The 230,686-nt window shown below is 71.2% G+C and carries 196 protein-coding genes, 1 tRNA gene, 1 pseudogene and 1 riboswitch (2 of these 199 cut by a window edge); of the genes and pseudogenes, 84 read left to right on the top strand and 114 right to left on the bottom strand.

Annotation, left to right across the window (positions count from 1 at the left end):
- The 4 genes from DEJ47_RS26660 to DEJ47_RS26640 form a co-directional block, all read right to left on the bottom strand.
- Positions 1-741, bottom strand: the 5' portion of a protein-coding gene (locus DEJ47_RS26660; RefSeq protein ID WP_150172367.1) for a hypothetical protein. It extends 582 nt beyond the left edge of the window; 741 of the gene's 1,323 nt are visible here — the first part of the coding sequence; its start codon is at positions 739-741; the stop codon falls past the left edge of the window.
- Entirely contained in the window at positions 731-1,291 is a 561-nt protein-coding gene (locus DEJ47_RS26655; RefSeq protein ID WP_150172365.1) for a DUF6114 domain-containing protein, read from the bottom strand. The genes DEJ47_RS26660 and DEJ47_RS26655 overlap by 11 nt, the downstream gene beginning before the upstream one ends.
- Before the next feature lie 159 nt (positions 1,292-1,450).
- Positions 1,451-2,083, bottom strand: a complete 633-nt coding sequence (locus tag DEJ47_RS26650) for a DUF6230 family protein (protein ID WP_150172363.1) — start codon at positions 2,081-2,083, stop codon at positions 1,451-1,453.
- 643 nt (positions 2,084-2,726) lie between these two features.
- Complete coding sequence (locus DEJ47_RS26640) at positions 2,727-3,710, bottom strand: tetratricopeptide repeat protein (RefSeq protein WP_150172361.1); 984 nt, start codon at positions 3,708-3,710, stop codon at positions 2,727-2,729.
- A 316-nt stretch (positions 3,711-4,026) separates the two neighbouring features.
- Between DEJ47_RS26640 and DEJ47_RS26635 the strand changes: the two genes are divergently transcribed.
- Positions 4,027-4,668 (top strand): TetR/AcrR family transcriptional regulator, encoded by a 642-nt coding sequence (locus tag DEJ47_RS26635; RefSeq protein ID WP_150172359.1) that lies wholly within the window; start codon positions 4,027-4,029, stop codon positions 4,666-4,668.
- 76 nt (positions 4,669-4,744) lie between these two features.
- Here the strand turns inward: DEJ47_RS26635 and DEJ47_RS26630 are convergent, their stop codons facing one another.
- Positions 4,745-5,740, bottom strand: a complete 996-nt coding sequence (locus DEJ47_RS26630; RefSeq protein WP_150172357.1) for an SDR family NAD(P)-dependent oxidoreductase — start codon at positions 5,738-5,740, stop codon at positions 4,745-4,747.
- The gene (locus tag DEJ47_RS26625; protein WP_150172355.1) at positions 5,737-6,882 is read right to left on the bottom strand and encodes a UDP-N-acetylglucosamine--N-acetylmuramyl-(pentapeptide) pyrophosphoryl-undecaprenol N-acetylglucosamine transferase; all 1,146 of its coding nucleotides are present in this window, start codon (positions 6,880-6,882) and stop codon (positions 5,737-5,739) included. Before DEJ47_RS26625 ends, DEJ47_RS26630 begins: the two co-directional genes overlap by 4 nt.
- Positions 6,883-6,946: 64 nt before the next feature.
- Between DEJ47_RS26625 and DEJ47_RS26620 the strand changes: the two genes are divergently transcribed.
- Together DEJ47_RS26620 and DEJ47_RS26615 are read left to right on the top strand one after the other, a co-directional pair.
- Positions 6,947-7,687, top strand: a complete 741-nt coding sequence (locus tag DEJ47_RS26620; RefSeq protein WP_150172353.1) for a response regulator transcription factor — start codon at positions 6,947-6,949, stop codon at positions 7,685-7,687.
- Positions 7,684-9,084 carry a sensor histidine kinase gene (locus tag DEJ47_RS26615; RefSeq protein WP_150172351.1) on the top strand — a complete coding sequence of 467 codons (1,401 nt, stop codon included), beginning with the start codon at positions 7,684-7,686 and terminating at the stop codon, positions 9,082-9,084. The genes DEJ47_RS26620 and DEJ47_RS26615 overlap by 4 nt, the downstream gene beginning before the upstream one ends.
- A gap of 15 nt (positions 9,085-9,099) precedes the next feature.
- Here the strand turns inward: DEJ47_RS26615 and DEJ47_RS26610 are convergent, their stop codons facing one another.
- From DEJ47_RS26610 to DEJ47_RS26590, 5 genes are all read right to left on the bottom strand, one after another.
- Positions 9,100-10,194, bottom strand: coding sequence for an alpha/beta hydrolase (locus DEJ47_RS26610; RefSeq protein ID WP_317850840.1), 1,095 nt, complete (start codon positions 10,192-10,194; stop codon positions 9,100-9,102).
- A 180-nt stretch (positions 10,195-10,374) separates the two neighbouring features.
- Entirely contained in the window at positions 10,375-12,075 is a 1,701-nt protein-coding gene (locus tag DEJ47_RS26605) for a methylmalonyl-CoA mutase (RefSeq protein ID WP_150172349.1), read from the bottom strand.
- An 83-nt stretch (positions 12,076-12,158) separates the two neighbouring features.
- Positions 12,159-12,491, bottom strand: coding sequence for a DUF3817 domain-containing protein (locus DEJ47_RS26600; protein ID WP_150172347.1), 333 nt, complete (start codon positions 12,489-12,491; stop codon positions 12,159-12,161).
- Between the two features lie 91 nt (positions 12,492-12,582).
- Positions 12,583-13,092 (bottom strand): MarR family winged helix-turn-helix transcriptional regulator, encoded by a 510-nt coding sequence (locus DEJ47_RS26595; RefSeq protein ID WP_150172345.1) that lies wholly within the window; start codon positions 13,090-13,092, stop codon positions 12,583-12,585.
- 10 nt (positions 13,093-13,102) lie between these two features.
- Positions 13,103-14,356 (bottom strand): MFS transporter, encoded by a 1,254-nt coding sequence (locus DEJ47_RS26590; protein WP_150172343.1) that lies wholly within the window; start codon positions 14,354-14,356, stop codon positions 13,103-13,105.
- 147 nt (positions 14,357-14,503) lie between these two features.
- Here DEJ47_RS26590 and DEJ47_RS26585 point away from each other — a divergent pair, with 147 nt between their 5' ends.
- Positions 14,504-15,517, top strand: a complete 1,014-nt coding sequence (locus DEJ47_RS26585; protein ID WP_150172341.1) for an ArsR/SmtB family transcription factor — start codon at positions 14,504-14,506, stop codon at positions 15,515-15,517.
- A 57-nt stretch (positions 15,518-15,574) separates the two neighbouring features.
- On the top strand, positions 15,575-16,600 hold the full coding sequence (locus DEJ47_RS26580) for a glycoside hydrolase family 6 protein (RefSeq protein ID WP_150172339.1): 1,026 nt from the start codon (positions 15,575-15,577) through the stop codon (positions 16,598-16,600).
- A gap of 41 nt (positions 16,601-16,641) precedes the next feature.
- Here the strand turns inward: DEJ47_RS26580 and DEJ47_RS26575 are convergent, their stop codons facing one another.
- From DEJ47_RS26575 to DEJ47_RS26545, 7 genes are all read right to left on the bottom strand, one after another.
- Positions 16,642-18,609, bottom strand: a complete 1,968-nt coding sequence (locus tag DEJ47_RS26575; RefSeq protein ID WP_150175880.1) for a kelch motif-containing protein — start codon at positions 18,607-18,609, stop codon at positions 16,642-16,644.
- A 12-nt stretch (positions 18,610-18,621) separates the two neighbouring features.
- Positions 18,622-20,379, bottom strand: coding sequence for a glycosyltransferase family 2 protein (locus DEJ47_RS26570; protein WP_150175879.1), 1,758 nt, complete (start codon positions 20,377-20,379; stop codon positions 18,622-18,624).
- Between the two features lie 224 nt (positions 20,380-20,603).
- Entirely contained in the window at positions 20,604-21,254 is a 651-nt protein-coding gene (locus tag DEJ47_RS26565) for a TetR/AcrR family transcriptional regulator (protein WP_150172337.1), read from the bottom strand.
- Positions 21,251-21,940, bottom strand: coding sequence for a DUF4166 domain-containing protein (locus DEJ47_RS26560; RefSeq protein WP_150172335.1), 690 nt, complete (start codon positions 21,938-21,940; stop codon positions 21,251-21,253). The genes DEJ47_RS26565 and DEJ47_RS26560 overlap by 4 nt, the downstream gene beginning before the upstream one ends.
- Positions 21,937-22,656, bottom strand: coding sequence for a hypothetical protein (locus tag DEJ47_RS26555; protein ID WP_150172333.1), 720 nt, complete (start codon positions 22,654-22,656; stop codon positions 21,937-21,939). The genes DEJ47_RS26560 and DEJ47_RS26555 overlap by 4 nt, the downstream gene beginning before the upstream one ends.
- A 148-nt stretch (positions 22,657-22,804) precedes the next feature.
- Positions 22,805-23,098 (bottom strand): MTH1187 family thiamine-binding protein, encoded by a 294-nt coding sequence (locus DEJ47_RS26550; protein WP_150172331.1) that lies wholly within the window; start codon positions 23,096-23,098, stop codon positions 22,805-22,807.
- Positions 23,095-23,445, bottom strand: coding sequence for a DUF3817 domain-containing protein (locus DEJ47_RS26545; protein ID WP_150172329.1), 351 nt, complete (start codon positions 23,443-23,445; stop codon positions 23,095-23,097). Before DEJ47_RS26545 ends, DEJ47_RS26550 begins: the two co-directional genes overlap by 4 nt.
- A gap of 167 nt (positions 23,446-23,612) precedes the next feature.
- On the opposite strand from DEJ47_RS26545, the gene DEJ47_RS26540 reads away from it, so the two are divergent.
- The 4 genes from DEJ47_RS26540 (at position 23,613) to DEJ47_RS26525 (ending at position 26,310) form a co-directional block, all read left to right on the top strand.
- Positions 23,613-24,251, top strand: coding sequence for an AIM24 family protein (locus DEJ47_RS26540; RefSeq protein ID WP_150172327.1), 639 nt, complete (start codon positions 23,613-23,615; stop codon positions 24,249-24,251).
- Position 24,252: 1 nt separating this feature from the next.
- Entirely contained in the window at positions 24,253-24,903 is a 651-nt protein-coding gene (locus DEJ47_RS26535) for an AIM24 family protein (protein WP_150172325.1), read from the top strand.
- A complete protein-coding gene (locus DEJ47_RS26530) occupies positions 24,900-25,715 on the top strand; it encodes an AIM24 family protein (protein ID WP_150172324.1) in 816 nt (271 codons plus the stop codon). Before DEJ47_RS26535 ends, DEJ47_RS26530 begins: the two co-directional genes overlap by 4 nt.
- 118 nt (positions 25,716-25,833) lie before the next feature.
- The gene (locus DEJ47_RS26525) at positions 25,834-26,310 is read left to right on the top strand and encodes a MarR family winged helix-turn-helix transcriptional regulator (RefSeq protein ID WP_150172322.1); all 477 of its coding nucleotides are present in this window, start codon (positions 25,834-25,836) and stop codon (positions 26,308-26,310) included.
- Between the two features lie 28 nt (positions 26,311-26,338).
- Here the strand turns inward: DEJ47_RS26525 and DEJ47_RS26520 are convergent, their stop codons facing one another.
- Together DEJ47_RS26520 and DEJ47_RS26515 are read right to left on the bottom strand one after the other, a co-directional pair.
- Entirely contained in the window at positions 26,339-27,760 is a 1,422-nt protein-coding gene (locus tag DEJ47_RS26520; RefSeq protein ID WP_150175878.1) for a sensor histidine kinase, read from the bottom strand.
- Positions 27,761-27,765: 5 nt separating this feature from the next.
- Positions 27,766-28,431: a response regulator transcription factor gene (locus DEJ47_RS26515; RefSeq protein WP_150172321.1), complete on the bottom strand. Its 666-nt coding sequence runs from the start codon at positions 28,429-28,431 to the stop codon at positions 27,766-27,768.
- 151 nt (positions 28,432-28,582) lie between these two features.
- Here DEJ47_RS26515 and DEJ47_RS26510 point away from each other — a divergent pair, with 151 nt between their 5' ends.
- The gene (locus DEJ47_RS26510; protein ID WP_150172319.1) at positions 28,583-29,275 is read left to right on the top strand and encodes a PepSY domain-containing protein; all 693 of its coding nucleotides are present in this window, start codon (positions 28,583-28,585) and stop codon (positions 29,273-29,275) included.
- A gap of 67 nt (positions 29,276-29,342) precedes the next feature.
- Here DEJ47_RS26510 and meaB read toward each other — a convergent pair whose 3' ends face one another.
- Together meaB and DEJ47_RS26500 are read right to left on the bottom strand one after the other, a co-directional pair.
- A complete protein-coding gene (meaB, locus tag DEJ47_RS26505; RefSeq protein WP_150172317.1) occupies positions 29,343-30,299 on the bottom strand; it encodes a methylmalonyl Co-A mutase-associated GTPase MeaB in 957 nt (318 codons plus the stop codon).
- A gap of 67 nt (positions 30,300-30,366) precedes the next feature.
- A complete protein-coding gene (locus DEJ47_RS26500; protein ID WP_150172315.1) occupies positions 30,367-31,569 on the bottom strand; it encodes an acetyl-CoA C-acetyltransferase in 1,203 nt (400 codons plus the stop codon).
- A gap of 138 nt (positions 31,570-31,707) precedes the next feature.
- On the opposite strand from DEJ47_RS26500, the gene mce reads away from it, so the two are divergent.
- From mce to DEJ47_RS26460, 8 genes are all read left to right on the top strand, one after another.
- Positions 31,708-32,148: a methylmalonyl-CoA epimerase gene (gene mce, locus DEJ47_RS26495; protein ID WP_150172313.1), complete on the top strand. Its 441-nt coding sequence runs from the start codon at positions 31,708-31,710 to the stop codon at positions 32,146-32,148.
- Between the two features lie 238 nt (positions 32,149-32,386).
- Entirely contained in the window at positions 32,387-36,358 is a 3,972-nt protein-coding gene (gene scy / locus DEJ47_RS26490) for a polarized growth protein Scy (RefSeq protein ID WP_150172311.1), read from the top strand.
- A 182-nt stretch (positions 36,359-36,540) separates the two neighbouring features.
- Positions 36,541-37,476, top strand: coding sequence for a hypothetical protein (locus DEJ47_RS26485; protein WP_055700062.1), 936 nt, complete (start codon positions 36,541-36,543; stop codon positions 37,474-37,476).
- 74 nt (positions 37,477-37,550) lie between these two features.
- Positions 37,551-38,528 (top strand): ABC transporter ATP-binding protein, encoded by a 978-nt coding sequence (locus DEJ47_RS26480; RefSeq protein WP_150172309.1) that lies wholly within the window; start codon positions 37,551-37,553, stop codon positions 38,526-38,528.
- Between the two features lie 3 nt (positions 38,529-38,531).
- Positions 38,532-39,302: an ABC transporter permease gene (locus tag DEJ47_RS26475; RefSeq protein ID WP_150172307.1), complete on the top strand. Its 771-nt coding sequence runs from the start codon at positions 38,532-38,534 to the stop codon at positions 39,300-39,302.
- 19 nt (positions 39,303-39,321) lie between these two features.
- A complete protein-coding gene (locus DEJ47_RS26470) occupies positions 39,322-40,155 on the top strand; it encodes a hypothetical protein (protein WP_150172305.1) in 834 nt (277 codons plus the stop codon).
- A 119-nt stretch (positions 40,156-40,274) separates the two neighbouring features.
- Positions 40,275-41,471 (top strand): ABC transporter ATP-binding protein, encoded by a 1,197-nt coding sequence (locus DEJ47_RS26465; protein WP_150172303.1) that lies wholly within the window; start codon positions 40,275-40,277, stop codon positions 41,469-41,471.
- A 71-nt stretch (positions 41,472-41,542) separates the two neighbouring features.
- Entirely contained in the window at positions 41,543-42,412 is an 870-nt protein-coding gene (locus tag DEJ47_RS26460) for an ABC transporter permease (RefSeq protein ID WP_398335878.1), read from the top strand.
- Positions 42,413-42,439: 27 nt separating this feature from the next.
- Here DEJ47_RS26460 and DEJ47_RS26455 read toward each other — a convergent pair whose 3' ends face one another.
- Positions 42,440-42,787, bottom strand: coding sequence for an ATP/GTP-binding protein (locus tag DEJ47_RS26455; RefSeq protein ID WP_150172301.1), 348 nt, complete (start codon positions 42,785-42,787; stop codon positions 42,440-42,442).
- Between the two features lie 209 nt (positions 42,788-42,996).
- On the opposite strand from DEJ47_RS26455, the gene DEJ47_RS26450 reads away from it, so the two are divergent.
- Positions 42,997-44,031 (top strand): LLM class flavin-dependent oxidoreductase, encoded by a 1,035-nt coding sequence (locus tag DEJ47_RS26450; RefSeq protein ID WP_150172299.1) that lies wholly within the window; start codon positions 42,997-42,999, stop codon positions 44,029-44,031.
- Positions 44,032-44,122: 91 nt separating this feature from the next.
- Here the strand turns inward: DEJ47_RS26450 and DEJ47_RS26445 are convergent, their stop codons facing one another.
- Positions 44,123-44,515, bottom strand: a complete 393-nt coding sequence (locus DEJ47_RS26445) for an SCO5389 family protein (protein WP_150172297.1) — start codon at positions 44,513-44,515, stop codon at positions 44,123-44,125.
- 254 nt (positions 44,516-44,769) lie between these two features.
- On the opposite strand from DEJ47_RS26445, the gene nucS reads away from it, so the two are divergent.
- A complete protein-coding gene (nucS, locus tag DEJ47_RS26440) occupies positions 44,770-45,441 on the top strand; it encodes an endonuclease NucS (RefSeq protein ID WP_150172295.1) in 672 nt (223 codons plus the stop codon).
- Between the two features lie 9 nt (positions 45,442-45,450).
- Here the strand turns inward: nucS and DEJ47_RS36580 are convergent, their stop codons facing one another.
- The 4 genes from DEJ47_RS36580 to DEJ47_RS26420 form a co-directional block, all read right to left on the bottom strand.
- The gene (locus DEJ47_RS36580) at positions 45,451-47,949 is read right to left on the bottom strand and encodes an ATP-binding protein (RefSeq protein WP_190415571.1); all 2,499 of its coding nucleotides are present in this window, start codon (positions 47,947-47,949) and stop codon (positions 45,451-45,453) included.
- 205 nt (positions 47,950-48,154) lie between these two features.
- The gene (locus tag DEJ47_RS26430; RefSeq protein WP_150172293.1) at positions 48,155-48,478 is read right to left on the bottom strand and encodes an STAS domain-containing protein; all 324 of its coding nucleotides are present in this window, start codon (positions 48,476-48,478) and stop codon (positions 48,155-48,157) included.
- Positions 48,479-48,692: 214 nt separating this feature from the next.
- Positions 48,693-49,541, bottom strand: coding sequence for a 3-hydroxyacyl-CoA dehydrogenase family protein (locus DEJ47_RS26425; RefSeq protein WP_150172291.1), 849 nt, complete (start codon positions 49,539-49,541; stop codon positions 48,693-48,695).
- Between the two features lie 147 nt (positions 49,542-49,688).
- A complete protein-coding gene (locus tag DEJ47_RS26420; RefSeq protein ID WP_150172290.1) occupies positions 49,689-50,330 on the bottom strand; it encodes a TetR/AcrR family transcriptional regulator in 642 nt (213 codons plus the stop codon).
- A 108-nt stretch (positions 50,331-50,438) separates the two neighbouring features.
- On the opposite strand from DEJ47_RS26420, the gene DEJ47_RS26415 reads away from it, so the two are divergent.
- From DEJ47_RS26415 to DEJ47_RS26405, 3 genes are read left to right on the top strand one after another with little or no spacing between them, the layout of a single operon-like run.
- Positions 50,439-51,230, top strand: coding sequence for an ATP-binding cassette domain-containing protein (locus DEJ47_RS26415; RefSeq protein ID WP_150172288.1), 792 nt, complete (start codon positions 50,439-50,441; stop codon positions 51,228-51,230).
- Positions 51,231-51,254: 24 nt separating this feature from the next.
- Positions 51,255-52,004: an ABC transporter permease gene (locus DEJ47_RS26410; protein ID WP_150172286.1), complete on the top strand. Its 750-nt coding sequence runs from the start codon at positions 51,255-51,257 to the stop codon at positions 52,002-52,004.
- A gap of 19 nt (positions 52,005-52,023) precedes the next feature.
- Positions 52,024-52,596, top strand: a complete 573-nt coding sequence (locus DEJ47_RS26405) for a cob(I)yrinic acid a,c-diamide adenosyltransferase (protein ID WP_150172284.1) — start codon at positions 52,024-52,026, stop codon at positions 52,594-52,596.
- A gap of 19 nt (positions 52,597-52,615) precedes the next feature.
- Here the strand turns inward: DEJ47_RS26405 and DEJ47_RS26400 are convergent, their stop codons facing one another.
- Complete coding sequence (locus tag DEJ47_RS26400) at positions 52,616-53,149, bottom strand: hypothetical protein (protein WP_150172282.1); 534 nt, start codon at positions 53,147-53,149, stop codon at positions 52,616-52,618.
- A 166-nt stretch (positions 53,150-53,315) separates the two neighbouring features.
- On the opposite strand from DEJ47_RS26400, the gene DEJ47_RS26395 reads away from it, so the two are divergent.
- The 3 genes from DEJ47_RS26395 (at position 53,316) to DEJ47_RS26385 (ending at position 57,202) form a co-directional block, all read left to right on the top strand.
- Positions 53,316-54,506 (top strand): sensor histidine kinase, encoded by a 1,191-nt coding sequence (locus DEJ47_RS26395; RefSeq protein WP_150172280.1) that lies wholly within the window; start codon positions 53,316-53,318, stop codon positions 54,504-54,506.
- The gene (locus tag DEJ47_RS26390) at positions 54,503-55,153 is read left to right on the top strand and encodes a response regulator (RefSeq protein ID WP_150172278.1); all 651 of its coding nucleotides are present in this window, start codon (positions 54,503-54,505) and stop codon (positions 55,151-55,153) included. Before DEJ47_RS26395 ends, DEJ47_RS26390 begins: the two co-directional genes overlap by 4 nt.
- Before the next feature lie 234 nt (positions 55,154-55,387).
- On the top strand, positions 55,388-57,202 hold the full coding sequence (locus DEJ47_RS26385) for a glycoside hydrolase family 18 chitinase (RefSeq protein ID WP_223828515.1): 1,815 nt from the start codon (positions 55,388-55,390) through the stop codon (positions 57,200-57,202).
- Positions 57,203-57,279: 77 nt separating this feature from the next.
- On the opposite strand, the gene DEJ47_RS26380 is transcribed toward DEJ47_RS26385, so the two are convergent.
- From DEJ47_RS26380 to nrtL, 24 genes are all read right to left on the bottom strand, one after another.
- Entirely contained in the window at positions 57,280-57,729 is a 450-nt protein-coding gene (locus DEJ47_RS26380; RefSeq protein WP_150172274.1) for a DUF2550 domain-containing protein, read from the bottom strand.
- Positions 57,730-57,873: 144 nt separating this feature from the next.
- Complete coding sequence (locus DEJ47_RS26375) at positions 57,874-58,248, bottom strand: F0F1 ATP synthase subunit epsilon (RefSeq protein ID WP_150172272.1); 375 nt, start codon at positions 58,246-58,248, stop codon at positions 57,874-57,876.
- Between the two features lie 132 nt (positions 58,249-58,380).
- Entirely contained in the window at positions 58,381-59,823 is a 1,443-nt protein-coding gene (gene atpD / locus DEJ47_RS26370; RefSeq protein ID WP_150172270.1) for a F0F1 ATP synthase subunit beta, read from the bottom strand.
- Positions 59,823-60,743, bottom strand: coding sequence for a F0F1 ATP synthase subunit gamma (locus DEJ47_RS26365; RefSeq protein ID WP_150172268.1), 921 nt, complete (start codon positions 60,741-60,743; stop codon positions 59,823-59,825). The genes atpD and DEJ47_RS26365 overlap by 1 nt, the downstream gene beginning before the upstream one ends.
- 21 nt (positions 60,744-60,764) lie before the next feature.
- Positions 60,765-62,354 carry a F0F1 ATP synthase subunit alpha gene (gene atpA, locus DEJ47_RS26360; RefSeq protein WP_150172266.1) on the bottom strand — a complete coding sequence of 530 codons (1,590 nt, stop codon included), beginning with the start codon at positions 62,352-62,354 and terminating at the stop codon, positions 60,765-60,767.
- A 112-nt stretch (positions 62,355-62,466) separates the two neighbouring features.
- Entirely contained in the window at positions 62,467-63,291 is an 825-nt protein-coding gene (locus DEJ47_RS26355; protein WP_150172264.1) for a F0F1 ATP synthase subunit delta, read from the bottom strand.
- On the bottom strand, positions 63,288-63,842 hold the full coding sequence (locus tag DEJ47_RS26350; protein WP_150172262.1) for a F0F1 ATP synthase subunit B: 555 nt from the start codon (positions 63,840-63,842) through the stop codon (positions 63,288-63,290). Before DEJ47_RS26350 ends, DEJ47_RS26355 begins: the two co-directional genes overlap by 4 nt.
- A 41-nt stretch (positions 63,843-63,883) precedes the next feature.
- Positions 63,884-64,129, bottom strand: coding sequence for an ATP synthase F0 subunit C (gene atpE, locus DEJ47_RS26345; RefSeq protein ID WP_016643250.1), 246 nt, complete (start codon positions 64,127-64,129; stop codon positions 63,884-63,886).
- A 74-nt stretch (positions 64,130-64,203) separates the two neighbouring features.
- On the bottom strand, positions 64,204-64,974 hold the full coding sequence (gene atpB / locus DEJ47_RS26340; protein ID WP_150175876.1) for a F0F1 ATP synthase subunit A: 771 nt from the start codon (positions 64,972-64,974) through the stop codon (positions 64,204-64,206).
- 276 nt (positions 64,975-65,250) lie between these two features.
- On the bottom strand, positions 65,251-65,700 hold the full coding sequence (locus tag DEJ47_RS26335; protein WP_150172260.1) for a hypothetical protein: 450 nt from the start codon (positions 65,698-65,700) through the stop codon (positions 65,251-65,253).
- A gap of 260 nt (positions 65,701-65,960) precedes the next feature.
- The gene (locus DEJ47_RS26330) at positions 65,961-67,274 is read right to left on the bottom strand and encodes an MraY family glycosyltransferase (protein WP_150172258.1); all 1,314 of its coding nucleotides are present in this window, start codon (positions 67,272-67,274) and stop codon (positions 65,961-65,963) included.
- Positions 67,275-67,344: 70 nt separating this feature from the next.
- Positions 67,345-68,673, bottom strand: coding sequence for a serine hydroxymethyltransferase (glyA, locus tag DEJ47_RS26325; protein WP_150172256.1), 1,329 nt, complete (start codon positions 68,671-68,673; stop codon positions 67,345-67,347).
- Positions 68,674-68,723: 50 nt separating this feature from the next.
- Complete coding sequence (locus DEJ47_RS26320) at positions 68,724-69,374, bottom strand: protein-tyrosine-phosphatase (RefSeq protein WP_150172254.1); 651 nt, start codon at positions 69,372-69,374, stop codon at positions 68,724-68,726.
- Positions 69,371-70,018, bottom strand: a complete 648-nt coding sequence (locus DEJ47_RS26315) for an L-threonylcarbamoyladenylate synthase (protein ID WP_150172252.1) — start codon at positions 70,016-70,018, stop codon at positions 69,371-69,373. The genes DEJ47_RS26320 and DEJ47_RS26315 overlap by 4 nt, the downstream gene beginning before the upstream one ends.
- Positions 70,019-70,076: 58 nt before the next feature.
- Positions 70,077-70,922: a peptide chain release factor N(5)-glutamine methyltransferase gene (gene prmC, locus DEJ47_RS26310; RefSeq protein ID WP_150172250.1), complete on the bottom strand. Its 846-nt coding sequence runs from the start codon at positions 70,920-70,922 to the stop codon at positions 70,077-70,079.
- Between the two features lie 38 nt (positions 70,923-70,960).
- Complete coding sequence (gene prfA / locus DEJ47_RS26305) at positions 70,961-72,037, bottom strand: peptide chain release factor 1 (protein WP_150172249.1); 1,077 nt, start codon at positions 72,035-72,037, stop codon at positions 70,961-70,963.
- Between the two features lie 115 nt (positions 72,038-72,152).
- Positions 72,153-72,374, bottom strand: coding sequence for a 50S ribosomal protein L31 (rpmE, locus tag DEJ47_RS26300; RefSeq protein WP_055564417.1), 222 nt, complete (start codon positions 72,372-72,374; stop codon positions 72,153-72,155).
- 158 nt (positions 72,375-72,532) lie between these two features.
- The gene (locus DEJ47_RS26295; protein WP_150172247.1) at positions 72,533-73,645 is read right to left on the bottom strand and encodes an LCP family protein; all 1,113 of its coding nucleotides are present in this window, start codon (positions 73,643-73,645) and stop codon (positions 72,533-72,535) included.
- Between the two features lie 327 nt (positions 73,646-73,972).
- Positions 73,973-76,027, bottom strand: a complete 2,055-nt coding sequence (rho, locus tag DEJ47_RS26290; protein ID WP_190415569.1) for a transcription termination factor Rho — start codon at positions 76,025-76,027, stop codon at positions 73,973-73,975.
- 392 nt (positions 76,028-76,419) lie between these two features.
- Positions 76,420-77,337 carry a homoserine kinase gene (thrB, locus tag DEJ47_RS26285; RefSeq protein WP_150172244.1) on the bottom strand — a complete coding sequence of 306 codons (918 nt, stop codon included), beginning with the start codon at positions 77,335-77,337 and terminating at the stop codon, positions 76,420-76,422.
- 248 nt (positions 77,338-77,585) lie between these two features.
- Positions 77,586-78,644 (bottom strand): threonine synthase, encoded by a 1,059-nt coding sequence (thrC, locus tag DEJ47_RS26280; protein ID WP_150172242.1) that lies wholly within the window; start codon positions 78,642-78,644, stop codon positions 77,586-77,588.
- 6 nt (positions 78,645-78,650) lie between these two features.
- The gene (locus DEJ47_RS26275) at positions 78,651-79,943 is read right to left on the bottom strand and encodes a homoserine dehydrogenase (protein WP_190415567.1); all 1,293 of its coding nucleotides are present in this window, start codon (positions 79,941-79,943) and stop codon (positions 78,651-78,653) included.
- Positions 79,944-80,046: 103 nt separating this feature from the next.
- Entirely contained in the window at positions 80,047-81,438 is a 1,392-nt protein-coding gene (lysA, locus tag DEJ47_RS26270; RefSeq protein ID WP_150172240.1) for a diaminopimelate decarboxylase, read from the bottom strand.
- A gap of 151 nt (positions 81,439-81,589) precedes the next feature.
- The gene (gene nrtL / locus DEJ47_RS26265) at positions 81,590-82,699 is read right to left on the bottom strand and encodes an ArgS-related anticodon-binding protein NrtL (protein ID WP_150172238.1); all 1,110 of its coding nucleotides are present in this window, start codon (positions 82,697-82,699) and stop codon (positions 81,590-81,592) included.
- 71 nt (positions 82,700-82,770) lie between these two features.
- Between nrtL and DEJ47_RS37430 the strand changes: the two genes are divergently transcribed.
- Positions 82,771-82,893, top strand: a complete 123-nt coding sequence (locus tag DEJ47_RS37430) for a hypothetical protein (protein WP_263398904.1) — start codon at positions 82,771-82,773, stop codon at positions 82,891-82,893.
- Positions 82,894-82,967: 74 nt separating this feature from the next.
- On the opposite strand, the gene DEJ47_RS26260 is transcribed toward DEJ47_RS37430, so the two are convergent.
- Positions 82,968-83,492, bottom strand: a complete 525-nt coding sequence (locus tag DEJ47_RS26260; RefSeq protein WP_398335881.1) for a response regulator — start codon at positions 83,490-83,492, stop codon at positions 82,968-82,970.
- Positions 83,493-83,702: 210 nt separating this feature from the next.
- On the opposite strand from DEJ47_RS26260, the gene DEJ47_RS26255 reads away from it, so the two are divergent.
- The 3 genes from DEJ47_RS26255 (at position 83,703) to DEJ47_RS26245 (ending at position 86,260) form a co-directional block, all read left to right on the top strand.
- Positions 83,703-83,774 (top strand) — tRNA-Arg (locus tag DEJ47_RS26255).
- A gap of 373 nt (positions 83,775-84,147) precedes the next feature.
- A complete protein-coding gene (locus DEJ47_RS26250) occupies positions 84,148-85,158 on the top strand; it encodes a helix-turn-helix domain-containing protein (protein ID WP_223828513.1) in 1,011 nt (336 codons plus the stop codon).
- Positions 85,159-85,603: 445 nt separating this feature from the next.
- Entirely contained in the window at positions 85,604-86,260 is a 657-nt protein-coding gene (locus tag DEJ47_RS26245; protein WP_150172232.1) for a YceI family protein, read from the top strand.
- Here the strand turns inward: DEJ47_RS26245 and tatA are convergent.
- The 3 genes from tatA to DEJ47_RS26230 are packed head-to-tail and all read right to left on the bottom strand — an operon-like array spanning position 86,255 to position 89,555.
- Complete coding sequence (gene tatA, locus DEJ47_RS26240) at positions 86,255-86,440, bottom strand: Sec-independent protein translocase subunit TatA (RefSeq protein WP_190415565.1); 186 nt, start codon at positions 86,438-86,440, stop codon at positions 86,255-86,257. The two genes, DEJ47_RS26245 and tatA, sit on opposite strands and share 6 nt — an antisense overlap.
- Before the next feature lie 35 nt (positions 86,441-86,475).
- The gene (locus DEJ47_RS26235; RefSeq protein ID WP_398335884.1) at positions 86,476-89,148 is read right to left on the bottom strand and encodes a cation-translocating P-type ATPase; all 2,673 of its coding nucleotides are present in this window, start codon (positions 89,146-89,148) and stop codon (positions 86,476-86,478) included.
- A complete protein-coding gene (locus DEJ47_RS26230; protein WP_399552236.1) occupies positions 89,145-89,555 on the bottom strand; it encodes an ArsR/SmtB family transcription factor in 411 nt (136 codons plus the stop codon). Before DEJ47_RS26230 ends, DEJ47_RS26235 begins: the two co-directional genes overlap by 4 nt.
- Before the next feature lie 147 nt (positions 89,556-89,702).
- Between DEJ47_RS26230 and DEJ47_RS26225 the strand changes: the two genes are divergently transcribed.
- Entirely contained in the window at positions 89,703-90,467 is a 765-nt protein-coding gene (locus DEJ47_RS26225; RefSeq protein WP_150172224.1) for a thioesterase II family protein, read from the top strand.
- 16 nt (positions 90,468-90,483) lie between these two features.
- Here DEJ47_RS26225 and DEJ47_RS26220 read toward each other — a convergent pair whose 3' ends face one another.
- A complete protein-coding gene (locus tag DEJ47_RS26220) occupies positions 90,484-91,554 on the bottom strand; it encodes a Ku protein (RefSeq protein WP_150172222.1) in 1,071 nt (356 codons plus the stop codon).
- Positions 91,555-91,616: 62 nt separating this feature from the next.
- Here DEJ47_RS26220 and ligD point away from each other — a divergent pair, with 62 nt between their 5' ends.
- On the top strand, positions 91,617-92,507 hold the full coding sequence (gene ligD, locus DEJ47_RS26215; RefSeq protein ID WP_150172220.1) for a non-homologous end-joining DNA ligase: 891 nt from the start codon (positions 91,617-91,619) through the stop codon (positions 92,505-92,507).
- 64 nt (positions 92,508-92,571) lie between these two features.
- Here ligD and DEJ47_RS26210 read toward each other — a convergent pair whose 3' ends face one another.
- Positions 92,572-93,348, bottom strand: a complete 777-nt coding sequence (locus DEJ47_RS26210) for an alpha/beta hydrolase (protein ID WP_150172218.1) — start codon at positions 93,346-93,348, stop codon at positions 92,572-92,574.
- Positions 93,349-93,606: 258 nt separating this feature from the next.
- On the opposite strand from DEJ47_RS26210, the gene DEJ47_RS26205 reads away from it, so the two are divergent.
- Complete coding sequence (locus DEJ47_RS26205; RefSeq protein WP_150172216.1) at positions 93,607-94,041, top strand: nuclear transport factor 2 family protein; 435 nt, start codon at positions 93,607-93,609, stop codon at positions 94,039-94,041.
- 13 nt (positions 94,042-94,054) lie between these two features.
- Here DEJ47_RS26205 and DEJ47_RS26200 read toward each other — a convergent pair whose 3' ends face one another.
- Positions 94,055-94,864, bottom strand: coding sequence for a nuclease-related domain-containing protein (locus tag DEJ47_RS26200; RefSeq protein ID WP_150172214.1), 810 nt, complete (start codon positions 94,862-94,864; stop codon positions 94,055-94,057).
- 264 nt (positions 94,865-95,128) lie between these two features.
- Between DEJ47_RS26200 and DEJ47_RS26195 the strand changes: the two genes are divergently transcribed.
- The 7 genes from DEJ47_RS26195 (at position 95,129) to DEJ47_RS26165 (ending at position 101,927) form a co-directional block, all read left to right on the top strand.
- On the top strand, positions 95,129-95,728 hold the full coding sequence (locus tag DEJ47_RS26195) for a hypothetical protein (RefSeq protein WP_150172212.1): 600 nt from the start codon (positions 95,129-95,131) through the stop codon (positions 95,726-95,728).
- Positions 95,729-95,773: 45 nt separating this feature from the next.
- Positions 95,774-96,433: a class F sortase gene (locus tag DEJ47_RS26190; protein WP_150172211.1), complete on the top strand. Its 660-nt coding sequence runs from the start codon at positions 95,774-95,776 to the stop codon at positions 96,431-96,433.
- Positions 96,434-96,499: 66 nt separating this feature from the next.
- Positions 96,500-97,243: a hypothetical protein gene (locus tag DEJ47_RS26185; RefSeq protein WP_150172209.1), complete on the top strand. Its 744-nt coding sequence runs from the start codon at positions 96,500-96,502 to the stop codon at positions 97,241-97,243.
- Positions 97,243-98,571 carry a sensor histidine kinase gene (locus tag DEJ47_RS26180; RefSeq protein ID WP_150175873.1) on the top strand — a complete coding sequence of 443 codons (1,329 nt, stop codon included), beginning with the start codon at positions 97,243-97,245 and terminating at the stop codon, positions 98,569-98,571. The genes DEJ47_RS26185 and DEJ47_RS26180 overlap by 1 nt, the downstream gene beginning before the upstream one ends.
- Positions 98,572-98,665: 94 nt before the next feature.
- Entirely contained in the window at positions 98,666-99,025 is a 360-nt protein-coding gene (locus tag DEJ47_RS26175) for an SH3 domain-containing protein (protein WP_150172208.1), read from the top strand.
- Positions 99,026-99,100: 75 nt separating this feature from the next.
- Positions 99,101-100,465: an FtsW/RodA/SpoVE family cell cycle protein gene (locus DEJ47_RS26170; protein ID WP_150172207.1), complete on the top strand. Its 1,365-nt coding sequence runs from the start codon at positions 99,101-99,103 to the stop codon at positions 100,463-100,465.
- A gap of 1 nt (position 100,466) precedes the next feature.
- The gene (locus DEJ47_RS26165; RefSeq protein WP_150172206.1) at positions 100,467-101,927 is read left to right on the top strand and encodes a penicillin-binding transpeptidase domain-containing protein; all 1,461 of its coding nucleotides are present in this window, start codon (positions 100,467-100,469) and stop codon (positions 101,925-101,927) included.
- Between the two features lie 14 nt (positions 101,928-101,941).
- Here the strand turns inward: DEJ47_RS26165 and DEJ47_RS26160 are convergent, their stop codons facing one another.
- The gene (locus DEJ47_RS26160; RefSeq protein WP_150172205.1) at positions 101,942-103,048 is read right to left on the bottom strand and encodes a ferritin-like domain-containing protein; all 1,107 of its coding nucleotides are present in this window, start codon (positions 103,046-103,048) and stop codon (positions 101,942-101,944) included.
- A 126-nt stretch (positions 103,049-103,174) separates the two neighbouring features.
- Between DEJ47_RS26160 and DEJ47_RS26155 the strand changes: the two genes are divergently transcribed.
- From DEJ47_RS26155 to DEJ47_RS26140, 4 genes are all read left to right on the top strand, one after another.
- Entirely contained in the window at positions 103,175-104,113 is a 939-nt protein-coding gene (locus DEJ47_RS26155) for an AurF N-oxygenase family protein (protein ID WP_150172204.1), read from the top strand.
- A gap of 74 nt (positions 104,114-104,187) precedes the next feature.
- Positions 104,188-104,916, top strand: a complete 729-nt coding sequence (locus tag DEJ47_RS26150) for a TetR/AcrR family transcriptional regulator (RefSeq protein WP_150172203.1) — start codon at positions 104,188-104,190, stop codon at positions 104,914-104,916.
- 48 nt (positions 104,917-104,964) lie between these two features.
- The gene (locus DEJ47_RS26145) at positions 104,965-105,237 is read left to right on the top strand and encodes a hypothetical protein (RefSeq protein WP_150172202.1); all 273 of its coding nucleotides are present in this window, start codon (positions 104,965-104,967) and stop codon (positions 105,235-105,237) included.
- 237 nt (positions 105,238-105,474) lie between these two features.
- Positions 105,475-106,635 (top strand): NlpC/P60 family protein, encoded by a 1,161-nt coding sequence (locus DEJ47_RS26140; protein ID WP_150172200.1) that lies wholly within the window; start codon positions 105,475-105,477, stop codon positions 106,633-106,635.
- Here the strand turns inward: DEJ47_RS26140 and DEJ47_RS26135 are convergent.
- From DEJ47_RS26135 to DEJ47_RS26115, 5 genes are read right to left on the bottom strand one after another with little or no spacing between them, the layout of a single operon-like run.
- On the bottom strand, positions 106,605-107,843 hold the full coding sequence (locus DEJ47_RS26135) for a styrene monooxygenase/indole monooxygenase family protein (RefSeq protein WP_150172198.1): 1,239 nt from the start codon (positions 107,841-107,843) through the stop codon (positions 106,605-106,607). The genes DEJ47_RS26140 and DEJ47_RS26135 overlap by 31 nt on opposite strands.
- Positions 107,844-107,856: 13 nt before the next feature.
- Positions 107,857-108,480, bottom strand: coding sequence for a GTP-binding protein (locus DEJ47_RS26130; protein WP_150172196.1), 624 nt, complete (start codon positions 108,478-108,480; stop codon positions 107,857-107,859).
- The gene (locus DEJ47_RS26125; RefSeq protein WP_150172194.1) at positions 108,461-108,883 is read right to left on the bottom strand and encodes a DUF742 domain-containing protein; all 423 of its coding nucleotides are present in this window, start codon (positions 108,881-108,883) and stop codon (positions 108,461-108,463) included. Before DEJ47_RS26125 ends, DEJ47_RS26130 begins: the two co-directional genes overlap by 20 nt.
- Positions 108,880-109,377, bottom strand: coding sequence for a roadblock/LC7 domain-containing protein (locus tag DEJ47_RS26120; protein ID WP_150172192.1), 498 nt, complete (start codon positions 109,375-109,377; stop codon positions 108,880-108,882). The genes DEJ47_RS26125 and DEJ47_RS26120 overlap by 4 nt, the downstream gene beginning before the upstream one ends.
- Positions 109,378-109,385: 8 nt before the next feature.
- Positions 109,386-112,247, bottom strand: a complete 2,862-nt coding sequence (locus tag DEJ47_RS26115; protein ID WP_150172190.1) for a nitrate- and nitrite sensing domain-containing protein — start codon at positions 112,245-112,247, stop codon at positions 109,386-109,388.
- A 356-nt stretch (positions 112,248-112,603) separates the two neighbouring features.
- On the opposite strand from DEJ47_RS26115, the gene DEJ47_RS26110 reads away from it, so the two are divergent.
- On the top strand, positions 112,604-113,449 hold the full coding sequence (locus DEJ47_RS26110; RefSeq protein ID WP_190415563.1) for a protein phosphatase 2C domain-containing protein: 846 nt from the start codon (positions 112,604-112,606) through the stop codon (positions 113,447-113,449).
- A gap of 22 nt (positions 113,450-113,471) precedes the next feature.
- Here DEJ47_RS26110 and DEJ47_RS26105 read toward each other — a convergent pair whose 3' ends face one another.
- A complete protein-coding gene (locus tag DEJ47_RS26105) occupies positions 113,472-113,978 on the bottom strand; it encodes a MarR family winged helix-turn-helix transcriptional regulator (RefSeq protein WP_150172188.1) in 507 nt (168 codons plus the stop codon).
- A 258-nt stretch (positions 113,979-114,236) separates the two neighbouring features.
- On the opposite strand from DEJ47_RS26105, the gene DEJ47_RS26100 reads away from it, so the two are divergent.
- Positions 114,237-115,070, top strand: coding sequence for a lysozyme (locus DEJ47_RS26100; protein ID WP_150172185.1), 834 nt, complete (start codon positions 114,237-114,239; stop codon positions 115,068-115,070).
- A gap of 55 nt (positions 115,071-115,125) precedes the next feature.
- On the opposite strand, the gene lon is transcribed toward DEJ47_RS26100, so the two are convergent.
- The gene (gene lon, locus DEJ47_RS26095; RefSeq protein ID WP_150172183.1) at positions 115,126-117,540 is read right to left on the bottom strand and encodes an endopeptidase La; all 2,415 of its coding nucleotides are present in this window, start codon (positions 117,538-117,540) and stop codon (positions 115,126-115,128) included.
- A gap of 131 nt (positions 117,541-117,671) precedes the next feature.
- On the opposite strand from lon, the gene DEJ47_RS26090 reads away from it, so the two are divergent.
- Positions 117,672-118,310: a GNAT family N-acetyltransferase gene (locus DEJ47_RS26090; RefSeq protein WP_150172181.1), complete on the top strand. Its 639-nt coding sequence runs from the start codon at positions 117,672-117,674 to the stop codon at positions 118,308-118,310.
- Here DEJ47_RS26090 and DEJ47_RS26085 read toward each other — a convergent pair.
- Complete coding sequence (locus DEJ47_RS26085) at positions 118,222-119,079, bottom strand: rhomboid-like protein (protein WP_223828512.1); 858 nt, start codon at positions 119,077-119,079, stop codon at positions 118,222-118,224. The genes DEJ47_RS26090 and DEJ47_RS26085 overlap by 89 nt on opposite strands.
- 185 nt (positions 119,080-119,264) lie before the next feature.
- On the opposite strand from DEJ47_RS26085, the gene DEJ47_RS26080 reads away from it, so the two are divergent.
- The 5 genes from DEJ47_RS26080 (at position 119,265) to DEJ47_RS26060 (ending at position 126,241) form a co-directional block, all read left to right on the top strand.
- A complete protein-coding gene (locus tag DEJ47_RS26080) occupies positions 119,265-119,942 on the top strand; it encodes a spermidine synthase (protein ID WP_150172179.1) in 678 nt (225 codons plus the stop codon).
- A 65-nt stretch (positions 119,943-120,007) separates the two neighbouring features.
- Entirely contained in the window at positions 120,008-120,745 is a 738-nt protein-coding gene (locus DEJ47_RS26075; RefSeq protein WP_055568825.1) for a response regulator transcription factor, read from the top strand.
- 19 nt (positions 120,746-120,764) lie between these two features.
- Positions 120,765-121,844, top strand: coding sequence for a sensor histidine kinase (locus DEJ47_RS26070; protein ID WP_150175870.1), 1,080 nt, complete (start codon positions 120,765-120,767; stop codon positions 121,842-121,844).
- 275 nt (positions 121,845-122,119) lie between these two features.
- The gene (locus DEJ47_RS26065; RefSeq protein ID WP_150172177.1) at positions 122,120-125,929 is read left to right on the top strand and encodes a multifunctional oxoglutarate decarboxylase/oxoglutarate dehydrogenase thiamine pyrophosphate-binding subunit/dihydrolipoyllysine-residue succinyltransferase subunit; all 3,810 of its coding nucleotides are present in this window, start codon (positions 122,120-122,122) and stop codon (positions 125,927-125,929) included.
- A gap of 129 nt (positions 125,930-126,058) precedes the next feature.
- Positions 126,059-126,241, top strand: a complete 183-nt coding sequence (locus DEJ47_RS26060) for a DUF6104 family protein (protein WP_003961784.1) — start codon at positions 126,059-126,061, stop codon at positions 126,239-126,241.
- Here the strand turns inward: DEJ47_RS26060 and DEJ47_RS26055 are convergent, their stop codons facing one another.
- A complete protein-coding gene (locus tag DEJ47_RS26055; RefSeq protein ID WP_317850839.1) occupies positions 126,242-126,679 on the bottom strand; it encodes a hypothetical protein in 438 nt (145 codons plus the stop codon). It abuts the gene before it with no gap.
- 134 nt (positions 126,680-126,813) lie between these two features.
- Entirely contained in the window at positions 126,814-127,623 is an 810-nt protein-coding gene (locus tag DEJ47_RS26050; protein ID WP_150172175.1) for a hypothetical protein, read from the bottom strand.
- A 148-nt stretch (positions 127,624-127,771) separates the two neighbouring features.
- Between DEJ47_RS26050 and DEJ47_RS26045 the strand changes: the two genes are divergently transcribed.
- Positions 127,772-128,659 (top strand): DUF4097 family beta strand repeat-containing protein, encoded by an 888-nt coding sequence (locus DEJ47_RS26045; protein ID WP_150172173.1) that lies wholly within the window; start codon positions 127,772-127,774, stop codon positions 128,657-128,659.
- Position 128,660: 1 nt separating this feature from the next.
- Positions 128,661-129,737: a PadR family transcriptional regulator gene (locus DEJ47_RS26040; RefSeq protein ID WP_150172171.1), complete on the top strand. Its 1,077-nt coding sequence runs from the start codon at positions 128,661-128,663 to the stop codon at positions 129,735-129,737.
- Positions 129,738-129,741: 4 nt separating this feature from the next.
- On the opposite strand, the gene DEJ47_RS26035 is transcribed toward DEJ47_RS26040, so the two are convergent.
- Both DEJ47_RS26035 and DEJ47_RS26030 read right to left on the bottom strand, forming a co-directional pair.
- Complete coding sequence (locus tag DEJ47_RS26035; RefSeq protein WP_150172169.1) at positions 129,742-130,704, bottom strand: zinc-binding dehydrogenase; 963 nt, start codon at positions 130,702-130,704, stop codon at positions 129,742-129,744.
- A gap of 126 nt (positions 130,705-130,830) precedes the next feature.
- A complete protein-coding gene (locus DEJ47_RS26030) occupies positions 130,831-132,045 on the bottom strand; it encodes an NADP-dependent malic enzyme (RefSeq protein ID WP_150172167.1) in 1,215 nt (404 codons plus the stop codon).
- 556 nt (positions 132,046-132,601) lie between these two features.
- Here DEJ47_RS26030 and DEJ47_RS26025 point away from each other — a divergent pair.
- Genes DEJ47_RS26025 through DEJ47_RS26015 form a run of 3 tightly spaced genes read left to right on the top strand, consistent with a single transcriptional unit; the run spans position 132,602 to position 135,304 of the window.
- On the top strand, positions 132,602-133,558 hold the full coding sequence (locus DEJ47_RS26025) for an ABC transporter substrate-binding protein (RefSeq protein ID WP_150172165.1): 957 nt from the start codon (positions 132,602-132,604) through the stop codon (positions 133,556-133,558).
- A 40-nt stretch (positions 133,559-133,598) separates the two neighbouring features.
- Complete coding sequence (locus DEJ47_RS26020; RefSeq protein ID WP_150172162.1) at positions 133,599-134,543, top strand: amino acid ABC transporter permease; 945 nt, start codon at positions 133,599-133,601, stop codon at positions 134,541-134,543.
- Positions 134,543-135,304 carry an amino acid ABC transporter ATP-binding protein gene (locus DEJ47_RS26015; RefSeq protein WP_150172160.1) on the top strand — a complete coding sequence of 254 codons (762 nt, stop codon included), beginning with the start codon at positions 134,543-134,545 and terminating at the stop codon, positions 135,302-135,304. Before DEJ47_RS26020 ends, DEJ47_RS26015 begins: the two co-directional genes overlap by 1 nt.
- Before the next feature lie 117 nt (positions 135,305-135,421).
- Here DEJ47_RS26015 and DEJ47_RS26010 read toward each other — a convergent pair whose 3' ends face one another.
- The gene (locus tag DEJ47_RS26010; protein ID WP_150172159.1) at positions 135,422-136,207 is read right to left on the bottom strand and encodes a class I SAM-dependent methyltransferase; all 786 of its coding nucleotides are present in this window, start codon (positions 136,205-136,207) and stop codon (positions 135,422-135,424) included.
- A 101-nt stretch (positions 136,208-136,308) separates the two neighbouring features.
- On the opposite strand from DEJ47_RS26010, the gene DEJ47_RS26005 reads away from it, so the two are divergent.
- Positions 136,309-136,959: a CGNR zinc finger domain-containing protein gene (locus DEJ47_RS26005; RefSeq protein WP_150172157.1), complete on the top strand. Its 651-nt coding sequence runs from the start codon at positions 136,309-136,311 to the stop codon at positions 136,957-136,959.
- Here the strand turns inward: DEJ47_RS26005 and sodX are convergent.
- A complete protein-coding gene (gene sodX / locus DEJ47_RS26000) occupies positions 136,842-137,276 on the bottom strand; it encodes a nickel-type superoxide dismutase maturation protease (RefSeq protein WP_190415829.1) in 435 nt (144 codons plus the stop codon). The two genes, DEJ47_RS26005 and sodX, sit on opposite strands and share 118 nt — an antisense overlap.
- A gap of 144 nt (positions 137,277-137,420) precedes the next feature.
- On the opposite strand from sodX, the gene sodN reads away from it, so the two are divergent.
- A complete protein-coding gene (sodN, locus tag DEJ47_RS25995; protein ID WP_055564736.1) occupies positions 137,421-137,816 on the top strand; it encodes a superoxide dismutase, Ni in 396 nt (131 codons plus the stop codon).
- Between the two features lie 72 nt (positions 137,817-137,888).
- Here the strand turns inward: sodN and DEJ47_RS25990 are convergent, their stop codons facing one another.
- Positions 137,889-138,599 carry a response regulator gene (locus tag DEJ47_RS25990; protein WP_150172155.1) on the bottom strand — a complete coding sequence of 237 codons (711 nt, stop codon included), beginning with the start codon at positions 138,597-138,599 and terminating at the stop codon, positions 137,889-137,891.
- On the bottom strand, positions 138,596-140,974 hold the full coding sequence (locus DEJ47_RS25985) for a histidine kinase (RefSeq protein ID WP_190415561.1): 2,379 nt from the start codon (positions 140,972-140,974) through the stop codon (positions 138,596-138,598). Before DEJ47_RS25985 ends, DEJ47_RS25990 begins: the two co-directional genes overlap by 4 nt.
- Positions 140,975-141,080: 106 nt before the next feature.
- Between DEJ47_RS25985 and DEJ47_RS37425 the strand changes: the two genes are divergently transcribed.
- Both DEJ47_RS37425 and DEJ47_RS25975 read left to right on the top strand, forming a co-directional pair.
- Complete coding sequence (locus tag DEJ47_RS37425; protein ID WP_150172151.1) at positions 141,081-142,226, top strand: CPBP family intramembrane glutamic endopeptidase; 1,146 nt, start codon at positions 141,081-141,083, stop codon at positions 142,224-142,226.
- Positions 142,165-144,204: an elongation factor G gene (locus DEJ47_RS25975; RefSeq protein WP_223828511.1), complete on the top strand. Its 2,040-nt coding sequence runs from the start codon at positions 142,165-142,167 to the stop codon at positions 144,202-144,204. Before DEJ47_RS37425 ends, DEJ47_RS25975 begins: the two co-directional genes overlap by 62 nt.
- Positions 144,205-144,209: 5 nt before the next feature.
- On the opposite strand, the gene DEJ47_RS25970 is transcribed toward DEJ47_RS25975, so the two are convergent.
- From DEJ47_RS25970 to DEJ47_RS25910, 11 genes and pseudogenes are all read right to left on the bottom strand, one after another.
- Positions 144,210-145,649: an MFS transporter gene (locus tag DEJ47_RS25970; RefSeq protein WP_150172147.1), complete on the bottom strand. Its 1,440-nt coding sequence runs from the start codon at positions 145,647-145,649 to the stop codon at positions 144,210-144,212.
- Positions 145,633-146,736: an alpha/beta fold hydrolase gene (locus tag DEJ47_RS25965; RefSeq protein ID WP_150172145.1), complete on the bottom strand. Its 1,104-nt coding sequence runs from the start codon at positions 146,734-146,736 to the stop codon at positions 145,633-145,635. The genes DEJ47_RS25970 and DEJ47_RS25965 overlap by 17 nt, the downstream gene beginning before the upstream one ends.
- Positions 146,733-147,224: a hypothetical protein gene (locus DEJ47_RS37070; protein WP_223828510.1), complete on the bottom strand. Its 492-nt coding sequence runs from the start codon at positions 147,222-147,224 to the stop codon at positions 146,733-146,735. Before DEJ47_RS37070 ends, DEJ47_RS25965 begins: the two co-directional genes overlap by 4 nt.
- Positions 147,225-147,233: 9 nt before the next feature.
- The gene (locus DEJ47_RS25960) at positions 147,234-149,768 is read right to left on the bottom strand and encodes a thioester reductase domain-containing protein (RefSeq protein ID WP_223828509.1); all 2,535 of its coding nucleotides are present in this window, start codon (positions 149,766-149,768) and stop codon (positions 147,234-147,236) included.
- A pseudogene (locus tag DEJ47_RS36575) lies at positions 149,761-158,136 on the bottom strand (HAD-IIIC family phosphatase); the annotation flags it as partial. The pseudogene DEJ47_RS36575 and the gene DEJ47_RS25960, both read right to left, overlap by 8 nt.
- Before the next feature lie 106 nt (positions 158,137-158,242).
- Positions 158,243-178,183, bottom strand: a complete 19,941-nt coding sequence (locus DEJ47_RS25935) for a type I polyketide synthase (RefSeq protein ID WP_150172143.1) — start codon at positions 178,181-178,183, stop codon at positions 158,243-158,245.
- A 192-nt stretch (positions 178,184-178,375) separates the two neighbouring features.
- The gene (locus DEJ47_RS25930; RefSeq protein WP_150172141.1) at positions 178,376-179,008 is read right to left on the bottom strand and encodes a LuxR C-terminal-related transcriptional regulator; all 633 of its coding nucleotides are present in this window, start codon (positions 179,006-179,008) and stop codon (positions 178,376-178,378) included.
- Positions 179,009-179,144: 136 nt separating this feature from the next.
- Positions 179,145-179,363 carry a ferredoxin gene (locus DEJ47_RS25925; RefSeq protein ID WP_223828508.1) on the bottom strand — a complete coding sequence of 73 codons (219 nt, stop codon included), beginning with the start codon at positions 179,361-179,363 and terminating at the stop codon, positions 179,145-179,147.
- Between the two features lie 4 nt (positions 179,364-179,367).
- Positions 179,368-180,585, bottom strand: coding sequence for a cytochrome P450 (locus tag DEJ47_RS25920; protein WP_223828507.1), 1,218 nt, complete (start codon positions 180,583-180,585; stop codon positions 179,368-179,370).
- A gap of 161 nt (positions 180,586-180,746) precedes the next feature.
- The gene (locus DEJ47_RS25915) at positions 180,747-181,514 is read right to left on the bottom strand and encodes a thioesterase II family protein (protein WP_150172136.1); all 768 of its coding nucleotides are present in this window, start codon (positions 181,512-181,514) and stop codon (positions 180,747-180,749) included.
- 19 nt (positions 181,515-181,533) lie between these two features.
- The gene (locus DEJ47_RS25910) at positions 181,534-182,472 is read right to left on the bottom strand and encodes an oxidoreductase (protein WP_150172134.1); all 939 of its coding nucleotides are present in this window, start codon (positions 182,470-182,472) and stop codon (positions 181,534-181,536) included.
- Between the two features lie 86 nt (positions 182,473-182,558).
- On the opposite strand from DEJ47_RS25910, the gene DEJ47_RS25905 reads away from it, so the two are divergent.
- Positions 182,559-183,188, top strand: coding sequence for a TetR family transcriptional regulator (locus tag DEJ47_RS25905; RefSeq protein WP_150172132.1), 630 nt, complete (start codon positions 182,559-182,561; stop codon positions 183,186-183,188).
- A 15-nt stretch (positions 183,189-183,203) separates the two neighbouring features.
- On the opposite strand, the gene DEJ47_RS25900 is transcribed toward DEJ47_RS25905, so the two are convergent.
- Positions 183,204-183,518, bottom strand: a complete 315-nt coding sequence (locus DEJ47_RS25900) for an HGxxPAAW family protein (protein ID WP_398334900.1) — start codon at positions 183,516-183,518, stop codon at positions 183,204-183,206.
- 91 nt (positions 183,519-183,609) lie between these two features.
- Here DEJ47_RS25900 and DEJ47_RS25895 point away from each other — a divergent pair, with 91 nt between their 5' ends.
- Positions 183,610-184,110 carry a MarR family winged helix-turn-helix transcriptional regulator gene (locus tag DEJ47_RS25895; protein ID WP_150172130.1) on the top strand — a complete coding sequence of 167 codons (501 nt, stop codon included), beginning with the start codon at positions 183,610-183,612 and terminating at the stop codon, positions 184,108-184,110.
- A gap of 37 nt (positions 184,111-184,147) precedes the next feature.
- On the opposite strand, the gene DEJ47_RS25890 is transcribed toward DEJ47_RS25895, so the two are convergent.
- From DEJ47_RS25890 to DEJ47_RS25860, 6 genes are all read right to left on the bottom strand, one after another.
- On the bottom strand, positions 184,148-184,777 hold the full coding sequence (locus DEJ47_RS25890) for an HAD-IA family hydrolase (RefSeq protein ID WP_150172128.1): 630 nt from the start codon (positions 184,775-184,777) through the stop codon (positions 184,148-184,150).
- Positions 184,778-184,829: 52 nt separating this feature from the next.
- Complete coding sequence (locus DEJ47_RS25885; RefSeq protein ID WP_150172126.1) at positions 184,830-185,471, bottom strand: hypothetical protein; 642 nt, start codon at positions 185,469-185,471, stop codon at positions 184,830-184,832.
- A gap of 7 nt (positions 185,472-185,478) precedes the next feature.
- Positions 185,479-186,447 (bottom strand): hypothetical protein, encoded by a 969-nt coding sequence (locus tag DEJ47_RS25880; protein ID WP_150172124.1) that lies wholly within the window; start codon positions 186,445-186,447, stop codon positions 185,479-185,481.
- A 371-nt stretch (positions 186,448-186,818) separates the two neighbouring features.
- Positions 186,819-187,442, bottom strand: coding sequence for a GNAT family N-acetyltransferase (locus DEJ47_RS25870; protein ID WP_150172120.1), 624 nt, complete (start codon positions 187,440-187,442; stop codon positions 186,819-186,821).
- 128 nt (positions 187,443-187,570) lie between these two features.
- Positions 187,571-188,698 carry a family 2 encapsulin nanocompartment cargo protein polyprenyl transferase gene (locus DEJ47_RS25865; protein WP_150172118.1) on the bottom strand — a complete coding sequence of 376 codons (1,128 nt, stop codon included), beginning with the start codon at positions 188,696-188,698 and terminating at the stop codon, positions 187,571-187,573.
- Positions 188,699-188,800: 102 nt separating this feature from the next.
- Positions 188,801-190,207, bottom strand: coding sequence for a family 2B encapsulin nanocompartment shell protein (locus DEJ47_RS25860; RefSeq protein ID WP_150172116.1), 1,407 nt, complete (start codon positions 190,205-190,207; stop codon positions 188,801-188,803).
- Between the two features lie 208 nt (positions 190,208-190,415).
- Here DEJ47_RS25860 and DEJ47_RS25855 point away from each other — a divergent pair, with 208 nt between their 5' ends.
- The 3 genes from DEJ47_RS25855 (at position 190,416) to DEJ47_RS25845 (ending at position 192,325) form a co-directional block, all read left to right on the top strand.
- Positions 190,416-190,652, top strand: a complete 237-nt coding sequence (locus DEJ47_RS25855) for a hypothetical protein (RefSeq protein WP_150172114.1) — start codon at positions 190,416-190,418, stop codon at positions 190,650-190,652.
- A gap of 139 nt (positions 190,653-190,791) precedes the next feature.
- Entirely contained in the window at positions 190,792-191,382 is a 591-nt protein-coding gene (locus DEJ47_RS25850) for an N-acetylmuramoyl-L-alanine amidase (RefSeq protein ID WP_150172112.1), read from the top strand.
- A 10-nt stretch (positions 191,383-191,392) separates the two neighbouring features.
- The gene (locus DEJ47_RS25845; RefSeq protein WP_150172110.1) at positions 191,393-192,325 is read left to right on the top strand and encodes a 1-aminocyclopropane-1-carboxylate deaminase/D-cysteine desulfhydrase; all 933 of its coding nucleotides are present in this window, start codon (positions 191,393-191,395) and stop codon (positions 192,323-192,325) included.
- Between the two features lie 13 nt (positions 192,326-192,338).
- Here DEJ47_RS25845 and DEJ47_RS25840 read toward each other — a convergent pair whose 3' ends face one another.
- Positions 192,339-193,937: a Na+/H+ antiporter gene (locus DEJ47_RS25840; protein ID WP_150172108.1), complete on the bottom strand. Its 1,599-nt coding sequence runs from the start codon at positions 193,935-193,937 to the stop codon at positions 192,339-192,341.
- 46 nt (positions 193,938-193,983) lie between these two features.
- On the opposite strand from DEJ47_RS25840, the gene DEJ47_RS25835 reads away from it, so the two are divergent.
- From DEJ47_RS25835 to DEJ47_RS25825, 3 genes are all read left to right on the top strand, one after another.
- On the top strand, positions 193,984-194,244 hold the full coding sequence (locus tag DEJ47_RS25835; protein WP_150172106.1) for a UBP-type zinc finger domain-containing protein: 261 nt from the start codon (positions 193,984-193,986) through the stop codon (positions 194,242-194,244).
- Positions 194,245-194,490: 246 nt separating this feature from the next.
- Positions 194,491-194,904, top strand: coding sequence for an anti-sigma regulatory factor (locus DEJ47_RS25830; protein ID WP_030780840.1), 414 nt, complete (start codon positions 194,491-194,493; stop codon positions 194,902-194,904).
- Entirely contained in the window at positions 194,901-195,926 is a 1,026-nt protein-coding gene (locus DEJ47_RS25825; protein WP_150172104.1) for an RNA polymerase sigma factor SigF, read from the top strand. The genes DEJ47_RS25830 and DEJ47_RS25825 overlap by 4 nt, the downstream gene beginning before the upstream one ends.
- Positions 195,927-195,962: 36 nt before the next feature.
- Here the strand turns inward: DEJ47_RS25825 and DEJ47_RS25820 are convergent, their stop codons facing one another.
- Positions 195,963-196,421, bottom strand: a complete 459-nt coding sequence (locus DEJ47_RS25820) for a hypothetical protein (RefSeq protein WP_150172102.1) — start codon at positions 196,419-196,421, stop codon at positions 195,963-195,965.
- A gap of 80 nt (positions 196,422-196,501) precedes the next feature.
- On the opposite strand from DEJ47_RS25820, the gene DEJ47_RS25815 reads away from it, so the two are divergent.
- The gene (locus DEJ47_RS25815; protein ID WP_150172100.1) at positions 196,502-197,470 is read left to right on the top strand and encodes a diacylglycerol/lipid kinase family protein; all 969 of its coding nucleotides are present in this window, start codon (positions 196,502-196,504) and stop codon (positions 197,468-197,470) included.
- Positions 197,471-197,786: 316 nt separating this feature from the next.
- The gene (locus DEJ47_RS25810) at positions 197,787-198,044 is read left to right on the top strand and encodes a WhiB family transcriptional regulator (protein WP_016639615.1); all 258 of its coding nucleotides are present in this window, start codon (positions 197,787-197,789) and stop codon (positions 198,042-198,044) included.
- Between the two features lie 169 nt (positions 198,045-198,213).
- Here DEJ47_RS25810 and DEJ47_RS25805 read toward each other — a convergent pair whose 3' ends face one another.
- Both DEJ47_RS25805 and DEJ47_RS25800 read right to left on the bottom strand, forming a co-directional pair.
- Positions 198,214-199,680, bottom strand: a complete 1,467-nt coding sequence (locus tag DEJ47_RS25805; RefSeq protein ID WP_150175865.1) for a sensor histidine kinase — start codon at positions 199,678-199,680, stop codon at positions 198,214-198,216.
- A gap of 313 nt (positions 199,681-199,993) precedes the next feature.
- On the bottom strand, positions 199,994-200,632 hold the full coding sequence (locus tag DEJ47_RS25800; protein WP_150172098.1) for a TetR/AcrR family transcriptional regulator: 639 nt from the start codon (positions 200,630-200,632) through the stop codon (positions 199,994-199,996).
- Between the two features lie 127 nt (positions 200,633-200,759).
- Between DEJ47_RS25800 and DEJ47_RS25795 the strand changes: the two genes are divergently transcribed.
- Positions 200,760-201,506, top strand: a complete 747-nt coding sequence (locus DEJ47_RS25795; protein WP_150172096.1) for an SDR family oxidoreductase — start codon at positions 200,760-200,762, stop codon at positions 201,504-201,506.
- Positions 201,507-201,715: 209 nt separating this feature from the next.
- Positions 201,716-202,501, top strand: a complete 786-nt coding sequence (gene nagB / locus DEJ47_RS25790) for a glucosamine-6-phosphate deaminase (RefSeq protein WP_150172094.1) — start codon at positions 201,716-201,718, stop codon at positions 202,499-202,501.
- A gap of 92 nt (positions 202,502-202,593) precedes the next feature.
- Here nagB and DEJ47_RS25785 read toward each other — a convergent pair whose 3' ends face one another.
- From DEJ47_RS25785 to DEJ47_RS25770, 4 genes are all read right to left on the bottom strand, one after another.
- Entirely contained in the window at positions 202,594-204,090 is a 1,497-nt protein-coding gene (locus DEJ47_RS25785) for a glycoside hydrolase family 3 protein (protein ID WP_150172092.1), read from the bottom strand.
- 8 nt (positions 204,091-204,098) lie between these two features.
- Positions 204,099-204,929 carry a carbohydrate ABC transporter permease gene (locus tag DEJ47_RS25780; RefSeq protein ID WP_150172090.1) on the bottom strand — a complete coding sequence of 277 codons (831 nt, stop codon included), beginning with the start codon at positions 204,927-204,929 and terminating at the stop codon, positions 204,099-204,101.
- Complete coding sequence (locus DEJ47_RS25775; protein ID WP_150172088.1) at positions 204,926-205,915, bottom strand: carbohydrate ABC transporter permease; 990 nt, start codon at positions 205,913-205,915, stop codon at positions 204,926-204,928. The genes DEJ47_RS25780 and DEJ47_RS25775 overlap by 4 nt, the downstream gene beginning before the upstream one ends.
- Positions 205,916-206,010: 95 nt before the next feature.
- Positions 206,011-207,285 (bottom strand): extracellular solute-binding protein, encoded by a 1,275-nt coding sequence (locus tag DEJ47_RS25770; protein ID WP_150172086.1) that lies wholly within the window; start codon positions 207,283-207,285, stop codon positions 206,011-206,013.
- 326 nt (positions 207,286-207,611) lie between these two features.
- On the opposite strand from DEJ47_RS25770, the gene DEJ47_RS25765 reads away from it, so the two are divergent.
- The 7 genes from DEJ47_RS25765 to DEJ47_RS25735 all read left to right on the top strand — a co-directional run bounded on the left by DEJ47_RS25765 (position 207,612) and on the right by DEJ47_RS25735 (position 216,679).
- The gene (locus DEJ47_RS25765) at positions 207,612-208,394 is read left to right on the top strand and encodes a GntR family transcriptional regulator (RefSeq protein WP_398335891.1); all 783 of its coding nucleotides are present in this window, start codon (positions 207,612-207,614) and stop codon (positions 208,392-208,394) included.
- An 82-nt stretch (positions 208,395-208,476) separates the two neighbouring features.
- Positions 208,477-210,615, top strand: a complete 2,139-nt coding sequence (locus DEJ47_RS25760) for a carbon starvation CstA family protein (protein ID WP_150172084.1) — start codon at positions 208,477-208,479, stop codon at positions 210,613-210,615.
- Positions 210,612-210,809, top strand: a complete 198-nt coding sequence (locus tag DEJ47_RS25755; RefSeq protein WP_150172082.1) for a YbdD/YjiX family protein — start codon at positions 210,612-210,614, stop codon at positions 210,807-210,809. The genes DEJ47_RS25760 and DEJ47_RS25755 overlap by 4 nt, the downstream gene beginning before the upstream one ends.
- 132 nt (positions 210,810-210,941) lie before the next feature.
- Positions 210,942-211,211: a DUF3311 domain-containing protein gene (locus tag DEJ47_RS25750; RefSeq protein WP_150172079.1), complete on the top strand. Its 270-nt coding sequence runs from the start codon at positions 210,942-210,944 to the stop codon at positions 211,209-211,211.
- On the top strand, positions 211,208-212,854 hold the full coding sequence (gene mctP / locus DEJ47_RS25745) for a monocarboxylate uptake permease MctP (RefSeq protein WP_150172077.1): 1,647 nt from the start codon (positions 211,208-211,210) through the stop codon (positions 212,852-212,854). The genes DEJ47_RS25750 and mctP overlap by 4 nt, the downstream gene beginning before the upstream one ends.
- A 128-nt stretch (positions 212,855-212,982) precedes the next feature.
- A riboswitch (cobalamin riboswitch) is annotated at positions 212,983-213,119 on the top strand.
- 135 nt (positions 213,120-213,254) lie between these two features.
- Positions 213,255-215,657 (top strand): ribonucleoside-diphosphate reductase subunit alpha, encoded by a 2,403-nt coding sequence (locus tag DEJ47_RS25740; RefSeq protein ID WP_150172075.1) that lies wholly within the window; start codon positions 213,255-213,257, stop codon positions 215,655-215,657.
- Positions 215,657-216,679 carry a ribonucleotide-diphosphate reductase subunit beta gene (locus DEJ47_RS25735; RefSeq protein WP_150172073.1) on the top strand — a complete coding sequence of 341 codons (1,023 nt, stop codon included), beginning with the start codon at positions 215,657-215,659 and terminating at the stop codon, positions 216,677-216,679. The genes DEJ47_RS25740 and DEJ47_RS25735 overlap by 1 nt, the downstream gene beginning before the upstream one ends.
- Positions 216,680-216,736: 57 nt before the next feature.
- Here the strand turns inward: DEJ47_RS25735 and DEJ47_RS25730 are convergent, their stop codons facing one another.
- The 10 genes from DEJ47_RS25730 to DEJ47_RS25685 form a co-directional block, all read right to left on the bottom strand.
- Positions 216,737-218,113 (bottom strand): cytochrome P450, encoded by a 1,377-nt coding sequence (locus DEJ47_RS25730; protein ID WP_150172071.1) that lies wholly within the window; start codon positions 218,111-218,113, stop codon positions 216,737-216,739.
- Positions 218,110-219,234, bottom strand: a complete 1,125-nt coding sequence (gene cyc1, locus DEJ47_RS25725) for an epi-isozizaene synthase (protein ID WP_411757263.1) — start codon at positions 219,232-219,234, stop codon at positions 218,110-218,112. The genes DEJ47_RS25730 and cyc1 overlap by 4 nt, the downstream gene beginning before the upstream one ends.
- A gap of 302 nt (positions 219,235-219,536) precedes the next feature.
- Positions 219,537-220,193 carry a peptide deformylase gene (gene def / locus DEJ47_RS25720; protein ID WP_150172067.1) on the bottom strand — a complete coding sequence of 219 codons (657 nt, stop codon included), beginning with the start codon at positions 220,191-220,193 and terminating at the stop codon, positions 219,537-219,539.
- 63 nt (positions 220,194-220,256) lie between these two features.
- Entirely contained in the window at positions 220,257-221,237 is a 981-nt protein-coding gene (locus DEJ47_RS25715) for a tetratricopeptide repeat protein (protein WP_055563704.1), read from the bottom strand.
- Between the two features lie 147 nt (positions 221,238-221,384).
- A complete protein-coding gene (locus DEJ47_RS25710) occupies positions 221,385-222,656 on the bottom strand; it encodes an HD-GYP domain-containing protein (protein WP_223828504.1) in 1,272 nt (423 codons plus the stop codon).
- Positions 222,653-224,047 (bottom strand): HD-GYP domain-containing protein, encoded by a 1,395-nt coding sequence (locus DEJ47_RS25705; protein ID WP_150172065.1) that lies wholly within the window; start codon positions 224,045-224,047, stop codon positions 222,653-222,655. The genes DEJ47_RS25710 and DEJ47_RS25705 overlap by 4 nt, the downstream gene beginning before the upstream one ends.
- Before the next feature lie 150 nt (positions 224,048-224,197).
- Positions 224,198-224,509, bottom strand: coding sequence for a mycothiol system anti-sigma-R factor (gene rsrA / locus DEJ47_RS25700; protein ID WP_150172063.1), 312 nt, complete (start codon positions 224,507-224,509; stop codon positions 224,198-224,200).
- Positions 224,506-225,189 carry a sigma-70 family RNA polymerase sigma factor gene (locus tag DEJ47_RS25695; RefSeq protein ID WP_055563701.1) on the bottom strand — a complete coding sequence of 228 codons (684 nt, stop codon included), beginning with the start codon at positions 225,187-225,189 and terminating at the stop codon, positions 224,506-224,508. The genes rsrA and DEJ47_RS25695 overlap by 4 nt, the downstream gene beginning before the upstream one ends.
- 231 nt (positions 225,190-225,420) lie before the next feature.
- The gene (locus tag DEJ47_RS25690; protein WP_150172060.1) at positions 225,421-226,068 is read right to left on the bottom strand and encodes an alpha/beta family hydrolase; all 648 of its coding nucleotides are present in this window, start codon (positions 226,066-226,068) and stop codon (positions 225,421-225,423) included.
- Position 226,069: 1 nt separating this feature from the next.
- Entirely contained in the window at positions 226,070-226,888 is an 819-nt protein-coding gene (locus DEJ47_RS25685; protein ID WP_150172058.1) for an SOS response-associated peptidase, read from the bottom strand.
- Between the two features lie 49 nt (positions 226,889-226,937).
- On the opposite strand from DEJ47_RS25685, the gene DEJ47_RS25680 reads away from it, so the two are divergent.
- The 4 genes from DEJ47_RS25680 to DEJ47_RS25665 all read left to right on the top strand — a co-directional run bounded on the left by DEJ47_RS25680 (position 226,938) and on the right by DEJ47_RS25665 (position 230,502).
- On the top strand, positions 226,938-227,660 hold the full coding sequence (locus tag DEJ47_RS25680; protein WP_150172056.1) for a M50 family metallopeptidase: 723 nt from the start codon (positions 226,938-226,940) through the stop codon (positions 227,658-227,660).
- A 32-nt stretch (positions 227,661-227,692) separates the two neighbouring features.
- Positions 227,693-229,039 carry a 3-phosphoshikimate 1-carboxyvinyltransferase gene (gene aroA, locus DEJ47_RS25675; protein ID WP_150172054.1) on the top strand — a complete coding sequence of 449 codons (1,347 nt, stop codon included), beginning with the start codon at positions 227,693-227,695 and terminating at the stop codon, positions 229,037-229,039.
- A 17-nt stretch (positions 229,040-229,056) separates the two neighbouring features.
- On the top strand, positions 229,057-230,067 hold the full coding sequence (gene rsgA, locus DEJ47_RS25670) for a ribosome small subunit-dependent GTPase A (protein WP_150172052.1): 1,011 nt from the start codon (positions 229,057-229,059) through the stop codon (positions 230,065-230,067).
- A 111-nt stretch (positions 230,068-230,178) separates the two neighbouring features.
- Positions 230,179-230,502 carry a DMT family transporter gene (locus tag DEJ47_RS25665; RefSeq protein ID WP_150172050.1) on the top strand — a complete coding sequence of 108 codons (324 nt, stop codon included), beginning with the start codon at positions 230,179-230,181 and terminating at the stop codon, positions 230,500-230,502.
- A gap of 17 nt (positions 230,503-230,519) precedes the next feature.
- Here the strand turns inward: DEJ47_RS25665 and DEJ47_RS25660 are convergent, their stop codons facing one another.
- Positions 230,520-230,686, bottom strand: the end of a protein-coding gene (locus DEJ47_RS25660; protein ID WP_150172048.1) for a TetR/AcrR family transcriptional regulator. Its footprint extends 439 nt past the window's final position; the window shows 167 of its 606 coding nt (coding positions 440-606); the start codon falls outside the window, past its right edge; its stop codon occupies positions 230,520-230,522.

The raw sequence follows: 230,686 nt of genomic DNA, 5'->3' as shown, positions 1-230,686 counted from the left end.
GTCCTCGACCGGCTTCGTGACCTTGTCCGTCGTGTCCTTGACGGTGTCCTCGGCCTTGTCGCCCGCCTCGTCCTCGGGGGACTTCGTCTCCTCCGATGCGGAGGGGGACGGTGTCGCGTCCGGGGACTTCTCGTCGGCGGGCTCGTCCGGCGCGTCGGCGGGCTTGTCGGGCGTGAAGACGTCCTTGAGCGCGTCGCCCACGCCCAGCGGGTCCCAGGGGTTCTTGGTCTTGGAGGGCGTGGGGTCCGGCTCGGGCTCCTCGGCCGTGTCCTTGTCCCCGGTGCCGGAACCGGCCTTGTCCGTGCCGGTCTCGTCGCCGGAGCCGGTCTCGGCCTTGTCCCCCGAGGAGGAGGGCGTCGGCTCGGTGGAGTCCTTGTCCGTCTCCTTCTCGCCCGCCTCGCCCTTGGCCGCCTCGCCCTGCTCCGCCTTCTTCTCGGCGTCCTTGGCGTCCTTGGCGTCCTTGGCTTCCTTCTCGACGTCCTTGGAAGCGTCGTCCGGCGCCGTCACACACGGCCCGTCCCGGAAGGGGTTCTTCGGGACGCCGGGCTTCGCCTGCGCGAGCGTGGGCGTCAGGCCCATTCCCATGAGCACCGCACTCGGCATGGCCGCGAGGGCTATCGCCTTGCCCGCGGGCATCTGCAGACGGGTGAGCAGCGGCTTCCTGGGGGCCGCGTGCCGCGGCCCGGATCTCGCACGGGACTCCCCCGCGCGGTCGTCGTGGTGCACCTCGTCAGCCTGCACGGTGCCTCCCGTTCGTCCCGTCCACCGGGCTCGTTGCCGACAGATCGTCGTTGGCGCTCGCACCGTCCACACCGTTCGGGGCGCCCGCGACCGCGGGCTCGGACGCCTTCTCCGTACGCCCCTTCGCGGCCTTCGCGCCCTTGGCGGGCATGCTTCCGGGCTCGCCCCAGGCGATGCCGAGGGCGCCGCCGATCAGTGCGAGCAGGAAGCCGATGAGGAAGCCGCCGATGTTGGAGACGACCAGGGAGACCAGGGCGAGCAGGATCGCCGCGACACCCGCGAAGACGCGTGTGTGCACCTGGAACCACATGGTCAGACCGAGCACCATCAGGAGTACGCCGATGATCAGCGAACCCGCTCCCGCCGTCGTGGCCAGGGCGAGCGTCAGGTTGCCGAGCTTGATGTTGCCGTAGGGCAGGTAGGCGATCGGTACGCCGCCAAGGATGGTGAGGAGGCCTGCCCAGAACGGGCGGGAGCCCCGCCAGGCCCGGAACTTCCTGCGGTAGACGGCGAGGAAGTGGTCGTTCGGCCCCGGTGACTTGGCGCTCATGGGAAAACAGCTCCTTGGAACCGGCGGTACGTGAATTCGGTGAAGCTCTGTGGTGGCGGGCGGGAGAGTGGATCTCCCCGCCCGCCCGGCCAGCCGCTGCCCCGAGCCCGCCCTGAAGCACCGGCGGGTCAAGGGCTCAGCGAGTGCTCAAGCGAGTGCTTAGAAGCACTCCTTCTTGCCCTTGTGCAGCTTCATGTTGAGGCCACTCAGCTTGAAGGTGCCGGCGCTGGTGGCCCAGGCCGTCTGCTCGATGTTCTTCAGGATGGCGCGGTCGGCTTCCTGGGCGAAACCGTTGGGGTTCGCCTGCTCCTTGCCGCCCTTCATGCCGGGGCCCTTGGTGGAGGACCCGGCAGCGACACCGATGTTGATGCCCCTGAACTCGGCGTCGGCATCGAGCTGCGCCACGTCGATGTACAGGTTCTTGGCCTCGACGGGCTTCTTGCCGCCGCCCGCGTTCAGCTGGAGCGTGACGTCGCCGAGCACCGGGATGTGCGTCACGACGGACTGGCACATGTTGGTGATCTTGGCCTTCTTGAAGGCGGAGACCGACACGGGGTGGGCGGCCTTCTTGCCCTCCATGTCGACACCGACGTCAACGCCGCCGTACTGAACCATTCCGTGGCCGTCGAGCTTGTCGGCCGACACCTTGAACGACTGGCCGGACACACTGAACGATGCCGCGAGCGCGCCCTGCGAGAGGGCGACGCCTATCGCGGCGGTAGCCGCGACGCTCGGCACCATGACCACGGCGAACCGCTTCCATCTGGTTCCGCCACGAGCCACAGATTCCATGACTTTCCTCCTTCTCGGACGTACATCTCCGGCCCTGACTGGTCCCTTTCGGGCGGCTCAGCCGGGCAGGGATGGGAGAAGTGCTACGTCCTCGGGAAGGAGAGCGCCCGCATCGGAGGCGCGCAACCGCACCACGTTCACCGGCGATCACCCCCGAGCGACAACCACTGGTCGCGCCTGACGCATCACGCACAACCTCGCGGACAGGCCCTGCCGGTGACGGCAGAGACCCCCCTGTCCAGACCGGCGACGGCGTCACCGGCCTGCTCGGTGGGGACCCGAAAGGCCCGCTCCCGACTGGCTTTCGGGCTGCGGGTCAACGGACCGAGCGTGGCCGATCGTGGTGCATTCTCGGCCCCCGCACAAGGGGGTTCGTTACTGGCTAGTAACGGCCGGATAACCGAAGCGCGACCGGGCGGTATCGGTCGGGCACGGACGGTGGCCCCGAACCGCGTCGCAGAACGGGGCATCATCGGACGTATCCACGCAGAGGGAAGCCGATGTCTTACTCGCAGTAACAGTGGCCGCATTTGCCAAGTTTTGGCAAAGTGCGGCCACTGTGACGTCTGGGAACAGACTTTTCACTCCGGCATCACAGTGCCCCGCGTTTAGGGACTGGTCAGCCGGGGGTGCGGGATCAGGGTCAGAAGAGGACTCGGGCGAGCGCCGTGCGCGCCGACGTCACGCGCGGGTCCTCGCCGCCCACGACCTCGAAGAGTTCGAGGAGCCGCACCCGCGCGGCGTCCCGGTCGTCGCCCGCGGTGCGCCGGACCGTGTCGATGAGCCGCCCGAAGGCGTCCTCGACGTGGCCGCCCACCAGGTCCAGGTCGGCGGCGGCGATCTGCGCCTGCACGTCGGCCGGGCGGTCGGCCGCGTCCTTGCGGACCGCCTGCGCGTCCAGACCCTGCACGCGGTGGAGCAGTTCGGCCTGGGCGAGGCCCAGCTTGGCCTCGGTGTTAGCGGGATCGTCGCTGAGCACGTTCTTGTACGCCTGCACGGCACCGTTGAGATCGCCCGCGTCCAGCGCCTGCACGGCCGCTTCGAGCAGGGCGTCGTGCGGACCGGCCGGCACCTCCGGCGCCGCGGGGGCCTGTCCGCCCTGCGCGTCGGCGTCGACGACGAGACCGGTCAGACCGAAGCGCTCCTCGCCGACCTGGATGAGCTGGTCCAGGGTCTGGCGGATCTGCGCCTCGGGGGCGGCACCCTGGAAAAGGGGCAGGGCCTGTCCGGCCACCACCGCGAAGACAGCCGGGATCCCCTGGACCCCGAACTGCTGCATCAGCATCTGGTTCGCGTCGACATCGATCTTGGCAAGGAGGAAACGGCCGTTGTATTCCTGCGCGAGCCGCTCCAGGAGGGGGCCCAGCTGCTTGCACGGCTCGCACCACTCGGCCCAGAAGTCGATGACGACCGGGACCTCGGTGGAGCGCTGCAGGACGTCGCGCTCGAACCCCGCCTCGTCGACCTCGATGACGAGGGAGGCCGGGGAGATCGCGGCGCCCGCCGCACCCCCGCCCTGCCGGGCCGCTTCGGCGCGCGCCTGCTCCGCCTTCGCCTTGGCCTCCTGGGCCGCCTTCACCGCGGCGAGGTCGACGACTCCGCTCATGGACATGTTCCGTGGCTGCATGAGTACATCCTCCCCCAAGCCGTGCGGGAACCGTGCCCGTCCGTGACCCTCCGCCGGAATGCGGGGGTCGGGGGCGGCACGGTTCGAGTCCCTGTGGAGACCGGCGGACCGGTCGCGGGCCCGGGGTCCCCACCTCGGGCCGGTGGTCGTGCTGCGTGTGGTTGTCACTCGTGGCGTCCGCTCACGGCTTCCGCTCGTGGCTTTCGCTACGGGTCGTAGCGTAACTGTCCGCTCCCGGGCCTGGGGAGGCCCCTTGCGGTGATCTCCCTCACGCGGCACCCCGAACGGCTACGTACTGACCGGTATGGTCGCCGCCATGCAGAGCCGTACGACGTCCTCCACGCCTCCCGCCCGCACCGGCGGCCGCCCGCGCAGCGCGGCCGCCGACGCCGCGATCCTGGAGGCGACCCGGCAGGGCCTCGTCGAACTCGGCTGGTCCAAGCTGACGCTGGGCGCCGTCGCCACGCGCGCGGGCGTCGCGAAGACGACCCTGTACCGGCGCTGGGCGGGCAAGAGCGAGCTGGTCGTGGACGCGGTGGCGGAGCTCTTCGACGAGCTGGAGCTGCCCGACCGGGGCAGCCTCGCCGCGGACATCGAGGGCGTCGTCCTGCAGTTCGCGGTGCTGCTCGGGCGGCCCGAGACGAAGACGGCGCTGATGGCGGTGGTCGCGGAGTCCACGACGGACGAGCCGCTGCGGGACCGCATCCGCGCGTCCATCGTCGACCGCCAGAAACGGCTCGTCCTCGCGGGCCGCGAGCGGGCCCAGGAGCGCGGCGAACTCCCCGCCGAACCCGACGCGGTCTCGGCGGGCCGCACGGCCGACCTCATCTTCGACGTGATCGCGGGCGCGGTGGTCCACCGCGCGCTGGTCAGCGCGGAGCCGGTGGACGAGGAGTGGGCGAGACGGTTCACCCTGCTCCTGCTGGGAGGCCTGGCGGCAGCAGCCGCACAGTCCTGAACGGGTGCCGGAGGCACGGCTCGGCCAGGGGCGCGGGGAACTGCGCGACCAGCCCCCACCGGCTCGCGGCGAACCGTCAGACCTGATACCGCTCAGGCGCGAACAGCGCCAGGTTCTCGGCGACCCAGGCCGACGTGTGCTTGAGCCCCTCGGCAAGGGAGACCTCAGGAACCCACCCCGCCCACTCCCGCGCCCGGGAGTTGTCCGACAGAAGCCGCTCCACCTCACTCCCCGAAGGGCGAAGCCGCGCCGGATCGACGACCACGGACGCCTCCCGCCCCGACGCCGCGATCAGCGCCTCCGCGAGGTCACCGATGGAGATCTCCCGGCCCACGCCGAGGTTGACCGCGTGGCCGAGCGCCCGGTCGGCGACGGCCAGCGCCATGAAGCCGCGCGCCGTGTCCGTCACGTACGTGAAGTCCCGCGTGGGCGTCAGCGATCCCAGCTTGATCTCGCGCGCGCCCGCGTGGAGCTGGGCGAGGATCGTCGGGATGACGGCGCGCGCCGACTGGCGCGGACCGTACGTGTTGAAGGGCCGCACCACCGTCACCGGCAGCTCGAACGCGTGCCAGTGCGAGAGCGCCATCATGTCGGCGCCGATCTTCGACGCGGAGTACGGCGACTGCGGCTGAAGCGGGTGCGCCTCGCTGATCGGCGCCGTCAGGGCGGTCCCGTACACCTCACTCGTGGACGTGTGCACCATGCGCCGCACGGAGTGCCGCCGGCACGCCTCCGCGACGTTCTCCGTGCCGACGACGTTCGTCTGGACGTACGCGCCCGGGGAGTCGTACGAGTACGGGATGCCGATCAGCGCGGCGAGGTGGAAGACCGTGTCGCAACCGGCGACCGCGTCCATCACGCGCCCCGGATCCCGTACGTCTCCCGCGAGCATCTCGACCCTGGAGTCACCCAGGAGATGCGCCAGGTGCCCCTTCTCCGCGTACGGCTTGTAGTGCACGAACGCCCGGACCTTCGCGCCCGCTTCGAGGAGCTGGTCGACGAGCGTCGAGCCGATGAAGCCCTCGGCGCCGGTGACGAGGACGGTGCGGTTCTGCCAGGAAAAGGTGTTCATGCGTACTCCAGGTGGGACGTGGTGCGGGTGAGTCCGAGGACCCGCTCCGCGAGCAGGTCGGCGGCGCGGGCGTGCGGTCCGGGATCGGCGGCGCCGCTCATCGCGGCGAGCCGCACCGGGTCCGCGAGGAGCGGGCCGACGAGCTGCGCGAGCCGGTCCGCGGTGGTCTCGGCGTCGGGCAGCAGGAGGCCCGCTCCGGCGTCGGAGAGGACCCGGGCGTTGTGGGTCTGGTGGTCGCCCGGCGCGTGCGGGTAGGGCACGAGTACGGCGGGGACGCCGGTGGCGGCGAGTTCGGCGACGGTCGCCGAGCCCGCGCGGCACACGACGAGGTCGGCGGCGGCGTAGGAGAGGTCCATGCGGTCGAGGTAGGGGACGGCGCGGGCGACCGCGTCACCGCCCTCGGCGGCGAGCCGCGCCCGCGTCTCGTCCAGGGCCGCGGGCCCGGTCTTGATGAGGAGGTGTACGTCCCTGCGCTCCCGCCACCGTGCCGCGAGGCCGACGGCCGCCTCGGTGAGGCGGGCCGCGCCGAGGCTGCCGCCGTTGAAGAGGATCAGGCGGGCGCCGGGCGGCACGCCGAGCTCGCGCCGGGCCTGCGGGCGCAGCGCGGCCCGGTCGAGCGCGGCGAGCGGCGCCGCGATCGGCATGCCGGTGGTGTGCGCGCGGTCGCCGCCGGGCAGGTGGGCGCGGCTGCGGTCGAAGGCGACGGCGATGTTCGGGGTGAGCCGGGCGGCGAACCGGTTGGCGCGGCCGGGTACGGCGTTGGACTCGTGGATGAGGCTCGGCAGCCCCGCCATGCGGGCGCCGACGATGACGGGGGCGCTGGGGTAACCGCCCATGCCGACGGCGACCTGTGCGCTCTGCTCGCGCAGGATGGCCCGGCACTGGGCGCCGGACTTCAGCAGGGCGGCGGGGAGCAGGTAGCGGCGGGCGCCGAGCGACGGATCGAAGGGGATCATGTCGACGGTGTGGAGACGGTATCCGGCGTCGGGTATCAGCCGGGTCTCCAGGCCGCGTTCGGTGCCGACGAAGGAGATCACCGCGCCCGGTACGGCCCGGCGCAGCGCGTCGGCGAGGGCGAGTCCGGGATAGATGTGCCCGCCGGTGCCGCCCGCGCCGATCACGACGGAGAGAGAGGTTCGCATGGCAGTGGAGCTTCACGGGGCGGTCTAAGAGGGTTTTAAGAGCCGTGTTTGGCACCTTTGGACCATGAGTTTCACGAGCGTGACCAGCAAGGGCGGGCCGCCGGGCGCGGGCGGGACGGCGCACCGCATCCTGGTCGTCGACGACGACCCCGAGGTCCGCGCCGCCGTCGAGGACGCGCTGACGGTCGAGGGCCACCATGTGCGGGGCGCGGCGGACGGCCACCGCGCGCTGACGGCGGTGGCCCACTGGCAGCCGGACCTCCTGGTCCTCGATGTGATGATGCCGGTCATGGACGGCCTCGCGGTCTGCCGTCAGCTGCGGGCGGCGGGCGACCGCACGCCGGTCCTGGTCCTCACGGCGCTGGACTCGGTGAGCGAGCGCGTCGACGGCCTGGACGCGGGCGCCGACGACTACCTGGTCAAGCCGTTCGCGCTCGACGAGCTGGTGGCGCGGGTGCGGGCGCTGCTGCGGCGCGCGACACCGGAGCGGGTCGCGGACGACGGCGATGACCTCGCGTACGGCGATCTGGTCCTGGACCCCGCGACGCGCACCGGTCGGCGCGGCGGGCGGCGGATCGAGTTCAGCCGTACGGAGGCCGTCCTGCTGGAGCTGCTGCTGCGCAACGCGGGGCAGGTCCTGCCGCGCGAGCTGATCCAGCAGGCGGTGTGGGGCCGTGACTTCGGCCCCGACTCCAACTCGCTCGCGGTGTACGTCGGTTACCTGCGCCGGAAACTCGAATCCGGCGGCGAGCCCCGCCTCGTCCACACGGTGCACGGCGTCGGCTACCGGCTGGGCTCCCCGTGAGCGCGCGGCGCAGGCTCGGCGCGCGGTGGCGGCGGCGCAGGCCGCTGCGGACCCGCCTCGCGGTGGTGGCGGCGGCTGCCGTGGCGGTGGTGGCGATCGGGGTGTGTGCCGCCGCGTTCTTCGTGATCCGCTACAAGCTGTATCAGCAGCTCGACCAGAACCTCGCGCAGTCGGCGACGCTCATCGCCCAGCAGCACCGGTCCGAGGGGCTCGGCGTCATGACGGGCGAGTGCCGGTTCCTCGGGGCACCCGCCTGCTCGCAGCTGGTCCCGGCGGACGCGGCGGACGACCCGTCGGAGCCTTACCTTCTGCCGGTGTCGGACCGGACGCGCGCGGTCGCCGCCGGCCACCGCCCCGCCTACTACGCCAACATCACGCTCCCCGGCGGCAAGCCGGGCCGCATGTACACCACCACGTTCGGCAAGGAGGGCGTAGCGGTACAGGCCGCCCTGCGCGCGGACATCGCCGAGCGCGGCGTCAGTCAGGCCGCGTCGCTGCTCGCCGCGGTGGGCGGAGCCGGTGTACTGCTGTCCGGGCTCGGCGGCTACTGGGTCTCCCGTACCGGCCTGGCCCCGATCACCCGCCTGACGGCGACCGCCGAGCGCATCGCCGCCACACGCGACGCCCGCCACCGCATCGAACTCCCCCCGGGCCGGCCGGCCCGCGCGGGCCGCGAGGACGAAGTGACCCGCCTGGCCACCTCTTTCAACACGATGCTGGCCGAACTGGAGGAGTCCGTCGCGGCCCGCCGCCGCCTGGTCGCCGACGCCTCGCACGAACTGCGCACCCCGCTGACCGCGCTGCGCACGAACGCGGAACTCCTGGCACGTGCGGACCGGCTGACGAGCACCCAGCGGGACCGGGCCTCCGGGGCACTCGCGCGTCAGCTGCGCGAGGTCACCGGCCTGGTCAACGACTTGATCGAACTGGCGAGGGAGGAGGAGCCGCGGCCCCTCCTCGAAGAGGTACGGCTGGCCCCGCTGGTCACCCACACGGTCGACGCGGCCCGCGGCCACTGGCCGACGGTCTCCTTCACCCTCCACGTGGCGCCGGACGCGGCCGACCTGACGATGCCGGGCGTACCGGCACGCCTGTCCCGCCTCCTGACCAACCTCATCGACAACGCGGCCAAGTTCAGCCCACCGGGCGGCCCGGTCGAGATCACCCTGACCCGCACGGAACTGTCCGTACGCGACCACGGCCCCGGCATCGCCGAGGAGGACCTGCCCTTCGTCTTCGACCGCTTCTACCGCGCCGAGAAGGCCCGCGCCCTCCCCGGCTCGGGCCTCGGTCTGGCGATGGCCCGCCAGATCGCACACGCACACGGAGCGGACCTGACGGCGGAACGGGCACCGGGAGGAGGAGCACTCTTCCGCCTGATTCCACCGGCGCCTTGAGGCCCTGAAGCGCGTCTACTTGTCCTTCTCCCAGGCGCAGCTGCCGAGTGTGGCCCTGTCCTTGGTGACGAGGCGGTCGGCCTCGCGGGCGGCCAGTACGCGGGTGTGGTCGCCCTTGCAGACCACGGTGCGGTCGCCGTGTCCGGCCAGGTCGACGAGGATCTGGTCCCAGTGCCGGTACTGCACGTCGTGCCCGGAGTCGGCGTACGAGCGGACCTTCGCGGTGCCCGGCAGCTCCCTCTGCCATGTCCTCAGGGTCGCGGGCGGCACGGTGGTGTCCTTCTTGCCGCCGTAGAGGTAGACGGGGGCGTCGAGCTTCGACAGGTCGGGGCCGGGGCGCCCGCAGTACAGCTTCTGCTCGTGGACCTGGGGCGCGGGGTCCGCCTGCTGGCCGCGCTGGTGGTACGTGCGCGCCCCTTCCTCGTACGCCGTGTCGGCGAAACCGGGAATCGACTTCACGGGGCTGTCGTCGGGGAAGGCCCACCACTTGCGGGGGTCCTTGATCTGGTCCTCGACGGCGTCGGAGAGCGCGTCGTCGGAGAGACCGCAGTACGCGGGCTTCGTGCCGTACGGAGGGAGGGCGGCGGCGAGGTGCAGCTGGGTGATCCGTTCCGGGGCACGGGCGGCGAGTTCGGCGGCGTAGGGGCCGCCGCCGGATATCGCGACGACGGACACGTCGTCGACGCCGAGCTTGTCGAGGACCTCCAGGGCGTCCCCGGCGAAGTCGGCCTTGCCGAGCTTCTCGTCGAACTCGGTGTCGCCGAAGCCGTTGCGTTCCACGGAGATGAGACGCAGGCCCAGGTCCTCGCGGGTGGTGCGGAAGAAGTCCGTCATGTGCGAGGCGCGGGCGCTGGTGCCGGTGCCGCCGATGAAGAGGACGGGCTTTCCGTCCTTCTCACCGGTGTCGGAGTAGTGGGCGGTCCGCCCGTCGGAGAGCTTCACGGCGCGCACGTCGGGGCCGAGGGAGTCGAAGTCGTCCTGCACCTGCGGCTCGGGCGGCGGGCTGGCGCTCACTTCGCCGGAGCCGCCCACGAGCAGCGCGCCGAGAACGGTGCAGGTGGCAGCACCGATGGCGAGGGCGGCGGTGCGGGCGTGACCGGTCGAGCTCACGGGTTCTCCTGGGGCGGGGTGCGTCTGGCCGGCCCGGCACCTGCCCAGACCTCTGGGTCTTAAACCCGCGAATCCCGACCACGCACCCCGGCAACCCGGTCGCGTACCCGTCTGCGGCTCGGTGGGGGGGGTGTTCGCGCAGTTCCCCCCCCCGCCCGCCCGCGGAGGACAGCGCGCCGCCTAGAAGCCCGGCGGCTCCACGTAAACCCCCCACTCCTCGCGAAGCACCCCGCAGATCTCCCCGAGCGTCGCCTCCGCGCGGACCGCCTCCAGCATGGGGGCGATCATGTTCGAGCCGTCCCGTGCCGCCGCGAGCATCGCGTCCAGAGAGGAGCGGACCCGCGCGTCGTCACGGCGCGCCTTCCGGCCGCCCAGCTCACGCACCTGCTCCCGCTCCACCTCATGGCTGACCCGGAGGATCTCCAGGTCTCCCGTGACGGAACCTTCGAGGCAGTTGACGCCGACGACCCGCTTGTCGCCCTTCTCCAGGGACCGCTGGTACTGGAACGCGGACTCGGCGATCTCGCCGGTGAACCAGCCGTCCTCGATGCCCCGCAGGATGCCCGAGGTGATCGGCCCGATCGGGTGCTGCCCGTCCGGGCAGGCCCTCCGCCCCCGCTCCTTGATCTGCTCGAAGATCTTCTCCGCGTCGGCCTCGATGCGGTCGGTGAGCTGCTCGATGTACCAGGAGCCGCCCAGCGGGTCGGCGACGTTCGCGACCCCGGTCTCCTCCATGAGCACCTGCTGCGTACGGAGCGCGATCTCCGCCGCCTGCTCGCTCGGCAGGGCGAGGGTCTCGTCCAGCGCGTTGGTGTGGAGGGAGTTCGTGCCGCCGAGCACCGCGGCGAGGGCCTCGACCGCCGTACGGACCACGTTGTTGTACGGCTGCTGAGCCGTCAGCGAGACACCCGCCGTCTGCGTGTGGAACCGCAGCCACTGCGCCTTGTCGGTCTTCGCGCCGTACTCGTCCCGCAGCCACCGCGCCCAGATGCGCCGCGCCGCCCGGAACTTCGCGATCTCCTCGAAGAAGTCGACGTGGGCGTCGAAGAAGAAGCTGAGGCCCGGGGCGAAGACGTCGACGTCCAGGCCGCGGCTGAGGCCCAGCTCCACGTACCCGAAGCCGTCCGCGAGCGTGTACGCCAGCTCCTGCGCGGCCGTCGCCCCGGCCTCCCGGATGTGGTAGCCGGAGACGGAGAGCGGCTTGTACGCGGGGATGTCGCGCGCGCAGTGCTCCATCAGGTCGCCGATGAGGCGCAGGTGCGGCTCGGGCTGGAAGAGCCACTCCTTCTGCGCGATGTACTCCTTGAAGATGTCGGTCTGGAGCGTGCCGTTGAGGACGCCCGGGTCGACCCCCTGGCGCTCGGCCGCGACGAGGTACATGCAGAAGACGGGCACGGCGGGCCCGCTGATGGTCATCGACGTCGTCACGTCGCCGAGCGGGATGTCCTTGAAGAGGACCTCCATGTCGGCGGCGGAGTCGATGGCGACGCCGCAGTGGCCGACCTCGCCGAGCGAGCGCGGGTCGTCGGAGTCGCGGCCCATCAGGGTCGGCATGTCGAAGGCGACGGAGAGGCCGCCGCCTCCGTTGGCCAGGATCATCTTGTAGCGCTCGTTCGTCTGCTCGGCGTTGCCGAAGCCCGCGAACTGGCGGATGGTCCAGGTCCGGCCGCGGTACCCGGTCGGGTAGAGCCCGCGCGTGAAGGGGTACTCCCCCGGCCAGCCGATCCGCTCGAACCCGTCGTACGTGTCACCGGGCCGCGGCCCGTAGACGGGGTCGACCGGGTCCCCGGAGAGCGTGGTGAAGTCCGCGTCGCGCTTGCGGGCCTTGTCGTAACGGGCCTGCCAGCGCCGGCGGCCTTCCTCGATCGCGTCAGCGTCCATACCATCGAATTTACTAGGACGTCCTAGTAAAAGTCGATGGCCAACCGCCACGGACCTGTCCGTGGCGGTGGTGAGTTACGCCATCACGCCTTGGCGGTCGCCGGGGAGCCGTCGGCGATCAGCGGCTCGACCTCGCGGACGACCTTGCGCTCCACGAAGAACGCGGCGGTCGGAATCGTGCCCGAGACCAGCACCCACAGCAGCTTCCCGAACGGCCACTTCGCCTTGGAACCCAGGTCGAAGGCGAAGATCAGGTAGATGATGTAGAGGACTCCGTGGACCTGGGAGACCACCAGGGTCAGCCCCTCGCCCGTGTCGAAGCCGTACTTGGCCACCATGCAGGCGCACAGGATGAGGAGCATGACGGCGGTGACGTAAGCCATCACCCGGTAGCGGGTCAGCACGCTGGATTTCATGGCTACGAGCGTAACCGTCTGATGTGCGCGATCTTCGCCGACCCCGGCCGACCGGAACGAGCCGGTCCTGCCCCGGGCCCCGCGTCCGGACCTACTTCTCCTCGAAGTCCTCCGCCGCCACCCGCAGCGGCCTGAGCATCGCGAAGATCTCCCCGCACTCCTCCGCGTCGTACACCCCGAGCCCGAAGTCCATCGCCATCAGCTCGCGCGTCGCGGCCTCGACCACCTCGCGACCCTTCTCCGTGATGGAGGCGAGCGTGCCGCGGCCGTCGTTGGGGTTCGGGCGCTTGTCGACCAGACCGGACTTGACCAAGCGGTCCACCGTGTTCGTGACCGACGTCGGGTGCACCATGAGCCGCTCGCCGATCTTCGACATCGGCAGCTCGCCGGCCTGCGAGAAGGTGAGCAGCACCAGCGCCTCGTAGCGCGCGAAGGTCAGTCCGTACGGCTTCACGACCGCGTCGACCTCGGCGAGCAGAATCTGGTGCGCCCGCATGATCGAGGTGATCGCGGCCATGGCCGGGACCGATCCCCAGCGCTGCTTCCAGAGCTCGTCGGCGCGGGCGATGGGATCGAAGGGGAGGCTGAGCGGCTTCGGCACGCCATCGACCTTACCCGTCGGTCACATGGTGGTCAGCCCCGTCTCGCGATTCGGTCGAACGTACCTCCGCCGCCAGGAGCAGACAGCAGACCGTGCCGATGACCCCCGCGCCCGCGACGACCGTGCTCACCGCGAAGAACTCCGCGGCGAGCCCCGCGAGCGCCATGCCGACGCCCTGGATCGTCATGAGGCCCGCCGTCAGCACCGTCATCGCACGCCCCCGCAGCTCGTCGGGCACGGCGTCGACGAACCAGCGGTCGAGACCCAGCGTGTACGCCGAGGCCGCGCCCGTGAGCGCGAGGGCGACGAGCGCCGGGAGGAGACCCGGCGTGAACGCGTACACGGTGAGCGGCACCAGCGCGAGCGAGGCGAGTGGCAGCACGATGCGGGCGCGCGTGCCCGCGGAGAGCGCGGACCCGGCGTACAGCTCGCCCGCGATGGTGCCCACCGGTGCGGCGCCCATGAGGAGGCCGACGCCCGCGACGCCGATGCCGACCTCGTCCGCGTAGGGCGCGGCGAGTGCCTCCGGGACGACCATGAACATGGGCGGTGCCCAGAAGAGCAGCATGAGGGCCCGCACGCGGCGGTCGCCGAGCACGTCGCGCGCGCCGCCCAGCGAGTGGCGGACGAGCGCGCCGTCGCCGCTGCCCCCGCGCGCGGGCCGCCGCTTCGTCCCCCACCGCAGCAGCAGCGCGGACGCCACGAACGTGCAGACGGTGATGGTCAGCGCGCCGCGCGGCGAGACGACGGTGAGGAGTACGCCGCCGACCCCGAAGCCCACCAGGACGGAGCTCTGCGACACGATCCGCAGCAGGGACCGGCCGAGGACGAACAGCTCGCCGTCCCCGAGGATGTCCGTGAGGGTCGCCATGCGCGTGCCGTTGAAGACGGGCGCGACGAGGGCGATGGCGCAGCGCAGCGCGAGCAGCCCGGCGACGGGGGTCGCGGGCAGCGCCATCAGGCCCGCGCACCCGGCGCACACCAGATCGCACACGACGAGCACGAGGCGCGGCGGGCACCGGTCGGCGATCCCGGACAGCAGCGTGCCGCCCACCAGGTACGGCAGCATGCCGAGGGCGAAGGTGAGCGCACTGAGCAGCGGGGATCCCGTGAGGCCGTAGACCAGGACGGTCAGCGCGATCTCGCTGACGACGACGCCGAGCAGGGAGAGCGCGTGCGCGACGAAGACGGCCCGGAACTCGCGTACGGCGAAGACGCGCCGGTAGCCGGTGGCGGCTGCGGTGGGCGGGGTGGACGGCGGCATGGGCGCAGCCTCACGCGGACAGAGCCCGCCGCCCTAAAGTTTCGTTCTCCGGCGAATGTCCATGCGGATATCCCGGCGAACGTCCGGCGCCACGTCCGCGACGACATCGCCCGGCCGCCGAAAGACCGCGACAAGGAGCCCGGACCCGTGCCCTTCCACATCCACTTCGGCCAGGACGACCTGTTGCGCTGCCGGTTCGCGGTGTCGCCGCTGTGGGAGACGCAGGAGGCCGTACGCACCCTCAAGCGCCCCGACCGCCACGCCTACCACCCCCGGTGGCTGCGCCGGATCCGTGAGGCGGCCCGTGACCTCGACCTCTCGGCGCTCTGGCTCCTGATGCCGCGGCGCGGGCACTCGCCCGACTTCCTCGGCCCGCCGCCGATCGGGCCCGCGGCCCGCTTCGAGGAGGAGATCGCGGGGGTCCGCGCGGCCGATCCGGTGGCCGCCCGGGACGACATGGCGCGGGCGCTCGCCTGCACCCCGGGCGCCGTCGACTCCCCGAGGGGGCGGGCCATGCTCGCCGATCCGGCGGGCGCGGTCCTGGAGCTCGCGGACGCCCTGGAGGCGGCCTGGCACGCGCTGATCGAACCGGAGTGGCCGCGGCTGCGGGCGCTCCTGGAGGCCGATGTCGCCTTCCATTCGCGGCGGCTCGCGGAGGTCGGACTGGGCGGGCTGCTTCCGGAGCTGGACCGGCGCCTGGCATGGGACACGGGGACGTTCACCGTCGAGTGGCACGACGAACACGTGCGGCACCTGACCGGGGAGGGGCTGATCCTGATCCCGAGCGTCTTCTCCTGGCCGGACGTGGTCAGCGGCTTCGACGCCCCGTGGCAGCCGACGCTCGCCTACCCGGTGCGGGGCGTGGCCGGTCTGTGGGCGGAGCCGTCGGACCGTACGCCCGAGGCGCTCGTACGGCTCCTCGGCCGGGGGCGCGCCACCGTGCTCGCCGCACTCGACGCGCCCGCCACCACGTCGGAGCTCGCGCACCGCCTCGGACTCGCGCCGTCGACCGTCTCCGCGCATCTGGCGGCGCTGCGGGGCGCCGGGCTCCTGGTGTCGCGGCGGTACGGACACCGGGTGATCTACGAGTGCACCCCGCTCGGCACCGCCCTCGCCACGGGGGGCGGTGTGGCTCAAGACCGTGACCAGTCCTTTATGTAACGATTGCCGGGCTGACTGACCGTCACTGTCACCGTCACCACCGCCCAAGGGGGCTGGATGCACCGGCTGCTCCGCACGTTCACGGCACTGGCGGCGTTCGCCGCCCTCGGGCTCCCGGCGGGCTGCTCCTCCGAATCCGCGTCCGGCGCGAAGGAGGAGGCCACCGTGCGCGGGGCCGCCACCGGGTCCGCCGGGCCGCCGGAAGGGACCTTCTGGGTCGACCCGGACAGCCCCGCCGCACGCCAGGTCGAGCAGTGGCGGCAGCAGGGCCGCACGCGCGACGCGGAGGCCCTGCGGCGCATCTCCGAGCAGCCCATGGCCGTGTGGCCGGCGGGCGACGACCCGGCGCCCGACATCGCGCAGGCCGTGCGGGGCGCGGCGAAGGAGAACCGCACCGTCGTGCTCGTCGCGTACAACATCCCGCACCGCGACTGCGGCCAGCACTCGGCGGGCGGCGCGGGCAGCGCGGACCAGTACCGGAGCTGGGTGGACACGTTCGCCGGCGCGATCGGCGACGCGCCCGCGCTGGTCGTCCTCGAACCCGACGCGATCCCGCACATCGTGGACGGCTGCACCCCGGCCGAGTACCACGAGGACCGCTACCAGCTGCTTTCCGAGGCGATCCAGCGGCTGAAGCGGCAGCCGAAGGTCACGGTGTACCTCGACGCGGGGAACCCCGGCTGGATCTCCGAGCCCGGCAAGCTGACCGAGCCGCTCCAGAAGGCGGGCGTCGCGCAGGCCGACGGCTTCTCCCTGAACGTCTCCAACTTCCAGAGCGACCGGACGATCAAGGCGTACGGCCGCACACTGTCGGCCACGGTCGGCGGCAAGCACTTCGTCATGGACACCAGCCGAAACGGCAGGGGCCCGCTGGCGGGCGACCGTCAGGACGCCTGGTGCAACCCGCCGGGACGCGGCCTCGGCACGCCGCCGACCGACCGCACGGGCGACCCGCTGGTCGACGCCGTGCTGTGGATCAAGCGGCCCGGCGACTCGGACGGACCGTGCCGGGGCGGTCCGGCGGCGGGCCAGTGGTGGCCGGACTACGCGCTGGGCCTCGCGCGCAACGCGAAGGCCGCCTGAGCACGCGGCTCCGCAGGCGGCCTTCTACCGATGCCGGTCGTTCAGTCGTCCGTACCGACGTGGATCCACTTCGCCTCGGACGACGTGCCGTCCGTGTCCGTCACGAACAGCATGTACCAGCCCGGCGGTACGAGCGCCGCGTCCTCGCGCGGCACGTCCACCGTCACCGAGCCCTTGCCCTTGCTGACCTCCAGCGCGATGGACCGCTGCTCGACGTCCGTCGTGTGGGTGACCGCGCTCGGCCGCATCAGACGGGCCGACGCGATGGTCTCGGGGCGGTCGATCCGGAAGGTCGCGCGGCCGTCGGCCGCCAGTTCCTCGGGCCCCTCGCCGAGCACCGGCCGGGTGGCGCCGCCGCGGTGGAGCGCGGGCGGCGTGAAGATCTCCATGCGCTGCTCGAAGTGGCCGAGCTTGGTGTTCTGCTCGTTGTCGTAGAGCGGATCGGAGCCGAACGTGGCGACCCGGCCGTCGGGCAGCAGCAGCGCCTCGGAGTGGTAGTTGCGGCCGACCTCGGGCGCCGCGGCCTCCTGGAACGCATTCGTTTTCGGGTCGTAGAACTGCGCCTTGTGGATGTTGCTCGCGCTGCGTCCGCGGTAGTCCGACGCCCCGTTCGTCGTGAAGACGGAGTCGTTCGGCATGAGGACGCTGTTCAGATAGCGCGTGCCCTGCGGCAGCTGCGGCCCCGTCTTGAAGGACGGGTTGTCCTCCTTCAGGTCGATGACGGCGGTCCGCCGGGTCGACTTCTCCGACTCGCCCACTCCCCCGCCGCCGAGGATCATCACCTTCTGGTCCTGGGCGGGCGGCAGCAGCACGGACGCCGACGTCTCGGTCTGGTCGAGGTCCTCCAGGCCGGGGACCTTCTCGAACTTGTTCGTGTCCAGGTCCCACAGACCCGGCTCACGGCCCTTGTCCGCGGGCCCGTAACCGGCGTTCGAGGCGGGGTAGAAGAGCTTTCCGCCCTTGGTGAGGAAGAGCGCGGGGTACGTGGGGAAGTACCGCTTGGGCCCGTCCGTCCACTTCTTCGTCTTCGGGTCGTAGATCTCGTTGTCGCCCGGGTCGACGACGCCCACGTCGTCGAGTCCGGAGACCGCGAGCACCTTGCCGTCCTCCAGGCCGACGAGCGTCGGGTACCAGCGGGCCTTCTCCATCGGCTCCACGGGAACGTACTTCTCGGCCTTCGGGTCGAACTCGTACGCCGCCCTGATCCCCTGGAAGTCCTGCTTCTCCATGTCGATCTTCTCGGCGATGCCGTACGTGTTGTCGGCCTCCTCACCGGTCAGTCCCTCGATCTCGTACTGCGCGGACTTCTCGGTGACGGACTGCTCGCCGTCCTGGACCGCCTCGACAAAGACCCGCGCCTCGCTCGCCTTGACCTTGGTCTTCCAGGGCTGCATGACACCGGACTTGGAGTACGTGATCTGGAAGTCCCTTTTGGCCTTGGGCACTTCGACGTCGAACTTGCTGACGTACTCGACACCCGAGGGCGACCGGAACTTGGTGCCCTTCTTCAGGACGACGGGCTTGTCGGGATTCTCGTTCTTCACCCGCATGCCGCCACCCGCCCGCTCGACCTCCCCGTCGAGCAGTTCGTAGCGGGCGGTCCCTCCGGCCACCAGAAGCCGTCCGTCGGGAAGCTGCGCGTGCCCTGAGCAGAAGAAGTCCTCGGGTGTCGGGATCTTCTTGAACGTGTCGTTCTTCGGATCCCACAGCACGGTGTCGAAGGACCCGGCGTCGAATTTCTTCTGCTCGTTGCCGGACCCGGCGACGATCAGCACCTTGCCCGTGTGGAGCAGCGCGGCGTGAATGGCGTTGGTGCGGAACTCCTCCGGAATGCTGACCTGTTTCCAGGAGCCGTACTTCTTCTTGTAGCCGGGCTGGGCGATCTTGTACGCGTGGTACTTCTCCTCGGCGAAGGAGAGCGCGGCGGGCGCGTTCAGGCCGACGAGCAGGGCGCCCGCGCCGACTCCGAGGAGCGTCTTCCTGGTGCGCTTGGAAGGCCGGTAGGCCATGGGGGCCATGAATCAGTTCCCTCCTGTCGACGTGCCGGTGGCGAACGCGGGCTCCGGCTCGCCTTCGGGGGCGGCTTCGCCGCGCAGGGCGGCGCGCGGTGGCTGCGGGTGGGGTTGCGGGTGGGCCCTGCGCTCCTTGATGAGGCCGTAGGCCCAGATGGACACGGGTGCCAGGGAGATGACCGTGGCGAGGACGGCCCAGGTGCGCATCGCCACGTGGGTGTGGCCGAGGACGAAGGAGGCGGTCAGCGAGCTCACGAGCACGAACGCCCAGAACAGATGGATCCGGAAGGTGAGGAGCCGGTCCGGGCTCGCGTCGCCGCCCTTGGGGGTGACGACGAAACGGCTCGGCCTGCGCACGACGGCGGCGCCGAGCGACTTGGCGTAGATGGGCGCGGAGAGCGCGGACATCGCCATCCCGGCGAGCCCTCCGGACCCCTCGGGCTCGTGCGGGGACACGTTGTGCCGGCGGTTCCACAGGTAGAGCCCGATCTGCAGGGCGGCCGCGTCGCTGTAGAGCATCAGCCAGACGGAGGCGGCGACCTGCGTGCCGGATGCCCCGAACCACAGGAACAGCACGCAACTGAGAATGCCGAGGAGCCAGTTCACGGCGGTCATGGGGTAGTACACGAGCATCAGGGAGTACGAGAAGAGCCGTCCGGGCGGCATCGTGAACGGCGCTTTCCAGTACTGCTTGAACAGCGTCTCGTACGTGCCGCGCGACCAGCGCATCTGCTGCGTGAAGAAGTCGGTCCAGGAGGCGGGCCCTTCACCGACCGCCAGCACGTCGGGGGTGTACACCGACCGCCAGTGGTTCTTGGTGAGCGGATTGCGGCGCCGGTGCAGCTCGAAGCCGGTGGCCATGTCCTCGGTGACGGAGTCGTGGAGTCCGCCGATCTGCGTGAGCGCACTGATCCGCACGACGTTGTTCGTGCCCACGAACATGGGGGCGCGGTAGCGGTTGCCTGCGCGCTGGATCAGCGCGTGGAAGAGGAACTGCTGCGACTCGGCCGCTTTGGTGACGGGCGTGGTGTAGTTCCCGTAGACCTGAGGACCGACGACGAACGCGACATCCGGGTCCCGGAAGTACCCCATCATCCGCTCCAGGAAATTGGGGAGCGGTACGTGGTCCGTGTCGACGGAGGCGAAGAAGTCGTACTCCGCGTGGTGCATCGCCAGCCAGGCGTTGTAGTTGCCGTGCTTGGTGCGTGCCTTGTGCGCGCCCTTCTTCCGGTTCCACTCGGGCACACCGTTGCGCGTGAAGTGCCGGACCCCGAGCTCCTCGCACAGAGCCTTGGCCTCGGGGCTGTCCCCTTCGTCGAGGAGCCATACGTCGAGGGGTCCGGAGTGGTGTATCCGAACGGCGCCTTCGAGCGTTGCCCGCACCATGCTCAGGGGTTCCTTGCCGGGAACGTACGTGGTCAGGAACGCGACGCGCGTCCCGCTCTCCGGACGCACGGGTATCGGATCCCTCGCGACCATCGTCGCGTGGGCGATCGACACGACGTTGACGAGCATGAAGAGCTCGATCAGTCCGATCGCCACGAGCATCGTGATGTCGAGCCCGATCAGCCACCGGTCGCCGCCCTCGCGTTCGGTCCAGTGAGTGGGCCACACGAGATAGACGAGCAGGAGTCCCGTGAGGACGGGGGCGAGGCTCATGAGCAGGACGGCACGTATTCGGTGCGGTTCGCCGGAGAGCAGCGAGCGGTACTGCACGCGATACGTGCCGCTGTCGCCGTCCGGCTCCGTGAGCGGTCCGGCGAGCATGCTGTGGGTCTCGTAGTCGTAGCCCTCCGGCTGCCGCACAGCGCCCTCCAGGTTCTGGTGGTCCAAGTTCCGCCGATACCCTCACAAAAGTGGACTTACCCGGGCGTGTCGAACGGGGTTCCCCCGTGCGGGCGGTTTTATGGTGGGCGGTTTGGGTGGGGTTGCGGAGGAGGGTGGGGTGTGAAGGGGCTCCTGCCCCCGCTGGGCGTCGCGGGGAGCCGAGCTCACCGCAACCGTCGCAGGCGGTGCCGGACCGCCCGCTGGGCAAGCGGCCCGAGATCCTCGACGGCGGAGACGAGAAGGGAGAGCGACTCCAAGGAGTCGAGCGCCCGCTCCGCCCCCGCCGCGTCCACCCCTTCGTAGAGCTCCATCCCCACGAACGACGCCCCCACCGCCCGCGCGAGCCCCACCGCGTCGACGAACTCCCCGAGCGGCGACGCGGACAGCACCCGCGTCAGGACCTTCTCGATCTCCTCGATCCAGAGGGCGAGCCCCGCGGCCGTCGCCGCGGCGAGCGTCGGCTGCGTCTGCGACCCGGCGAGCAGCTGGCCGAGCACGGCGACGTGCCCCGCCTCGCGCTCCTCCTCGTGCATCTCGCGCCCGAAGGCGAGCAGCCCGGAGAGGGAGTCGATCCCGGAGAGACGCTCCCGGTACCGGGAGACCCGCTGCTCCGTACCGTGCCGGCAGGCCGCCGCGAGCAGCTCGTCGACGGAGCCGAAGTGGTAGAAGACGAGGGCTTGATTGACCCCTGCCGTCGCCGCGATGTTCCGTGCGGACGTCTTGGCGATGCCTTGCTCCGTGAGGGTCCGCAACGCGCCCTCCAGGAGCTTGGTCCGGGTCTCCAGGCTCTTGGCCGGGTCCTTGGCCGCACTCACGCGCGTGCCTCCTCGCGGACCGGCCGGAGCCCGGGGCGGACTCCGCACGTACGGACGTCGGTGTACGTCGCCGTGAAGGACCCCTCGTAGCCGAACAGCGGCCCGAAGCGGGAATTGGTCACCCGGACCTGGATGCGGAAGCGACCCGCGTCCTCGTCCCAGGACTCGCGGACCTCCGCGTCGCCCCCGACGAGGGAGGGCACGCGGCAGTCCACGGGCCCCTCGCGGAAGCGGTGCTCGCCGGAGCGGATGAGGAGCGAGCCGTCGGGCTGCGCGCGGAAGTGGAGGTCGCTGGCGAGGTGCTGGTGCGTGCCGAGGTAGTCGAGCACGCGGTCGCCCTGGGGACTCAGGACCATCTGGGCATCGAAGCGGCGGGGCCCGCCGGGCAGGTCGAAGGTGCGCACGAAGGTCACCGTCTCACGGCCGTACGTGTCGGTGTACGGCACGTTCTCGATGACGAAGGGAACGTTCCTGCCCTGGCGCGGGACGAGGATGTTTCGGGTGCCGCCGAGGGCGAGGAACGGCTTCACGAACCCCCGCCCGTGCCAGATGCGGTCCATGACACCACGGCCCGTACAGGCCTCGCCGCCCGCGAGGCCGACGGAGAAGCGCCGCTGGAGCTGCGGGTGGAGCCGGTGGAAGTCGGCGCCCATGGCGGTCCGGAAGATCGAAGGGGCGCCGCTCATGAGTACCGGCCCCCCGCCTTCGTGAGCGGGCCGAGGCCGGACAGAACCCGCGGCTCGCGCGCGCGGACCGGCGGCTTGCGCAGACAACGGCGGGCCGCCGGGGTCGTGGGCAGCGGCGGCAGCACCAGCACCGAGGCCGCGACGGCAAGGGCCACCACGGGAACGAAGAGGACGGCGGCGGCCACGCACAGGAGCCGGACGACGCACTCCGCGACCGCGTGCGCCAGAGCCCGCTCCGGAGTGACGCCCCGCTCCAGCCACAGCCTGAGCCGGTCGAACGACCAGGCGGTCGCCCATCCCATGACGGGCCGGAAGACCAGCCGGTCGGCGATCTCGCCGAACCGCCCCCAGCGCGGGCGGTAGTCGTACCCGGTGAGGAAGCGGACCCCGTCGCCGTCCTCCGCCGGTACGTAGCGCCAGTAGCCGCTGCCCTCTTCGAGGAGGGAGAGCGGGTGCGGGGACGCGAAGCGCAGAGCGGAGGTCCTGGTGCCGTCCGGGCGCCGCTTCTCGCCCGCCGAGACCCCGGTGCCGGCGACGGTCAGAAACGGCAGCACGCGCGTCGCGTACCGGAAGCGCTGCGGCTCGCCCTCCGCGCACGGCAGGTAGTCGATCTCGCCGAACCGGAGGTCCCAGCGTCGGTGCTGATCGGGTTCCTGGGTGCGTGCCCAGAGGTCGTCGAGATCGGCGCGTATGCGCGCCTCGATGTACAGACTCACGGCAAACCCCCACGTCAACGCCATTTGAGCGACTGCTCAAAACGAAAGGTAGCGGGATTTGAGCAGTCGCTCAAGTCGGGGTGCGCAGAAAAGCCCCCGCCCAGGAACAGGGCGGGGGCTTTCGGGTCGGCACGGCCGCACGGTCCGCCTAAGAGGACAGATGCCGCTCCACCGTCTCGACCTTCGACGTGAGGCCGTCCGTCACACCGGGGCGGATGTCCGCCTTCATGACGACCGAGACCCGGGGCGAACGCGCCTCCACGGCGGCGACGGCGCGCTTGACGACGTCCATCACTTCGTCCCACTCGCCCTCGACGGAGGTGAACATGGCGTCGGTCCGGTTCGGCAGGCCCGACTCGCGGACCACGCGGACCGCGTCGGCGACGTACTCACCGACGTCCTCGCCGACCCCGAGCGGGGTCACGGAGAAGGCGACGATCATGCGTTCACGACGCCTTCCTTGCGGGCGCGCGAGGCGATCACCGCGGCCTCGGCCTCGCGCTTCAGCTTGCGCTCGGCCATGAAGCCGCCGCCGGGGATGAACGAGAACGCGAAGTACAGGGCGGCGGTCCCGAGGTCCCACTTGGCGCGGTTCCAGGCGTCGAGCCAGAAGACCACGTACAGGACGAAGAGCACGCCGTGGATCGGGCCGAGCACCGGCGCCACGTTGAAGTCCTCGGAGACCGTGTACTTGATGATCGTGCAGACCAACAGCACGATCCAGGAGATGCCCTCGGGCACGGAGACCAGGCGGAGGCGGCGGAGTGCGGAAGCGGTTTTGATGTCCACGGGTCACCTTCGGTGGGACGGACGACAGGAGGGGAGCGGGGCTCGGCGGCGCCGATCTTGTGAACGGACGCACAAGCGACCCCCATTGTGACATCGGGGTGTTCTCCGGGTTCGCTCAGGGCCCTTCACCCTGTTCTGGGTGGGTACGCGGCGGCTACCGTCGATTCGTGGCTACGTTCCGGCTCCAAGGGAGCAGAGTGCTCGCCGTCGACATGACGGGCGACGCCGTGAAGGCGAAGAACGGCTCGATGGTCGCGTACGACGGCCAGATGGCCTTCAAGAAGATGACCGGCGGCGGCGAGGGCATCCGGGGCATGGTGACCCGCCGCGTCACCGGCGAGCAGATGACGGTGATGGAGGTGAAGGGGCACGGCACCTGCTGGTTCGCCGACCGCGCCACCGAGATCAACCTCGTGCGGCTGACCGGCGAGAAGCTGTACGTGGAGGCGAGCAATTTGCTCTGCACCGACGCCGGCCTGCGCACCGGCACCAGCTTCACCGGCATGCGCGGCGCGACGCAGGGGAACGGCCTGTTCACGACGACGGTCGAGGGCACCGGCCAGGCGGCGATCGTCTCCGACGGCCCGGCGGTGGTGCTGCGCGTCTCCCAGCAGTACCCCCTGACGGTCGACCCGGGTGCCTACATCGCCCACCAGGGGAACGTCCGGCAGAGCTTCCAGTCCGGTGTCACGTTCCGCACCTTCCTGGGCGAGGGCGGCGGCGAGGCGTTCCAGATCCGCTTCGAGGGCGAAGGACTGGTCTACGTCCAGCCGAGCGAGCGGGCGACGATCGCGGGGGATGTGTGACATGCCCTTCCGTGAGATCAACTCGAAGATGATCGAGGCCACGGTGCAGCCGGGCGCCAAGATCTTCAGCCAGCGGGGCGCGATGCTCGCCTACCAGGGGGACGTCTCCTTCACCCCCAACATCCAGGGCGGCCAGGGCGGCTTCGCGTCCATGATCGGACGCCGGGTCGCGGGCGAGGCCACCCCCCTGATGACCGTCGAGGGCAGTGGCACGGTCCTGTTCGGGCACGGCGGGCATCACATCCAGGTCATCGGCCTCTCCGGAGACACGCTGTACGTGGAGGCGGACCGCCTGCTCGCCTTCGACGGCACGCTCCAGCAGGGCACGATGTTCCTGGGCTCCCAGGGCGGCGTCATGGGCATGGTGCGCGGCCAGGTGAGCGGCCAGGGCCTGTTCACCACGACCCTGAAGGGCCACGGCGCGGTCGCCGTCATGGCGCACGGCGGCGTCATCGAGGTGCCGATCACCCCCCAGCGCCCGGTCCACGTGGACCCGCAGGCGTATGTCGCGCACCACGGCGACGTGCGCAACAAGCTGTCCACGGCGCTCGGCTGGCGCGACATGGTGGGCCGCGGTTCCGGCGAGGCCTTCCAGCTGGAGCTGTCGGGGACCGGCGCGGTGTACGTCCAGGCCTCGGAGGAGAAGCTGTGAACCCCAACGCCCCCCATGTCTCGACGCCCGCGGGCGCGCCCGCCGTCTTCGACCCGGTGACGCTGCCGAGCGACGACAGCGTGAATCCGTACACCTTCTGCGTGGAGCTCAAGGGGAACCAGTGGTTCCTGCAGAAGGGGAAGATGATCGCCTACTACGGACGGATCGAGTTCAACGGCATCGGGCACGGCCGCCTGGACCGTCTGGTCCGGACCAGCTTTCATTCGCCGCTGCACGCGAGCGACTGGGTCGTGGCGGACGGGCAGGGCAAGATGCTCCTCGCCGACCGGGCCTTCGACGTGAATTCGTACGATCTCGAAGAGGGCAACCTGACCATTCGCTCCGGCAACCTCCTCGCTTTTCAGCCAACTCTCGCGCTGAAGCAGTCGATCGTTCCGGGCTTTCTGACCCTCATCGGCACGGGCAAGTTCGTCGCGGCGTCGAACGGCCCGGTGGTCTTCATGGAGCCCCCGATCCGTGTGGATCCACAGGCGCTCGTGGGGTGGGCGGACTGCCCTTCACCCTGCCATCACTACGACCACGGATACCTCACAGGCGTGATCGGAGGCGTGCGGGCACTGACCGGCATCGGCGGGACGTCCGGCGAGGAGCACCAGTTCGAGTTCGTCGGCGCCGGCACGGTCCTGCTCCAGTCCAGCGAGGCGCTGATGCCCGAACGGGCATCGGGAGAGGTGCCCCAGCAGGGTGGCGTACCGGGCGGACGGGGCACTCCGGGCCAACCGGGTCAGCAGCCCGGCGCACCGCGCCTTCCCGGACAACTGGGGGACCTCCAGCGTCGCTTCGGGCTGTGAGCGGTAGTCTGCGGAGTGTGACGGCGAACGCCTGTGCCCCTCCTGGAGGCAGGTGGTGCGAGGCGCGTCACATCCCACCATTCGTTCACCTTTCAACTTCTTAGGTAGAATCGATTCCATGGAGACCGAGACGGCCCCGCAGTGGCTGACCGACGAGGAACAGTGCGCCTGGCGCACCCACGTGGAGGTCAACAGGATGCTGACATATCAGCTCGAAAAGGACCTTCAGCCGTTCAACCTGACCATGAACGACTACGACATTCTCGTGTATCTCTCCGAGTCGGAAGAGCTCCGGATGCGGATGAGCGACCTTGCCGCCGCCACCCTGCAGTCCAAGAGCCGCCTGTCCCACCAGATCACCCGCATGGAGAACGCGGGCCTGGTGCGCCGTGAGAACTGCGAGTCCGACCGGCGGGGCCTCTACACCGTCCTCACCGAGGAAGGCATGGAGACCATGCGGAAGGTGGCCCCGCACCACGTCGCCTCCGTGCGGCGGCACTTCGTCGACCTCATCTCCGACGAGGCCCTCGAAGACCTGCGCAAGGCCCTGACCCCGATCGCGGAACACCTGCGCTCCCAGCGCGGCAAGCCCTGATCCGCACCGCCGTGGCCGGCCGCACCCCTCATTCCGCCGACGACTGAGGGCTCGGCAGCCGCAGCTCGAACAGCGCACCGCCGGACGGCGCCTCCCGCACCACGAGCGTGCCGCCGTGCCGCACCGCCACGTCCCGCGCGATGGCGAGGCCCAGACCGGCCCCGCCCTCGTCGCGGGTCCGCGCGTCGTCGAGCCGCACGAACCGCTCGAAGATCCGCTCCCGCTCGCCCTCCGGCACGCCGCTGCCGTCATCGGCCACCTCAAGGACCGCCCAGGCCCCGTCACTCCGGGTGGTGACCGTGACGCGGGAGCGTGCGTGCCGCTGCGCGTTGTTCAGAAGGTTGCCGAGCACCCGCGCCAGCTGGCCGCGGGAGCCCGCGACTTCGGCGCTCTTCAGGTCCGCGTGCACCTCGACGTGGTCCCTGGTGCGCTGCGAGAGCTCCTCGCGCGCGAAGGCCGCCAGGTCGACGCGGCCCGCCCCCGGCTTCTCCCCCGCGTCCAGACGGGCCAGGAGCAGCAGGTCGGCGGCGAGTTCCTGGAGCCGCACGGTGTCCTCGACGGCGCCGTCGACGTCCAGCAACTCCGGATGCGCGGCGCCCACTTCGAGCTGCGTGCGCAGCGAGGCGATGGGACTGCGCAGCTCGTGCGAGGCGTCCGCCACGAACCGGCGCTGACGCTCCACGGAGGTCTGCAGCGCGGTGAGCGTCTCGTTCGTGGTGCGCGCGAGGCGGGCGATCTCGTCGTGCGTGTCCGGCTCGGGCACGCGGCGCGCGAGGTCCTCCGACGCGGTGATCGCGGACATCTCCGCGGTGATCGCGGCCACCGGACGCAGCGCGCGCCGCGTCACCAGCCAGGTGACTCCGGCGACGACCGCGAGGAGCAGCGGGAACCCGATCAGCATCGACGTCAACGCCGTGGACACGGCGCTCTGTTCGTCGGAGAGCGAGCCACCCGCGTGGACGGTGAAGTCGCCCTTCGGCGAGCTGACCTCGACGGCGGCGAAGCGGTACTCACCGCTCTCGCCGTCGATCGTGGCGGAGCCGTCGGTGTACTCGGTCTCGTCGTCGATCTCCCCGTCCTCGCGGTCCCCTGCGTCCCCGCTGTCCCCCTTCACACCCGCTCCCCCACGGCCGGGCTTCACCTGGTCGACGCCCGTTCCGCTGATCCTCTGCAGGTCCTCACTGGCCGCGACCAGCCGCCCGTCGCCGTCGACGACCTGCACGGGCTGGTTCTCGTCGTCCGGCAGGTCCAGGTCGCCGAGTGACCGGACCGTGAGGAGCTGCGAGGCGACCTTGCGGGCGGCCGAGTCGGCCCGGGACCCCGCCTGGTCGGTGAGGTTGTCCCGCAGCGAGAGCAGCACGGCGGCGCCCGCCGCGACCAGGGCGAGGGCGACGACGAGGCTCGCGCCGAGCGTGGCCCTGGCCCGCACCGATCCGAACAAGCGGCTCATCCTGCTCATCGCGGGGCCTCCAGGCGGTATCCGGCGCCGCGCACGGTCTTGATGAGGGCCGCGCCGAGCTTGCGCCGCAGCGTGCTCACGTACACCTCGACGATGTTGGGGTCGCCCTCGTACGCGAAGTCCCAGACATGGTCCAGGATGTCGCCCTTGGAGACGACCTCGCCGCTGCGCAGCACCAGCTGCTCAAGGACCGCGAACTCCTTCGCCGTGAGCGTCACTTCGTCCTCGCCGCGGAACACGCGGCGCGCCGCCGTGTCGATCCTGAGGTCGCCCAGGGTGTGGACCGGAGAGGGCCCCGCGGTGCCGCGCCGGCGCAGCAGGGCCTTCACCCGGGCGACCAGCACGACGTACGAGAAGGGCTTGGTCAGGTAGTCGTCCGCGCCGGTGTCGAGGCCCTCGGCCTCGTCGTACTCGCCGTCCTTGGCCGTGAGCATCAGGATCGGCACGTCGTGTCCCGCGGCGCGGAGCGTGGAGCAGACGCGGTAGCCGTTCATGCCGGGCAGCATGATGTCGAGGATCACCAGGTCGTACGTGCCCTCGCTCGCCCGGTGCAGCCCGTCGACGCCGTCGTGGACGACGTCCACGGCGAAGCCCTCGGCCGTCAGGCCCTTGGCCAGCGACAGGGCCAGTCGCTTCTCGTCCTCCACGATCAACAGGCGCATGCGTTCAGGGTGGCAGAGCGAAGCTGAAGAGTTCTTCAGGCGGCTTCAGCGTGCGTTCAGGATCGCTCCGCCAGATTGGTCCGTGTCGAAAGCGAACGGCAGCGGCCCCCGGGTCGCCGCCCCCACCGCCCACTTCTTCGGGAGGACCCTCATGAAGCGCAACATCGTCATCGCCACCGTCGCCGCCGCGGCCCTGATCGGAGGCGGCAGCGCCGCCGCCTTCGCGACCGGCGGTGACGACGACAGCGCCGCGAGCAAGTCGAGCGTCCAGCTGAAGGACAACGACCGCAAGGACCAGGACGACCGCGACGACCGGGACGACGACCGCAAGGACGACCACCGCGACGACGCCGCCGAGGTGACCGCCGCCGACGCCATCAAGGCCGCCCTCGCGGACACGTCCGGCACCGCGGTCTCCGCCGAGCTCGACGACGAGGACGGCGGCCTGGTCTGGGACGTCGACATCCTGAAGGGCAAGACCTGGCACAGCGTCGAGGTCGACCCGGGCACGGGCAAGGTCCTCGGCTCCTGGGTCGAGAAGGACGACAAGGACGACGCCGCTGAGGACGCCGCCGACGCCGCTCGCGTGAACTCCGCCCTGAAGGGCGCCTCCGTCACCGCCGCGGACGCCGCGAAGGCCGGCGCCGACAAGGGCACCGTGACCTCCGTGGACCTGGACGACGACGGCACGGCGACCGCCTGGAACGTGGAGACGACCGGTGCGAAGGGCGCCGAGTCCGAGTACGGCGTCGACCTGAAGACCGGCAAGGTCACCGCGGACCACTCGGACGACCACGACGACCGCGACGGCCAGGACCACGACGACGACGGCTCCGACGACTGACGGCCGCAGAAGGGCCCACTTCCGCCGCGGGGGCGGCGCCACACCGGCGCCGCCCCCGCGGCGCGTCTCAGCTCTCCGTCAGGCCCTCGACCAGCTCGTCCGCGGCCGTGTACGGGTCGAGCTCCCCCGCCACGATCCGTTCCGCGAGCGCGGAGAGCCGCAGGTCGCCGTGGAGGGAGCCGATGCGCTCGCGCAGGGCCGTGACGGCGATCGTCTCGACCTCGCGGGAGGCGCGGGCGACCCGGCGCTCGCCGAGGACCCCCCGCTCCTCCATCCACGCCCGGTGCTTCTCCAGCGCCTCGACGACCTCGTCGAGGCCCTCGCCGCGCGCCGCGACCGTCTTCACGATGGGCGGGCGCCAGTCGCCGGGGCCGCGGGACTCGCCGAGGCCCAGCATGTGATTCAGCTCGCGCGCGGTCGCGTCGGCGCCGTCGCGGTCCGCCTTGTTGACGACGTAGACGTCGCCGATCTCCAGGATTCCGGCCTTGGCCGCCTGGATGCCGTCGCCCATGCCGGGCGCGAGGAGGACGACCGAGGTGTCCGCCTGGGAGGCGATCTCCACTTCGGACTGTCCGACGCCGACCGTCTCGACGAGGATCACGTCGCAGCCCGCCGCGTCGAGGACGCGGATGGCCTGCGGGGCGGCCCAGGCGAGCCCGCCGAGGTGTCCGCGCGTGGCCATGGAGCGGATGTAGACGCCGGGGTCGGACGCGTGGTCGGACATCCGCACGCGGTCGCCGAGGAGCGCGCCCCCGGAGAAGGGGGACGACGGGTCGACGGCGAGGACGCCGACCCGCTTCCCGGCCCGCCGGTACGCGCTCACGAGCGCCGACGTCGATGTCGACTTGCCGACACCGGGGGAACCCGTGAGGCCGACCACGTACGCGTGGCCGGCGAGCGGCGCCAGCGCCGCCATCACTTCACGCAGCTGCGGTGACGCCCCCTCGACCAGTGAGATCAGCCGGGCCACGGCCCGCGGCCTGCCCTCGCGGGCCTGCGCCACCAGGGAGGGGACGTCCTGCATCACAGCTCCGTTCACTACGTACTACGTACTGCGCATTGCGTACGAGAGGACAGTGGCCGACCGAGGGCTAGGCCTTGGCCACCTTGACGATCAGGGCGTCGCCCTGCCCGCCGCCACCGCACAGCGCGGCCGCGCCCACGCCGCCGCCCCGGCGCTTCAGCTCCAGGGCGAGGTGCAGCACGAGGCGTGCGCCGGACATCCCGATCGGGTGACCCAGTGCGATGGCCCCGCCGTTGACGTTCACCTTTTCCGAGGACACCCCGAGGTCCTTCATTGACTGGACGGCGACGGCGGCGAAGGCCTCGTTGATCTCGATGAGATCGAGGTCCTCGACCGCCAGGCCCTCCTTCTTCAGGGCGTGCTGGATGGCGTTGGAGGGCTGCGACTGGAGCGAGCTGTCGGGACCCGCCACGTTGCCGTGCGCACCGATCTCGGCGATCCAGGCCAGGCCGAGCTCCTGCGCCTTGGCCTTCGACATCACCACGACGGCGGCGGCGCCGTCGGAGATCTGCGAGGACGTGCCCGCCGTGATCGTGCCGTCCTTGGCGAAGGCCGGGCGCAGCTTGGCGAGGGTCTCCACGGTGGTCTCGCCGCGGATGCCCTCGTCCTGGGAGAAGAGGACCGGGTCACCCTTGCGCTGCGGGATCTCGACCGGGGTGATCTCGGCCTCGAACAGGCCGTTCTTCTGGGCGGCGGCGGCCCGCTGATGGGAGAGCGCGGCCACCTCGTCCTGCTCCGGGCGGCGGATGCCCAGGCGGCCGTTGTGCTTCTCCGTGGACTCACCCATGGCGACGCCGTCGAAGGAGTCGGTCAGGCCGTCGTACGCCATGGAGTCGAGCATCTCGATCGCGCCGTACTTGTGGCCCTCACGGGACTTGGGGAGCAGGTGCGGGGCGTTGGTCATGGACTCCTGACCGCCGGCCACCACGATGTCGAACTCGCCGGCTCGGATGAGCTGGTCGGCGAGCGCGATGGAGTCGAGACCCGAGAGACAGACCTTGTTGATGGTCAGCGCGGGGACGTTCATGGGGATGCCCGCCTTGACGGCGGCCTGACGTGCCGGGATCTGCCCTGCCCCGGCCGTCAGCACCTGTCCCATGATCACGTACTGGACCTGGTCGCCTCCGATGCCCGCGCGCTCCAGCGCGGCCTTGATCGCGAATCCCCCCAGATCCGCACCCGAGAAGGACTTCAGGGAGCCGAGGAGACGGCCCATGGGCGTGCGTGCGCCCGAGACGATCACTGAGGTGGTGCCGGTCGTTCCTGCCATGTGCGACGACCCCTTGGGAGGAGAGGAGTTAACGAGGGTTTATCTGAATGTACTGAGCAGTACCCCCGCCGTCACCGGGCGGCGACTGTGATCGCGCGCACGTTGCGTAATCACTGCGTCAAGCGCTGCACTTGAAGCATGCTGACGCGAATCGATCACATCGGGATCGCCTGTTTCGACCTCGACAAGACCGTCGAGTTCTACCGCGCGACGTACGGATTCGAAGTGACCCACTCCGAGGTCAACGAAGAGCAGGGCGTGCGCGAGGCCATGCTGAAAATCAACGACACCAGTGACGGAGGCGCCTCCTACCTGCAGCTTCTGGAACCGACCCGCGACGACTCCGCGGTCGGCAAGTGGCTGGCCAAGAACGGCGAGGGCGTGCACCACATCGCCTTCGGCACCGCGGACGTCGACGGCGACGCCGCGGCCATCAAGGACAAGGGCGTACGCGTCCTCTACGAAGAGCCCCGCATCGGCTCCATGGGCTCGCGCATCACCTTCCTGCACCCGAAGGACTGCCACGGTGTCCTGACGGAACTCGTCACTTCGGCACCCTCCGACTCCCTGGAGCACTGACCTCCCCATATCCGGGCCGGTAGGGTGAGGGGCGGCCGTCCGAAGTCGGGGCGGCCACATGCCGGGGTCCGGGTTTCGGGGGACGAGCGTCGGGGCAGCAGCCCATGCTCCGCTGTTGATCTGACACCATTCCCCCGGGGGCCTCGTTCGGCGGATGGACGGGGCTCGTTGGAAAGACGTGCGACCAGGGTTGGGGTATCCCCTGCTCGACGAGCTTGGGGAAGGATGGGACCGCGCAGTGCGGGGCTACGAACGCCAAGAGAACTCGCGGGCTGAGACGGACAGTCTGTCCCGGTTCGAGGCCGAGATGGACCGGCTGAAGACCGAGCGGGAGAAGGCCGTCCAGCACGCCGAGGACCTCGGCTACCAGGTCGAGGTGTTGCGCGCCAAGCTGCACGAGGCGCGCCGCAACCTCGCGTCCCGCCCTGCCTACGACAGCGCGGACATCGGGTATCAGGCCGAGCAGTTGCTCCGCAATGCCCAGATCCAGGCCGAACAGCTGCGTGCCGACGCCGAGCGCGAACTGCGTGAGGCCAGGGCGCAGACCCAGCGCATCCTCCAGGAGCACGCCGAGCAGCAGGCCAGGCTCCAGTCCGAGCTGCACACCGAGGCCGTGACGCGGCGCCAGCAGCTCGACCAGGAGCTGAGCGAGCGCCGGCAGACCGTCGAGTCGCACGTCAACGAGAACGTGGCCTGGGCCGAACAGCTCAGGGCCCGCACCGAACAGCAGGCCCGTCGCCTCCTCGACGAGTCACGCGCGGAGGCCGACCAGGCCCTGGCCGCCGCCCGCGCCGAGGCCGCCCGCGTCGCCGAGGAGGCCCGTCAGCGCCTCGCCGGTGACGCCGAGGCCGCTCGCGCCGAGGCCGAGGCCATCCTGCGCCGTGCCCGTTCGGACGCCGAGCGCCTCCTGAACGCCGCGTCGACGCAGGCCCAGGAGGCCACCGACCACGCCGAGCAGCTGCGGTCCAGCACGGCGGCCGAGACGGAGCAGGCGCGCCGCCAGGCCGCCGAGGCGAGCCGCGCCGCCGAGCAGCGCATGGCCGAGGCCGAGACGGCGCTGCGCGAGGCGCGCGCCGAGGCCGAGAAGGTGCTCGCCGAGGCCAAGGAGACCGCGACCAAGCAGCTCCAGGCCGCCGAGGGCGCCAACGAGCAGCGCACGCGCACCGCGAAGGAGCAGGTCGCCCGGCTGGTCGGCGAGGCCACCAAGGAGGCCGAGGCCACCAGGTCCGAGGCCGAGCAGCTGATCGCCGACGCCCGTGCGGAGGCCGAGAAGCTGATCGCGGAGGCCGCCGAGAAGGCGCGCACGATCACCGCCGAGGAGACCGCGGGCCAGCTCGCGAAGGCCGCGCGGACCGCCGAGGAAGTCCTCGACAAGGCGTCCAAGAACGCCAAGGAGACCACGAAGGCCGCCACCGAGCAGGCCGAGCGGATCCGCTCCGAGGCGGAGGCCGAGGCGGACCGGCTGCGCGCGGAGGCGCACGACATCGCCGAGGAGCTCAAGGGCGCGGCGAAGGACGACACCAAGGAGTACCGCGCCAAGACCGTCGAGCTGCAGGAGGAGGCGCGCAGGCTGCGCGGCGAGGCCGAGCAGCTGCGGGCCGACGCGGCCACCGAGGGCGACCGCATCCGCAGCGAGGCGCGGCGCGAGGCGGTCAAGGAGATCGAGGAGGCGGCGAAGTCCGCCGAGGAGCTCCTCGCCAAGGCGAAGGCCGACGCCGAGGAGCTGCGTACGGCCGCGACCGCCGAGAGCGAGCGGGTCCGTGCCGAGGCCGTCGAGCGGGCCACGTCCCTGCGCACGCAGGCCGAGGAGACCCTGGAGCGCACCCGCGCGGAGGCCGAGCGGCACCGCGAGGAGGCCGCCGAGCAGGCCGAGGCCACGAAGTCGGAGGCCGAGGAGGCCGCGCGGGCGCTGCGCGAGGAGACCGAGCAGGCCATAGCGGCCCGCCAGGCCGAGGCGGCCGAAGAGCTGACGCGGCTGCACACGGAGGCCGAGGAACGGCTGTCAGCGGCCGAGCAGGCGCTGTCCGACGCCCGCGCGGAGGCCGAGCGCATCCGCAAGGAGGCCGCGGACGAGACGGAGCGGCTGCGCACGGAGGCCGCCGAGCGGATCCGCACACTCCAGTCGCAGGCCGAGACGGAGGCGGAGCGGCTGCGCACGGAGGCCGCCGCCGACGCGTCGCAGGCCCGCGCGGAGGGCGAGAACATCGCCGTGCGACTGCGTTCGGAGGCCGCCGCGGAGGCGGAGCGGCTGAAGACCGAGGCGCAGGAGTCCGCGGACCGCGTGCGCGCGGAGGCGGCTGCCGCCGCCGAACGCGTGGGCACGGAGGCCGCCGAGGAGCTGGCCGCCGCCCAGGAGGAGGCCGCGCGCCGCCGCCGCGAGGCCGAGGAGACGTTGGGCTCCGCCCGCGCGGAGGCCGACCAGGAGCGCGAGCGGGCCCGCGAGCAGAGCGAGGAACTCCTCGCCTCCGCCCGCAAGCGCGTCGAGGAGGCGCAGGCCGAGGCGATCCGTCTGGTCGAGGAGGCCGACCGCCGCGCGACCGAGATGGTCACGGCCGCCGAGCAGCACGCCCAGTCCGTACGGGACTCCGTCGCCGGCCTGCACGAGGCGGCGCAGGAGGAGGTCGCGGGCCTGCGGTCGGCCGCCGAGCACGCCGCCGAGCGCACGCGGACGGAGGCGCAGGAGGAGGCCGACCGCGTCCGCGCCGACGCCTACGCGGAGCGGGAGCGTGCCACCGAGGACGCCAACCGCACCCGGCGCGAGGCGACGGAGGCGTCGGAGGCCGCGAAGGCCCTTGCCGAGCGCACGGTCTCGGAGGCCATCGCGGAGGCCGAGCGGATGCGTTCGGACGCCTCGGAGCACGCCCAGCGGGTGCGCACGGAGGCGTCGGACACCATCGCGCAGGCCGAGCAGGACGCGTCCCGTACGCGCGCCGACGCCCGCGAGGACGCCAACCGCATCCGCAACGACGCCGCGAGCCAGGCCGACCGGCTGATCGGCGAGGCCCGCAGCGAGGCCGAGAAGCTGCAGTCCGACACGGCCGCGGAGGCCGAGCGGGTGCGCACGGAGGCGGCGGAGCAGGCGGAGCGGCTGCGTGCCGAGTCCACCGCGGAGGCCGAGCGGCTCAAGGCCGAGACGACGACCGAGGCGGAGCGGGTCCGCGCGGAGTCGGTGGCGAAGGCCGAGAAGCTCATCGCGGACGCTTCGGGCGACGCGGAGCGGCTGCGCGCCGAGGCCGCCGAGACGGTCAACTCCGCGCAGCAGCACTCCGAGCGGATCCGCAGCGAGTCCGAGCGCGTCAAGGCGGAGGCGGCGCGGGAGGCCGAGCGGCTCACGTCCGAGGCGCGCGAGGAGGCGGAGCGGACCCTGGACGAGGCCCGCCAGGCCGCCAACAAGCGCCGTCAGGAAGCGGCCGAGCAGGTCGACACGCTCATCACGGAGGCGGCCGCGGAGGCGGAGAAGCTGACGGCGGACGCGCAGGAGAAGGCGCTCAAGGCGACGACGGACGCCGAGGCGCAGGCCGACACGATGGTGGGCGCTGCCCGCAAGGAGGCCGAGCGGCTGGTCGCGGCGGCGACGGTCGAGGGCAACTCGCTGGTGGAGAAGGCGCGTACGGACGCGGACGAGCTGCTGGTCGGCGCCCGTGGCGACGCGACCGCCATAAGGGAGCGCTCGGAGGAGCAGCGCGACCGGGTGACGGCCGAGATCGAGGAACTGCACGAGCGTGCGCGCCGCGAGTCCGCGGAGGCGATGAAGTCGGCGGGCGAGCGCTGCGACGCGCTGGTCAAGGCCGCGGAGGAGCAGCTGGCCGAGGCCGAGGCGAAGGCCAAGGAGCTCCTCTCCGACGCCACCTCCGAGGCGAGCAAGGTCCGTATCTCCGCCGTGAAGAAGGCCGAGGGTCTTCTGAAGGAGGCCGAGGCGAAGAAGAGCGAGCTGACGCGCGAGGCGGAGCGCATCAAGGCCGAGGCAGAGGCCGAGGCGACGCGCATCGTCGAGGAGGGCAAGCAGGAGCTGGAGGTGCTTGTCCGGCGCCGGGCCGACATCAATGCCGAGATCTCCCGTGTCCAGGACGTGCTGGAGGCGTTGGAGTCTTTCGAGGCCCCGTCGGGCGGCGCGAAAGCCGGGCCCGGCAGCGGCTCTGCCGCGGGTGGCGTCAAAGCCGGAGCCGCGGCAGGGTCTACACGTTCGAGTGGGAAGCAGTCGGATGGGTAGCCAAGGAGCATCGCCCGTGCTTTGAAAGGACCTTTGGCCCTGTCCCTGGCAAGTGCTCCCGCGGTTGACCACTCAAAAGGGGTGTCATTCTCCAGATCAAACGGGCATCTGCTCGATGACACGCCGCTTGGACCCCTAGGATTCCCTCTATCACCTCACCGGTCTCATTCGACAGGAACCCCATGAGCGACACTTCCCCCTACGGCTTCGAGCTTGTGCGGCGTGGGTACGACCGCGCTCAGGTGGACGAACGTATCTCCAAGCTCGTCTCCGACCGTGACAGTGCTCTGGCCCGTATCACTGCTCTGGAAAAGCGCATCGAGGAACTGCACCTCGAGACGCAGAACGCCCAGGCCCAGGTCGCCGACGCCGAGCCGTCGTACGCCGGTCTCGGTGCCCGCGTCGAGAAGATCCTCCGCCTCGCCGAGGAGGAGGCGAAGGACCTGCGCGAGGAGGCCCGGCGCGCCGCCGAGCAGCACCGCGAGCTCGCCGAGTCCGCCGCGCAGCAGGTGCGCAACGACGCCGAGTCGTTCGCGGCCGAGCGCAAGGCCAAGGCCGAGGACGAGGGCGTCCGGATCGTCGAGAAGGCCAAGGGCGAGGCGAGCGCGCTGCGCGCCGAGGCCCAGAAGGACGCGCAGTCCAAGCGTGAGGAGGCCGACGCCCTCTTCGAGGAGACCCGCGCCAAGGCCGCCCAGGCCGCCGCGGACTTCGAGACGAACCTCGCCAAGCGCCGTGAGCAGTCCGAGCGTGATCTGGCCTCGCGTCAGGCCAAGGCGGAGAAGCGCCTCGCGGAGATCGAGCACCGCGCGGAGCAGCTGCGCCTGGAGGCCGAGAAGCTGCGTACGGACGCGGAGCGCCGCGCCCGCCAGACGGTGGAGACCGCGCAGCGCCAGGCCGAGGACATCGTGGCCGACGCGAACGCGAAGGCGGACCGGATCCGTTCGGAGTCCGAGCGCGAGCTCGCCGCTCTGACGAACCGTCGCGACTCCATCAACGCGCAGCTGACGAACGTGCGCGAGATGCTGGCGACGCTCACGGGTGCGGCCGTGGCCGCCGCGGGTACGCCCGCGGAGGACGAGCCGATCTCCCGTGGAGTGCCGGCGCAGCAGACCCGCTGAAGCGCTCCGTCAGGACAGCGAAGCCCCCCGCCACTCCGGTGGCAGGGGGCTTTGTCCCGTTTTAGCGTTGCCGCATGATCGAGCTCGACGGGCTGACCAAGCGGTACGGCGAGAAAATGGCCGTCAACAACCTGACCTTCACCGTCCGGCCTGGCATGGTCACCGGTTTCCTCGGGCCGAACGGCGCGGGGAAGTCCACCACCATGCGCATGCTGCTCGGCCTCGACAACCCGTCGGCCGGGTCCGTCCGCATCGACGGCCGGCACTACGCGCAGCTGAAGGACCCCCTCAAGTACATCGGCGCCCTGCTCGACGCCAAGGCGATGCACGGCGGCCGGAGCGCCTACAACCATCTCCTCTGCCTCGCGCAGAGCAACGGCATCCCGCGCGCCCGCGTCACCGAGGTCCTGGACACCGTCGGACTGACCGCCGTCGCGAAGAAGAAGGCCAAAGGGTTCTCGCTCGGCATGGGCCAGCGCCTCGGCATCGCGGGGGCGCTCCTCGGCGACCCCGAGATCCTGATGTTCGACGAGCCCGTCAACGGCCTCGACCCCGAGGGCATCCACTGGATCAGGAACCTGATGAAGTCCCTTGCCGCGCAAGGGCGTACGGTCTTCGTCTCCTCGCACCTGATGAGCGAGATGGCGCTCACCGCCGACCACCTCGTCGTCATCGGACAGGGCCGCCTCCTCGCCGACATGTCGATGTCCGACTTCATCCGGCAGAACTCACGGTCGTACGTCAGACTCCGCTCCCCGCAGCGCGAACGCCTCCTCGACGTCCTGCACGAGACGGGCATCACCGCGGTCGAGGCGGGCGACGGCGCCCTCGAAGTGGACGGAACGCCCGCGGAGGAGCTCGGCGAGCTCGCCGCGAGCCGTCAGCTGGTCCTCCATGAACTGAGTCCCCAGCAGGCCTCCCTGGAGGAAGCCTTCATGCAGCTCACCGCGGAGTCGGTCGAGTACCACGCGCACACGGACAGCGGGGCGGCACCACCACCGCAGACAGGCGGCTGGGGCGAAGGCTGGCAGCAGCAGCGGAAGGGGGCCTGAGCGATGGCCGCGGCACAAGTGCTGAAATCGGAGTGGACCAAGATCCGCTCGGTCTCGTCGACCATCTGGACGCTCGGCCTCGCCTGCGTCGTCACGATCGCGCTCGGCGCGTTGATCAGCATCCTGTCCAAGAACGACTACGACAGCCTCGACGCGAAGGACCGGCTGACCTTCGACGCGACGTACATCAGCTTCGCCGGAATGTCCCTCGGCCAGCTCGCGATGATCGTCTTCGGGGTGCTCGTCGTCGCGAACGAGTACAGCACCGGCATGATCCGCACCTCGCTCGCCGCGGTCCCGCAGCGCGCCACGTTCCTGTTCGGCAAGATCGCCGTGGCGACGCTGCTCGCGTTCGTGGTGGGCCTGGCCACCAGCTTCATCACGTTCTTCGTGGGCCAGGCGATGCTCGGGCCGTACAAGGCCCACCTCGGTGACCCCGGCGTGCTGCGCGCCGTCATCGGCGGCGCGCTCTACATGACGCTGATCGCGGTGTTCTCGATGGGCGTCGCGGCGATGCTGCGCAGCCCGATGCTCTCCCTCGGCATCCTGATGCCGTTCTTCTTCCTGATCTCCAGCATCCTCGGCAACGTATCGGCGACGAAGAAGATCGGCCGCTTCCTGCCCGACCAGGCCGGGAGCAAGATCATGCAGGTCAAGTCGCCGTTCGACGACGACACGCCGTATGGGCCGTGGGGCGGGCTCGCGATCATGCTGGCGTGGGTGGTGCTCGCGCTGATCGGTGGGTACGTACTGCTGAAGAAACGGGACGCGTAGCGGTACATCAGGGGGGCGTGTGACGGCACAGGACCACGGGCTCGCGGCGCTCGGCCTCGACGGCGTGCCCGCGCTGCAACCCCTCACCTACCCGGGCCCGCCCGTCAGCGCGCCCGCCCTGCTGACCGGGACCGAGCTGCTGCCGCTGCACGCGCGGCCGGGCGGCCTCGGCTCGTGGACGGTCGACGGCTCCCCCCGGACCCTGGACGACGTCCTGGACGCCCTCGGGCAGGCGCCCGTCGCCGGACGTCACCCCGTGCTCGCCGTCGGCTCCAACGCCTCCCCCGGACAGCTCGCCCACAAGCTCGGCAGGCTCGGCATCCCGCGCACGGTGCCGATGGTGCCCGTGCGGCTGCGCGGCCTCGGCATCGGCTGCTCAGCGCACATCGGCCGGGCCGGATACGTGGCGGCCGCGCCCTACGCCCGCGCCGGGGAGCAGCGCACGCTCGTCGTCTCCTGGCTGGACCCCGCGCAGCTGCCCGCCGTCGACGCCACGGAGCTCCCCAACTACCGGCGCGTACCGCTGTCCGGGGAGGCGTACGCGATGACCCTGCCGTCCGGCGAACCGCTCACCGGCGCGTCCGTCTACGTCAGCGCGCGCGGCGTCCTCGCCGACCCGCTCACCGGCCTGCCCCGCCCCGGCGGCGGCGACCAGGCGGCGCTCCTGGACACCCTGCTCGACGCGTCCGCGCCGCTGCGCGAGCTCCTCGGCCCCGACGCCGCCGCCTGGGTGCGCAGGGCCGCCGCCGACCCCGAGCTGCGCGCGCGGGGCACGCTGCTCTTCGCGGAGGAGGGCTGGGTGCTGCCCTGGACCGATCTGCCGTGGACGGATCTGTCGCACTCGTCCGTGTGAAGCGACGTGCGGCGCCGGGTTTACTTGCTCTTGGCTGGAACCGTCAGCCCACCGTTATCCTCCTAACCCTTACGGGGGCGTGTGCCCCGACGTCCTGAACCATTCGATGGGTGCGGAGAATGATCGAGGCAGTCGGTCTGACGAAGCGCTACGGCGCCAAGACAGCCGTGTACAACCTTTCCTTCCAGGTGCGGCCCGGAACCGTCACCGGCTTCCTCGGGCCGAACGGCTCCGGCAAGTCGACGACGATGCGCATGATCCTGGGGCTCGACGCGCCCACCAGCGGGCAGGTGACGATCGGCGGCTATCCGTACCGGAAGCTCCCGAACGCGCCGCGCCAGGTCGGCGCGCTCCTCGACGCCAAGGCCGTCCACGGCGGCCGGCACGCCCGCAACCACCTGCTCTGCCTCGCGCAGCTCTCCGGCATCCCGGCCCGCAGGGTCGACGAGGTGCTCGGCGTCGTGGGCCTCCAGGACGTGGCGAAGAAGCGCTCCAAGGGCTTCTCGCTCGGCATGGGCCAGCGCCTCGGCATCGCGGCGGCACTCCTCGGCGACCCGCAGGTGCTGCTCTTCGACGAGCCGGTCAACGGCCTCGACCCCGAGGGCATCCTCTGGGTCCGCAACCTGATGAAGTCGCTCGCGGCCGAGGGACGCACGGTCTTCGTGTCGTCCCACCTCATGAGCGAGATGGCCCTCACCGCCGAGCACCTGATCGTGATCGGCCGCGGCCAGCTGCTCGCCGACATGAGCGTCAAGGACTTCATCTCGCACAACTCCGCGGACTTCGCGCGGGTGCGGACGCCGGACGGCGAGACCATCGCCCGCGAGAAGCTGACGGCCGCGCTCACCGAGGCGGGCGGCCAGGTGCTGCCCGAGCAGGACGGCGCGCTCCGTGTCACGGGCCTGCCGCTCCCCCGCATCAGCGACCTCGCGCACGGCGCGGACGTCCGCCTGTGGGAGCTCTCCCCGCACCAGGCGTCGCTGGAGGAGGCGTACATGCGGATGACGCAGGGCGCCGTCGACTACCGCTCCACGGTCGACCAGCGCGCGGGCCTCCAGCAGGAGATGGCGCCCGGCGCCCTGCCGCCCGGCCAGCAGGCGCCGGTGCCCGGCCAGGGCCAGCCCGGCTGGTACGCCCCGCCGCCGCCCCAGCCGGGCGGCCAGCCCTTCGCGATGCCGCAGGGCGCGCCCGGGACGCCGAACCCCTACGCCGCAGCTCCCCCGCAGCAGGCCCCGGCGGCGGCCCCCGCGGCCCCTGCCCCCGCGCCCTCTCCCGCCCCCGACATGACCAAGCGCGACAGCGAGGACAAGCGATGACCACGCCTCCGACTCCGCAGCAGCAGCCGCAGGCGCAGCCCCAGCAGGCGTACGCACAGGCGGGCGCCCCCATGCAGGGCGCCCCGATGCAGGGAGCCCCCGCGGCCCCCGCGCCGGCCGCTCCCGCGCCGCCCTCCGCCTGGCAGCAGGCGATGGCGAACGCCTACACCTCGCCGATCCCGGTCAAGAAGACCCACCTCGGCAACGCACTCTCCTCGGAGTGGACGAAGATCAAGTCGGTCCGCTCCACGATGTGGACCCTGGGCATCTTCCTGCTCCTGGTCATCGGCATCGGCCTGCTCGCGGTGGCCAACACCCAGTCGGTCGACTACGCGGACGTGCCGTTCACGCTCCCGGCCTTCTTCGGCCTGATGCTCGGCCAGATCTGCCTGATCACGCTGGGCGTGCTCGTCACCTCGTCCGAGTACGGCACAGGCATGATCCGTACGACGTTCACCGCCTCGCCGCAGCGCCACCGCGTCCTCACCGCGAAGATCCTGATCTTCTTCGTGATCGCCTTCGTCGTGTCCGCCGGCTCCATCCTCCTGGTGGGCCTCGCGGCGTCGGCCGCCCACAGCGGCCCGGAGGCGGGCGACCTCCCGTGGGCCGGGTCGGTCTTCAAGGGCGGCCTGTACGTCTCGCTGCTCGGCGTGCTCGCGCTCGCCGTCGGCTCGATCCTGCGGCACTCCGCGGGCGCCATCACGGCGATGCTCGGCGTGGTGCTGCTGCCCGCGATCCTGGGCGGCTTCCTGATGATCTGGGAGAGCACGCAGCCGCTCGGCGAGAAGATGAACGACTACAACGCCATCACGGCCCTCGCCAAGATCTTCGGCGCGGACGACACGGGCGCGAGCGGCGGCTCGCAGCTGACGCTGCTCGTCGTCGTCACCCTGGCCGCCGTCGCCGGTGCGTTCGCACTCCTGGAGAAGCGCGACGTATAGCCGTACGGGCACGAGGCGTACGAGGAGCTAGTACCTCGGCGCGTTACGGGACCGCTGCACCCGCGTGGTGCGGCGGTCCTTCGCGTTCCAGCACGCCTTGTGCCAGTGCCTGCGCTCGTCGACGCCGGAGTGCTCGGGCCAGGCGACCACGTGCGCGAGGCCGGAGGGGATCTCCTGGTCGCAGCCGGGGCAGCGGTACCGCTTGCCCGCCGCGCTCGCGCCCGCGACATGGCGCACGCTCCACTCCTCGCCCTGCCAGCTCTCGGTGCTCTGGAAGCCGCCGTACCGACCCGAGGGCTCCGCGCCCGTCGATGACGTCGATGCCGACGTGCTCGGCTCTCCTGCGCCCTTGGGGCGGTTGCGACGCGGGGACACGGAAACACCTCACGGGCTGTACGGCGGTCAGGGGGGTGACCAGCCTACGCGCCGCGCCATGGGGTACCCGGCCCGGATCGAGGGCCCGGATCCCGCCCGCTGCACGGAAAATCAAACAATCTTCTCGCCAGGCCGTGCCTTTGGCACGTGTCACGCGTTGTTGCCCGTAGGGGGAGTGCCTGCGTCGGCGCCAAGGAGGCAGGAGTTCGATGCGAGTAGGTAGTTTTGTTCTGGCCGCCCAGTTCCCCGGGCAGGGGCAGGGGGAGGCACTGCACCGCGCGGTGCGGTCCGCCGAGGTGGCCGAGGAGGCGGGGCTCGATGCGGTCTGGCTCGCCGAGCACCACTTCGTGCCGTACGGCACGTGTCCGTCGGCGGTGACCCTCGCGGCGCTGCTCCTCGGGCGGACGCGGCGGATCCACGTCGGCACGGCCGTGAGCGTACTCCCGACCGCGCACCCCGTGGCGCTCGGCGAGCAGGCGGCGCTGCTGCACGTGACGACGGGCGGCCGGTTCTCGCTCGGCGTCGGACGCGGCGGTCCCTGGGTGGACCTGGAAGTGTTCGGCGGGGGCCTGGAGGCGTACGAGAAGGGGTTCCCCGAATCCCTCGACCTGCTGCTGCGGTGGCTGCGGGAGCCGCGCGTCGAGGGCAGTGGCGAGCGGTTCGCGTTCCGCGAGGTCGCCGTGGTGCCACGCCCGCAGGAAGCCCTGACCGGACAGGGCGCCGAAGGTCCCGAAGTGGTCGTCGCGTGCACCTCGCCGTCCAGCGTGCGGCTCGCCGCGCAGCGCTGCCTGCCGATGCTGCTCGGCATGCACGTGGGCGACGACGAGAAGGCCGAAATGGTGGCCTTGTGGAATCGCCACGCACGTGCTGCGGGGCACCCGCCGGAGAAGGTCTCCGCCGCACCCCACGTATCCGCCGGTGTCGCGCAGATCGCGGACCGCCGGCTCGACGCGGCCGAGACGTTACAGAAGGCGATGCCGGGGTGGCTGAAGCAGGGGCTGGACGCCCATGTGACCGTGGACGGCAGGCACCGCGCCATGCGTGACCCGCTGGCCTACACGGAACTCCTGTGCGGCCTGCACCCCGTGGGCACCCCCCAGGTGTGCGCCGACCGTCTCGCCGCCACCGCCGAGCGCACCGGCATCACCCGCTTCGCGCTTCTCGTGGAGGGCTCCGGCGACCTCGCGGCCACGGAGGAGAACGTGCGGAGGCTGGGCGCCGAAGTGCTGCCCCAGCTCCGCTGAGCGCCTGCCGAGGACAGGTTCCGCGTTCCGCCTGGGGAGCTGCCGCTCCGGACTGACACACCTCCCGCGTACGGAGCGGCAGCAACAGGCGTCAGCAGTCCCGGAGTTCGGGCGACTGGTTGAGCAGCTGGCCCCGGATCGAGGTGAAGCGGGCGAGCCGGTCGTCCACCGCCGGGTCAAGCGGGAACACTGCCACGCGGTGACAGTTCTGGAATGCGAGGCGCACTCCGAAATGCCTCTGCAGAGCACCGCGGATCGCGTCACTCGCGAGCGCGCGCAGCAGCTGCCCACGCGCCTGCTCGTCCGGCGGCGGGGTCTGGTTGTCGGCGAACTCTCCGCCGTCGACCTTCAGCTGGGCCACCAGGGAGCTGATCATCTCCCACGCGTAAGGCAGGGAGGTCCGGACGCAGTCGACGAATTCCGCTTCGTCCACCTCGCCTCGCTCGGCCTGTTCCAACAGTGCCGGTGAGACGTCGAGCGACATGGGTTCTCCTCTCGCACCCCCGGGGAGCGGGGGCCTACGGACAGGGATGGAGTCCGCCTACGCAGCGTGCACGGATGACGACCTCTGGCTTCTACGGTAGGCACCGGGCGGTGCGGGCACCAGGAGATTGGGCGCATAACCGGCCAGGATCGAACAGGCGCATCGACGGACAAGTCGCCTCCTCGGCGCGGGGGTGCCGGGAGCGGAGCGCGCGAATCGCGTACACCGCCCCGAGTCGAGTAGCGTTGCGCCCCATGCGTCTCGTCATTGCCCGATGCTCCGTGGACTACGCGGGCCGGCTCACCGCCCATCTCCCGTCGGCGCCCCGTCTGATCCTCGTGAAGGCGGACGGCAGCGTCTCGATCCACGCGGACGACAGGGCCTACAAACCGCTCAACTGGATGTCGCCGCCCTGCACCTTGAAGGAGGGGACCGGGGACGACGCCGGCGTGTGGACCGTCGTGAACAAGGCGGGCGAGAAGCTCATCATCACGATGGAGGAAGTCCTGCACGACTCCTCGCACGAGCTGGGTGTGGACCCCGGTCTCATCAAGGACGGCGTGGAAGCACACCTTCAGGAGTTGCTCGCCGACCGGATCGAGACGCTCGGTGAGGGATATACGCTCATCCGCCGCGAGTACATGACGGCGATCGGCCCGGTCGACATCCTCTGCCGCGACGCCGACGGGCAGACCGTCGCCGTCGAGATCAAGCGCCGCGGCGAGATCGACGGCGTCGAGCAACTCACCCGCTACCTGGAGCTGTTGAACCGCGACCCGCACCTGGCGCCGGTCCGGGGGATCTTCGCCGCCCAGGAGATCAAGCCGCAGGCACGCGTCCTCGCCACCGACCGCGGCATCGGCTGCACCGTCCTCGACTACAACGCGCTGCGCGGCATCGAGGACGACAAGCTTCGACTGTTCTGACGTTCGGCGTCAGATCCTGTCCTCGGCCCCCGGGCCGCTCGCCGAGTTCGAGTTGTCGGGCGAGGTCGGCGGCGTCTCCTCGTCGGAAGGCGTCGTCGGCGGGGTCGTGGGCGGGGTGGTCGGCGGAGTCGTCGGAGGTGTGGTCGGCGGGTCCGTCGGCTTGGTGGGCTTGTCCGTGGGCTCGGTCGGCCTGTCGCTCGGCTTCGTCGGCTTGTCCGAGGGCTTCGACGGGGTCTGTGACGGCTCGTCGCTCTCGCTCGGCTTGTCCGAGGGCTCGTCGCTGTCGCTCGGCGTCGGGCTGCCCGAGGTACCGGTGACGCCGCCCTCGCCCGGGGTGTCGGACCGGCTCGTGGAGTCCTTGCGCGGCTCGTCGGCGGTGAGGCCGTCGTCGTCGCGGTCCTCCTTCGCCGACTGCTCGGTCTTCACCTTGTCGTTCGGCGGGTCGTTGTTGTCGGACGTGGCGCCGAGCGTGACGACGGTGCCGAGGACGGCGACGAGCAGGGCTCCCGCGCCCGCCGCGACGAGGTTGCGGCGGGTGCCGCTGATGATGGAGCGCCGGCTCGGCGCGGGTCCCGCCCCGGGCATCGGCGTCGCCCTGCCGGTGACGAGCGTCTCCGGTTCCGGAGACGGCGTGGGCATGGCGAACGCGGCCGCGGAGGGCGTGAACGTGGCGGGGATGCCGCCGGGTGGCGACGCCGATTCCTCGTAGCGCGCGTCGGGCACCTCCTCGCCCGCGGCCGTGCGCCCGCCGGGCAGCACGCCGCCCGAACGGTCCGCGACCAGCGCCAGGGCCCTGCGCCCGGAGATCATGCCGCGCTTGTCGGCGAGCGCGCCGCGCAGGCCTATGGACGCCTCCAGTTCGGCGCGGGCCCGGTCGAGCTGTCCGCCGCAGAGCGCGAGGATGCCCAACTCGTGGTGGAAGTACGCCTCTTCGGCGACCTCGCCCGCGTTCCGCGCCGCTTCCTGGCCGGAGCGCAGGGCACGTTCCCAGGCGCCCCAGTCGAGCCCGCCGGCGAAGGCGGGCGCCGCGGTGCGGGCGAGGAGCACGGCGGCGCCGCTCTCCGTGGCGACCAGCGCGGCGAGCGCGGCCTGGACGGCGTCGGCCTCGGCGGCGACCCGCTCCGGGGTGACGGAGGGGTGGCCGGACCACCAGGCGTAGTGCTGGGCGGCGCCCAGCGCGTACTCGGCGGCCTCGTCCGCGTACCCGGCGGCCTCCAGCTGGGTGCGGACCCCGGCGGCCAGGCGGTAGTGCGCACCGACCGGGGTGACCAGGGCGCAGCCGACGAGCTCGGAGAGGGCCGCGTCGGCGTGGGTGTCGCCCACGAGGGCGGGCAGGTGGGCCTGGTGCGGCAGTTCGCCGCCGAGGGCGACGGCGAACCTCAGGGTGGCGCGGGCGGACGGGCTGAGCCGTGAGGCGAGCAGCGCGGCGGGCGCGGCGCCGTCGGCGAGGGAGGGCAGCGGTACGTCGTGCTCGTCGGCCCCTGAGTCGAAGGGCGCGTCGACGGGGGTGACGGCGGTGTCGACGTAGTAGCCGTGCTCCTCGAAGGCGTGCGGATCGGCGCGGAGCTGGTCGCGCTGGCGGAGGAGGGCGCCGGCCTGGACGAAGCGCAGCGGCAGGCCCTCGGACTCGAACCACAGGTCGCCCGCCCAGTTGGCCTCCTCGTCGTCGAGGACGCGGCCGACGGCGCGCTCCAGGAGTTCGAGGCCGCCGCCGCGGCCGAGTCCGCCGAGGAAGACCTCTTCGAGGTGGGAGTCGGCGGAGGGTGCCGCCACGTCGGGTGTGGTGGCGACGAGGAAGGCGCATTCGGGTGTCGCGTCGAGCAGTTCGTCGAGGGCCGCGCCGCCGAATTCGAGGTCGTCGAGGACGACGACGGCGCCGATCTCGTGGACGTGTTCGAGGAGCTGGGCGCGTTCGGGGCGGTGCAGCGGCGCGTCGTGGACGGCGGCGAAGAGGTCGTGGAGCAGTTCGCCGGGTGTCCTGCGGTAGCCGGAGAGGCGGACGACGCCGTCGGGGGCGAGGTCCTCGCAGTCGTCGGCGACGGCGTTGAGGAGCGCTGTGCGGCCCGAACCAGCGGGTCCGGTCAGTCGGACGGAGCGGCCGCGCGCGAGGAGCCGTACGAGCCGCTCACGCTCTTCCTGGCGTTCGAGGAGCGGCAACCGGGGCAGTGCGGGCCCCGGGGGCACGGGCGGCATCGAGGCGCGGCGCAGTTCGGCGCGGTCGGCGGCGGAGCGCTTGCCGGGCGGGGCGGGGCGTTCGCCGGGCGGGCAGGGTTCGATCTCGCTGCCGTCGACGGGGTTGACGGTCAGCAGGAAGTCGCCCGAGACGACCTGGACGGTGCGGGCGAGCGCGGGTGCGGGCTGCCCGAAGTCGGGTGTCAGGGAATCGCGCGGCGGCCGCCCGGGGCGCGCCGAGCCGTCGTCGTCGATGCCGTCGATGCCGTTGATTCCATCGATGCCGCCGACGCCGTCGTGGCCGTGCTCTTCGGGTCCCCGGTTCATCGGGTCCATGGTCCTAGCCCCCCAGATGCGTGGTGTGCAGAGCCCCCTCCGGCCTTCGTGCACACTGCGCTGTCGCTTCTGGTCCGGCGCCCCCGTGCGGGTCCGTATATCGGTGGCCACCGAACCCTAGACCTTTGCTCAGTATCTACGGGAGGGCGGGGTACCGCCCCGTCCGAGACGTCACAGGTTCGTGAGGATTGTGCGGTCGGATCCTTCAGACTCTGGGGAGCGATTCGACGCCGATGCCGCCCTCGATGGCGAGGATGCGGTGCAGCCGGGTCGCGACGAGGAGGCGCTGCATCTGCGGCGGTACGTGGCGCAGGACGAGTCGGCGTCCGCAGCGTCCGGCGCGGCGGTGGGCGCCCATGATGACGCCGAGGCCCGTGGCGTCCCACGAGTCGAGTTCGGAGAGGTCGAGCACCAGATCGCCGACGCCGTCGTCGACGGCCGAGTGCAGGACCGTGCGGGCGTCCGCCGCGCTGCGTACGTCGAGGCGTCCCCCGACGACCAGCTGGGCCTGGTCGCCCCTGATGTGCATATGCGCTCCCCGAGAGTGCTGTGAGTGCTGTGTCTGCTGTGTCTGCTGTGACGCCCGATACGTGAGGCGTCTGCGTATGTCACTGCAACTGACTGCCGCATGGGCGAGGAAGTTGCCGTCTGTAAGCGAACCGATACCGAATTCACTCCGAGGGGTGACCCGCCGGGCGCCGAAGCGTCCGACGGGGCGTCAGACGGCGTACGTCCGTGCTGGTTCAGTGCTTGTAGAACCCTTGCCCGCTCTTGCGCCCGATGTCACCGGCGTCAACCATCCGGCGCATCAGCTCCGGCGGCGCGAACTTCTCGTCCTGGGACTCCGTGTAGATGTTGCCGGTGGCGTGGAGCAGGATGTCGACGCCGGTGAGGTCGGCGGTCGCGAGCGGGCCCATGGCGTGGCCGAAGCCGAGCTTGCAGGCGGTGTCGATGTCCTCGGCCGTGGCGACGCCCGACTCGTAGAGCTTGGCGGCCTCGACGACGAGCGCGGAGATCAGACGGGTCGTCACGAAGCCGGCGACGTCGCGGTTGACGACGATGCAGGTCTTGCCGACGGACTCGGCGAACTCGCGGGTGCGGGCGAGGGTTTCGTCGCTGGTCTTGTAGCCGCGGACGAGCTCGCAGAGCTGCATCATCGGGACGGGCGAGAAGAAGTGGGCGCCGACGACGCGCTCCGGGCGCTCCGTCACGGCCGCGATCTTGGTGATCGGGATGGCGGAGGTGTTGGAGGCGAGCACGGCGTCGTCGCGCACGAGCTTGTCGAGCGTACGGAAGATCTCGTGCTTGACCTCGAGCTTCTCGAAGACGGCCTCGACGACGATGTCCGCGTCGGCGACGGCGTCCAGGTCGGTGGTGGTCGTGATGCGTCCGAGCGCGGCTTCCGCGTCCTCGGCCGCGAGCTTGCCCTTGCTCACGAACTTGTCGTACGACGCCTTGATCCCGTCGGTGCCGCGGGTCAGGGCCTCATCGGTGACGTCGCGCAGGACGACGTCCCAGCCCGCCTGGGCGGAGACCTGAGCGATGCCGGACCCCATGAGTCCGGCTCCGATGACGGCGAGCTTCCGTGCCACTGTTCCGACTCCCCTACCGCTTGTCACGCTTGGCTTGCACGCTGTTCACGTATGCCTTCCCGGCGCACGTTAGCGGCCGTGGGCGCGCCTGTGGCGGTAAGGAGATGCGCGTCACGTCTCAGATGACGGACATCACACTGGTACGCGTCATTCGGCGGTGCGCGGCGCGTAGTTGAGGACCTTGTCGCTCAGCAGATCCTCCATCTCGTCGAGCAGCGCGAGGGCTTCGCGGGAGACCTCGGCGGGCGCGCGGCCCTTGGACATCTCGTCGCCGATCCACGCCATGAGGGTGCTGTGGACCCAGGAGAGCTGTCCGGCGACGAGCCCGGGGAGCGGGTCTCCCCCGGTGGCGCCGGTCTCCTCGGCGAGGGTGGTCGTGAGCCGTTCGAGGGCCTCCTGCTGGATCGCCCAGAGCCGGGAGCGCAGGGCGTGCGCCTCGGTGATGACCTTCATGAAGTCGGCCCAGCCGGGGAAGAGCCCGACGGCCGGCGAGACGCCTTCCACGTCGGTGCGGAGTTCACGCAGGACGGCGTCGGCGGCGGTCTCCCCGGCGCGGCGCCCGCGCACGTAGCGGGAGAGGCGGTCGACGATGTCGTCGCCCCGGTCGAGGAACAGGTCCTCCTTGGCCGGGAAGTAGTTGTAGACCGTGTTGACCGAGACGTCCGCGGCGTCCGCGATCTCGGCGATGGTCACGGCGTCGAACCCGCGTTCCAGGAAGAGCCCGGTCGCGATGTCCGAGATCCGCTGCTTCGTCTGCCTCTTCTTGCGCTCGCGCAGGCCCTCACTCATGCGCCTCATCCTAGGGACTCTGAAAATTTGTCGTCACACCATAATTTGGGGTCGATGTAAATTTTGGGCACGTTGCAAAATTCCAGTGACTCTGTTTTTGTGGTCTCCATGGCCATCATCAGCACCTCCGGGCTCGCACGGACCTTCCAGACCAAGGGCGGCCCCGTCGAGGCCGTGCGCGGCATCGACCTGCGCGTCGAGCCCGGCGAGATCCTCGGCTTCCTCGGGCCGAACGGCGCGGGCAAGACCACGACCCTGCGCATGCTGACCACGCTGCTCCCGCCGACCGGCGGCGCCGCCACCGTCGCGGGCCGCGACCTCGCGAAGGACCCCGCCGGGGTGCGCGAGCGGATCGGGTACGTGGCCCAGTCCGGCGGCGTCGACCTGAGCATCTCCGTACGCGAGGAGCTCATCACCCAGGGCCGTCTCTACCGCCTGACGAAGGCTCGGGCGACGGCACGGGCGGCGGAACTGGCGCACGACCTCGGCCTGACCGAGCTGATGGAGCGGCCCTGCGCCGCGCTCTCCGGCGGCCAGCGCAGGCGGCTCGACATCGCCCTCGGCCTCACCCACCGCCCCGAGGTCCTCTTCCTCGACGAGCCGACCACCGGACTCGACCCGGGCAGCCGCGCGGACCTGTGGCAGCTGGTGCGCAAGCTGCGCGACGAGCACGGCACGACCGTCTTCCTCACCACGCACTACCTCGACGAGGCCGATGCCCTCTCCGACCGCCTGGTCGTCGTCGACAACGGCGTCGTCGTCGCCGAGGGCACGCCGAGCGCGCTCAAGCTCCAGTACGGGGGCTCGATCGACGCCACCCTCCAGGACACCTTCCTCGCCATCACCGGGCGCGACATCGCATCCCGGCCCACCACGGACACGACCCCCGTCGCCGTCTGACCCTCACCATCCGGGACCCCCACCATGCCTGCACTGCTCGCCGACACCGCCCTGATCTTCGGGCGGTACGCCCGGCAGACCCTGCGCTCCAAGTTCCAGATCCTGTTCGGCGTCCTCACCCCGCTGCTGTACCTCCTCTTCTTCGGCCCGCTCCTCACCGACCTGCCACTCGGCTCCGAGGGCGACTCCTGGCAGGTCCTCGTGCCGGGACTGCTGCTCCAACTCGGGCTGTTCGGCGCCACGTTCAGCGGGTTCGCGCTCCTCATCGAGAAGCAGTTCGGCGTGGTGGAGCGGATGCGGGCGACGCCCGTGAGCCGTCTCGCGCTGCTCCTCGGACGGATCCTGCGCGACGCCGCGCTCTTCGTCTTCCAGGCCGTGCTGCTCGTGCTCGCCTCCCTGGCGATGGGGCTCAGGGCGCCGCTCGCGGGCATCCTCATCGGCTTCGCGTTCGTGGGGCTGCTCACGGCCGGGCTCGCCTCGCTGTCGTACGCGCTGGCCATGAAGGTCGACAAGCCGCACGAGTTCGGGCCCGCCGTCAACGCGGTGAGCATGCCCTCGATGCTGCTCTCCGGCCTGATGCTGCCGATGGCGCTCGCCCCGGCCTGGCTCGACGTCCTCTCCCACTTCATGCCGTTCCGCTACCTCGTCGACGCGGTGCGCGCGGGATACGTGGGCGACTACGCGACGACGACGATGCTGTACGGCGTCCTGATGGCGCTCGCCTTCGTCCTGTTCTCCGTGACGGTCGGCACACGTGTCTTCAGGAAGGCCTGAGCGTAACTAGGCTGGCGGCATGGTCAATCTGACGCGCATCTACACCAGGACCGGCGACCAGGGCACGACGGCCCTCGGGGACATGAGCCGCACCGCCAAGACCGATCTGCGCATCTCGGCGTACGCCGACGCCAACGAGGCCAACGCGGCCATCGGCACGGCGATCGCGCTCGGGCAGCTCGACGCGGAGGTGGTGAAGGTCCTCGTGCGCGTCCAGAACGACCTCTTCGACGTGGGCGCCGACCTCTCCACGCCGGTCGTCGAGGACCCGAAGTACCCGCCGCTGCGCGTCGAGCAGTCCTACGTGGACAAGCTGGAGGCGGACTGCGACCGCTTCCTGGAGGAGCTGGAGAAGCTCCGCAGCTTCATCCTGCCGGGGGGTACGCCGGGCGCGGCGCTGCTGCACCAGGCGTGCACCGTGGTGCGGCGCGCCGAGCGGTCGACGTGGGCGGCCCTGGAGGTGCACGGCGACACGATGAACCCGCTGACCGCCACCTACCTCAACCGCCTCTCCGACCTCCTCTTCATCCTCGCCCGTACGGCGAACAAGACGGTCGGGGACGTGCTGTGGGTGCCGGGCGGCGAGCGGTAGCGCTCGGAGGCGCCCGCCCTCAGGCAGGGGCCTTCTTCGGGAAGAGCGTGTAGCTGAGCGCGATCAGACCGTGGATGCCCGCCGTACGCCACGCCGTGTACATCCACGCCTGAAGCGACGAGGTGCGGTCGGGGTCGTCGACGTACCACATGGCGAGCAGCAGCAGCCCGCTCGCGACGGCCGCCCCGACGACGGAGCCGAACCAGACCTTCGCCTCGTGCAGGGCGCGGGCCTTGCCGTAGCGCGGCGGGCGCGGCACCGGCGTTCCCTTGAAGCGGTGCGCCGCGTGGCCGTCGAGCCACTTCACGGTGCGGTGGCCGTGCCCGACGGTGTAGCCGATGTACAGCGCCGCGAGGCCGTGCTTCCAGCTGGGGTCCGCGCCGTTCTTCAGGTCGAGCGCGGTCACCACCAGGAGCACGAGTTCGAGCAGCGGCTCGCACAGCAGGATCGCGATGCCGAGGCGCGGCATGCGCAGCAGGTAGCGGGTGGCGAGCCCGGCGGCCAGCAGGACCCAGAAGCCGACCTCGCAGATGATGATCAGCGCGACGATCACAGCGCTCTCCTCACGTTCACTCCCCCGGTCACCCCTCCAGGCTCGCGCCCCGGTCGCCGTAGATCGTCGTCGTCAGTGACGAAGTGGGACTGCATCCTTCGATGTAGCGCCCGGTTCCTCCCCCAGGACCAGGCAGGATGCCGGGTCCACCGTGTTGGATGGGGGCATGGCCTTGTCCCTGCCCCGCCCGCAACGCGTCGACGTGCAGATCGCCGCGGTCAGCCTGCTCTGCGGGCTGGCGCTGTGGGCGCTCGGGCTGAACGCGCAGGGCACCCGGGTGCTCGGCGACAACTGGTCGCTGCTCCCGCTCTTCGTCCTCGCCGGGCTCGAACTGCTGCGCAGCAGCAGACCCCAGACCAGCCTCGTCATCGGCACGTTCGCCCTGGTCTTCGACCAGTTCACGACGGGCAACCTCGCGTCGATCATGATGTTCACCGACATCGTGTACGCGGCCGTCGTCTACGGCACCCCGGCCGCCGCCCGCCGCATCCCGCTGACCACCGGCGCCGTCACGGTGGCGATGACGATCGGCTTCCTCGCGTGGTGGCAGGATCCCCAGGCCGTCCTCATCGGCGTCGTGACCGGCATCGTGTCGTACGGTCCCGCCGCCACCGGCGTCCTCGTGCGCAACCACCGCGAGGCCGCCGCAGCCGCGAAACTGCGGGCTGAGCAGACCGCGCTGCTCGCCGAGATGGACCGGGTGCAGGCCGTCGGCGCCGAGCGAGCCAGAATGGCGAGGGAGCTGCACGACATGGTCGCCAACCATCTCTCGGCGATCGCCATCCACTCGACGGCCGCGCTCTCCCTCGACGACCCGAAGACCACTCAGGACGCCCTCGCCGTCATCCGCGAGAACAGCGTCGAGGGCCTGGCGGAGATGCGCCGCCTCATCGGCATCCTGCGCGACCAGACCGGCGACCTGGAGCCCGCGGCCGCGCCCACCCTGGACGGTCTGGCGGCCCTCGTCGAGGGCGCCCGCACCAACGGCCTCGACGTCACGCTCGAGGACGCACGCCCCCCGGACGGTGCGAAGCTGCCCGCGCCGGTGGAGCTGGCCGCGTACCGCATCGTGCAGGAGTCCCTGACGAACGCCCTCAAGCACGCGGCCCCCGGCCTCGTCACCGTGACCCTCGCACAGCGGCCGCGCGCCCTCACCGTCCGCGTGACCTCCCCCTACGGGGACCCCTCCGGGCCGCGCGCCCCCGGCTCCGGCGCCGGTCTCGTCGGCATGCGCGAGCGCACCGACCTGCTCGGCGGCACCTTCGAAGCGGGCCCCGAGAGCACCCCTGACGGCAAGGTCTGGAGCGTTGTCGCGACCCTGCCCGTCGACCCAGCGGACGAAGGAGCCAAGGAATGATCCGGGTACTGGTCGCCGAGGACCAGTCGGCCGTGCGCGCGGGACTCGTCCTGATCCTGCGCAGCGCGTCCGACATCGAGGTCGTCGGCGAGGCGGCGGACGGTGAGGAGGCCGTGGCGCTCGCCCGCGAGCTCCGTCCCGACCTGGTCCTGATGGACGTACAGATGCCGCGCCTCGACGGGGTGTCGGCGACCCGGCAGGTCGTCGCCGAGCAGCTCGCGGACGTGCTGGTCCTGACCACCTTCGACCTCGACGAGTACGTGTTCGGTGCGCTGAGGGCGGGTGCGTCCGGGTTCCTCCTGAAGAACACGGAGGCCAAGGACCTCATCGAAGGCGTCCGTACGGTCGCGCGCGGCGAGGGGCTCATCGCGCCCGCCGTGACCCGTCGGCTGATCGCCGAGTTCGCCGCTCCCACGAGGTCCGTACGCGACGGGAACGCGCCGGACCCCGCGATCCTGGACAGCCTCACGCGACGCGAGCGCGAGGTGCTCTCCTGCATCGGCGAGGGCCTGTCGAACGCCGAGATCGCGGCGCGTCTCGCGATGGCGGAGGCGACGGTGAAGACGCACGTCAGCCGGATGCTGGGCAAGCTGGAACTGCGCAGCCGGGTGCAGGCGGCCGTCCTCGCGCAGGAGTTGGGCGTCTGAAGCGGAACCGGGGGTGCCGGACCGTCGCGATCCGGCCAATGGTTCAGACCTCTTGACCGCTGGTCCAGACCTTTCTATTCTCGCCGCACTGCGGTGAGCACTCCCCCACGTGTCCACGTGCTCACGGGCGGCGCAGGGTCCAAGCCCCTAACGGCCCCGGAACTCACCCGAGGAGCACTCGTGCGCTTCACGACGAACAGCACCCGCTCGAGAGTCAGAACCAGACACAAAGCCGTGGCGGGAGTGACGACCCTGCTTCTCCCGCTCGCCACCCTCGTCGCCCTCGGCGGCCCCGCCGAAGCGGCGCCCGACGCCGCCGCCGAGGCCACCGCCACGTACGCCAAGACCCAGGACTGGGGCAACGGCTTCGAGGGCAAGTGGACGATCAAGAACACCGGCACCACGACGCTCAGCTCCTGGAACGTCCAGTGGGACTTCCCCTCGGACACGAAGGTGACCTCGGCGTGGGACGCCACCGTCACCAACTCCGGCACCCGCTGGACCGCCAAGAACCTCGGATGGAACGGGACGCTCGCCCCCGGCGCCTCGGTCTCCTTCGGGTTCAACGGCACCGGCCCCGGCGCCCCCTCCAAGTGCACGCTGAACGGCGGCAGCTGCGACGGCGGCAGCGTCCCCGGCGACAACCCGCCGAGCGCCCCCGGCACACCGACCGCCTCCGGCATCACCGACACCGGTGTGAAGCTGGACTGGAAGGCCGCCACCGACGACAAGGGCGTCAAGAACTACGACGTCCTGCGCGACGGCGCGAAGGTCGCCACGGTCACCGGCACGTCGTACAGCGACAGCGGCCTGACCGCGGGCACCGACTACTCGTACAGCGTCCAGGCGCGTGACACCGCCGACCAGACGGGCCCGGCCAGCGACGCCGTCAAGGTCCGCACCACCGGTGGCGGCGGTCCCGACCCGGAGCCCGGCGACAAGGTCAAGCTCGGCTACTTCACGGAGTGGGGCGTCTACCAGCGCAACTACCACGCGAAGAACATCGCCACCTCCGGCTCGGCCGGCAAGATCACGCACATCAACTACAGCTTCGGCAACGTCCAGGGCGGCAAGTGCACCATGGGCGACGCCTACGCGGCGACCGACAAGGCGTACACCGCCGACCAGAGCGTCGACGGCGTCGCCGACACCTGGGACCAGCCGCTGCGCGGCAACTTCAACCAGCTGCGCAAGCTGAAGGCCAAGTACCCGAACATCAAGATCCTCTGGTCCTTCGGCGGCTGGACCTGGTCCGGCGGCTTCACCGACGCCATGAAGAACCCGGCGGCCTTCGCCAAGTCCTGCCACGCCCTGGTCGAGGACCCGCGCTGGGCCGACGTCTTCGACGGCATCGACCTGGACTGGGAGTACCCGAACGCGTGCGGTCTGTCCTGTGACACCAGCGGCCCCGCCGTCTTCAAGAACATGATGCAGGCGTTCCGCAACGAGTTCGGCTCCAAGAACCTCGTCACCGCCGCGATCACCGCGGACGGCTCCAGCGGCGGCAAGATCGACGCGGCCGACTACGGCGGCGCCGCGCAGTACGCCGACTGGTACAACGTGATGACGTACGACTTCTTCGGCGCCTGGGCGGCGAAGGGCCCGACGGCCCCGCACTCCCCGCTCACGTCCTACCCGGGCATCCCGCAGGACGGCTTCAACTCCGCGGCCGCGATATCCAAGCTCAAGGCGAAGGGCGTGCCGTCGGCCAAGCTGCTGCTCGGCATCGGCTTCTACGGCCGCGGCTGGACCGGCGTCACGCAGAAGGAGCCGGGCGGCACGGCCACGGGGGCGGCGCCCGGCACGTACGAGGCGGGCATCGAGGACTACAAGATCCTCAAGAACTCCTGCCCGTCCAACGGCACGATCGCGGGTACGGCGTACGCCCACTGCGGCACGAACTGGTGGTCCTACGACACTCCCGCGACCGTCAAGTCCAAGATGGCGTGGGCCAAGGATCAGAAGCTCGGCGGTGCGTTCTTCTGGGAGTTCAGCGGTGACACGGCCAACGGGGAGCTGGTGTCCGCGATCAACGACGGTCTGAAGTAACCGTCCCAAGTACGAAGCCGGGAAGACAAGATCGCCCCTTGTCTTCCCGGCTTCTTCATGCCGTACGAGATCTCTTGCTAGGCCACGTTGACGCGCTGGCCGGGAGGGGCCGCTTCCAGCCACGCCAGGAAACCCGTCAGCGCGTCCTCGCTCATCGCCAGTTCCAGGCGGGTCCCGCGGTGGAGGCAGCCGAGGACGATGGCGTCGGAGAGCAGGGCCAGTTCCTCCTCGCCGTCCGGGGCGCGGCGGTCCACGACCTCGATGGCGGAGCGCTCCAGGACCCGGCGCGGCCGGGGAGCGTAGGAGAAGACGCGGAACCACTCGACGCGGTCACCGTTGTAGCGGGCGACCCCGTACCCCCAGCCCTTGCCGGAGGTGTCGCCCTTCTCGGGGGCGTCCCACCGCAGGCTGCAGTCGAAGGTGCCGCCGGAGCGCTGGATGAGCCGGCGCCGGAGGCCGAAGACGAAGAGCCCCACCAACACCAGCACGATCAAAGCAAGTCCGCACACGAGCAGAGTGAGGATCATCGGCACCGACCTCCTCGCCTCTACCGTCGGCCGAAGGGCCGACAACGGACCAATACATTGCACCCGCATTGCCTCAGCCGCGACCCGGTCCGGAATGCTCCCGGACCTGGCCGCGGCTGAGTCACGTTACGCCGCGCGCTGGGGTCAGCGCGTCGCCACCGCACGCAGTCGGACGTCGGCGCGCCGCTCGGCGGAGGCGTCGGCCTCCGACTTCGCGCGCTCCAGCGCCCGCTCCGCACGCTTGACGTCGATCTCGTCGGACAGCTCCGCGATCTCGGCCAGCAGCGACAGCTTGTCGTCCGCGAAGGAGATGAATCCTCCGTGGACAGCGGCCACGACCGTGCCGCCGTCACTCGTACGAATGGTCACCGGGCCCGATTCCAGCACACCGAGCAGCGGCTGGTGACCGGGCATGACGCCGATGTCGCCGGACGTGGTGCGCGCGACGACCAGGGTGGCCTCACCGGACCAGACACTGCGGTCCGCTGCGACCAGCTCGACATGCAGCTCAGCAGCCAAGGGTGGCTCCTCGGGTCACCACCCGGCGGTTCAGCCGGGTGTTGGGTCAAATTCTAGTGGGCGTACGAAGAGGGGCGGGACACTGCCCCTGCGCGGGGTGCCCCCGCCCCTCTCCGGATCGAGCTACCGAGCTCAGGAGACGCCGAGCTCCTTGGCGTTCTTCTTGAGGTCCTCGAGACCACCGCACATGAAGAAGGCCTGCTCGGGGAAGTGGTCGTACTCGCCGTCGCAGATCGCGTTGAACGCCGCGATCGACTCCTCGAGGGACACGTCCGAGCCGTCCACGCCGGTGAACTGCTTGGCGGCGTGGGTGTTCTGCGACAGGAAGCGCTCCACGCGACGGGCACGGGCGACGACGAGCTTGTCTTCCTCGCTGAGCTCGTCGATACCGAGGATCGCGATGATGTCCTGGAGGTCCTTGTACTTCTGCAGGATCCCCTTGACGCGCATGGCGCAGTCGTAGTGGTCCTGCGCGATGTAGCGCGGGTCCAGGATGCGGGACGTGGAGTCCAGCGGGTCCACGGCCGGGTAGATGCCCTTCTCGGAGATCGGACGGGAGAGAACCGTCGTCGCGTCGAGGTGGGCGAACGTGGTGGCCGGGGCCGGGTCGGTCAGGTCGTCCGCGGGGACGTAGATCGCCTGCATCGAGGTGATCGAGTGACCGCGGGTCGACGTGATGCGCTCCTGGAGGAGACCCATCTCGTCGGCCAGGTTCGGCTGGTAGCCCACCGCGGAGGGCATGCGGCCGAGCAGGGTCGAGACCTCGGAACCGGCCTGCGTGAAGCGGAAGATGTTGTCGATGAAGAACAGCACGTCCTGCTTCTGCACATCGCGGAAGTACTCCGCCATGGTCAGACCGGCCAGGGCGACACGGAGACGCGTGCCCGGCGGCTCGTCCATCTGGCCGAAGACCAGCGCGGTCTTGTCCAGAACGCCGGCTTCCTCCATCTCGACCATGAGGTCGTTGCCCTCACGGGTGCGCTCGCCGACACCGGCGAAGACGGAGACACCGTCGTGCAGCTTGGCCACACGGACGATCATTTCCTGGATCAGAACGGTCTTGCCGACACCGGCACCACCGAACAGACCGATCTTTCCACCCTTGACGTACGGGGTGAGAAGGTCGACGACCTTCAGGCCGGTCTCGAACATCTCGGTCTTGGACTCGAGCTGGTCGAAGGCCGGGGCCTTGCGGTGGATCGTCCAGCGCTCGGCCTCGGCGACCGAGGACGGGTCGTCGTTCAGCACCTCACCGAGGGTGTTGAACACACGGCCCTTGGTCACGTCGCCGACCGGCACCGAGATGCCCTTGCCGGTGTCGGTGACCGCGGCCTGGCGGACCAGGCCGTCGGTGGGCTGCATCGAGATCGCGCGGACCACGCCGTCACCCAGGTGCTGGGCGACCTCGAGGGTCAGCGTCTTCTTCGCGCCCTCGGCCGACGGGTCGTCGACCTGGACGTGCAGGGCGTTGTAGATCTCCGGCATCGCGTCGACGGGGAACTCCACGTCGACGACCGGGCCGATGACCCGGGCGACGCGGCCCGTGGCAACGGCCGTCTCAACAGTGGTCGTCATTACTTGTCACTCCCCGCGGTCGCGTCGGCCAGGGCTGCTGTGCCGCCGACGATCTCGCTGATTTCCTGGGTGATTTCGGCCTGGCGGGCCGCGTTGGCAAGCCGGGAGAGGCTGTTGATCAGATCCCCGGCGTTGTCGGTCGCCGACTTCATCGCGCGGCGCGTGGCGGCGTGCTTGGAGGCAGCCGACTGGAGCATCGCGTTGTAGATACGGCTCTCGACGTACCGCGGCAGCAGGGCGTCGAGGACGTCCTCCGCCGACGGCTCGAAGTCGTACAGCGGAAGGATCTCGTCCTTGCCGGACTTCGACTCCTCCGCCACCTCCTCGAGGCTGAGCGGCAGCAGGCGGCTGTCGATGGCCGTCTGCGTCATCATCGAGACGAACTCGGTGTAGACGATGTGGAGCTCGTCCACGCCGCCCTCCGCCGTCTCCTTCTCGATGGCCTCGATCAGCGGCACCGCGACCTTCTTGGCATCCGCGTACGTGGGCTCGTCGGTGAACCCCGACCACGACTCCACGACCTTGCGCTCGCGGAAGTTGTAGTGGGCCAGACCACGGCGGCCGACGATGTACGTGTCGACCTCCTTGCCCTCGGCCTCGAGGCGCTCGGTGAGCTGCTCCGCGGCCTTGATGGCGTTGGAGTTGAAGGCGCCGGCCAGTCCGCGGTCGCTCGTGAGGAGCAGAACCGCGGTACGGGTCGCCGTCTCCGCCTCGGTGGTCAGCGGGTGCTTCGTGTTCGAACCAGTGCCGACCGCCGTGACCGCCCGGGTGAGCTCGGTCGCGTACGGCGTGGAGGCCGCCACCTTGCGCTGCGCCTTGACGACACGCGAGGCGGCGATCATCTCCATCGCCTTGGTGATCTTCTTGGTCGCGGTGACGGATCGGATGCGACGCTTGTAGACCCGGAGCTGGGCTCCCATGAGTCAGGTCCCTTCCTTACGTCACTTGGCAGCGGCGGGGGCGTCGTCGCCGAGAAGCTTGCCGTCCGAAGTCTTGAACTGCTTCTTGAACTTCTCGATGGCGTCGCCGACGGCCTGCAGGGTGTCGTCCGACATCTTGCCGCCCTCCTTGATGGAGGTCATGAGGCCCTTCTCGCTCTGGTGCAGGTACGAGAGGAGCTCGCTTTCGAAGCGGCGGATGTCGACGACCGGCACGTCGTCCATGCGACCGGTGGTACCGGCCCACACGGAGACGACCTGGTTCTCGGTCGCCATCGGCTCGTACTGCGGCTGCTTGAGCAGCTCGACCATGCGCTGGCCGCGCTCGAGCTGGGCCTTCGACGCGGCGTCCAGGTCGGAACCGAAGGCGGCGAAGGCCTCCAGCTCACGGAACTGGGCGAGGTCCACGCGGAGACGACCCGAGACCTGCTTCATCGCCTTGTGCTGCGCGGAACCACCGACACGGGAGACGGAGATACCGACGTTCAGCGCGGGGCGCTGACCGGCGTTGAAGAGGTCCGACTCCAGGAAGCACTGGCCGTCGGTGATGGAGATGACGTTGGTCGGGATGAACGCCGACACGTCGTTCGCCTTGGTCTCGACGATCGGCAGACCGGTCATCGAGCCCTTGCCCAGCTCGTCCGAGAGCTTCGCGCAGCGCTCGAGCAGACGCGAGTGCAGGTAGAAGACGTCACCGGGGTAGGCCTCGCGCCCCGGCGGGCGGCGGAGCAGCAGGGACACGGCGCGGTAGGCGTCGGCCTGCTTCGAGAGGTCGTCGAAGACGATGAGGACGTGCTTGCCCTCGTACATCCACTGCTGGCCGATGGCCGAGCCGGTGTAGGGCGCCAGGTACTTGAAGCCCGCCGGGTCGGACGCCGGGGCGGCGACGATGGTCGTGTACTCCAGCGCGCCGGCCTCTTCGAGGGCACCGCGCACGGAGGCGATGGTGGAGCCCTTCTGGCCGATGGCGACGTAGATGCAGCGCACCTGCTTGTTCACGTCGCCCGAGCGCCAGTTCTCGCGCTGGTTGATGATCGTGTCGACGGCCAGGGCGGTCTTGCCGGTCTGGCGGTCACCAATGATCAGCTGACGCTGGCCGCGGCCGATCGGGGTCATCGCGTCGACGGCCTTGTAGCCGGTCTCCATCGGCTCGTGCACCGACTTGCGCTGCATGACCGTGGGGGCCTGCAGCTCAAGGGCGCGACGACCGCTGGTCTCGATCTCGCCGAGGCCGTCGATCGGGTTGCCGAGCGGGTCGACGACGCGGCCGAGGTAGCCCTCGCCCACGGCGACCGACAGCACCTCGCCGGTACGGGTGACCGACTGGCCTTCCTCGATACCGCTGAACTCACCGAGGACGATCGAACCGATCTCGCGCTCTTCCAGGTTCAGCGCGAGACCGAGGGTCCCGTCCTCGAACTTCAGCAGCTCGTTGGCCATGGCCGAGGGCAGGCCCTCGACCTTCGCGATGCCGTCGCCGGCAAGGGTGACCGTACCGACCTCCTCGCGCGAGGCCGCGTCCGGCTTGTACGCCTGGACAAAGTTCTCCAGCGCGTCCCGGATCTCCTCCGGCCGGATCGTGAGCTCCGCCATCTGGGTTCCCTGCTCTCCTTGTTGGGCCCGAAGTTTTCTTGGGGGGTCTGGGGTCAGCCCCCAGGAATCCTCTGCACGGCCCAACTAGGGCCGTAGGTCGTGCTTTGTTGCTTTACTGACCGGCCACGCGGCGGCCGGCTTCCTCGATGCGGTCCGCGATGGAGCCGTTGATGACCTCGTCGCCCACCTGGACCGTGATCCCGCCGAGGACCGCGGGGTCCACGTCGAGGTTCAGGTGCATCGGGCGTCCGTACACCTTGGCCAGTGCGGCGCCGAGACGCTCCTTCTGCCGGTCCGAGAGCGGAACAGCGGAAGTGACGACGGCGACCATCCGGTTGCGGCGGTCGGCGGCCAGCTTGGAGAGGGACACGATGCCCTCTTCCAGGCTACGTCCACGCGGCGCGGTCACGAGGCGCTCGACGAGACGCTCCGTGACGACCTCGGCGCGACCACCGAGCAGGCTGCGCAGCAGCTCGCTCTTGGCCGTGTTGGACGCGGCGCGGTCGGTCAACGCGGCACGCAGCGCGTTGTCGGACGAGACGATCCGGCTGAACCGGAAGAGCTCGTCCTCGACGTTGTCGAGACCGCCGGTCTTCTGCGCACCGGTCAGGTCGGCGAGGTTGGTGAGCTCCTCCAGGGCGTCCACCAGGTCACGCGACTGCGACCAGCGCGAGCGCACCATGCCGGCCACCAGGTCGGCGGTCTCGCCGCCCACCTGTCCGGAGAGCAGGCGGCCCGCGAGCTCGGCCTTGGCCTCGCCGGACTGCGCCGGGTCGGTCAGGACCCGACGCAGCGACACCTCGCGGCTGAACAGCGCGGTGACCGCGGCGAGCTCGTCGGCGAGCTGCTTCGGGTCGACCGAGGTGCTGTCCGTCAGCGCGTCGAGGCGCTCGCGCGCGGCGGCCAGGGCCTCGCGGCTAGCTCCGTGCGCTGTCATCGAGCGGCCTCGGCCTTCTCCTCGAGCTCGTCGAGGAAGCGGTCGATGGTGCGGCTCTGCCGGGCGTGGTCCTCGAGGGACTCGCCGACGAGCTTGCCCGCCAGGTCGGTGGCCAGCTGGCCCACGTCCTGACGCAGCGACTGCGCGGCGGCCTTGCGGTCGGCCTCGATCTGCGCGTGACCGGCGGCGACGATCTCCTCGCGCTGACGCTGGCCCTCGGCCCGCATCTCGGCGATGAGCGTGGCGCCCTGCTCCTGCGCCTCCTGGCGCAGACGCGCGGCCTCGTGCCGGGCCTCGGCGAGCTGAGCCTTGTACTGCTCAAGAACGCTCTGGGCCTCGGTCTGAGCGGCCTCGGCCTTCTCGATACCGCCTTCGATCGCCTCCCGGCGCTCTTCCAGAACCTTGTTGATGTTCGGGAGGAGCTTCTTCCAGAAGAAGAAGAAGACGATGGCGAAGGCGATGGCGCCGACGAGCAGCTCGGGACCGGGCGGGATGAGCGGGTTCTGCTCCTCCGCGTGCTCGGCCGCCTGCTGTACCAGGTTGGCGATCACATCATTGCCTTTCGTCGAACGGGACTAATCGTCTCGGGCGATCAGGAGCCGTAGACGAACGGCATGACGATGCCGATGAGGGCGAGCGCCTCACAGAAGGCGAAACCGAGGATCTGGTTGGCACGGATCAGGCCGGCAGCTTCGGGCTGACGGGCGAGAGCCTCGGTGCCCTTACCGAAGACGATGCCAACACCGATGCCGGGGCCGATGGCCGCGAGGCCGTAGCCGATGGAGCCGAGGGCCTTGATGTCACCCTGGAGGGCGGCGAGCTCGAGAGTCGCGGACATGCCGTTACTTCCTTCTCTTTCATGGACCGGTGGGGGTTGGCCACCGGGCGCTTAGGGGGTTGCGGGGAGGGCGATCAGTGGTGCTCGGCCAGAGCGCCCTGGATGTACGAGCAGGCGAGGAGTACGAAGACGTACGCCTGGACGGCCTGCACGAAAAGCTCGAAGACGATCATCGCCATGGTCATCACGAAGGAGACACCGGCGGCCGGGATCATCCAGCTGTTCAGCAGGTACCAGGAGGCGACGGTGAACATCACCAGCATCAGGTGACCGGCGAACATGTTGGCGAAGAGTCGTACGGCGTGCGTGAAGGGGCGCACCAGCAGGTTCGAGAAGAACTCGATGAACGACACGAGCCACTTGATCGGGCCGAGCGAGTTGTCGAAGCCGGTGATGTTCTTCCAGCCACCCACGAAGCCGTGCTTCTTGAAGGTGAGGGGCACCCAGACCAGGTAGACGACCGCCGCGAGCACCGCCGGGTAGGCGATGATCGACGAGACCGGGAACTGGGTCAGCGGGATCACGGACCAGATGTTCATGATCCAGATGAAGAAGAACAGCGAGACCATGAGCGGGACGTACTTCTCGCCGTCCTTCTTGCCCATCGTCTCGTAGACGATCCCGCGGCGTACGAAGTCGTAGCCGGCCTCGCCCATCATCTGCAGCTTGCCCGGGACCAACTTGGCCTTGCCGAACGCCACGTAGAAGAAGGTGACGACGACGAGCGTGGTCATCAGGGCGAGCAGCATGACCTTGTTGAACTCGAACCCGCCGACGGTGAACATCGGCTTGAAGAGGAACGAGTGCAGGCCCGGAGCCGGGAAGCCACAGCCGTTGTCGGACATGATCCGACAGCTCCAGTCAAAGGCGAGCTCAGTTTGGTCAGCACTCACCGCGGGCTCCTTCGGCGTGACGCATAGGTACGGCAACCTCGTTGTCGTGTCGGCGCGGCGCACGGCCGCGGGTCGGCACCGGACTGGTGTTTCGGAAGTGTGAGCGGCATTCAGGCATCGAGCCTCGCGATTGTGCAGGCGTCAGCTCAGATGCCCGCGCCCGCAGTGCCGCAGTTGGCACCGGACGATAGCAGCATCTCGAACGGCCATTTATCCCGCCCCTACCCTTCACGTCGACGACCCCGACTTCTCCGGCTTGTCCTTCTTGGAGGAGTCGCTTTCGGAGTCGGGTTCGACGTAAAGGATCTTCGCCTTCATGTGCGCACGCGCCTGTGCGGCCATCCACACGATGGTGGCCGCGACGAGTGCGGCGGCGAAGGCCCTCGGATTGAAGAGCGTGGTGTCCTTGAACAGACCCATGAAGATGAGAAGCAGCAGGAGTTGGGCGACGTAGAGCATCATGCCCATGGCCTGGAAAAGCTGCGGAAGCGATTTAGCCGTCTTCTGCAGGACGAAGAGACCGAGCCCCATGAAGGCAATGACGACCACCGTGCCGACGACCGCGCCGATCGCCCCCTTGCCACCGGCGACGACACCGCTGACCGCGGCGACGATCGCGCCGACGGCAGCCGTGGGCACGGCGGACTGAAGGAGATTTCGGGCGTCTTGAGACGGCATGGCGGCGCTCCGCTTACTGATGGGGGCAGGGTGTCGTCATGGACGAGCGTAGACCCGGGTCGAGAGGGTCCCTCGGGCCAATGGACCGTCGCACTACGGCCCTTCGGCTCTATCCCGGGATCTCGTGAACCGTATCACAAACTATTTGATGAGGTCTTTACCTGCTAGGTGTGCCGACTGTCACACATGAGAAGCAATCTGCGCGTCTGTGCATCCGGAGCGCCGGTTTGTCTGGTAAAGGCGCGATTTCGGGTCGAGCGTCAACGCGACGACTCGGCCTCTCGCCGCTCCTGGAAGCGCGAACGGGCGCCGATCGCGGTCGCTCCGTTGACACCCGCGGGCACCGGAGGTTCCTCTTCCGCAGACCTCGCGTCCTCGGCGGTGAGCTCTCCGGCCGCGGTGGCACGGCGACGGCGGTAGCGCGGCGGCACGAACGCCTCGGCCCACCGCGGGGTGCGCGGGGTGAAGCGCGGCAGCAGGAGCAGCACCAGGCCGAGCGCGCTGAGCGCGACGATCAGCAGCAGGATCCACATGCTCGTCGAGTGGACCGAGTACGCGACGGTGCCGAAGGCGATGAGCGCCGACCAGAAGTACATGATCAGCACCGCGCGGCTGTGGGAGTGCCCGATCTCCAGGAGCCGGTGGTGGAGGTGGCCGCGGTCCGCGGCGAAGGGCGACTTGCCGTTCCAGGTGCGCCGCACGATCGCGAGGACCAGGTCCGCGAAGGGGATCGCGATGATCGTGAGCGGCATCAGGAGCGGGATGAAGACGGGGAGCATCGCGTGCGTCGCGTCGCGCCCGGTGCCGAAGTTGAGCTTCAGCGTCGCGGGGTCGACCTGTCCGGTGACGGAGATCGCGCCCGCCGCGAGGATGAGCCCGATGAGCATCGAGCCGGAGTCGCCCATGAAGATGCGGGCGGGGTGCATGTTGTGCGGCAGGAAGCCCAGGCACATGCCCATGAGGATGGCGGCGAAGAGCGTGGCGGGTGCGGCTGCCTCGATGCCGTAGCCGTACCAGATGCGGTAGGCGTACATGAAGGACGCGGCGGACGCGATGCAGACCATGCCCGCGGCGAGACCGTCGAGCCCGTCGACGAAGTTGACCGCGTTGATGGTGATCACCACGAGCGCCACCGTGAGCAGGGTGCCCTGCCCGGACGTGAGCGAGACCGTGCCGACACCGGGGACCGGGATCCACAGGATCGTCAGACCCTGCATGACCATGACGCCGGCGGCGATCATCTGGGCGCCCAGCTTGATGAGCGCGTCGATCTCGAACTTGTCGTCCAGGACTCCGATCAGCCAGATCAGCGCCGCGCCGGAGAGCAGCGCGCGCGGCTCGTTGGAGTTCTCGAAGACCGCGTTGAGGTTCGGCAGGTGGTCGGCGACCAGGAGCCCCGCGCAGAGTCCGAAGAACATCGCGATCCCGCCGAGCCGGGGCGTGGGCTCCCGGTGAACGTCACGAGCGCGGATCTCCGGCATGGCGCCGGCCACGATCGCGAACTTCCGCACCGGGCCGGTCAGCAGGTAGGTCACCGCGGCCGTGATGCAGAGCGTCAGCAGGTATTCACGCACGGGCTTCCCCACAGGTATCGCTGGCCATCTCAGCCCCACACCCTAGCTTTGCGCGCATACGGTTGGGGACTTACGGGTAGCGACGATGGTTGCACGACTCCGCATCGTCCTCTGACCCGACTGCCCCTGGCTGGGCCGGATACGGCGGAAATCCTCCCACCAGTTCGCGTACCTCTTCTCGTACGTTGGTGTCCTCGCGCACCGCTTCCCGCACCAGGCCTGCGATGCGCGCCTGGTGCGGGGCCGTCATGCCCTGGGTGGTGACGGCCGCCGTGCCGAGGCGCAGGCCGCGGGTGTCGTCGTGGGGCAGGGCGCAGGTGTCGAGGAAGATTCCGGAGGCGGCGAGGCGGCCCCGGGCCGTGCGGGCGTCCACTCCCAGGGGGGTCGGGTCGGCCAGGATGAGGTGGGTGTCCGTGCCGCCGGTGGTGATGGCGAATCCGGCGGCGGCCAGTGCTTCGGCCAGGGCGCGTGCGTTGCGGACCACCTGATGGGCGTACGCCGTGAACGCCGGCGTCGCCGCCTCGCCGAACGCCACGGCCTTGGCGGCGATCGTATGCATCTGTGCGCCGCCCTGCGTGAACGGGAAGACGGCACGGTCGATCCGTTCCGCCAGCTCCGTCCCGCACAGCAGGAGGCCGCCTCGCGGGCCGCGCAGGACCTTGTGTGTCGTGGCGCAGACGACGTCCGCGTGCGGGACGGGGTTCGGCGCCGCTCCCCCGGCGACCAGGCCCATGGGGTGCGCGGCGTCGGCGATGAGGTACGCGCCCACGTCGTCGGCGATCTCGCGGAACGCCGCGTAGTCGATGTGCCGGGGGTACGAGATGGAGCCGCAGACGATGGCCTTGGGGCGGTGCGAGCGGGCCAGGGCGTGCACCTGGTCGTAGTCGATGAGGCCGCTCTCGGGGTCCACGCCGTACCCGACGAAGTCGAACCACCGGCCCGAGAAGTTCGTGGGCGAGCCGTGCGTGAGGTGACCGCCGTACGGCAGACCCATCGCCAGGACCGTGTCGCCGGGCCGCAGCAGCGCGGCGTACGCGGCGAGGACGGCGGACGAGCCGGAGTGCGCCTGCACGTTGGCGTGCTCGGCGCCGAACAGGGCCTTCGCCCGGTCGACGGCGATCCGCTCGGCGATGTCGACGAGTTCGCAGCCGCCGTGGTGGCGGGCGCCGGGATAGCCCTCGGCGTACTTGTTGGCGAGCGGTGAGCCGAGCGCGGTGAGGACGGCGGACGAGGTGAAGTTCTCGGCGGCGATCAGCTGCAGCGCGTCGGCCTGCCGGGCGGTCTCCGCGGCGAGGACCTCGGCCAGCTCGGGGTCCTGCCTGCGCAGCCCTTCGAGGTCCGGGTGGGCCGCGGGGGTGGTGAGTGCGGTGGGTGCGGTGCTGACCGTGCTGAGCGACATCGTGGGCTCCGGGGCCTGTGCAGGGGTGACCTCAGATCCAATGTAGGCCGCTACATGTGCGCGGGCACCCCGGTCAGCGCCGTCACCACGGGGTCGAGCGCCTGGTTGATCTCGTCGCCCACCGACCGGAAGAACGGCAGGGGCGCCCCGTACGGGTCGTACACCTCGTCGGCCTCCACGTTCGGCGCGAGGAGCCAGCCGCGCAGCGCTGCTGCGGCCCGCACCAGCGCGCGGGCCCGCTCCACCACCCCGCCGTCCGGGTCCGGCAGCGTCGTCATGTCTATGGCCCGTACGAGCCGCGTGAACTCCTTGAGGGTGAACGTGCGCAGGCCCGCCGAGTGGCCCATGGAGATGACCTGCGCCCGGTGGTCGCGGGTGGCGGTCAGCACCAGGTCGGCGCGGATGACGTGGTCGTCGAGGAGCTCGCGGCCCATGAAGCCGGTGGGGTCCGCGCCGAAGTCGGCGAGGACCGTCTCGGCGTTGGTCTCCATGGGGGCGCCCTCGTGGCCCCAGGTGCCCGCGCTCTCGACGATGAGACCGCCGGTGAGGGGGTCGCCGAGGCGATCGGCCAGGGCATGTCTGGTCAGCCGCTCGGTGATGGGCGAGCGGCACACGTTGCCGGTACTGACGTGGAGGATGCGGAAGGTGTCCGCAGAGCCCGGGAAGCCCGCTATGCCACGCCCCGTCTCAGGGGCTGTCAATTCGCCACCTCGAGGTCGGGTACCACCTTGCGCAGCTCGTCCGCGTCGAGTGCGCCCGCGCGGAGCAGCACCGGCACCTTGCCCGTGACGTCGACGATGGACGACGGGACGATGCCGGGGGTGGGGCCGCCGTCCAGGTAGACGGAGACGGAGTCGCCGAGCATCTCCTGCGCGGCGTCGCAGTCCTCGGGGGCGGGGTGTCCCGTCAGATTGGCCGAGGAGACGGCCATCGGGCCGACCTCGGTGAGCAGCTCGATGGCGACGGGGTGCAGCGGCATGCGGATGGCGACGGTGCCGCGGGTGTCGCCGAGGTCCCACTGGAGGGACGGCTGCTGCTTGGCGATGAGGGTCAGGGCGCCCGGCCAGAAGGCGTCGACGAGTTCCCAGGCCATCTCGGAGAAGTCGGTGACCAGGCCGTGCAGCGTGTTCGGCGAGCCGATCAGGACGGGCGTGGGCATGTTGCGGCCGCGGCCCTTGGCGTCCAGCAGGTCGGCGCACGCCTCCGGGGAGAAGGCGTCGGCGCCGATGCCGTAGACCGTGTCGGTGGGCAGCACGACCAGCTCGCCGCGGCGGACGGCGGACGCGGCCTCGCGCAGACCGGTCGTACGGTCGGTCGCGTCGTTGGTGTCGTATCGCCGTGCCATTAGTCCGGACTCCTCACTGAAAAGCTGACACTGATGATCTGGGCCGTCGGGGCTGTCGTCACGGCATCGCCCTGCGGGCGGTGGCGAAGCGCGGGCGGTTGTTGAGGTCGGGGTGGTCGGCGGCGTCGGCCCAGCCGCGTTCCTCGGTGAAGATCCACGGGACCTGGCCGCCCTGGGTGTCCGCGTGCTCGATGACGACGACTCCCCCGGGCCTGAGCAGGCGGTGCGCGGTGCGCTCGATGCCGCGGATCAGTTCCAGGCCGTCCTCGCCGGAGAAGAGGGCGAGCTCGGGGTCGTAGTCACGGGCTTCGGGGGCGACGTACTCCCACTCGGTGAGCGGGATGTACGGCGGGTTGGAGATCACGAGGTCGACCTGTCCGTCGAGCTCGGGGAAGGCCTCCCTGGCGTCCCCCCGCACGAGCTCGACCCTGGACCCCTCGACGTTCTTCCGCGTCCATTTCAGGGCGTCCTCGGACAGCTCCACGGCGTGCACCCGCGAGCGCGGGACCTCCTGCGCCATGGCGAGGGCGATGGCCCCGGAGCCGGTGCACAGGTCGACGATGAGCGGCTCGACGACGTCCATCGCGCGGACGGCGTCTATGGCCCAGCCGACGACGGACTCGGTCTCCGGGCGCGGCACGAAGACACCGGGGCCGACCTGCAGCTCCAGGTACCGGAAGAAGGCCCGGCCCGTGATGTGCTGCAGCGGTTCACGGGCCTCGCGGCGCGCGATCGTCTCCCAGTAGCGGGCGTCGAAGTCGGAGTCCTTGACGGAGTGCAGCTCGCCCCGCTTCACGCCGTGCACGAAGGCGGCGAGCTCCTCCGCGTCGTTGCGCGGCGAGGGCACGCCGGCGTCGGCCAGCCGCTGGGTGGCCTGGGCCACTTCCGCGAGCAGCAGGTTCACGCTGGTCCTCCGTGGACGGGTCGTACGAGCGGGTGTGCTTACGCGGCGGCGAGCTTGGCGGCCGAGTCGGCGTCGACGCAGGCCTGGATGACCGGGTCGAGTTCGCCGTCGAGCACCTGGTCCAAGTTGTACGCCTTGAAGCCGACGCGGTGGTCCGAGATCCGGTTTTCCGGGAAGTTGTACGTGCGGATCTTCTCGGAGCGGTCGACGGTGCGGACCTGGCTGCGGCGGGCGTCCGCGGCCTTGCTCTCCGCCTCTTCCTGGGCCGCGGCGAGGAGCCTGGAGCGCAGAATGCGCATGGCCTGCTCCTTGTTCTGGAGCTGGCTCTTCTCGTTCTGGCAGGAGGCGACGACGCCGGTGGGCAGGTGCGTGATGCGGACGGCGGAGTCCGTGGTGTTGACGGACTGGCCGCCGGGACCGGAGGAGCGGTACACGTCGATGCGCAGGTCGTTGGCGTGGATCTCGACGTCGATCTCCTCGGCCTCGGGCGTCACGAGGACACCCGCCGCGGAGGTGTGGATGCGGCCCTGCGACTCGGTGGAGGGCACGCGCTGCACGCGGTGCACGCCACCCTCGTACTTCAGCCGTGCCCAGACGCCCTGACCCGGCTCGGTAGCGCCCTGGCCGCCCTTGGTCTTCACGGCGACCTGGACGTCCTTGTAGCCGCCGAGCTCGGACTCGGTGGAGTCGATGATCTCGGTCTTCCAGCCGACGCGCTCCGCGTACCGCAGGTACATGCGCAGCAGGTCACCGGCGAACAGGGCGGACTCGTCGCCGCCGGCGCCCGCCTTGATCTCCAGGATGACGTCCTTGTCGTCGGACGGGTCCCGGGGCACGAGCAGCAGCCGCAGTTTCTCGGTGATCTCCTCGCGCTGCCGCTCCAGGTCCTTGACCTCGGCGGCGAAGTCCGGGTCGTCGGCCGCGAACTCGCGCGCGGTCTCGATGTCGTCGCCGGTCTGCTTCCAGGAGCGGTACGTCGCGACGATCGGGGTCAGCTCGGCGTAGCGCTTGTTGAGCTTGCGCGCGTTGGCCTGGTCGGCGTGGACCGACGGGTCCGCGAGCTTCCGTTCGAGATCGGCGTGCTCGCCGATCAGTTCCTCGACCGCCTCGAACATCGGGGGCTCCTGGTCTTCTGCGCGGTGGTTCTCCGCGAATTGGCTGCGGGACGGCAAAAGCGCCGGTCCCGGCCACCCCCTGGTGAGGGCGGCCGAGGACCGGCGCAGTGGCTCGCTACTTCTTGGCGGAGCCGGCCTTGCCGAAGCGGGCCTCGAAGCGGGCCACACGGCCACCGGTGTCGAGGATCTTCTGCTTGCCCGTGTAGAACGGGTGGCACTCGGAGCAGACCTCGGCACGGACGGTGCCGCTGGAGATCGTGCTGCGGGTGGTGAACGACGCGCCACAGGTGCAGCTGACCTGCGTCTCGACGTACTCGGGGTGGATGTCGCGCTTCAAGGTGTCTCCTAGTTTCGGGAGGGCGCCGGGTCGTACGCGCGGATTGCTCGTACGTGAACCGGGGCCGACGTACCAGTCTGCCAGGACCGGCCGTATCTCCCAAAACCGGGGTGGAGGCCGATCTATTCCGCGGGATGTTCTCGCGGCTGTCCGGCCGCTCAGTGGCCGGCGACCACGTCGCCGACGTCACCCTTGTCACCGGCGGACTTCTCCGTGGCGGACTTGGGGATGGGCTTGTCGGCCCTGAGCGCGTCCCAGACCTGCTGGTCGGCCTCCTCCAGGGGAAGCACGCGGTTGGGGTCGTTCGGGTCGTACTGGATGGGCAGCGTGACCATCTTCATGTCGCCCGCGCCGATGCCCTTGAGGCCGTTCGCGAAGCTCGCGAGGGACTTCACGTCGTTCAGGTCGGAGTCGGTGGTGACGGCGCTGGTCGCGTCGTCCGCGAGGTCGAACAGCTTCTTCGGGCTGCTGAAGACGCCGACGTCCTTGACCTGGTCGAGGAGAGCCTTGATGAAGGCCTGCTGGAGCTGGATGCGGCCGAGGTCGCTGCCGTCGCCGACGCCGTGCCGGGTGCGGACAAGGCCGAGTGCCTGCTCGCCGTTGAGCGTGTGGGTGCCGGCGTCCAGGTTCAGGTGACTGTCCTTGTCCCTGATGTCCTTCTTGGTGGTGATGTCGACGCCGCCGAGGGTGTCTATGAGCTTCTTGAAGCCGGTGAAATCGACCTCTACGTAGTGGTCCATCCGGATGCCGGACATCTTCTCGACGGTCTTGACGGCGCAGGCGGGGCCCCCGACCTCGTACGCCGTGTTGAACATCTGCCGCTGCCCGCCGGGCTCCGTCCTGCCGTCCTCGGTCGTGCAGTCCGGCCTGGATATGAGGGTGTCGCGGGGTATGGAGACGACGCTGGCCTTCTTGTGACCCTTGTAGACGTGGACGATCATCGCCGTGTCCGAGCGGGCGGCGCCCTCGTCCTTGCCGTACTTGGCGTTGTCGCCGGAGCGCGAGTCGGAGCCGAGGACGAGGATGTCCTGGGAGCCGTTGTCGACGTCCATGGGGCGGTCGGTGCCGAGGGCGGCGTTGATGTCGACGCCCTTGATGTTGCCGTTGAGCTTGAAGTAGACGTATCCGAGGCCGGTGCCTCCGAGGACGGCCACACCCGCGGCGGTCCAGGCCGTGACGACGAGCACCTTCTTGCGCGTGCTCCGCGGCTTGCGGCGGCGGCCACGCTTGCCGCGCTTCGGCGCGTCGGCGGCCCTGGTCTCGTCGGTCATGCGCTCCTCAGTCCCGTCGCTCGGCTACCCCCTGCTTTCAGGGTCGGATCGGTGTGTCGTCACTTGTCAGACGGCAAAACCGCTTGAAGGGTTGCACAGCGTGTTGTGGGCACCTCCGGCACCGGCAGTGACGGACCGTGTACCCCCGGCCCGCGATTTCAGGCCTCACCTGCGGCTTTTTCCGCCACCGCACTACGGCGCGTGACCGTGAGAATCTCTTATGCGTGTGGCCAAGGTCTCTCCCTGTCCACCCTGGACGCGTCGCGCACCAAAAGGGCCGCCCCGTCACAGCTGTGACGGGGCGGCCCTGTGGACTGCTGAGGACGACTAGTCGTTGCCGTTGCCCGGCGTCGGGGTCGTCTTCTGGATCTGCAGCAGGAACTCGGCGTTCGACTTCGTCTGCTTCATCTTGTCCAGGAGCAGCTCGATCGCCTGCTGCTGGTCGAGCGCGTGCAGTACGCGGCGCAGCTTCCAGGTGATCGCGAGCTCGTCGGAGCCGAGCAGGATCTCTTCCTTGCGGGTGCCGGACGCGTCGACGTCCACCGCCGGGAAGATGCGCTTGTCGGCGAGCTTCCGGTCGAGCTTGAGTTCGGCGTTGCCGGTGCCCTTGAACTCCTCGAAGATGACCTCGTCCATGCGCGAGCCGGTGTCCACGAGCGCGGTGGCGAGGATGGTCAGCGAGCCGCCGTCCTCGATGTTGCGCGCGGCACCGAAGAAGCGCTTCGGCGGGTAGAGGGCCGTCGAGTCGACACCACCGGACAGGATGCGGCCGGAGGCCGGGGCGGCGAGGTTGTACGCACGGCCCAGACGGGTGATCGAGTCGAGCAGCACGACGACGTCGTGGCCCAGCTCCACCAGACGCTTGGCGCGCTCGATGGCGAGCTCGGCGACCGTGGTGTGGTCCTCGGCGGGACGGTCGAAGGTCGAGGAGATGACCTCGCCCTTCACCGACCGCTGCATGTCGGTGACCTCTTCCGGACGCTCGTCGACGAGGACGACCATCAGGTGGCACTCGGGGTTGTTGTGCGTGATCGCGTTGGCGATCGCCTGCATGATCATGGTCTTGCCGGTCTTCGGCGGGGCCACGATCAGACCGCGCTGTCCCTTGCCGATGGGCGCGACGAGGTCGATGATGCGGGTCGTGAGCACACCCGGGTCGGTCTCCAGGCGGAGCCGGTCCTGCGGGTAAAGGGGCGTCAGCTTGTTGAACTCCGGCCGCCCGCGCCCGGATTCGGGTGCCATGCCGTTGACGGAGTCGAGGCGTACGAGCGCGTTGAACTTCTCGCGGCGCTCGCCGTCCTTGGGCTGACGGACCGCGCCGGTGACGTGGTCGCCCTTGCGCAGTCCGTTCTTGCGGACCTGGGCCAGCGAGACGTAGACGTCGTTGGGACCGGGGAGGTAGCCCGACGTACGGATGAACGCGTAGTTGTCGAGGATGTCCAGGATGCCCGCGACGGGGATCAGGACGTCGTCCTCGGAGACCTGCGGCTCGTTGCCGAAGCCCTGCTCGTCGCGGCCGCGACGGCCACGGCGGTCGCGGTAGCGCCCGCGGCGTCCGCGACGCCCGCCCTCGAAGTCGTCCCCGTCCTCGTCGGCCCGCGGACCGTTGTCCCGCTGCTGGCGGTCCTGGCGGTCCTGCCGCCCGCCGCCCTGCTGCTGGCGGTCCTGGCGGTCCTGCCGTCCGCCGCCCTGCTGGTCGTCGCCCTTGTTGCCGCGACGGTCGCGGTCACGGCCGCGGCCCTGCCGGTCACGGCGTTCGCGACGGCCCTCGCCGCCGTTGTCGCCGGAGGCGTCGTTGCCCTTGTTGTCGCCCTTGGAGCCCTTGTCGTCGGACGCGTCGCCCGAGGTCTCGCCCTTCGCCTCGGCGACGGCCGTCTCCGGGCTGCCCGCGTCGGCGGTGGCCCGGCGCGTACGGCGCTTGGCCGGCGGCTGGTCCTCGCCGCCGCGCTCGCCCTCGTTCGCGCGGGCGGCCGGCTGACCGGGGATGTCGATCTGCTGCTGGGCCGCGGACTTGTCGGCCTTGGCCGGGGCGCTCGCCTTCGCGGCGGGCTCGGCGTCCTCACCCGTGCGGGCCTTCGAGGTGGCGCGGCGCTTGGGCTTGGTCTCGGTGGTGTCCCCCGAGGAGGCGGCGCTCTTCGCCGGGGCTCCGCCCCCTGCCTGCGCCTCCTTGATGACCTCGATCAGCTGGCTCTTGCGCATGCGCCCGGTGCCCTTGATCCCAAGGCCCGATGCGACCTGCTGCAGTTCCGCCAGCACCATGCCCTCGAGGCCGGTGCCGCGGCGCCGCCTCGACCCGGCCGAAGCACCGGTGGCAGGCGCCGCGGAGGCGTCCGTGGCGGGCGTGTCGGCAGTCACGCCCATCAGATCGGTGGTGTCGCTCACGAAGGGTCCTTCCCTGGAGCGGACGTCGGCCTGTCTGGCTCGGCGACCGGTTGTGCTGTCCGGCGGTCGGTCCTGCATTCTGTGGACCGTGCCGGGGCGGTGGTCCGCCAACGCGGCGGAAGAATTCATTGGTGATGGCGATTCCCGGTGCGGTGCCACTGAAGTGCGGTGTCACGCGGCTCGGTCACGCCGGTTCCGGAGCGTGCTCAGGACCGCTCAGTGCGGGGCACGAAGCAGTTTGGGGGGCTCCCGGAAGAATGGTTGTCCCGGACGGGGACACAAAGCACCTCGCCATGGTGAGGTCGGGTGCAGACTTGAGATTAACACTACCGGATCCAACAAACATTCCCCCTCTCAGGATCGGGACACCCCGAATCCCTTCGTCCACTGCGTCAGGGCGTGAGCGGCAGCACGCTCGCACCCGAGGCGTCGAGCTCCAGGCGGTTGGCCGCCCAGCCCTCTCCCGCCAGTCGTGCGACCTTGTCGGCCGCACTGTCTTCGGCCAGCGCGAGGACCGTGGGCCCCGCGCCGGAGATCACCGCGGGCACGCCGTCGGCGCGCAGCCGCTCCACCAGGGCGGCGCTCTCCGGCATGGCGGGAGAGCGGTACTCCTGGTGCAGACGGTCCTCGGTGGCGGGCAGCAGCAGCTCGGGGCGCCTGGTCAGGGCCTCGACGAGCAGGGCCGCACGGCCCGCGTTGGCGGCCGCGTCGACGTGCGGGACGGTGCGCGGGAGCAGGCCGCGGGCCGTCTCGGTGAGGACGGGCTTTCCGGGGACGAAAACCACCGGAACGATGGAATCGACGGGCTCCATCCTGATCGCGCGGGCGGTGCCCCCGTCCATCCAGGAGAGCGTGAAGCCGCCGAGCAGGCAGGCGGCGACGTTGTCGGGGTGTCCTTCGATCTCGGTGGCCAGCTCGAGCAGGGCGGCATCGTCGAGCCTGGCCTCGCCGCCTATGGTCACGGCGCGCGCGGCGACGATGCCCGCGCAGATGGCGGCGGACGACGAGCCGAGACCGCGGCCGTGCGGGATGCGGTTGGCGCAGACGATCTCGAGGCCGCGCGGCTGTCCGCCGAGCAGGTCGAAGGCGGTGCGCAGGGAACGCACCAACAGATGCGACTCGTCGCGCGGGAGGGTGTCACTGCCCTCGCCGGCGATGTCGATGTTCAGGCCGGAGTCGGCCACCCGGACGACGACGTCGTCGTACAGACCCAGCGACAGGCCCAGGGCGTCGAAGCCCGGACCGAGGTTGGCGCTGGTGGCGGGGACGCGCACCCGGACGGCGGCGGCGCGGAACGCGGGACCGGCCATCGCTCGATGACTCTCCTTGAGCTGCGTGTTTTTTGAGGCTGCGTATTTTCGGTACGTGCCACATGTACGGAACACCCGGAGGCCGCGGACAACGGCGGCACCGCGGCATATGCGGCGGGCGGGTTCGGTACAGCCTATCGAAGGAAGGTTCTGTGGCGACATAGGGCGCACAGGAGGCGCACGATGCGTGTCGTAAGCCCCCTGTGCCACCCCCTGTACAGGGTCGCGGGTTTCGTCGGGCCGCGTGGTTACGCGAGGCCGAGGCGCTCGGCCGCGGCGGCCGCGTCGACCGGGACGGTGACGGGCTGCGGAGCACCCGCGACGGCCCAGTCCGGGTCCTTCAACCCGTTGCCCGTGACGGTGCAGACGATCTTCTGCCCCCTGTCGACCTTGCCCTGCTCGGCGGCCTTCAGGAGACCGGCGACCGAGGCGGCCGAGGCGGGCTCCACGAAGACACCCTCCTGGGACGCCAACAGCTTGTAGGCGCGCAGGATCTCACGGTCCGTCACCTCGTCGATGAAGCCGTCCGACTCGTCGCGCGCGGCGAGCGCGTGCTGCCACGACGCGGGGTTGCCGATGCGAATCGCGGTGGCGATCGTCGAGGGGTCCTTGACGACCTCGCCGCGCACGATGGGCGCGGAGCCGGAGGCCTGGAAGCCCCACATCCGGGGGGTAAGGGTCGACACGGCGTCGGCCGCGTACTCCTTGTAGCCCTTCCAGTAGGCGGTGATGTTGCCGGCGTTGCCGACGGGAAGGACGTGGATGTCCGGGGCGTCGCCAAGCGCGTCGACGATCTCGAACGAGGCGGTCTTCTGGCCCTCGATGCGGAACGGGTTGACCGAATTGACCAGCGCCACCGGGTAGTTCTCCGACAGACCTCGAGCGAGGTTCAAGCAGTCGTCGAAGTTGCCGTCGACCTGGAGGATCTTCGAGCCGTAGACGAGCGCCTGGCCCATCTTGCCGAGTGCGATCTTGCCCTGCGGCACGAGGACGGCGCAGACCATTCCGGCGCGTACGGCGTAGGCGGCCGCGGACGCCGAGGTGTTGCCGGTGGAGGCGCAGATGACGGCCTTCGCGCCCTCCTCCTTGGCCTTGGTGATCGCCATGGTCATGCCGCGGTCCTTGAAGGACCCCGTGGGGTTGGCGCCCTCGACCTTGAGGTGGACCTCGCAGCCCGTGCGCTCGGAGAGCACCTGTGCCGGCACGAGCGGCGTGCCGCCCTCCCGGAGCGTCACGACCGGCGTGGTGTCGGAGACCGGAAGACGGTCCCGGTACTCCTCGATGATTCCGCGCCACTGGTGGGTCATTGCTGCTTACTCCCCTTCAACCCGCATGATGCTGGCGACACCACGCACGGTGTCGAGATTGCGCAGCGCTTCGACGGTGCCGCTGAGGGCGGCGTCGGGCGCGCGGTGGGTGACGACGACGAGGGAGGCCTCGCCGTCCTTGCCCGTCTGACGGACCGTATCGATCGATACGCCGTGTTCGGCGAAGACCGTCGCGACCTGGGCGAGCACGCCCGGCTTGTCGGCCACGTCGAGGCTGATGTGGTAGCGCGTGACGACCTCGCCCATGGAGCTCACGGGCAGCTGGGTGTACGCGGAGTCGCCGGGCCCGGTGGCTTCGGCGAGCTTGTTGCGGCAGACGGCGACGAGGTCACCGAGGACGGCGGACGCGGTGGGCGAGCCACCGGCGCCGGGCCCGTAGAACATGAGCTGTCCCGCGGCCTCCGCCTCGACGAAGACGGCGTTGTACGCGCCGCGCACCGATGCCAGCGGGTGGCTGAGCGGGATCATCGCGGGGTGCACGCGCGCGGTGACGGATCCCCCGTCGGCGGCACGCTCGCAGATGGCGAGAAGCTTGATGGTGCAGCCCATCCGTTTCGCGGAGGCGAAGTCGGCGGCGGTGACCTCGGTCATCCCCTCGCGGTACACGTCGTCGAGGCGCACGCGCGTGTGGAAGGCGATTCCGGCGAGGATGGCGGCCTTGGCGGCGGCGTCGAACCCTTCGACGTCGGCGGTGGGATCGGCTTCCGCGTACCCGAGCGCGGTGGCCTCGTCGAGGGCTTCCTGATAGCCCGCCCCCGTCGTGTCCATCGCGTCGAGAATGAAGTTGGTGGTCCCGTTCACGATCCCGAGAACGCGGTTGACCTTGTCACCGGCGAGGGACTCGCGCAGCGGCCGGATCAGCGGAATGGCACCGGCGACAGCGGCCTCGTAATACAGATCCCGCCCGTGCTCGACGGCGGCGGCGTGCAGAGCGGCCCCGTCCTGGGCGATGAGCGCCTTGTTCGCGGAGACGACGGAGGCCCCGTGCTCGAAGGCGGTGGTGATCAGGGTCCGGGCGGGCTCGATCCCTCCGATCACCTCGACGATGACGTCGATGTCCCCGCGCTTGACCAGAGCGGTCGCGTCCGTGGTGATCAGTGACGGATCGATTCCCTCACGCACCTTGGAGGGGCGGCGGACGGCGACCCCGGCGAGCTCCACCGGGGCGCCGATCCTGGCTGTGAGGTCGTCGGCGTGCGTCGTCATGATGCGCGCCACCTCTGAGCCGACAACCCCACAGCCCAGCAGCGCCACCTTCAGCGGACGCGTACGCATCATCCGACCTCACTTCTCATACATCTACGGTGGGACCAGTCTCACCCACCGGAACGGACTTTCTGTCCATCGTCCGGATCCTGAGACATCTATTTCATCTTTTGCGTCATCCGACGTCGAGACGCAGGAGATCTTCCTCCGTCTCACGCCGGACGATCACCCGGGCCCCGCCGTCGCGCACGGCGACGACGGGCGGGCGAAGTGCGTGGTTGTAGTTGCTCGCCATGGAGCGGCAGTACGCGCCGGTCGCGGGCACGGCGATCAGATCACCGGGCGCGAGATCCGCCGGAAGGAAAGCATCTCGTACGACGATGTCACCACTCTCGCAGTGCTTGCCCACGACACGCACCAGGACCGGCTCGGCGTCGGAGGAGCGGGAGACGAGGGCCACGGTGTATTCGGCGTCGTAGAGCGCGGTGCGGATGTTGTCGGACATGCCGCCGTCCACGGAGACGTACGTGCGCAGCCCTTCGAGGGGCTTGACGGTGCCGACCTCGTAGAGGGTGAAAGCGGTGGGCCCGACGATGGCCCGCCCCGGCTCGACGGAGATGCGGGGCGTCCGCAGCTTCGCCGCGGCACACTCCCTCGAAACGATCTCGTTGAGCGCCGTGGCGATCTCGTGCGGTTCGCGGGGGTCGTCGTCGGAGGTGTAGGCGATGCCGAGCCCGCCGCCGAGGTCGATCTCGGGCAGCTCGACGCCGTGCTCGTCCCGCACCTCGGCGAGCAGTTGCACGACGCGGCGGGCGGAGACCTCGAACCCGGCCATGTCGAAGATCTGCGACCCGATGTGGGAGTGGATCCCGATGAGCTCCAGCGAGTCGAGCTTCAGCACACGCCGCACGGCCTCGGCGGCCTGCCCGCCCGCGAGCGCGATCCCGAACTTCTGGTCCTCGTGCGCGGTGGCGATGAACTCATGAGTGTGCGCTTCCACACCCACGGTCACACGGATCTGCACGCGCTGCCGCTTGCCGAGCCGCTCCGCGATGTGGGCGACGCGGACGATCTCCTGGAAGGAGTCGAGCACGACGCGGCCGACGCCGGCGGCGATGGCGCGCTCGATCTCGTCCGGGGTCTTGTTGTTCCCGTGGAACGCGATGCGCTCGGCGGGCATCCCGGCGTCGAGGGCGGTGGTGAGCTCGCCCCCGCTGCACACGTCGAGGTTGAGCCCTTCTTCGTGCAGCCACCGCACGACGGCACGCGACAGGAACGCCTTCCCGGCGTAGAACACGTCGGCTTCGCTGCCGAAGGCGTCCCGCCAGGCCTGGCACCGGGCGCGGAAGTCGGCCTCGTCGATGAAGTAGGCGGGCGTACCGAACTCCTCGGCGAGCCGGGTCACGGTGATGCCGCCGGTGGTCACGACCCCGTCGGGGTCACGGGTGACGGTCCGGGACCAGACCTTGGGGTCCAGCGCGTTGAGATCGGCGGGCGGCGCGCTGTAGTGCCCCTCGGGGAGCACGTCGGCGTGACGGGGGCCTGCGGGGTGGGCGGAACGGCTCATGGGTGTGGTGTCTCGTCTCTTGCGGGGTGACGGAGGTGAGGAAGCGGGGCGGACGGGCTGGGTGCGCGCCGCGGTACGTGTTTCTCGGAAGACACGTACCGCACGCGCTGCACGGGATGCCGCCCGTCGCTCCGCTGCTCACTCACGGGTGTCACAGGAATTCGGGTGCGTCGATGCCGAGCAGGGTCAGGCCACCGGCGAGCACCGTCCCGGTGGCTTCGGCGAGGGCCAGCCGGGCGCGGTGGGCGGCCGAGGGTTTCTCGTCACCGCGCGGCAGGACGGCTCCCTGCGGGGCGCTCTGGAAGGCCAGGAACGCGTCGGCGATGACGACGAGCTGCCGGGCGAGTCGGTCCGGGGCGCGGTGGCGCCCTGCGGAGGCGAGGGTGGCGGGGTGGTCGCCGAGGGCGTCGAGCAGAGCCCGGGCGGTGGCGTCCGGGGCGCCGTCCGGCTCGGCGGTGAAACCTAGGGCAGCCGCGTTGCGGGTGAGGGCGCGGGTGCGGGCGTACGCGTACCGGACGCGGAACAGCGGATTGCTCTCGCGCTGTACGAGGTGGTCGTCGCCGCCCTGCTCCGGGGTGACGCGGGGGTGGTCGTGCGGTGCGGGGTGGAGCAGTGCCCAGCGGGCGGCATCGCGGCCGAGGCGGAGGACGGTGTCGGCGGGGACGGGGGCCGGGACGGGGCGGAGGGTGGGGAGGGGTTCGGGAGGCCGCCCGTACGCGTCGATGCGTACGTCGAGGGCGCCGAGGGCGTCCGCCCAGGCCGGGTCGGGCTCGTCGTCGCACGTCACCCGGACGAGGGCGCCCTGCGAGCGCAGGATGCGGCGGGCGCTGTCGGCGAGGACGGCGGCCCGGAGTTCGCGGGGGACGTGGATCTGGACGACGTCGCCGGTGTCGGGGTGGACGTGGCCGTAGCAGCGACCGCGCTCGCGGATCTCGCGCACGAGGGCGTCGGCGCGGGCGCGGGCGTCCGCGAGCGTGATGTTGAGGAACCCGGGCCCGGTGATGTCGACGCTCGCGATACCGGCCTCGGCGGCGAGTCGCGACGACAGCACCGCGGCGACGTCGCGTGGTGTGCGTCCGGCGGCGCGGGCGATCTGGAGGGCGACGTTCGTGGCGAAGTCCCCGCGGCCCCCGGGCCGGGGCCGCTCGACCCGCACATTCCCCGCGTCGGCGGACGCGGTGACGTCCACGCTGAGCTCCCCGGCATCGACGGCCTGGCGCATGGCGCGCAGCACGGTGCGGGAGAGCTCGACGGGGGTCACGGGTCCAGCGTATGGGAGGAGGGGGGTGGGTAGGCGACTCGGATTCGGGATGGTCCGGGATGTGGACGGGGGTGGGTCCGGTCACCGGGCTGGGCGCCGCACTCGCCCGCCTCTCCGCCCCTGACGCGACCACCCGTGCCCGCACACTCGACCGAATGATCGGCGTCCGCGCCCGCTACTGCTCGGCCGACTGATCCGCGTCCGTGCCCGCACGCTCGGCCGGATGATCCGCGTCCGTGCTCGCTGCTGGTCCGAGGATCCGTGCCCGCTACTGCTCCGAGGACTCGCACCCCGCGCCGCCGCGACCAAGATCACGCCCGATCGTGACGCCTTCCCGCACTCTTTCCCCACTGGGGTCGGGCTCACCTTCCCCTTCAGGCTCCGGCTCCCCTTCCCCCACACCGTCCCGCTTCCCTCTCCTGTTCCCCTCGGTCGAGATCAACTGGCGGACGATGCCGACCAGTTCGTTCGGCTCGAAGGGCTTGGCGAGGAAGGCGTCGACGCCGACTTCGAGGCCGCTCTCGACCTCGTACTGCGTGCAGGCGCTGATGACGACGATGGGGAGGTCACGGGTGCGCGCGTCGGACCGCAGCCGTGCGGCGGTCCGGAGACCGTCGAGCCGGGGCATCACGACGTCGAGGGTGACCACGTCGGGCTGGACCTGCTGCACAACGTCCAGGCATTCGACACCATCGGCCGCGGTCACGACCTCGAAGCCCTCCAGCTCGAGGTTGACCCTGATCAGCTGCCGGATGACCTTGTTGTCGTCCACAACAAGCACGCGGCCGGGCACGCCTGGCACAACTCGAGAGTAGGTCCGCGCCCGCCACCGCGTCCCGGTTTTCCCTACTTCCGCCCCGTGCGGCCCGCCCGGCCACCACTCCCCTCCCCCGCGGAACACCCCCTCTCCCGGCCCGCCCCACAGGCACGGAAATACCTGTTCATGGCGAGCCCCGGAGAGCTGGTAGGGTTCTACCCGTCACCGCGCAAGCCGCGCTGATACGCCCCCGTAGCTCAGGGGATAGAGCAACGGCCTCCGGAGCCGTGTGCGCAGGTTCGAATCCTGCCGGGGGCACCCTGTATGAGGTGCCCAAAGACCCCGTCACCAGCGGAAACGCTGAGGCCGGGGTCTTCGCGTATGTGGAGCTGGTGCGGCCCGCGCAGCCGATTGCGGTTGCGTACGTCATGGGCGATTCGGTGGTCTTGGGCGTCTTTCGCCCGAAGCAAACACAGGCAGCGGCACTGTCGCGGCGCAGGAGCCCTTTTCGGAGGGTGGTGTGTCATTTCCGCCGGTCTCGTAGGCGTGTTGGAAAGGCGCGGTGGAGTCCTCCCCCTCGGAGGGTGGAGGTTGCACGCTGGGGCGGGGTGTGGGGGCATGGGGGCTCGAGGGGGTGCGTGTGTGAGCGAGAGGGTGAGCCATGATTCGAGCGTGTCTGTCCAGTGACGGCGTGCCCCCTGAGGAGCGGTTCGACTGGTGGTTCGGGCTCAAGTCCGCGTCGCCGATCGCCACGACCTTGCGCAGTGACTGCACCGATGACTTTCCCGTCGCCGTGGATCACGTGGATCTCGGGGCCGCGACGCTGACCACCATGGCGTATCCCTCAGCCGAGGTACGTCGGACTGCTCGGCATATCCGGAGAGGGGATCCTCGTAGTCTGCAGGTTTCTCTCACTCTGCAGGGGCTCAGCGGGTTTGAGCAGGGTGGGCGCAACGTGCAGTTCGGGGCCGGGAACTTTCTGTTGTACGAGTCCTCTTCGCCCTTTGAGGGGTGGATGCGGCGGCTGGACGAGAGTGGTGCTCCCACTCGGAGCATCGTGGCCACATTGCCCATGCATCTGCTGCCGTTCCCCGCCGACCGGCTGCCCGATCTCGTCTCCCGGCCCCTGTCCGGGCGGGATGGGTTCGGGGCTCTGCTGTCCCATTTCATGTGCCAAGTGGTCGGGGATCCAGGCCAGTTCGGGGATACGGGCGCGGCCGCTGATCGGCTCACTCATACGCTTGTCGACCTCGTGGGACATCTCGCCGCCCAACACCTCGACTCCGACCTCTCGTTACCGGCCGAGAGCCGTACGCGCGCCCTGTTGTTGCAGGTGCAGAGCCATGTCCGGCGGCATCTGCGCGACCCTGGCTTGAATCCCGACAGCATTGCCGCCGCCCATCACATCTCCACCCGGTATTTGCACCGGCTTTTCCAGGAGCAAGGGGTGACCGTTTCAGCCTGGATACGGCAGTTGCGGCTCGAACGGTGTCGGCGGGCGCTGGCCAATCCCGCCCTCGCCACCGTGCCCGTCGGCGCCATCGCGGCCCGTTGGGGGTTCACCCGGCCCGCTGTCTTCACCCGCGCTTTCCGTGCCGCGTACGGGCTCACGCCCAGCGAGGTCCGCGCACGCGCACTGCTGAGCGACGGGAGTGCGCTGGCGGTCAACAAGAGTGCGCCCTTGGTCAACGACGCCGAGTGAGTGGTCGGGAAGACTTTGGGGCGGCGGCGAGATCGGGGGTTCGCCGCCCGTGTCCGCCCCTGCGCCCGAAGGAACGGGGGAGGGCGTAGGGGCGCGTACGCGTGATGAGGGATGGGCGGTGTGCCGGCCGACGGCGTGTGCACCACGGGGGACGTGTGCACTGCGTGTGTGACGTCTGTGCGGCACGCCGCCGGGGGCTCCGGGCCTGCCGGGGAGGGTGACGACTGGGCGGGGCTCCGGTGCCTGCCCCGCTCGAATGCCGTGACCGGATCCGTGACCGTGTGTGACGTCCGGCTGCCCGAACGTGCATCCACATCATGTCGATCCTGTGCATCTTTGCCGTCGGCACCATGGAACCCGGACGAGGCCGCCCATCTTGCGAGGTGGCGGGCGTGTGGCGCGTGATAGCACGGGAGCGACATCGTCGAGGGAGGGTACGTTCCCCGTGGGCATCTTCAGCCGTCGCCAGACCGCCACCATCGAGCCGACGCCGGCCGGCGGTACCGGCGCGTCCGGTGCGTACCCCTCGACCAGTGGTGGTGTCGCGCTCGATTCCGCGCTGCGCGGGCTGACCGGGCAGTGGACCATCGACCGGCCGCACAGCCGCGTCGGATTCTCCGTGCGGCACGCGATGGTGACGACCGTCCGGGGCGCCTTCGCCGACTACGACAGCACGTTGCACTTCGACGGCGACCGGCCCTCCGCGTCGCGGGCCGAGATCGTCATCCGGGTCGGCAGCGTCGACACGGGCGTGGAGCAGCGGGACGCGCACCTCGTCGGCGCCGATTTCTTCGACGCGCGACGCTTCCCCGAGATGGTGTTCCGCAGTACGGCCACCGTCCACGAGGGCGGTGAGACTTTCCGTATGACCGGGGATCTGACCATCCGCGACGTCACCCGGCCCGTCGAGCTGCAACTCGACTACCTGGGGTCGGTCGTCGATCCGTTCGGATTCGAGCGCGTCGGGTTCGACGGCACCACCACCATCGACCGCACCGACTGGGGGCTGGTCTACAACCAGCGCCTCGCTGCGGGCGGCACCATGGTCAGCGAGAAGGTGCGCCTGCAGTTCGACATCTCCGCGATCCGCGCCACGTCATGAGGTGACGTCCGCACCGGTTCGCCGTCCGGTCCGCTGTCCGGTCTGCTCCTGTTCCCGCTGCGCGTCCTCTTCCCTCAGCGCCTTCGTCTCGCTCTTGAGGATGCGCAGGGACTTGCCCACCGAGCGGGCGGCGTCCGGGAGTTTCTTGGAGCCGAACAGCACCACGATTACAAGAAGCACGACCAGTAGGTGCCAGGGCTGCAGGGCGTTGCGGATCATTGTGGCCCTCCTCTTCCACTTCCGCCGCTTCCATGAGCGACACTTGCCTTGTTGCGCAACTGTACAACTGTTGCGCCGTAGAGAGGCAGGACCAGGGTGAGCAGCGCGTAGTAGGTGGGTGGCAGGGGTGTCATGCCCAAGGGAGGGCCCAGCGGGGAGAGAGGGATGAGGATGCCCGCTGTCGCCAGGGCCAGTGCGGCGCGGGTGACCGGCGTCGCCCTCCTGCCGGCGGCGGTCGTCCCGTACGCCGCGCCGCGCATGAGGAGCATCGCCAGCGACTGCGTGAGCAGGTTCTCCGTGAACCAGCCCGCGTGGAACAGCGATTCGTCCTCCGTGCCGGTCGGGCCCGGCGCCGCGAGTGCGAGGACCGCGAAGGTCGCCAGGTCCGCCACGGCGTTGAGTACGCCGAACCCCGTGACGAGGCGGAGGAAGGCGCGGGGGCGGAGCGTGGTGGGGCGGCTGAGGGCGGCGGGGGCGGGGCGTTCGTGGGCGAAGGCGAGTTGGGCCGCGTCGAAACAGAGGTTCTGGACGAGTACCTGGGCCGGGAGCATCGGCAGGAAGGGCAGGAGCAGGGCCGCGGTGAGCATCGCGATCACGTTGCCGAGGTTCGAGGAGAGCGTGATGCGCAGGTACGTGGCTATGTTCACGCCGCTGCTCCGACCCGCGGTGACGGCGTGGTCGATGGCCGCCAGGCCGCCCGCCCGAGGCAGCACCACGTCCGCCGCCTCCCTCGCCGCCGGCACCGCGTCGTGCGGGGCCAGGCCCACGTCGGCCGCGTGCAGGGCGGGCAGGTCGTTGACGCCGTCGCCGAGGAAGCCCGTGGTGTGGCCGTGGGCACGCAGGGCCGCTACGACGCGTGCCTTGTGGGCGGGCGTGCAGTCGGCGAAGACCGTGGTGCGGTGGGCCAGTCGTGCCAGGGCCGCGACGTCGGTGGGTGGCACGGCGTCTATGTCCTCGGCCGTGCGGACGGCGTCGGGGGCGATGGGTGGCAGGGCCAGGTCTCGGCGGACGCGGGCGGCCGTGCCCGGGTGGTCGCCCGTGAGGATCTTGACGGTGACGCCTCGGTCGGCGAGCGCGCGCAGGGCCGGGCCCGCCGCCGGGTCCGGGGCGTCGCGGAAGGTGACGAAGCCGACGAGGGTGAGTCCGTGGATGTCGGACGGGGACCAGGTCGGGTGGGAGGCGGTCCCGCGGCGCCTGGCGGGACGGTCGCGGTCTGCCGTCGCCACGGCCAGGACGCGCAGGCCCTTCGCCGCGTGGTGGGACGCCAGGGCTTGGAGGCGGGTGCGCTCCTCGGCGGGGAGGGCGCAGAGCTCCAGTACGTTCTCCACGGCGCCCTTGACCACCAGCGTGTGGACTCCCAGGCCCGCGCCGGGGCGGGTGACCACTGCGGTGGCGAGGCGGCGTACGGGGTCGAAGGGCAGGGCTGCGATGCCCTCGTAGCCCTCGTAGTGCTCCGGCGTGGTCAGGATCGCCTCGTCCAGCGCGTCCGGGGCGGGCGGGTCGGCCAGCCGCAGGGTCCACCACGCGTTCACCGCCGCCCAGTCCAGCGCCTCGGGGGCGTCGCGGCCCGCCGTGTCCAGGCTGCGGTCGACCACGGGGCGGCCCTGCGTGAGCGTGCCGGTCTTGTCCACGCACAGGACGTCCATGGCGCCCAGGTCGTGCAGGGCGGGCAGACGTCTGACGATCACGCCGTGGGCACGGGCCAGGTGGGCGGCGCCCCGGGCCAGGCACATCGTCACCACGACCGGCAGCATCTCCGGGGTCAGCCCCACCGCCACGGCCACGGCGAACGGCAGGGTCTCCAGGCCTCGGTCGCGCAGCGCGGCGTTCGCCACGAGCACCAGCGGCGGCGTGAGCAGCATGAAGCGGACGAGGGTCCAGGAGATGCCGTGCACCGAGCGGTCGAAGGCGCGGGCTCTCGCTGCCCGCTCACCGCCGGGCACGCCTGACGCCTCGTGCGTCGTACTCGCGAACCGCGTGTGTCGGCCCGTCGCCGTCACCACCGCCGTGCCGCCGCCCGCGGTGACGCTGCTGCCCTGGAAGCAGAGGTGTTCCGTGCCTTCCCCGGGGTCGGTGGTCGGCGTCCAGGGTTCTTTGGTCGTCGGGGACGACTCGCCCGTCAGTGGTGCCTCGTCGACCGAGAGACCCGTCGCCGTGAGCACCTGCCCGTCCGCCGGGATCACGTCCCCGGGAGCGAGCCGGATGATGTCGCCGGGAACCAGTTCCTCGGCGGGGAGTTCGCGGGGAGCGGGTACCGCCCGTTCGCGGGGAGCGGAAGGCTCCCGTTCGTCGGGGGCCGGGCGGCGCACGACCGTCGCCGTCGTCGGCACCAGGTCGCGCAGCGCCGCCATCGCGCGGTCGGCCCGGTGTTCGCCCGTCGCGCGGAGCGCGCAGCTCACCGCGACCAGGACCGTGATCACGCAGGTCGTGCCCCAGGCCGCCGTCCCGGCCGAGACGATGCCCAGGCAGAACAGGACCGCGGTGAAGGGGTCGCGCAGACCTCGTACGAAACGGCGTCGCCAGGACACCGTGCGCGGGACCGGCGGCACGTTCGGACCGTGCCGGGCCAGGCGCGCGTCGGCCTCTTCCTCCGTGAGACCGCGCGGTCCCGTCTCCAGCGAGCGCAGGACTTGGAGCGTGGTGGGTCCGGACATCGCCAGGACCCTCAGGCACCCGTTCCGCGGAACCGGCGGGCCGGGGCGGTGGACGCCTCCGCGCGCGACGCGAGCTGCGTGACCATGAGACGTACGACCGTCACCACGTCGGGGTCGGCGACGAAGTACACCACACGGCGGCCCTCGCGGCGCGACCCGACGAGCCCGGCCAGTTTCAGCTTGGTGAGGTGCTGGCTCACGGCGGGCAGCGCGCCGCCCACCCGCTCCGCGAGGCCGCTCACGTCGCTCTCGCCCTGCGCCAGGACCCACACGATGTGCAGCCGCGCGGACGACGCGAGCAGGCCGAAGGCGGCGGCGGCTTCCGTGAGCAGTTCCGGGGGCGGGTCGTCGTGACCGCCGGCGAACGTGCCCGCGGGGGCCACCGCGCCGTCCGGCGCCGTCCTTCGGCCTCCCGCTCGCACAACCCTCGCCCTTCTCGTCCACCGCCTCGTCATCGGCGTCCGCCGTCAGTCTAGGTTGGACCGGACACAGCACTCAGCAGTCAGCACTCCGCACTCGTCACTCAGCACACCGCCGCCCCGCGCGGCAGCGAAAGGAAGGTCGCGCTCGTGGGCGACTGGATACGCAGCTTCCACCCCGCACCCGCCGCCGGGACCCGTCTCGTCTGCTTCCCGCACGCGGGTGGCTCCGCCAGCGCCTACCACGCGCTGTCGGCCGCCGTCTCCGGCACCGTCGACCCACTGGTCGTGCAGTACCCGGGGCGGCAGGAGCGGTACGGCGAACCGTTCGCCGAGCGTTCGGACGATGTCGTCGACGCGGTGCTCGCCGCGCTCTCCGGGCCGTCCGACATCAGGCCCGTCGCCCTGTTCGGGCACAGCATGGGCGCGGTCCTCGCCTTCGAGACCGCGCGGCGCATGACGGCCGAGGGCCGACCGCCCGTCGTCCTCTTCGTCTCCGGACGGCCGGCCCCCTCGCTGCCCCGGCGCCCCGCCGCGGCCGAGCGGCCCGTGCACGAGATGTCCGACCACGAACTCGTGGACGAGATGCGCAAGCTGTCCGGCACCGCGAACGAGCTCCTCTCCTCCCCCGACCTGCTGCCGCTCATCCTGCCGCCGGTACGTGCCGACTACCGGCTCCTCGACGCCCACGTCCACCGCGCCGGGCCCCCGCTCGACTGCCCGGTCGTCGCGCTGACCGGGGACGCGGACCCCCGCGTCACGGTCGAGGGCGCGCGGGCGTGGGAGAGCGAGACGCGCGGCGACTTCTCCTGTCACGTCCTGCCCGGGGGCCACTTCTTCCTCGACGACCACCTGCCGTACGTCACGGAGGTCATCGCCGCCTCACCGGCGGGCCGGGGCGCGACGACGGCGTAGTTCCATTCGCGTACGTTCAGGCGGAGGCCCTGCGCCTCCCCGACCCCGTTCCCGTCGTCTTCTTGGCCGCCGTCTTCTTGGCCGCCCCGCTCTTCCGCGCCGACCCGGCCGACTTCGCCGTCGTCGCCCTGCTCGCGGTCGACTTGGTCGACGCCTTCTTCGCGGCGGGGGCCGCCTTCTTCTTCGCCGCGGTCGACGTCGACTTCTTCCCGCCCACCTGCTTGGGCGTCGCGCGGGACGACTTGCGGGCGAGTGGCGTCACCTCCGCCACCGCCCCCGACCCGGAGTCCGCGCCCTCCGGGTCCTCGCCCCGCGCCGTCCGCGCCTCGCGGACGCTGTTCTCCAGGGCCGCGAGCAGGTCGATGACCTTGCCGCCGCCGTCCCCGGCAGGGGCCCGTTCCGCCGGGGTCACGCCGTCGACCTTCGCGGCGACCAGCTCCTCGACCGCCTCGCGGTAGTCGTCGTGGAGGGTGTTGATGTCGACCTCGCCGAGCGTGTCCATCAGCGCGTCCGCCAGGTCGAGTTCGGCCTCGCGCACGGTGACGTCCGTGTCGGGGGCCACCCCTTCGGGCGCACGGATCTCGTCCGGCCAGAGCAGTCCGTGCATGGCGATCACGTCGTCGACGACGCGCAGCATGCCGAGCCGCTCCCGGCCCCGCAGCGCGAACTTCGCGATGGCCACCTTCTGGCTCCGCTTGAGCGCCTCGCGCAGCAGTGTGTACGGCTTGGCGGCCGGGGTTCCGCTCGCCGCGAGGTAGTACGCGGCGCCCATCTGGAGCGGGTCGATGCGGTCGGCGGGGACGAACGCGACGATCTCGATCGTCTTGGCGGTGGGGATGGGCAGCGTGGCCAGGTCCTCGTCCGTGATCGGGATGATCGAGCCGTCCGCGTCCTCGTACCCCTTGCCGATCTCCGCGGTCGGGACCTCGCGCTCCTCCAGTTCGCACACCTTGCGGTAGCGGATGCGGCCGCCGTCCTCCGTGTGGATCTGGCGGAAGGAGACCGCGTGGTTCTCGGTCGCGTTCACGAGCTTGATCGGGATGCTGACCAGCCCGAAGGAGATCGCACCGTTCCATATGGATCGCACGTCCGGCACCTCGCTGAGAGCTGATTCGTGTCGCTTTGGGCGTTATATGGGACTCTCATCCTATGACGCCGATCACAGAGGTGGAGGGGCGGCGGCTCGCGCTCAGGAACCTGGACAAGGTCCTGTATCCCGCGAGCGGCTTCACCAAGGCCGAGGTCCTGCACTACTACGCCTCCACGGCCGACGCCCTCCTCCCCCACCTCCGCGACCGGCCCGTCTCCTTCCTGCGCTATCCGGACGGGCCCGACGGCCAGCAGTTCTTCTCCAAGAACGTGCCGCCGGGCACCCCCGACTGGGTGCACACCGCCGAGGTGCCGCGCTCCCGCTCGGAGGGGACCGCGCGGCAGGTCCTCGTACAGGACCTGCCGACGCTGATGTGGGCGGCCCATCTGGTCACCGAGTTCCACGTGCCGCAGTGGCGGGCTGACGCCCCGGCGCGGGCCGACCGGATGGTCTTCGACCTGGACCCGGGGCCGCCCGCCACGGTCGTGGAGTGCTGCCGGGCGGCGCTCTGGCTGCGGGAGCGGCTGGCCGCCGACGGGTTCCACGTGTACGCGAAGACGTCGGGCAGCAAGGGACTGCACCTCCTCGTGCCGCTGGAGCCGACCCCCTCCGAACGGGTCACGGCGTACGCCAGATCGCTGGCCGTCGCGGCCGAGCGCGAGCTGCCCGACCTCGTCGTGCACCGCATGACGCGGAGCCTGCGCCCCGGCAAGGTCTTCGTCGACTTCAGCCAGAACGCGGCCGCGAAGACCACCGCCGCGCCCTACACCCTGCGGGCACGGCGGGAGCCGACCGTCTCCACGCCCGTGACCTGGGACGAGGTCGAGGCCTGCGACGACCCCGGGCGGCTGGTCTTCGCCGCGGACGACATCGCGCCGCGCCTCGACGAGTACGGGGATCTGATCGAGCCCCTCGACGACCCCGACCGGGCCCGCCCGCTGCCATCCTGACGGCGGGACGGGCGCCGCAGCACGAGCCGGGCGCCGCAGCCCGAGCCGAGCGCCCGGCCTCACCTCAAGTGGCGCGCGAAGACCGGCCTCGCCTCACATGGCGCGCCAGGAACCGTCCCGCCTCCTCCCCCGCGGACTCCGGGACCCCCGTGTGCCCGCCCATGTTCGCGTGCAGGGACTTCTCCTCGGAGCCGAAGGCGTCGAACAGGTCCAGGGAAGCCTGCCGGTCGTTGCCCTCGTCGTCCCACTGGAGCAGGACGTGCAGCGGGACGGTGACCCGCCGGGCCTCTTCGAACACGGCACGCGGTATGAGACTCCCGGCGAACAGAACCGCCGCCGCGACGCGCGGCTCGACCACCGCGAGCCGGACCCCGACGGAGATCACGCCGCCCGAGTAGCCGACCGGACCACCGATCCCGGGCAGGGCCAGGAGCGCGTCCAGGGCCGCCCGCCATTCCGGGACCGCCCGCTCCACCAGTGGGAGGACGAGCCGGTCCACGACGTCGTCGCCGACCGGCTCGCCGGCCGCCATGGCCCGGCGCAGATCGGCGCGGGCCTCTTCGATGACGGGCAGACGGGGGCGGACCCCGCTGCCGGGGAGCTCAACGGTGGCCGCGGCGAAACCGTCCGCCACCACCCGCCGGGCCCTGGCCGCCAGCCTCGGGTACATCTTGTCCAGCCCGAGCGGCGGGTGCCCGAGCAGGATCAGCGGCGCCTCGGCGGGCGGCGCGGAGGCGGGCGTCCACAGGATGCCGGGGACCTCGCCGAGCATGAACTCGCGCTCGAGGACGCCGCCCCGGGAGACCTCGGTGTCGAGGCGCTTTCCTGAAGTGAAGTGCATGGTCGTGCCTTTCGGGGAGTGCGCGGAACGGCGCTCCCGGGCGACGACCTACCGCCCGACCGTGACCCCGGAGGAGAGCACCCACGTCGATACGTTCACGGGTACCACCTCCTCGGTCTCTCGCACGGCCGCCGGAACCGTAGCAGTGGCCACCGCGGCCCTCCACAGGTTTTTCCGTTAATCAAGTTTGACTACTCCCGCTCCGTGGCATACCTTCCTCACCGAGGCATGTAGTCAAACTTGATTAGAGGAGTCCGCATGACCCGTCTTCCCGACACCGACACCGGATACGTCCCGACCGACGAGGACCGGGCGAGCCTGGACGCCTGGTTCGCCGAGTACGACGCGCACAGCGCGAAGCGCGATGTCGAGCGGATGGCCGACCTGGCCGTCTTCCCGCTCAACCTGGTCAGCGACGACTCCGCCGGCGACGGGCGGGCGGCGCAGTGGGACCGGGAGCAGTTCGTGGGGACCATGACGCACGTCATGGGGGACGGCAGCGAGGACATCACGTTCGAGTCCACGCGCACGCCCGTCTTCCTCTCCCCCGCGATGGCCGTCGTCTTCACCGACTCGGTGATGACGGCGAACGGCGAGACGCAGCGGCTGCGCTACGCCGACATCCTGATCAGGCGCGGTGGCTCCTGGGCCTTCCAGACCATGATCCAGGGCGGCTGGGGGGACAACCTGTAAGTCAGCCGGACCGTCAGACCCGTTCCCACGTCCTGCGGTCCCTGGCCAGCGCGTGCAGCGCCTCCACATCGGCCGGTTTCAGCACCCCGCCGAGGCGGGCCAGCCCCGGCAGGTCCGCCTCGCGCAGCACCCGCACGTCGCGTGGCGGCGCCGCCACGTCCAGGTCGGCGGCGCCGGACCCGGCGAGGACAAGAACCGGGCGGACCTCCGCCGTCAGCGCGAAGGACGCCCGGCCCGCGTCCGAGCGGAGCGAGCGCAGGAGGGGGAACGGCTCGGCGCGGCCGACCGTCACCATCGGGTCGGCGATGCGCACCCGCTGCTTGCGGACGGCGAGGGTGCCCACGCAGAACAGGCCACCGGGGCCGATGAGCAGATGGTGGATGCGGGCGTCACCGGGCAGCGGCAGGGAGTGCAGGACCCGCCAGCCCGCGCCTTCGAGGGCGTCGAGTGTCTCGCCCACCGCCTGTTCGGCGGCGAGCGCGCGGTGCCGGGCGTCGGCGCGCAGCCTGCGGGCGGGCGCCGGGTCGCGGTCGAGGGAGATCCGCAGGGCCTCCCCGGGGCGGTTGGGGGCGAGGTCGTCGTCCGGGTGGAGGGCGAGCCGGGCCAGTTCGGCGGGCGTCGGTACGGGCGGCGGACCCACGGTGACCTGGCCGGTCAGGAAGGGGGCCAGGACGTCGAGGACATCTTCCTCGCTCTCCTCGCTGAGCAGGTTGACGCGGGACGCCTCACGGTCGTACCAGGCCACGTTCCTGCCGTCCGCGAGGTACACGTACAACCGCTCCTGCCCGTGCCTCCAGGCCGGTACGACACGCAGTCCGGTCATGAGCCCTCACCCCCCTCGACCATGGGAACAGCCCACACGCTCTCCGGCAAGAACCAGGTCGCGGCCGGGAGGAGCGGGGGCGTCTTTGCGCCGACTGCGCCCGGTCCGGGCGTGGAATCCCATCCACCCCGTAACGGCACCGCCCGCGCAGTTATGGGCCGCTGTTACAGAGCCGCCGAATTGCCGCAATAGCGGACATCTAACTTCTTACGAGTCCCCCGATCACGCCGGAGCGATCAGCCGACCGACCGTAAGGAACGTCCCGTGAGCCTCAACCGCCGCCACACCCTCCTCCGTACCGCCGTCGTCTCCACGTTCGTCGGCGGGGCGCTGCTCCTGCCGGCCGCCGGTGCCTTCGCGGACTCGCCCACGCCCGCCCCGACGGCGGCCCGGCCGCACGCGAAGGGCGAGGTCCACCAGGTCACCCTCGGCAACGGCGCGCAGGCGAAGATCCGCAACCGCGGCGGTGCGTACACGGCGACGATCTCCCTGAAGGGCAAGGAGATCGCGGCCCTCTCCGCCACGCACCGGACGGCCACCCAGGGCGGCGTGGAGTACGAGCTGCACCCCTCCAACGGGCACATCGGCATCGCGTACCTCGACGGCAAGGACCGGACGGACGGCGACGCGAAGGGCCAGCAGGACCAGAAGGTCACCCCTCGGCCGAAGAACGACCAGAAGCAGCGGCCCGCGCCGCGCGCCGGTGACAACACCGTCGCCCCCAGGGGCGGGGTGAAGGCGGGCGCCGAGGGCGTGCGTGACGCCGGGAACCCCGCGTTCCTCGTGGCGGGCGGCGGCATGGCGGCGGCCGGTGCCGCCGGTCTCGGGTTCGCGATGCTGCGCCGCGGCCGCTCGGACGGCTGACCCGGCCGCGCCGCCTCCCTCCCCCTTCCACCCCAGGAGTCCCCCATGGCCCCCCGCACGCCCGACACGACCGAGGCACCCGCCCCCCGCCCCCGACGTACCGCCCGCATCGCCGCCGCCGGAGCCCTCGCCGCCGCCCTCGGCATCGGTCTGATCGCCTGCGGGCAGAGCGGCGGCGGCACGGGCGCCCCGGCGCCCGATGTGAAGGTCCACAACGCCGCGACCGCGCAGGCCCAGCAGGCCGTCGCGCCGCTGAAGGCGTCCAGGCCGACCGGGCTGCGCATCCCCGCCGCGGGCGTCGACGCCACGTCGATGCTCGACCTCGGCGTGGGCGCGGACCAGGAGCTCGCCGTGCCGCCCGTGGACAAGGCGGACGAGCCGGGCTGGTGGACCGGTGGGGTCACGCCGGGCGAGAAGGGGCCCGCCGTGATCGTCGCGCACTACGACACGGCGAACGGTCCTGCGCTCCTGAAGAACGTCGCGAAGGTGAAGGTCGGCGACACTGTCGAGGTGCCCCGCGCGGACGGCAGCACGGCCACGTTCGAGGTGCGGGAGATCCAGCAGGTCGACAAGAAAGACTTCCCCACCAATAAGGTGTACGGGGCGACCGACCGACCCGAGCTGCGCCTGCTGACCTGCGGCGGACCCATCGTGGACGGTCACCGCTCGGACAACATCATTCTCTACGCCGACCTGGTGACGTAACAATGGTGACGTGACGACAGGCCTGGTGCCACGACAGGCCGCGCGCCCGCGGCAGGCAGGAGTGCAGTGCAACGCAGCCGGCTCGCGCCCGCCGCCTTCGCCGTCCTCGCCGTGCTGCTGGCCGGCGGCTGCGGCGATCCCGGCGGGCTGCGCGGCGCGGGCCCGACGCCGACGGCCGAGGGCCCCACGCACCTCTGGCCGGACCTGCCGTCCCCCTCGGTGCCCGCCGAGGACTACGGCGCCATAGAGGCCGTCAAGGTCAAGGGCGTCGAGGTGCCGAAGGGCGATCTGCGCAAGGTGGACCCGGTCGACGTCGTGCGCGCGGATTTCCGGGAGAACCCGGGGACGTACGAACCCACCGACCGGGCGTACAAGGAGACCGTCGAACGGCTGAAGGACTGTGCCGAGGACGACTCGGGCGAGCGGGGGCGGTGCCCGGTCCTCAAGGCGTACTACCGCGACCTGACCGGCGACGGCAGGGACGACCTGATCGTCGGCGTCTCCACGCCCGACGACAACCTCGACATCCGCGTCTACGCCGAGGAGAAGCGGCAGCTGACGCAGATCATGGAGATGAGCGACGCCGTGCTCGGCGTCGAGCTCGCCGGGCGTGACCTGATCATCCGCGCGGTCTCCAGCCTCGCCGGGTACGAGTACCACACGGTGTGGTCCTGGGACGCGCACCAGAAGGCGATGCTGCCGACCAGCGACGAGATCGTCCGCTCCGCCAAGGGGGCGAGGGGGAAGGCGCCGAAGTCCTCGGCTCCCAGGCCCTCCACGCGTCCCTCGCCGTCCGGGAGCGGCGGATGATGAGCCGCCGTCAGCCGCGCGGACCGCGGCTCCCCGCCTGGACGGCGACCCTCACCTGGAAGGCCGCCGTCTTCATCACCGTCATGTGCTGTGCGCTCGCCGCGCTGCTCGGCGCGCTCGTGCACGTCTCGGTGACCAACCAGACCGTGGGCCAGGCCCGCGACCGCGCCCTCTCCCACCTCGACGAGGTCACCGAGCGGTACGAGGCGGGCGACCGGCTCGGCCCCGGCGCGGGCGTCGACCCGGTGGGCCTGCCCTCGCGGCTGCGCGAGCTCGCGGTGAGCGGGCAGCGCGGCACGATGGTCGCCGCCCACGAGTCACGGCCGACGATGTGGGCGGCGGGGCCCGCCGACGGGGGCCGCGCCATCGCGGTCCAGGTCGACTACGCGCAGGGTGCCCGCACCATCGACGGACTCGACCGGGCGATCCTCGGCTCCTCGGTCCTCGCCATCGGGGCGACGCTGCTGGTCGGCGCGTTCGCGGTGACGCGGGTGACGCGGCGGCTGCACCAGACGGCGCAGGTGGCCCGGCGGATCAGCGCGGGCGATCTGGACGCGCGCGTCGAGGACCCGCACGCGCGGCCCGACGACACGGGTTTCCCGCGCCACCAGGACGAGGTGGCCGCGGTCGCCGGGGCCCTGGACACGATGGCGTCCACGCTGCAGGGCAAGCTCCTGAGCGAGCAGCGGTTCACCGCGGACGTGGCGCACGAGCTGCGCACCCCGCTGACCGGGCTGCACGCGGCGGCGGAGCTGCTGCCGCCGGGGCGGCCCACCGAGCTGGTGCGGGACCGGGTCGCCGCGCTGCGCACGCTGACCGAGGACCTCCTGGAGATCTCGCGGCTCGACGCGAAGAGCGAGGCGGTGGATCTGGACGCCCATCACCTCGCTCCACTGGCGGAGCGGGTGGTGCGTTCTTCCGGGGAGGGCACGGAGCTCGTCGTCGTACGCGATGTGTGTGTGGACACCGACCGGCGGCGTCTGGAGCGGGTGCTCGGCAATCTCGTGACCAACGCGCACAAGCACGGGCGGTCGCCGGTCGTCGTGACCGTGGACGGTCCCGTCGTCTCCGTGCGGGACCACGGCGACGGCTATCCGGAGTACCTCGTGGAGCACGGGCCGCAGCGCTTCCGCACCGAGGGCACCAGCAAGGGGACGAGCAAGGGCCACGGGCTCGGGCTGACCATCGCGCTCGGCCAGGCGGCGGTCCTCGGCGCGCGGCTGACCTTCTCCAACGCAGCGGACGGCGGGGCGGTGGCGACGCTGCGGCTGCCGTACGAGACGACCGGGGACGGCGAGGAGACGGGCGCCGCGCACGACGGAACGTGAGCTTGCGCGGGCGCAGAGTGCCGCTTTTAGTGTGAATTGCGGCTTGCGGGCATCCGCATCGGCCGCCCCGCTCCCCTTCCCCCGAGGAGGCCCCATGTCCCCGCGGACCACCACCGTCCGGCTCGGCATACTCGCCGCCGGCGGCGCCCTCGCCGCGCTCGCCGCCGCAGGCCCGGCCGCCGCCCTGGGCGACGCAGGCGACGCCGGCAACCATCCGCCCGTCTACAAGGGCCGCGTCACCGCCAAGAACGGACTGCTGCTCCACACCTCCCCGACCCGCGGCAGCAAGGTGATCCGCACGGTGCCGCGCGGCAAGGTCGTCACGATCTTCTGCAAGACCAGAGGCGACCGCGTCGTCAACAACAACATCTGGTACCTGCTCACCGACGGCACCTGGGCCTGGGGCGCCGCGCACTACATCGCCAACATCGGCAAGGTTCCGCGCTGGTGCTGAGGCCCGCCCCCTCCACCCGGCCGACATAATCGACATAAGCGGACTTCAGGGTGATTTGCTTGCTACGTTCCCGGCATGGCCGGAACCAGCGCGGGCACCGCACCCCCAGCGGTCCCGGCTGTCCGCGTGCCGAGGCGCCGCGGCACCGAACTCACCCTGCTCGTCGTGGCCGTCCTGCTCTCCGTGTACGGCTACTGCGCCGTCGGCCTCGCCAAGAACGACACCGTCCCGCCCGGCGCCGCCGGTTACGGCGCCGGGCTGGGGGTACTCGCGCTCGTCGCGCACCTCGCCGTCCGGCTGCGCGCCCCGTACGCCGATCCGCTGCTGCTGCCCATCGCGGTACTGCTCAACGGCCTGGGCCTGGTCCTCATCTACCGGCTCGACCTGGAGACCCCGCACGACGAGGCGGCGCCCGCGCAGCTGATCTGGTCGACGGTCGGGGTCGGCCTGTTCATCGCCGTCGTCCTCTCCCTGCGCGACCACCGCCTGCTGCAGCGCTACGCCTACCTCTCCGTCGTCACCGCGCTGGCCCTGATGATCGTGCCGATCCTCTTCCCCGCCGTGAACGGCGCCCGGATCTGGATCAGGATCGGCGGCTTCTCCATCCAGCCCGGTGAGTTCGCGAAGATCCTGCTCGCCGTCTTCTTCGCCAGCTACCTCGCGGCCAACCGCAACGCCCTCGCCTACACCGGCCGCACCCTGTGGCGGTTCAAGCGCCTCCAGCTGCCCACCGGCCGTGTCCTCGGCCCCATCGTGGCGATCTGGCTGCTCAGCGTCGGCGTCCTCGTCCTGGAGCGCGACCTCGGCACCTCGCTGCTGTTCTTCGGGCTGTTCGTGATCCTGCTGTACGTCGCCACGGGCCGCATCGGCTGGATCGCGGTCGGCCTGCTCCTCGCCGCGCTCGGCGCGTTCGCCGTCGGGTCGCTGGAGCCGCACGTCCACAGCCGTGTGGAGGACTGGCTGCACCCCTTCGCCTCCATCGAGGCGGGCCGGGGCCCGAACCAGCTCGCGCAGTCGCTCTTCGCGTTCGCGGCCGGCGGGATGCTCGGCACCGGGCTCGGACTCGGGCACTCCATCCTCATCGGCTTCGCCGCGAAGTCCGACTTCATCCTGGCCACGGCGGGCGAGGAGCTCGGCCTCTCGGGGCTCTGCGCGATCTTCCTGCTCTACGCCCTGCTCGTGGAGCGCGGCTTCCGCGCCGGGCTCGCCCTGCGCGACGCCTTCGGGCGGCTGCTCGCGATCGGGCTCGCCTCGATCCTCGCGCTGCAGGTGTTCGTCATCGCGGGCGGCGTCATGGGGCTCATCCCGCTGACCGGCATGGCGATGCCGTTCCTCGCACAGGGCGGGTCGTCCGTCGTCACCAACTGGATCATCGTGGCGCTGCTGATCCGGGTCAGCGACTCGGCCCGCGGCCAACCCGTCCCCGCGGAGGCCGCGTGACATGAAGAGGTACATCCGGCACGCCGCCGCGTTCTGCGCGCTGCTGCTCATCGCACTGCTCGTCAACGCCACCCGCGTCCAGGTCTTCCAGGCCGGGTCCCTCGACGCCAACGAGGCCAACCGCCGCAACGCCATCGTCCGCTTCGAGCAGCCGCGCGGCGACATCCTCGTCGACGGGCGGCCGGTGACCGGCTCCCGGGACACCGGCGAGCAGCTCCGCTACGAACGGACGTACCGGAACGGTCCGTTGTACGCGCCGGTGACCGGCTACGCCTCGCAGGTGTACGGCACGACGTTCCTGGAGCACGCCGAGGACGACATCCTCTCCGGCACCGATCCGATGCTCGCGCCGCTCCCCCTGTGGAACGACATCACGCGCGCGCAGAACCCGGGCGGCAAGGTCGAGACCACCATCAAGGCCGCGGTGCAGCAGGCGGCGTACGCGGGTCTCGGCGGCAAGCGGGGCGCGGTCGCCGCGCTCGAACCGTCGACCGGGAAGATCCTCGCGCTGGTCAGCGCCCCCTCGTACGACCCGGAGCGGCTGTCCGGGACCGACCGGGCGGTGGCCGACACGTGGGCGGAGCTGAACGGCAGCGCGACCAAGCCGATGCTGAACCGGGCGATCCGGCAGACGTATCCGCCCGGCTCGACGTTCAAGGTGGTGACGGCCGCGGCGGCGCTCGACGCGGGAGAGGTGACGGACCTCGACGCGCCGACCAAGTCCCCCAACCCGTACACGCTGCCCGGCACGAGCACCCAGCTGACCAACGAGGTCGACGGCTGCAAGAACGCCAGCCTGCGCTACGCCTTCCAGTGGTCGTGCAACACCGTCTTCGCGAAGCTCGGCGTGGACACGGGCCTCACCCCGATGGTCGGCACGGCCCGCGACTTCGGCTTCAACGACAGCGGCCTGCGGATCCCGTCGTCCGTCGCGGCCAGCAACTTCGACACCTCGATGGACCGGGCGCAGCTCGGACTCTCCGCCATTGGGCAGTACGACACCCGGGCGACGCCGTTGCAGATGGCGATGGTGGCGGCGGCGGTGGCCAACGGCGGGTCGGTGAAGGCGCCGCACCTGGTGGACCGTACGACGACGGAGGACGGGGACGTGGTCGACGCCACGGGCGCCAGGACCCTGCGGCAGGCGATGAATCCGGGCACGGCGGCGCAGTTGCGCGAGATGATGGCGCAGGTCGTCGACGAGGGCACGGGCACGAACGCCGCGATCCCCGGCGTGACGGTGGGCGGCAAGACGGGCACGGCCCAGCACGGCATCGACAACTCCGGTACGCCGTACGCCTGGTTCATCTCCTGGGCACAGGCGGCCGACGACCCGGAGCCGTCGGTGGCGGTCGCCGTCGTCGTGGAGGACGCGGCGGCGGACCGGGGGGACATCAGCGGGGGCGGCAGCGCGGCACCGATCGCGAAGGCGGTGATGGAGGCGGCGATCGGCGCGCACTGAGCTCCGTCCTGGCCTTACCCCGCCTCGCCCGAGGCGATCGCGTCCCGCACCTCCGCCACCCGCTCGCGCTCCTCGGCCGCGAAGCGCTCGGCGTCCAGCTTCTCGGCGATCTCCTCGTCCTGCGCCATGAGCAGGTCGAGGTTGGCGTCGCCCATCTCGAAGACGCCCATGTCGAGGTAGGCCTCCTGGAGGCGCTTGCCCCACAGGCCGATGTCCTTGACGCAGGGCACGATGCGCGAGAACAGCAACTGCCTGAACAACGCCAGGAATTCGGACTGCTCGCTGTACTCCTGGGCCTGCGCCTTGGGGATGCCGAAGTTCTCCAGGACCTCGACGCCGCGCAGCCGGTCGCGCATCAGGTAGCAGCCCTCGATGACGAACTCCTCGCGCTCGCGCAGTTCGGCGTCGGTGAGCTGCTTGTAGTAGTCGCGCAGCGCCATCCTGCCGAAGGCCACGTGCCGCGCCTCGTCCTGCATCACGTACGCGAGGATCTGCTTGGGCAGCGGCTTGTCGGTGGTGTCGCGGATCATGCCGAACGCGGCGAGCGCGAGGCCCTCGATGAGGACCTGCATGCCGAGGTAGGGCATGTCCCAGCGGGAGTCGCGGAGCGTGTCGCCGAGCAGCGCCTGGAGGTTGTCGTTGATCGGGTAGAGCATGCCGATCTTGTCGTGCAGGAAGCGGCTGTAGATCTCGGCGTGCCGCGCCTCGTCCATGGTCTGGGTCGCGGAGTAGAACTTCGCGTCCAGGTCGGGGACCGACTCGACGATGCGGGCCGCGCACACCATCGCGCCCTGCTCGCCGTGGAGGAACTGGCTGAACTGCCAGGAGGCGTAGTGCTTGCGCAGCTCGCCCTTGTCGCGTTCGGTCATCTTCGCCCAGTGCGGCGTGCCGTGGAGCGTCAGCGACTCGTCGGGGGTGCCGAGGGGGTCGAGCGGGTCGACCTCCAGGTCCCACGCGATGCGCTTGGCGCCGTCCCACTGCTTGTCCTTGCCCTTCTGGTAGAGAGCGAGGAGGCGGTCGCGCCCTTCGTCGTACTCCCAGCTGAAGCGGGCCGAACCGGTGGACGGTACGCGCCAGTTGAGCCCGTCCGGTGGACTGGTGTAAAGCTCGTGCGTCGCCATGACGGCAGGCTCACACGCTGCTGGACAAGCGGTCAACAAGTCGTGCGCAAGGGATTGACGGCCTTACTGACAGGCAGTCTCATAAGAGTTGACCGCCGGTAACCCCGCGACAAGGCAGGAACAGTCATGACGACCGTGACGGAAGACGTTTCGCTCGAGGGCCTGCGGGACGCGCTCGGACTGCTCAAGGACCGGGAGCAGGTGGCCCTGCGGCTCCTGGAGTCGTCCGCCAAGCACTCCTTCGACCCCGACAAGGAACTCGACTGGGACGCGCCGCTCGAAGAGGGCAAGTGGTTCTGGCCGCCGGAGCTCGTCTCCCTCTACGGCACCCCGATGTGGAAGCGGATGTCCGAGGAGCAGCGGTTCGACCTCGCCCGGCACGAGGCGGCCTCCCTCGCCTCGCTCGGCATCTGGTTCGAGATCATCCTGATGCAGCTGCTCGTGCGGCACATCTACGACAAGTCGGTGACCAGCAACCATGTGCGGTACGCGCTCACGGAGATCGCCGACGAGTGCAGGCACTCCATGATGTTCGCCCGGATGATCCAGAAGGGCGGCGCCCCGACGTACCCCGTCACGCGCCTCAACCACAACCTCGCGCGCATCCTCAAGACGGTCTCCACCACTCCCGGTTCGTTCGCCTGCACGCTGCTCGGCGAGGAGATCCTCGACTGGATGCAGCGGCTCACGTTCCCCGACGAGCGCGTCCAGACGCTGGTGCGCGGGGTGACCCGCATCCACGTCGTCGAGGAGGCCCGGCACGTCCGGTACGCGCGTGAGGAGCTGCGGCGCCAGATGGTGACCGCCCCCGCGTGGGAGCGTCAGCTGACCCGCCTCAGCTGCGGCGAGGCCGCCCGCGTCTTCTCCCTCGCCTTCGTGAACCCCGAGGTCTACACGAATGTGGGCCTGGACCGCAGGGAGGCCGTCGCGCAGGTGCGGGCGAGCGGGCACCGCAGGGAGGTCATGCAGACGGGGGCGAAGAGGCTCACGGACTTCCTGGACGACATCGGTGTGATGCGGGGGGTCGGGCGACGGCTGTGGCGGTCCTCGGGGCTGCTGGCCTGATCGTTGCGGGGCGCCGCGGATGTCACAGTCCCGCGCCTCTGACGGGCCGCGTTCCCCGGGTTACGCTGCGGAGCATGACCTCGCCCGCCGCCACCACGCCCGCGTACCGCCGCCTCAGCGTCGAGGCGCGGCGGCGGCAACTCCTCGACTCCGCGCTCACCCTCTTCGCGCACCGGGCGCCCGAGGAGGTCAACCTCGACGACGTCGCGGAGGCGGCGGGTGTCTCGCGGCCGCTCGTGTACCGCTACTTCCCCGGCGGCAAGCAGCAGTTGTACGAGGCCGCGCTGCGGTCCGCCGCGGACGACCTGGAGCAGTGCTTCGCCGAGCCGCCGGAGGGTCCCCTCACCCGGCGGCTCTCCCGTGCCCTCGACCGCTATCTCGCCTTCGTCGACCAGCACGACACGGGGTTCAGCGCGCTGCTGCAGGGCGGCAGCGTGGTGGAGACGTCGCGGACGTCCGCGATCGTGGACGGGGTGCGCAGAGCCGCCGCGGAGCACATTCTCAGCCACCTGGGCGTGCCGGATCCGGGGCCGCGGCTCCGGATGACCGTGCGCATGTGGATCACGGCGGTCGAGGCGGCCTCCCTGATCTGGCTGGACGAGGAGAAGCAGCCGCCGCTCGACGAGCTGCGGGACATGCTCGTGGAGCAGTTCATGGCGGTTCTCGTGGCGACGGCGGGCCGGGACCCGCAGACCGCGGAGGTCGTCCGTTGGGCGCTGACCCTGGAGACGCCGGACGGCCCCGTGGGCACGCTCGCCCGCCACGTCCTGCCGGTGGTGGCGGACGCGGCGCACCTTCTCTGAACTCGGCGGTGCGGGGGTGACACGCAGTGCGGGTGTGACACTGGGGGCGTGAAGAGCGAAGACACGCCGTTCGTGGACGGCCCCTTGGACGGCCGGGTCCTCCCGATCCTGCTCGGCCCGACGGGACATCCCCCGAAGGTCTACCGCGTCCCCGTCCCCGACGACGCGGGCGGCCCCCCGACGGTCCTCGTCTACCGCCGTGCCCCCGCGGCGGGCCGAGGCCGGATCTCGCCGGGCGCGAGGTGGCAGTACGAGTACGACCCGGACGGCGACAAGGGGTCCGGCCTGAAGTGGCCGTGGTCGAAGCCGGGGCCTCGCTGACGGTTCTTCCCTGCAGGTGGGTGGGGGCTGGTCGCGCAGTTCCCCGCGCCCCTCACCCGTACCTTCGCCCCGCCCAGCCGCAGGCGGTGAACCGTGGGACGCAACCCACCACGCCGACACCCCCTGCAAGGGTGACCCAAGTTGCGCCGACCGCCCCCGCCGGGAGGCGGACTCCGCGGACAGGCCGGAGGCTCGCCCTGCGCGCAGGAAAGCCCTCCGCGCACCGGAGGTGATGACGTGTCAGGCACACTGCTGCGGTGGGTCTGCACAGGGGCCGCCCTCGGCGCCCTGTGCACAACCGCTCCCACCGCCCACGCGGCGCCCCAGGCCCCGGGGCCGGAAGACCGCTCCGTCTCCGCGCTGCTGACGGACCTTCAGCAGCTGTACCAGTCCGCCGAGGAGGCCACGGAGACGTACAACGCCACCGCCGAAAAGCTGAAGGAGCAGCGGGCCAGAGCCGCCGACCTCGACCGGAAGCTGGCGAAGGCGCGTGCCTCCGTGCGCGACAGCCGCAGCGACGCAGGACGGTTCGCGCGCCAGCAGTACCAGGGCACCGGCAACCTCTCCCCGTACATGCGCCTGCTGCTCGCCCGCGACCCGCAGCGGGCCCTCGACCAGGGCCACGTGCTGCAGCGGGCGGCCGCGGGCCGCGCCGCCACCGTGGCGCGGCTGACCGGCGGCGAGAAGAAGGCCGGTGCTCTCGCGGGCGCCGCGAAGCGGGCCCTCACCGCCCAGGCCGCCCTCGCCACCCGGCAGAAGAAGCAGCGGGACCGGGGCGACGGGCAGCTGCGGGACGTGGAGGAGCTGCTGTCCTCGCTGAGCTTCGAGCAGCTGGCCGCGCTGCGGCGGGCGGAGGAGGCCCACACGGCCGAGGCGCAGGAGAAGTTCATGGCGTCCCGCGCCCTCGGCGGGAGCCCGGCGCGACGCGCTCCGTCACGGCAGGGCGACACCGCCGTCGACTACGCCGTACGGCAGATCGGCCGGCCCTACAAGTGGGGCGCCGAAGGTCCGAAGGCGTTCGACTGCTCGGGGCTGACCCAGCGGGCCTGGGCGCACGCGGGCCGCACGATCCCGCGGACCAGCCAGGAGCAGTGGAAGGAGCTGCGCCGCATCCCCCTGTCGAAGCTCCGCCCGGGTGACCTGGTCGTGTACTTCCCGAAGGCCACGCACGTGGCGCTGTACCTGGGCGACGGCAAGGTCGTCCAGGCACCGCGCCCCGGCGCCCGCGTCAAGGTCTCCCCCATCGCGGCGAACCCGGTCCTCGGGGCCGTGCGGCCCGACCCCGGGGGCCGGGCCATGCGCGGCTACACGCCGCCGAAGCTGCCTCCGGGCGCCGGCTCGGGCAGCGACCTCGGGTACGGCAGGAGTCAGGCGCCGGGCGCGACCGACTCCAGGTAGGCGGCCGCCTTCTCCGGGTCGAAGAAGAAGTTCTCGAAGTCCGCCGGGTCGTTGAAGCCGTTGGCGAACCGGTCGGCGACCGGCTGGAGCTGGCCGGCCGCGCCGAGGATGTTCAGAACGTGCTCCGGCGGGGCGCCCAGCATCGCGTTCGTCCACTTGGTGACGTGCTGCGCCGTCTCCCAGTACCGGTCGAAGGCCGACTGCATCCACTCGGCGTCGAAGGGCTTGTCGCCGTGCTCGACGATGGAGGAGATGTACGAGGCGGCGCACTTGGACGCCGAGTTGGAGCCCTGGCCGGTGATCGGGTCGTTGGCGACGACGACGTCGGCGACCCCGAGGACGAGCCCGCCGCTGGGCAGGTGCCCGATCGGCTTGCGCACGGTGGGGGCGTACCGCCCGGCCAGCGTGCCGCCCGCGTCGGTCAGCTCGACCTTGGTGGCGCGCGCGTACTCCCAGGGCAGGAACTTCTCCAGGAGTTCGAGGGTGAGCGCCAGGTGCTCGCTGGGGTCCTTGATGCCCTGGAAGACGTCGAGGGGGCCGCCGGGGACGCCCTCCCAGAAGAGGATGTCCGCGCGGCCGGACGTGGTGAGCGTCGGCATGACGAAGAGCTCGCCCACGCCGGGCACCAGGTTGCAGCGGACCGCGTCGAACTCGGGGTGCTCCGGGCGCGGGCCGAGACCGTGCACGTACGCCACGGAGAGCGCGCGCTGCGGGGCGTCGAACGGCGAGCGGGAGGCGTCTCGCTCGAACATGGACACCAGCTCGCCCTTGCCCGCCGAGACGAGCACCAGGTCGTAGGTGCGCGAGAAGTAGTCGAGGTCGCCGACGGCGGCGCCGTGGATGACCAGCTGGCCGCCGCGCTGCGCGAACGTGTCCATCCAGCCGGCCATCTTCACGCGCTGGTCGACGGATTGCGCGTACCCGTCGAGCCTGCCGACCCAGTCGATGGCACGCGAGCCGTCAGGACCGGCGACGGAGACGCCGACGCCCTCGATCTTCGGGGCCTGCGACTCCCAGAAGTTCGCCTGGATGTCGCGCTCGTGCTGGAGCGCCGTGTGGAACATGCACTGCGTGGACATGACCCGGCCGGACCGGATCTCGTCCGCGGTGCGGTTGGACATCAGGGTGACCTCGTACCCCTGCGCCTGGAGCCCGAGAGCGATCTGGAGCCCGGACTGCCCGGCTCCGACGACAAGTATCTTCCGCATGAGGGTCCTTCTCTTACTCAGGGGTTACGTCGAGCGCGTGGCCGACCAGCGCGAGGAGCGACTCGACGACCGAGATCCGCTGTCTGGCGTCCATGATCAGCACCGGTATGTGCGGCGGCACCGTGAGGGCCTCGCGCACGTCCGCCGGCTCGAACTTCTCGCTGCCGTCGAAGTGGTTGACGGCGACGATGTACGGCAGGCCGCAGCTCTCGAAGTAGTCGAGCGCCGGGAAGCAGTCGGACAGGCGGCGGGTGTCGGCGAGCACGACGGCGCCGATCGCGCCGCGCACCAGGTCGTCCCACATGAACCAGAACCGCTGCTGGCCCGGCGTGCCGAAGAGGTAGAGCACCAGGTCGTCGTCGAGCGTGATGCGGCCGAAGTCCATGGCGACCGTCGTGGTCGTCTTCCCCGGCGTCGCGGTCAGATCGTCGGTTTCGGCGCTCGCCTGCGTCATCAGCGCCTCCGTCTGGAGGGGCGTGATCTCGGAGACGGCGGTCACCAGCGTCGTCTTGCCGACGCCGAAGCCACCCGCCACCACTATCTTCGTGGCGATCGGGGCGCGTGACCTGTCCGTCTGCCAGGCCTGCAACTGACCCTCGTTCTCGTTCTCGAGGAGTTCAGAGACGGCGGAGTCCACTCAGCACCCTTTCCAGCAGTGCGCGGTCGGGCTGTCCCGGGCCGTGGCCCGTTCCGTACACGCGGATCTTTCCCTGGTCGGCGAGGTCGCTGAGCAGGACGCGGACGACACCGAGCGGCATCTTGAGGAGCGCGGCGATCTCCGCGACCGTGCGCATGCGACGGCAGATCTCGACGATCGCCCGCATCTCCGGCATGACCTTCGACAGCGTGCCCTTGGGCAGTTCGAGACGCTCGTCGGGCGCCTCGATCGCGGCGTTGCTCGCCACGAACGTCTCGACGAGCAGGACGTGTCCGAACCTGGTCCGGCCGCCGGTCAGCGAGTAGGGGCGGACGCGGGCGGGTTTTCGGTCGCCGCCGCGCTGCGGCAGCTTCGGCGTCCTGCTGCTGCGGCTGCCGCTCATCGGGCACTCTCCATCGACTGGCGCAGTTCGCTGCGGAGTTCGGGGGTGAGGACGTGCCCGGCGCGGCCGACGAAGAGGGCCATGTGGTACGCGACGACGCTCATGTCGCAGTCCGGCGTCGCGTGCACGCCGAGCAGTGAGCCGTCGCTGATCGCCATGACGAAGAGGCTGCCCTCCTCCATCGCGACGACGGTCTGCTTGACCCCGCCGCCGTCCATGAGTTTCGCGGCGCCGATGGTGAGGGAGCCGAGCCCGGACACGATGGTCGCGAGGTCGGCGCTCGACCCCTTGGGCCCTGTCGGCTTCTCCGCGGGGCGCTCGGCGTTGCGCCCGGGGTCGGAGCTGAGCAGGAGCAGCCCGTCGGACGAGACGACCGCGACGGAGAGGAGCCCGGGCACCTCCTCCACCAGGTTCGTCAGGAGCCAGTGCAGGTTGCGTGCTTCCCTGCTCAGGCCGTACGTGGCGGGTTCGGCGGAAGAACTGGGCGTGCGCATGGGCGCAGTCAACTGCTTGCCTCCTCGACTGGGTCCCCCATTACGTCTGCGGCTCGTACGTTCTTTTCATCACCCGGGTCATCACCCGAGATCTCGGCCTCCACGTCCCGTCGGCCGCTGATCGCGCCCTGGTGGAAGTTGCCGAGGCGGCGCCGGAGCGATTCGGCGTCCACGGAGCCGGTGCGCGGCTTGGGCGCGGCGGCCGCGGGGGCGGTGATCTTCGGGGTGCGCTTGGGCAGTCCCTTGTCGGTGACGCGCTCCCACTTGGGGGGCGCGGGTTCGGCGTCCGGCTCGGGCGCGGGCTTTGAGTCGGTCTCGGCTTCGGGCTCGGCCTCGGGCTCGGAGTCCGGCTGCGGGTCCGGTGCGGTCTCCTCCGGCGCCGGGGGTGCCACGAGCTCCATGGTCGTCTCCGGCGACGGGGACGGCGACGGCTCGGGAGCGGGCTCGCGGGAAGGCTCGGGGTCCGGCCCGGAAGACGGCTCGGGGTCCGGGTCGGAGGACGGCTCCGGGTCCGGCTCGGAGGACGGCTCCGGGGACGGCGAAGGCAGCTCTGTCTCCAGCGTCCGCTCGGCCGCCGCGATCAGCGGGTCCTCGCCGGGCGCGCCGGCCAGCCGACCCGGAAGCACGTTGGAGTTGGCCTCCGCCTCCGATCCCGGCAGATGGGTCAGCGGCTCCCCCGCGCGCGGCGGCGTGACCACAGCGGCCTGCGAGGGCGCCTTTGCGAGGATGCCCTCGGGCAGTACGACGACCGCCGCGACCCCGCCCTGCTTCTGGTCCCGCAGCCGCACCCGCGCCCCGTGCCGGGCGGCGAGCCTCGCGACGACGTACAGACCGAGCCCGAGGCCCTCCCCGCTCTCCTGGTCGTACGCGTCGTCGGGATCGAAGTCGGCGAGGCGGGCGTTGAGTTCCCGCATCCGGTCCTGCGTGACCCCGATGCCCTCGTCCTGGACGGAGAGCATGACCTCGCCGTTCTCCAGGAGCCAGCCGGAGACCTCCACGGAGGAGTCCGGCGGCGAGAACGACGTCGCGTTCTCCAGGAGTTCGGCGGCGAGGTGGCTGATGTCGTCCGCGGCGAAGCCCGCGACGTGCGTGTGCGGCGGCAGCGTGGCGATGCGGACGCGTTCGTACCGCTCGATCTCGGAGACGGCCGCGCGCACCACGTCGACGAGCGGGACGGCGCCGGGGTGCTGGTGGCCGTGTTCCGCGCCGGCGAGGACCAGGAGGTTCTCGCTGTGCCGCCGCATGACGGTGGCGAGGTGGTCGAGCTTGAAGAGCGTGGCGAGGCGGTCCGGGTCCTGCTCGCGGTCCTCCAGGTGCTCGATGACGGCGAGCTGGCGCTCCACCAGGCCGAGCGTGCGCAGGGCGAGGTTGACGAAGGTGCCGTGGATGGACTGGCGCACCCGCTCCAGGTGCGCGGAGGCCTCGGCGAGCTCCTCGCGCAGCGCCGCGCGCTCGTCGGCCATGGACTGGCGCTGCCCGACGAGGTGCTTGCGGTCCGCTTCGAGGGTGGCGAGGCGCTCGGTGAGGGCGGCCGCGTGGCCGTGCAGGGCGTTGACGGAGCGTACGACCTGGGCGAACTCGTCGTCGCGGCCGGTGAAGCGGATCGGCTCCTGGGGCGCGGGCTCGGTGGCGAGGCGGGCCGAGCCGAGGCGCAGGACGGCGAGCGGGCGGGTCAGCGAGCGGGCCGTGCCCATGGCGACGCCGACGGCGACGAGCAGACAGACGCCGACGAGGGCGATCCGGATCTCCAGCGCCGTGACGTCGTCGTCGCGCAGCTGGGCGAGGTGCTTGGTGCGCTCGACGCCGAGCGCGGACTCGGCGCCGCGCATCGTCTCGATGCGGGCGGAGAGCGCGGCGTCGACCTTCTTGCGGTCGTAGCGCCGCTCGGCGGCGGAGAGCTTCGGCTCGTCGGTGAGGCGTTCGAGGTACTTCTCGGCGGCGCCGACCTCGGGGCCGGTGACGGTCGACTCGTAGGCGGCGCGGGCCGGGTCGCTCGCCGCGTCGCGGAAGTCGGCGAGGGCGGCCAGCTCGCGGACGCGGGCCTGCTGGGCGGCGGTGCTGAGCTCGTCGCGCCGCTCGGCGTCGTCGGACGACTCCTCGGTGACGGTGGTCGGCAGGCCGGTGACCGGGTCGACGGTGGAGGTGCCGGTGGGGCGGGGCAGGGCGAGGGCGGCGAGCAGGAGGCCGCGGGCGGCGGCGGCCTGTTCGACGGCGTGGTCGAGGTCGGCGAGGGCGAGGGCGCCCTGGTTGGCCTCGGAGGGCAGCTTCTCGGCCAGGTCCCGGGAGAGGCCGTGCAGTTCGGCGATGACCTTGGTGTACGCCTCGTGGGCTTCGAGAGCGGTGCTCTTGCCGGTGAGCGCCGCTCTGCGCACGGCGGCGATGTCGGCGAGGTCGCCGCGCAGTCCGGCGGGCGCGTCGGCGCCGCGGAGCTCGTCGATCTGCCGGTCCACGCGGGCGCTGCGGCTCTGCGAGAGGCCCTTGTCCTGCGGACGCCCGGCGGCGATGAAGGAGGTGACCTCGTCCCGCTCGTCGGCGAGCGAGTGGCCGAGGGAGACCGCCTGCTGGGTCTGTTCGGCGAGGGTGACCAGGTTCTGCGTGTCGTTCAGGTCGGCGGACGCGGCGAGGACGGCGGGGGCGCCCGCGCCCGCGATGGCGGCGGCCACGACCGCGACGGCGACGATCAGCCGATTGCGCACGCGCGCGGTGGGCGGCTTGTCGGCCGGCGGCGCCGCGGCGTCGGGCGCGGAGGCGTCCGTGGCCGTGCGCTCCGGCACATGCTCGGTTGGAGTCGTCGCGCCCGGCGTGGCCCCTTCCGGGGCCGTCTGCTTGCCTTTGCGCCGAGGCCGCATCTTCTGCACCGGTGCTCGCATTCCTGTTTTCGTCTGCCCTTGGCCCGGGTGACGACCTGTCAACACGGGCGCTCCCCCGGTACGGCTCCTGACCTTTCCAGTGCCGGTTGGTGGCGGTCGCGCATCGCCTGGCTGGCCACCCGAAGGAGTGAACATCGGCGGGGAGTTGGCGGGCAAGTCCCGGTGCGGCCGTCAGAGGGCCCCGCCGGTGCGCCGGTTGGACGTCTCCGACCGGCTTTGGCAGGATGCGCCGCCACACCCCTGCCGGAGGTGATCATTCCGGTCGAATCCGGCGCCGACGCCGCCCGTACGCGCCTCACCAGGGCCTCTTCCCCTCTTCCGGTGAACGCTGTGAAGGCCTCGTGCAGACTGGCCGGATGCGTATCGAACTCGCCACCGAGCCCGGTGACCCCGCACGCCCCAACGAGGACTACGCGTCGGTCGCGCTTCCCGCGTCCGGACAGGGCGGATCGCTCGTCCTCCTCGACGGTGTGACCCCGCCCGAGGGGTCGGTGGGCTGTCCGCATTCCGTCCCTTGGTTCACTGCGCGACTCGGCGGCGCACTGGGGGAACTGTCCGTTTCACGCCGGGATATGACGCTCACTGAGGTCCTGGCGGCCGGCATCACGCGTACCGCCGAGGCGCACGGTTCAACCTGTGACCTTTCTCACCCACGCACCCCTCAGGCAACCGTGGTGCTCGTGCGGTGGGACGAGGAGCGCGTCGAGCACCTCGTCCTGTCCGACTCGGCTCTCCTCATCGCGGGCCGCGACGGCGAGGTGACAGCGATCCTCGACCGGCGCCTCGCCGAACTGCCGCCTGCCGTGCAGGCCCTGCGCGACCAGGTGCGCGCCCTGCCCCGCGGCTCCGCGGAGCGGGACGTCGCGGCTCGTGCCTACAGCGCGGCGGTCGAGGCGCTGCGCAACGCGGAGGACGGCTTCTTCACGGCCGCGTCCGACCCGTCGGCCGCCGGGCGCGCGGTCACCGGTGAGCTGCCGCGCGCGGACGTCACGGCGGTGGCGGCGCTCACCGACGGGGCCGGGCGGTGGGTCGAGACGTTCCGCGAGGGCGACTGGGCCGACTGCTTCGCGCTGCTGCGCAAGCAGGGGCCGCGGCACCTGGTGGACCAGGTGCGGGAGTTGGAACGCGCGGACCCGGACCGCCTGGCCTTTCCGCGCGGGAAGCGGCACGACGACGCGGCGGTCGTCTACGCGGAGTGGTGACGTACGCGCACCGGGTCCGTGCTCAGTACTCCGCGCTCGCGTTCAGGCGGCCGAGCAGCCGGGCGAGTTCGGCGACCTCCGCCCGGTCCCAGCTCGCGAGCCGCCGCACGTAGCGGGCGCGGCGGGCGGCGCGCACCGTGCGGAAGCGGGTGCGGCCCTCGGGCGTGAGGCGGATGAGCCAGGCGCGGCCGTCGGCGGGGTCGGGCTCGCGGGCGACCAGGCCGAGTTCCTCCAGGGCGCGCAGCTGGCGGCTCATCGTGGCCTTGCCGACGCCGATGAAGGCGGCGAGGTCGGTGGCCCGCTGCGGGCCCGAGTCGTCCAGGCAGACGAGCAGCCCGTACGCGGCGGGCTCCAGGTCGGGGTGGACCTGCCGGGCCATCTCGCCCGACGAGGCCCGCGCGCGGCGCAGCAGGAGCGACAACTCCCGCTCCAGGGAGAGGAACTCGCGGTCCTCTCCCCGTGCCTCCTGCGCACCCTGCCCGTCGTCGTCCTGCGCGCCGGGCGTCACGCCCTCTTCTGCAGCACCCATGTCCCGCTTTCCCGATTCTGAAAGTTATCGCCGGAAGGCCCTCGCGCCGCGGCCGGGGCGGCAGCGGTCTGACCAGTATTTCGCAAGGTCCGGGCGGTACCGCGCCGGTGCCACCGCCACAGGAGTGGACCAACGGCAGAGCTCTGGACCTCTTCCCCAGCAGCGGTCTACGTGCGTAGCGTTTCACCTGACATGTTCACACCACTACATGTCGGCAGGTCCCCACCGAGCACCACCGAGGCCTTCGGAGGCACGCCCATGCCCGTGCACAGACCCGGACCGGCCCGCCGCTCGCGCTTGTCGCCGGCGGGGGTTCTCCTCGCAGCACTGTCCGCACTCGCCCTCCTCCTGACGCTCCCCACGGCGGCCAGGGCCGACGACGTCCCCGAACGCGGCACCGCCCGCCTCGGCCAGGGCGTCATCGAACACGACGGCCAGGGCGGCCGCCCCGCGGGCGGTGACGCCACCCAGACCGAGGGCGTCGACGTCAGCAGCCACCAGGGCAACGTCGCCTGGTCGACGCTCTGGAACAGCGGCGTGAAGTGGGCCTACGTGAAGGCCACCGAGGGCACGTACTACAAGAACCCCTACTTCGCCCAGCAGTACAACGGCTCGTACAACGTGGGCATGATCCGCGGCGCGTACCACTTCGCGACGCCGGACACCACGAGCGGCGCCGCGCAGGCGAACTACTTCGTGGACAACGGCGGCGGCTGGTCGCGCGACGGCAAGACGCTGCCGGGCGCACTGGACATCGAATGGAATCCGTACGGGGCGGCCTGCTTCGGCAAGTCCCAGTCCGGGATGGTCAGCTGGATCCGTGACTTCCTGAACACCTACAAGGCCCGCACCGGACGCGACGCGGTCATCTACACCGCGACCAGCTGGTGGAAGCAGTGCACCGGCAACTACAGCGGCTTCGGTGCGAGCAACCCGCTCTGGATCGCCCGCTACAACACGAGTCCGGGCGAGCTCCCGGCCGGCTGGGGCTTCCACACCATGTGGCAGTACACCTCGTCGGGGCCGACGGTCGGTGACCACAACAAGTTCAACGGCGCCCTGGACCGGGTGGTGGCGCTCGCCAACGGCTGAGTGCGCGGACGGCGGCCGCCCCGGTGCGGGGCGGCCGCTGTTCCTTCGTGCGGTCCTACGCGGCTGCCGGGATCTTCACCTCGGCCGCCGTGAGGGCCAGTTCGAGCACCTGGCGCACGTCCGTGACGGCGTGCACGTCGAGCTTCTCCAGGACCTCGGCCGGGACGTCGTCGAGGTCCGGCTCGTTCCGCTTCGGGATGATCACCGTGGTGATCCCGGCGCGGTGCGCGGCGAGCAGCTTCTGCTTCACGCCGCCGATCGGCAGGACGCGGCCGGTCAGCGAGATCTCACCGGTCATCGCCACGTCCGTGCGGACCAGACGGCCGCTGAGCAGCGACGCGAGGGCGGTCGTCAGGGTGACGCCCGCGCTCGGGCCGTCCTTCGGCACGGCGCCCGCCGGGAAGTGGACGTGCACGCCCCGCTCCTTCAGGTCGCCGACGGGCAGCTCCAGTTCGGCGCCGTGCGAGCGCAGGAAGCTCAGCGCGATCTGTGCCGACTCCTTCATGACGTCGCCGAGCTGACCCGTGAGCGTGAGCCCGGAGGCACCCGTCTCCGGGTCCGCGAGCGACGCCTCCACGAACAGCACGTCGCCGCCCGCCCCGGTGACCGCGAGCCCCGTCGCCACACCCGGCACCGACGTGCGCCGCTCCGCCGGGTCCTGGGCGGACTCGGGCACGTGGCGCGGGCGCCCGATCAGGCCGCGCAGGTCGGCGTCCGTGACCGTGAAGGGCAGCTCGCGGTCGCCCAGTTCGTGCTGGGCCGCGACCTTGCGGAGCAGCCGCGCGACGGACCGCTCCAGGTTGCGCACGCCCGCCTCACGCGTGTACTCACCGGCCAGCTTGCGCAGCGCGCTCTCGTCCAGGACCACCTCGTCCTTGTCGAGGCCCGCGCGCTCCAGCTGGCGCGGGAGCAGGTGGTCGCGGGCGATGACGACCTTCTCGTCCTCGGTGTACCCGTCGAGGCGGACGAGCTCCATGCGGTCGAGGAGCGCCTCGGGGATGGCTTCGAGGACGTTGGCGGTGGCGAGGAAGACGACGTCGCTGAGGTCGAGCTCGACCTCCAGGTAGTGGTCGCGGAAGGTGTGGTTCTGGGCCGGGTCGAGGACTTCGAGGAGGGCGGCGGCCGGGTCGCCCCGGAAGTCCGAACCGACCTTGTCGATCTCGTCGAGGAGCACGACCGGGTTCATGGACCCGGCCTCCTTGATGGCCCGCACGATGCGTCCGGGCAGCGCCCCCACGTACGTACGCCGGTGACCGCGGATCTCCGCCTCGTCGCGTACGCCGCCGAGCGCGACGCGCACGAACTTGCGGCCCATGGCGTGCGCGACGGACTCGCCGAGCGACGTCTTGCCGACGCCGGGCGGGCCCACCAGGGCGAGCACGGCGCCGCCGCGTCGGCCGCCGACGACGCCGAGGCCGCGGTCGGCGCGGCGCTTGCGCACCGCGAGGTACTCGGTGATGCGCTCCTTCACGTCCTGGAGGCCGGAGTGCTCGGCGTCCAGGATCTCCTGGGCGCCCTTGATGTCGTACTCGTCCTCGGTGCGCTCGTTCCACGGCAGTTCGAGGACGGTGTCGAGCCAGGTCCTGATCCAGGAGCCCTCGGGCGACTGGTCGCTGGCGCGCTCCAGCTTGTCGACCTCCTTGAGGGCGGCCTCGCGGACCTTCTCGGGCAGGTCGGCGGCCTCGACGCGGGCGCGGTAGTCGTCGGACTCCTCTCCCTCCTGCTCGCCGTTGATCTCGCGCAGCTCCTTGCGGACGGCGTCCAGCTGGCGCCGGAGCAGGAACTCGCGCTGCTGCTTGTCGACGCCCTCCTGGACGTCCTTGGCGATGGTCTCGGCGACGTCCTGCTCGGCGAGGTGCTCGCGCAGCTGCGCGGTGGCGAGCTTGAGGCGGGCGACCGCGTCCTCGGTCTCCAGGAGCTGGATCTTCTGCTGCGTGGTCAGGAACGGGGAGTATCCGGAGTTGTCGGCGAGCGCGGCGACGTCGTCGATCTGGGTGACGCGGTCCACGACCTGCCAGGCGCCGCGCTTCTTCAGCCAGCTGGTGGCGAGCGCCTTGTACTCCTTGACGAGCTCGGTGACGGCACCCGGCAGGGGCTCCGGCACGGAGTCGTCGACCTTCGTGCCCTCGACCCACAGGGCGGCGCCGGGGCCGGTCGTGCCCGCGCCGATGCGCACGCGGCTCCGGCCGCGGATCAGGGCGCCGGGGTCGCCGTCGGAGAGCCGGCCGACCTGCTCGACGGTGCCGAGGACGCCGGTCGCGGCGTATGTCCCGTCGATGCGCGGAACAAGCAGCACCTTCGGCTTGCTGTCGCCACTGGAGCGGGCGGCGGCCTGTGCGGCCTCCACCGCGGCCCGTACATCGGCGTCGGACAGGTCGAACGGGACCACCATGCCGGGCAGGACCACCTCGTCGTCGAGCGGCAGCACAGGCAGAGTGAGCGAAGTGTACGAGGCGGACTCAGTAGCCATGATCTCCCTTTCGGCATTCAAGTTGAGCTGTACCGACTCAATGCTTATGAGCGCCGAGATGTTCCCTCACCCGTGTTCGCTGTGAGCGATCAGGAGACCCGCCTCCGCCGACCAAGATCATCGCGTGCAGAATGAGCCGCATGTCGACACCCCACGCGCAGGAAACGGCGCGCCCCATACCGACGCCCGCGACGGCCGACGACGCCGCCGCGATCGGCCGCACGCTGGCCCTGGCCTTCGACGACGACCCGATGATGCGCTGGTTCTTCCCGGACGCGGCCACGCGCGAGGAGGGGCTCGGGCGGTACTTCGCCACGCTCCTCACCCGGCAGTACGTCCGCCACGGACTCTGCGAGCGCACCTCGGCCGCGGCCTCCTTCTGGGTGCCGCCGGGCGCGCAGGACAAGGCCGTTCCCGACGCGGAGACCCTCGCGGAGCTCTCGGAGATCCTGGGCGACCGCGCCCCGCTGTTCCGTGATGCCGTGGCGGCCGCGGCCGAGCACGGGCCGCAGGAGCCGCACTGGTACCTGGCCGTGCTCGGCGCCGATCCCGCCGCACAGGGGCAGGGGCACGGCGCCGCTCTGCTGCGGTCAGGGCTGGCGCGGGCCGACGAGGCCGGCGTGCCCGTCTACCTGGAGTCGTCCAAGCAGGCCAACCTGCCGGTGTACGAGCACTTCGGCTTCACGGTGCTCGGCGAGGTGCGACTGCCGGGCGGCGGGCCGACGCTGTGGGCGATGCGGCGCGCCCCGCAGGCGCGGGCAGGCGCCTGAGCAGTGGCCAGGTGAGGACGCCGACCGCCAGGGCGAGCAGGTGTCCCCAGTTCGTCATCGGGTCGGTGAACGCGATCAGGTCGTCGACGAGCATTCCGCCGAAGCAGACGAGCACGGTCCACCGCAGCCACGGCGTGAGGAGTCCCGCGAGCGCACCCGCGCTCGCGGCGACGCCGAAGCTGATGCCGTAGTCGAGCCGGTGCAGCGAGCTGTCGGGCAGATGCCCGGCGAGGACCGAGAGACCGACCGGGACCTCCGTCGCGAGCGTGGCGACGACGTGCCCGAGAACGAAGACACCGGCGGCGCGGAGCCCTCCGACGCGCCGCTCCAGCGCGGTGAGCACCAGCAGGAACACCACCGCGTACGGGGACGTGATGCCGCCCGCGATCCACAGGGCACTGGCGACCAGGACGAGGACGGGGCTGTGCGCGAGGTGCGCGACGTCGGTGCTCGACCCGTGGAGCAGCGAGTCGACGACGTCCGGGTCGGCGTACCGGGTCAGGAGCGAGGTGGCGGCGAGCACCAGGGCGTACCCGAAGGTGAAGGGTGTGCCGGTGGGCGTGGGCAGGAGCCGCCACGGTCGCGGGCGGCGCGTGGCGGTGCCGGAGCCCCGGGCCGCCGTATCCCGTGCGCCGCGCTCCCCCGTTCGGGGTGGCCGCGGCGTCGACTGCCGCGGGATTCCGTTCAGGGTGCTCGGCGCCTCGGCGTCGGGCACGGCCGGCGTCCCGGCGTCGGACACGGCCCCGACGGGCCGCACGCTCTGGTTCACGGGGGTGGCGCTCCTTCCGTCCCACCCCACCCTTTGCCCTTTTTTCGGGCGCTGTCTATGACGGGCGCCACGTGAGGTGCGTCTCACACGTCAACCCGGCGGGTGACTCCTGCGTCGCACGTCCGGCAGCGTACGACGTGAAAATCACGCGCTCGGGGCCTCCCCGCGGAAATAGCCTGTGCGCCATGCACACCCACACCACCGCCCCCGTCGTGCTCGACCGGCGCGAGGGTCCTCACGGCGAGGTCGTCCTGCGGCGCCACGGTGAGCTGCTGCAGATCATCGCCAACGGCTGTTTCCTGATGGACACCTCCGACGGCCGCTCCGAGCGCCTGCTCGTCGACGCGGCCCGCGACGCCCTCGACGACCGCCCCGCGCCCACCCTCCTCCTCGGCGGCCTCGGCGTCGGCTTCTCCCTCGCGCACGCCGCCGCGGACCCCCGCTGGGGACGCATCACCGTCGTCGAGCGCGAGCAGGCGATCATCGACTGGCACCGCGGCGGACCCCTCGCCGAACTCTCCGGAGCGGCACTGCGCGACACACGTGCGCGAATTCTTCACACCGACCTCGTCTCCTACGTATCCGGAGCCACGGAGTCCTACGACGCGCTCTGTCTCGACATCGACAACGGCCCCGATTGGACGGTGACGGAGGGCAACAACTCCCTTTACTCGCCTGCCGGTCTGGCCGCCTGCAAAGCCCGTCTGAACCCCGGCGGAGTGCTCGCGGTGTGGTCCGCGCAGCCCTCGTCCGCTTTCGACGACGCTCTACGGAATGCCGGATTCCAGAGGGTACGAACCGAAGAGATCCCCGTTGCCCGAGGCGTCCCGGACGTGGTCCACCTCGGCGTCCGGGCTGCGTAGCCGAGGTGCCTTCGCGACCCGTACTCTGCTGACCGAACACAAGCGATCAGTGTCAGGGGCGGGCGATGGAGCAGACACACACCTCCCACAACGGCGCCACGGCGATGCCGGGCGCCCAGCGCCGGGTGCTGGTGGTCGAGGACGACCCGACGATCGTCGACGCCATCGCGGCCCGGCTGCGCGCCGAGGGTTTCGTCGTGCAAACGGCCGGGGACGGCCCCTCGGCGGTCGACACCGCCCAGGCGTGGCAACCCGACCTGCTGATTCTCGACATCATGCTGCCGGGCTTCGACGGCCTGGAGGTGTGCCGCCGGGTGCAGGCCCAGCGGCCCGTCCCGGTCCTCATGCTCACCGCGCGTGACGACGAGACGGACATGCTCGTCGGGCTCGGCGTCGGCGCGGACGACTACATGACCAAGCCGTTCTCGATGCGCGAGCTCGCGGCCCGCGTGCACGTCCTGCTGCGCCGGGTCGAGCGGGCCGCCCTCGCCGCGACGACGCCGCGCAGCGGCATCCTGCGCCTCGGCGAGCTGGAGATCGACCACGCCCAGCGGCGGGTCCGGGTGCGCAGCGAGGACGTCCACCTGACGCCCACCGAGTTCGACCTGCTGGTCTGCCTGGCCAACACCCCGCGCGCCGTCCTGTCGCGCGAGCAGCTCCTCGCCGAGGTGTGGGACTGGGCCGACGCGTCCGGCACCCGCACCGTCGACAGCCACATCAAGGCGCTGCGCCGGAAGATCGGCGCCGAGCGGATCCGTACGGTGCACGGCGTGGGATACGCGCTGGAGACCCCCACCCCGTGAGGCGGAGGCGCGTGACGTGATGTACGGGCCCTTCGGGGGACTGCGGCCGTTCTCCATCAAGACCAAGCTCGGCGCCCTGGTCGTCGTCTCGGTGTTCATCACCACAGGGCTGCTCCTCGTGGCCATGAAGACCCAGACCGAGCTGCGCTTCATCACCGTCTTCTCGGTCATCGCCACGCTCCTCATCACGCAGTTCGTGGCGCACAGCCTCACCGCCCCGCTGGACGAGATGAACGCGGTGGCCCGCGCCGTCTCGCACGGCGACTACACGCGCCGGGCCCGCGGCGCCGACCGGCGCGACGAGCTGGGCGACGTGGCCGCCACCATCAACGCCATGGCGGACGACCTGGAGGCCCAGGACACCCAGCGCAAGGAGCTCGTCGCCAACGTCTCGCACGAGCTGCGCACCCCCATCGCGGCGCTCCGCGCCGTCCTGGAGAACGTCGTCGACGGCGTCTCGGCGGCGGACCCCGAGACGATGCGCACGGCCCTGAAGCAGACCGAGCGCCTGGGACGGCTCGTCGAGACGCTCCTGGACCTCTCCCGCCTGGACAACGGCGTCGTCCCCCTGAAGGCCCGCCGCTTCGAGGTGTGGCCGTACCTGTCGGGTGTCCTGAAGGAGGCCAACATGGTGGCCTCCGCGCGCGCGGGCATCGCGTCGGGCTCCGGCAGCCACACACGTACGGACGTCCACCTGCACCTCGACGTGTCACCCCCGGAACTGACGGCCCACGCGGACGCGGAGCGGCTCCACCAGGTCGTGGCGAACCTCATCGACAACGCGGTCAAGCACAGCCCCCCGCACGGACGCGTGACGGTACGGGCCCGGCGTGGTCCCTACCCCGAGTCCCTGGACCTTGAGGTGCTCGACGAGGGCCCCGGCATCCCGGAGTCGGAGTGGCACCGCGTCTTCGAGCGCTTCAACCGCGGCAGTCACGCGGGAGCCCCCGTGAAGGGCTCGGGCAACGACGGCGGGACGGGCCTCGGCCTGGCCATCGCGCGCTGGGCGGTCGACCTCCACGGAGGACACATCGGGGTGGCCGAATCCCCTCGCGGCTGCCGGATCCAGGTCACTCTCCCGGGCCTGCCCGAGGCGTGAAGTTGACGTAGGGTTCGACTGGAAGCGATTCACGGGGGCCACTTCGGGGCACCCGGTGGGCGCCGCCGCGCGTAGACGTCGTACCGACGTACCCGCGCGGCCATGTGGCGTTGTGGAACCTCGCTTGTTTCCCGCCATTTCCAGCGCCGAAACCACGGATCCAGTGTGACTTACGCGACGGATGCCGGGCCCGGTCTGCACCTCGCGCTCCGGGAGGCGTAGCCTTTATTTCCGCTGTCCATCACCTTGTGAAGCGGAAGAGGGCGGTTACCGCCGTGTCGTCACAGTCCCCCAGTAGCTCGAGCATCTCGACCGACCAAGACGGTCAGGGCAAGGACCCTGCTGCTGCCTTCGGTCCCAACGAGTGGCTCGTCGACGAGATCTACCAGCAGTACCTCCAGGACCCGAACTCGGTCGACCGAGCCTGGTGGGACTTCTTCGCCGACTACAAGCCAGGAACGGCCGCCTCTGCAGCCGCCGCCCCGGTGAAGCCGGCGGGTGACACGGCCGCGGGGGCCGCGTCCACCACTGCTCCCGCCCCTGCCGCGCCCGCCGCTCCGGCGAAGCCCGCGGCCCAGGCCGCCCCCGCCGCTCCCCCGGCGCAGGCACCGGCCGCTCCCGCGAAGCCCGCGGCCGCCGCTCCGGCGCCCGCCGCGAAGCCCGCCGCCGCCAAGCCCGCCGCCGCCAAGGCGGAGCCGGCCACCGAGGCCCCGGCCGGTCCCGAGTACGTGACGCTGCGCGGCCCCGCCGCCGCGGTCGCGAAGAACATGAACGCCTCGATCGAGGTCCCGACGGCGACGTCGGTCCGCGCGGTCCCGGTGAAGCTGCTCTTCGACAACCGCATCGTCATCAACAACCACCTCAAGCGCGCCCGCGGCGGGAAGATCTCCTTCACGCACCTCATCGGGTACGCGATGGTGCAGGCCATCAAGGCCATGCCGTCGATGAACTACTCCTTCCAGGAGAAGGACGGCAAGCCGACCCTGGTCAAGCCGGAGCACATCAACTTCGGCCTCGCCATCGACCTGGTGAAGCCCAACGGCGACCGTCAGCTCGTGGTCGCGGGCATCAAGAAGGCCGAGACGCTGAACTTCTTCGAGTTCTGGCAGGCCTACGAGGACATCGTCCGCCGCGCCCGCGACGGCAAGCTGGGCATGGACGACTTCACCGGCGTGACGGTCTCCCTGACCAACCCCGGCGGCCTCGGCACCGTCCACTCGGTCCCGCGCCTGATGCCCGGCCAGTCGGTCATCATGGGCGTCGGCTCGATGGACTACCCGGCAGAGTTCCAGGGCACGAGCCAGGACACGCTCAACAAGCTCGGCATCTCCAAGGTCATGACGCTCACGTCGACCTACGACCACCGGGTCATCCAGGGCGCCGCCTCCGGCGAGTTCCTGCGGATCGTCGCGAACCTCCTCCTCGGCGAGAACGAGTTCTACGACGAGATCTTCAAGGCGCTCCGCATCCCCTACGAGCCGGTCCGCTGGCTCAAGGACATCGACGCCTCGCACGACGACGACGTCACGAAGGCCGCCCGCGTCTTCGAGCTGATCCACTCCTACCGCGTCCGCGGCCACGTCATGGCCGACACGGACCCGCTGGAGTACAAGCAGCGCAAGCACCCCGACCTGGACATCACCGAGCACGGCCTCACCCTGTGGGACCTGGAGCGGGAGTTCGCGGTCGGCGGCTTCGCCGGCAAGTCGATGATGAAGCTGCGCGACGTCCTCGGCGTGCTGCGCGACTCGTACTGCCGCACCACCGGCGTCGAGTTCATGCACATCCAGGACCCGAAGCAGCGCAAGTGGCTCCAGGACCGCATCGAGCGGACCCACGCCACCAAGCCCGAGCGCGAGGAGCAGCTGCGCATCCTGCGCCGCCTGAACTCGGCGGAGGCCTTCGAGACCTTCCTGCAGACGAAGTACGTCGGCCAGAAGCGCTTCTCCCTGGAGGGCGGCGAGTCCGTCATCCCGCTGCTCGACGCCGTGCTCGACAGCGCCGCCGAGTCGCGCCTGGACGAGGTCGTCATCGGCATGGCCCACCGCGGCCGCCTGAACGTCCTCGCCAACATCGTCGGCAAGTCGTACGCCCAGATCTTCCGCGAGTTCGAGGGCAACATGGACCCCAAGTCCATGCACGGCTCCGGCGACGTGAAGTACCACCTGGGCGCCGAGGGCACCTTCACCGGCCTGGACGGCGAGCAGATCAAGGTCTCGCTGGCCGCCAACCCGTCCCACCTGGAGACGGTCGACCCGGTCATCGAGGGCATCGTCCGCGCCAAGCAGGACATCATCAACAAGGGCGGCACGGACTTCACGGTCCTGCCCGTCGCCCTGCACGGTGACGCGGCCTTCGCGGGCCAGGGTGTGGTCGCCGAGACGCTCAACATGTCGCAGCTGCGCGGCTACCGCACGGGCGGCACGGTCCACATCGTCATCAACAACCAGGTCGGCTTCACCGCCGCCCCGGAGTCGTCGCGCTCCTCCATGTACGCCACCGACGTGGCCCGCATGATCGAGGCGCCGATCTTCCACGTGAACGGCGACGACCCCGAGGCCGTCGTCCGCGTCGCCCGCCTCGCCTTCGAGTTCCGCCAGGCGTTCAACAAGGATGTGGTCATCGACCTCATCTGCTACCGCCGCCGCGGGCACAACGAGTCGGACAACCCGGCGTTCACGCAGCCGCTGATGTACGACCTGATCGACAAGAAGCGCTCGGTGCGCAAGCTCTACACCGAGTCCCTCATCGGTCGCGGCGACATCACCCTGGAAGAGGCCGAGCAGGCGCTGCAGGACTTCCAGGGCCAGCTGGAGAAGGTCTTCACCGAGGTCCGCGAGGCCGTCTCGCAGCCCGCGCAGGCCGACGTGCCCGCGCCGCAGGCCGAGTTCCCGGTGCACGTCGAGACCGCGATCTCCCAGGAGGTCGTCAAGCGGATCGCCGAGTCCCAGGTCAACATCCCCGACCGGGTCACCGTCCACCCGCGTCTGCTGCCGCAGCTGCAGCGCCGCGCGACGATGGTCGAGGAGGGCACGATCGACTGGGGCATGGGCGAGACCCTCGCCATCGGCTCGCTGCTCCTGGAGGGCACCCCGGTCCGCCTGTCGGGCCAGGACTCCCGCCGCGGCACGTTCGGCCAGCGCCACGCGGTCCTCATCGACCGCGCGACGGGCGAGGACTACACGCCGCTGATGTACCTCTCCGAGGACCAGGCGCGCTACAACGTCTACGACTCGCTCCTCTCCGAGTACGCGGTGATGGGCTTCGAGTACGGCTACTCGCTGGCCCGCCCCGAGTCCCTCGTCATGTGGGAAGCGCAGTTCGGTGACTTCGTCAACGGCGCGCAGACGGTGGTGGACGAGTACATCTCCGCCGCCGAGCAGAAGTGGAACCAGCACTCCGGTGTCACGCTGCTCCTGCCGCACGGCTACGAGGGCCAGGGCCCGGACCACTCGTCCGCCCGCATCGAGCGATTCCTCCAGCTGTGCGCGCAGAACAACATGACGGTCGCGATGCCGACCCTCCCGTCGAACTACTTCCACCTCCTGCGGTGGCAGGTGCACAACCCGCACCACAAGCCGCTGGTGGTCTTCACCCCGAAGTCGATGCTGCGCCTCAAGGCGGCGGCCTCGAAGACGGAGGAGTTCACGACGGGCGGCTTCCGTCCGGTCATCGGTGACAGCCACGTCGAGGCGTCGGCGGTCCGCAAGGTCGTCTTCTGCGCGGGCAAGCTGTACTACGACCTGGAGGCCGAGCGGCAGAAGCGCGGCGCCGACGACACGGCCATCATCCGCATCGAGCGCCTGTACCCGCTGCCGGGTGCGGAGCTCCAGGCGGAGATCGCCAAGTACCCGAACGCCGAGAAGTACTTGTGGGCGCAGGAGGAGCCGGCGAACCAGGGCGCGTGGCCCTTCATCGCCCTCAACCTCATCGACCACCTGGACCTGGCGGTCGGCGCGGACATCCCGCACGGCGAGCGCCTGCGCCGCATCTCGCGGCCGCACAGCTCGTCCCCGGCGGTCGGTTCGGCCAAGCGTCACCAGGCCGAGCAGGAGCAGCTGATCAGCGAGGTCTTCGAGGCGTAACCCTCGACGGTCGTACGCGGGTGGGCCCGGCCCCGAGTTCCAGGACTCGGGGCCGGGCCCTCCGGCGTTCCCGGGCCGGTCCGGCGCCTATCCTGAGGTGGAACGATCCGTCCGCATCAGGAGCATGAGTTGTACTTCACCGACCGTGGCATCGAGGAGCTGGAGAAGCGGCGCGGCGAGGAAGAGGTCACCTTCGAGTGGCTCGCCGAGCAGCTCCGCACGTTCGTGGACCTCAACCCGGACTTCGAGGTCCCGGTCGAGCGCCTCGCGACGTGGCTGGCGCGGCTGGACGACGAGGACGAGGACGAGTAGTCACGTCGTGAGGGCGGGGGCCGGCTGCCGCCACTGCGGCAGGGGCAGAGCGGCGGAGCCGGCGGTCAGCAGCTGCACGCAGACGTGGTCGGCACCGGCGTCGAAGTGCTCCCGCACGCGCGCGTGGAGCGCGTCGGCGTCTCCGTGGGCCGTGATCGTGTCGACGAGGCGGCGGCTCGGGCAGCCGCCGACAAGGTCCTCGTCGCCGAATCCCGAGCGCCGCATGTTCGCCTCCTGGTGGGGGGCGCCCGTCACATAGGCCGCCACGTGCCGTGCCGCGACCTCGCGCGCCCGGTCGACGTCCGTGTCGAGGACGACGGCCTGCTCGACGCCGAGGAACGCGGCGGGCCCCAGGGTCCTGCGCGCGAGCGCGGTGTGCTCGACGGGCACGAAGTAGGGGTGCGCTCCCCAGGTGCGCTCGGCGGCCAGCTCCAGCATCCGCGGAGGCCCTGAGGCGCCCCTCGCGCGGTCGTACGCACAGGCCCCCAACCGCCCCGCACGCGGTCGTGAGCAAGAGCTGAGCAGGAGCTGCCCCCCCAGACAGATCGGCCCGCGGTCGTACGCGAAGGCCCTCACGCGCTCCGCACGCGGTCGTACGCAAGGCCCGCCGCGCCCTGCGCCACCAGGAGCGCCGCGGCCGTGCCCCAGCCGCCGCTGCGGCGTCGTACGGCCCATACCGCCAACGGGAGGCCCGCGGCGAGCTGGGCGGCCGCCAGGGCCCTTGCGCGGGGGCCACGTACCCAGGGCCCCAGAGGGCCCTTCTCGACCGCTCCGAACTCCGCTCTGACCGCGTCCCGCCATCCGGGCCACTCGACCTGGCGCACGCCCTCCTGGACGCGGGCCACCTCGCGCAGGCGGTCCGCCGGTTCGCCGGGGGCGAGGCCCGGCGGAAGGGTGAGGCCCGCGCGGGTGAGGACGGCGAGGAGTCCGAGCATCCTGGCCCGCGCGTCCGCCTCCGTGTCGGGGCGGGCCAGGGCCTCCAGGGACTGCATGTCCAGGACCGGGTCGAGGCCGAGCCGCGCCGCGAACGTGCGCATCGCCTCGTCCTCCCCGACGGGCGTCCCGTTGGCGAGCCATTCGTATCCGACCGTGCGGCGGAACCCCGAGGCGAGGGTGTAGCCGGAGCGGTCGCCGTCCCACCACAGGGCGAGCACGGGCCAGGCCGATCCGACGGCGAGCGCGGTGGCCCATCCGGTCAGCACGCGGTCGACGGGCTCCTCGCCCTGCAGCCACGGCTTGCCCTCGGGCACGAGCACGCTCCAGTCGCGGCCCGCCTCCGCGAGCAGCATCCGCTCGCGGAGCAGTTGGGCCGCGATCTCCACGACGTCGGGCTCGGCCCGGCAGAGCAGCAGCGCGCCGGGGGAAGCAGCTTCGGACGACATGACCCCCACGCTAGGACAGATCGTCTGAATCGGCTCATACTCCGCTCACTCGTACGAGTGCTTGACTTCCCTGTACCGCGATATATCGTGAATAGCAGAAGACGCGATATGGCGCGTCGGTCCGGCCCGCCGCCCAGGAGGTCAGCCCATGTCGGAGTGGTCCGTCACCGAGCCGATGAAGCTCACGTTCGACGCCCCCGTGACCGCACTCCACGTCCGTGTCGTCAACGGGACGGTGAACGTGGTGGGCACGGACGAGGCCGCCGCCCGTCTGGAGGTCACCGAGATAGAGGGGCCACCCCTGCGGGTGACCCAGGAGGGCGGCACGCTGACAGTCGCGTACGAGGACCTGCCCTGGAAGGGCTTCCTCAAGTGGCTGGACCGCAAGGGCTGGCGCCGCAGCGCGGTCGTCTCCCTGGCCGTGCCCGCCACCACCCGCGTCGAGGTGGGCGTGGTCGGCGCGGGCGCCGTGGTCTCCGGCATCGAGGGCCGCGCCGAGGTGAAGGGCGTCACCGGCGACACGACCCTGCTCGGCCTCGCGGGGCCGGTCCGCGCGGACACCGTGTCCGGCAGCGTGGAGGCGCAGGGCGTCACCGGCGACCTCCGCTTCAACTCCGTCTCCGGCGGCCTCACGGTCGTCGAGGCGGCGGGGCCCTCCGTCCGGGCCGACTCCGTGAGCGGCTCGATGATCGTGGACCTCGACCCGGCGGGCACCCCGACCGACGTCGCCCTGACGAGCGTCTCCGGCGAGATAGCGATCCGGCTCCCCCACCCGGCGGACGCGGAGGTCGAGGTCGACACGGCGAGCGGGTCCGTCTCCAACGCCTTCGAGGACCTGCGGGTCGGGGGCCAGTGGGGCGCCAAGCGGATCACCGGACGCCTCGGCGCGGGCCGCGGTCGGCTCAGGGCGACGACGGTCTCCGGATCCATCGCGCTCCTGCGCAGGCCGCAGATGGAGGAAGATCCGTACGACGCCGAGAACGAAGACGAGAACCACGGCCCGACCGACGGCCCGACCGACAAGAAGGTGCTCTGAAATGCCCCCCGTGTTCGCCCACGGCCGCCTCCGCCTGTACCTGCTCAAGCTGCTCGACGAGGCCCCCCGCCACGGGTATGAAGTCATCAGGCTCCTGGAGGAGCGCTTCCACGGGCTGTACGCACCCTCCGCCGGCACCGTCTACCCCCGCCTCGCGAAGCTGGAGGCCGAGGGTCTCGTCACGCACACCACGGAGGGCGGCCGCAAGGTCTACGCCATCACGGACGCGGGCCGCGCCGAGCTGGCCGGCCGCAGCGGTGAGCTGGCCGACCTGGAGCTGGAGATCCGCGAGTCGGTCGCCGAGCTCGCCGCCGAGATCCGCGACGGGGTGCAGGGCGCCGCGGGCGACCTGCGCCGCGAGATGCGGGCCGCCGCGAAGGAGGCGCTCAGCTCGGAGGGCGCGGAGGGCTGGCACCAGACCAAGGAGGAGTTCAAGCGCGCCAAGCAGGGGTGGAAGGAGCAGGCGCGGCGTGCGAAGGACGAGAGCCGCCGTGCCCGTGAGGAGGCGCAGCGCGCCCGGCGCCAGGCGAGGGACGCCCAGGAGCAGGCCCACGCCCAGGCGCGGCAGGCCCAGGCGGAGGCGCAGCGCATCGTCCGGCATGTGCAGGAGCAGGTGCAGGACCACTTCGCGCGGGGCGACTGGCCGACGGGCGTGCGGGAGGGCCTGACCGAACTGGCCAAGGAGTTCGGCGACTTCGGGACGCGGCTCGGCAAGGACTTCGGCAAGGGGTTCGGCGCGCGGACCGACGCCGGGACCGGGCCCGCCGGGACCGCGCCCACCGGAGACGCGCCCACCGGCAAGGAGCCCACCGGCAGCGAGCCCACGTTCAGCGTCGCCCGCGAGGACCTCCCCGTGGAGTACGCGCCCGACTGGGCCGGGGAGGACACCACCGGTGACCCCGGCCGTGACCTCGAACGCCTCCTGGACCGCTTCCGCGACGACATCCGCGATGCCGCCCGCGACCATGGCGTGTCGGAGTCCCAGCTCAGGGAGGCGCGCCGCCACCTGTCGCAGGCGGCGGCACACATCGGCGCGGCCCTCCGCGCCCCGGCCACGGAGGAGGCGGCCGAGAGCTGAGGAGTCAGACCTCCAGGACGATCTTCCCGAACTGCTCGCCCGACTCCAGGCGCCGGAAGCCTTCCCTGGCCCGGTCCAGGGGCAGGATCTCGTCGACCACGGGCCGCACGCCGGTGGTCGCGCAGAAGGCCAGCAGGTCCTCCAGCTCGTCCTTGGTGCCCATCGTCGAGCCGACCACCTTGAGTTCGAGGAAGAAGATGCGGGTGAGCTCCGCGTGCGAGGGGCGGTCGCCGCTGGTCGCCCCGGAGATGACCAGCGAGCCGCCCGGCTTCAGCGACTTGACCGAGTGGGACCAGGTCGCAGCGCCGACGGTCTCGATGACCGCGTCCACCCTCTGCGGGAGGCGCGCGCCCGCCTCGACGGCCTCCACGGCGCCCAGCTCCAGCGCCCGCTTCCGCTTGGCCTCGTCGCGGCTGGTCGCGAAGACCCGCAGGCCCGCGGCCTTGCCGAGGACGATCGCCGCCGTGGCGACGCCGCCGCCCGCGCCCTGCACGAGGACCGAGTCGCCGGGGCGTACACCGGCGTTGGTGAAGAGCATGCGGTACGCGGTGAGCCAGGCGGTGGGCAGGCAGGCCGCCTCCGCGAAGGAGAGCTCCTTCGGCTTGGGCAGCACGTTCCAGGTGGGGACGGCGACGCGCTCGGCGAAGGTGCCCTGGTACTTCTCGGTGAGGATGGAGCGGCCCTCGTGCGGTCCGACACCGTGGCCCGACTGCCCGATGACGGAGTGGAGGACGACCTCGTTCCCGTCCTCGTCGATCCCCGCCGCGTCGCAGCCGAGGATCATGGGCAGCTTGTCCTCGGCCAGGCCGACGCCGCGCAGCGACCACAGGTCGTGGTGGTTGAGGGAGGCGGCCTTGACGTTCACGGTCGACCAGCCGGGGCGCGCCTCGGGGGCGGGCCGCTCCCCCAACTCGAGGCCGTCGAGCGGCTGGTCACGGTCGATACGAGCAGCGTAGGCAGCGAACATGAGGCGACCCTAGGGGTGCGGGGCGCCCCGGCGGAACCACGTACGGCTGTGACACGCACCGCGCCCCCTGCCGCACGGTGTGGCGGGGCAGGGGGCGCGATCGGTCTCGCGGTCTCGCAGGGGACGTCAGCTGCGGGCGACGCCCTCCGCGCGGGCCGCGGCGGCGACCGCCGCGGTCACGGCCGGTGCGACGCGCTCGTCGAACGGCGAGGGGATCACGTAGTCCGCCGAGAGCTCGTCGCCGACGACGTCCGCGAGGGCGTCGGCGGCGGCGATCTTCATGCCCTCGGTGATGCGGGAGGCCCGCACCTGGAGCGCGCCCGCGAAGATGCCGGGGAAGGCCAGCACGTTGTTGATCTGGTTCGGGTAGTCCGAGCGGCCCGTCGCCACCACGGCCGCGTACTTGTGCGCGACGTCCGGGTGGACCTCGGGGTTCGGGTTGGCCATGGCGAACACGAACGCGTTCGGCGCCATCGAGGCGACGGCGGGCTCGGGGACGGTGCCGCCGGAGACACCGATGAACACGTCGGCGCCCTTCAGGGCCGCCTCCAGCGAGCCGCTGATGCCGGCCTTGTTCGTCAGCTCGGCGAGCTCGCGCTTGACCGGGGTGAGGTCGTCCCGGTCGCGGCTCACGATGCCCTTGCGGTCCGCGACCGCCACGTCGCCGAGCCCCGCCTCCAGGAGGAACTTGGCGATGGCGACACCGGCCGCGCCGGCGCCGGAGATGACGGCGCGCAGGTCGCCGAGGGTGCGCCCGGTCAGCTTCGCCGCGTTGCGCAGCGCCGCCAGCGTCACGACGGCCGTGCCGTGCTGGTCGTCGTGGAAGACGGGGATGTCGAGCCGCTCCTGGAGCTTGCGCTCGATCTCGAAGCACCGCGGCGCCGAGATGTCCTCCAGGTTGACGCCGCCGAAGGACGGGGCGAGGCGCACCACCGTCTCGACGATCTCGTCGGCGTCCGTCGTCGCGAGCGCGATCGGCACCGCGTCCACGCCGCCGAACTGCTTGAACAGGATGGCCTTGCCCTCCATCACGGGGAGGGAGGCCTCGGCGCCGATGTCGCCGAGACCGAGCACGGCGGTCCCGTCGGTCACCACGGCGACGACATTGGATTTCCACGTGTAGTCGTGGACGAGCTCCGGACGCTCGGCGATCGCGCTGCACACTTTCGCGACGCCGGGCGTGTACGCCAGGGACAGGTCGTCCTTGTCGCGGACCGGCACGGTGGCCTGCACGGCCATCTTGCCGCCGCGGTGCAGCGCAAACGCCGGATCGAAGGGCTCGTCGGCACCTTCGTGACCCGTACTGCTGTCGCTGCGAGGATTGACGATCTCCGCTGCCACTTGTCTGACCCCTTAAGTCTTATTCATCAGTTGAGGGTGTCCACTCCCGGTTGGGAAGTGGGCGGGCACCGCGTCCGTTCCCCGCCTGTCGGCGGGGGGAGGTACGGACACGCGAGCGCGCCGCACACGCGCCCTGGGCCCCGGATGAGGGGTGTAGCCAACCTTTGTACCTGAAGGCGGTGGGCACGGGCGAGTGACATTGGTTGCAGCATGCTCAGCAGAAGTCCCTGGAGGCCGGGACGAGTGTCACTGGGGAATGACCGATTTCTTCCGATTCTCCGAATAGGGCATTTCGCGGCCCGGCCGGATGTCAATCGTCCACATCGCGAGATAAGCCGGTTACCGATTGGTTAACGGTGATTCGCTCTCACCCCCTTACGCCCCTGCCGTACCGGGATGTTGCGTTTCGAGGCACGCCCGTTATCCGATTTTGATATCTCCGGCACCCAGAATCGGACGGTCCGAATGGCAAGATGCGGTCATCACACGAGGTCGCGACACCCGAAGGTGTGTGCCCGACCGCTCGGCAACTCCCTCATCCGCCGGAGGACCCACCATGACCGCAAGCTCCATTTGTCGTAGGACCGTCGGCAAGTCCGCGAAGTCCCGGATTGCCGCGGTCGGCACGATCGCGGTCGTCGGTTCGCTGCTGCTTTCCGGCTGCGGCGACCAGACCAACGACAAGGAGAGCGACTCGGTCAGCAATGCCCCGCTCGCCGACAAGCTGCCCAAGGACATCCGTGACAAGGGCGTCATCAAGGTCGGGTCCGACATCGCCTACCCGCCGGTCGAGTTCAAGGACAAGTCCGGCAACACCGTCGGCATCGACCCGGACCTCGGCGAGGCGCTGGGCAAGCAGCTCGGCGTGAAGTTCGAGTTTGAGAACGGCACCTTCGACACCCTCCTCGGCGGCCTGCGCTCCAAGCGCTACCAGGTCGCCATGTCGGCCATGACCGACACGAAGAACCGCCAGGAGGGCGTCGACGAGGAGACCGGGAAGAAGGTCGGCGACGGCGTCGATTTCGTCGACTACTTCACGGCGGGCGTCTCGATCTACACCAAGAAGGGCGACGACCAGGGCATCAGGACCTGGTCCGACCTCTGCGGCAAGAAGATCGTCGTCCAGCGCGGCACCGTCTCGCACGACCTGGCGAAGGCCGAGTCGAAGAAGTGCAAGGGCGGCAAGAAGATCGCGATCGAGCAGTTCGACAACGACCAGCAGGCCCAGACCCGACTGCGCTCCGGCGGCGCCGACGCGGGTTCGTCCGACTTCCCCGTCGCCGCGTACGCGGTGAAGACCTCGGGCGGCGGCAAGGACTTCGAGCTGGTCGGCGAGCAGGTGGAGGCGGCTCCGTACGGCATCGCCGTCTCCAAGAAGAACCCCGAGCTGCGTGACGCGATCAAGGCCGCCCTCGACGCGATCATCAAGAACGGCGACTACGAGAAGATCATCAAGAAGTGGGGCGTCGAGGACGGCGCGGTCGAGAAGGCCGAGATCAACGGCGGCAAGTGACCCCCTCCCTCTCCCTCCCAGTCGCTGAAAGGCCACTCACGTGACCACCGACATCTCCAAGAAGGGCCCGGAGGACGACGTCCCCGCGGCCCGCCCGGCGGAGGCCATCAAGGCCATCCCGGTCCGGCACTTCGGCCGCTACGTCGCCGCGGTCCTCGCGATCGGCGTGCTCGCCGCGATCGTCTACGCCTTCTCGCAGGGTGACATCAACTGGGGCGCGATCCCCGACAACTTCTTCGACGACCGCATCCTCAAGGGCGTCCGCGAGACGCTGATCCTCACCTTCCTCTCGATGCTCATCGGCGTCGTCGGCGGTGTGATCCTGTCGGTGATGCGCCTGTCGAAGAACCCGGTGACCTCGTCGATCGCCTGGTTCTACATCTGGTTCTTCCGCGGCACGCCGGTCCTGGTCCAGCTCTTCGTCTGGTTCAACCTCGGCTTCGTCTTCGACTACATCAACCTCGGCCCGGTCTACAAGGACGAGTGGTCGGACTTCATGACGCCGTTCCTGACGGCGCTGCTCGGCCTCGGCCTCAACGAGGCCGCGTACATGGCCGAGATCTGCCGCGCCGGTCTGCTCTCGGTCGACGAGGGCCAGACCGAGGCGGCGCACGCCCTCGGCATGAGCCACAACAAGACGCTGCGCCGCGTGGTGCTTCCGCAGGCGATGCGCGTCGTCGTGCCGCCGACGGGCAACGAGTTCATCAACATGCTGAAGACGACGTCCCTGGTGGCCGCCGTGCAGTACTACGAGCTCCTCAAGTACGCGCAGGACATCGGCACGTCGTCCGGTGCGACCGTCGAGACGCTGCTGCTCGCCGCCTGCTGGTACCTGATCATGACGTCGATCCTCAGCGTCGGTCAGTTCTACCTGGAGCGGTACTACGCGCGCGGTTCGTCCCGCTCGCTGCCGGACACCCCCTTCCAGAAGATCAAGGCCAACATGCTGTCGCTGAGCAACCGCGGCGCGGGAGGTGTGCGCTGATGACCGCCATGGTGAAGTCCGAAGGCGTCCACAAGTCCTTCGGCAACGTAGAGGTCCTGAAGGGCATCGACCTGGAGGTCAAGACGGGTGAGGTCTTCTGCCTCATCGGTCCTTCCGGCTCCGGCAAGTCGACGTTCCTGCGCTGCATCAACCACCTGGAGAAGATCAACGCCGGTCGGCTGTACGTCGACGGGGAGCTGGTCGGCTACCGGCAGAAGGGGGACAAGCTGTACGAGCTCAAGGACAGCGAAGTCGCCCTCAAGCGCCGTGACATCGGCATGGTCTTCCAGCGCTTCAACCTCTTCCCGCACATGACGGCGCTGGAGAACGTCATGGAGGCGCCGGTCCAGGTCAAGGGTGTCGCGAAGGCCGAGGCGCGCGAGCGCGCGGGCCAGCTCCTGGAGCGCGTGGGCCTCGCCGACAAGGCGGGCAACTACCCGTCGCAGCTCTCCGGTGGCCAGCAGCAGCGCGTGGCGATCGCCCGTGCGCTCGCGATGGACCCGAAGCTGATGCTGTTCGACGAGCCGACGTCGGCGCTCGACCCCGAGCTGGTCGGCGACGTGCTCGACGTGATGCGGGACCTCGCCGAGACCGGCATGACGATGGTCGTCGTCACGCACGAGATGGGCTTCGCCCGTGAGGTCGGCGACAGCCTCGTCTTCATGGACGGCGGCGTGGTGGTCGAGTCCGGCAACCCGCGCGACGTCCTGACGAACCCGCAGCAGGAGCGCACGCAGTCGTTCCTGTCGAAGGTGCTGTAGCAGCGCCCCGTAAGGGGCGGGGGGAGCCGCGCGGGCAACCACGGCGGACCCGCACCCGGAAACGCACGGAAGGGGCGGTACGGATCACTGATCCGTACCGCCCCTTCCGTCGATGGCCTACTTGAGAGCGAGAACCACCGCGTCAGAGGGCGAGGCCCAGACGGGCCGCGCCTCCGCGAAGCCCGCCTCGCGCAGCGTCCGTGCGTGCCATTCCGCCGAGGGCATGTCTCCGTCCGCGTGCTCCCCGTAGATCTCGAAGCGCTTGGCGGTGGGGCCTGCGAGGACGGGGTCCTGGGCGGCGAGCTGCCACCATTCCTTCCAGTCCAGGACGCCCTCCGCCTTGGCGCGGTCCATCTGCCGGTGGCGCAGGGCGCTCTCCGCGGCGTTGATGCGGGGCGTCGCGGGGTCGGGCATGTGGTCGGCGTTCATGAAGACGCCGCCGTCGCGGACGAGCCCGGCGACCTGGCCGTAGAGCGCGGCGAGCGGCTCGCTGAAGAGCCAGTGCAGGGCGGTGGCGGTGAGCACGGCGTCGTACGAGTCGTGCGGCAGCGCCGCGGTCCAGTCCGGGTCCTTCAGGTCGGCGGTGACGAAGGTGACCCGGTCGTCCCCGGCGAAGGTGCCCTCCGCGATGGTGAGCAGCGCGGGGTCGAGGTCGACGCCGACGCTCGTCGCGTCCGGGAACCTCTTGAGCAGCCGGTCCGTAATACTTCCCGTACCGCACGCCAGATCGAGGACGCGCGGCGCGGTGCCGACCGTGGCCTCGACCATGTCGAGCATGATCCGGAATCGCTCCTCGCGGTCGGGCAGGTACCACTGCTGCTGCCGGTCCCAGCTGTCCTGCCAGGCGCGCCAGTCGGTGCCGAGCGCGGCGCCGGCATCGGTTCCGGTCCCCGTTTCCGTCATCAGAAGCCCTCCAGTACGTCAGACACGTAATACCCTGGTACCGCAATCGGCCATTACCGGCCGATGGGAATGACCCTAGCCCGCCCTCGTAAGGACTACAAGTGGAACTGGCCTATTACTCGGACTACGCCGTACGCCTGGTCAACAGCGAGGAGCCGGGCCGCAACAAGGACACGCTGACGTCCGTCGAGGCGATCAGGGAGCTGTTCGGGCCGAGCACGCAGATGGCCCGCCGCGCCACGGACTCCGACGTGACGCGCTTCCGGTCCGTGCGGGCCAGGCTCCGGGCCGTCTTCGAGGCGGCGGACGGTGGCGACGAGACCCTCGCGGTCGACCTGCTGAACTCACTGCTCCTGGAGTTCCCCGTCAGCCCGCAGATCTCGGGCCACGACCACCGGGACGACGACGACCGCCCGCTGTGGCACCTGCACCTGGCGGACCATCCCTCGAACGCGACGGCCGGGTACGCCGCGATCGCCGCGATGGGCCTCGCCTTCCACCTCACCGAGCACGGCGTGGACCGCCTCGGCCTGTGCGAGGCGGCGCCGTGCCGCAACGCCTACCTCGACACGTCGACGAACCGCTCCCGGCGTTACTGCTCGGACCGCTGCGCGACCCGTGCCAACGTCGCCGCCTACCGTGCCCGCAAGCGTCTGGAGACGGAGCGTTCCGCGAACACCGGCCGCACCGCGCCCAGCGCCCAGCGCGCCGCCGCGAACGGCGAACGGCGACCCGGCGCCGGCGGACGGTAGCGGAACCGGACCTTCCCGAGGACGAGTTCATCGGGGACGACTCCGTAGTCCGTGCTGTCGCCGCCCGCGAACGGGTTGTCGCCGAGCACCCACCAGCCGCCCGTGCGTCGCTCCTTGGCCCGCTTGACCACGAGGAGGTCCTGCTGGAAGGGGTGGCGAAGGACCACCACGTCACCCGGACGCACCCGCGCCCCCCACTGCACGAGCAGCCGGTCCCCGTGGTGCAGCGTCGGCACCATCGAAGGGCCCGTCACCTCCGCGGCGCCCCACGGCACGAGGGCCCTCCCGCGCTCGCTCTCCTGCGACAGCTCCGGCATCACCGGCACCTCCCCGGTCCTATCCTCCACCAGTCCCAGTCTGACCCTGGACTTTTGTCCTAAGCCCATGGGGGCCCTCGCGAAAACCCGTCTCTCACGGAGTAATGTCCCACCTGAGAAGACGATCACGAGGAGGACAGCAACATGCTCACCCGCCTGTTTGCCCCCAAGGTGAAGGTCAGCGCGCACTGCGACCTGCCCTGCGGCGTGTACGACCCGGCCCAGGCCCGCATCGAGGCGGAGTCGGTCAAGGCCGTGCAGGAGAAGATGGCCGCCAACGACGACGCGCACTTCCAGGCGCGCGCCGTGGTCATCAAGGAGCAGCGTGCCGAGCTCGCCAAGCACCACGTCTCGGTGCTGTGGAGCGACTACTTCAAGCCCCCGCACTTCGAGAAGTACCCGGAGCTGCACCAGCTGGTCAACGACACCCTGAAGGCCCTCTCGGCCGCCAAGGGTTCGACCGACCCGGCCACGGGCCAGAAGGCGCTCGACTACATCGCCCAGATCGACAAGATCTTCTGGGAGACGAAGAAGGCCTGACGCGCCGCGTCAGTTCTTCCAGCGTGCACGACAGCACCCGGCATCCGCGCGGAGCCGGGTGCTGTCGGCGTTTCACCCCGTCCGTGGTGCGGCCGTCCGTGGTCTGGCCAGGCCCAGGTCGTACGCGAGGATCGTGGCCTGCACGCGGTCGCGCAGCCCCAGTTTGCCGAGGACCGCGTTGACGTGTGACTTCACCGTGCCGGTGGTGACGCCGAGGGCGTCGGCGATCTCCGCGTTGGTGTGGCCCGCGGCCACCAGGGTCAGGACCTCGCGCTCGCGGGGCGTGAGGGACTCCAGGGCTTCGGGGTGCGGGACGGCCGTCGGGGCGGGCGTCGTGCCGGCGAAGGCGTCGATGAGGCGGCGCGTGACGGTGGGGGCGAGCATCGCCTCGCCCGAGGCCACGATGCGGATGCCCGCGAGGAGTTCCTCGGGCAGCGCGTCCTTCAGGAGGAACCCGGAGGCGCCGGCGCGCAGGGCGTCGTGGACGTACGCGTCCTGGTCGAAGGTGGTCAGGACGAGGACGCGCGGGGTGCCGGTGGCGGGGGCGGCGGTCGTGAGCAGGCGGGTCGCCGTCAGGCCGTCCATGCCGGGCATGCGGATGTCCATCAGGACGACGTCCGGGGCGTGCTCGGACGCGAGCTGCACGGCGTGGGCGCCGTCCGCCGCCTCGGCCACCACGTGGAGGTCCGGTTCCGCGTCGACGATCGCGGCGAATCCGGCGCGGACGACGGCCTGGTCGTCGACGACCATCACCCGGATGGGGGCGGGGGCGGGGTCGGTCATGTGAGGGCTCCTTGAGGGGATGTCTTCCGCTCCGTCGTGGCGGCGCACTCGGCTGCCGCGCCACCGGGGGACGTCACCTCGCGCAGCGCGGCCAGCAGTTCGCGCATCGCGGCGAGCCCCGCCCGCGCCTCCGCGGCGACGCCGTCCAGGTCGCCCGCCTCGGCGCGTGCGACCACGGCGTCGGCGTGCCGCAGGACTTGGGCACGGAGTTCCGCGGCGATGCGGCGCCGCTCCTCGTGCGCCTCGGCGACCGCCGCCCACACCGTGGCCGTGAGTGCGTGGTCCTCCCAGGCTTCGACGCGTTCGCGCCGGGACCGTACGGCGGCGCCGAGCCCCCAGAACGCCGCCATCGGCGGCAGGAACGCGGTGCCGACGACGGCGGCGAGGAACAGCAGGAGCCCGATGCCGCCGCCCCGCTCCATCTCCGTCATGCCGTCGGCCGCCGCGAGGGCGAGACACGACAGACTCAGGCCCGCGGACCCGGCGACCATGACGGGCCAGGTGACCCGCGCGGGCCCGGCGAACGCCCCCACCGCGTACACGGCGACGCACTCCGCGACGGCCCCCGCAACTACCAGGCACAGGCCCACGTCGGCCGAGACCAGTCCGAACGCGAGTCCGAGCGGGGCGAGCCAGGCCGTGGCGAGCACGGCGCAGAGCACCGCCCAGGGGGCCTGCCGCCGCCACAGCAGCGGCAGCGCGTGCGCGACGGCGGGACCGCAGGCGAGTCCGACGGCGGAGGGTTCGTCGACGACGACGGCGAAGACCGGCAGCGCGGCGACGGCGACGGCAACGGCCCCGTCGGACAGGTCGAGACCGCTCAGGGCGGGGTGGCGCAGGACGCGTTGGGGCAGGGTGGTGCGGCGCACGACGTGCGGGGACAGGGCGAGCGGGCTCACGGGCTGCCGGCGCGGGGCGCCGTGGCCGACGGGCTGCTGAAGCGGGGCACCGTCGGCCGCAGCCCGTTGGTGCAGGGCGTCATGGCCCGCGGGCCGCTCTCGCGGACCGCCACCGCCCGCAGCCCGCGCGTACGAATCACCGTGGCCCACAGCAAGCGGGTCAAGGGCGCCGCGGCCCACAGGCTGCTGATGTGGGGCGCCGTCGCCCGCGGCCTGTCGGCGGCGCAGGCCACCGTGGCCCGCGGCCTGTCGGCGCAGGGCACCGTGGCCCGCAGCCTGCGGGTATGGGGCGTCGTGGCCCGCAGCCCGTGGGTGCAGGGGGCTCGTCGTTCCCGGCAAGTGGGCTTGGACCGCCCAACCCGCAGCGTCCGGGCGCGGTCCTGCCGTGAGCGTGCCGCCGAGTGCGTCGGCCCGCTCCCGCATTCCGACGGTTCCCCGGCCGCCTCCCAGTCGCTGCCGCACGGCGGGGGCGTCCGCCGCCGCTCCGTCGTCCTCCACGGTGACGTCCACCGTGCCGTCCGCCGTCGTGGACAGGATGTGGATGCGTACCGTCGAACCCGGGGCATGGCGCAGGGCGTTCGTGAGGGCCTCGCGGATGATCCCGAAGGCCGCCTCCGCCGTCGGTCCGGTCAGGGGTGTCGCCGCGGGGTCCACCCGCACGGCGGGGTGCAGGCCCAGGCGGGCGAATCCGGCGGCGAGTTCGGTGACGCGTTCGCCGAGGGGACTCTCCTCGTCCGCCGCCGACGTCCGCATCAGGGCGACCAGACGGTGCAGCGCCGCCGTCGTCTCGCGCCCCGTGGCCGCCGCGAACTCCAGCGCCTGCGCCGTCAGTTCCGGCTTGCGGTCGCCGAGCCGCAGCGCCGCGTCCGCGGTGACGACCACCGACGTGAGGTGGTGGGCGCTCACATCGTGCAGTTCGCGGGCGAGGCGCTCGCGTTCGGTGAGCGCGGCGCGGGCGCGTTCGGACTCGGCCCGTGCCAGCTCCCGCGCCGCGGCCCGCCGGCCCGCGAGCCAGCGGCGGCGGCTGCGGCCGAGGCCCGCGACGATGAGGAGGAGCACGCAGTTGGCCGCGGCCTCGCCCGCCGCGTCCCCCGGTGCGTCGAGCAGCACCGCCGAGCGGACCCCTTCGCAGCACGCGAGGACTGGGCCCACGACGGCCGTCGTCCGCCCGGGGCACCGCACCGCGACCGAGTACAGGGCGATCAGCACGGCAAGACCGTGCACGAGCGTCGCGTCCTCCGGGAGCGGGAGCGGCAGGCAGGCGACCAGGGCGGCCTCGACGGCGAGCGCCGCGACGAGGGGGCGACGGCGGCGTACGGCGAGCCCCGCGGTGAGCACCGCCGCGGCGGCGAACGCGGCCACGAGCGGGCCCGCGCCGGCCGCCGCGTCGTCCTCGCGCAGGGCGCGGCCCGGCCAGTGGGCCAGTTGCAGGGCCGTCAGCAGGACGGGCAGCAGCCAGTCACGTATTCGCTCCATATCGGGCTCGATGATACGGAGGCGGGGTCTCTCTATCTCTGGTTGGAGAGCGTGATCGTGCGGGCGGCCGACGTGTGGGGCCGTTGCCGCCGGGATGCTGGTGTCCATGACCGCTACACCGTTCCCCGACGCTCCGCTTCCCCCGCCGTTCCCCGACGCCCCGCTCCCCTATCACCGTCTCGCCCACGCCACCGGCCGCCACCGCTGGTGGCGCCCCCTGGCGGGGACCGCTCTGGTGCTGGCCGGTGCGCTCGTCGCGGCGGTCGCCGTGCTGCTGGGCGGCGAGATCGCGGGAGCGGTCCTGGACCGGCCCGTGGACAAGGACGGCTTCCATGTGTGGGGCGGCATCGGCGAGACGGGCAGCGCGCTGCTCTCGCTCGCCCTGCTCACGCCCGTGGTGTTCCTCGCCGCGCGCTGGGCGCAGCGGCGCCCGGCGGGCACGCTGTCGTCGGTCGCGGGCGGACTCCGGTGGCGTTGGCTGGGGTGGTGTCTCCTCGTCGCACTGCCGCTGGTCTGCGCGTCGTCGGGGGTGATGATGCTGCTGCCCGAGTCGGCGGGCGGCGGCGTGGACGGCGGCGGTGGCGGCGCGGAGTGGGCGGGGTGGCCGGACTTCCTGCTCGGCCTGGCGATGGTGTGCGTGCTGGTGCCGTTCCAGGCGTCGGCGGAGGAGTACGTGTTCCGGGGCTGGCTCGTCCAGGCGGTCGGGGCGTGGTGCCGTACGCCGTGGCCTGCGCTCGTGCCGCAGGCGCTGCTGTTCGCGGCGGCGCACGGCTGGGGCACGCCGTGGGGTTTCGCGGACCTCGTGGTGTTCGGACTGGTGGCGGGGGTTCTGACGGTCCGTACGGGGGGCCTGGAGGCGGCGATCGGTCTGCACGTGGTCAACAACCTGCTGGCGATGGGCGTCTCGGCGGCGGTGGCCGGTGCGCTGGCCTCCGACGAGACGGCCGCCGACATGGACCGGATGGCGGTGGGTGTCGATGTGGTGATGCTCTGCGGGTACGCGGCCCTCGTGCTGCGCCTGGCGAGCCGCCGTGGAGTCGGCGTTAATCAGTTGCCGGAGGCGGCGGGTGTTGCTGGACTGGGTGGTGTCGGCGGAAGGTCGGCGTCGTCCATGGAGGAGAAGGAAATGCGGCGTTCGTGCATGTCCCACGCGAATGGAATCCCCACTCCTCCGAAGGACATGGACGTACGTGCAATCACCTCTTCCGCACACCCTGAACCTGGGCATTCTGGCCCACATCGACGCCGGTAAGACCAGCCTGACCGAGCGGCTCCTGCATGCCGCCGGTGTCATCGACGAGGTCGGCCGCGTCGACGACGGGAACACGCAGACCGATTCGCTCGCCCTGGAGCGGCGGCGCGGCATCACCATCAAGTCCGCCGTCGTCTCCTTCAGCATCGGCGGCACGGCCGTCAATCTCATCGACACCCCGGGCCACCCGGACTTCATCGCCGAGGTGGAGCGCGTGCTCAGCGTGCTCGACGGGGCCGTGCTCGTGGTGTCCGCCGTCGAAGGCGTGCAGGCGCAGACCCGCGTCCTGCTGCGGACGCTGCGCCGGCTTCGCATCCCCACGCTGGTCTTCGTGAACAAGACGGACCGCCGCGGCGCACGGTACGAGGGCGTGCTGCGGCACATCGCCGAGCGTCTGACGCCCGACGTCGTCCCGATGGGGTCCGTCCCCGGCATCGGCACGCGCGGCGCACGCTTCGTCCCGTTCGCGGAGGGGGACGAGGGTTTCGGCGCGCGGCTCTCCGAGCTCCTGGCCGAGCACGACGACGCGCTTCTCGCCGCGTACGTCGACGACCCGGCGTCCCTCTCGTACGCCCGGCTCCGCGCGGAGCTCGCCCGGCAGACCCGTCGCGCCCTCGTGCACCCGGTCTTCTTCGGGTCGGCCGTCACGGGCGTAGGGGTACCTGAACTGATGTGCGGCATAAGGGAGTTGCTCCCCGCCCGCCGCGGGGACGCCGACGCTCCCGCCTCCGGCAGCGTCTTCAAGGTGGAGCGCGGTGCCGCCGGGGAGAAGATCGCCTACGTACGCATGTTCTCGGGCACCGTCCGCGTCCGCGACCGCCTCCGGGAAGGCAAGGTCACCGGCGTCAGCGTCTTCGAGCAGGGCGCCGACGTACCGCGTGACGAGGTGCGCGCGGGGCAGATCGGGAAGGTACGGGGGCTCGGGGACGTACGGATCGGGGACGTCATCGGCGTACCGCGCGAAGGGGACCAGGCCGGTGCGCGGCATTTCACGCCGCCCACCCTGGAGACCGTCGTCAGCCCGCTGCGCGCCGACGACCGCGGTGCGCTGCACCTCGCGCTCGGTCAGCTCGCCGAGCAGGACCCGCTGATCGACCTGCGGCAGGACGACGTCCGTCAGGAGGTCTCGGTCTCGCTCTACGGAGAGGTGCAGAAGGAGGTCATCCAGGCGACGCTCGCCGAGGAGTACGGGCTCGACGTGACGTTCCGGGAGACCACGACGATCTGCGTGGAGCGGGTCGTCGGCACCGGTGCGGCGCACGAGGTCATCGACACGGACCCCAATCCGTTCCTGGCCACGGTCGGGCTGCGGGTGGAGCCCGCGCCGGTCGGGGCGGGCGTGGAGTTCCGGCTCGGCGTGGAGCTCGGGTCCATGCCGTACGCGTTCTTCCGAGCCGTCGAGGAGACCGTCAGGGAGACGCTCCACCAGGGCGTTCACGGCTGGCGCGTCCCCGACTGCACGGTCACGATGACGCACGCCGGATACTGGCCGCGGCAGAGCCACGCCCACGGCACGTTCGACAAGAGCATGTCGAGCACCGCGGGGGACTTCCGGCACCTGACGCCGCTGGTCCTGATGGACGCACTGCGGGCGGCGGGCACGGAGGTGCACGAGCCGATGCACCGCTTCCGGCTCGACGTGCCCGCCGACACGGTCGGCGCTGTCCTGCCCGCGCTCGCCCGGCTGCGCGCCGTCCCGCACACGCAGACGACGGGCGGGGCCGGGGCGTCGTACCGGCTGGAGGGGGACATCCCCGCGCAGCGGGTGCACGCGCTGGAGCAGCTCCTGCCCGGACTCACGCGGGGCGAGGGCGAGTTGGAGTCCGCCTTCGACCACTACCGGCCCGTGCGCGGCGGCACGGTTCCGACGCGCGAGCGCACCGACCACGATCCGCTCCACCGCAAGGACTATCTGCTGCGCGTGGTGCGAAGGACCAGTGGCGGCGGACGGGAGGACGCCGCCACCACCCGCCGGTGACCAGGTCAGGCGACGTGGTCCGCCGCCCTCGGCTCCTCGGCCGGGGCCGCCGGGCCCGGCCGTCGCATGAGGAGGACCGAGACGACGCCGAGCACCGCCGCGCACAGCGTGGAGCCGATGGTGATGGCGGCGAACCCGCCGCGCGACGCGTCGTCGGCGTCGCCCGCGAAGCTGGCGAAGAGCGAGCCGAAGAGCGACACCGCGATGGCCTCGCTGCCGAGCCGGACCGTGTTGATCCAGCCCGCCCCCATGCCCGCCTCCTCCGGCGGCACGTGCGCGAGCGCCTCGCCGTCGACGAGGCCCGCCTGGAGTCCGAACCCGATGCCGACGGCGACCATCGGCAGCGTCATCCAGACGAGCCCGGGAGAGGCGGTCGCGCCCGCGAGGACGAGGCCGACGACCAGCAGCCCGATGCTCCACGTGAAGATGGTGTGGGCGGGTGTGCCGCGCGCGGTCAGGCGGGCGGCGATCAGCGGCGCGACGAGGACGGGCAGCGTCAGGAACATGAGGTACGCGCCGCTGGCTCCCGCCGACGCGCCATACGCGCCCTGGAAGAACACCGGCAGGTAGGCGACCGCGTTGGTGAAGGTGAATGACGCCACCGCGACCACCAGCGTGATGCCGGAGAACCGCCTGCTGCGCAGGGTGCCCAGGCTCAGGAGCGGGTTGGGCGCGGTGGACTCGCGCCAGGCGAACAGGCCGTAGCAGCCGATGCCGACGGCCGTGCAGAGCAGGAAGGGCGCGGAGGCCCAGCCCGTCGCGGAGCCGAGGGCGAGGCCGCCGAGCGTGACGGTGGTCGCCGTGCAGAACAGGGCCGCGCCCGGCCAGTCGATGCGGGCCGCGCGCCGCTTCTCGTGGGCGGCGGCGCGGCGGATGAGCGGCATGCCCGCGCAGGCGAGGACCAGGCAGGCGAGCTGGAAGCCGTAGACGAGCCGCCAGCCCGCGAGCTGGGTGAGCAGGCCGCACAGGGACGGGCCGAACGCGAGCGAGAGGCCCGCGACCGACCCGAGGAGGGCGAAGGCGCGGGTGCGCCGCTCGCCCTCGAAGTTCGACGAGACCACGGCCGTGCCCACCGAGAAGACCGCCCCGGCCCCCGCGCCCGCGAGCAGCCGGGCCCCGTCCAGGACCCAGTAGTTGCCCGCGAAGAGGCTGAGCGCGGAGCCCGCGCCGAACGTGAGCAGCCCGAAGAACAGGGCCTGCCACCGCCCGATGATGTCGGCGACGGACCCCCAGACGAGGGTGGAGCAGGCGAACGTCAGGTTGTAGCCGTTGAGGACCCACTGCTCGCCGACCGACGAGCTGCCCAGGTCGTCGGCGATGTCGCCCAGGGACACGGCGGTGCCGGAGACCGACAGCGGCACCGTGAAGATGGCGAGCAGGATGACCGGCATGAGCAGGCGGGTGCCGGGCGCCGGGGCGGCAGGGCGGTCAGGCGCGGACGTCATCGGAGACCCGGCACTCGTCCAGGAAGTCGACGATGTGGCCGAACACGTCGAGCGCGGCGTTGCGGCCGATGAACGCGTCGAGGTGGCCGTAGCCGGGCACCTCCACGTACCGGACGTCCATCTCGGGGTAGCGGCGCTTCAGGACGTCGTGGCAGATCTCGTTCGAGTCGTACCAGAAGCGGTTGTCGCTGCCGGAGAGCAGCATCAGCGGGGTGTCGAACGAGCCCGCCTCGTCGAGCGCGTTCTTCGGGAGCGCGTCGTAGCGGCCGTCGCCGTCGTTGTACCGCATCATCGTGTGCGCCAGTTCGATGCTGCGCAGGTGCGGCAGGATCCACATGGGCACCGTGCCGTACAGGTCGGCGAGGCGGTCGTGGGTGACCTCGTGGAGGTTGTCGTGCTCGAAGAGCGAGCCGCCGACCCCCCACGAATCGTTGTGCAGGATCTGGCAGTTGGGGTCCTTGCACTCGGCGCCCAGCGACACCTCCGCGAAGATCAGCGAGTGCTTCGACCACAGGCCGACCTTCTTGAAGTCGGTGGGGATGTTGACGAAGCGGGAGCGCAGCAGCTCCCCGCCGAAGTGCAGGCGGGCGCGGGTCTTCCAGGACATCTTCGGGGTGAGGAACACGCCCTGCGCGACGACACCGGACAGACCGGGCACGAGCCCGGCGGCCATGCTCAGCGACAGGCACATCGCGCCGATGCAGTGCGCGACGACGAGGAGTTCGCGTCCGTCGATACGTTCTTTGATCAGCGCAACGGCCTCGGGGATGTCGTAGAGCGCGACGTCGTCGAAGGTGTAGCGGACCCGGCCCTCGTTGTACGGCAGCCGGCAGCTGCCCCGCCAGTCCAGGAGCCACGGTTCGTAGCCCGCGTCGAGCAGGACGTCCACGAGGTTGCGGGTCTCGGGGAGCGTGAACATGTCGGCCGACGCGGTCAGTCCGTGCAGGATCAGGACGACCGGGCGGTCGGTGGAGCCGTCCTCGGGGGCGACGCGGGTGAGGCCGAGCCGGGTGCCGTCGGAGGCGGTGAAGGGGATGTCCTCGACGCGGGCGCCGAGTGCGTGGTGGAGGGGCCTCAGCGTCGTCATCGGGTCTGCTCCCTTTTGATCATCAGCTTCCTGATCTTGCGTTGCAGCTTGTCCTGGTCGCGGTCGATGGCGTCCTTGCGCAGGTCGAGGAGTTCGGCGACGGCGCGCAGGGACGGCTCGGCGAGGCCCATGCCGACCTGCACGAAGAACCAGGAGAGCCAGGCGAGTTTGGCGAGGCGCTGCTCCTGCGGGGTGAGGCGCGGGTCGACCTCGATGCCGTCGATCTGGTCGGGCACGTAGCTCTTGCCGGGAACCTTGACGACACCCTCGAGGCTCGCGGGTTCGTTCTCGCGGCCGATGGTGACGTCGATGGTGCGGGTCTGCTTCCAGAAGTCGCGGCTGGCGCGGGCCGTCTTCCAGCCCTCCAGCCACCAGCGGCCGCCGTCCCGGTCGACGAGGACGAGGCGGTAGCGCAGCAGCGGGTGGTCGCTCCCGTGCCGCAGCGGCACGCCCTCGTCCGGACGGACCCAGATCTCGCCCGCCTCCACGGTCAGCGGCTACGGGTGCAGCCGCTCGCAGAACACCTCGCCGCGTACGTCGATCTTCCGGTGGCGTACGACCTGGTACATGCTGGCGATGGAGAGGGTGAGCGCCATCCTGCACTTGGAGTCACGGTCCTCGCCGACGGGCCCGACCCGCCCCTTGGTCCGCTCACGGAACTGCAGATAGGGCGGGTCCTCGCGGCTGGGAAGCCGGGCGACACCGTCCCTCGCCATCCGCTCGAACGCCTTCAACTGGGCCTGCGACCCGTACCGTTCGGCCTCCGGCAGCCGCTTCCGGGCGACGAACCGGTCGGTGCGCTCCGAGCCCGCCTCGGGGCCGAACATCAGCGCCTCGAAGAGCTTCATCGCGGTGGGGCTGCGCAGGATGCGGATCAGGAAGTCGAGCTCCGGCACGGGGTCGGCGGCGTGCCGCGCGATGAGATCGTCCCGCCACTCGCGCCAGTTGGCCACGCGGACGTTCATGCCGGCCAGCTTCATGTCCTTCACCAGCTGCGGCAGGGTCTCGGCGCGGCCGGTGACGTTGTAGTTCTGGCCCCACGCGGCGGGGTCGAAGACGACGGCGGCCGTCACCTTGCTGATCCAGTCGACCGGGGCGAGGTTCATGAACTTGAAGGCCGGTACGGTCCGGTACCGGGAGAACGCGCCGATCAGACCGGTGCTGAGGTCACGCGGGTTGTACACGCCGGTGCGGGTGTGTCCGCCGATCGCGCCGGGCCGCAGGAACGTGACGGTGAGCCCGTGCTCGCGGGCGCGCCGCAGCACGGCTTCCGCCGCCCACTTCGACTTGTCGTAACCGGCGAAGAGCCGGTCGATGTGGGCGACCGGGTCGTCCTCGCCCATTTTCTCGATGCCGACCTCGTTGAAGACGGCGACCGAGGAGATGTGGTGCAGCGGCTTGGCTCGTCCCGTCATCGCCAGTTCGGCGAGGGCGAGCGGGCCGAGCACGTTGGTCTGGCGCAGGGAGGGGTAGCCGCGCAGGAAGTCGACGGCGGCGGCGACGTTGACGATCGAGTCCAGCTCCTGGGCGAGTCCCTCCCACATGTCCTGGGCGAGCCCGAGGAACGGCTGCCGCAGGTCGGCGGCGAGAACGGTGACCCGGCGCCGCACCTCGGCGGTCCACGGCTGGTCGAAACTCGCGAGCGCGTCGGCGAGCCGCCGCTCCGCCGCGGCGTCGTCGGCCGCGCGCACGAGACATACGACGTGGGCGTCGCCCTGCCGCAGCAGATCGAGCAGAAGGTGACTCCCGAGGTACCCGGTGGCACCGGTGAGCAGGATGCGGCGGGGCGGGACGGGGTCGGCCTGCCGACTGAACGGCAGGCGGTCGGCGAGCGCGAGATCTCCGAGGATGACCTCCAGGTCCTCGTGGGCGGCGTCGGTGTCTGGGGCTGGGATTACGACGGGGGGAAGGGAGTGGGACGTCGGGGTGGGGGTGGTTGTGGGGGGCTGGGTCGCGGGGGTGAGGGCTGCGGGTGGGGCCGGGGCCGCGGGCGTGGGGGCTGCCGCGCTCGCCGTGGGGGCCGCGGGTACGGCGGCCCCGGGCACGGAGGCACCAGGCTCAGGGGCCGGGGATTCGGGGGCCCCGGGCACGGGGGTGCCGGGGGCGGGGGCCGCGGGTGCGGGCACCGCGGGCACGGAGACGCCGGGCGCGGGAGTCCCAGGCCCGAGGGCCGCGGGTGCGGGGGCCCCAGGCACGGGGGTGCCGGGGGCGGAGGCTCCGGGCGCCGGCGTTCCGGGCACGGGGGCGCCCTGCGCGGAGGTCCCGGGCGCGGGGGCCGCGGGCGGGAAGGCCGCGTGCGTGGGTATCCCGGACGCGGGGTCCCCGCTCGCGAGGGCTCCCGGCGCGGGCGACACCGTCGTGGGCAGGCCCAGGGCCTTGGCCCAGCGTTGGGCCAGGCGTCGCGGGCGGGCGTCGGCGAAGACGTCGTCGAGGGTCAGCTGTACGTCGAGTTCCCGCGCCATCAGCGCGACGAGCTCGACCGCGTCGACGGAGGACAGCCCCGCGTCGAACAGGTCCGTCTCGGGGTCGGGCGTACCGCCGGGCAGGAAGCGGGCGGCGCGGGCCGCGATGTCGGCGGCGACCGCGGCGACGGTCCGCGCGGGCGGGCCGTCGACGGGTCCGGAGACCGGCGCGGCGGGCGCGCCGTGCGCCGCTTGCCCGCCGTGCGCGGGCCCCGGGGAACCCAGGGGCCGCGTCGCCTCGGACGTCCGCTGCCCGGCGGCATCGCCGCCCTGCACGCCGTGCGTGTCCTGCGCGGCACTCGCGGACCCCGAGGGACCCACCGGCTGCGTCGTCTCGGTGGCGGAGCCGGCCTGCGCGGGCCGCGCAGGACTGACGGGCCCCGCAGAGCTCGCGGGCCGCGTCGCCCCGGCGGACCGCTGCGGCGCCGCAGGTGCGGGCCGCGGTTTCCGGAAGTGGGCCAGGAGGTCGGCCGCTGCGCTGCGGCCGGGGCCCCGCCGTTCGATCGCCTCCTCCTCCGGTCGCCGGTTGACACTGCGGTTGCGACTCGTGCCGCCGGCCGCCTCAGGCATTGCTGTCCTCCGCTGCATGATCGGATGCGGGGTCCCAGGAACGGAACTCCCGTAGGTGTGCGAGCCCCACCGCCGCCTCCAGGCGTGGCGCGTCGACGTCGCCGCCGCCGAGGCGGGACACGAGGCGTCGGGCGGGGATGTTGCGGGGCGTGTTCTCGGCGATCAGCCGCACCGTGGTGCAGCCGTGCGCCTCGGCCCGGTCGGCGAGCCACTGCAGGAGCCGGTCCTCGACGCCCCGGCCGAGCACGCGGCAGCTCATCATCCAGGCGACGACTTCGAGCGCGTCACCGTCGACGGCGACGGCCAGGACGCCGATCTGCCCGTACGCGCCGAAGCGGTCCCGTGCGGTCGCCGTCCACACCTCCCCGCTCTGCCACAGCCGCGCCAGTTCCGCGTCGTCCAGGGGGCGGGGCCGCAGGTTGAACTGGTTGGTGCGCCTGCTGAGCTGGACCGTGCGCTCAGCGGTCTCCTCGTTCACCGGCTCGATGTCGAGTTCGAGCCGCAGGTTCTCCAGGAACTCGGCGAAGCCGAGCTGGGCCCGCGCCTCGTCGCGCACCTGCTCCTGCCGGTAGAAGTCGGCCCGCGCGGAGTCCTCCGCCGTCGCCGCCCGCGGCACCATCGGCCACAACCGTGCGACGAACTCCGCCAGTTCGTCCGCGCTCGGGCAGGTCAGGCACAGCACCTCCGGCAACTGGGCGCGCACACCGGCGATTTCGACGGGGTTGTCGTCGAGGAAGAGGAAGCTGTCCAGGCCGAGCCGCAGATCGTCGGCGATCCGCATGATCCGGGTCCACTTGGGTTCCCAGGCGGCAGAGATCGCGGCGAAGTGTTCGCGGTGCAGCGGGCTGTCGGGCCGGTCGAGGATGCGGTGCACGGTCTCCTCGTCGTTGTTGGAGACCATCGCGAGCAGCACGCCCGCCTCCCGCCACTGGAGGAGCCGTGCGGCGAGCAGGGCACGCGCCCCGGTGAAGTCGACGTTCTCCGGGCCGACTTCGCCCGCGACGCCGCTCCACAGCGTCTCGTCGCCGTCGACGACGATCACCTTGGGTGCCCGTCGGCACACCTGCTGGAGTACGTCGGCGAGGCGCAGCGCCACGAGTGCCTGGAACTCGTCCTGGAACGGCAGGTGCGCCATCGCGTCGGTGTGGGCGTCGAACACGTCCGCCACCGGGTAGTCGTCGCCGGTCCACGTGTCGGAGGGCAGGACGGCGATGCCGGGGACGTCCGCGAGGCGTCCCGTCACCTGTCGTTCCCAGTCGTGGAGGCGTCCGTCGTCGGCGCTCTCGGGCAGGAAGGCGACGACGAGCGGCTTGCGGGTGCGCTCGGCGAGGGAGCGCAGTGCGGCCGGGTACTCGTCGGCGAGCTGGTCGAGCAGCGCGTCCGCCGGTCCACTTCCGTCGTCCGCGAAGCGGGTGAGGTCGCCGGGGCGCAGCAGGACGAGCCCTGCGGCCGTCGCGCCCTGCACGAACACGCTGCCCGGGTCGTGCAGGCTCGCGAGCACCTGGTGGTACGGCGCCTCCGCCACGTCGAAGGGTCCGCCCTCGACCCCCGCTTCCCGCACGGCGAAGGACAGCATGGCCGGAAGGTTGCCGAGGGCGAAGGTCGCGGCGAGAGCGATGTGGGGGGCGGGTCCGGGGGTGGGCTGGGGTGCTGCGGACGCGGGGTCGGGGGCGGTTGCGGTTGCCGCGGAGGCGGATTCCGGAGCGGTCAGAGTTGCCGCGGACGCGGAGTCCGGGGCGGTCAGGGTCGCTGCGGACGCGGAGTCCGGAGCTGTCAGGGTCGCTGCGGGTACAGGTTCAGGGACGGTCTCGGCCGCTGCGGACGCGGGGTCGGGGGCGGTCAGCGGTGCTGCGGATACGGGCGCACCGGTCAGTGCGGCTCGCCTCGCCGGTGTCGTCGCGTCCGTCGCGAACCGCTCCGCCAGCCGCAGGAAGTCCTCCGCGAGCGACGCGCAGGACACGTCGTCGAGTACGTCCGTGTTGTACTCCAGTCCTACCTTCCCGAGCCCCGGCATCACCGTGACCATCAGGTCGAGGTCGGAGTAGCCGGTGCCCGCCGGGACGATGTGCAGGCCCTCCGCCGCTCCGGCCTGCGTCGGCATGTAGTTGAAGTAGACCTCGACGAGCGGCGCGTCCTTGCGGTACAGGCCTTCCTGCACGAGCGCGGACATCGCGTCGAAGAACGTGACGCCGCGCTCCAGGACCCGGCTGAGCCGGCTGTCGGTGCGTCGCAGGACGTCCTCGGCGGTGTCGTCGGCGTCGACCTGCGCGGCGTACGGGATCGGCAGCCCGAAGTAGCCGACGGCGTCGAGCGCCGCCACGTGCATGCGGGTGTCCACGGGTACGGCGAGGACGAACCGGTCCCGGTCGCGCAGCCGCGCGAGGTGCGCGGTGAGCGCGCCGAGCCAGAACGCGGCGGGCGTGATGCCGAGCGCCCTGGCCCGGCCCTCCACCCGCTCCTGGAGCTCCTTCGGCAGCTCGGCGAGGTGCATGGCCGAGCGGTACGACCGCTGCGCGGGACGCGGCGCGGCCAGTTCCAGGTCGAGCCGTCCGGCACCCGCGAAGTCCGCGCGCCAGTCGTCCGACTGCGAGGGGGCCCCGGTCTGCGCGGTGGGCCCGCTCTGCGCCTTCAGCAGCAGGTCGATGTCGCGGTTGGTGACCGCGGCCGTCGGCTCCGCCCCCGCGAGCCCGGCGCCCAGGCCGTGTGCCACGAGCATCAGCGACGCCAGGTCGGACACGGCGTGGTGCGCGCCGAACACGAGGACCTGCTCGCCGGACGGACGCGCGAGCAGCTCGAACCGCCACAGCGGCGCAGTGGCCAGGTCGAACGGCGGCTCCATCAGCGCGCACAGCCGTTCGTCCACGTCGGTGTCCTCGGCGACGTCCGACCACCGCACGAGGTCGCCGTCGAGTGTGCGGCGTACCTCCAACTGCTGTACGCCGTCGGCGTCCTGGACGATCGCGGTGCGCAGCGCTGCGTGCCGGGCGGCGAGCGAGGCGACGACCTCTGCGAGCCGCTCCGGGGTCGTCGGCGCGGTGAGGCGCACGGCGAGTCCGATGTGGTGGGTGACACCGGGCGTGCCGTGCTGTTCGGCGCGGAGGAGACGTACGACGTCGCGGGTGGCCGGATGGCGTACGACATCGTGGACGATCTCCGCGTCCTCGACGGGGTCCGTGGCGGCGGCGCCCTCCGGCGGGGCCTCGACGGCGCCTTCCGCGCCCGCGATCAGCTGGTCGGCGATGGAGTCCACGCTCGCGCCGTTGAACAGCGAGGCGATCGGCAGGGACTGGCCGAAGTCCGCCTCGATCAGGCTGCGGATCTGCATGGCCATCACGGAGTCGAGGCCCTGCCCGACGAGTGCCGCGCCGGTGTCGAGCTCCTCGGTGTCGAAGCCCATCGTCGCCGCGAACCGGTACCGCAGCCGGTCGACGACCGCGTCCCGCGAGTCGAGGGAGAGCCGTCCGCCGGTGTCCGCCCGACGTTCCTTGCGGGACCCGGCGAGGCGGCGGCGCGGCGGGTACAGGCCCGCGAGGAGCGGGGGCAGCAGCGCGGGGTCGGTGGTGCGCAGGACGGGTTCGTTGAGGGCGGCTGCCAGGAGCAGCGCGTCGTCCGCGTCCCGCGTGAGCGCCGCGTCGAGGAGCGCGAGCCCCTGCTCGGTGGAGAGCGCGGCGATGCCGCCGCGGTTGATCCGCTCCAGGTCGGCGTCGCCGAGGTGTCCGGTCATGCCGGTCGCCTCGGCCCACAGGCCCCAGGCCAGGGAGAGTCCGGGCAGTCCGGTACGGCGGCGCTGCCGCATCAGCGCGTCGAGGAACGCGTTGGCGGCGGCGTAACTTCCCTGGCCCGCGCCCCCGATGACACCGGCGAGGGAGGAGAAGACGACGAAGGCGGAGAGTTCCGTGCCCTCGGTCAGCGTGTGCAGGTTCCAGACGGCGTCGGACTTCGGCCGCAGCACGGCGTTCAGGCTGTCCGTGTCGATGGACTCGACGACGGCGTCACGGAGTATGCCCGCGGCGTGGATGACGGCGGTCAGCGGATACTCCTGCGGCAACTGGCTCAGGACGCGCGCCAGTTGCTCGCGGTCGGCGACGTCGCAGGCGACGACGGTGACCCGGGTGCCGGAGGCGGTGAGCTCGTCGCTCAGGGCCGCCGCCCCTTCGCCCGCCGGGCCGCGCCGGGACAGCAGGAGGAGGTGCCGGGCGCCGAGCCGCGCGGCGTGCCGGGCGACCTGCGCGCCGAGGCCGCTGGTGCCGCCGGTGATGAGGACGGTGCCGGTACCGAGGGCGGCGGCGGGGCTGGTACCGGGAGCGGCCTGGGCGTCTTCGGGACGGAGGGACGGCACGTACAACTGGCCGCCGCGCAGGGCGAGTTCGGGCGCCGCGGACTGCAGTACGGCGGCGAGGTCGCCCTGGTCGAGCCCGCCGGTTGCGGCCTGCGTACCCGTGTCCGCGCCCGTGCCCGTGCCCGTGTCCGTGTCCGTGTCCGTGTCCGTGTCCGTGTCCGTGTCCACGAGGATCACGCGGCCGGGGTTCTCCGCGCGGGCCGCCCTCGCGAGACCCCACACGGCGGCCTGGGCGAGGTCGAGTACGGCGTCGGGCGCCTCGGTTCCGGTGAGCACGGCGTGCCGGGTCAGCACGACCAGCCGGGCCGACGCGGGCCGGTCCCGCGCCAGCCACTCCTGCGCCCGGACCACGGTGTCCTGGAGGAGGGCTCGCGCGCGGGCGGCGTCGGTGTCACCGACGGCGGAGGCGGCGGCTGTGGCGACGTCGAGGACCGTGACGTCCGACACCTCCGGCCCCGGGTTTGCGGCCGAGCCCGTCCCGCCGTCGTCCGCCGCGTACGGCGACCAGGCGAGGGAGAGCAGCGACTGCGTGCTGCTGTCCGGGGCGGCGAGATCGCCCGCGGCCACCGGGCGTACGAGGAGGGAGTCGATGCGCGCGACCGGCGTACCGGACGGGTCGGCCGCCTCCACCGTGAACGTGTCGTCGCCGGTGGGCACGATGCGTACCCGCATCTCGTTCGCGCCCCGGCTGTGCAGGGTGACCGAGCCGAAGGAGAACGGCAGCGGCGTGGCGCCGTCCAGGCCGTCCACGGCGGCGGCCTGCAGCGCGGCGTCGAGGAGTGCGGGGTGGGCGCCGAAGCGCCGCGCCTCCTCCGCCTGCCGTCCTGGCAGGGCGACCTGCGCGAGGATCTCGCCGTCGAGCCGCCACACGTCGGAGAGGCCCTGGAACGCGGGCCCGTACTCCAGGCCCGCGTCCGCCATCGTGTCGTAGTGCGCGGCGGCGTCCAGCCGTTCGGCGCCCGCGGGCGGCCAAGTGGCGCCGTACAGCGGGTTGTCGCCGGACGTGTCCGTTGCCGTGCCGCCGGTCGTCAGGACGGCGGACGCGTGCCGGGTCCACGGGCCGGAACCGTCGGACCTGCGCGGTCTGGCATAGATGTCGAGGGGGCGCCCGGCGCCGTCCGCGCCGCCCACCTGCACCTGTACGTCGACCTCGCCCTGTTCGGGCAGCCGCAGCGGAGCGGTGAGCGTCAGGTCCCGCACCGTGTCGCAGCCCACCTCGTCGGCGGCGCGCAGGGCCAGCTCGACGAAGGCGGTGCCGGGCAGGATGACCGTGCCGAAGACCGCGTGGTCCGCGAGCCAGGGCTGCGCGGCACGGGACAGGCGCCCGGTGAGGACGACGTCATCGCTGTCGGCGAGAGGTACGGATGCGCCGAGCAGCGGGTGGCGTACGGCTTCCAGACCCGCGGAGCCGACATCGGCGGATGCCGCCGCGGCGGGCTGCCAGTACCGGCGGCGCTGGAAGGCGTACGTCGGCAGCTCGACGAGTGCGCCGCCCGCGAGCCACGGCGACCAGTCCACGTCGACACCGGCGACGAACACCTCGGCGAGGCCACGGAGCAGCTGGGCCTTCTCGTCCTCGTCGCGCCGGAGCGTGCCGACGGCGGTCACGCCCTTTGTACGGAGGTGATCGGCGTTCTGCACGACGGCGCCGAGGAGCACGGGGTGCGGGCTGGACTCGACGAAGACACGATGCCCGGCCTGCAACAGGTTCCGCAGCGCAGCATCGAAACGAACGGTCTGACGCAGATTCGTAAACCAGTACTCCGCGTCCATCACCCCGGTATCGATCACATCACCGGTCACCGTCGAGAACAGCGGCACCTGACCAGCCCGAGGCTCGATGGGCGCGAGCACATCCAAGAGCTCATCCCGCAACTCCTCGACCTGCGGCGAATGCGAGGCGTAATCCACGGCAACCCGCCGCACCTGCACCCCATCACCCTCACAAGCAGCCACGAACGCATCCAGCTCGCCAGGCGAACCCGACACCACCACCTGCTCCGGACCATTGACCACAGCCACCTGCAAGCCCGCCGTCAACCGCCCCACAACCCGCGCCTCCGGCGCCAGAACGGACACCATCCCGCCCCTGCCCGCAAGCCGCACAATCGCCCGCGACCGCAACGCCACCACCCGCGCCGCATCCCTCAACGACAACGCACCCGCGACACACGCCGCAGCGATCTCACCCTGCGAATGCCCCACCACAGCAGCAGGCCGCACACCCAACGAACGCCACAACTCCGCCAGCGACACCATCACCGCGAAGAGCACCGGCTGCACCACATCAACCCGACGCAGCGCCTCCTCGTCGTCCCCCCGGACCACATCCAGCAAAGACCAGCCATCCACAAACGGCTCAAGCGCAGCCCCACACTCCGCCATCCGCGACGCAAACACCGGCGAGAACTCCAACAACTCCCGCGCCATCCCCACCCACTGCGAACCCTGCCCCGGGAACACGAACACCGCACCGGAGGCGTTGGCCGCGGCGCGCCCGGACACGACAGACGGCGCCTCACGTCCTGCCGCCAACTCACCGAGCGCTGCTGTCAGTTCATCGACATCGCTGCCGAGTGCGACCGCACGGTGCTCCCACACCGCGCGTCCGGTCGCCAGCGTGTGGCCCACGTCCCGCAGACCGGGCAGCCCGCCCTCGTCGAGCCGGGCCAGCAGCCTCTCCGCCTGCTCCGCGAGTGCCACTTCACTCCGGGCCGACAGCACCCACGGCACCACCGAAGAGCCGGGCGCCTCACCCGCGTCCGCACCCTCCTCGACCGGCGCCACGGCCTCCAGGATCACGTGCGCGTTCGTCCCGCTGTAGCCGAAGGACGACACGCCGGCCCGGCGCGGGCGGTCGCCCTCGGGCCACGGGCGGTTCTCCGTGAGGAGCCTGACCTGGCCCTCGGTCCAGTCGACGTGGCGCGAGGGCTCGTCCACGTGCAGCGTGCTGGGCAGGACGCCGTGCCGCATCGCCTGGACCATCTTGATGATGCCCGCGACACCCGCCGCCGCCTGCGTGTGACCGATGTTGGACTTGACCGAGCCGAGCCACAACGGCCGCTCCAGGTCCCGCCCTTGACCGTACGTGGCGAGCAGCGCCTGCGCCTCGATGGGGTCGCCGAGGGTCGTGCCGGTGCCATGGCCCTCGACGACGTCGACGTCCGCGGTCGTCAGCCCGGCCGAGGCGAGGGCGTCACGGATGACGCGCTGCTGGGCGGGGCCGTTGGGCGCGGTCTGGCCGTTGGACGCGCCGTCCTGGTTCACCGCGCTGCCCCGCACGACGGCGAGGACGCGGTGGCCGTTGCGTTCCGCGTCGGACAGACGCTCCAGGGCCAGTACGGCGACGCCCTCGCCCCAGCCGGTGCCGTCGGCGGCGGTGGCGTAGGACTTGCAGCGGCCGTCGGCGGCGAGGCCGCGCTGGCGGGAGAACTCGATGAAGACGCCGGGCGTCGACAGGACCGTCACGCCCCCTGCCAGGGCCAGCGAGCACTCGCCGTCGCGCAGCGACTGCACGGCCTGGTGCAGGGCCACCAGCGACGACGAGCAGGCCGTGTCGACGGTGACGGCGGGGCCCTGGAGTCCGAGCGCGTAGGAGACGCGTCCGGACACGAGGCTGCCGACGCTGCCGCCGCCCGGGTCGTAGTCGTGGTGGAAGGACCCGGCGAAGACGCCCGTGGCGGTGTCCTTGAGGGTCTGCGGGTTGATGCCCGCGCTCTCCAGGGCCTGCCACGACGCCTCCAGCATGAGGCGGTGCTGCGGGTCCATGCCGTGGGCCTCGCGGGGCGTGATGCCGAAGAAGGCCGGGTCGAAGTCCGCCGCGTCGTGCAGGAAGCCGCCGGAGCGGGTGTAGGTCTTGCCGGGGTTGCCGGGCTCCGGGTCGTAGAGGGCGTCGACGTCCCAGCCGCGGTCGGCGGGGAAGGTGCCGATCATGTCCTCGCCCTTGAGGACGACGTCCCACAGGTGGTCCGGCGAGGACACGCCGCCGGGCAGTCGGCAGCTCATCCCGACGATCGCCACGGGCTCGTTGCGACGGTCCTCCAGGCTCTGCAACCGCCCGCGTGTGGCGTGCAGTTCCTGCGAGACCGCCTTGAGGTATTGGAGCAGTTCGTTCTCGGTGGGCATGAACTCACTCTCAACTCTGGTCGGTGGCGTACGTGTCGGGCGTCGTTCCTGTGCCGGTCGTCCCTGTGCCGGTCATTCCTGTGCCGGCGTCGCCCGTCATGGCGTCGCCCGTGATGGAGATGCCGAGGTTCCTGGTGACGAAGTCGAGGACCTCCGCGGCCGAGGCGGCGGCCAGGTCCGCGGAGGGCTCCGCGGATGCCGGTTCGTCGTCGTCGGCGGGGACGGGGTGTCCGTGCGCGGGCGGCTCGGTCAGGCCGCGGACGGTCTCGGCGAGGGCGGCGCGCTGGCCGCCGGTGAGCCGCAGCCCGTTCAGCCTGGCGCCGATCCGGGCGAGGTCGGCCATGATCCCCTCGTAGCCGGGCTGCTCTTCGGCGGCCGGTGTCGGGACCGGGGTGGAAGCCGGGGCCGGGGCGAGCTTCGTGGCGAGGTGGTCGACCAGAGCGCGCGGGCTCGGGTGGTCGAACACCGCGGTCGCACTGAGCTTCACGCCGACCCGGTTGGTGATCTTGTTACGGAGCTCCACCGCGGTCAGCGAGTCGAACCCGAGGTCGCGGAACGCCCCGTCGGCGGAGATGCCGCGCGGGTCGCCGTGTCCCAGCACCTGGGCGACGTCCGCCAGGACGAGATCGAGCAGGAGCGCGGTGCGCTGCTCGGCGGTGAGGCCGCGCAGCCTGCTCTCCAGGGACTCGGCGGGCGTCGTCGCCGTACCCGACACGCTGGGTGTGTCCGATGTGCTCTCCGCGGCCCTCCGCTGCGGCGCGGGCACCAGGTCCCTGAGCAGCGGCGGCACGGTGTCGGCCGTCCGCAGCGCGGCGGTGTCGACGCGGACCGGGACGAGGTGCGGTGTGGCCGCGGTGAGCGCCAGGTCGAAGGCGGCGAGGCCCTCCTCGGTGGTGGTGGGCAGCAGTCCGGTGCGGGCGATCCTGCCGAGGTCGGCGGCGCCGAGGCCGGCCGTCATCGAGCTGGTCTCCTGCCAGAGGCCCCACGCGACGGAGACGGCGGGGGCTCCGGTGGCGTGCCTGCGGGCGGCGTACGCGTCCAGGTAGGCGTTGGCGGCGGCGTAGTTGGCCTGCCCCGCCGAGCCGAGGACTCCGGCGACCGAGGAGAACACCACGAAGGCGGCGAGGTCCGCGTCGGCGGTCACGTCGTGCAGGGCCCGTACGGCGTCCGCCTTCGGGCGCAGCACGGTGGCGAGGCGCTCCGGGGTGAGGGACGCGAGGATCCCGTCGTCCAGGACGCCCGCGGTGTGCACGACCGCGGTCGGCGGATGCTCGGCGGGGATGCCCGCGAGAGCCGCGGCGAGCTGCTCGCGGTCGGCGACGTCGCAGGCCACGGAGCGGATACGGAGGCCGTCGTCGCGTACGTCCAGGGTGTCCAGGACGTCGAGGAGGTCGCCGGGGGCTTCGGTCCCGCTGCGGCTGAGCAGCAGGACGTTGCGTACGCCGTGCTCGGCGACCAGACGGCGCAGGACCAGCCGGCCGAGCGTGCCGCTCGCGCCGGTGAGGACGACGGTGCCGTCGGGGTCGATGGGGCGGGGGACGGTGAGGACGGAGCGGCTGTGGGAGGCGGTCGCCGTGCGGGAGCCGCGGTACGCCTCCGTGGCGGACCGTATGTCGTACGCCGTGAACGGCAGCGCGGGCAGCGCTCCGGAGTCGAGCAGTCCGGCGAGTTCGGTGAGGATCTCGTGCCGCCGCCCGGCGTCGATGGCGGTGACCGCGGCCCGCGCGTCGACGGTGACGTACCGGCCGTCGGCGGCGAGCAGCAGGGCCGCCGACACCTCGGCGCCGGTGCCGCGGTGCGGGTCGAGAACCGGGTCGACGACGAGGTCGAGGCCGGCCGGTACACGCGTGGCGATGTCGCCGGGCTCCGGCCCGGTGAGGTGGGTCGCGTCGAGGCCGGTGTCGCGCAGGGCGTCGTGGGCGGCGGGTGGCGACGCCGCGTACACCTCGGCGCCCAGGTGCCGGGCGATGCGGACCGCGGCGATACCGACGGGGTCCGCGGCCGCGTGGATCAGCACCCGCTGCCCCGCCGTGAGCCCGCCCCCGTCCACCAGCGCGTGCCATGCGGCGAGGTACGGGGTCGCCGCCGCCGCTGCCGCCGCAAAGGTCAGGGCTTTCGGCAGGCGGGCGACGGAGCGGTGGTCGGTGACGGCGGTCCTGGCGGCCGCGCCGCCCTCGGGGAAGACACCCCAGACGCGGTCGCCCACGGCGGGTGCCGTGACCTCCGCGCCGACTTCGGTCACGATTCCGGCGCCTTCGACGCCGACGGGCCGGCCGCTCTCGGTCAGGTCGTCGGGGCCGATGCCCGCGGCGCGGACGGCGACGCGGATCTCGTGCGGGGCGAGGGGGGCCGCGGAGACGACGGGTACGACAGCAAGATCGCCGACGTTCGCGGAACCCGCGGAGCCGACGGAACCCGCAGAACTCGCGGTATCCGCGGAACCCCCGGAACCCGCGCCCTCGCCGGTCGTCTCCAGGCGCCACTCGGACGCGTCCTCCGGCAGTACGAGCAGGTCGGGAGCCGTGCGGCTCAGGCGGGGCACGTACGCCTGCCCGTCGCGCCAGGCGATCTCGGGTTCGCCGGTGGCGACGGCCGCCGCGACGGCGTCGGCGGAACGGGCGGTGCGGGCGTCGACGTCGACGAGCAGCAGACGCCCGGGGTGTTCGGACCGGGCGGCCCGGATCAGCCCCCAGACGGCGGCGGTCGCCGGGTCGGGGACGCCCATCATGTCGCCGCGGGTGACGACCACGAGCCGTTCGTCACCGTCGTCGGACGCTTCGGCGGTCGTTTCCGCCAGGAAGCGCTGTACGCGCACGAGCACCTCGGAGAGCCGGGCGTGCACGTCACCCTCGCCCTCTGCCGCGCCCCCTGGCCCCACCTCGGTCACCGTGACACCGGAACCGGGTGCCCCGGCGGTCTCCGGGACGGCCACCGGACGCCAGCGCAGGTGGAGTCCGCCGTCCGCGCCGGGCGCCGCGACCGCGGCCATCGGCCGCAGCAGCAGCGCGTCCACGGTGACGACGGGCTGTCCCGCGGTGTCGACGGCCGTCAGGGAGACGGCGCCGTCGGCGGTGGCGGTGAGCCTGACCCGTACCACCGCGGCCCCGGACGCGTGCAGGGTGACGCCCGTCCACGAGAACGGGAGCAGCGGTCGCGGCCCGTCCGTGCCGGGCAGGGACGGCACGCCGAGGGTGACGGCGTGCAGGGCGGCGTCGAGGAGCGCCGGGTGGATGCCGAACGTGCCGGGCTGCGCGGGGAGTTCGGCCTCCGCGTAGAGTGCGTCGGCCGTACGCCATGCGGTGCGCAGGCCCTGGAAGGCGGGCCCGTAGCCGTAGCCGCGCGCGGCCAGGTCGGCGTAGAGGCCGTCGACCGGTATGCGCTCGGCGTCGGCGGGCACCGGCTCCCCCGCGTCGCCGGGGTGCGCGGGCGTGGCGGTCAGGGTGCCCGTCGCGTGCTGGACCTGCGGTTCGGTGCCGGAGGCCGGGGCGGACGAGGAGTGGACGGTGACCGTACGGCGCCCTGTCGCGTCCGCGGCGCCGACGATCACCTGGAGGTAGACGGCGGTGTCGGCGGGCAGCAACAGCGGGGCTTGCAGCGTGAGTTCCTCGACGACGGGGCAGCCCGTCTCGGCGCCCGCGTGCAGGGCCAGGTCGAGGAAGGCGGTGCCGGGCAGCAGCACCGTGCCGCCGATCGCGTGGTCGGCGAGCCACGGGTGGGCGCCGGGCAGGATGCGCCCGGTCAGCACCGTCTGTCCGTCGGGCAGGTGGACGGCGGCGCCGAGCAGCGGGTGCCGGGTGCCGGTGAGTCCCGCGGCCCGGATGCCGACGGTGGAGGTGGCGGCGTCCTGCCAGTAGCGCCGGCCCGCGAACGGGTAGCCGGGCAGTTCGGTGGGGCGGCCACCCGCCAGCAGCCGGTGCCACCGCACCGGCGTGCCGGTCACGTACGTCTCGGCGAGGGCCCGCGTCAGGGCGAGGTCCTCGTCCTGCCCGGACTTGAGGGTGGCGACGGCGACGTGGCCGTCGTCCCCGAGGCACTCGTCGAGCGTGGCGTGCGCCATGGGGGTCACGGCGGCGTCGGCGCCGACCTCAAGGAAGGCGCGGACGCCGTGCTCGGCGAGGGCGCGCACGCCGTCGGCGAAGCGGACGGCGCCGCGGACGTGCTCCACCCAGTACTGGACGGTGCACAGGCGCTCGGCGTCGACCGGTCCGCCGGTGACGTTCGAGATGACGGGGATGCGGGGCGGGTTGAAGGTCAGGCCGGAGAGCGCGTCGGCGAACTCGTCGAGCATGGCGTCCATGCGGTGCGAGTGGAACGCGTGCGAGACCGCGAGGCGGTGCACGCGGTGGCCCGTGCCCCGGAAGTGGTCGGCGACGTCGAGCGCGGCGGCTTCGTCGCCGGAGACGACGACGGCCTGCGGCCCGTTGACGGCGGCGATCCCGACGGCGTCGGCGAGGCCCGCCTCCGCGATGTACGCGCGGGTCTCCTCCTCGCCCGCCGCGACGGCCACCATCGCCCCGCCCTCCGGCAGGGCCTGCATGAGGCGTCCGCGGGCCGCGACGAGGGCGCACGCGTCGGGCAGCGACAGGACGTCCGCCGCGTAGGCGGCGGTGATCTCGCCGAGGGAGTGGCCCATGACGTGTCCGGGGGTCACTCCCCAGTCCCTGAGCAGTTCGAGGAGGGCGACTTCGAGGGCGAACAGGCCCGTCTGGGTGTACATGCTCTGCTGCAGCAGCGGTGCGAGCGGCGATTCCTCGGGCGCGAACACGACGTCGCGCAGGGGGTGTTCGGCGTACCCGTCGAGGTGCGCGTCGACCGCGGCGCACACGGCGTCGAAGGCCTCGGCGAAGACGGGGTACCGCCCGTACAGCTCCTGGCCCATGCCGGGGCGCTGGGAGCCCTGCCCGGAGAAGACGAGGGCGAGCCCGCCCGCTCCGACGGCCGGGACGGCGCCGGTGACGGCGGCGGGGCTGTCCTCCCCCCGGGCGACGGCCGCGAGTGCCTCGGTGAGGCCGTCGAGCCCGGTGCCGAGGACGACGGCCCTGTGGTCCATCAGCGCCCGGCCGGTGGCCAGGGTGTGGCCGATGTCGCGGGGGTCGGGGGCGGTGTTCTCGTCGTGCTCCGCGAGGTGGTCGAGCAGACGCGCCGCCTGCCGACGCAGCCCGTCGGCGGTCCTGGCCGACAGGGTCCAGGGGAGGGTGGGGGCGGGGGCGTGCGCGGGGGTCGAGGCATCCACGGAGGCCGGGGCGTGCGCGGGGGCCGAGCCCACCTCGGGCGCACCCGCGTCCTCGGGCGCCGCCTCCAGGATCACGTGCGCGTTTGTCCCGCTGATGCCGAAGGACGACACGGCCGAGCGGCGCGGCCGGTCGAGCTCGGGCCACTCCCGCTGGGACGCCAGCACGCTCACCGCACCGGACTCCCAGTCCACGTGACGGGAGGGCGTGTCGGCGTGGAGCGTGCGCGGCATGACGCCGTGCCGCATCGCCTGGACCATCTTGATGATGCCCGCGACACCCGCCGCCGCCTGCGTGTGACCGATGTTGGACTTGACCGAGCCGAGCCACAACGGCCGCTCAACGTCCCGCCCTTGACCGTACGTGGCGAGCAGCGCCTGCGCCTCGATCGGATCGCCCAACGACGTACCCGTGCCGTGCGCCTCCACCACGTCCACATCCGCCGAGGACAGCCGCGCGTTCGCCAGCGCGTCGCGGATGACGCGCTGCTGCGAGGGCCCGTTGGGGGCGGTCATGCCGTTGCTGCCGCCGTCCTGGTTCACCGCGGAGCCCCGTACGACCGCGTGGACGCGATGCCCGAGCCGCCGCGCCTCCGAAAGCCGCTCCACGACGAGCAGGCCCACACCCTCGGCCCAGCCCGCACCGTCCGCGTCGTCCGAGAACGCCTTGCAGCGACCGTCCACGGACATCGCCCGCTGCCGCGAGAACTCCACGAACGTCGTCGGCGTCGACATCACCGTCACACCACCCGCCAGCGCCAGCGAGCACTCACCGTTCCTGATCGCCTGCACCGCGAGATGCAGAGCCACCAGCGACGACGAACACGCCGTGTCAATCGTCATCGCCGGGCCCTCGAGACCCAGCTGGTACGAGATACGTCCCGACGCCACGCTCGACGCGCTGCCGAGCATGCGGAAGCCGTCCATGCCCTCGACGGGCTCGTGCAGCGGCGGACCGTACTCCATCGGCATCAGCCCGGTGAAGACACCGGTCCTGCTGCCACGCAGCGAGTCCGGGTCGATGCCGGTCCGCTCCAGCGCCTCCCACGCCGTCTCCAGGAGCAGCCGCTGCTGCGGGTCCATCGCCGCCGCCTCACGCGGACTGATCCCGAAGAACTCGGGCTCGAAGACGGCGGCGTCGTGCAGGAAGCCGCCGCGCCGCGTGTACGTCTTGCCGGCCCGGTCGGGGTCGGGGTCGTAGAGGTCGGCGATGTCCCACCCGCGGTCGTCGGGGAAGTCGGTGATCGCGTCGATCCCGTCGAGGGTCGCCTGCCACAGCTCCTGCGGCGACCTGATCCCACCCGGGAAACGGCAGGCCATGCCGACGATGACGATCGGGTCGTCGTCGGCGGCGGTGGCTCGGTCGACGGGCGTGCGGACCGGCACTGCCGCGGCCGTGTCCGTCCCGCCGATCTCCTCCTGGAGGAAACCGGCCAGCGCGGTCGGTGTCGGATGGTCGAAGACAAGCGTCGACGGCAGCTTCAGGCCTGTCACCGTCTGCAGCCGCTGCCGCAGCTCCAGGCCGGTGAGCGAGTCGAGGCCCAGTTCGCGGAAGGCCCGGTCGGCCTCGACGGAGCTGCCGGATCCGATTCCGAGCACCAACGACACCTGGCCCCGCACGAGTTCGAGCAGCGCCTCCTGCCGCTCCCCCGGCTTCAGCGCCGCCATTCCGGCGACCCAGGAGGATCCCTCTCCTGTTCCGACGGCGGCCACCGCACGTCGCGCGGGAGCGCGGACGAGCGACTTGAAGACGGCGGGCAGCCGGTCCTGGGCCGCCTGGCCGCGCAGCGCGGGCAGGTCGAGGCGGGCCGGGAAGAGGGTGGCGCGGTCGGCGGCGAGGGCGGCGTCGAACAGGGCGAGGCCCTGCGCCGGTGTCATCGGGGCGAGCCCGCCCCGGGTGAGCCGGGCGATGTCGGTCTCGTCGAGGTGCGCGGTCATGGCGCTGTCGCCACCGGCCCACAGGCCCCAGGCCAGCGAGGTCGCCGTGAGCCCTTCGGCTCGGCGGGCGACGGCGAGGGCATCCAGGCAGGTGTTGGCGGCGGCGTAGTTGCCCTGTCCTGCCGTGCCCATCACACCGGCGGCGGAGGAGAACAGCACGAACGCGGCGAGGTCGGCGTCCCTCGTCAGCTCGTGCAGGTGGCGGGCCCCGTCGACCTTCGGGCGCATGACGGTGTCGACGCGGTCGGGGGTCAGCGCGGTGACGACGCCGTCGTCCAGTACGCCCGCCGCATGGATGACGGCGGTGAGCGGGTGGTCGTCCGGCACCGCCGCCAGGGCGGCCGCGAGACTCTCCCGGTCGGCGACATCGCAGGCCGCGAAGGTCACGGTCGCACCGGCTCCGGTCAGCTCGACGGCCAGCTCCTGCGAGCCTTCGGCGCCGCGACGGCTGACGAGCAGCAGGTGACGTACGCCGTACTCGGCCACGAGGTGCCGCGCGAAGAGCTGCCCCAGCGCGCCGCTCGCGCCCGTGATCAGGACCGTGCCGTCGGGGTTCCAGGTGGAGGCGGTGGGGGCGGTCTCGACACTGACGGCCATCAGCCGGGGCGCGGACAACTTGCCGCCTTGGACGACGAGTTGCGGCTCCCCCGAGGCGAGCGCGGCGAGGAGCTCCGACTGCGTCTCAGCACCGGCGGAGGCGTCCTCCGCGGGCACGTCGACGACCACGATGCGGCCGGGGTGCTCGGTCTGCGCCGAGCGCAGCAGGCCCCACACAGCCGCGGTGGCCGGGTCGGGCAGCGTGCCCGCGATGCCGCCCCGGGTGACGACGGCGAGCCGGGAGCTCTCGTCGTCCGTCGACGCGGCGAGGAAGTCCTGGACCGTCTCCAGTACGTCCGCGACGCTCGTCCGTACGTCCCCGCCGGGCTCGACGTGGGCGACGACGACGTCGGCCGGAAGCCCGGCGCCCGGAGCCCCGGAAGGGGCCGCCGGTACGGGTACGTCGACCCACCGCACCTCGTACAGCGGGTCACCGCCCGCCACCGCCGCGCCCAACTGCTCCCGCGACATCTTCTGCAACCGCAGCTCGTCCACCGACACGACCGGCACACCGGCCCCGTCGAACGCCACCAGCCGAACCGCACCGCCGGCGTCCCGCGACAACCGCACCCGCAACACCGTGGCGCCCACGGAATGCAGCCGCACCCCGCTCCACGAGAACGGCACCCACAGGTCGCCCGAGGGCAGCGGATGCAGGGCGGCGTCCAGGAGCGCCGGGTGGACGCCGAATTCGTCGGCGTCCACCGGCAACTGGACCTCGGCGAACATCTCGTCGCCGTCGCGCCACAGCGCGCGCAGGCCCTGGAAGGCGGGTCCGTAACCGTAACCGAGGTCGGCCAGCGTCTCGTAGGCGTCCGCGACGTCCACGCGCTCGGCACCGGCCGGCGGCCACTGCCCCTCCAGCCCCGCCTCCGGCGCGAGGGAACCGGCGTCGGCCAGCACACCCACGGCATGCCGCACCCAGTCCGCTCCCCCGGCCGGGTCCGCGCCGGCGTCCTGGACATGGGAGTGCACGGTGACGGTCCGGCGCCCGGCATCGTCCGGCGCCCCCACGGACACCTGCACCGACACCTGGGCGTCCTCCGCCGGCACGAGCGGCCGCTCCAGCGTCAGCTCCTCGATGGCACCGCAACCCACCTCGTCGGCGGCGCGGAGAGTCATCTCGATGAAGGCGGTACCCGGGAGAAGGACGGTGCCGAAGACTCCGTGGTCGTCGAGCCACGGATGAGTGGAACGGGACAGCCGCCCGGTCAGGACGACCTCGTCACCACCGGCGATCCGGACGGCGGCGCCGAGCAGCGGGTGCCCGGCGGGCCGCAGCCCCAACCCGGCCGCATCCACCACGGACCGCCCGGCAGGCAACCAGTGACGACGACGCTGAAAGGCATACGTGGGCAACTCCACGAGCCGCCCGCCCGCCACCCACGGCGACCAGTCCACACCCACACCCGCGACGAACACCTCGGCCAGACTCAGCAACAGCCGAGCCGAACCACCCTCGTTGCGCCGCAGCGTCCCCACCACGGTCACACCCGCGACACCCTCACCCTCAGCCGCCTGCGACACAGCCCCCACGAGCACCGGGTGCGGACTGGACTCGACGAAGACACGATGCCCCGCCCCCAGCAAGCCCTTCAACGCAGCGTCGAAACGGACGGTCTGCCGCAGATTGGTGAACCAGTACTCCGCGTCCATCATCCCGGTATCGATCACATCACCGGTCACCGTGGAGAACAGCGGCACCTGACCAGCCCGAGGCTCGATGGGCGCGAGCACATCCAGGAGCTCATCCCGCAACTCCTCGACCTGCGGCGAATGCGAGGCATAGTCCACGGCGATCCGCCGCACCTGCACCCCATCGCCCTCACAGGCAGCCACGAACGCATCCAGCTCGCCAGGCGAACCCGACACCACCACCTGCTCCGGGCCGTTGACCACAGCCACCTGCAAACCGGCCGTCAACCGCCCCACAACCCGCGCCTCCGGCGCCAGAACGGACACCATCCCGCCCCTGCCCGCAAGCCGCACAATCGCCCGCGACCGCAACGCCACCACCCGCGCCGCATCACTCAACGACAACGCACCGGCGACACACGCCGCAGCGATCTCACCCTGCGAATGCCCCACCACAGCAGCAGGCCGCACACCCAGCGAACGCCACAACTCCGCCAGCGACACCATCACCGCGAAGAGCACGGGCTGTACCACATCAACCCGACGCAGCAGCCCCTCATCGCCCTCCCGGACCACATCCAGCAAAGACCAGCCATCCACAAACGGCTCAAGCGCAGCCCCACACTCCGCCATCCGCGACGCAAACACGGGCGAGAACTCCAACAACTCCCGAGCCATCCCCACCCACTGCGAACCCTGCCCGGGGAAGACGAAGACCGCGCCCCCACCGGACGCACCCGCACGGCCTGAAACAAGGCCAGGGGCCTCACGACCCGAGGACAACTCATTCAGCGCATACGTCAGTTCATCCAGGTCGTTGCCGAGCACGACCGCCCGATGCTCCAACCCCGCACGCCCACTCACCAACGTGTGCGCCACATCCCGCAGACCCAGCGACTCACCCTCATCGAGCCGAGCTGCCAACCGCCCCGCCTGCTCCGCGAGCGCCGCCTCACTCCGCGCCGAAAGCACCCACGGCACCACCGAAGAACCGGGCACCTCGTCCACCGGGCCCGACGCCTCCTCGACCGGCGCCGCCTCCAGGATCACGTGCGCGTTCGTCCCGCCGATGCCGAACGACGAGACACCGGAACGGCGCGGGCGGTCGAGCTCCGGCCATTCCTGGTTCTCGGTGAGGAGCCTGACCTGGCCGGAATCCCAGTCGACATGATGCGACGGTGTGTCGGCGTGGAGCGTGCGCGGCATGACGCCGTGCCGCATCGCCTGGACCATCTTGATGATGCCCGCGACACCCGCCGCCGCCTGCGTGTGACCGATGTTGGACTTGACCGAGCCGAGCCACAACGGCCGCTCAACGTCCCGCCCTTGACCGTACGTGGCGAGCAGCGCCTGCGCCTCGATCGGATCACCGAGAGCGGTGCCGGTGCCGTGCGCCTCGACGGCGTCGACGTCGGAGGTGGTCAGCTGTGCTGCGGCCAGCGCGTCCCGGATGACGCGCTGCTGCGACGGGCCGTTCGGCGCCGTCAGGCCATTGCTGCCGCCGTCCTGGTTCACCGCACTGCCCCGCACCACGGCCAACACCTGATGCCCCAGCCGCCGCGCCTCCGAAAGCCGCTCCACGACCAGCAGGCCCACACCCTCGGCCCAGCCCGCACCATCCGCCGCATCGGAGAACGCCTTGCAGCGACCGTCCACGGACATCGCCCGCTGCCGCGAGAACTCCACGAACGTCGTCGGCGTCGACATCACCGTCACACCACCCGCCAGCGCCAGCGAGCACTCACCGTTCCTGATCGCCTGCACCGCGAGATGCAGAGCCACCAGCGACGACGAACACGCCGTGTCGACCGTCATCGCCGGGCCCTCAAGACCCAGCTGGTACGAGATACGTCCCGACGCCACTCCACCGCTGTTGCCGGTGATCATCAGGCCCTCGACGTCCTCGGTCGCCTCGCCGAGCCACGTCCCGTAGTCGTGGTACATGAGCCCGGTGAAGACACCGGTCCTGCTGCCACGCAGGGAGTCCGGGTCGATGCCCGTCCGCTCCAACGCCTCCCACGCCGTCTCCAGGAGCAGCCGCTGCTGCGGGTCCATCGCCGCCGCCTCACGCGGACTGATCCCGAAGAACTCCGCGTCGAAGTCACCGGCTGCGGACAGGAATCCGCCCCGGCGGGAGTAGCTCGTGCCGACGTGGCCCGGGTCCGGGTCGAAGAGGTTCGCCAGGTCCCAGTCACGGTTGTCGGGGAAGTCGGTGATCGCGTCGATCCCGTCGAGGGTCGCCTGCCACAGCTCCTGCGGCGACCTGATCCCACCCGGGAAACGGCACGCCATACCCACGATCACGATCGGATCGTCGTCGACCGTGCCGACTCCCCCGGCCGCCGGTACCGGCGTCGCCGAGACCGCATCCACCCCTCCGACCTCCTCCTGGAGGAAGCCGGTCAGCGCGGTCGGTGTCGGGTAGTCGAAGACGAGCGTCGACGGAAGCCGCAGCCCCGTCGCCGTCTGGAGCCGCTGCCGCAGCTCCAGACCCGTCAGCGAGTCGAAGCCCAGATCGCGGAAGGCCCTGTCCGCCTCCACCGATGCGCCCGTCCCGAGTCCGAGTACCAGCGACACCTGGCCACGGACCAGTTCGAGCAGCGCCTCCCGCCGCTCATCCGCCTCCAGCGCCGCCATTCCGGCGGCCCACGAAGAGGCCTCCTCCGCCGTGGGCGCGGCAGCCCGGCGTACGGGCGCACGCACCAAGGACTTGAACACGGCCGGCAACCGGTCCTGCGCCGCCTGGTTGCGCAGCGCGGGCAGGTCGAACCGGGCCGGGACGACGGTCGCCCGGTCGGCCGCCAGAGCGGCGTCGAACAGGGCGAGGCCCTGGGACGTCGACATGGCCCCGAGGCCGCTGCGGGAGAGCCGGGCGATGTCGGCCTCGTCGAGGTGCGCGGTCATCGCGCTGTCGCCGCCCGCCCACAGGCCCCAGGCCAGCGAGGTCGCCGCGAGCCCTGCGGCTCGGCGGGCGACGGCGAGCGCATCCAAGTAGGCGTTGGCGGCGGCATAGTTGCCCTGCCCGGCCGTACCCATCACATTCGCGGCGGAGGAGAACAGCACGAAGGCGGCGAGGTCGGCGTCCCGCGTCAGCTCGTCCAGGAGCCTGGCCCCCTCGGCCTTCGGGCGCCACACGGTGTCGACCCGCTCGGCGGTGAGCGCGGTGACGACGCCGTCGTCTAGGACACCGGCGGCGTGGATGACGGCGGTGAGCGGGTGGTCGTCCGGCACCGTCGCCAGGGCGGCCGCGAGACTCTCCCGGTCGGCGACGTCGCAGGCCGCGAAGGCGACACTCGCACCGGCCTCGGCCAGCTCGACGGCCAGCTCTTCGGAGCCTTCGGCGCCGCGACGGCTGACGAGCAGCAGGTGACGTACGCCGTACTCGGCCACGAGGTGCCGCGCGAAGAGCTGCCCCAGCGCGCCGCTCGCGCCCGTGATCAGGACCGTGCCGTCCGGGTCGAGCGCCGTCGTGGCACCGGCCCCCGCGGCACCCGCCTCCGCGGCACCCGTCTCCGCGGCACCGGCCCCCGCGGCACCCGCCCCGGCGGAGACGGTCATCACGCGTGCCGCGACCACCCTGTCGCCGCAGAGGGCGAGTTGCGGCTCTCCACTGGCCAGTGCCGACCCGGCCACTGCCTCCGCGTCCGCGTCCGCGTCGACGCCCTCGGGCACGTCGACGACCACGATGCGGCCGGGCTGCTCGGTCTGCGCCGAACGCAACAGGCCCCACACCGCGGCCGTCGCCGGGTCCGGCGTACCCGTCATCCCGCCGCGCGTGACCACGACGAGCCGGTCTTCCTCCGTCGACTCGGCGAGGAAACGCTGAACCGTCGCAAGCACCTCCGCGACCCGCGCACCGGCGTCGCCGCCGGGCTCGACGTGGGCGACGACGACGTCGGCCGGAAGCCCGGCGCCCGGAGCCCCGGAAGGGGCCGCCGGTACGGGTACGTCGACCCACCGCACCTCGTACAGCGGGTCACCGCCCGCCACCGCCGCGCCCAACTGCTCCCGCGACATCTTCTGCAACCGCAGCTCGTCCACCGACACGACCGGCACACCGGCCCCGTCGAACGCCACCAGCCGAACCGCACCGCCGGCGTCCCGCGACAACCGCACCCGCAACACCGTGGCGCCCACCGAGTGCAGCCGCACCCCGCTCCAAGAGAAGGGAACGACGATCTCCCCGGCGAGCAGCGGATGCAGAGCGGCGTCCAGCAGCGCGGGGTGCACGCCGAACTCATCGGCCTCCGCCGGGAGCCGCACGTCAGCGAAGAGTTCATCCCCCGCACGCCACAGCGCGCTCAGGCCCTGGAACACGGGTCCGTAGCCGTAACCGAGGTCGGCCAGCGTCTCGTAGGCGTCCGCGACGTCCACGCGCTCGGCACCGGCCGGCGGCCACTGCCCCTCCAACCCCGCCTCCGGCGCGAGGGAACCGGCGTCGACGAGCACACCCACGGCGTGCCGCACCCACTCCACGCCCCGACCGGCGTCCATGTCCGCGTCGGCGTCCTGGGCGCGCGAGTGCACGGAGATGGTCCGGCGTCCCGCCTCGTCCGGGGCCTCCACCGACACCTGCACGGACGTCGACACACCCGGCGCCAGCACGAGCGGCCGCTCCAGCGTCAGCTCGTCGACGGCACCGCAGCCGACCTCGTTGCCGGCGTGCAGCGCCAGCTCGACGAAGGCGGTGCCGGGCAGGATGACGGTCCCGTAGACGGCGTGGTCCTCCAGCCACGGGTACGTGTTCAGCGACAGCTGCCCCGTGAGGACGAGGCCTTCCTGCGGCGCGAGAGCAACGGCGGCGCCGAGCAGCGGGTGCCCGGCGGGCCTCAGCCCCAGCCCGGCCGCATCCACCACGGACCGCCCGGCAGGCAACCAGTGACGACGACGCTGGAAGGCATACGTGGGCAACTCCACGAGCCGCCCACCCGCCACCCACGGCGACCAGTCCACGGCCACACCCGCGACGAACACCTCGGCCAGACTCTGCAACAGCCGAGCCGAACCACCCTCGTTGCGCCGCAGCGTCCCCACCGCGGTCACACCCGCGACACCCTCACCCTCGGCCGCCTGCGACACAGCCCCCACGAGCACCGGGTGCGGGCTGGACTCGACGAAGACACGATGCCCGGCCTGCAACAGGTTCCGCAGCGCAGCATCGAAACGAACGGTCTGACGCAGATTCGTAAACCAGTACTCCGCGTCCATCACCCCGGTATCGATCACATCACCGGTCACCGTGGAGAACAGCGGCACCTGACCGGCCCGAGGCTCGATGGGCGCGAGCACATCCAAGAGCTCATCCCGCAACTCCTCGACCTGCGGCGAATGCGAGGCGTAATCCACGGCAATCCGCCGCACCTGCACCCCATCACCCTCACAAGCAGCCACGAACGCATCCAGCTCGCCAGGCGAACCCGACACCACCACCTGCTCCGGACCATTGACCACAGCCACCTGCAAACCGGCCGTCAACCGCCCCACAACCCGCGCCTCCGGCGCCAGAACGGACACCATCCCGCCCTTGCCCGCAAGCCGCACAATCGCCCGCGACCGCAACGCCACCACCCGCGCCGCATCCCCCAACGACAACCCACCCGCGACACACGCCGCAGCGATCTCACCCTGCGAATGCCCCACCACAGCAACAGGCCGCACACCCAGCGAACGCCACAACTCCGCCAGCGACACCATCACCGCAAACAACACCGGCTGCACCACATCAACCCGACGCAGCAGCCCCTCATCGCCCTCCCGGACCACATCCAGCAAAGACCAGCCATCCACAAACGGCTCAAGCGCAGCCCCACACTCCGCCATCCGCGACGCAAAAACCGGCGAGAACTCCAACAACTCCCGCGCCATCCCCACCCACTGCGAACCCTGCCCCGGGAACACGAACACCGCACCCGCGTCAGCGGCACCGGAGCCGACGCGGCCCGACACAACACCAGACGCCTCACGCCCGGCCGCCAACTCGCGCAGCGACGCCGCCAGTTCACCGACGTCGTCACCGAGCACAACCGCCCGATGCTCCAACCCCGCACGCCCACTCACCAACGTGTGCGCCACATCCCGCAGACCCAGCGACTCACCCTCACCGAGCCGAGCCACCAACCGCCCCGCCTGCTCCGCGAGCGCCGCCTCACTCCGCGCCGAAAGCACCCACGGCACCCACGGCACCACCGAAGAACCGGGCACCTCGTCCACCGGGCCCGACGCCTCCTCGACCGGCGCCGCCTCCTCGACCGGCGCCGCCTCCAGAATCACGTGCGCGTTCGTCCCGCCGATGCCGAACGACGAGACACCCGACCGACGCGGCCGGTCGAGCTCCGGCCACTCCTGCTCGGACTCCAGCACGCTCACCGCACCGGACTCCCAGTCCACGTGGCGGGACGGCGCGGAGACGTTCAGAGAGCGCGGCATGACGCCGTGCCGCATCGCCTGGACCATCTTGATGACGCCCGCGACACCCGCCGCCGCCTGCGTGTGACCGATGTTGGACTTCACGGAACCCAGCCACAACGGCCGCTCCGCGTCCCGCCCTTGCCCGTACGTGGCGAGCAGCGCCTGCGCCTCGATCGGATCGCCCAACGACGTACCCGTGCCGTGCGCCTCCACCACGTCCACATCCGCCGAGGACAGCCGCGCGTTCGCCAGCGCGTCGCGGATGACACGCTGCTGCGACGGGCCGTTCGGCGCCGTCAGACCATTGCTGCCGCCGTCCTGGTTCACCGCACTGCCCCGCACCACGGCCAGCACCTGATGCCCCAGCCGCCGCGCCTCCGAAAGCCGCTCCACGACCAGCAGGCCCACACCCTCGGCCCAGCCCGTGCCGTCCGCGTCGTCGGAGAACGGCTTGCAGCGGCCGTCGGCCGCGAGGCCGCGCTGGCGGGAGAACTCGACGAACATGCCCGGCGTCGACAGCACGGTCACGCCGCCCGCCAGGGCCAGCGAGCACTCACCGTTCCTGATCGACTGCACCGCCAGGTGCAGGGCCACCAGCGACGACGAACACGCCGTGTCGACCGTCATCGCCGGGCCCTCGAGACCCAGCTGGTACGAGATGCGGCCCGACGCCACACTGCTCGTGTTGCCGGTGAGCCGGAAGCCTTCGGTGCCGTCGGTCGGCGCGTCGAGATGCGGGCCGTACTCCATGTTCGTGGCACCGACGAAGACGCCGGTCCTGCTGCGGCGCAGGGAGTCCGGGTCGATGCCCGTCCGCTCCAGCGCCTCCCACGCCGTCTCCAGGAGCAGCCGCTGCTGCGGGTCCATCGCCGCCGCCTCACGCGGACTGATCCCGAAGAACTCCGCGTCGAAGTCACCGGCTGCGGACAGGAAACCGCCGCGGCGCGTGTACGTCGTGCCGGGGTTGGCCGGGTCCGGGTCGAAGAGGTTCGCGAGGTCCCAGCCGCGGTCCTCGGGGAAGTCGGAGGTGGCGTCCACGCCCGCGGCGAGCGCGTCCCACAACTGCTGCGGCGAGTCCATGCCGCCGGGCAGCCGGCAGGCCATGCCGACGATCGCGACGGGATCGTCGTCGTCGACCGCCGTCGCCCCCGGAGACCCGGCGACTGCCGCGGAGGCATCCGACGCGGGCGCGGGCGCAGGCGCGGGTGCGAACGCGCCGACGATACGTTCGTGCAGGTGGTCGGCGAGGTCGCGGAGCGTCGGATAGTCGAAGAGGATGCTCGCGGGCATCCGCAGTCCGGTCGCCGAGACGAGGCGGTTGCGCAGCTCGACGGAGAGCACGGAGTCCAGGCCGAGGTCGCGGAAGGTCGCGTCGGGGCCGACGGCCGCGCTGCCCGTGAGGTGCGCCATGTGGTCGGCGAGCCAGCGGATGAGGAAGCCGTCGGGTTCGCTGCTGATGCTGTCGCGCAGGGCGAGCGTCGCGGAGCTGAGGTGCTCCTCGGCCTCCTCGACGGCGGGCCGTTCGTCGAGCCAGTGACGGCGACGCCGGAAGGCGTACGTGGGCAGGTCCACCCTCCGCGCCGGGCCGACGGCCACCGCCCAGTCGACGGGAGTGCCCGCGGTCCAGGCCGTGGCGAGGCCGGTCAGCAGGGCCCGCGTCTCCGGGTGGTCGCGGTGCTGGAGGGCGACCGCCGTCTCCGTCTCGCCGGGTGCGACGAGTGGGGTGAGCACGCTGCCGGGGCCGAGTTCGACGAACCGGGTCACGCCCTGCGCCCGGCACTCGGCGAGCGCGTCGTGGAAGCGGACGGTGGCACTGAGGTGTTCGACCCAGTACTCCTCCGTGAGCTCGGCGCCGGTCCTTCCGGTGACGGTGGAGACGATGGGGACGGCGGGCGCGGAGACGTCGAGGCCGTGGATGCGGCGGGCGAACTCCTCCAGCATGGGGGCCATCAGCGGCGAGTGCGCGGCGTTCTTCACGCGCAGGCGGCTCGTTCGGTGGCCGTCGGCGGCGAGCGTCCCGGCGATCCGGGTGACCGACTCGTCGGCGCCGGAGAGCACCACGGCACGGGGGCCGTTGATGACGCCGACCGACACGTCGTCGACGCCGTCGAGTGCGGTGAGCAGCTCCTCCTCGGTGGCCTCGACCGCGATCATGGCGCCGCCGGGCGGCAGTTGCTCCATGAGTTCACCGCGGGCGGCGACGAGCGCGGCGGCGTGGGCGAGCGGCAGGGCGCCGGAGACGTGGGCGGCGACGATCTCGCCGAAGGAGTGGCCGACCAGCAGGTCCGGGGTGACGCCCCACGACGTGACGAGGCGGTACAGGGCGACCTGGAAGGCGAACAGGGCGGGCTGCATGTAGCGCATGCCGTCGAGCGCCTCGGCGGCCGCGGCGGGGTCGTCGCCGAGCAGCACCGCGCGCAGGTCGAGGCCGGGGACGAAGTGGTCGAGCACCTCGTCGAGGGCGGCCGCGAACACGGGGTAGGCCTCGTACAGTTCGCGTCCCATGCCGACGCGATGGGAGCCGACGCCGGAGAACAGGAACGCGGTCCGGCCCGGCTCGGCGACCCCGGTCACGGCCTGCTCGTGGAGGCGCGCGAGACCGGCCGTGAGGTCGTCCCCGTCCTCGCCGACGACGACGGCGCGGTGCTCCCACGTCGCGCGTCCGGCGGCGAGCGAGTGGGCGATGTCTGCGGTGCCGGTCTCCGGGTGCTGCTGCACGTACGTGTGCAGGCGCGCGGCCTGCGCGTCGAGCGCCTCGCCGGTACGGGCCGACAGGACCCAGGGCAGGGGGCGGTCGGGCGTGGGGCGGGGGGTGTCGTCGCGAACCTCGGCCGGCTCGGGCGCCTCCGTCAGGACGACATGGCAGTTCGTACCGCCGATTCCGAACGAGCTGACCCCGGCGACGAGTTGTCCGTCGGGCGCGGGCCAGTCGGTCGGCTCGGTCTGCACCCGCAGGTTCAGCTCGTCCAGCGGGATCGCCGGGTTGGGCGCAGTGAAGTGCAGGGTGGGCGGCAGGCGGCGGTGGCGCAGGGACAGCGCGGCCTTGAGCAGGCCGACGATGCCCGCGGCGGCCTCCAGGTGCCCGAGGTTGGTCTTGACGGAGCCGACCCGCAGGGGCTCCCGGCCCGCGTCCCCGCCGGCGTCGCCGCGTGCGATGACGTCGGCGACGGCCGCCGCCTCGACGGGGTCGCCGACCGGCGTACCGGTGCCGTGGAGTTCGACGTACTGGACGGTGTCGGGGCTGATCCCGGCGTCGGCGTAGGCCCGGCGCAGCACGTCGCGCTGGCCGTCGGCGTCGGGGTCGGTGAGGCGTTCGCCGCCGCCGTCGTTGTTGACGGCGCTGCCCTCGATGACGCAGTAGACGCGGTCGCCGTCCGCCAGGGCGCGGTCCAGCGGCTTGAGGAGGACGACTCCCCCGCCCTCGCCGCGTACGAACCCGTCGGCGTTCTCGTCGAACGTGGCGCAGCGCCCCTTCGCGGACAGGGCGCCGAGGTTCGCGGTGGCGCGCATGCTCTCCGGCGAGAGGATGAGGTTCACGCCGGCGGCGAAGGCGAGGTCGGCGTCGCCGCTGCGGATGCTCTCGCAGGCGAGGTGGACGGCGACCAGCGACGAGGCCTGGGCCGCGTCGACGGCGAGGCTGGGGCCGCGCAGGCCCAGGTGCCAGGAGACGCGGTTGGCGATGACGGCGCGGTGGCGGCCCGTGAAGTCGTGCGGTCCGCCGGGTCCCGGGGTTCCGCCGTGGGCGGCGAGGCCCGCGTAGTCGTCGGAGGAGACGCCGACGAAGACGCCGGTACGGGAGCCGCGCAGCCGGTCGTTCCGGACACCGGCGTCCTCCATGGCCTCCCAGACCAGTTCCAGCGCGAGGCGCTGCTGGGGGTCCATCGCGGCGGCCTCGTCGGGGGTGATGCCGAAGAAGGCGGCGTCGAAGGAGGCGACGTCGTCGAGGAATCCGCCGCGCCAGGACGGGCTGCCGGCACCGCGCTCCGCGGGCCAGGCCGAGACGGCGTCGGTGCCCTCCATGAGGAGGCTCCACAGCTGTGCCGGAGTCGACGCCGAGGGCACTCGGCAGGAGGCCCCGATCACTGCGATGGCGGTGCCGCGGGCCTCGCCCGTCCTCTGCGCGTCTGACCTGGATGCCTTCATACGGCGAGTATCTGTTTCGGACCCGGGTACGGACTTCGGCCAGAGGACGGTGCTCGTCGGCCGGGCTTAGGGGCAGGTACGAGCTGCGGAACCTGGACTTTCGGCCAGGTTCCGTGCCCCGTACGACGACGGGGGTGCCCGCACGGCCGGACCGTGCGGGCACCCCCGCCTTCATGTACTTCCGGGCCGCCCCTACATCGCGGGCGCCAGGGCGATCAGCTGTGCCCGGGAAGCCACATGGGCCTTCGCGAGCACATTCGAGACATGGAATTTGATCGTCTTCTCACTCAGGCCGAGCCGCCGGGCGATCTCTTTGTTCGCGAGCCCCCTGCGCACCAGTTGCAGCACCTCGGACTCGCGGGAGGTGAGCGGCGCATGCGTGGGCACCGCCGAGAGGTGGCGCGGGGCCATGGCCCGGGTGAGCTTGAGCAGTGCCCCGCTCAGGCCGGGCGATACGTAGCCGCTGCCGTCGACCGCCTTGCGGACGGCCACGACGAGGTCCTCCACGGGGTCGTAGCAGTGCACCAGCGCACCCACGTCCACCTGCGTGAGGCCGATCCAGCGGGTGGCCGAATCCGTGTCCCCGACGACGACCAGAGCGGCGTCGAGACCGGCGAGTTCCCGGGCGTGGCCGAGGTGCAGTTGCCCGTCGAGCACCACGGCATCCGGATCATACAATTCCGCCGCGGAAAGGAGCTCCGAGAGTTCGGCGACCTCGGCGACGACGGACAGTGCGGGATCCTTTTCCAGCGATCTTCGGATTCCGAGACGCGCATAGGGATGCGGGTCGCAGATGATGACTCGTGATTTGATTCCCCGGTCCAACTTGAAGACCCCCCGTTGATCGGGCCTTCTTTTCGTTGCGCATATTTCACCCACCGAAAAAGAACGCACCGGCCTATTTAGATTTTTTTGAGCGCCGTACTGGTCCAAGGACCAGGGACGGCGCGGGCGCAGCCCGTCAGGACGACGCGGGCACGCGCTCCTCGATCTCGATCGCGCCGACCGGGCACATCTGTGCGGCCGTCTCGACCAGTTCGTACAGGTCCTGGGGCGGCTCCGCGATCTGCAGCAGCACGAGCCCCTCCTTCTCGTCCTGGTCGAACACTTCCGAGACCGTCGCCACGCAGTTGCCCGCGCCCGCGCACAGCTCCCTGTCCACCGTGATCCGCATCGTCATCCCGTCACCACGTCACGGGGAGCTCGGCCACACCGAACGTCACGGCCATGGGGCGCTGCGGGACGTCGGCGAGGGAGAGTTCGGAGCGCAGCTCCGGGAAGCGGCGGGCCAGTTCGACGAGGGCCACGCGCAGCTCGGCGCGGGCCAGCGGCTGGCCGATGCACTGGTGGAGGCCGAAGCCGAACGCCATGTGGCGGTGGGCCTCGCGTCGCTGCGGGTCGAACAGGTCCGGGTCGGAGAAGACCGACTGGTCGCGGTTGGACATCGCGAGCATCGCGACGACGCCTTCACCGGCGCGGATCCGCTGCCCGCCGATCTCGGCGTCCTCCATGGCCAGGCGCGGCAGCCCGGTGCGTACGACGGTGAGGTAGCGCAGGAGTTCCTCGACCATGCCCGGCGCCAGCGACGGGTCCTCGCGCAGCGCTTCGAGGTGCTCGGGGTGCTGCAGGAGCACCAGTGCCGAGAGGCCGATCATGTTCGCGGTGGTCTCGTGACCCGCCACGAGCAGGAGCATGGCCAGGCTGACGAGTTCGTCCTTGCGCAGCTCGCCGGTGTCCACGCGCTCCAGGGTGAGCCGGCTGAGGAGGTCCTCGCCGGGGTTCTCGCGCTTGGCCTCGACGAGGTCGCCGAGGAGGCCCGCGAGGGCGCCGAGGGCCGCCTCGACCTCCGCGGGTCCCGACTTCCTGTCCATGATCACGCGACTGTGGTCCTGGAAGAAGTCGTGGTCGGCGTACGGGACGCCGAGGAGGTGGCAGATCGTCATCGACGGCACGGGGAGCGCGAACTCCGCCATCAGGTCGGCGGGCGCGCCGAGCTTCTCCATCCGGTCCAGCGCCTCGACGACCGTCTCCTCGATGAGCGGTTCGATCCGCCGGATGTTCTTGATCATGAACTCGGCGGTCAGCATCTTGCGGAACCGGCTGTGCGCTTCGCCGTCCATGAAGATGAACAGGCCCGACGCGTCGTCCTGCTTCGGCGGAATCGGGTTGAGCACCGGGAACCCGGGCTTGTACTGATCGGAGCTGAAGCCCGGGTGCCGCAGCAGCTGCCGCACGTCCTCGTGGCGGGTGACGAGCCACGCCCATCCCCCGAACGGAAGCTTCACCTTCCCCACAGGCCTTTCGAGCCGTTCCAGGTCAGCCCCCGTGACCGGGACGAACGGATTGTCGTCCGGCCCGATGAACGGGTATGCCGGCAGGCCGGCAATGTCTGTCTCGGCCACGTCCACGTCCCCCATGTTTTTCCTGCACCTCGCACGACTCGCATCCGAAAGAGGAATTCAGCCTAACAAGGGGGTTGGCTCAAACAAGGCGGTTTACCGGAATACATTTTGCCGTGATCGAGGTCACACGATAAATGCAATTCCGCATCAGCCGCGCTGGATTACGGCAATAGTCTCGCTAGAATCCGGCTCGAAACGCTCTCGGCGACACTTGACATTTGTTCCGTGAGATAGAAATGCCCGCCCTGACGTGTCTCCATTTCGAAACCGCCGTCCGTGTGGTCGGCCCAGGCACGCGCCTCGTCCGGCGTGACGCGGCCGTCGTCGGCACCGACGATCACGTGGACGGGCGCCGAGAGCCGGGGGCTCGGGACGTAGCGGTAGGTTTCGGCCGCCTTGTAGTCGCTGCGGATCGCGGGCAGCGCCCTGCGCAGCAGTTCCTCGTCCTCGAAGACCCGGGCGTCGGTGCCGCTGAGCGACCGCAGTTCGTCGATCAGGCCGCGGTCGTCGCGCAGGTGGACGGGCGACGGGTCGGCGCGCAGCCGGGACGGCGCGCGCCGCCCGGAGGCGAACACGGCCAGCGGCGGCGACCCCGCGCGCTCCAGGCGTACGGCCAGTTCGTAACCGACCATCGCACCCATGCTGTGCCCGAAGAGCGCGAGCGGCCGGTCGGCCCACGGCAGCACCTCGTCGACCAGCGCGTCGGCGAGGCCCGTCACGGAGTCCACGCACGGCTCGTGCCAGCGGTCCTGCCGCCCCGGGTACTGCACGGTCAGTACGTCGATGTCGGGCCCGAACGCGCGGGCGAACGGAAGGTAGAACGAAGCGGAGCCGCCGGCGTGCGGCAGGCACAGCAGCCTGGCGCGCGCCTCGTCGGCCGGCCGGTACCGGCGGATCCAGGCACTGCTCCCGGCGGTCTTCGCGGTCATCCCCACGTCCCCTTCGCGGTCAGGCCGCCGCGCGGAACGTGAAGCGCACGGAGGTGAGTTCCTCCGACAGGTCCCACAGCTTGCGGCCGCTCTCCGCGTCCGCGGCGCGGGGCGCGAGCTCCACCGTCTTGGGCGCGCCGCGCAGTTCGGCCATGCCGTCGGGGCCGATGAACCGGCCGCCCGTCACGCTCGGGTCCGTCGCCGCGAACAGCGTCGGCAGCGCACCCTGGTCCGGGGTCTGGGCGAGAGGCAGCAGCAGCCGTCCGAACAGGAACTTCACCATGCCCGCGGGTGAACTCGTCTGGAGGTTGGTCGAGGTGTAGCCGGGGTGGGCCAGCAGGCTGCGCACGCGGCTGCCCGCCGCGGTCAGCTTCTGGTGGAGCTGCCAGCCGAAGACGGCGTTCGCGAGCTTCGACTGGTTGTAATGGCCCATCGGCGAATACTTGCGCTCGCCGTTGATGTCGTCGAAGAAGAGGTCGGCCTGGCGGTGGTTGGGCGAGCTCACGGTCACCACGCGGGGGTCGTCCCCGGCCTCCAGGAGGTCGAGCAGCAGCCCGGTGAGCGCGAAGTGGCCGAGGTGGTTGGCGGCGAACTGCACCTCGTGGCCCTGAGGGCTGAGGAGACGCTTCGGCGGCGCCATCAGGCCGGCGTTGTTCACGAGCACGTCGAGGCGCGCGTGGTCCGCGTGCAGCTTGTCGGAGAAGGCGCGGACGGAGTCCAGGTCGGCCAGGTCGATCCGCCGCACCTCCAGTCGGGCGCCCGGGATCTCGGTGGTGAGCCGGTCGACCGCGGCCCGGCCCTTCGCCTCGTCGCGCACGGCGAGGATCACGTGCGCGCCCTTGCGCGCCAAGGCCCGGGTGGTCGCGAGCCCGATGCCGCTGTTGGCCCCGGTGACGACGACGACTCGGTTGCTCTGGTCAGGGATCTGCTCGGCGGTCCAGCCACGCTGATTACTCATACGACACAAGCTGCCCTACATGGCACTCGGTGTCAAGGCGTTCCCTCAATGCCTGTCGCTACTCTTGATGACGTTCAGGGCACGAAATGTACACTGAGGCAGTGAGTACCCACCCGGAAGTGAGCCTGGCCCAACGCAAGCGCCAACTCGTCTCGGACGAGCTGACGTCGGCCGCGCTGCGACTGCTGGCCCGCAGGGGGTTCGACGCGGTGACGGCCGACGAGATCGCGGCCGTCGCGGGGGTTTCCAAGCGGACCTTTTTCCGGTACTTCGCGTCCAAGGAGGACGTGGTGATCCACCTGCTCGCCGACGTGGGCACCGACATGCGGACGGAGCTGGCGTCCCGCCCGGTCGGCGAACCGCCGTCGGTCGCGCTGCGCCACACCGTCTGGGTCTCCGTGAACGCCTGCGCGGGGCCGGGGCAACAGGCCCTGCGCGTCACCCAGTTGATCCTCGAGAGCCCCGCCCTGCACGCCCGTTTCCTGGAGCGCCAGGCACAGTGGGGCGGCGAACTGGCCGAGGAACTCGCCCACCGTCTCGGCCTCGACCCGCGGACGGACCTCTATCCGCAACTGGCGGCCCGTATCGCCCTGTCCGCCTTCGGGGCCGTTCTGCAGAGATGGAGCGCCGGGGACGGCGCGGAGGACCCGGCCGCGCTGACGGACCGGGTCTTCGCCGTCATCGCACCGGCACTGGACGCGGTGCGCGGAGGATAGTCGTGCTCCGTGCGGTCAGGACGCCTCCGCGCCCCTGACCGACCGGCCTGCCAGCCGGCACCCGACGCAGTTCGCGTGCCCGGCACGCGCGGTCAAGTCCCGCGCCGAGAAACCCCGCTGGTCGAGGCCGCGCGGTATCGGCGGCTTGCCCCAGCCCGCCAGATGCAGGATCCAGGTGGCCAGCACCGCCACCACCAGGAGACCGACCCCCAGCCAGATCCCCGGGCGCCAGCCGACGACGCCCACACCTGCCGACACGGTCCCGAGCATCGCGATGAGGGAGCCCGTCCACCCCGCGACCGTGTGGCCCTCGTCGTGGAGTCCACTCACGTCCCTGCCTCCTTCTTGTACACGCCCGCACACGCACGCCGTAAGATGTCTTAGCGGGTGAGGAATTTATCTTAGACAGTAAGGGAGTTCAATGCAGGGAGAGCTGAGCGGGCATGGAGAGCGGGAGGAACAGGGGGCGCCACGTCCCGCCGCCACCGCCGCCGACGCCATCGGCGCGCTGGACGACCTCGTCGCCACGAACCTCGTCGGACGCCAGGAACTCGCCCGCAACCTGGACCTGAGCGTCAAGGACCTGGTCTGCTTCGCGCACGTCCTGGAGTCGGACGCCCCGGTCACCGCCGGCGACCTGGCCGCCCGCGCCCACGTCACGACGGGCGCCGTCACCGGCATCCTGAACCGTCTGGAGCGCGGCGGGTTCGTGGAGCGCAGACCCGACCCCACCGACCGGCGCCGGGTGCACGTCACCCCGGTCCCGGCCGCCGCGGAGCGGGTACAGGCCGTCTACGGCCCGTACGCGAAGCTGCTCACCGACCTCTGCGCGCGGTACTCGGCGGACGAGCTCGCGGTGATCACCGACTGGCTCACCGGCGCCGCGGCCCTCGCCCGCACCTACCTGGAGGACTCCTGCTGAGAGCCCGCGTCCTGACCCGCCACGCGGGCCGCCGCGGTCAGACCAGCGGGGCCAACGCCGCGCGCAGGTCCGCCGGTTCGCCGTACAACAGACCGGTCATGCCCAGCGCGACGGCGGCGTCCACGTTCTCCTGCCGGTCGTCCACGAAGAGGCAGCGGGCGGGGGCGACCCCGGCGCGCTCGGCGGCCGTCTCGTAGATGCGCCGGTCCGGCTTGGCGATGCCGAGGTCGGCGCTGCTGATCACGTCGTCGAGACAGCCGTCGGGACCGGTGAGACCGAGCAGGGCGAGGTCGTCGGCGAGCCACGGCGTCGCGTTCGTCACGAGCAGGACGCGCAGCCCCGCCGCACGCGCGCGCCGCAACAGCCCCACCACGGCGTCGTCGGCCCGGAACTTGGTCTCGGCGAGCGCCGTCCCGAGCTCGTGCCCGCGCGCCCACGGCACCCGGTCGGCGAGCCCGTCGGCGATCGACTCGATCCACCGCTCCCTGGTGATCTCGCCCCGCATCAGCGGCATGTCGGTCTCGGGCCGGAAGGCGATCTCGGCGGTGCTGCCCGCGGGCAGACCGGCCGAACGCTCCAACTCCTCCAGCTCCGCCATCTCGTAGAAGCGGATCACGCCGTCGAGGTCAGTCAGTACGGCGTCGAACGCCCGGCCGCGGCTCGTCATGCCCCGTGTCTATCACGCCCCCGGGAGCCCCCTGCCGCCTCCCTCCACACCCTCAGCGCAGGTGCCCTGCCGTGACGTCCGCGCCCCACGCCGCAAGCCGCTCCGCCACCGGCCCCGTCCCGTCCAGCACATTCCGCACGTAGGCGTCCCGCTCGTGCGCGAGCACCGCCGCCTCCCACACGCACGGCGCCAGACCGACCCTCCCGGGCCGCAACTCGTCCGGCCTGCCCGCGGGACCGAGGAACACCGCGAGGTCCGACATCGACGCCTCGACCCAGGTCTGCACGAGGACGTAGTCCCCGTCGCCACCCGCGTGCAGGATCAGCACGGCGAGACCGAGCGAGCCACGGGCCCTGCCCAGCTCCAGATGCGGCCCTGCGACGCGGAGCGCCGCCGCCTCCTCCCGTTCCGCGACGACCCGGCCCGGCGCCTCGATCGCGTACACCTTCACGAGGTGCCCGGCGATCTCACGCGTGCCCAACGGCCTTACGGCGCGGTCGTGGTGCGTCTCGGCGAGGGCGGTCAGCGCACGGACGTCGACGGCACCGGGCACGGGCCCCGAAGCAGCCTTCGAAGCAGCTTTCGGAACACCCTCGGACGTCACACCCAAAACCACGGACGTCTCACCCGAAACCGCACCGGAAGCCACCACCGGCGTCGGCTCCTGCCCGCCGATCCCCTTGAGTTCACTCATGCGCCCATCATCCCGCTTCGCCGAGCACCTCGCGGACCGCTGCCCGCACCCGGTCCTGGTCCTTGCGCACGGCTTCGTAGCGGGACCTGTTGCGCCGCAGTTCGGCCCGCTGCTTCTCGGCGGTCACCGCCCACCACACCCCCGTGACGTTCAGCCCGCGGTTGCACTCGACGTCGGCGACGGCCGTACCCAGCTCACGCTCCGTACGGTGCGTGCTGCCGTCGCCGAGCCCTTTGCGCCACGCCTTGTCCGTGAACGCCCGCGCAGGGCTCGCGTACCGCTTGAAACCCCTGTCCTCGACACAGCGCGACCAGTCACGGAACGCCCGCCGGACCCGCCCGTCCGCCGCGACGGCCTTGTCGATCTCCGCCGTGCGCCGGAAAACGTACTCCACGCCGGGCGCCGGGGCGGCCTTCGCCGCCCCGATGCGCCGCTCCGCCTCCTCAGAGCAGCCGCCCTTCGGGACCTTCCGCCCGTTCACGGCCGAGCCGCCGCTCTCTCCCGCCTCGGGTCCGTCCAGCACCCGGCGCTCCCGCTCTGTCACCTTCCGTCCCTTGGGCAGGAACTCCGCTCTCTGCTCCTCGGCACGGTCGGGGTCGAAGCCGTAGCCCCAGCGGCGGGCCCGCTCGAGGTCGAGCGTCCCGTACGGGGTCACAGCGATCGCCGTCGACTCGAAGGAGGACGACATCTGGACCCACGTGTCGGGGTCGAGCGGGAAGTCATCGAACCCGAAGTCCCGCATGCACTGCCGCTGCAGCACATTGCGCGCCCTGTCCAGGCGCTTGCTGTCCGCGCCGCTGAGCTCGTATCGCGCGAGCGGCAGTTCGGGGATGTCGGCTTCGCTCTGCACGCGTGGTACGCCGGGCTCCCTCGCGTAACCGGGCGGCGCGATGTCGTCCCGCTCCGGGCCCGACGCGGCTCCACACCCCGTCGACACCACGCACACCAGGGCGAGTACACATAACCGCACCTTCATCAGGGGTCCCTCCCGGACGGCCGCGTAACCGCACCGGGGACCCTACTCGCAGGCTCCGCTAACTCCCGTCACCGGGCGGAGCGTGCCGCCTGCCGTGCCGTGAGCGTGAACGCCGCGCGCCCGCCCCCGGCTTCTCGTCCGTCTCGACGACACACGCCGCGCACTCCGCGTTCCGGCACGGCCCGGGACCCCACACGGGGACGAACACCCCGAGCACCTTGCGCCGCCTGATCGCCGTACCCACCGGCCCTCCGCATGCCCCGCAGACCGGCGCGTCCTGCGGGGCCGGGCCGGGACGTGGCCCTTCGCTGCCCATGCATCCAGGTTATTCCGGTCCGGGCGGCTGTGGCAGCCCTGCGACCAGCGCTTCCTCAGGCCCGCGGCTCACGCCACATCGGCCACATGGGCGGCCCGTCCGGCAGGTCGAGCGTCGTCCCCATGAAGGCGAAGCCGAGGCGCGCGTACAGGTCACGGCTGCGCGCGTTGCTGGCCTCCAGATAGGCGTGCAGACCGTCGCGGTCGCACCGGTCGAGCACCGCGGTGACGAGTGCCGTGCCGAGTCCTTCGCCCTGGCGGTCGGGGTGCACGGCTATGAGGTGCAGGTATTCGTGGGCGCGGTCGGCCGGATGGATCGCCTCGGTCAGCCGGCCGATCACCTCGACCCTTTCGTTGCCCGGATCGACGGCCCGACGCAACAGTGCGGGCCCGTCCTCCGTCTCCGCCTCGGTCGCACCACCGTCGCCCCCGCCCCCGTGCGGACCCGCCGGCACGGACCACCACAGCGCCACGGCCGCACCGTCCTCGGTGACGTCGACGTACCCCTCGTCCAGCGCGATGTCGAGGAAAGCGCCCATGAGGGCCCGATGCGTGCGCAGGCGGTGCCCCTCATCGGGGAAGACCCAACTGCTCACCGGGTCGTGCACCAACGCCGCGTCGAGCAGCCGGATCACGTCCTCCCGGTCGGCCGCCCCTGCTCTCCGGATCGCCACACCCACAGCCCGCCCCTGTCCGTTCGTCCGCTCACGACCGCGCGCCGACAGACCCCATGGGCTCCCTACCGTGCCCGCCCGCCTGCGCGCCGGTCGCAGCGTACGCGGTGACCCGTTCCGTGCGTACGTCGCGTTCAGTACGTACGTCGCGTCACGAACTCCGCGAGCGCCAGCAGGCCCCCGGCCGCCTCCGGGTCCGGCACCGCCACGGCGAGCTGCCCGATCGCGCGGGACATCCGGTCGGCGGCGTGCGCCTGCGCCCAGTCGCGGCCACCCGCCCGCTCCACGGCACGGGCCGCGCGCGCCGCGTGCTCGGCCGCGCCCGCCGCGCCGCCGGGTGGCGGACTGTCGTACAGCTCGGCGAGTTCGGCCGCGGCCGGTGTGCCCGACGCCAGGGCCGCGACGACGGGCAGGGACTTCTTGCGTGCGGCGAGGTCGGCGCCCGCCGGCTTGCCGGTGCGGTGGGGGTCGCCCCAGATGCCGATGACGTCGTCGATCAGCTGGAAGGCGAGGCCCGCCTCCCGGCCGAAACCGTCGAGCGAGTCGACGTCGTCGGGGTCCGCGCCCGCGTACACCGCCCCGAGCGCGCAGGCGCAGCCCAGCAGCGCCCCCGTCTTGGCCTCGGCCATGGCGAGGCACTCGTCGAGCGTGACCTCGTCCGGGCCGCGGCGCTCCAGGTCGCAGTCCGCGTGCTGGCCCGCGCAGAGCTCCATGACGCAGGTGGCGAGACGAGCGGCGGCGGCCGGGGCACCCGGGTGGGGGTCCTCGGCGAGCATGCGCTGCGCCAGCGCCTGCAGGGCGTCACCGGTGAGGATCGCGTCGGCGTCGCCGAACACGGTCCACGCGGTGGGCCGGTGCCTGCGCGTGGTGTCGCGGTCCATCACGTCGTCGTGCAGGAGCGTGAAGTTGTGGACCAGTTCCACGGCGGCGGCCGCCCGCACCGCCTCCGCGGGGTCCCCGCCGAGGGCCCGCGCCGCGGTGAGCACGAGCGCGGGCCTGATGGCCTTGCCCGTGCTCCCCGCGGTCCCCGCGGCCGGTGTGCCGTCGGCGTGCTCCCACCCGAAGTGGTAGAGCGCGACCCTGCGCAGGGAGCCGGGCAGCGTCTCGATCGCCCTGCGCAGCTCCGGGTGGACGAGCCCGCGGGCCGAGGCCAGGATGCCCGCGGCCTCGGGCCCCTCACCGGCCCCGTCCGGCCCACCGGGTTCCAGGATGTGCCCTTCCACGTGCACCGTGCCTGCCGTGTCCGTCGTCGTGTCCGTCATGGACTCACCCCGGGAAGGATGCGGACGGTGGCCGTTCCTCGGCGTGTGGGCGCGTACGGAGGGGGTGTACCCCGTGCCGCGGCCGGGGACACGGCCCCGGGGTCAACTCCAGCGGCCGATCTCCACGTTCTCCAGGACGCCGAGCGCGTCGGGCACGAGCACCGCGGCGGAGTAGTAGGTCGACACGAGGTACGAGATGATCGCCTGCTCGCTGATGCCCATGAACCGGACGGACAGGCTCGGCTCGATCTCGTCGGGGATGCCGGTCTGGTGCAGGCCGACGACGCCCTGTTCCTCCTCGCCCGTACGCATGCAGATGATCGAGGTCGTGCTGGCGTCGGTGACCGGGATCTTGTTGCACGGGAAGATCGGCACGCCGCGCCAGGTGGGGATCCTGGTGCCGCTCACGTCGATGGTCTCGGGGACGAGTCCCCGCTTGTTGAGCTCGCGGCCGAACGCGGCGATCGCGCGCGGGTGGGCGAGGAAGAGCTTGGACCCGCGCCTGCGGCTGAGCAGTTCGTCCAGGTCGTCCGGGCCGGGCACTCCGGCGTGCGGCTGGATCCGCTGCTCGTACTCGCAGTTGTTGAGGAGCCCGAACTCGCGGTTGTTGATCAGCTCGTGCTCCTGGCGCTCCTTGAGCGCCTCGACCGTCAGCCGCAACTGCTGCTCGGTCTGGTTCATCGGCTGGTTGTAGAGGTCGGCCACGCGCGTGTGGACGCGCAGGACGGTCTGGGCGACGCTCAGTTCGTACTCGCGGGGCGACGATTCGTAGTCCACGAAGGTGCCGGGGAGCACGGCCTCGCCGACGTGGCCCGCCGACAGGTCGATGGGTGACTCGCCGTACGGGTTGGTGCGCTGCGCCGGCAGTGAGCGCAGGCGCTCCAGGTGGCCCCGGAGGGATTCGTTGCGCTCCGCCACCTGCTCGACGTCCTGGCGGGGCAGGGCGAGGACGGTGCACGCGGTCACCGCACGCGCGGTGTACTCCCAGATCGTCTCGGAGTCGATGAGGGCCTGGTCGCCGAAGTGGGCGCCGTCGGCGAGGGTTTCGAGGACGGTGTCGTCCCCGTAAGGACCCGTGCCGATCTTCTCGACGCGGCCGTGCGCGAGCAGGAACACCTCGTTCGCGGGGCTGCCGAAGGAGGTCAGGACCTCGCCCGGGGCGAACTCCCGCTGCTGGCAGCGCTGTGCGAGCTCACCGAGGACGTCCTGGTCGTCGAAGTCCCGCAGCGCGGGGAGCTCGCCGAGCTCCGCGGGGATGACCTGCACGCGGTCACCCGTCTTCACGAAGGTCACCCGCCCGTCACCGACCGAGTAGCTCAGCCTTCGGTTCACCCGGTACGTGCCACCCTGCACCTGGACCCAGGGCAGCATGCGCAGCAGCCAGCGGGAGCTGATCTCCTGCATCTGTGGCGCGGACTTGGTGGTGGTGGCCAGATTCCGTGCGGCGGACGTGCCGAGACTCTGCTGCGGCTGCTCCGACTCGGAACGGATCTCTTCGCCTACCGACATTGGCTATGCCCTCCCGGATACCTGCGGTCATCTGCGCGCCCCACCCTTCCAGCACGGAACGTGCCCGCGCCATTACACAAAAGAGCGGGAATGGATCACCCCTCGGCGGGGCATTAGGGGCGTTTCCACTCGTTCGGCGGGAACCCCAAGATCCGCGCACCCGTTGAACCCCGTACCGCACCACCCGCACCGACGGCAGGAGAGAGCGATGGCAGGCTTCCTGGATCGCGCCAAAGAGCAGGCCCAGCAGGCCCTCAACCAGGGCAAGCAGAAGATCGACGACGTCCAGGAGAAGCGTGCGGGCGACGCGCTCCTGAAGAAGCTCGGCGCGGCGTACTACGCGGAGCGCCGTGGCACCGGTTCCTCGCAGGACACCCAGCAGGCGCTGCAGGCCCTGGAGTCCCACATCGCGACGCACGGGGACGGCTTCCTGCACGCCACCTGACCGGATCGGCTCGCACGGTGCCCGAACAGGCCCCGGATGGGTTCCGAACAGCTGGTCCGGGCACCGGAACTCCGGTACAAGCAGGGCGTATGAGGCGGCCCGCGACAGGCGGCCGTCGCGCCTTGTAAAGGAGGCGGTCATGGCCCCACCCATGTCCGCGGGCACGTTCCTCGAGGCCCTGCGAGACGAAGGCGTGACCGTCGTCGAAGTCGGCGACTGGGAGCATCACAACCGCAACCACAAAGGCCCCTGGGGGCCCGTTCACGGCGTGGTCATCCACCACACCGCGACCCGGGGCAGCGAGCGCACGGTGGAGATCTGCCGCGACGGCTTCGCCTCCCTCCCCGGGCCGCTCTGCCACGGCGTCATCACCAAGGACGGCCGCGTCCACCTCGTCGGGTACGGCCGCGCCAACCACGCGGGCCTCGGCGACGACGACGTGCTCCGCGCGGTCATCGCCGAGAAGCGCCTGCCTCCGGACAACGAGGCGAACACCGACGGCAACCGCCACTTCTACGGCTTCGAGTGCGAGAACATGGGCGACGGCGAGGACCCGTGGCCCGACGAACAGCTGGAGGCCATCGAGCGCGTCTCGGCCGCGATCTGCCGTCACCACGGCTGGACACAGCGTTCGGTCATCGGCCACCTGGAGTGGCAGCCGGGCAAGGTCGACCCGCGCGGCTTCACGATGGACTCGATGCGGGAGCGCATCGAGGAACGCCTCAAGTGACAATGGCGGGGTGCACCACACCCCGCCCGCCCCGCCCGGCCCGCGCCCGCTGCTGCCGTCGCCGCTGCAGCGCATTGAGGACGACCGCTTCGGGCGCCGCGGCGTGGAGCTGTCGCTCAAGCGGGACGACCTGATCCACCCGGACCTGCCGGGCAACAAGTACCGCAAGCTCGTCCTGAACCTGCGGTCGGCCGCCGACACGGGCCACGACACCCTGCTCACGTTCGGCGGCGCCTACTCCAACCACCTTCGCGCCACCGCCGCGGCGGGCCGCCTCCTCGGCCTCGCCACGGTCGGCGTCGTGCGCGGCGACGAACTCGCCGGGCGCCCCCTGAACCCGTCCCTGGCCCGCTGCGCGGCCGACGGCATGCGGCTGCACTTCGTGGACCGCTCGACGTACCGGAAGAAGGCGGAGCCCGGGACGCTAGCCGCGGTCCTGCGCGAGACGGGCTGCCGGGACGCGTACGTGATCCCGGAGGGCGGCAGCAACCCCCTCGCCGTCCGCGGCTGCACGGCCCTCGGCGAGGAGCTGCGCGAGCACACCGATGTGGCGGCCGTGGCGTGCGGCACCGGCGGCACCCTCGCGGGTCTCGCCGCGGGGCTCGGCCCCGGCCGGCGGGCCCTCGGCATACCGGTCCTCAAGGGCGGTTTCCTGGGCGACGACATAGCCGCCCTGCAACGGCGCACGTTCGGCGAGCCGACCGCCAACTGGCACCTGGACGAGCGTTTCCACTGGGGCGGCTACGCCCGCACCCCGCCGGACCTCCTCGCCTTCGCCGACGACTTCGAGCACCGCCACGGGAACGCGACCGGCCTCTCCGTGGAGCGCCTCTACGTCGCCAAGCTGCTGTACGCCCTGACCTTCCTCTCCGAAGAGGGCGCCTTCCCGCCCGGCACCCGCCTGACCGCGGTCATCACGGGCACGCGCGAGGCCACCGAGTAGGCGGGCCCGCTCCTCAGTCCTCGATCTCGCGGTGGGCGGCCGCCTCCTCCAGGTCGAGCTTGCGCAGCAGTGTCCGCATCATCTCGTCGTCGATGCGCCGTTCGTCCCGCATCTTCACGAACACCTCGCGCTCCGCGGCGATCGCCTCGCGCGCGAGGCGCCGGTAGGTGTCGTCCGCCGACTCCCCCGTCACCGGGTTCGCCTGGCCGAGCCGCTCCCACACGGAGTTGCGGCGGCGTTCCAGGACGGTGCGCAGACGGTCCTGGAGGGGCTGTGGAAGGCTGTTGCGCTCGTCCTGCATGAGTTCCTCCACCCGGGCCTCCGCGGCCTGTGAGGCGGCGTTCTGCGCCTGTGCCTCCGCGAGCGTCTGCGCCTGGGCGTCCCGGCCCGGCAGTTTCAGGACGCGGATCAGCCACGGCAGCGAGAGTCCCTGCACGACGAGCGTTCCGATCACCGTGGTGAACGTCAGAAACAGGACAAGATTGCGCGCGGGGAACGGCTCGCCGTCGTCCGTGACGAGCGGGATCGAGAACGCGATGGCGAGCGAGACCACACCCCGCATGCCGGCCCAGCTGACGATGAGCGGCCTGCGCCAGTCCATGTCGTCCTCGCGCTCCTTGATCCGCGACGAGAGCCCGCGCGGCAGGTACGTCGCCGGATACGACCACACGAACCGCGCCACCACGACGAAGACGAAGACCCCGAACGCGTACCAGACGGACTGCCCCACGCTGTACTCGCCGAGCCCCTTCAGCACGACGGGCAGCTGCAACCCGATCAGCGCGAAGACCGACGACTCCAGGATGAACGCGACGACCTTCCACACCGCGGCCTCCTGCAGCCGCGTCTCGAAGTCGACCTGCCAGGAGCGGTGCCCCAGGTAGAGCGCGACGACGACCACCGCGAGCACCCCGGAGGCGCCGACCTGCTCGGCGGCCGCGTACGCCACGAAGGGGATGAGCAGCGACAGCGTGTTCTGCAGCATCGCCTCCTTCAGGTGGGTGCGCAGCCAGTGGATCGGCACCATGAGGAGCAGTCCGACGCCGACGCCGCCGACCGCCGCCACCAGGAACTCCCGGACGCCCCCCGACCAGCTCGCGCCCTCGCCGACGGCCGCCGCGACGGCCACCTTGAACGCGGTGATCGCGGTCGCGTCGTTCACCAGGGACTCGCCCTGGAGGATCGTGGTGATCCGCGACGGAAGGCCCACCCTGCGCGCGATGGCGGTCGCGGCGACCGCGTCGGGCGGCGCGATCACGGCGCCGAGGACGAGCGCGGCGGTCAGCGGCAGGTCGGGGATGAGCAGATACGCGAGCCACCCGACGACGACCGTGGCGAACAGGACGTAACCGACCGACAGGAGCGCGACGGGCCTGATGTTGGCCCGCAGGTCGAGATAGGAGCTCTCCAGGGCGGCGGTGTGCAGCAGCGGGGGCAGGATCAGCGGCAGCACGATGTGCGGGTCGAGGTGGTAGTCGGGCACACCCGGCAGATACGAGGCGGCGAGCCCCACGGCGACCAGGAGCAGCGGCGCGGGCACCGGTGTCCTGCGCGCCGCCCCCGCCACCGCGGCGCTCGCCGCGATCAGCGCCACCAGTGGCAATGCGTCCATCCGCAGACTCCTCCGCCCTCCGTGTTCCCGTCGTAACCTGGCAATCATGAACGAGTGCCCGCACGTCGCAGCGCTGCCGCACCCCGAGCCCGCCCCGCTGAGCGAGACGTGCGTCGAGTGCCGTGCGGCCGGCAGCCATCCCGTCCAGTTGCGGCTGTGCCTGGAGTGCGGGCACGTGGGCTGCTGTGACTCCTCGCCCTTCCAGCACGCGACGGCGCATTTCAAGGAGACCTCACACCCTGTGATGAGGACCTTCGAGCCGGGCGAGAGCTGGCGCTGGTGTTTCGTGGACGGTTCGATCGTCTGACGTTTGGGTACGTCAACCCGGCGCCCGTTCTTTCCAATTGGGCCTGCGCAACCCCTAGCCACTGTCCGTACTCATAGGCTTACTATGAGTGACAGCATCAGTCGGGGTCCCCGGGACACGGAGCTGGGGAGCGCGGTAGCGTCACCGCAGAACGACGTGGGGCGTTACCCGTGTGACGCAGTCCGGACCACCGCTCGACGGCGGTCCCGGAACCCCGAAAGTGCTTGTACCACCTTGGAGGTGAGGGTGTCCCAGATCGCAGGCGAGCCCGGGAATCAGGACTTCGTGGAGGTCCGCCTTCCGGCTGCGGGTGCCTACCTGTCGGTGCTGCGGACGGCCACGGCCGGTCTGGCAGCGCGCTTGGACTTCACACTCGACGAGATCGAGGACCTCCGCATCGCGGTCGACGAGGCCTGCGCGATCCTGCTCCAGCAGGCCGTGCCCGGCTCGGTGCTCAGCTGCGTCTTCCGGCTCGTCGACGACTCGTTGGAGGTGACGGTTTCGGCGCCCACGACCGACGGCCGGGCTCCGGAGCGGGACACCTTCGCCTGGACGGTGCTGTCGGCCCTGGCGGGCCAGGTGGACTCGACCGTCGCCGAGGACAACACCGTCTCGATCAGTCTCTACAAGAAGCGCGGCGCGGGACCCGGGCCGGCGTGAGGGACGGGGACGGGCCGGTGCGGGACGAAGAGCGCGGCACACGAGGCGGGCCCGCCGGCGGCAGGGAGGGGGTGCGCCGTATGACCACCGGAATCCCCGAACAGCAGGCCAAACCGCACCCGGAGGAGCCGGACCCGTCGGGTCCGCTGAGGGTGGCCGATGTGTCGGAGCAGGCAGAGCCGACCGCCAGGGACGAGCTCGAGCAGCTCTCCGGCCGGGGCGGCGGGCGACGGGCGGGAAACATGAGCGAGCACGTTCGGCACGATCCGCAGGACCGCAGCGGCGCACGCGCGATGTTCATCGAGCTGCGCACCCTGGACGGCGGCAGTCGGGAGTACGCGGAGCTGCGCAACCAGCTGGTCCGCATGCATCTGCCGCTCGTCGAGCACCTGGCCCGCCGCTTCCGCAACCGCGGCGAGCCGCTGGACGACCTGACCCAGGTCGCGACGATCGGCCTGATCAAGTCCGTGGACCGCTTCGACCCGGAGCGCGGCGTGGAGTTCTCCACGTACGCGACCCCGACGGTCGTCGGTGAGATCAAGCGGCACTTCCGGGACAAGGGGTGGGCGGTCCGTGTCCCGCGGCGCCTCCAGGAGCTGCGTCTGGCGCTGACGACGGCGACGGCGGAGCTGTCCCAGCTCCACGGACGCTCCCCCACGGTGCACGAGCTGGCCGAGAAACTGGCCATCTCCGAAGAGGAGGTCCTGGAGGGCCTTGAGTCCGCGAACGCGTACTCGACGCTGTCCCTGGACGTCCCCGACACGGATGACGAGTCCCCGGCCGTCGCGGACACCCTGGGCGCCGAGGACGAGGCTCTGGAGGGCGTCGAGTACCGCGAGTCCCTCAAGCCGCTCCTGGAGGACCTGCCCCCGCGCGAGAAGCGCATCCTGCTGCTGCGCTTCTTCGGCAACATGACGCAGTCGCAGATCGCGCAGGAGGTCGGCATCTCCCAGATGCACGTCTCCCGCCTGCTGGCGCGCACGCTGGCGCAGCTGCGGGAGAAGCTCCTCGTCGAGGAGTGATGACTCTACGTAGTCGCCGCTTGTGCTCCTGAGCGGCTACTTCTGATCCTGGACGCCGCCGGGGCCCTGGATGCCGAGGGCCTCGGTCGTCGACGGGTTGATCAGGAAGACGAGCGCGGCGACGGCGCAGAGCGCGAGCACGATCCCGGCCGGGATCGCCAGGCTGTCGGCCTGCAGCATCTGCCAGGCCACAGGAAGCGCCATGATCTGCGTGATGATCGCGGGACCCCGGCTCCACCGGCGCAGCTTCAGGAGGCCCCGCGCGGCGAGCAGCGGAAGCAGCGCGAGGACGATCAGCGTGACGCCGCCCGTCCACGCCTGCCGCGCGTCGTCGGACGATCCGGTGACGCCCAGCGCGAGCATGTAGCCGCCCCCGGCGAGGAGGGCGAGGCCCTCCAGCGCGACCAGGGCCGCGGCGGCGGTCACCCGCGCGGGTCGCTGGCCCGGTTCGGGCGACTCCGGGGCTTCGGGGGTGGTTTTCCGCTGATTACTCACCCCTGCAGGGTAGCTCCGGGTGCGTCGGCCCCGGCACCTCGGTCTAGGCCGTGTAAAGAGCGCTAGGTAGTCTGCTTCGCATGCGTGCACTTCTCGTGGTCAACCCGGCGGCAACCACCACCAGTGCGCGTACGCGTGATGTGCTGGTCCACGCACTGGCGAGCGAGATGAAGCTCGACGCGGTCACCACCGAGTACCGCGGGCACGCCAGGGACCTCGGCCGGCAGGCCGCGGAGAGCAAGGACATCGAGCTGGTCGTCGCCCTCGGCGGCGACGGCACCGTCAACGAGGTGGTCAACGGTCTGCTGCACCACGGCCCCGACCCGGACCGCCTCCCCCGCCTGGCCGTCGTGCCCGGCGGGTCCACGAACGTCTTCGCGCGCGCCCTCGGGCTGCCCAATGACGCCGTGGAGGCCACCGGTGCCCTTCTGGACGCCTTGCGCGAGGGCAGTGAGCGCACGGTGGGTCTGGGAATCGCGGGCGGCACACCGGGCACGGAGGACGAGGCGGTGCCCTCGCGCTGGTTCACGTTCTGCGCGGGGCTCGGCTTCGACGGCGGCGTGGTGGGCAGGGTCGAACAGCAGCGCGAGCTGGGCCGCCGCTCGACGCACGCGCTCTACGTGCGTCAGGTGCTGCGCCAGTTCATCGACGAGCCCCACCGCAGGCACGGAATGATCACGCTGGAGCGGCCCGGCGAGGACCCGGTGACGGACCTGGTGATGTCGATAGTCTGCAACACCTCTCCGTACTCCTACCTGGGCAATCGCCCTCTGTACGCGTCGCCGCGCGCCTCCTTCGACACGGCCTTGGACGTCCTGGGTCTGAAGAAGCTCTCGACGGCGGCCGTGGCCCGCTACGGCACCCAGCTCCTGACGTCGACGCCCGAGCGGGGACCACACGGTAAGCACGCGGTCACGCTCCACGACCTCACAGACTTCACCTTGCATTCAAAGGTTCCTCTGCCCCTTCAGATGGACGGTGACCACTTGGGGCTGCGGACGAGCGTGACGTTCACAGGCGTACGCCGTGCACTGCGTGTGATTGTGTGAGTAGAAGGGCCTAAAGTCCTTTCACTCGAACGTTTAAACCAGGGTCCACCCCATGGAAGTACGGCTGTGACCCAGCCGACACTGAGGAATCAAAAAAAACTTTCCTGAAGGGGTTGTATCCGCCGCCGAGGTTTGCGAATCTCTACATGGCGATCGGGACGGCCCGCAACATCGGCCCCACAGAGAGCCAGAACCCCTCCTCCACCACAGGTCCACACCAGGCGACTGGGCGTCGACCCTTCCCGTGCGGGGGGATTCGTGAAAGCGTTCACATTCACAAGCAACCTGCATGTAATACCAAGGAGAGGTAGCAGCCATGGACTGGCGTCACAACGCCGTTTGCCGCGAGGAAGACCCCGAGCTCTTCTTCCCCATCGGCAACACCGGTCCTGCGCTGCTGCAGATCGAGGAAGCCAAGGCCGTCTGCCGCCGCTGCCCCGTCATGGAGCAGTGCCTGCAGTGGGCGCTCGAGTCCGGCCAGGACTCCGGCGTCTGGGGTGGCCTCAGCGAGGACGAGCGCCGCGCAATGAAGCGCCGCGCCGCTCGCAACCGTGCACGCCAGGCCAGCGCCTGACGCCCACACCCCCCACGAGCCTGAGCTTGGCGGCGCGTACAGCGCGTACGCAACTCCCGCCCCCGAGCCGCAGCCGCGCAGTACCCCCGATGCGCAACGCAACGTGAGCAGTGAGCCCCGGACCATCGGTCCGGGGCTCACTGCTTTGCGCGCTGCCTCCACGTGTTCGCTACTTGTCGGCGCGGACCGGGATGTCCAGGAGCACCTGCGTGCCGCGCTCAGGCGCCCGGACCATGTCGAAGGTGCCGCCCAGCTCCCCCTCGACCAGGGTGCGGACGATCTGCAGACCGAGGTTCCCGGAGCGGTGCGGGTCGAAGTCCTCGGGGAGACCGACCCCGTCGTCGTGGACGGTGATCAGCAGCCGCGCGTCCTTGGTGGTGCCGCCGCGGACCGCCGACACCTCCACCGTGCCGGTGTCCCCCTCGCGGAAACCGTGCTCCAGCGCGTTCTGCAGGATCTCCGTGAGCACCATCGACAGCGGCGTCGCGACCTCCGCGTCGAGGATCCCGAAGCGTCCCGAGCGCCGGCCCGTGACCTTGCCGGGTGAGATCTCGGCGACCATCGCGAGCACCCGGTCGGCGATCTCGTCGAACTCCACGCGCTCGTCGAGATTCTGGGAGAGCGTCTCGTGGACGATGGCGATGGAACCCACGCGGCGCACGGCCTCCTCGAGTGCCTCGCGGCCCTTGGCGGAGTCGATGCGGCGGGCCTGCAGCCGCAGCAGCGCGGCAACCGTCTGGAGGTTGTTCTTCACCCGGTGGTGGATCTCCCGGATGGTCGCGTCCTTGGTGATCAACTCCCGCTCGCGACGGCGGAGTTCGGTCACGTCGCGGAGGAGGACCAGCGAACCGATGCGCGGGCCCTTCGGCTTGAGCGGGATCGCGCGCAGCTGGATGACGCCGTCGCCGCCCTCGATCTCGAACTCGCGCGGCGCCCAGCCGCTCGCGACCTTCGCGAGTGCCTCGTCCACCGGGCCGCGGGACGGGGCGAGTTCAGCCGTCGCCGTGCCCAGGTGCTGGCCGACGAGGTCGGAGGCGAAACCGAGGCGGTGGTACGCGGAGAGGGCGTTCGGCGACGCGTACTGCACCACGCCGTCGGCGTCGAGCCGCAGCAGACCGTCCCCCACGCGCGGGGAGGCGTCCATGTCGACCTGCTGCCCCGGGAACGGGAACGACCCCGCCGCGATCATCTGCGCGAGGTCGGACGCCGATTGGAGGTAGGTCAGCTCGAGGCGGGACGGCGTGCGGACCGTCAGGAGATTGGTGTTGCGGGCGATGACACCGAGGACACGCCCCTCCCTGCGTACGGGGATGGACTCGACGCGCACCGGTACCTCCTCGCGCCACTCCGGGTCGCCCTCGCGCACGATGCGCCCCTCGTCCAGGGCGGCGTCCAGGAGGGGCCGACGGCCGCGCGGGACGAGGTGGCCGACCATGTCGTCCTGGTAGGAGGTCGGGCCGGTGTTGGGCCGCATCTGCGCGACGGACACATAGCGGGTGCCGTCGAGCGTGGGGACCCAGAGGACCAGGTCGGCGAAGGAGAGGTCGGAGAGCAGCTGCCACTCCGAGACCAGCAGATGCAGCCACTCGAGATCGGAGTCACCGAGAGCGGTGTGCTGGCGGACGAGATCGTTCATGGAGGGCACGTGTGGAGCGTACCTTTCGCGCCCGGCGGCTCCCGTCGAGCCGCGGCGCCAGGGCGGGACCCTCAGCCCGCCCACGGCACCGCAGCCCTTCAGGTGCATCGGCCGCCAGAATGTGCGGTACTGAACAGCCGATCTTGAGGACCCGACACGGTCAGGGCAGAGAGTGCCGGTTCCTCGGTCCACTCTCCTGTGCGGGGAGAGCGGAGGCTTTACCCACGCATTGTGGACTAGACCATTCTCCTATGTCTATGCGTCGGCAGATGTTTGTCGTTGTCTCTTTCTCCGACAATCGGAGCCGACTTTCTCACACCGCCGACGCCGACGCCCGGCCTTCACCGACGGTCGGCCGGACCTGAGGCCATGCCGTCATGGCGAAGTCGGCCACCGCCTCCAGATCCTCCCTGGTGGCACCGTCCCTGGCCTGTTGCGACATCCCCTGGAAGACCGCCGCCGTGTACCGCGCGAGGGCGGCGGGGTCGGTGCCGTCGGGCAGTTCCCCTGCCGCGACGGCCGCTCGGATGCGGGCCTCGATGTCCGTCACGTTCGCATTCCTGCGCTCCCGCAGGGCCTCCTCCACCTCCGGCGTCGTGCAGTTGGTGGCCGCGGTGATGACGAGGCAGCCGCGGGGGTGGCCGGGGTCGGTGAACTCGGCCGCGGCCTCGTGCAGCATCCGCGACACCGCGGCGCGCACGGTGGACTCCTCCTCGAAGGCGCGCGCACCGAAGGCCCCGTGCGTCGCCCCGTACCGCACCACGACCTCGTCGAAGAGGGTGCGCTTGTCGCCGAAGGCCGCATAGAGACTCGGGGCGCCGATGCCCATGACCCGGGTGAGGTCGGAGACGGACGTCCCTTCGTACCCGTTCTCCCAGAACGTGCGGATCGCCTGCTCCAGGGCCGTCTCGCGGTCGAAGGAGCGGGGGCGTCCGCGCTGTTTCGTCGCCATGGAGTGAATTGTATAGCGGGCACTAGAAAAAGTGGGCGGGCGTGGGGTAGCGTTCTTTCTGTAACGAGCGCTAGAGAAATAGTCACCGGCGAAAGAGGGGGCGTCCGTCATGGGTGCACACACGGGCATGAGCAGGCTTGTCGGCAAGACCGCGCTGGTCACGGGCGGCAGCAGGGGCATCGGGCGGGGCATCGCCGAGCGCCTCGGCCGGGACGGGGCGCGGGTCGGCGTGCACTACGGAAGCAATGAGGTGGCCGCCAAGGAGACGGTGGCGGCGATCGAGGCGGCGGGCGGGTCCGCCTTCGCGTTCGGCGCCGAGCTGGGGGTGCCCGGAGACGCGGAGGCGCTCTGGGCCGCGTTCGACCGGCACGCGGACGGCCTGGACATCCTGGTGAACAACGCGGGCATCGGGCTGTACAGCCATGTGGGAGAGGTCGAGGAAGAGGAGTACGACCGCGTGTTCGCGGTCAACACGAAGGCGCTGTTCTTCGTGGTCCAGAAGGGCCTCGACCGGCTGCGCGACGGCGGCCGGATCATCAACATCTCGTCGGGCGTCACACGCATCGCGTTCCCGGTCACCGTGGCGTATTCGATGACGAAGGGCGCGGTGAACGTCCTGACGCGCACGCTGGCGCAGGAACTCGGCCCCCGCGGGATCACGGTGAACGCCGTCGCGCCCGGGATCATCCAGACGGACATGATGGACGGGATCCCCGAGGCCCAGCGCGCCGAGATGGCGGGGTACTCGGCCTTCGACCGGATAGGCCAGCCCGCCGACGTGGCGGACATCGTCTCCTTCGTGGCCTCCGAGGACGCCCGCTGGATCACCGGTCAGTACATCGACGCGACAGGAGGTTCGCTGCTGGGCGTGTGACCGGGCCACTCCTTGCGCCTACCGGCCTTCGCGCACGGCTCGACGGGCGGAGGCGGGGCGGAGAGTCGAGCATGGATCGAAGAGCGGCGGAATCGGCTGTTCTGGCTCTGCGGCACTGCTGTTCCAGCGGCGCAGCTCTGCTAGATTGGTCTATACCACCAGTACTCCAGCAGTACTTTCGAGCCCCTCTCCAGATCGGCAGGCCCAGCGTGGAAGTTGTCATCGTCCCGGACGCCACGGCAGGCGGCGAGCTCATCGCGGAGGCCATGGCCGCCCTGGTGCGTCGTAAGCCTGACGCCCTGCTCGGTGTCGCCACCGGCTCCACTCCCCTGCCCATCTACGAAGCGCTGGCGGCCAAGGTCGCTGCCGGTGCCGTAGATGCCTCGCGGGCCCGCATCTGCCAGCTCGACGAGTATGTGGGGCTGCCCGCCGGGCACCCCGAGTCGTACCGTTCCGTCGTCCTGCGGGAGGTCGTCGAGCCGCTCGGGCTGAACGAGAGCTCCTTCATGGGGCCCGACGGCAGCGCCGAGGACGTGCAGGCGGCGTGCGTGGCGTACGACAAGGCGCTCGCCGAGGCCGGAGGGGTCGACCTGCAGCTGCTCGGCATCGGCACGGACGGGCACATCGGGTTCAACGAGCCGTGCTCGTCGCTCGCGTCCCGCACGCGCATCAAGACGCTGACGGAGCAGACTCGGGTGGACAACGCGCGCTTCTTCGACGGGGACATCGAGCAGGTCCCGCACCACGTCATCACCCAGGGGATCGGGACGATCCTGGAGGCGCGGCACCTGGTGCTGCTCGCCACGGGTGAGGGCAAGGCGGACGCGGTGGCCGCGACGGTGGAGGGTCCGGTCGCCTCGGTCGTGCCCGCCTCCGCGCTGCAGCTGCACCCGCACGCCACGGTCGTGGTGGACGAGGCCGCCGCGTCGAAGCTGAAGCTGGCGGACTACTTCCGGCACACGTACGCGAACAAGCCGGAGTGGCAGGGGCTGTAGAGGCGACGGACGGTCGCGGCAGGCACACGCGGAAGGGGCGCCCCGGTCAGGGGCGCCCCTTCCGCGTGTGGCGGGTTCGCGCGGTGGGTGGGTCAGCCCGCGACGATGACCTCGGCCGCCGCCTCGCCGCACACGCGGGCGGCGCCGCGCGTCGCGATGTGGAGGGCGCCGACGGGGGCGGACTGGGGGACGCCCATCTCGACGACGACCGTGTCGGGCCGGGCCGCGACGAGGGTCTGGAGGGCGTCGGCCATCCAGGCGTGGCGGTGGGCGTCGCGGACGACGGCCACGATGCGGCGCGTGCCGGCCGCGGCGAGGGCCTGGCTGCCCGCGCCGTCGCCGGAGTAGGTGGCGGACTCGGTGCCGGGGAGGCGGCGCTCCAGTTCGGCGGTGACGCCCCAGGGGGTCTCGTCGCCGACGGCGATGTTGGGGAGCGGGGAGAACGTGGCGACGAAGGGGGCCTCGGTGACCGGGGCGGCGTAGTTCTCGCCGCGGGTGACGGTCAGCGCGCGGCGGGCCCCGATCAGGCCGATCCCGGTGTCGGGCACGCCCCCCGAACGCTCGGCCGCGCCCGACACCGAAGCCCACCCGGCCAGCGCCCGCACGCGGTCCGCCGCCTCGGCGAGCCGCTCCTCGGACAGCTCGCCCGAACGCACGGCCGCGACGAACGCGTCCCGCAGCCGTAGCACGGTGCCCTCGTCCGAGGGGCCGCCGCCCGTGCAGATCGCGTCGGCCCCGGCGGCGATGGCGAGGACGCAGCCGCGCTCGAAGCCGTACGTGCCGGCAATGGCCTGCATGTCCATGCCGTCAGTGACGATGAGGCCCTCGTAGCCGAACTCCTCGCGCAGCAGTCCGGTCAGGATGCGGCGGGAGAGCGTGCCGGGGTTGTCCGGGTCCAGGGCGGGCGCCAGGACGTGGGCGCTCATCACGGCCCGCGTGCCGGCGGCGAGGGCCGCGCGGAACGGCGCGAGGTCGCGGGAGTTCAGGACGTCCCGGTCGACGTCGATGACCGGCACGGAGTGGTGCGAGTCGATCGCCGTGTCGCCGTGCCCCGGGAAGTGCTTGGCGGAGGTGGCGACGCCCGACGACTGCATGCCCTCGACGTAGGCGGCGGTGTGCCGGGCCACGAGGTCGGGGTCCGAGCCGAAGGACCGTACGCCGATGACGGGGTTGTCGGGGTTGGCGTTGACGTCGGCCGACGGCGCCCAGTTGAAGTTGATGCCGCAGGCGGCGAGGCGGCGGCCGAGGTCGGCGGCGACCTCGCGGGTCAGCGTGGTGTCGTCGACGGCGCCGAGCGCGTGGTTGCCCGGGTAGGAGGAGCCGGTGCGCACCTCCAGGCGGGTGACGTCGCCGCTCTCCTCGTCGATGGCGATCAGGAGGTCGTCGCGTTGGGCGCGCAGTTGTGCGGTGAGCGCGGCGACCTGCTCCGCGGTCCGCACGTTGCGGCCGAAGAGGCTGACGGAGGCGAGGCCTTCGTCGATGCGGTGGCGCACCCAGTCCGGCACCGTGGCGGTGCCGTCGAAGCCGGGCTGCAGGACGGCGAGGGCGTTGCGGGTGAGGGTGTCACCGGCGTGCGTGAGTGTCGTCATGTGCGGAGTTATCCCTTCACTGCGCCGTCGGTGAGGCCGGCCACGGCCCTGCGCTGCAGGAAGACGAAGAGGATGAGGATCGGGATGGCGAAGAGGGAGGCGGCGGCCATGGTGGCGCCCCAGTCGTCGCCGAAGGCGGTCTGGAAGCTGGACAGCCAGATCGGCAGGGTCTTGGCCTCGGCTTCCTTGTTGAGCACGAGGGCCAGCGGGAACTCGTTCCAGGCGGTGATGAATCCGAAGAGCGAGGTAGACATCAGACCCGGCGCGAGCAGCGGCAGGATCACCCGGCGGAAGGCCTGCATGCGGGTGCAGCCGTCGACCATGGCGGACTCCTCCAGCTCCTTGGGCACGGCGGCGACGAAGCCGCGGAGCGTGAGGAGGGTGAAGGGCAGGATCATGACCATGTAGAAGAGGGTCAGCGGGATCAGGCTGTTCAGCATGTCCGCGTCGCGCACGATGATGTAGATCGCGATGACCATGACTTCCCACGGCGCCATCTGCGCGAGCATGAAGCCGATGATGAAGCCGCGCCGCCCCTTGAACCGCATCCGGGCGAGGGCGAAGGCCGCGGTCACGCCGATGATGAGGGAGAAGACGACGGCGAGGACCGTCACGATGACGGAGTTGCCGACCATGGTCCAGAAGTGGTCGGCGTCGATCGCCGTCTTGAAGTGTTCGAGCGTGGCGTCGGTCGGGAACCAGACCGGGTCCTCGGCGATGATGTCGCCGGTCGGCTTGAAGGCCGTGGCGAACATCCAGTACACGGGGAAGACGCAGAAGACGAAGATGACGACCGCGACCAGGTTGGGCCAGAGGCGGCCCATCAGCGAGCGCTTCACAGCTCGTCCTCCTCTTGCTTGAGCACGATCCGCAGGTAGAACGAGGTGATGGCCAGCAGGATGACGATGGTGAGCAGCGCGATCGCCGCGCCCATGCCGAAGTGCTGGTTGCCCATGCCCTCGATGTAGGCGTAGACGGGCAGGATCTCGGTGAGCCGGTCCGGGCCGCCCTCGTTGATCGTGAAGACCTGCACGAACGCCTTGAAGACCCAGATGATCTCCAGGAACGTCGTTGCGTAGAGGAAGGGCTTCAGGTACGGCAGCGTCACCTGGGTGAACTGTTTGATGGCCCCCGCGCCGTCCAGCGCCGCGGCCTCGTACAGCTCCTTGGGGATGGTGGTCGTGGCGGCGTACAGGTTGATCGCCACGAAGGGGATGGACATCCAGACGATCAGCAGCAGCACGACGAAGAAGGTCGAGTACTGCGTGGCCAGCCAGTCGTGGTCGGCCATCGACTCGAAGCCGATCTTGGCGAGTACCCAGTTGACGACGCCGAAACGCTGCGCGAACAGCCACTGGTAGACGGTGCTGGCCGCGACGACGGGCATGGCCCAGGTGAGCACGAGGCCGAGCAGGAGGAACGTGCGCATCTTGCGGCCGAGGCGCGCGAGGAGCAGTCCGACCAGCGTGCCGAGCACCATGATCAGCACGACGTTGACGGCGGTGAAGACGACCGAGCGTCCCGTGACCCGCCAGAAGTCCTCGCCGGTGAGGACGTCCTTGTAGTTGTCGAATCCGTTCCACTCGGTCAAGTGCAGAATGAACTGCCGCATGTTGAGGTTCTGGAACGACAGGATCCCGTTGTTGACCAGTGGCCAGCCGAGCAGCAGCAGGGTGGCGACGATCGCGGGGGCAAGGAGCAGATAGGGCGTCAGGCCGGCGAGACGCCGGGGCTCCTTGAGCGGGGCACTCGGCCGTGGTCCGCCTTCCGGTGTCTGCACCTCCGTCGGGCCGGAGGGCGGCCGTTCGGTCTTCTGCACGGTCATGCTCGCCATCTCTTTCGTGGGCATCGCGGTACGCAGAGGTGTGCCGGGGGCGGCGAGGACGGTTCACCCGCCGCCCCCGGCAAGAGGGGGCGTTCTTACTGCTTCTGCGACAGGCGCTTGTTGAGCTCGCCCTCGACCTGCTTGGCGGCGTCCGCGGGAGACTTACCGTTGAGCACCGCGGTCATGTAGTTCTTGATCGGGTTCGGCGGGTTCTCCACCGCGCCCCACTCCGGGATCAGCGGGGTGGTGCCACCGCCGGCGGCGGCGGGAGCGGCGGCCTCGGCGGCCGGGTTGCCCTTGAGGTTGGACTCCAGGGCCTTCTTGTTCGGGATCGTGCCGCCTTCCTTGGCGAACTGGCCCTCGAACTTGTCGGACAGCGCGATCTTGAGGAACTCCTTGGCGAGCTCCTGCTTCTTGCTGGTCGCGGCGACGGCGAGGTTGGAGCCGCCGAGGAAGACGCCCTCGGGCTTGTCGGCCGTGGCGCCCGGGATCGTGAAGAAGCCGATGTCCTTCTCGATCTTCTTGTTGGCCTTGATCGCGGTCGCGGCCTCCCAGCTCATGCCGATGAAGGCGCCGGTCTTGCCCTTGGCGAAGACCTCGGCCTGCTGCGGGGTGGCCTCGTCCTTGTTCTTGGGGGCCTTGGAGAGGTCCGCGAACTGCTTGTACGTCTTCATGGCCTTGGCGACCTTGGGGTCGCTCAGGTTGGAGACGTACTTGTCGCCGTCCTTCTTGACCAGCTCGGCGCCCTCACCGATGGTCAGGCCGACGAAGTGGTACCAGTTCTGGCCGGGCAGGTAGATCGGCTCGGCGTCGGTCTTCGCGTCGATCTGCTTGAGGTTCTTGAGGAACTCGTCGCGGGTCTTGGGGGTGCCCTTGATGCCGGCGTCGGCCCAGACCTTCTTGTTGTAGACCACGACGCGGTTCAGGACGAACCACGGGGCGGCGTACTGCTTGCCGTCGATGACCGAGGCCTTGTTCATCGACTCGGTCCAGTCCGCGCCGATGGACTCCTTGAGGTCGTCCAGCTCGGCGAGGCCACCGGTCTTGGCGTACGCGGCGGTCTGGGTGTTGCCGATCTCGAAGACGTCCGGCGGGTTCTCCTCGGAGAGGGCGGTGGTCAGCTTCTGCTGGATACCGTTCCACTGCTGGACTTCGAACTTCAGCTTCGCGCCGGTCTTCTTCTCGAAGGCCGCCGTGACATCCTTCTGCCACTGGTCAGGCGTCGAACCGTCCATCGCCCAGAGCGTCAGGGTCTCGCCCTTGAAGCTGTCGGCTCCCCCGGCCTTCTTGTCCTCGTCGTCACTGCCGCAGGCCGCGACCGAGACCAACATGCCCGCGACACCGATGGCCGCTATGAGCTTGCGCTTCACGTCACCCTCCTCAAGGGATGCCAGTCAACCCCCCACCCGCAGCGACCAAATGGACCGAGATCTGCCCGTGGGACTGGAACCTGGTCTTTAATGGTGTAGACCAGTACGGGGAGCTTGGCCTAGACCTTTAGGGGTGTCAAGGGTGTATAAGAAGGGCTGTCGCCTCCGTTATCGGACCGACACCTGAGCAGACCGAGTCTTCCCCCCGAGCTCTCGACTTCGCTCGACCAGGGGGCGCCGCCAGGGCCCGGTACGTGCCACGATGTGAGCCGCGACAGACGGAGGAGCCGGTGACGGCAGCAGCACAGGAGCCGGGAAGGTCGATCATGGGCAGCGAGGCGGGCAGCACGGCGGGCGAGATCGACGTGTCCCCGGAGAGTCCTAGCGTCGGCCGCACGGCGCGCGTGCCCAAGTACTACCGCCTGAAGCGGCACTTGCTGGACATCACCGAGACGCTGCCGCCGGGCACCCCGGTCCCCCCGGAGCGCACCCTCGCCGCCGAGTTCGACACCTCCCGTACGACCGTGCGCCAGGCCCTCCAGGAGCTGGTCGTCGAGGGCCGCCTGGAGCGCATCCAGGGCAAGGGCACCTTCGTCGCGAAGCCCAAGGTGTCGCAGGCCCTGCAGCTCACCTCGTACACGGAGGACATGCGGGCCCAGGGCCTTGAGCCCACCTCGCAGCTCCTGGACATCGGCTACATCACCGCCGACGACCGCCTCGCCGACCTGCTCGACATCACCGCGGGCGGCCGGGTGCTCCGCATCGAGCGGCTCCGTCTCGCCAACGGCGAGGCCATGGCCATCGAGACCACGCACCTCTCGGCGAAGCGCTTCCCCGCGCTGCGCCGCTCCCTCGTCAAGTACACCTCGCTGTACACGGCGCTCGCCGAGGTGTACGATGTGCACCTCGCGGAGGCCGAGGAGACCATCGAGACCTCGCTCGCCACCCCGCGCGAGGCCGGCCTGCTCGGAACCGACGTGGGCCTGCCGATGCTGCTCCTGTCCCGCCACTCGCTGGACGGCGACGGCCAGCCGGTGGAGTGGGTGCGCTCGGTGTACCGCGGCGACCGCTACAAGTTCGTGGCCCGCCTCAAGCGGCCCACCGACTGACACCCGTCCGAGGTCTGGCGCGGGTCCCCGCGGCTGCTCTACGTTCCTCCAGTCATCGCCTGATGAACGGGAGGACGACCCGGTGCGCAGAGCGAACCCCCGATCCATCGTCATCTGGTCCCTCGTCGCGCTGGTCGGCGCCGCGGGCTGGACCGTCCTGGCCCTCGCGCGCGACGAGGAGGTGTCGGCCGCCTGGATGGTGGCGGCGGCACTCGGCTCGTACGCCGTCGCGTACCGCTTCTACTCCAAGTTCATCGCGTACAAGGTCCTGAAGGTCGACCGGAAGCGGGCGACCCCGGCCGAGCGGCTCGACAACGGCATCGACTACCACCCGACCGACCGCCGGGTGCTGCTCGGCCACCACTTCGCGGCGATCGCGGGCGCCGGACCCCTGGTGGGGCCGGTGCTCGCGGCCCAGATGGGGTACCTGCCCGGCACGATCTGGATCATCGCCGGCGTGATCTTCGCGGGCGCCGTGCAGGACATGGTCGTGCTGTTCTTCTCGACGCGGCGCGACGGCAAGTCGCTCGGGCAGATGGCGCGCGAGGAGATCGGCCCGGTCGGCGGCGCCGCCGCGCTGCTCGCCACCTTCGCCATCATGATCATCCTGCTCGGGGTGCTCGCCCTCGTCATCGTCAACGCGCTCGCCGAGTCGCCGTGGGGCACCTTCTCCATCGCGATGACCGTCCCCATCGCCCTGCTCATGGGCTTCTATCTGCGGGTACTGCGGCCGGGCCGCGTCAGCGAGGTCTCGCTGATCGGCATCGCGCTGCTGCTGCTCGCGCTCGTCGGCGGACGCTGGATCGCCGAGTCGTCCCTCGCGGACACCTTCACGCTGGCGCCGTCGACGCTGGTCATCTGGCTGGTGGCGTACGGGTTCATCGCCTCGATCCTTCCGGTGTGGATGCTGCTCGCGCCCCGCGACTACCTCTCCACGTTCATGAAGATCGGCACGATCGTGCTGCTCGCGCTCGGCGTCGTCGTCGCCCTGCCGACGCTGAAGATGGACCCGGTGACCGACTTCGCCTCGCGCGGCGACGGTCCCGTCTTCGCGGGCTCGCTCTTCCCCTTCGTCTTCATCACCATCGCCTGCGGCGCCCTGTCCGGCTTCCACGCGCTGATCTCCTCGGGCACGACGCCGAAGATGATCCAGAAGGAGACGCAGGTCCGGATGATCGGCTACGGCTCCATGCTGATGGAGTCGTCGGTCGCGGTGATGGCGCTCGTCGCGGCCTCGATCATCGACCCCGGTCTGTACTTCGCCATGAACGCGCCGGCGGGGGTCGTCGGCGACACCGTCCAGGAAGCGTCGAAGGCCGTCGCCGGCTTCGGCTACTCGATCTCGCCGGCCGACCTGGCACAGGCCGCGAAGAACGTCGAGGAGTCCTCGCTGCTCTCACGCACCGGTGGCGCGCCCACGCTCGCGGTCGGCGTGTCCGAGATCTTCTCGAAGGTCACCGGCGGCTCGATGCGGGCCTTCTGGTACCACTTCGCGATCATGTTCGAGGCACTGTTCATCCTGACCGCGCTCGACGCGGGCACGCGCGTGGGCCGCTTCATGCTGCAGGACATGCTCGGGAACATCTACAAGCCGTTCCGGCGGATGAGCTGGAAGCCGGGGCTCGTCTTCACCAGCGCCGTCGTCACGGGCCTCTGGGGCTACTTCCTCTGGGTCGGCGTGCACGAGCCGCTCGGCGGGATCAACCAGCTCTTCCCGATCTTCGGCATCGCCAACCAGCTCCTCGCCGCCGTCGCCCTCGCCGTCTGCACCACGCTGCTCGTGAAGTCCGGGCGGCTCAAGTGGGCCTGGATCACCGGCATTCCGCTCGCCTGGGACGCGACGGTGACGCTCACCGCGAGCTGGCAGAAGGTCTTCTCCAGCGATCCGCGCGTCGGCTTCTTCCAGCAGCGTGCCAACTACCGGGACGCCATCGACGAGGGCAAGATCCTGCCGCCCGCCAAGACCATGGACGACATGCACACCGTCGTCACCAACTCCACGGTGGACGGCGTCCTTTCGGCGACGCTCGCCCTGCTCATCGTCGTCGTCATCCTGGACGCGGCACGGGTGTGCATCAAGCACGTCCGCGACCCGTCGGCCTCACGGCTGCGCGAAGCTCCCTACGTGGAGTCGAGGTTGACCGCCCCGGCGGGGCTCTTCGCGACCCGGGAGGAGAAGCAGGAGGAGCGGCGCGAAGAGCGGCGGGAGGTGGCGCCGTGACGTGGCTGCTGCGCGGCGTGCGCTGGATGCGGTGGTACGTACGCGAGCTGACGGACGAGTCGGCGTACGACCGGTATGTGGCGCACGTACGAAAGGAGCATCCCGCCGCAACCGTCCCCAGCCGCCGCGCATTTGAGCGCATGCGGACGGAGAGGGCGGAGTCGGACCCTCGCCAGGGCTTCCGCTGCTGCTGATCAAGCGACTGAGCAGGCAACTCACGACTCCGCGACCCGTCCGTTATCCGGACAGGGGTTCCATACAGCGAGACTGTGGCTTAGATTTCCCGCACGTTAAGCATGGGATAAGTGAGGGAACGGAGCCGCGATATGTCAGACGCGCCTGAAGTGAACAGACCGGTGGTGACGCCGGTCCGTGTGGTCATCGCAGCCTGCCTTGTCGCGCCCTTCGTGGCAATGCTCTGGGTGGGGTCGTACGCGAAGATCGACCCGACCTTCATCGGCATCCCGTTCTTCTACTGGTACCAAATGCTCTGGGTGCTGATCTCCACGGCGCTCACGATGATCGCGTACAAGCTGTGGCAGCGTGACCAGCACGCCCGCAAGGCCGAGCAGGCCCATGGGGGTGCCGGACAGTGACCACACTCGCATCGGGCGGCGTCAACGGCGTCGCGCTCGGCGTCTTCATCTTCTTCTTCCTCGCCGTCACCGTCATGGGCTTCATGGCGGCCCGCTGGCGCAAGGCGGAGAACGAGCAGAGCCTCGACGAATGGGGCCTCGGCGGCCGGTCGTTCGGCACCTGGGTCACCTGGTTCCTGCTCGGCGGCGATCTGTACACCGCCTACACGTTCGTGGCCGTCCCCGCGGCGATCTACGCGGCGGGCGCGGCCGGCTTCTTCGCCGTGCCGTACACGATCCTCGTCTACCCGCTGATCTTCACCTTCCTGCCGCGCCTGTGGTCCGTCTCGCACAAGCACGGCTACGTGACCACCTCGGACTTCGTGCGCGGCCGCTTCGGCTCCAAGGGGCTCTCGCTGGCGGTCGCCGTCACCGGCATCCTCGCCACGATGCCGTACATCGCGCTCCAACTCGTCGGCATCCAGGCGGTCCTCGACGTCATGGGGATCGGCGGCGGGCCCGACACCAACTGGTTCATCAAGGACCTGCCGCTCCTGATCGCGTTCGCGGTGCTCGCCGCGTACACCTACTCGTCGGGCCTGCGCGCGCCCGCGCTGATCGCGTTCGTGAAGGACGGTCTGATCTACCTCGTCATCGCCGTCGCGATCATCTACATCCCGATCAAGCTCGGCGGCTTCGACGAGATCTTCCACGCGGCGAACGAGAAGTTCGCCGCGGCGAACGACGCGGCGGGCAAGCCCGTCGCCGGTCTCGCGCCCGGCGAGGCCGGACAGTGGACCTACGCGACGCTCGCGCTGGGCTCCGCGCTCGCGCTCTTCATGTATCCGCACTCGATCACGGCGACGCTCTCCTCCAAGAGCCGTGACGTGATCCGCCGCAACACCACGATCCTGCCGCTCTACTCGCTGATGCTGGGGCTGCTCGCGCTGCTCGGCTTCATGGCGATCGCGGCCGGCGTCAAGGTCGAGAACGGCCAGCTCGCCATCCCGCAGCTGTTCGAGAACATGTTCCCCGACTGGTTCACCGGCGTCGCCTTCGCCGCCATCGGCATCGGCGCGCTCGTGCCCGCGGCGATCATGTCGATCGCGGCCGCGAACCTCTTCACCAGGAACATCTACAAGGACTTCATCAAGCCGGACGCGACGCCCGCGCAGGAGACCAAGGTCTCCAAGCTGGTCTCGCTCCTGGTGAAGGTCGGCGCGCTCGCCTTCGTCCTCACCATGGACAAGACGGTCGCGATCAACTTCCAGTTGCTCGGCGGCATCTGGATCCTGCAGACGATGCCCGCGCTCGTCGGCGGCCTCTTCACACGGTGGTTCCACCGCTGGGCGCTGCTCGCCGGCTGGGCGGTCGGCATGGTCTACGGAACGGTCGCCGCGTACGGCGTCGCGTCGCCGACGCAGAAGCACTTCGGCGGCTCGTCCGACGAGATCCCCGGCATCGGCGAGATCGGCTACATCGGCCTCACCGCGTTCGTCCTGAACGTCGTCGTGACCGTGGTCATGACCTTCGTCCTGAAGGCCCTGAACGCCCCCGAGGGCATCGACGAGACGTCACCCGGGGACTACACGGCGGACGTCGGCGACCCCGGCGTCATCGAGGAACTGCCCCCGGCCACGGCGGGAGCGCCGGGCGGGCACTGACCCTTCCCGCGTACGACGCCACGTACGACATGCGGGCCGCCGGAGCACTCCGGCGGCCCGTTCTCGTACTCCCGGACCTCGTACTCCCCGGCACAAGAGACACAAGATATGGGGCTGCCACCCGGGGCCAGCACAAGATGTATGCTCGTGCTCGCTGTCGCCGCAGGGGAATCCGGTGCAAGTCCGGAACTGTCCCGCAACGGTAGACGTGTACGCATTTGTCGTACGCGGAGTCCGAAGACCTGCCGGCAGTGCACCCGTGCCGTCCGGCCCGGGTGCCGACCGTCCGGGCCTCGTGGAATGGGCCGGTGGACGCGGTACGCCGCCCTGGCCCTGCCCGGGTGCGCCCGTGTGTGCCATCCCCTCCCCTGGCCCAGAGCCGAGCGAGGGAGAGCTCCACGTGACCATCGCGCCTGCCGAACCTGCGTCAGCGCCGGTATCGCAGCCCACCGACAGCACCGCGGGTACCGACGCGCCGGGGACCGCGCTGCTGCGCACCCTGACCGACCTCACCGCCGACCTCCCCGACGCCGACCCCGGCAGGGTCGCCGCCGCCGCGCTGCGCGGCCGCTCGGCGCGGGCCGACGAGGCGGAGCTGCGGACCCTCGCCACCGAGGCGGCCGCGGGGCTCATCTCCGAGGACCCCGCGTACTCGAAGCTCGCCGCCAGGCTGCTCACGCTCTCCATCGCCGCCGAGGCCGCCTCCCAGGGCGTGCGCTCCTTCACCGAGTCGATCGCCGTCGGGCACCGCGAGGGCCTGATCGCCGACCGCACCGCCGACTTCGTGGCCGCCCACGCGGCCCGCCTCGACGCGCTCGTGGACGCCGCACTCGCCGACGGCGCCGACTTCCGCTTCGGCTACTTCGGCCTGCGCACCCTGCACAGCCGCTACCTGCTGCGCCACCCGATCACCCGGCAGGTCATCGAGACCCCGCAGCACTTCATGCTGCGCGTGGCGAGCGGCCTCGCGGAAGACGAGAGCGTTCGCGCCGTCGACGAGGTCGCCGCGCTGTACGGCCTGATGAGCCGCCTCGACTACCTGCCGTCCTCGCCCACGCTCTTCAACTCCGGCACCCGCCACCCGCAGATGTCGTCCTGCTACCTCCTGGACTCCCCGCAGGACGAGCTCGACTCCATCTACGACCGCTACCACCAGGTCGCGCGGCTCTCCAAGCACGCGGGTGGCATCGGGCTCTCGTACTCCCGCATCCGCTCCCGCGGTTCGCTGATCCGCGGGACGAACGGGCACTCCAACGGCATCGTGCCGTTCCTGAAGACGCTGGACGCCTCGGTCGCCGCCGTGAACCAGGGCGGGCGGCGCAAGGGCGCGGCCGCGGTCTACCTGGAGACCTGGCACTCCGACATCGAGGAGTTCCTGGAGCTGCGCGACAACACCGGTGAGGACGCGCGCCGCACCCACAACCTGAACCTGGCGCACTGGATCCCCGACGAGTTCATGCGCCGGGTCGCCGCCGACCAGGAGTGGTCGCTGTTCTCGCCCTCCGACGTGCCCGAGCTCGTCGACCTGTGGGGCGAGGAGTTCGACGCCGCCTACCGCAGGGCGGAGGCCGCCGGACTCGCGCGGAAGACCATGTCGGCCCGGGACCTGTACGGCCGCATGATGCGCACCCTCGCGCAGACCGGCAACGGCTGGATGACCTTCAAGGACGCCGCCAACCGCACCGCCAACCAGACGGCGGAGCCCGGCCACACCGTCCACTCCTCCAACCTCTGCACGGAGATCCTGGAGGTGACGGACGACGGGGAGACCGCCGTCTGCAACCTCGGCTCGGTGAACCTCGGCGCGTTCGTCGAGAACGGCGGCATCGACTGGGAACGGCTCGACGAGACCGTCCGCACCGCCGTCACCTTCCTCGACCGCGTCGTCGACATCAACTTCTACCCGACCGAGCAGGCCGGACGCTCCAACGCCAAGTGGCGCCCGGTGGGTCTCGGCGCGATGGGCCTCCAGGACGTCTTCTTCCAGCTGAAGCTGGCCTTCGACTCCCCCGAGGCGCGCGCCCTGTCCACCCGCATCGCCGAGCGCATCATGCTCGCGTCGTACGAGGCCTCCGCGGACCTCGCCGAGCGCCACGGGCCGCTCCCGGCCTGGGAGAAGACCCGCACCGCGCGCGGCGTCCTGCACCCCGACCACTACGGCGTCGAGCTGACGTGGCCCGAGCGCTGGGCGGCGCTGCGGGAGCGCATCGCCGCGACCGGCATGCGCAACTCGCTGCTGCTCGCCATCGCGCCGACCGCGACCATCGCGTCCATCGCCGGTGTGTACGAGTGCATCGAGCCGCAGGTCTCCAACCTGTTCAAGCGCGAGACGCTGTCCGGTGAGTTCCTCCAGGTCAACGCCTATCTGGTGGAGGAGCTGAAGCGGCACGGCCTGTGGGACGCGAAGACCCGTGAGGCGCTGCGCGAGTCCAACGGCTCGGTGCAGGACTTCGACTGGGTGCCCGCCGAGGTCCGCGCGCTGTACCGCACGGCGTGGGAGATCCCGCAGCGCGGCCTGATCGACATGGCCGCCGACCGCACCCCGTTCCTCGACCAGGCGCAGTCGCTGAACCTCTTCCTGGAGACGCCGACCATCGGCAAGCTCTCCTCGATGTACGCGTACGCCTGGCAGCGCGGCCTGAAGACCACGTACTACCTGCGCTCGCGCCCCGCGACGCGCATCGCCCGCGCCGCGGGCGGCGCGAACGCCGCGGCCACCGCCCCCGTCCCCGCCCAGGCCACGGCCGAAGACGCCGTCGCCTGCTCCCTGGAAAACCCCGAGTCCTGCGAGGCCTGCCAGTAATGAGCACGACGACCAACAGCGAGAAGAACCTCCTCGACCCGGGCTTCGAGCTGACCCTGCGCCCCATGCGCTACCCCGACTTCTACGAGCGCTACCGGGACGCGATCAAGAACACCTGGACCGTCGAGGAGGTCGACCTCCACTCGGACGTCGCCGACCTCGCCAAGCTCAGCCCCGGTGAGCAGCACATGATCGGCCGTCTCGTCGCGTTCTTCGCGACCGGCGACTCGATCGTCTCGAACAACCTGGTGCTGACGCTGTACAAGCACATCAACTCCCCCGAGGCCCGGCTCTACCTGAGCCGTCAGCTGTTCGAGGAGGCCGTGCACGTCCAGTTCTATCTGACGCTGCTCGACACCTACCTGCCCGACCCGGAGGACCGCGCGGCGGCCTTCGACGCGGTCGAGGAGATCCCCTCGATCCGTGAGAAGGCCGAGTTCTGCTTCAAGTGGATGGACTCGGTCGAGACGCTGGACCGTCTTGAGACGCAGGCCGACCGGCGCCGCTTCCTGCTCAACCTCATCTGCTTCGCCGCGTGCATCGAGGGCCTCTTCTTCTACGGCGCCTTCGCGTACGTGTACTGGTTCCGCAGCCGCGGTCTGCTGCACGGCCTGGCCACCGGCACCAACTGGGTGTTCCGCGACGAGACGATGCACATGAGCTTCGCCTTCGACGTGGTCGACACCGTCCGCAAGGAGGAGCCCGAGCTCTTCGACGACGCGCTGCAGCAGCAGGTCACGGACATGCTGAAGGAGGCGGTCGAGGCCGAGCTGCAGTTCGCCCGCGACCTGTGCGGCGACGGCCTGCCCGGCATGAACACCGACTCGATGCGCGAGTACCTGCAGTGCGTCGCCGACCAGCGTCTGCAGCGCCTCGGCTTCGCGCCGGTCTACGGCTCCGAGAACCCCTTCTCGTTCATGGAGCTGCAGGGCGTCCAGGAGCTGACCAACTTCTTCGAGCGGCGGCCCTCGGCCTACCAGGTCGCCGTCGAGGGCTCGGTCTCGTTCGACGACGAGTTCTAGACGCGCACGGGTGTGCCCGCCCCTGTTCCGCTGGACAGGGGCGGGCACACCGCTGGGTCAGCGCGGAGTGGCCCGCAGGACGAGCCGCTTGGGGTGCAGGGTGATGCCGACCTGGGTGCGGGCGTCGGTCTCCCGCACCGGCCGAAGACGCCACTTCGGCGCCACCGTCCCCAGGATCAGGGCGAGTTCGGCCAGGCTGAAGTGGTCACCGGGGCACTTCCTGTTGCCGACGCTGAACGGCATCATGGCGAACTCCGGTACGTCGGCGGCCCGTTCCGGATTCCACCGGTCGGGGTCGAACTCCAGGTGCCGCTCGAAGGAACGCGGGTCGCGCTGCATCGCGTACACGCTGTAGACGATGTCGGCGTCCGCCGGAATCGAATAGCCGCCCAGATCGGTTTCGGCCACCGACCGGCGCGTGAATATCCAGGCGGCCGGCCGTATGCGCATCGCCTCGGTGACGACATTGCGGAGGTGCGGCAGCTCCTTGAGATCGGCGAATGTGATCGCGCGATCCGGGGCCACGGCATTTACCTCTTCAACCAACCGCCTTTCCTGCTCGGGGTGTTCGGTCAGCAGATGGAACGCCCACGCCAGCGTCGACGCCACATTCTCCGCACCCGCCACGACGAGCGAAACCACGTTGTCGTGGATCTCCCGGTCGGTGATGGGCGCCCCGGTTTCGTCCGTGGCCCGCAGCAATTCGGTGAGCAGGTCGTCCGGCGCGCCGGGTCCCGCCGCGCGGCGCTCCGCGATGATCTCGTCGACGAGGGCGTGCAGGTCGGCGAGCGCGCTCTCGAAGCGCCGGTTGGCGGGGGTCGGCACGCGGTGGAGCGGGCCGACCGAGAGCACCATCCTGCGGTAGAGCCCGTCGAAGACGGTGTGCAGGGATTCGGCGATCCGGTCCGCCTTGTCCCGAATCGAGTCGACCTCCAGGAGGGAGCGCGAGACGATGCGCACGGCCGTGCGGAACATCTCGGCGCTCACGTCGACGGTGGCGCCCGGCTGCCAGCGGGCCGCCGTGGCGCGGGCCTCCTCCTCCATCACCTTGGCGTAGTCGGCGATCCGCTCGGGCCGGAACGCGGGCTGCATCATGCGGCGCTGGCGCCGGTGCAGCTTGCCGTTGCTGGTCGCCACGCCCTTGCCGAGGAGCACTTCCAGGGTGTCCCAGAGGGGCCCGCCGACGATGTACTCGGGGTTCTTGAGCATGGCGCCGACCAGTTCCGGGTCGCACACCACGTAGGCCGTCCTGGGTCCCAGCCTGATCCTGACGAGATCGCCGTGGTCACGGAGCGCGGAGAGGAAACCGAGCGGGTCGCGCACCAGGTTCCAGGCGTGGCCGAGCACCGGGGCCCCGCCCCGGACGAGGGGCGGGGTGCGCAGCGGCCCGGAGCCGGGAGCGGGGGGCGCGGGTATCGCGGATTCGACGCTCATTCCTCACCTACCAGTTCGTTTTCCGCCAGGGACTCTTCCGTCACATACGGGGGCATGGACCTGTCGTCCCAGCTGTCCACCCGATAGCGGCCGGATTCGTGATGGAACCAGTAGACGGACGAGAACCAGTTCCGCATGTTGAATACGCAGGCTTTCACCGCGTCCGCGAGTTCGGTTCCTCCGTCGCCGCCTTCCGCCAACTCATCGGCGAACTGCAGCACTTCCCGCTCCGCTTCCAGGAATTCCTTGACGCATTCGGTGACGCGCCTGTGCACTTCCCGCACCGCTTCTTCCAGCGTCATTCCCTCGTGCTGGATGAGGCTGATCCCGAGATTGTGCAGTTCGTCTCCCGCGAGTTCTTTCGGGAGGGAGCACAAGTCGTTGTACCAGGCCGAGAAATCCTGGGTCGCCCGTGCCGCACGCCGGTAGGCGGGGTGCTTGCGCACCGGGTCCGGCAGCTCGTACCGCGCGGTGGGCTCCAGGAGGTCGATCCACGCCCAGTGCGCGAACGTGAGCCGGCGCAGTTCTATGTACGCCTCGACCGTCGGCACGGTGCCGCAGCGCCGGTTCCTGAACTCCTGGTCGTACGCGTCGATCACGGGGTGGAAGTGCCGGGCGAACCTGGCGTTCCAGCTGGGACCGAGGAACGAGTACAGACGCAGCACGCAGTCCGCGAAGCCGGCGACCAACGGATCCTTGTGGTGCCGGTACCGCCGGGGCTCGTCGAGCGTGCCGTGCAGGCCTTGGCAGAGCTGTTGCCACTGGGCCGCCCTGCCGTGCACGGAGTCCCTGTCGTGCCGGTCGTCCCACGCGAAGAACCAGCTGCTGAGGTCCGCTATCGCGGTCAGCAACTCGTCGGGCGCGCCAATGTAGTACCCGGCGACCAGATCCGTGTAGCAGAGGCTGTCCGCGTACCGTTCGACCTTGTCCGGGGGCATGAGCCGCATTTCACGCAGCCAGGTCCTGGACTTCTCCTGAAGCTTTGGCCAATACGGATGCAGACGGCGAGGGAACGCTGCTTCGATCATCGGAACGGCCAGTGCCCGCGGTACCGAAACCACGGGTGAACGTGGCCGGGTGTACGGATGTGTCTGTGAAGTGCTCCCGGAATATGCACGCACGAACAAACCCCTTTCAGCCGCCTGAGGACACGCGCCCCTCTCGCCGTACCGGGCGCGCGCCGTTGCGTATCCCCGCGCTTTCCATTCAGCACCACAACTGACCGTTCAGGGAACAGATTTGCGCCATTCACTACCCCCGGGTGCCGAGAACATCCCCTTACGTGACTGAATATGGATCACCGGCAGCTTGATCTGCTCGCACACGCGAGCGGCTACGCCAACGGCCCCTGGTCAGGAGAGAGTTCCTGCACCAGGGGCCGTTCGCGTCACGCGGTTCCCGCCCCTCCCGGGGGCCGCGGGAGTCAGCCGTTGTCCACCACGGGGTAGCGCGGGGTGCCTTCTTCCATCTGGCGGAGCGCGTCCTTGCGCTCCCGCTTCGAGAGGCGGTCGATGTACAGGTATCCGTACAGGTGGTCCGTCTCGTGCTGAAGGCAGCGCGCGAAGTAGCCCGTGCCGCGCACCTTGATCGGATTGCCCTTCTGGTCCTGCCCGGTCACCTCGGCGTAGTCCGGGCGGGCCAGCGGGGCGTACGCGGTCGGGACCGAGAGGCAGCCCTCGCCCGAGTCGTCCAGGCGGCGCTTCTCGGCGGGCAGCTCCTGGAGCACCGGGTTGCAGACGACACCGACGTGGCGCACGCCGTCGTCGTCCATGCAGTCGTAGACGAAGACCTTCAGGTCGACGCCGACCTGGTTGGCGGCCACACCCACGCCCTGAGCGACGCGCTGGGTCGCGAACATGTCGTCGATCAGGCTGGCGAGGTCGTCGTCGAAGGACGTGACGTCCTTGCACTCCTTGTGCAGCACCGGATTGCCGACGACCGTGATCGGCCGGGACGTGCCGCGCTCGCGGTGAGCCGTCTCCCGCTCCTCGCAGTCCTCGGTGTCGATGACGAAGCCCTCGTCGTCGACGGGGAGCACGCCGCCCCCGTCGATGGCCTGCTGCTCAGTGTCCTGCGCCATGTCCGCCGTACGCCTTCCTTGGAACCCTCAAGAGTTTGTGCCGGTACAGCCTACGGCGAAGTGTCAGCAGACCTCTTCGAGATCCCGCCAGTCACGGGAGTCCGGACTGTCCGCCACCCAGCCGTCCAGCAGACCGCGCACCAGCGCCGCCGGCGCCGCCAGACCGCACTCGCGCTCCGGCACCCAGAGCGCGCCGGGGCTGCGGTGGCCGAGCGGCCCCGGGTGGCCCGGCTCGCTGTGGTCGTGCGGATCCAGGTGCTCGCCGTCACCCTCGTCGCTCGGCATCCGGGACTCGGAGCACATCCGGCACAGCAGCCGCACGGACGACGACCAGTCCTCGGCGGCGAAGCCCGCGTCGGCCGCGAGCCGCTCCAGGGCGTCCCTGTCGTCCTCAGTGGCGGCCTCCAGGAGGACCACCCAGGTCGGCACGGGTGAGGGCGCCCACAGCTCGATCTCGTCGAAGACGGGATACGAGTGCCCGTCGCCCGTCGTCCGCTCGCCGTGCGGGACGCCGTCGTGCAGCACGACCTCGCCCCAGCGGCGCCCGGAGGAGGGCAGCGGAATGGACAGGACCTCCATGCGGGCCGGGTCGAGACGGCGGCCCCACACGACCTCGGCCTCCCCCTCCGGGGAGAGCCGCACGGCCGCGCTGCCCAGCTCCATGCCCGTCGGCTCGCCCGAGGCGGCCACCCCGCCGGGCACCCTGAGGCCGTACGCCTGCCAGGCGCGGCGGGCCAGGGGCCAGTCCTGGAGCGCGGTCGCCGCGATGCCGACGTTCCACCAGTCGGGGGCGCCCGCCGAACGGTCCAGGAGCGCCACGGCACGCAGCCCGGCGGCCCGCGCCTGTTCCCAGTCGTGCCGGAACTTGTGCAGCAGCGCCAGGTTGAACCAGGACTCGGACAGCCAGGGTTCGAGATCCGCCGCACGCGTGAGCAGCGCCCCCGCGTCCTCGTACCGGCCGTCGCCGATCAGCGTGAACGCGCGGTCGGTCGCCTGCCGCCATGAGGCGGAGGGCCGGTGCCGTCCCTTGCCGAAGATCCTCACGATTCCCGCCTGATTCCCGCCTGCCACGTATTTCGTAGGTCGCTCGTCGTGGGGCGCGGCGTCGGGGGCCGTACCCCCGTGCGCCCCATTTCCTGTCTTCTTCGCATCCAACCACGGACGGTCGGACAGCCGCTCATTACCCATGGGTTACCCAGCTCGGCGCGAGGTAAGGCCATGGGTGAGGCCGTCCCTCGACAGGACGCGCGCCAGGGACTCCACGACCTCCGGCTGGTAGTCGTGGCCCGTGGCCAGCCTGAGGCGCTCCAGGGCCTTGAGCGGGCCGTCCAGCGCCCCTGAGGGTCCTTCTCCCCGCGCCATCTCGTCGTACGCGTTCGCCGTCCGCACAATACGTGCGGTGAGCGGCTGTTCGCGGTACGGGTCGGCCTGCCGCTCCACGACGACGGCGACGGCGGCGTCCACCCCGGTCTGGCGGACCACGGCACCGCCGAGCAGGGCTATTCGGCGCTGTTCCGCCTCCGGGAGCGCGGCGGTGGCCCCCTCGGGGACGGGGTCGACCAGGGAGAGCTGTCCGATGTCATGCATGAGCGCCGCGTGCTCCAGGACAGTGAGGTCCGACTCGCAGAGACCGAGATCACGCCCGACGGCCCGGCTCAGCCCCGCCACGCGGTGCGCGTGGCCCTGCGGGGTGTAACCGGCGATCTCGGTGGCCCTGGCCAGGGAGGCGATGGTCTGCCGGTAGGTCGCGCGCACCGCCGCGTACCGCCGGAAGGAGAGCTGCGTGAGCAGCAGCGGGAGGCTGAACACGGGGAGCGCCCACAGCCCCGCCACGGCCACCGCGAGCGCCATCACGGCGCCGCTCGCGCAGACGGCGGAGCCGATGCCGAGCAGCGCCCGCAGCTCCTCGCGCAGCAGCGGCCCGAACGGCCACCTCGTGCGGGCGCGCGCCGTCACGGCCGCGAGGACGGCGTCGCAGAGCGCGGTGAGGACGAGCAGGGCGACGATGACGAACGGGAAGTACGGCCCGTGTCCCACCCACTCGCCGAACTTGCCCGCGTTGTACAGCGGTTGGAAGCACGCGGCGGCGAACCCGACGGTCAGCACGCGGCGCGCCATCTGGTCGAGCGTGGGGCCGCGGCCGAGCGCCACGTTCGGCACCGCGCCGACGAGGGAGGCCGCGACGACGACGGCCAGCACCTGCAGCACTCCGTGGTGCGTGGCATGCCCGGCGTTCTCGCCGAGCAGGGCGTACGCGAGGGCCCCGGCAGCGCCGAGCGGCGCGGGCTCCCTGTCCTCTCCGCTCCCCCACCGGGCCAGCTCGCCGAGGGCGATCAGGACGCCGAAGGCGAGGGCGGCCCGGCCTTCGGTGATGCCGTGCCAGAGGGTCCAGACGAGGGAGGCGCAGGCAAGCAGTCCTGCCAGGCAGACGACCGCGCCGGGCAGCCGCGAGGGGGGCTTCACCGGGTCCCCGGGCGCACGGGTGCGGGGGCGGGCGCGGACCGGACCCGCGGCGGCACGGGCGCGTCCTGCTCCGCTCCGCCCTTGCCCGCCCCGCCCGTACCCGCCCCGCCCTGCTCCGGCACGTCCGCCGTGACCTCCGGGTGCCATCCGTACCGCTCCAGGGCGCGGGTGAGCGCCCCGACCATCACGGGGTCGAAGTGCGCGCCCGCGCACCGCTTGAGTTCGGCCACGGCCGCCTCGACGGGCCTGGCCCGTCGGTAGGAGCGGGTGGACGTCATGGCGTCGAAGGCGTCGGCGACGGCCACCACACGCGCGCACTCGGGGATCTGCGGCCCGGTGAGTCCGTAGGGGTAGCCGCCGCCGTCCATGCGCTCGTGATGGTGGAGGATCGCGGCGCGCGCCTCGCCCAGGAAGCCGATGCCGCGCACCATCTCGTGGCCGTACTCGGGGTGGAGCTCGATGATGCGCCGTTCCTCGGGCGTGAGCGGTCCGTCCTTGCGCAACAGCCGGGTGGGGACGCCGAGTTTGCCGACGTCGTGCAGGATTCCGGCGAACCGGAGGACCTCGACGCGGTCGTCGTCCATGCCCAGTTCGCGGGCGATCAGCACAGAGGCGCGGCCGACGCGCTCGCTGTGTCCGCGGGTGTACTTGTCCTTGAGGTCGACGGCCTGCACGAGCGCACGGATGGTGGCCTGGTGGGCGGCGCGCTCGCGGTGGTACTGCGCGAAGGCCCAGCAGGAGACACCCATCGGCAGGAGTACGAGGAGCGCGGCCGCCGGGCCGTACGGGCTGGTCCAGAGCACGGCCATCATCAGTCCTGCGAGGCCGTGCACGGTGACGGGCGCGAGGGAGCGCGGGAAGAGGCCCCGCCAGGCGGTCCGCGCGGGGACGCGTTCGGCGGTCACGAGGACGCCGCCGTCCAGCAGGGTGAGAGCGGCGGAGAAGACGAGCACGGCCGCCCCCGCGGGCCCGAGGACGTACGGGAAGTCGGGGCCTGCCCCGGCCGCGGGCCCGCCGAGTGCCCCGTACACACGCGCCGACGCCCAGGCGGCGAGGGCGAGTCGGGAGGCGCGCCACAGCCGGCGCACCCAGGGGGGCTCCCGGTCGACCCGGGCGAGCAGTGCCCCGGGCACGGCGACGAGGGCGGCGGCGGACGGCGGCAGCAGGAACACCCCGGCGAGCAGGACGGGGAAGAAGGTGCCGAGCCCGCGCGGGACGCGGTCGCCGACGACGCGGGCCCCGGTGATCCGCTCGCACCCGGCGTAGAGGACGGTGAGGAGCGCGACGGCGGCCCAGGAGGGGTGTGCGCCGGGGGCGGGCGCGGCGCAGGCCGCGCCGGCGAGGGCGACGCACAGGATGTAGACGCGGGCCCGCACCGGCACCGACCGCATGGAGTTCTCCTCCCCGTTCCGGTCCGGAGACTAGAACGGCACTCTCCCCGCCTGCGCCCGGCCGCCGTTAATTAGCACGTTCGAGTGACGGAAGGGGACGGGAGGGGAGAGCGGGCCACGCGGTGTTCCGAGGGCGGGGAGAGCGGGCCCTCAGGCCTCGGAGGGGGCCGTGGTGTCGTGGGTGATGTCCTGCTCGGGCACGGCCTGCCCGGAGCGGATGAGGTCGATGCGGCCCATCACCTTGGCGCGCAGGTCGACGGGGACGTCGTCCTGGCCGCAGCAGCGCTTCACCAGCTTCTTGACGGCCTGCTCCAGGCCGTACTTCTCCAGGCACGGAGAGCACTCCTCGAAGTGCGTCTCGAACTTGGTGCAGTCGCTGTCCGGCATCTCGTGGTCGAGGAACTCATAGAGATGGTCCAGGACTTCACTGCAGTCAGTCTCGTGCGGCTCTCCGCAGCTCATGAGCCCGAGCCTTTCGTTCCGTTCGACTCCCCGGCACCCGCAGGGACGAGCCCGCGCTCACGGGCGTAGTCCTCCAGCATGCCGCGCAGCTGGCGGCGGCCCCGGTGCAGTCGGGACATCACCGTACCGATGGGTGTCCCCATAATGTCCGCGATCTCCTTGTACGCAAAGCCCTCTACGTCGGCCAGATAGACGGCGATGCGGAATTCCTCGGGGATCGCCTGCAGCGCACGCTTCACGTCCGTGTCGGGCAGGTGGTCCAGCGCCTGCGACTCGGCCGAGCGCAGACCGGTGGACATGTGGGACTCGGCACGCGCGAGCTGCCAGTCCTCGATCTCCTCGGCGGCACTGCGCTGGGGCTCGCGCTGCTTCTTGCGGTACGAGTTGATGAACGTGTTGGTGAGGATGCGGTACAGCCATGCCTTGAGGTTCGTGCCCTCGCGGAACTGGTGGAACGACGCGTACGCCTTCGCGTACGTCTCCTGCACCAGGTCCTCCGCGTCCGCCGGGTTGCGCGTCATGCGCAGCGCCGCCGAGTACATCTGGTCGAGGAACGTCAGCGCGTCCCGCTCGAAGCGGGCCGTGCGCTCCGCGGCCGTCTCGGACTTCTCCGAACTCTCTCGGGGCTGCTCCGCCTGGCCGTGCTCGGTCCCTGCGTCGGTCCCAGTGACCGGACCCACCTCCTCCAACGACGTGGTGAGGCCGAAAGCAGCCCCACTCGAATCGGAGGATAGACGACGACCCGCACCACGCGCCGCCCGAATAGATGCGGTTTTGGGTGCGCTCAGCACCGTCCACTCCAGGTCAGCGGCGCTGGAGCGGTTCGGGCAGATGGTCGAACCCATGCGGCGGACTCCCTCTCGTACGAACAGCTGTCGACGGCGTCTGCCGTCTGTCCGGCACAACAGAGGTCACGCGCCCAACATTCCCGCCCAGTGGATGACTCCGTCCGTGATGCGCCGCACTGCCTCGTCCTGCCCGATGCCGGCGCGCTTGGGCACGGCGAATCCGTGGTCGCCGAACGGGATCTCCACCAGGTCGTACGTGCCTTCGGGGAACTCGGCGGGCTTTCCGAAGGGGTCGTTGCCGCCCTGCACGACGAGGGTGGGCACACCGGCGCCGAGGAGTTCGTCGGCGCGGGACTTCTCGGGCCTGCCCGGGGGGTGCAGCGGGAAGCTGAGGGCGAGCACGGCGGCGGCGCCCAGTTCCGTGGCGGTGCGGCAGGCGACGCGGGCACCGGCGCTGCGACCGCCCGAGATCACCGGCAGCCCCTTCTTCTCCAGCGTGGGCCAGATGCCGCGCCACCCCGTGTCCAGCGTCTTCGGCGCGGGCGCGAGCTTCTTGCCCGCGACGCGCCAGGGCTGTTCGACGAGGGCGACGCTCACGCCGTGTGCGGGCAGCTCGGCGGCGAGGGCCTGGAGGTCACGGGCCTCGATGCCGCCGCCCGCGCCGTGGCTGACGGCAAGGAGGAGGCGGGCGCTCGGGGCCGGGTGCCAGGTGATGCGCGCCTCACCGGCGTCGGTCGGGATGATCTCGCTCTGCGGTGCGTCCTTGGTCACGTCAGAAGAGTGTGCCCTCTTCGGGTCCGTCCAGCTCCTTCAGCAGCTCCGGCCCGTTGTTGCGCACGTTGCTGACGGCGGTGGAGACCGGGAAGGCCCGCATCAGTCCGTGCGGCGGCGGCTCCAGGAGGGTGCGCAGGTCGTCGACGTCCGTGCGGGACGGGTCGAGCCAGGCGTCCCAGCGGTCCGGCGTCAGCATGAGCGGCATGCGCGGGTGGATGTCGGCGAGCGAGCGCGGGCCCTCGTCGGGGGCGACGGCGAGGGGCGCGGTCTCCGCCTCCGTGGTGATCACCGTGCACGTCACCCACCAGGCGAGGGGGTGCTCGTCGGGCAGGGTCTGGTCCCGCCAGAACTCGTAGAGCCCCGCCATGGCGAAGACCGAGCCGTCGGCGGGCGTCACGAAGTAGGGCTGCTTGCGCGGCCGCTTCTTCTTGCCCTCGACCTCCAGCTGCCGCTCCTCGGGCGCGGTCACCCACTCGTAATAGCCGTCGGCGGGGATGACGCAGCGGCGGGAGGTGAAGGCACGCCTGTAGGAGGGCTTCTCGTGCACGGTCTCCGCGCGGGCGTTGATCATCCGGGCGCCGCCCTCGGGCGTCTTGGACCAGGACGGTACGAGTCCCCACTTCAGGGTGCGCAGCTGGCGAACCGGAGAGGGGTCGTCGGCGTCTTTCAGAGGACGGTCCAGAACCGCGTAGACCTCCTTCGTGGGAGCCACGTTGTAATCGGGGGCGAGGGCCTCCTCCGGCCCGTCCCACTTCTCGATCTCGAAGGTCGCCGCGAGATCCTCGGGCCTACGACTGGATGCAAACCGTCCGCACATACGTGCCAGACTGCCAGACCCACCACCCCCAGAGGAGCCAGTCCCCGCAATGGAAAGCACCGCGAACGCCGACCTGACCGACCTCTGGGACCGCGTCTTCGGCACACAGGCCGCGCCCGAGCAGTGGCTGGTGATCGCGGCGGGTGTCGTGGCTCTCGCGGTCGTCGTCCCGCACGCCCTATGGCGCCTCTCCCGCAACGCGATCACCATCGCGCACGAGGGCGGTCACGGCCTGGTCGCGCTGCTCACCGGGCGGCGCCTCGACGGCATCCGGCTGCACTCGGACACCTCGGGCCTGACCGTCTCGCGCGGCAAGCCCACGGGCCTCGGCATGATCCTCACCGCGGCCGCCGGCTACACCGCTCCCCCGCTGCTCGGCCTCGGCGGCGCCGCGCTGCTCGACTCGGGACGCATCACGGCGTTCCTGTGGATCGCGACGGCCCTGCTCGTCGTGATGCTGGTGATGATCCGCAACGCGTACGGCGCCCTGACGGTGGTCCTCACCGGCGGCACGTTCCTGGTCGTCTCCTGGCTGGCGAACACGGACGTGCAGGCGGCGTTCGCGTACGCGGTGGTGTGGTTCCTGCTCCTGGGCGGTGTACGTCCCGCCTTCGAGCTGCAGTCCAAGCGCAGGCGCGGGGGCGCGGGCGACTCGGACGCCGACCAGCTCTCGCGGCTGACGCACGTGCCCGCGGGGATGTGGCTCTTCCTCTTCCACGCGGTCTCACTCTGTTCGCTGATGGGCGGCGGTCGCTGGCTCCTCGACGTCTGAGCGAGGTCCCTGCCAGCCACTAAAGTGAGGGCATGACCGAAACCCCGGCGCACACCGCCCTCTGGCCCGCCCCGCACGCAAGCGGAGCCGTCACCGCGACGGTCCACGTCCCCGGTTCGAAGTCGGTCACCAACCGCGCGTTGGTCCTGGCCGCGCTCGCCGCCGAGCCGGGCTGGCTGCGCCGCCCGCTGCGCTCCCGGGACACGCTGCTGATGGCGGGCGCGCTGCGCGCGATGGGCGTCGGCATCGAGGAGACCGTGTCGTCGAGCTCGTCCGTCGCGGGCGGTCAGGACGGCACCGGCGAGGCATGGCGCGTGATCCCGTCGGGCCTGCACGGTCCGGCCACGGTCGACGTCGGCAACGCCGGCACGGTCATGCGGTTCCTGCCGCCGGTCGCCGCCCTCGCCGACGGCCCCATCCACTTCGACGGCGACCCCCGTTCGTACGAGCGCCCCCTGCACGGTGTCATCGACGCGCTGCGCGTGCTCGGCGCCCGCATCGACGACACCCGTGGCACGCCCGGCGCGCTGCCGCTGACCGTGCACGGCTGCGGCGCCCTGGAGGGCGGCCGGGTCGAGATCGACGCGTCGTCGTCCTCGCAGTTCGTGAGCGCCCTGCTGCTCTCGGGGCCGGGCTTCAACCAGGGCGTGGAGGTCCGGCACGTGGGCGGCGCGCTGCCGTCGATGCCGCACATCCGGATGACCGTCGACATGCTCCGCTCGGTCGGCGCCCAGGTCGACACCCCCGAGGCGGGCGGCGAGCCGAACGTGTGGCGGGTCACCCCCGGCGCCCTGCTCGGCCGCGACCTGACCGTCGAGCCCGACCTGTCGAACGCGCAGCCGTTCCTCGCCGCCGCCCTGGTCACCGGCGGCACGGTCACGATCCCCGACTGGCCCGCGCACACCACGCAGCCCGGTGACGCGCTGCGCGAGATCTTCACCGAGATGGGCGGTTCCTGCGAACTGACCGAGCAGGGCCTGGTCTTCACCGGGTCCGGGTCGATCCACGGCATCGACGTGGACCTCAGCGAGGTCGGCGAGCTGACCCCCGGCATCGCGGCGGTCGCGGCCCTCGCGGACGCCCCCTCGACGCTGCGCGGCGTCGCCCACCTGCGCCTGCACGAGACGGACCGGCTGGCCGCGCTCACCAAGGAGATCAACGAGCTCGGCGGTGACGTCACGGAGACCTCCGACGGCCTGCACATCAAGCCGCGCCGGCTGCACGGCGGCATCTTCCACACCTACGACGACCACCGCATGGCGACCGCGGGCGCGGTCATCGGGCTCGCCGTGGACGGCGTGCAGATCGAGAACGTCGCGACGACGGCGAAGACGCTCCCGGACTTCCCCGACCTCTGGACCGGGATGCTGGGGAACTGACGGGCGGATCGAGAACCATGCGCCGCTACGGCAAGAACCCCGACGAGGACGACATCCGCGTCCGCCCCAACCGCAAGGGCAACCGCCCCCGCACCCACATCAGGCCCAAGCACGAGGACGCGGCCGAGGGCATGGTCCTCACCGTCGACCGGGGCCGGCTCACCGTCCTGGTCGACGACCGGATCGTGATGGCGATGAAGGCCCGCGAGCTGGGCCGCAAGGCCGCCGTGGTGGGCGACAGGGTCGCGGTCGTCGGGGACCTCTCCGGCAAGAAGGACACGCTCGCGCGGATCGTGCGGATCGCGGAGCGCACCTCCGTCCTGCGGCGCACCGCCGACGACGACGACCCGTACGAGCGGGTGGTCGTCGCCAACGCCGATCAGCTGGCCATCGTCACGGCCCTCGCCGACCCCGAGCCGCGCCCGCGCCTGATCGACCGGTGCGTCGTGGCGGCGTACGACGGCGGCCTCGAGCCCATTCTCGTCCTGACCAAGTCGGACCTGGCCTCCGCCGACAAGCTCCTGGAGACGTACGCCTCCCTCGACATCCCCTATGTCGTCACCAGCCGCGAGGAGTTCACCGACGGCGCGGAGCTCGCGCGCGTCCACGAACTGCTCGACGGCAAGGTCACCGCTTTCGTCGGGCACTCCGGGGTCGGCAAGACGACACTCGTCAACGCGCTGGTCCCGGAGGAGCGGCGGCGCACGACGGGGCACGTCAACGCGGTCACGGGCCGCGGCAGGCACACCACCACCTCCGCCCTCGCGCTCCCCCTGGAGGGCTCGGACGGCTGGGTGATCGACACTCCCGGCGTGCGGTCGTTCGGCCTCAACCACGTCGACCCGTCGCGCGTCATCCTCGCCTTCCCGGATCTGGAGCCGGGGACGGTGGAGTGCCCGCGCGGCTGCAGTCACGACGAGAAGGACTGCGCGCTGGACGCGTGGGTGGCCGACGGGCACGCGGATCCGTCCCGGCTGTACTCGCTGCGCAGGCTCCTCGCGGCGCGGGAGCGACGCGAGGGCGACTGACTTGTCCGTTGTTTGCGCCCCGTCGGCAAAGGTAAATGCATAATCGCACCAAGCCGGATTCAAGCCAGACGAAGCGGCCTCGGGACATGGGCGAGCACGGGAGGCAAGGACATGGCGTGGCTGCTGGTCATCGTCGCGGGAATCCTCGAGACCGGCTTCGCGGTCTGTCTCAAGCTGTCGCACGGTTTCACCAGGCTCTGGCCGACGATCGCGTTCGCCTGCTTCGCCCTCGGCAGCTTCGGTCTGCTGACGCTGGCGCTGCGGAAACTGGACGTGGGTCCCGCGTACGCGGTCTGGACGGGCATCGGCGCCGCGGGCACGGCCATCTACGGCATGGTCTTCCTCGGTGACCTGGTCTCCACGCTGAAGATCGTCTCGATCTCCTTCGTCATCATCGGCGTGATCGGCCTGCAGTTGTCCGGCTCGGCGCACTGAGCGGGTACGCCTCGCGCCTACTTGGCCGCCACCCAGCGCCCGATGGCCCCGCGGACCAGTTCCGCGGGGTCGTCGTCGTTTCCGGCGGGCGCGACGACGTAGGACAGGGCGAGGCGGACGGCGCTCTCGCAGGCGCGGGCGAGGTCGGGGTCCCTGACGCGGCCGCGGCCGCCGAGCGCGAGGA

The organism is Streptomyces venezuelae (genome assembly GCF_008642355.1).
In the GTDB taxonomy this organism is placed as follows: domain Bacteria; phylum Actinomycetota; class Actinomycetes; order Streptomycetales; family Streptomycetaceae; genus Streptomyces; species Streptomyces venezuelae_B.
Note: the sequence above shows the minus strand (reverse complement) of the source record. Positions and strands in the feature narration are given on the sequence as shown.

What these genes read in the sequence shown, in the direction of transcription:
- DEJ47_RS26655 (WP_150172365.1), bottom strand. Translation starts at nt 1,291, where the DNA reads ATGAGCGCCAAGTCACCGGGGCCGAACGACCACTTCCTCGCCGTCTAC.
- DEJ47_RS26650 (WP_150172363.1), bottom strand. Translation starts at nt 2,083, where the DNA reads ATGGAATCTGTGGCTCGTGGCGGAACCAGATGGAAGCGGTTCGCCGTG.
- DEJ47_RS26640 (WP_150172361.1), bottom strand. Translation starts at nt 3,710, where the DNA reads ATGCAGCCACGGAACATGTCCATGAGCGGAGTCGTCGACCTCGCCGCG.
- DEJ47_RS26635 (WP_150172359.1), top strand. Translation starts at nt 4,027, where the DNA reads ATGCAGAGCCGTACGACGTCCTCCACGCCTCCCGCCCGCACCGGCGGC.
- DEJ47_RS26630 (WP_150172357.1), bottom strand. Translation starts at nt 5,740, where the DNA reads ATGAACACCTTTTCCTGGCAGAACCGCACCGTCCTCGTCACCGGCGCC.
- DEJ47_RS26625 (WP_150172355.1), bottom strand. Translation starts at nt 6,882, where the DNA reads ATGCGAACCTCTCTCTCCGTCGTGATCGGCGCGGGCGGCACCGGCGGG.
- DEJ47_RS26620 (WP_150172353.1), top strand. Translation starts at nt 6,947, where the DNA reads ATGAGTTTCACGAGCGTGACCAGCAAGGGCGGGCCGCCGGGCGCGGGC.
- DEJ47_RS26605 (WP_150172349.1), bottom strand. Translation starts at nt 12,075, where the DNA reads ATGGACGCTGACGCGATCGAGGAAGGCCGCCGGCGCTGGCAGGCCCGT.
- DEJ47_RS26600 (WP_150172347.1), bottom strand. Translation starts at nt 12,491, where the DNA reads ATGAAATCCAGCGTGCTGACCCGCTACCGGGTGATGGCTTACGTCACC.
- DEJ47_RS26590 (WP_150172343.1), bottom strand. Translation starts at nt 14,356, where the DNA reads ATGCCGCCGTCCACCCCGCCCACCGCAGCCGCCACCGGCTACCGGCGC.
- DEJ47_RS26580 (WP_150172339.1), top strand. Translation starts at nt 15,575, where the DNA reads ATGCACCGGCTGCTCCGCACGTTCACGGCACTGGCGGCGTTCGCCGCC.
- DEJ47_RS26575 (WP_150175880.1), bottom strand. Translation starts at nt 18,609, where the DNA reads ATGGCCTACCGGCCTTCCAAGCGCACCAGGAAGACGCTCCTCGGAGTC.
- DEJ47_RS26570 (WP_150175879.1), bottom strand. Translation starts at nt 20,379, where the DNA reads ATGCTCGCCGGACCGCTCACGGAGCCGGACGGCGACAGCGGCACGTAT.
- DEJ47_RS26560 (WP_150172335.1), bottom strand. Translation starts at nt 21,940, where the DNA reads ATGAGCGGCGCCCCTTCGATCTTCCGGACCGCCATGGGCGCCGACTTC.
- DEJ47_RS26550 (WP_150172331.1), bottom strand. Translation starts at nt 23,098, where the DNA reads ATGATCGTCGCCTTCTCCGTGACCCCGCTCGGGGTCGGCGAGGACGTC.
- DEJ47_RS26535 (WP_150172325.1), top strand. Translation starts at nt 24,253, where the DNA reads ATGCCCTTCCGTGAGATCAACTCGAAGATGATCGAGGCCACGGTGCAG.
- DEJ47_RS26525 (WP_150172322.1), top strand. Translation starts at nt 25,834, where the DNA reads ATGGAGACCGAGACGGCCCCGCAGTGGCTGACCGACGAGGAACAGTGC.
- DEJ47_RS26520 (WP_150175878.1), bottom strand. Translation starts at nt 27,760, where the DNA reads ATGAGCCGCTTGTTCGGATCGGTGCGGGCCAGGGCCACGCTCGGCGCG.
- DEJ47_RS26515 (WP_150172321.1), bottom strand. Translation starts at nt 28,431, where the DNA reads ATGCGCCTGTTGATCGTGGAGGACGAGAAGCGACTGGCCCTGTCGCTG.
- DEJ47_RS26510 (WP_150172319.1), top strand. Translation starts at nt 28,583, where the DNA reads ATGAAGCGCAACATCGTCATCGCCACCGTCGCCGCCGCGGCCCTGATC.
- meaB (WP_150172317.1), bottom strand. Translation starts at nt 30,299, where the DNA reads ATGCAGGACGTCCCCTCCCTGGTGGCGCAGGCCCGCGAGGGCAGGCCG.
- DEJ47_RS26500 (WP_150172315.1), bottom strand. Translation starts at nt 31,569, where the DNA reads ATGGCAGGAACGACCGGCACCACCTCAGTGATCGTCTCGGGCGCACGC.
- mce (WP_150172313.1), top strand. Translation starts at nt 31,708, where the DNA reads ATGCTGACGCGAATCGATCACATCGGGATCGCCTGTTTCGACCTCGAC.
- DEJ47_RS26485 (WP_055700062.1), top strand. Translation starts at nt 36,541, where the DNA reads ATGAGCGACACTTCCCCCTACGGCTTCGAGCTTGTGCGGCGTGGGTAC.
- DEJ47_RS26480 (WP_150172309.1), top strand. Translation starts at nt 37,551, where the DNA reads ATGATCGAGCTCGACGGGCTGACCAAGCGGTACGGCGAGAAAATGGCC.
- DEJ47_RS26475 (WP_150172307.1), top strand. Translation starts at nt 38,532, where the DNA reads ATGGCCGCGGCACAAGTGCTGAAATCGGAGTGGACCAAGATCCGCTCG.
- DEJ47_RS26465 (WP_150172303.1), top strand. Translation starts at nt 40,275, where the DNA reads ATGATCGAGGCAGTCGGTCTGACGAAGCGCTACGGCGCCAAGACAGCC.
- DEJ47_RS26460 (WP_398335878.1), top strand. Translation starts at nt 41,543, where the DNA reads ATGCAGGGCGCCCCGATGCAGGGAGCCCCCGCGGCCCCCGCGCCGGCC.
- DEJ47_RS26450 (WP_150172299.1), top strand. Translation starts at nt 42,997, where the DNA reads ATGCGAGTAGGTAGTTTTGTTCTGGCCGCCCAGTTCCCCGGGCAGGGG.
- DEJ47_RS26445 (WP_150172297.1), bottom strand. Translation starts at nt 44,515, where the DNA reads ATGTCGCTCGACGTCTCACCGGCACTGTTGGAACAGGCCGAGCGAGGC.
- nucS (WP_150172295.1), top strand. Translation starts at nt 44,770, where the DNA reads ATGCGTCTCGTCATTGCCCGATGCTCCGTGGACTACGCGGGCCGGCTC.
- DEJ47_RS36580 (WP_190415571.1), bottom strand. Translation starts at nt 47,949, where the DNA reads ATGGACCCGATGAACCGGGGACCCGAAGAGCACGGCCACGACGGCGTC.
- DEJ47_RS26430 (WP_150172293.1), bottom strand. Translation starts at nt 48,478, where the DNA reads ATGCACATCAGGGGCGACCAGGCCCAGCTGGTCGTCGGGGGACGCCTC.
- DEJ47_RS26420 (WP_150172290.1), bottom strand. Translation starts at nt 50,330, where the DNA reads ATGAGTGAGGGCCTGCGCGAGCGCAAGAAGAGGCAGACGAAGCAGCGG.
- DEJ47_RS26415 (WP_150172288.1), top strand. Translation starts at nt 50,439, where the DNA reads ATGGCCATCATCAGCACCTCCGGGCTCGCACGGACCTTCCAGACCAAG.
- DEJ47_RS26410 (WP_150172286.1), top strand. Translation starts at nt 51,255, where the DNA reads ATGCCTGCACTGCTCGCCGACACCGCCCTGATCTTCGGGCGGTACGCC.
- DEJ47_RS26405 (WP_150172284.1), top strand. Translation starts at nt 52,024, where the DNA reads ATGGTCAATCTGACGCGCATCTACACCAGGACCGGCGACCAGGGCACG.
- DEJ47_RS26395 (WP_150172280.1), top strand. Translation starts at nt 53,316, where the DNA reads ATGGCCTTGTCCCTGCCCCGCCCGCAACGCGTCGACGTGCAGATCGCC.
- DEJ47_RS26390 (WP_150172278.1), top strand. Translation starts at nt 54,503, where the DNA reads ATGATCCGGGTACTGGTCGCCGAGGACCAGTCGGCCGTGCGCGCGGGA.
- DEJ47_RS26380 (WP_150172274.1), bottom strand. Translation starts at nt 57,729, where the DNA reads ATGATCCTCACTCTGCTCGTGTGCGGACTTGCTTTGATCGTGCTGGTG.
- atpD (WP_150172270.1), bottom strand. Translation starts at nt 59,823, where the DNA reads ATGACGACCACTGTTGAGACGGCCGTTGCCACGGGCCGCGTCGCCCGG.
- DEJ47_RS26365 (WP_150172268.1), bottom strand. Translation starts at nt 60,743, where the DNA reads ATGGGAGCCCAGCTCCGGGTCTACAAGCGTCGCATCCGATCCGTCACC.
- atpA (WP_150172266.1), bottom strand. Translation starts at nt 62,354, where the DNA reads ATGGCGGAGCTCACGATCCGGCCGGAGGAGATCCGGGACGCGCTGGAG.
- DEJ47_RS26355 (WP_150172264.1), bottom strand. Translation starts at nt 63,291, where the DNA reads ATGACAGCGCACGGAGCTAGCCGCGAGGCCCTGGCCGCCGCGCGCGAG.
- atpE (WP_016643250.1), bottom strand. Translation starts at nt 64,129, where the DNA reads ATGTCCGCGACTCTCGAGCTCGCCGCCCTCCAGGGTGACATCAAGGCC.
- atpB (WP_150175876.1), bottom strand. Translation starts at nt 64,974, where the DNA reads ATGTCCGACAACGGCTGTGGCTTCCCGGCTCCGGGCCTGCACTCGTTC.
- DEJ47_RS26335 (WP_150172260.1), bottom strand. Translation starts at nt 65,700, where the DNA reads ATGCCGTCTCAAGACGCCCGAAATCTCCTTCAGTCCGCCGTGCCCACG.
- glyA (WP_150172256.1), bottom strand. Translation starts at nt 68,673, where the DNA reads ATGTCGCTCAGCACGGTCAGCACCGCACCCACCGCACTCACCACCCCC.
- DEJ47_RS26315 (WP_150172252.1), bottom strand. Translation starts at nt 70,018, where the DNA reads ATGGCACGGCGATACGACACCAACGACGCGACCGACCGTACGACCGGT.
- prfA (WP_150172249.1), bottom strand. Translation starts at nt 72,037, where the DNA reads ATGTTCGAGGCGGTCGAGGAACTGATCGGCGAGCACGCCGATCTCGAA.
- DEJ47_RS26295 (WP_150172247.1), bottom strand. Translation starts at nt 73,645, where the DNA reads ATGACCGACGAGACCAGGGCCGCCGACGCGCCGAAGCGCGGCAAGCGT.
- thrB (WP_150172244.1), bottom strand. Translation starts at nt 77,337, where the DNA reads ATGGCCGGTCCCGCGTTCCGCGCCGCCGCCGTCCGGGTGCGCGTCCCC.
- thrC (WP_150172242.1), bottom strand. Translation starts at nt 78,644, where the DNA reads ATGACCCACCAGTGGCGCGGAATCATCGAGGAGTACCGGGACCGTCTT.
- DEJ47_RS26275 (WP_190415567.1), bottom strand. Translation starts at nt 79,943, where the DNA reads ATGATGCGTACGCGTCCGCTGAAGGTGGCGCTGCTGGGCTGTGGGGTT.
- lysA (WP_150172240.1), bottom strand. Translation starts at nt 81,438, where the DNA reads ATGAGCCGTTCCGCCCACCCCGCAGGCCCCCGTCACGCCGACGTGCTC.
- ligD (WP_150172220.1), top strand. Translation starts at nt 91,617, where the DNA reads ATGACGCCGATCACAGAGGTGGAGGGGCGGCGGCTCGCGCTCAGGAAC.
- DEJ47_RS26210 (WP_150172218.1), bottom strand. Translation starts at nt 93,348, where the DNA reads ATGCACTTCACTTCAGGAAAGCGCCTCGACACCGAGGTCTCCCGGGGC.
- DEJ47_RS26205 (WP_150172216.1), top strand. Translation starts at nt 93,607, where the DNA reads ATGACCCGTCTTCCCGACACCGACACCGGATACGTCCCGACCGACGAG.
- DEJ47_RS26200 (WP_150172214.1), bottom strand. Translation starts at nt 94,864, where the DNA reads ATGACCGGACTGCGTGTCGTACCGGCCTGGAGGCACGGGCAGGAGCGG.
- DEJ47_RS26190 (WP_150172211.1), top strand. Translation starts at nt 95,774, where the DNA reads ATGGCCCCCCGCACGCCCGACACGACCGAGGCACCCGCCCCCCGCCCC.
- DEJ47_RS26180 (WP_150175873.1), top strand. Translation starts at nt 97,243, where the DNA reads ATGAGCCGCCGTCAGCCGCGCGGACCGCGGCTCCCCGCCTGGACGGCG.
- DEJ47_RS26175 (WP_150172208.1), top strand. Translation starts at nt 98,666, where the DNA reads ATGTCCCCGCGGACCACCACCGTCCGGCTCGGCATACTCGCCGCCGGC.
- DEJ47_RS26170 (WP_150172207.1), top strand. Translation starts at nt 99,101, where the DNA reads ATGGCCGGAACCAGCGCGGGCACCGCACCCCCAGCGGTCCCGGCTGTC.
- DEJ47_RS26165 (WP_150172206.1), top strand. Translation starts at nt 100,467, where the DNA reads ATGAAGAGGTACATCCGGCACGCCGCCGCGTTCTGCGCGCTGCTGCTC.
- DEJ47_RS26160 (WP_150172205.1), bottom strand. Translation starts at nt 103,048, where the DNA reads ATGGCGACGCACGAGCTTTACACCAGTCCACCGGACGGGCTCAACTGG.
- DEJ47_RS26155 (WP_150172204.1), top strand. Translation starts at nt 103,175, where the DNA reads ATGACGACCGTGACGGAAGACGTTTCGCTCGAGGGCCTGCGGGACGCG.
- DEJ47_RS26150 (WP_150172203.1), top strand. Translation starts at nt 104,188, where the DNA reads ATGACCTCGCCCGCCGCCACCACGCCCGCGTACCGCCGCCTCAGCGTC.
- DEJ47_RS26135 (WP_150172198.1), bottom strand. Translation starts at nt 107,843, where the DNA reads ATGCGGAAGATACTTGTCGTCGGAGCCGGGCAGTCCGGGCTCCAGATC.
- DEJ47_RS26125 (WP_150172194.1), bottom strand. Translation starts at nt 108,883, where the DNA reads ATGAGCGGCAGCCGCAGCAGCAGGACGCCGAAGCTGCCGCAGCGCGGC.
- DEJ47_RS26120 (WP_150172192.1), bottom strand. Translation starts at nt 109,377, where the DNA reads ATGCGCACGCCCAGTTCTTCCGCCGAACCCGCCACGTACGGCCTGAGC.
- DEJ47_RS26115 (WP_150172190.1), bottom strand. Translation starts at nt 112,247, where the DNA reads ATGCGAGCACCGGTGCAGAAGATGCGGCCTCGGCGCAAAGGCAAGCAG.
- DEJ47_RS26110 (WP_190415563.1), top strand. Translation starts at nt 112,604, where the DNA reads ATGCGTATCGAACTCGCCACCGAGCCCGGTGACCCCGCACGCCCCAAC.
- DEJ47_RS26105 (WP_150172188.1), bottom strand. Translation starts at nt 113,978, where the DNA reads ATGGGTGCTGCAGAAGAGGGCGTGACGCCCGGCGCGCAGGACGACGAC.
- DEJ47_RS26100 (WP_150172185.1), top strand. Translation starts at nt 114,237, where the DNA reads ATGCCCGTGCACAGACCCGGACCGGCCCGCCGCTCGCGCTTGTCGCCG.
- lon (WP_150172183.1), bottom strand. Translation starts at nt 117,540, where the DNA reads ATGGCTACTGAGTCCGCCTCGTACACTTCGCTCACTCTGCCTGTGCTG.
- DEJ47_RS26090 (WP_150172181.1), top strand. Translation starts at nt 117,672, where the DNA reads ATGAGCCGCATGTCGACACCCCACGCGCAGGAAACGGCGCGCCCCATA.
- DEJ47_RS26080 (WP_150172179.1), top strand. Translation starts at nt 119,265, where the DNA reads ATGCACACCCACACCACCGCCCCCGTCGTGCTCGACCGGCGCGAGGGT.
- DEJ47_RS26075 (WP_055568825.1), top strand. Translation starts at nt 120,008, where the DNA reads ATGGAGCAGACACACACCTCCCACAACGGCGCCACGGCGATGCCGGGC.
- DEJ47_RS26070 (WP_150175870.1), top strand. Translation starts at nt 120,765, where the DNA reads ATGTACGGGCCCTTCGGGGGACTGCGGCCGTTCTCCATCAAGACCAAG.
- DEJ47_RS26055 (WP_317850839.1), bottom strand. Translation starts at nt 126,679, where the DNA reads ATGCTGGAGCTGGCCGCCGAGCGCACCTGGGGAGCGCACCCCTACTTC.
- DEJ47_RS26050 (WP_150172175.1), bottom strand. Translation starts at nt 127,623, where the DNA reads ATGTCGTCCGAAGCTGCTTCCCCCGGCGCGCTGCTGCTCTGCCGGGCC.
- DEJ47_RS26045 (WP_150172173.1), top strand. Translation starts at nt 127,772, where the DNA reads ATGTCGGAGTGGTCCGTCACCGAGCCGATGAAGCTCACGTTCGACGCC.
- DEJ47_RS26040 (WP_150172171.1), top strand. Translation starts at nt 128,661, where the DNA reads ATGCCCCCCGTGTTCGCCCACGGCCGCCTCCGCCTGTACCTGCTCAAG.
- DEJ47_RS26035 (WP_150172169.1), bottom strand. Translation starts at nt 130,704, where the DNA reads ATGTTCGCTGCCTACGCTGCTCGTATCGACCGTGACCAGCCGCTCGAC.
- DEJ47_RS26025 (WP_150172165.1), top strand. Translation starts at nt 132,602, where the DNA reads ATGACCGCAAGCTCCATTTGTCGTAGGACCGTCGGCAAGTCCGCGAAG.
- DEJ47_RS26015 (WP_150172160.1), top strand. Translation starts at nt 134,543, where the DNA reads ATGACCGCCATGGTGAAGTCCGAAGGCGTCCACAAGTCCTTCGGCAAC.
- DEJ47_RS26010 (WP_150172159.1), bottom strand. Translation starts at nt 136,207, where the DNA reads ATGACGGAAACGGGGACCGGAACCGATGCCGGCGCCGCGCTCGGCACC.
- sodX (WP_190415829.1), bottom strand. Translation starts at nt 137,276, where the DNA reads ATGCCGGAGCTGTCGCAGGAGAGCGAGCGCGGGAGGGCCCTCGTGCCG.
- sodN (WP_055564736.1), top strand. Translation starts at nt 137,421, where the DNA reads ATGCTCACCCGCCTGTTTGCCCCCAAGGTGAAGGTCAGCGCGCACTGC.
- DEJ47_RS25990 (WP_150172155.1), bottom strand. Translation starts at nt 138,599, where the DNA reads ATGACCGACCCCGCCCCCGCCCCCATCCGGGTGATGGTCGTCGACGAC.
- DEJ47_RS25985 (WP_190415561.1), bottom strand. Translation starts at nt 140,974, where the DNA reads ATGGAGCGAATACGTGACTGGCTGCTGCCCGTCCTGCTGACGGCCCTG.
- DEJ47_RS37425 (WP_150172151.1), top strand. Translation starts at nt 141,081, where the DNA reads ATGACCGCTACACCGTTCCCCGACGCTCCGCTTCCCCCGCCGTTCCCC.
- DEJ47_RS25970 (WP_150172147.1), bottom strand. Translation starts at nt 145,649, where the DNA reads ATGACGTCCGCGCCTGACCGCCCTGCCGCCCCGGCGCCCGGCACCCGC.
- DEJ47_RS25965 (WP_150172145.1), bottom strand. Translation starts at nt 146,736, where the DNA reads ATGACGACGCTGAGGCCCCTCCACCACGCACTCGGCGCCCGCGTCGAG.
- DEJ47_RS25960 (WP_223828509.1), bottom strand. Translation starts at nt 149,768, where the DNA reads ATGCCTGAGGCGGCCGGCGGCACGAGTCGCAACCGCAGTGTCAACCGG.
- DEJ47_RS25935 (WP_150172143.1), bottom strand. Translation starts at nt 178,183, where the DNA reads ATGAAGGCATCCAGGTCAGACGCGCAGAGGACGGGCGAGGCCCGCGGC.
- DEJ47_RS25925 (WP_223828508.1), bottom strand. Translation starts at nt 179,363, where the DNA reads ATGACGATGCGGATCACGGTGGACAGGGAGCTGTGCGCGGGCGCGGGC.
- DEJ47_RS25915 (WP_150172136.1), bottom strand. Translation starts at nt 181,514, where the DNA reads ATGACCGCGAAGACCGCCGGGAGCAGTGCCTGGATCCGCCGGTACCGG.
- DEJ47_RS25910 (WP_150172134.1), bottom strand. Translation starts at nt 182,472, where the DNA reads ATGAGTAATCAGCGTGGCTGGACCGCCGAGCAGATCCCTGACCAGAGC.
- DEJ47_RS25905 (WP_150172132.1), top strand. Translation starts at nt 182,559, where the DNA reads ATGTACACTGAGGCAGTGAGTACCCACCCGGAAGTGAGCCTGGCCCAA.
- DEJ47_RS25895 (WP_150172130.1), top strand. Translation starts at nt 183,610, where the DNA reads ATGCAGGGAGAGCTGAGCGGGCATGGAGAGCGGGAGGAACAGGGGGCG.
- DEJ47_RS25890 (WP_150172128.1), bottom strand. Translation starts at nt 184,777, where the DNA reads ATGACGAGCCGCGGCCGGGCGTTCGACGCCGTACTGACTGACCTCGAC.
- DEJ47_RS25885 (WP_150172126.1), bottom strand. Translation starts at nt 185,471, where the DNA reads ATGAGTGAACTCAAGGGGATCGGCGGGCAGGAGCCGACGCCGGTGGTG.
- DEJ47_RS25880 (WP_150172124.1), bottom strand. Translation starts at nt 186,447, where the DNA reads ATGAAGGTGCGGTTATGTGTACTCGCCCTGGTGTGCGTGGTGTCGACG.
- DEJ47_RS25865 (WP_150172118.1), bottom strand. Translation starts at nt 188,698, where the DNA reads ATGACGGACACGACGACGGACACGGCAGGCACGGTGCACGTGGAAGGG.
- DEJ47_RS25860 (WP_150172116.1), bottom strand. Translation starts at nt 190,207, where the DNA reads ATGTCGGTAGGCGAAGAGATCCGTTCCGAGTCGGAGCAGCCGCAGCAG.
- DEJ47_RS25855 (WP_150172114.1), top strand. Translation starts at nt 190,416, where the DNA reads ATGGCAGGCTTCCTGGATCGCGCCAAAGAGCAGGCCCAGCAGGCCCTC.
- DEJ47_RS25850 (WP_150172112.1), top strand. Translation starts at nt 190,792, where the DNA reads ATGGCCCCACCCATGTCCGCGGGCACGTTCCTCGAGGCCCTGCGAGAC.
- DEJ47_RS25840 (WP_150172108.1), bottom strand. Translation starts at nt 193,937, where the DNA reads ATGGACGCATTGCCACTGGTGGCGCTGATCGCGGCGAGCGCCGCGGTG.
- DEJ47_RS25835 (WP_150172106.1), top strand. Translation starts at nt 193,984, where the DNA reads ATGAACGAGTGCCCGCACGTCGCAGCGCTGCCGCACCCCGAGCCCGCC.
- DEJ47_RS25815 (WP_150172100.1), top strand. Translation starts at nt 196,502, where the DNA reads ATGCGTGCACTTCTCGTGGTCAACCCGGCGGCAACCACCACCAGTGCG.
- DEJ47_RS25810 (WP_016639615.1), top strand. Translation starts at nt 197,787, where the DNA reads ATGGACTGGCGTCACAACGCCGTTTGCCGCGAGGAAGACCCCGAGCTC.
- DEJ47_RS25805 (WP_150175865.1), bottom strand. Translation starts at nt 199,680, where the DNA reads ATGAACGATCTCGTCCGCCAGCACACCGCTCTCGGTGACTCCGATCTC.
- DEJ47_RS25800 (WP_150172098.1), bottom strand. Translation starts at nt 200,632, where the DNA reads ATGGCGACGAAACAGCGCGGACGCCCCCGCTCCTTCGACCGCGAGACG.
- DEJ47_RS25795 (WP_150172096.1), top strand. Translation starts at nt 200,760, where the DNA reads ATGAGCAGGCTTGTCGGCAAGACCGCGCTGGTCACGGGCGGCAGCAGG.
- DEJ47_RS25785 (WP_150172092.1), bottom strand. Translation starts at nt 204,090, where the DNA reads ATGACGACACTCACGCACGCCGGTGACACCCTCACCCGCAACGCCCTC.
- DEJ47_RS25775 (WP_150172088.1), bottom strand. Translation starts at nt 205,915, where the DNA reads ATGACCGTGCAGAAGACCGAACGGCCGCCCTCCGGCCCGACGGAGGTG.
- DEJ47_RS25765 (WP_398335891.1), top strand. Translation starts at nt 207,612, where the DNA reads ATGGGCAGCGAGGCGGGCAGCACGGCGGGCGAGATCGACGTGTCCCCG.
- DEJ47_RS25750 (WP_150172079.1), top strand. Translation starts at nt 210,942, where the DNA reads ATGTCAGACGCGCCTGAAGTGAACAGACCGGTGGTGACGCCGGTCCGT.
- DEJ47_RS25735 (WP_150172073.1), top strand. Translation starts at nt 215,657, where the DNA reads ATGAGCACGACGACCAACAGCGAGAAGAACCTCCTCGACCCGGGCTTC.
- DEJ47_RS25730 (WP_150172071.1), bottom strand. Translation starts at nt 218,113, where the DNA reads ATGAGCGTCGAATCCGCGATACCCGCGCCCCCCGCTCCCGGCTCCGGG.
- def (WP_150172067.1), bottom strand. Translation starts at nt 220,193, where the DNA reads ATGGCGCAGGACACTGAGCAGCAGGCCATCGACGGGGGCGGCGTGCTC.
- DEJ47_RS25705 (WP_150172065.1), bottom strand. Translation starts at nt 224,047, where the DNA reads ATGCGGTCGGTGCCGGTGCGGGCCCGCGTCTACATCCTGTGCGTCGCC.
- rsrA (WP_150172063.1), bottom strand. Translation starts at nt 224,509, where the DNA reads ATGAGCTGCGGAGAGCCGCACGAGACTGACTGCAGTGAAGTCCTGGAC.
- DEJ47_RS25685 (WP_150172058.1), bottom strand. Translation starts at nt 226,888, where the DNA reads ATGTGCGGACGGTTTGCATCCAGTCGTAGGCCCGAGGATCTCGCGGCG.
- DEJ47_RS25680 (WP_150172056.1), top strand. Translation starts at nt 226,938, where the DNA reads ATGGAAAGCACCGCGAACGCCGACCTGACCGACCTCTGGGACCGCGTC.
- aroA (WP_150172054.1), top strand. Translation starts at nt 227,693, where the DNA reads ATGACCGAAACCCCGGCGCACACCGCCCTCTGGCCCGCCCCGCACGCA.
- rsgA (WP_150172052.1), top strand. Translation starts at nt 229,057, where the DNA reads ATGCGCCGCTACGGCAAGAACCCCGACGAGGACGACATCCGCGTCCGC.
- DEJ47_RS25665 (WP_150172050.1), top strand. Translation starts at nt 230,179, where the DNA reads ATGGCGTGGCTGCTGGTCATCGTCGCGGGAATCCTCGAGACCGGCTTC.